Here is a 230,686-nt window from a genome sequence, read left to right on the forward strand (position 1 = left end):
TATGACATGGCTACGAACTAAAATGGTTAGGGATATGATGTTGCCGGATTATGCGAATAATGCTAACAATGAGATTGTGCAGCTTAGTAATGATTTAATGAAATTTTTAAGTCAACATGATATCAAATCAGAAATACATGTTCAGTAATTAAATTTGTCAATATCCCTTGGGCATGACATGCGGCGGATGGGGCATTTCTTTCCCCTACATAACAGCATATTACACTACGCCATCGTCACGAAACCTTACAAAAGTGTTAGGTGATTGTCATCTAGATCAATCGCATCAACCTAGCAGCTCCTCTATACTAATCCATTGATAGGATTATTTTTAAGGGGGAGTTGGTCGTGAGGTTTTTTGAAATGCTGTTATTCTTTTCAAATGTTAGTTTTTTGGCACTCCTGTTCATTTTAAATCAACGTATTCGAAGATCTGCTTTGCTCCTGACAAGCGGAGCAGGCTCCATTTTTTTAGTGATACATTTGCTTGTAGAAGGATACAGGGTCCAGCTTGTATTTTTATACGGATTTACGATCCTGATGCTTATGCTTTCGCTTATAGACGTTTTCATAAAGCGGAAAGTCGCTCGGACTGCCTCGCGAATTCGTAGGGTGCTGGGCCGCCTTTTTATCGTGATTGGGCTAATCGTAACGGGGTGCTTCCTATATGTGTTTCCTGTATTCGACTTTCCGGCGCCAACCGGCGAGTTGCAGGTAGGCACGAAAATCTTTCATTTCATAGACCAAAACCGGGAGGAAACATTTAGCAAAACCGCGACAGGCAAGAGAGAATTGATGGTTCAGGTATGGTATCCGGCTCAAGATGGCACTGGCAAGTACGCTCCCTTTATTCCAGATACCCAGATTTTACGTTATATGGCTACGAACTATGGCCTTCCCGGGTTTACTTTACAACACCTAAAGTACGTATCCAGTCATGCTTATTCGGGGGCTGAAGTCTCTTCTGCACAGACTTCATACCCACTGATCCTTGCGAATCCCGGCTTCGGCTCTTCCAGGTTCCTCCACACGGCGCAAGCAGAATATCTCGCGAGTCACGGATATATCGTGGCAGTGATTGACCACACCTACAATACATTTGCAACCGAGTTTCCGGACGGTCGAATCACGACCAGCACAACCAACGATTTATTCTCGCCTGACCATGATTACCAGACGGAAAGAGGTAATCGCGACAAGTTGGGTAAAGTTTTAACCGACGATGTGGCGTTTGTGCTGGACCAATTCGAGCTCATCCAATCGGGGAAGATTCCAAGTCATCTAAAAGGGAGAATTGATCTCGGTAATGTCGGTGTGTTCGGTCATTCCATCGGCGGAGCGACGGCCTATGACGCCTCTTACGATCCGCGAATCGCGGTTGGAATAGACTTTGATGGAGGGCTTTATCGTTTGCGTGACAGAGAGGGCCTGCGTAAGCCGTTTTTGTTCATCAACTCGGAAAGCGAATTTGAAAAATTAAAAATGGTGATGGATAACCGGGTCTACACGGATTCAGAGCTTAACCGTATGGGCTCAACAAGAGAGTGGGAGGATAAAGTAACGGAAGATAAAAAGTTGGAACTTGAACGGATGCGCCAAACAGTCGACGAAGGGGGAACGGTTCTCTATATCGAAAATACGGAGCATTTGAATTTTACCGACGTACAGTTCATTACTCCGATATTCAAAATACTGGGCGTTACCGGAAAGATTGCTCCCGAAAGAGCAAACTCCGTTATTAATGCCTATATGCTTGATTTCTTCGATATGTATCTGAAAAATCAAGGCGGAATCTTAATGAAAGGACCGAATAGCCGCTTTACGGAGGTGAAGTTCGTAACCTCACTATTATAAATTACGTAACAGGCTACCGATTTTGATAAGTTCCTCTTCAAGTAGACAAAGGTTTAATTAATAACCGTTACTTGAAGGGGAGTTTTTATTTTGTCTAAGAAGAATGATGTTCCCATTCGCTTTAAGCAGTGTTCTGTTAATCCTAATTTGCTTGAAGATCCGACTCACAGACTCGTCAAGCTTGTTGCTATTGAACGGAGGGTATATGAAACAAATTAGAGTCTTTGGACCGCAGAATTTCAGAGTCGCAACGACGGAAGTTCCGTTATTAGCACCCGACGAGGTATTGATCGACCTGCAAGCTTGCGGCATCTGGCTGTCGTGATGACCGGCTGCCTACTAGTCTTACTAAGTTATCGTTTCTTACAGTTAGCTATGCTCGCCCTTATTTGGGTTAGTTACTATTTAAGATTAGGTTTTATCTAAACGTGTTATGCCTTCAGACGCTTTACATCCTGTTTAGGCGGAAAACCAAACATGCGGGAATACTCACGGCTAAATTGCGAAGGACTTTCATAGCCTACTCGAAATGCCACATCGGTGGCATCTGCTGACTCGATTAGTAATAACCGGCGGGCTTCCTGAAGTCTCAGATGTTTTTGGAACTGAATAGGGCTCATTGCAGTAACTTCCTTAAAGTACCGATGAAACGAAGAAACACTCATATTCGCTATTTCGGCAAGCTCCTCAATCTTAAAAGAACTAGCATAGTTATTCATGATATGTTCAATAACATCTTTGATTAGATGAGTTGAGCTTCCTTCCATTACAATATGCTCCAATGCAATCCCATTCTGCCCATGTAGCACCCGGTAAAGAATCTCTTTTGTAAATAATGGAGCTAACACTCGAATGTCTTTAGGCTGATCTAACAAACGAGCCAACCTGAGGACGGCGTCCATTAAAGAAGACTCCATCTGACTAACAAACATAGCTCGCTTAGGATTTTCTTTAGCGTAAACTCGAACTTCAGATTCCTGTAAAACCTCTAAAATTTGACTTGGTGTAAATTCAAGCTTGAACCCTAAGTATGGAACATCGGAAGTGGCTTCAGTGACTTGGGCGGTAACTGGCAGGTGAACGGATGCAATGAGGTAATCGGAGGGGGTGTATCTAAAACGCTCCTGTGCCAGCCATACCTCCTTAGCCCCTTGTACCACCAAACATAAGGAAGGTTTGTAAACTCCATGCCTTGGTATGGAGGCATTCGAGTCACGCATGAAAAATAAAGAGGGAATAGCAGTTTGGTGAACACCATCTATTTCTGTGAAATGTTCAATGATTTTTACGAGTTCATTCTGCTGTTTAGTGATTATTTCAGACATTTGATCCTCTCATTTCCTTATCTCTATATAGTCTGATTATAGTCTATATTCATCCCTTACATAAGTGTTAGTGAGAGGATTAGGCAAACATTTGGCAAGAATGGGATAACGGTCGCTTTGTCATCAGGTACATAATAAGGATATGCAAACAGAAAGAGGATTTACACTTAATCATTGAAAACTTGGAGGGTAATATTATGCAAAAAGTAGTTTTGAACAATAATGTTGAAATGCCTATACTCGGTTTTGGTGTTTATCAGATTCAAGATGCAAATGAATGTGAGCAAAGCGTTTATGACGCTATTATGGCAGGTTATCGTCTGATTGATACTGCCGCCTCTTATCTAAATGAAGAAGCAGTTGGCAGGGCGATTAAACGGAGTGGCGTGGCAAGAGAGGAATTATTTATCACTACAAAGCTTTGGGTTCAAGATACGGGTTATGAGCGCACAAAGAAAGCATTTCAACAATCACTGAACCGATTACAGCTTGATTATTTGGACTTGTATTTAATTCATCAGCCATTTGGCGATGTGTTTGGCTCATGGCGAGCTATGGAGGAATTATATCGTGAGGGCAAGATCCGTGCTATCGGCGTTAGTAATTTTCATGAGGATCGTTTGATTGATTTAATTCTTCATAATGAAGTAGTCCCAGCTGTAAATCAGGTTGAAACGCATCCTTTCAACCAGCAAATCGAAAATGCGGAATTTATGAAAGAAAATAGTGTTCAAATCGAGTCATGGGCACCTTTTGCTGAAGGGAAAAATAATTTGTTCCAGAATGAGTTACTGGTATCCATAGCTGAAAAGTATAATAAATCCGTGGCTCAGGTGATTTTACGATGGCTCACACAAAGAGAAATCGTTGTGATTCCGAAGTCAGTTCGTAAAGAAAGAATTATCGAAAACTTCAATATCTTTGATTTTGAATTAAGCCAAGAGGATATGGCATCCATTGCTAAGTTAGATACGAATCAGAGTTTGTTCTTTTCACATCGGGATCCTGAAATGGTGAAATGGATTGGTACTCGTAAACTGGATATCTAACATATTTTCGAATGAACTACTTTGTAATTACTCCAATCTTATGAGATAATAGAGTTTTTCCGTTGATTCTATTTTTCATGGCATAACGTGATATGCCTGATCAAATATTGGAGGTAGGCTTGTTGGCGACACAGTATCCTTTTGAATATGATCGGACCAGACCTTTTATGGAGCAAGTAGGGGAATGGGTCGGAGATGTATTCTATGAAATTCTTCCTGAGGCAGGATTTGAAGTTCGTGATGAACAGATTTACATGGCGTTTCAGGTGGAGCGAGCTTTTGCTGAGAAGAAGACGATTTTTGCTGAGGCAGGGGTCGGTACGGGTAAGACTTTAGTGTATTTGTTATATAGCATTTGTTATGCGCGGTATATGGGTAAACCTGCGATTATCGCTTGTGCGGACGAGTCCTTGATTGAGCAGTTGGTGAAGCCAGAGGGTGATATTGCCAAGCTTGCGAAGCATCTGAATATGAATATTGATGCCAGATTAGCGAAATCTCCAGATAAATATATGTGTCTGAAAAAGCTGGATCATGCTCGCAACAATGATGATGGGAGCTTGCCACTGGAGAGTTTATATGGTACTTTACCTGATTTTGTACATTCTCATGCACCGATGCAGCAATTCCATGCCTATGGCGACCGTAGGGATTATCCAGATCTGAATGATGAACAATGGAATAAGATCAACTGGGATACGTTTCAGGATTGTTTTACTTGTGATATGCGTCATCGCTGTGGACAAACGTTGTCTCGTGATCATTACAGGAAATCAAGCGACCTGATCATTTGTTCCCACGATTATTACATGGAGCATGTCTGGACTTATGAAGCGCGTAAACGAGAGGGTCAAATTCCCCTGCTTCCAGAGCATTGTGCAGTTGTTTTTGACGAAGGGCATTTGTTAGAATCTGCCGCCATGAAGGCGTTAGGCTATAAAATGAAGCATGTTGTCTTTGAAGAACTAATCTCTCGTCTGTTACAGAATGAGATTCGTGAAACGCTTGCTGTTCTTATCGATGAAGCGATTATGCAAAGTGAGCAAATGTTTAAACACATTCGTCGTCAATGCCGCACCATTCCTGGATCGGATCGAAAAAGCATTGAGCTAAATGCATCGCTAATCCGTGAGGTGCATCGCATGCGTAGTGTAATTGCCGCTATTGAAGAAGAATTAGTATTCGAAAGTGGACTGTACACGATTGATGAATATCAATTGCGGATTGTGGAAGAACGTTTGGAGACCATAGAGATCGCATTGAGGTTGTTTGAGGATTCAGGTGCATTAATTTGCTGGGCGACAGAAGATAGCGATGGCTTAACGCTGTCGGTCATGCCGCGTAATGTTAAGGAAGTACTTCAAGACAGCTTATTCACGCAAAAAATGCCAATCGTATTCTCTTCGGCTACATTATCCGTGGACAAATCATTTCAATACTTGAAGGATAGTCTTGGAATACACGACTTCCTGTCTTTCTCTGTAGACTCACCTTATGATTATGAGCACCAGATGAATATCTATGTACCTGAGCTTCAGAGCGGTGATTTTGCTGAGAAAATGAAGATCTCCCTGAAGCTTATCCAGCAGACAGAAGGAAGAGCCCTGTTGTTATTCCGTACTCGAGAAGAACTTCTGCAGTTCAAGCAGCTCAGCTCGCAGAGAGCAGAATCCAGCAAGTATTCTTTCCTCTATGAAGGGGATCAGGAGATCAGCTATCTGATCTCAGCTTTTCAGCGGGATGAGCATAGTGTGCTTTGTGCGGTGACGCTGTGGGAAGGATTAGATATACCAGGACCTTCACTATCTAATGTGATCATTTGGTCGCTGCCTTATCCTCCGCTTGACCCTGTATTTATGGCAAAACGTGCGGAGACTTCCAATCCTTTTGAAGATGTGGATTTACCTTACATGCTGCTAAGACTTAAACAAGGAATGGGACGTCTGATCAGAACGGGTACGGACCAAGGAATTGTGACGGTACTTGCGGAAGCTGAAGGACAACATCCCGTTCACGAGTATATAACTTCTGTACTCCCGAAGGGAACTAAGCTCCAGAAGCTTGAAGTGTAAATTTAAAAAAATTAATATAGGAACACAATTGCTCTTTTGGAGAGGTGGATGCTTCGGCATTCTCCTTCTCGAAGGAGTTTTTTTGTGTGAATGTGAGGAAATAAAGTAGCTAATTGAGATGACGGGTAGAGGATAAACCTGCAAAAATACATCTTTTATTGATATAAGCAATCGCTAACCGACTTATTCATGCGGATCTGCAGTAATACTTGCGTCAGAATTCATTTTCAAGTGATAAGCGGGGGGATTGCTGTATTTTTGCAGTATTTACCGATGTGAAAGAGGATATCAGAACATTTGATGTACTTTAGCAGGAATTCACTAATTCGGTCATGGATTGGATAAGTGTATACCGGATCATTGTCAGTCGCAGATGGGGAGAGCGAATAACATTTAATAATGAAATGGCGCTCATGTACATAAATGAGTTTTTGCATGGATTCAAGCATAAGGATTCCTAATCTTACGGATAGTATATTGGTATTTAACTTTCGAGCCATGGCGTATTATTGTTGATTCATGGGGGAAGGGAAATACATACCTCCGTCATCTAGAGATTCATACAAGGGGTGTACACGACATGGGGGATTCACAGGGATTATACCAATCGAACAATAAGAAACAAGTTGGTTTTGCACTTGGCATTGGGTTAACCTTAATCATTGCATTAGTCGCAAAATATTTAGCAGGCTTTCCATTTCTCTCTATTATGGGCCAATTGGTCATTGCCATCTTAATCGGAATTATTTGGCGGGCAACCGTTGGAGTGCCGGGTACGATCACCCATGGCACTGATTTTTCCAGCAAAAAGCTGCTACGTCTAGGGATTATCCTGCTCGGTATGCGATTGAATTTAATGGATATTGTTGCTGCAGGTCCACGGGTATTTCTACTGGCTGTGATTGTGATCGTATTTACGATCTCTGTTGTATACGGACTTGCCCGACTGTTCAAAGTTGATAAGCGACTCAGTATTCTAACAGCCTGCGGAACAGCGATCTGCGGTGCGGCAGCGGTGGTGGCGATTGCTCCACAAATCAAAGCCAAAGACGACGAAACTGCGATTGGCGCAGCGATAGTTGCAATTTTAGGTACAATATTCACGTTGCTATACACTTTTTTGTATCCTTTACTAGGCTTATCGAATCTAGGCTATGGGGTTTTCTCTGGAGCTACCTTACATGAAATTGCTCACGTCATCGCAGCAGCAGATGCAGGTGGGAGCGCAGCAGTAGATATGGCGGTTATCGTTAAATTGACTCGGGTGGCCTTACTCGTTCCTGTCGCTATCTTAATTGGGGTTTGGACCAATCGTGCAGAAAGAAAAGTGCAAGGTGGACAGTCTAAAGCCTCATGGAAAAGCATTCCTATTCCTTGGTTTATTCTAGGCTTCTTACTCGTCAGTGGTGTGAATTCATTAGGGATCGTATCTGCATCAGTGGCAAATGGAATTGTAACGATAGCTTATATGCTAATCGCTATGGCGATGGCTGGACTTGGTTTAAATGTTGACTTGGCGGCATTTAGACGACTGGGGATGAAGTCTTTTGCAGCAGGGCTTATAGGTTCGGTCTTGTTGTCCTTAGTTGGATTTACATTAGTTCACTGGTTTGGTCTGGCGTGATCTTTTGCATACATTAGTATCGTAAGAAATGAACTACTTCATATCTAAAAATGGTCCTTCTGTGTATCATTTCATGTGGCTGGGTATGCATGATATGGATGGAGGGACATCAGTTGAAATATTGCATAGGGGAATTTGCTTCCATTCTCGGTGTGACTGCGGATACGCTGAGGTTATACGAGAAACATGATATTGTTAGACCCACTAAAGATAACAGCAATAATTACAGATATTTTAATGATTTAGATGCAAGAGATTTGCTAATGAGTAGGTGGTACAGAAGTATAGGGATTCCATTGCCTGAAGTGGCAATGCTGATGAAGGAGTCTTCTTTAGAGCAAGTTATGGGTAGGATGCAAGAAACAGCGTTGAATTTAGAAGAAGAGATCAAGCAGAAGACGATGCTGCTTAATAAGATGAATGAAATTCATAAAGAACTCAGGGGATTAGAGTCCTCTTTATATACGTGTAAACTTAAACAACTGCCAGGTATGTACAGACTAAAGCAAACGGATAAGAATGCATTAATAAAAAATGATATGGTTAAAAGCTTGGTCAACACTTGGATGGATTTACTTCCTTATGCATTTTATTCTTTTAGAATTGAAGATACAGATAACTTTGTCAGCGAAAACAATAATTTTGATTACAGCTGGGGCCTTACCTTACTAGAGGAAGAAGCGCAAAAATTCGAAATGGATAGCGAAGAATATGCAGAGTATATTAGCCCAAGTCATTGTATCTCAGCTACCATATTATGTCCGGATGAAAAATATATCACGAAGAACTCTTTGCAGTTCATGATCGACTATATTGAGGCTAATCATTATGCCATAACGGGAGATGTGGTCGGGAAATTATTGCTTACTGAGAAAATCGAAGGCCAGAATAGATCTTATTTGGAAGTGAATATCCCAATCCAATAGCTTCTATTATTAAACATCTGCTCTTTGAGCGGGTGTTTTTTTCTAGTTGGACAAAAAGTATACATTGACCTTGGTGCAGCACCAAGGTTTACACTTCGGTATATAGCCTGTCGGATTACGTTGTTGATTAACAATTAAGTTTGTGAAAATTATCACGTTATCAGTTTCAGGTTATAAGATTTTAGACACTGGGGGAGAACAGAATGCGTAACAGAAATTTCGTCAAGAAAATGCTCATGTTATCTTTTTGTATGGTGCTGATCGTTTCCATGCTGAGCGGATGTACGGGAAATGGGGAGTCGGCTAATTCGTCGTCATCGTCCTTTAAAGCGGGTACGTTCACTGGGGAAGCGGAAGGTAAAGAGGGAATTATTAAGGTAGAAGTAACTATGGATGAGCCCGATAAAATTAAAGATATTAAGATTGTAAGCCAATCGGAAACAGGGGGCCTAGGCGATAGCGCACTTGAAAAAATGAAAGAACAAATTCTAGAAGGACAAACCTTGGCGGTTGATGTTGTTAGTGGTGCCAGTCTTTCCAGTGAAGCCATGCTTGCCGCTGTAGAGGATGCCGTAACCAAAGGTGGAGGTAATCTAGAAGTCCTCAAAGCTGGAGGTGTCAAAAAAGCCGGTGAAGGGAAAACAGAAAAACTGGAAACCGACGTTGTTGTAGTGGGCGCTGGAGCATCCGGTGTATCTGCGGCGGTTACAGCAGCTGATAAAGGTGCGAAGGTTATTATTATAGAAAAAACTGGTGTCATCGGGGGAGCAAGTAATCTGTCTTGGGCAGGTAAGTTCTACAACTCCTCTGCTGCTACTAGTAATAATCTAAAAGTAAATGTGGAAAAAGAAATTGCAGATTGGATTGTCAACAATCACTGGAGAGTGGATGCAGCAGCGATTAGACAATATGTTACTAAATCCGGTGAAACTTACGATTGGTTAGCCGAAAAAGGATATAAAACTAGCTTCCTGAACTTCTTCGGTGAACAATTACATGTGCTGCCGGCTTATGAAACCCGTGAAGAGACCCTTCGGAAAATGTTGTCCGAATCGGTTGAACAACATGGCGGACAAGTGATCACAGAAACGACTGCCAAGAAGCTGATTACGAATGAAGCTGGAGAAGTTACGGGAGTAGTAGCTGAGAAAGCAGACGGTACAACGCTAGAAATCTCAGCGAAGAGTGTCATAATGGCAACGGGTGGTTATGCTGCAAATAAAGAGATGGTTAAAGAGGCTTTTGGTTTCGAAGGGGTTAACGGTGGATTAGGACAAAACGTAGGGGAAGGTCTCGAAATGGCATGGGAAGCTGGAGCCAAGGTACCGGACAACTTCGGTGGACAAATGCTTCACCAAACATTAGCTAGAGCAACACAAGGTCTAAAAGCACAATATGAGCCTTTTGAAGCAAGTTATCCACTAATGTTGACTTATCTTCCGAATTTCATGAATGTAGGTACTTCTGGCGCAAGATTCAGAGATGAAGCAGCGACTCTAACTTCGGTTGCAGCAGCGAACACAAGTGCATTTAATGGACCCTATCATATGGTTATTGTCTCGAAATCCCAATTGGATGCACTTCAGACCAAAGGAATGAACGGTGTTCATGCACCAAGTCTTCCAGGAATGCCACCGGAATTCTATGCTGAATTTGCGGATCAATTTACACTTGAGAACCCTTGGGCAAATGTCGGGAAAGTATTTGATTCGATGGTGGAGAACGGAGATGGCTTCAAAGGAAATACGATTAAAGATTTAGCTACGAATGCAGGAATGGATGTTGACGTGTTTGTAGAAAATTACAATAGTTATAAAGAAGCTACAAAAACTGGTGTTGACTCTGAATTTGGTAAAGCTGCTGAGTATTTAGAACCTATGGGTGAGGAAGGTCCATTTTATGCAATCATTGCTGAAATCAATAACTTGGGTTCTGTTGGGGGCTTGCTAGTAAATACAAAGTTCCAAGTTCTGAATGATAAACGGACGCCAGTGAAAGGATTGTTTGCTGTGGGTCTTGAATCTGAAGGCGTGTTGTTTAACGATACTTATGTTGGAAACGGCGTTGGTATTGGGTACTCCTTTACCTCAGGTCGTCTTGGCGGGGAGAGCGCGGCAAACAGTGCTTTGAAAGCTAATTAACGACAATTTCCCGGAAAATAATTGAAGGTTTTTAAAGACGCAGGGTGGAGCCCTGCGTCTTTTTTTGCTTGAGCTTAGAGCCATTCCTCTTTTAACAAAGATTTGAGATGCTCTACGTTAGCTGCCCCAAGCTTGTTAGCGATTCTTTGCTCTAATTCGATTTTGGTGATCATCATTCTTTGATTGCATTCGATACCCTTCTGGGTAAGGATGATGTTTTTGTCACGTTGATTTCCTTTGACCTCCACGGCTTCTACATAGTTGCGGGATAACAGTCCTTGAATACTTTTATGCGTACCCTGTCTTGAAATATGAATAATTCTACTGATTTCTGAGATCGTGAGCATTTCATGTGTTTCAAGAACTGCTAGGATATGGGATTCAGTCTTATTAATTTGGTCCGGGTCTTGGTCAGTCACTATTTTACGTAGGGCTAGATGTTTCTCACTAAGTAAATCAATAAGATTCATTTCTTGCAGATGGTTATCCATGTGAACACTCCTAAATCATCGCTCATTAATCCAAGTATAAGTCATTTGTATTCATTGTCAACTTGGTTGACTTAGTTCGAATGGCTGTGATATTGTAATCCAGGTTGACAATACTGAAAGATAAAAGGAGCTTGAAGATGGGAAGAAACAAAAAAGAAGCATTATTATTTACATTCATCATGTGTGCTTTGATGGTGCTGGGTATGAGCATTTACAATGTAGCGCTGATGGAGGGCTGGTCAGGTACGTTAGTTAAAGATGTGATCATCGGCTACGTACCTGCGTTTGTAGTTGCATTTATTCTGGATGTCTTTGTTGTAGGGAAAGTTGCGAAAGGGATCGCACATAAGCTGGTAAAAGAGAATGATCCGATGATCAAAAAAATCATGTTCATCTCCTTTTTTATGGTGACCGGAATGGTGCTGTTTATGTCCTTCTATGGCGCACTTCTTCATGTAGGGTTCACCTCAGCACTACCGATGGCTTATCTGTCTGCGATAGGTAAGAATTTCATTGTTGCACTTCCACTGCAAATTCTATTAGTCGGGCCTCTTACACGATTTATATTTGTGAAAATTACTCCTGCTACTGCATAGAGAATGTTTACATCACCATTACGCAAATCTGCAGGTTAGGTAATACTATTACTCTATATTGATAGAAACTATCAATAGGAGTGAAAATCTACTTGAAACCCACAGGTAAAGCTATTGTTTCTCTTATGCTTACAGCTGAGATGTTGTTAGGTTCCGCTTGGATGGCAGGTCCAGCAGTGGCTGCATCCGTTCAATCAGGTACGCCTTATACGGCAGACGGTCAATACAATGTGAAGATTCCTCATATTATTGTTAATCAAGTTTATGGTGGGGGTAACACTGCCGATGCATCAGGTGGATTTTTCTCGAAAGGTTACATTGAATTATATAACCCAACCGATTCCGATGTGAGTTTAGTAGGTTGGTCTGTACAATATTCGGATCCTAAGCTCGCTGGACAATGGAGCAAGTTGGATTTGAACGGAACCATTAAAGCTCATTCTTCTTATCTCATCACCGATGATGCCAACAACAAGGATCACAAAAACGATATCAGTGCCAAAGGCGATCAGTCCTGGCCGGGGATGTATTTTAATAACAAAGGCATGAAGGTTGTTCTGCTAAGCAGTACAGACTTGCTGCAGGTTGTGAATCCATTTCAAACAATGTCAAGTAGTTACGTGGACATGATTGGTGTAGCAGCAAATGATGATAATGCTAAGATAGATGGATACGAGACGGACTATCCTACGGGGAAAGCGGAAGGTACTTCTAAACAAAAGTCCGTTCGACGCGTTGCTTTCGTAGATTCAGACAACAATAAAGCAGATTTCAAACAGATTAGCTTTGATTCCTTAGATGCTTCAGCTTTGGCCTTGGCAAAGCCGCATAACAGCGCAGATGGACAATGGGGAATAAATGTAGTCGATCTTGGCATCGCAACTCAGAATCTTTCAGAAGCAAAACTCGGATCGCCTTATTCGGTAACATTGTCCGTTTATGGGGGAGTACAACCTTATTCTTTTGAAGCTACGGGTTTGCCGGACGGACTATCACTGGATGCAGCATCTGGGAATATTAGTGGAACTCCGACGAAAGTAGGGGCGGCCACCGTAAGTATCGCAGTGTATGACAGTTCGACACCCCGGAAGAAGACAGAAGCTATAGTACCACTGAATGTGGCGGAAGCCGCAGCACCTTTGACTCCAGATCTACTTAGTGTAACTAAGATCGGCGGATACGCTGTAGGCGTGACCAATAAAGAAGGCGGCGTGGCGGAGATCGTGAAGTTTAACCGTGATAACGGCAAGTTCTACCTCGTTAATGGTTCATCTCACCCTGCAACAGTCGATATTGTGAATCTCAAGGACCCTTCTAATCCGCAAAAAGAATATAGTATTAATGTAGAACAGCTATCCGAAGTGGATGGATTTACATACGGAGACCTGACGAGTATAGATATCAACACCGCTACTAAACGGATTGCTGTAGCCATTCAAGAAGAAGATGCTATGAAGAACGGTAAGGTTATTGTACTCGATTATGATGGTAAAATGTTGGCTTCTTATGAAGCTGGAGTACAACCGGACATGGTGAAGTATACCGATGATGGCCGTTACATTTTGACAGCGGACGAAGCTGAACCACGCACGACTATCGGTGATCCTGAAGGTAGTGTAACGATCATTGATACGCTCAAGGACACTTCGATTCAGGTGAAGTTCGATAACCCTGATGTAATTGACGATCTTGTCCATATTCGTGGAGTAGCTGATCCGGTAACTAAACAGATTACGGGCAAAGGTGAAAAAAAGGATGCGATACGTGATCTGGAGCCGGAGTTTGTGGTGCTTTCTGATGACCAGACCATTGCCTATGTAGCGCTTCAAGAGAATAATGCTATTGCTGCCATCGATATTACCTCCAAGCAGGTTCTATGGGTTAAAGGATTAGGTTTCAAGGATTTAAGCCTTCCTAACAATGCTCTGGACCTGGTAAAAGATAATAAAGTGAATTTAGAAAATGTTCCATTTTTCGGTACGTATATGCCTGATGGTATAGATCAGTACACGGTCGGAGGTAAAACTTATCTGTTCACGGCCAACGAAGGTGACGCAACGGAATGGGATAGTAAAGTGAACGTGAGCTCAGTCAAAAAAATGAAGGGCTCATTAGATCCGGAATCAGATGCGGCTAAGTTTCTGAATAAAAATAAAGATAAATATGATAGTGTAGAAGTTATGTCTGACATGGGCAATGATGGAATTTACTTGTACGGTGGCCGTTCGTTTTCCATTTGGGAAGCAGATTCTATGGAACAGGTCTACGATAGTGGCAGCGACTTTGAAAAGATTACCGGAGAACGCCTGCCAGAATATTTCAATGCAAGCAACAGTAACACGACCATGGATAACCGTAGTACCAAAAAAGGACCGGAGCCTGAGTATGTCAAGGTAGGCAAGGTTGGACAAAAAGCGCTGGCCTTTATTGGTCTTGAGCGAATCGGTGGTCTGATGACTTATGATGTGACGAATCCAGAGGAACCGAATTTTGTGAACTATATTAATACACGTCAATTCACACCTGCGAACACCATTGAAACGGACACTGGTCCAGAAGGTATCGAATTTATTTCGGCAACATCAAGCCCGACTGGATTGCCATTAGTACTCGTAGCGAATGAAGTTGGTGGTACTGTGGCCATTTATCAATTGAATGTATCGAAGGTAACACTGAATCGGACTTCTTTGTCATTGAAGGTTGGCGAAGCTTCAGCAACGCTTGAGGCTAGCGTAGTTCCTGCTGAGGGTGGATCGAATGTGGTAACTTGGAGTTCTTCGAATCCAAGTGTTGCTTCCGTTGATAACAACGGAAAGGTCACTCCCTTGGCAAAGGGGACAGCGGTTATCTCCGCCTATAGCGCAGATGGTTATGGCGTAGCTGAATCTACAGTGACCGTATCTCCAGCAGATCCGGTGATTTCAAATCCGGGACCTGGTACAACGGTAACGACTAAAGATCCAGTTAAACAGGCGACAACACCAGCTGTAACCACAGAAGGTAATAAGATTATCGTAGAGGTTAAGGCTTCAGCGGATGCAGAAGGTAAGTTAGTTGCCTCCGTTACTTTGGATATGGTTACAGAGGGACTTAAGTCTCTGGCGAATAATGCTAATGGTCAGTTGATATTCCGCTCTAAGGTTGATGCAGCTTCAGGTGAAGTTCTACTTAACTTCCCATCGAGTGCTTTTGCGGCACTGACAGGTAGTACTGCAAAGTCAGTTGTATTTGAAGCAGGAGCTGGTACGATAACGTTGGATCGAAATGCACTCTCGGCTGTGCACACAGCAGCAAAGGGTGAGGACATTAAGCTGTCCATCGGCAGTGTGGACACGGATGGGAAAGGCAAAGCTCAGGCTGTGGTTGGCAGTCGTCCAGTAATAAACCTGGCGATTTCCGCTGGCAGTCAGCGTCTATCTAATCTAGGTGCTGGTTATGCGACAATAACAGTGCCGTATACACTAGGAGCAAATGAAGATGCTAATGCAGTCGTAGCTTATGATTTGACGAATGCGGGGCAAGCGGTTGTACTAGCAGGCAGTAGCTATAACGCAGCAAAGGGACAACTGAATTTCCAAACTTCACAATTCTCCACGTATGCAGTAGGGTACAACAAAGTGAGCTTCTCTGATATTGGCAGCAGCTTTGCTAAAGATTCTATTACGTATTTGGCAGCTCGTGATGTAATTACCGGCATTGGTGAAGGTAAGTTCGGAGCTAAGAGTCAACTAACCAGAGCAGATGTTACCTTGCTCCTAGCTCGATTGGCTGGTGTTAATCTGGGCGCAGAAGGAGCAGGAAACTTCACAGATGTTAAGGCTGACGATTATTATGCGGCAGCGGTAGCGTGGGCTAATCGCAAGGGAATTGTTACCGGCGTGAGTGATGGACAGTTCGATCCTCGGGCAAATGTAACTCGTGAGCAGCTCTCTGTCATGATCGTGCGATTAGCGAAAGCTATGAACTGGACATTGCCTGTAAGTGGCGACAGTTCAGCTTTTGCAGATCAGAAGTCGATAAGCTCTTATGCTCTTGAAGCAGCCGCAGCTGCTCAGCAGGCAGGAATTATTTCAGGCAAGCCTGTTGCAGAAAGTACGGGGCTTAACTTTGCTCCAAAAGATACAGCGTCTCGTGAAGAAATAGCTCAAATGTTAGCGAAGCTGTTAAAGCTGAGTCAAAATTAAGCGATCATCATATTTTTGATGACAATAGAAACGCTCTCCAATGCCATGATAGGCAAAGGAGAGCGTTTTGTTTTATGCTCTCTTTTTTACAGGTTCGAGCAGATTTAATACATACTCATTTCCGCTGCCTTTGGGACTATCGTTACGGATATGCTCCTCAAGACATAATCTTGAATCGTGGTCAGCTTGATAATCAAGGTTATTATCCAAAAAACTCATCAGTGCTTGCCATGAGCCGTAGATATCATCACTGCTTTCCGTCATCGCATAGAGACCGCCGTCGAACCGCATCTCTTTAAGTTGGCTTGGTATTTTTGCATTTTCAGGAATGGAGGCACAGAATCCATAGCCATAAGGGTTATTCTCACCACTAGGATGCGGATTTGTATTCCCGCCAAATAAACGTGCCGTCCCTAAGAGATGGTTAGCTTCCAACCATTCCAAGACAGGTTGCATAGCTTCATCCTCTGGAGATGTACTGACTGCAATATTATAAGCAAATCTCATAGGTGGAAGTGTAATGAATCTTACATGGATAGGTGGAGAGTGTTTAATTGTTGTCATAGATAGAACCTCCTCATTCTCATTCAAATCATCCAATGTATTGCATGATTCTTCTTTTAGCTCTAATAACAAATGGTTAGTTATGGACTCCTCCGTACGTGCGGATATTAATTGTAATAAGAAGCGGATTTCGCGATCTTTTTGTGTTAGCTTGGATTTCTCATTATGAATTGAAGCGGATTGTTGAAGAAGTGTTTCATACAAGGACTGTACGGACATGTTCTTTAGAACGGTTCCGATATCTTTAATACTAATATCAAGTTTTCTTAATAATGCAGTGATTTGAATGGCAAGGATTGCGTGCTCATCATAAATTCGCCAACCCGAGCTAGCCTCACGGTGACTTTCAAATAATCCTTGTGCCTCCCAGTGACGCAACGTCCGACTCGTCAGTCCGATTTGCGTAGAAAGCTTATCAATGGTCACAAATCCACTCATAGACAACTCCCGTTCTATAGATTGATAAGGCGCCCTATGAGAAGTATTTTAGCACTTAACGTTACGTCAATTGCAATAGGATAGTTGTGAACGTGTACTCGACAAAATTTACATTTCTCATACAAAACTGTGTCCGGTATTTAATGTACAGCTTCTACAATTTAGATATTAGTAAAAAGTACCTATTGCCATATGAGGCTTTATACGGAGGATGATATTGTTGAAGGCTAGGTCTATGCATCTATCAATGAAGTGGAAGTTGATCTTGAGTTTTTCTGCCGTGGTACTATTCTTTCTAGGGGTAGCGCTATACCAAAACTATAAAATCAATCAAGTAGAAATCTCTATGGAAACACAAAAAATGGAGATGGAAAAAAGAATTACAGTATCCACCATTACTCAACTGCTTCAAGAAATGAACAGTGTGGAGACCTCTCTAGCGGGTTCTAGCGATTTAGAGTTTACCCAACCTTTTAAGGACAAGCAGACTAAGCTAATGGAAGAATTGGGTAAAGTGAAGTTTGAAGCAGATTCGCCAGCGTCTAAGGAGTTAGAACAGTTACATAATCAAGTTGGAGGATATACAGGCTATTTTGACGGATTAGTGAATACCCTAAAGGATGAGCAGCTTGATCCCATGGCCGTTCTGGAACGAATTGATGAATTACATACGAAGGCATTGGCTATGAATAAAGCTATGCTGGAGACCAATGAGAAACTATATACCGCTGCAGCAGAGAACGCAGAGAAGGCTCAAGACTATTCTTTTGATTTGTTAAATCTGACTAGTTCTATGGGGGCTTATGCAGCAATACTAGTATTTATTTTCACGCTTATTATTGCTGTTATGCTTATTCGTTCCTTCCTGAACCCTATAAATAAGCTGCAAGTAGCTCTACGTAAAATTGCTGAGGGAGATTTGCGGCAGCAGATTAATTCGCCATATAACGATGAGCTAGGAAGTCTGAGTCATCATTTCGACCATATGGTGTTGCGGGTACGAGAGATGCTTCAGCAGACCCAATCGGTAGCTTCTTCGCTCGCGACTTATTCGCACTCTTTTCAACAATCTTCATCGATCACCGCTCATACGAACCAAGAAATCGTAAGCACAATACAGGAAATCTCTGTAGGCGCTGAGCAGCAAGCCGGACAATCGGAGCAGAGCGCAAGCTTGATTCAGGAATTGGAACGGGAAGTTCATGAAATTACGGAATATACCGAGGTTATGCTCTCGACAAGTCAAACGGCTAATCACAATACTCGAAAAGGTTCCGAGTCCGTCATCGCTTTGCGCGAGGTATCAGAGCACTCACGTGAGTCTGTGAATAAAGTTTATCTTGCTTTAACCAAATTGAGTGACCAATCGAAGGATATCTCCAGAATTACCAAATCGATCACAAACATCTCAAACCAGACCAATATTCTCTCACTAAATGCAGCGATTGAAGCAGCGCGGGCTGGAGTTTATGGAAAGGGCTTTGCTGTCATAGCAGATGAAGTGAGACAATTATCTGATCAGACCAAAGGGTCCTCCGTACATATCAGTCAGATTATTAACGAGCTGCAAGCAGGGATGGATGAATTTCAGCAATATATGCTGGAGACTAAAGGAAACCTTGAAGAGCAGGATCAAAAAGTGGCAGAAACGTTGTCGTCTTTTGAAGCGATAGATCAGTCGATCGTTGAGATTAGTAAGCAGATTGGGCAAATCCATGACAAGGTAGATATGACACAGACTATGAATCGTAGACTCGCAGAGTCTGTTCACAACGTGGCTGCCATTGCTGAGGAAACTGCGGCAGGGGTTCAGGAAGTGAATGCCTCTAGTGTGCAGCAGGACAACGCGATCCACGACATTGCCCGCCAAGCCGTTGAGATAAATGAGATTTCGCAAAAATTATTCAAGGAAATCAACGTCTTCAAGATTAATTCGGACATAGAAGACGAGATTATCGCTGGGGATGACAGTGACTCACCTAGCGCTGAAACGCCTGAGGAGCGCTCTTATTTGACAATCTCCGCATAGGTAGGGAGAGGTTTGCTTCTTGATCGGATGCACACATATAGGGAGTGACTTGATTTGCTAGCTCTGTAATGTTAAAAGGTAGCTAAGAGGGAGACTTCTGGTTGCCTTTTTTGTGGTTAGTTGTATTTAATGCAGCTATTAAAGTTTGTGTTTTCTGCTATGAGTGTTTAATTGCACTTAGTGCAATTATTTCTACGAGAATTGGCTGTTAGTGGTGTTTAGCTAGATTTTAATTGCACAGAATACAACTAAAGTTGAACCTAAGCCTGATTGGCCTGATTTAGTTGTATAGAGTGCAATTATTTAAATATTCGCAGAGGTTTTGTACAATGAAAAAGCTGCTCTATCGTAGATGAACTCTACTTTGGAGCAGCTTTTTTGTCGTTTAGATAAATGAGGGAGGATGAGGGCGTATATTACTCGTAGGTTTTGTTCAGAGAGCTAACTAGCTCTGGGAGCCAGTTCTTTAGCTTGAGAAACTTGTACCCCGCCGACTGGGCTTTTGTCGTATCCATAAACCAGGATTGTTCAATTCCGAAGGGTGACATATGCTCGTCTGCGGTTTGCTTCTGGATGATGGCGTGTTTCTCTGTTTCTTCTTCAATCATTGTGAGAATATCCTTAATTCTAACCGTACCGTCTGAGCAAGCGTTGAACGGTCCTGTCATAGTAGAGCTGCAGCCGAGCCAATATAGGAAATCAGCAGCTTCATCCGAACGGATAAAGGAGATATGTGCTTCGGGATTCGGTATACCAATAGGCAACTCATTACGGACATGCTCAATATGAAAATGAAGTCTTCGCGTATAATCATCTATGCCCAGCACAATTGGAAAGCGAACCGCAGCGACTGGAAAGCTAGCCTGTTGCATGAAGACGGCTTCCGCCAGTCTTTTTCCTTCTTGATAGGTGAAATCATTTCGCCCTCCGTGGCGGATAGGGTAAGTTTCAGGATCGAAAATGTCCTCGGTCAGCGCTTCTTCGCTGAAATCATAGACGGATAAACTTGAGGTGAGGATATACCTTTTCGTTTTACCATCAAAAATCCGGCGTGCCTGATCCGCTTCGTCCGGTGAATAACAAATATTATCGAACACAACATCCCATAGTGTATCTCCTACCACCTGAGCGAGCTCGTTTGCTTGGAAACGGTCCGCATGGATCCGGTGAACGTGATCTCCAAAGGAATCGCTAGTTTCCCCGCGTGTAAGTATTGTTACGTCGTTTATGGAATCTTGTAGCAATCGTTCAACTAACCTTTTTCCAAAAAAGCGCGTGCCGCCTAAGATAAGAATTTTCCTCATAAAATATCACTCCTAACTAACATTAATGTTTATTTATAAGTCTAATTAAAGGTTTCCGTAGAAAGCAGGGGAATTGTACCTTAAAGAGTGATGAGTGGTGATGAATGAAGCATAAAGATATGTGAGGAGATTTCATTAGTGTGATTGTACTTTGTGCAATAGAATTTGAACTATATAGGACATAATTTGATTCTATTGCACTTTATACAATCAAAAGATGAGAAATCGACTTAAAAGTCACTTTTATTAAGAATCTATTGCAGATAGTGCAGTAGATTCGTTTTTTAGCGTTGATTTCATGGATTCTGTTGCACATTTTGCAACGTCACTAGCTCAAAGCTAAAACATCACCCAACTATACAACTCATCAAACTGACCTAACTCACCTAACTCACAAAATATACCTATCTCATCAAACTCACACTTTTCAAAACTAATATTTGTTCGGTTATAACGTAACGTAATGTGCTTCATTTAGCTAAACGCACTTCAGTATTACGAAATAGCGTCACGAAAGACTAAGCCACCATCCGCATTCCTGGCTCGGAATAGTTCCAGCCCATAGAGCTGAATCCGCCAGATTGGAAAGGTTGAACGCTTTGGAAGCTCTGGAAGCTTTGGCTGGACACAGCCATTACAGTTTCTTGACTTTCATCCGCAAGGACAAGCTCAATCAGCTCGGGGATTTGTCCTTGTTCATAGGCGGATGCAAGACGATTCAAGGCAATCTGTAGTTCCGTATCCTGCAGTATGGAGGGGCCGTTAGATTGAAGAAGCTCTTGTCTGACTGCAGGGAGGGCTTGGCGGGCTCGATGCAGAGCAGCTTTGATGGCTCCTTCTGTGGTGTCGAGGATTTCGGCAGCTTCGCTTCCGGAGTGCTCGAAAACATCGCGGAGCAGGAACACTGCTTGCTGCAGTGGAGACAGATGCTTCTGTAAGGCTTGAAAAGCAGCCTCAATCTCAAATAAACCATACCCTGCTGCTTCCTCTGTCCGTGGTTGATCCATTTCCAGCACTCGTGACAACGTGGCTTTTCGCCGTATAATATCTGTCCAGGTATTTCTGGCAATCCGCAGGAGTAGCGCCTCAGGATTCGGATGATTCGTTAGCGGGCTGAAATTCGTACGACTTGTATGTTCTGAATTGTTGTTGATTTGACTTGTATCGTTCCTATCGCTCTTCAGCTTCGAATGTTTGGAAGTCTTCATATAGCCCAGTGCTTTGACCCACGTATCCTGAGCCAAATCTTCGGCTTCCCACGGGGATTGTGTCAGTGCAAGGCAATACCGCTTCAGGGCCATTTGCAAAGACGTGGTATGATTCTCATCCGGTTCATGGCCGGCGCTAAGCTTCTCAAGGCTGATCACTCTGCATAACCCCTTTTCCGGTAAAGTGTTTTCGGTTACTTCTAATAATAAACGAATGAGCTCCAAATTAAGATACGCAATAATAAAAATAATATTTTGCCCGCTTAACGTATCCTATCCAAAGACTAATCCGTTTACAGGGTAGATTTCAAATAAAATAAACGGATGGAGGTCGCATACGCATGGCGTACATTCCTTATGTCATTGAACAAACGAATCAAGGGGAAAGATCCTACGATATTTATTCGCGGCTCTTAAAGGACCGAATTGTGTTTGTAGGGGCGGAGATTGAGGATCAATTAGCGAATAGTGTTGTTGCCCAATTGCTGTTCTTATCAGCTGAGGATCCAGATAAAGATATACACATGTATATCAATAGTCCAGGGGGCTCCGTAACAGCGGGATTAAGTATTTATGACACAATGCAGCTCATTAAACCGCAAGTAAATACGATCTGCACAGGTATGGCGGCTTCCTTTGGTTCACTTCTATTGTTAGCTGGGGCTAAAGGTAAACGTTATGCGCTGCCGAATAGTGAGATTATGATTCACCAGCCACATGGTGGTGCGCAGGGGCAGGCCAGTGATATTGCGATTAGAGCCAAACGTATTTTGAAGCTACGGGAAGTGCTTGTCCAGATTACAGCGGACCGAACCGGACAGACGGTGGAGAAGGTACAACAAGACATGGATCGGGATTATTTCATGTCAGCCGAGGAAGCAGTGGAGTACGGGATTATCGACAAAGTTATCACAAATCTGTAAGTCGAAGGAGTGAAGTGAATGATGCTGGAAGCTTTGCAGGGCAAAGAGGTAACCATTTATTTTGTAGATGGCTCTAACGCTAGAAAAGGCATTTTGGAAACAGTAACTGAGAAGTTTATTAAATATCGGACAGAATTCGAGGAGCTTTATATTCCCATGACTTCCGTCTGTTCCATCACACTAGATACTAAAGGACGGGAACGCGCCCGCGTAGGATTTACACAATAACCAATATCAGATTTAAAAATAGGGTTAGGGAAGCTTTCCCTAACCCGTACTTTCACGAATTGCCAAATAATGAGCTACATTTGCATGATGCTGAATACCAGTCTCCCCTTTAATCAGCTTGATTAAAGTTCGGGTAGCAGTCATTCCAATCTCCGTTCCGGAGTATTCCACCGAGGACAGCTTGGGACGAACGACAGAAGCGATAAAGCTATTATCGAATCCGAACACCGCAACATCCTCTGGCACCCGAATACCGTTATCGATCAGAAAATTCATCGCCCCTACAGCTATCCAATCTGTGGAGCAAAAAACCGCAGTAGGTAGCTCCCCGCTATCCTTAATCTGGCGCATAGCGTCACTTCCATCTTCTACGGCCATTCCACTTTCTACTACCCATTCTTCTCTTAAGGTAATGCCTGCATCCATAAGCGCTTGTTGATAGCCGCGATATCGATCGCCACCCACTGCATTATCTCCAGATACCCGGATCATGCCGATACTTCTATGTCCTTTTTGAATCAGATAAGTAACGGCTTCATAGGAGGCGGTAACATTATCCAGATGGACAGAAGGGATCGAATCAATCTGAGATTGTTCTCCAACTAACACGCAAGGTGACCCGGATTTCTGGATAATCTCCAAATGCTCCTTACTCGGAACCGAGCCTACATATATATAACCCTCAGTCCCCATATGGTGGAATAAGTTCAAATAATGAAGTTCACTATTAACACTTCCGTCTGTTAACCCAACCAAAACATCATAACCATATAGCTCGGCGAGATCACGTATGCCAATATTGAAATCATCAAGCACGGTATTACTGTTCTGCGGAATAATGACACCAATCAGAGGTGTATCCGGTCTACCTGCATCTGAACCGATGACATTAGGACGGTAATTCATTTGTTTCATGGCTTCCAATACACGCTTACGAACTTCCTCGTTTACCGGTTTGCTGTTATTGACAACCCTTGAAACGGTAGCTATTGAAACGTCAGCCATTTTGGCTATATCTTTAATTTTTACCTTCAAGAATATCACCATAACTTTCCAATCTTGTATTCGTTCTAGAATATATCGCAAGCATATCACGGATAGCTTCAAGAATCCAAAAGATTGTTATTGACCAGGAAAATAAAAGATCCTATAATGATCGCATAGGAAAATAATTTCCTTGAATAAACCCTAAATAGATAGTTTTTTAGTCGATAATCTTAAGTTTTATTATGAAAATCACTAATTTGTGAATTAAATAGGAAAATATTTTCCTGAGAGGGTATATGAATACGAAGGAGCTGCATACATTGAACAGAACATGGTGGAAAGAAGCCACAGCGTATCAAATTTACCCACGGAGCTTTATGGACAGCAATGGCGATGGTGTTGGAGATCTGCAGGGAGTCATCTCAAAACTTGATTACTTACAGGACCTTGGCATTAATGTCATTTGGATTTGTCCTATTTATAAATCCCCGAACGATGATAATGGATATGATATCTCAGATTACCAGGATATTATGGCGGAGTTCGGCAGTATGGCTGATTTCGATCAGCTATTAAGCGAGGTTCATGCGCGGGGCATGAAGCTGATTCTGGATCTTGTCATTAACCATACTTCAGACGAACACCCTTGGTTTGTTGAAGCGCGTTCAAGCAAGGATAATGCTAAACGTGATTATTATATTTGGAGAGATCCTAAGGACGGAAAGGAACCGAATAACTGGGAGAGTATTTTCAGCGGTTCGATCTGGGAGTTTGACCCTGCTACAGAGCAATATTTCATGCATGTATTCTCCAAAAGACAGCCTGACCTCAACTGGGAGAATCCTGAAGTACGTCAGGAATTATACGGTATGGTCAATTGGTGGCTAGATAAAGGGATCGACGGCTTCCGAGTGGATGCTATTTCACATATTAAGAAAATCCCAGGTCTTCCTGATCTGCCAAATCCAGATAATCTTCCGTTCGTTTCGTCCGGTGCAGGTCATATGAATCGGGAAGGAATTCACGATTTTCTTCAGGAGATGAAACAGGAAACATTTGATCGTTATGACATTATGACCGTTGGTGAAGCGAGTGGTGTTAGTGTCGATCAAGCGGAAATGTGGGTAGGCGAGGAGCAGGGCAAATTCAATATGATTTTTCAATTCGAGCATTTAGCACTTTGGAATAAGAGTGTTACGGGTGGCTTGGATGTTCTGCAGCTGAAATCAGCACTTTCCCGTTGGCAAAAAGGTCTTGAGGGTAGAGGCTGGAATGCATTGTTTATCGAGAATCACGACCAACCGCGTTCAGTTTCCACTTGGGGAAATGATGGTGAGTATTGGAAGGCATCGGCCAAATCGCTGGCTACGATGTATTTCCTAATGCAAGGAACACCGTTTATTTATCAAGGTCAAGAAATTGGGATGACTAATGTACGATTTGATTCCATGGATGATTATGATGATGTGGCGATGAAGAACCTGTATCGTTTAGAGACAGAAGCCGGAAAATCACATGAAGAAGTCATGGAGGTTATCTGGAAGAACGGCCGCGACAATTCTAGAACGCCAATGCAATGGGATGACTCTGAGAACGCTGGTTTCAGTAGCGGCAAGCCTTGGATGAAGGTCAATCCTAATTTCACGGAGATCAATGTGGAACGTGCGAAGCAGGACCCTGATTCCATCTATCATCATTATAAAAAGCTAATCGCACTTCGGGCCGCTAATCCTATTACCGTTTATGGAACCTATGATTTGATCCTACCTGAAGATGAACGAATCTACGCTTATACTCGTACACTTGGCAATGAGAAATTGCTGGTCATGTCAAACCTGACTTCAGAGGAAGCGCTGTTCGACCTTCCGTTTGATTTGGAATTTGACTCCAGTGAGTTGCTGTTGAATAACTATGTAGTTGACCCTGCCGAGAAGATCGAGACAGTGGCATTACGCCCTTACGAATCTCGTGTGTATATGCTGGTTAACGCGCTTGTAGAGCAAGAGGCAATTCTTAAGAGTGTGCCTGCAACAACGGTTTAATTATTTTAATAAACGCAAGAATGCCCCTCGGCCAATGGCTAAGGGGCATTCTTTTTATTGAATATCAATTATTTGCTCTGTTCGCCATCATCCGTAGAAGATAAATCCGGCCGTTGCAGAATATAACTATTAGACATATTCAGGAGCCGCTGAACGGCATCAAATTGCGCTTGTGTCGAACCGCCCTCAGTTTCAGAGCCGTCGATTAGGTTATAGTTATTTCCATCATCGTAATCGACACCAGTCAAGTACAAGCTTGTGTCATTAATAAAAGAACCAGTAGGAAGAAAATGTCTAACAGGTAGTAGATTGGTCTGTTGATTCATCAGATCTTCTCCGAAGTGGAGCTGGTCATTCATAGAAATCCCTAACAGATTAGCTACAGTTGGTAAGATGTCAATCTGACCGCCAGTTTGGGTATACACAGTATGTTGGTCTATGCCCGGGGCATGAACTATGAAAGGAACGTTGAACATATCGGTATATCCATACTCGTGTCCGACCATTTCCTCCATTAATGATTTCTCATTGCCGTCAAGGGAATACAGGGATACACCTTGATGATCTCCGTAGAAGACAATCACGCTATCGTCCCATAACCCGCTGGACTTCAGTTCGTCTAGAAATTGTCCCATGGCGTAATCCGCATAATTTTGGGCTAAAATATAGTCGCCGACTAAGGTCCCTTCATACCGTTTAGGCAACGTCATTTTAAATTTAGATTCTGGCATTTTATAAGGGTGATGAGCGCTCATAGAAATGACCATCGCGTAAAAAGGGTCGTCTTCCGCATCCATTTTGACTAATTCAGGAACAGTCTTGGCATACAGCACCTCATCGGAAGATCCAAATGCAATATGATCATCATCTCCATAGAAGGACTGATCGTAGTATTTATCAAAGCCTAGCACCTTGTATAAGGTTTTGCGATTCCAGAACTCCACGCTGTTGGTGTGAAAGGTAGCAGTATTGTATCCATTAGCTTTCATCAGCTTGGGCAGACTTGGAAGTTCCTTAGTCATATAGTTGGACGAAGTGGCTACTTCGTGATGAGGAACATAGAGAGAGGTGTTCACTACAAACTCAGCATCCGATGTTGTTCCTTGCCCCGCATTTGTATAGAAGTTATTGAAATAATGTTCGCTTGAAATAAGTTTATTTAGATTGGGAGTTACTTCCTTTCCGTCAATGCTTAAGCCAAGCAGGAAATTCTGAAAAGATTCCATCTGCACTACAATGAGATTTTTACCTTGAGCCGCTGCCCAATACTTTGGAGAGACTGGCTCCGTAATCCCCTTTATAGCGTCCACAGACTGCTGCGTAATTTCTTTGCTGTCGATCATTTCTTTCTTTTCTGTGGTGTCGGCAAAAATGGTATATACCTCGTAATTGAGAATCCCCATACGCTCTGCCTTTTTGTTCTCGTTCATACTGGCATGATTCGGCCAAATATTAAAGACACAGATCGCAAGTGAAACACTGATGATCCCAAGTAAGGCGGTTCGGTTCATACGCCGGTTCATGCCTCTTTCTTTCCAGATCGCAATATATTTGGGACGGAACATAAAGAACATGAAGACTACAATATCCACAAAAATGAACAAATAGTAAGGATCCAGCAAGGAGTATGTGCTTTCTCCGACCTTGGTTACCTTATCTGCCTGTTCCAAAGCATGGTAAGTAGCAATTACGCCGTAATACTTGTAATACATCAGGACGGCAAAATAAATCACTGAAATTAATAAGTTCGCAATCATGTAATACAGAAACTTCCGTTTGGAAGCCATCCACTCAATGAGTCCAAAGACGATAAAGAAGAACGGGATCTCTGTGAGCAGCATGCTCCAATTAGGGCCGTCACTAAATACTACGAACCAGGCCACTGCGCATTTTAAGAGCAGGATGAAGCTGAAAATTAGAAAGGGCTTGTTTTTTATTTGAAAATCTTTTTTCACTCGTAATCATCCTCTCTGGTGCAGAACAAACTAAAATCCTGCATAACTCTGTATGTTGTGGGAATCCGTTGCAATATGCCGATGCTTATTATGCTCTTGAAGTTTTAGTGTGTCAAAAGACGGACGAGAGACCTAGAGCGCAGCAACAAGCGATTTATGCCATATAAACAGTTAAAATCAGCTTCAATCCTAAACTACAGGTTAAAGCGTATAAATTGATTTGAAAAATTACAGTTTCTCGCAACTTTACATAATATTCCACAGTCTATATAAGAAGATTGAATACAGTGGGGGTCTCTATTGTTGCAGATCAACAGTTTGACCCTACCGATTCTAAAAGGAGTGATCTTAAGTGGGAAGACAAATTTCAAGCATTAAAATTCAGATAAGACGAATAGGTATTGTAGTTGTTGGGGCAGCTATTATCCTAGCTACAGCCTCACCATTAATAGTAAAAGCGGACAGTGTAGTGAATTTCCCGGATGAAAAGAAGTTATTGTCTGGCATCACAGGACTGGATGCGGGGGATAGAAGCGCTTATGCCATCACTGCGGATGGAACAGCCTGGGCTTGGGGTGGTGGATACGGCTCTATTGGTAATGGGGCAACCACGCCAGCGTACACTCCAGTCAAAATGCGCATCGATCATGTTAAGCAAGTTTCAGGTGGCTACCGTCATAATTTGATGTTGAAAGATGATGGAACAGTGTGGGCAGTAGGGGGGAACGAACATGGACAACTTGGCACTGGAGCGCAGTCCTCGAAAGTCCTTCTAGAGCCGGTTCAAGTGAAGGGGCTAACGGATGTGATTTCTGTTTCAGCAGGAGACACATTTAGCTTAGCGCTTCGCAAAGACGGAACGGTATGGGCGTGGGGAGGCAATGAGCAAGGAGAACTCGGTGATAATTCGGGGAAAAACGGGCTAACACCGGTGCAGGTGAAAGGACTACCCTCCATTTTAGCTATAGCTGCAGGATCGAATAATTCAGTGGCACTTGGAAACGGCGGAGAGGTGTGGGTATGGGGTTCATCTAAAACTAGAGGCATTAAAAAGGATGCGGTTCTAAAGCCTACCCTACTTAAAGGCGGCGGGGAGTATAGAGCTGTTGATACTGATGGGTGGAATGGAGTAGCTTTGAGATGGGATGGTACCGTTTGGTTATGGAATAATTACACAGATATGAATCCGGGTGGAACTTTACAACCGATTCAGATTCCAGGACTCACTGATGTCGTATCGATGACAACGGACTCAGCAGTAAAAGCCGATGGAACCGTATGGCAGTGGACAGTTGGCGATAAAAATAAGATGAATGTTAAACAGATTAGTGGTATTCAAAATGCAGTTTCGATTACCAGCGGGAACAGAAATCATTATGTACTTTTAAAAGACGGTCATGTTCTTGCATGGGGAACGAATGAATTTGGACAGACTGGGTTGGGGGTTAGAGATTTTATGATTGACACGCCTCAGCCCGTGAAGAAATCGATTCAGGTGCTGTTGAACAATACTGAAATGGATCTGACCATGCCTCCTTTACTGCTCAACAATTCTACTTACGTTCCTTTAAGAGGAATATTTCAGCAAATGCGAGTGGATGTACGTTGGGACGTTCCTTCGAGATCAGTTATTGCCGTGAAGGAATCTACATCTACTACGCTGAACTTAAATTCGATTAATGGACAAACGACAGTGAATGGAAAAGTAATAGCCACAGATCAAAAGCCAGTCTTTATTAATGATAGTGTATATGTACCTTTAAGATTGGTGAGTGAAATGTTAGGCGCTAAGGTAGAATGGGATGCCGAAGCTTATGCTGTTCAAATTCATTCAAATTAAATGGGGGTATTTTTGACTAATACAAACAATACTTTTTTTGTATGGATGGATAATATGATCCTTACGCTTGATTTTAAAAGTGATACTTCAGAAAAGAGCTCCCAAACGACGGGGGCTCTTTGTCATTATAATGATCTGTTTTTTAATCAGTGTTGACTTAACTGGTTTTAATGATTTATAGTGAAGTTGCAATTAATTAGACAACTATATATACCACGTATTACTGTTGTTTGTTTTTTTATTTGTAGGGTATGGAGGCAAAATAATTAAAAAGGGGGCGTCCAGTTCTACAAAATTTAATTACGGTTATCTGTAAGCGAATACATTTTAGCGTTCAACAAGACCAAAAAATATAAGTGCTGACAACACAAGAAAGGAAAAGAAAATGACAAATAGAAAATGGAGAAAAAACGGACCCATTTTAAGTATCGAAAATCAGAGAGGTTATTTTGATATCCCCTATGGCACAGCGTCCGACGCTCAAAAGCTAGATATTTGGCTACCTGAAGGAGATGGTCACTTTCCTGTAATTGTTTCCATACATGGTGGAGGATTTGTAGCTTGCGATAAACGCCAAAAAGATATGATTGAGCCGATGCTTGAAGGACGAAATAGAGGGTATGCCATTGTTTCCATAAATTACAGACTGACGGATGAAGTGATATTTCCTGAACCAGTAAGAGACGTAAAGATGGCCATCCGTTTTATCAAAAAGAATGCTGCCAAATTTCATTTGGATCCGCAAAGGATTGCCACTTGGGGTGGATCCGCAGGTGGTTATTTAGCCCTTATGACAGCGGTTTTTGCTAAAGAAACTCTATTTGATACAGAACATGATCCCAACAAAGATATTCCAACGGACGTATCGGCGGTTGTTTCTTGGTATCCGGTTTGCGACTTTTCTCGTTTGGATCACGATCTGCAAGTGAATTACATTCTCCAGGAAAACTCACTATACGAGCCGGTGGATATCAGTGATGAGTACGAAGACGTCTTCCCTAGCTCAAAGCGCAATGAATTCCCATTTCATACAAAGGAAAGTGTCTTAGAGAAGTTGGTTGGTGGTCCGATAGACGAGTTGGATCAGCAAGTTAAAAGATTAAATCCGATGAGTTATATCCATAAAGATATTCCAAAGATTTTGTTGCAGCATGGAGGTGGCGATGATATTACACCGATGCAACAATCGATCGATTTCGCATTGAAAGTAAATCAGCTTTTCGAGAGAGAACAAGCTAAGGTTGAAATTTTTCCAAACGCAATTCATTCCTCGGTGATATTTGAAACGAAAACAAATATTGGACGTGTTTTGGATTTTATCGATATTGAACTAAAGAATAATAAATGAGAGAGAAGTACATTGACAAATCTCGGGCACACGTTGCGAGAATAGAATGAATCTGCAGTGGTACTCACTTAAGCTAAGCAGTTCTAGAAGAGGGGAATGTACATGACAGAGCAAAACGCAAGCGCAATGAAATCTCAAGAATATAATATAAAGAAAGCTGTACCTGTTCTATTACTATTATTTTTATTATGTTTGGTCATTGACGGTTCATTTAAAATTGTTTCGGTAGATATAGCAAAAGATTTTAATATATCTGCGACGATGGTTTCCTGGCAAGCGACCTTAGCTGGACTTGTTTTTGGGATTGGGGCAGTTGTATACGCGGCTTTGTCCGATACTATCAGTATCCGAAGACTTATTAGCATAGGTATAGTAATAATATGTGTTGGTTCTGTGATGGGTTTTGTTTTTCAACATTCGTATATAATGGTTGTCATTTCACGAGTACTTCAAACGATGGGACTGACATCTGCAGAAACTTTATATGTAATCTTTGTAACTAAACAATTGCCTTTAAATGAACAAAAGAAATTTTTAGGATTAAGTACAAGCAGTTTTGCATTGTCTCAAGTCATAGGATCCTTGACTGGCGGATTTGTATCCACTTATTTCCATTGGACGACTCTATTTTTAGTTTCATTGGTAACTCTACTCATTCTTCCTTTTATTCTAAAATATCTGCCAAAAGAAGAGAAAAGAGGCTTAAATGTCGATGTAACTGGTTTATTCCTGGTGGGAGCAACTGCCGCAACGCTATTGTTCTATATTACTAACTTTAATATTATTTATCTTATTGCGTTTATTGTCGCCCTCGTCCTGTTCTTAACCTATATCAGCAAAAGTTCTAAAGCGTTCATTAGCCTTTCATTTTTCAAAAATAAGCAATTCATTTCTTTGTTATCGATAGTTTTTGTTATTTACTCTGTGCAATTAGCCTATATCTTTTTGTTTCCATTTCTTTTAGGAAATATTTTCAATATGAGACTCGATACGATTTCGTTACTGCTAATCCCGTCTTTTGTCTTAGCTGCAACGGTTGGGGCGCTTTCAGGAAAAGTAGCGAAAATGTTAGGAAGCAAGCAATGTATCATGATTGCAATGACGGGTATTACCGTTAGCTTGTTGGTAGGTGCATTCTTTATCGAAAGTTCTTTTATGCTGATCATTTCAATGATTCTATTCGCTTGTTCGTACGCGTTTATGTATGCTCCGTTAATTGATTCATACGTTGGTACAGTTGGGAAGGAAAAGTCCGGTACTGCGATTGGATTTTACAACTTAATTATGGGTGTAGGCGCTTCTATCGGTATTGCTTATACGGCGGTAATGATGGATAAGCCATCATTACAATTGCTTCCTAACATAAATAATCCGGTCGCTTCCGTATACAGTACTATTTTAGTGGTTCTTTCACTCGTTACACTATTCAGCTTATTCCTGTACTGGGTTTTGGTGGGACGTCTAATTAAGAAATAGAATTTTCCGGTTTCAACCGTGGGAACCATGCTGGGGAACTGGTGGCAGGACAATTTGAAGGCAAACATGTGTATTCGAATTTCGCGAAGGCATTTACATGGGAAATTTTGGACCAACTTACGAGACACCTGCACAGTCTTTGTCACATGAGGAAGTCATGGAAGCGACAGAGCAAGATAAGCCGAAATTTCTAAATCTTGTACTCGGAATCATTGAAGAGAGGTATTTGTTTTTCATCATAAGCAAAAAGGAGAGCGATCAACCCATGAAAGAACAGTTCGTATCGATTCCTAACGGAAGTCATAATATTCCTGGAATAATGGTAAGCCCATCAGGGGCAACGGAGGATAAACCAGCTCCTGTGGTATTGCTGTTGCATGGTACAGGTGGTAATAAAAATGAACTTGGAGATATCTACAAACGACTAGCTGCTCAATTGGCAGCAAGAGGATATGCATCTTTGCGGATCGACTTTGCAGGAGGTGGGGATAGTTCTCAACCTTATGTTGAGAATAATTTCGAAGATTCAGTCGCGGATGCTCTGAAATCGGTCGAATTCATCGCGAATGATTCAGGAATAGATAATAATCGGATCGGTGTATTGGGTTACAGCCAGGGAGGGCGAATAGCGCAAGTAGTAGCAGGCCGCCTACCAAAAGTTAAAGCTCTTGCTACCTGGTCATCCGCACCGTCAAACGGTGTAGAAGATTTAGAACTTATGTTCAAACTTGACGATGAAGCCTATGCGAAAGGTTCAGTTATGGTTACGATGCCATGGGGGACTCAATTAGAATTTGGTAAAAAGTTCTTTACAGCGATGAAAAATTCTCGTGCACTTGATGAGGTTGCCAAATATAATGGCCCATTACTAGCAATTGGAGGTTCTGAAGATCCTGTCGTTCCACCATTATTAGCAAGGAAATTAGTGCAACATGCAGGAAGTACCGATGCAACTTTGCGTATCATTGATGGAGCAGATCATGGCTTCAACATTTACGCTGGTGATAAATTAAATCCTGATCAATCCATTGCAGAGGGTTTGCTAAAAATAACAACGGACTGGTTTGCTGAAAAACTGTAACTATCATGAAAGAATAGTTGGACAGGACGTTATTCCGGCCCAACTATTCTTTTATGTGATTTCATCGAACAAGTAGCCTAATCTTAAACGGCTAAGGTTGCGCATTCCAACTGACGGGATATAATGTATATCGAGGAGGAGTATCTTAATGCCGATTAAAACTAAAGACAAGTCCCATCTATATTTGGATGTTTATGATAAAATACTAAAACTAATTAATGAGGGAGTTTATCCGGTGGGAAGTAAATTGCCAGCGGAATTAGAACTTTCCAAAATGATGAATGTTAGTAGGATGACTTTACGCCAAGCCTTAAGTTTACTCCAAGAAGATGGCTATATCGTGACGATCCATGGACAAGGAAACTTTATAAAAGATAATACAAAATTACGAAGTGTTGGATTAGAGAAAATAGGGGATACAGTTTCTAATTGTTGTACGGAAGCTATTGATGGCATTGATTCCGACTTTCGCCTTGAATTTGTCAACGATTATGATTATATAAAAAAACTGTTCGGTATTCATTCGGCAGTGTGTATTGGATTTAACAGGTGGTACAAAAGTAAAAATGAAATTGTTGCGCACACCTTTTCCATACTGCCGAGTGAAATCGCTTCAAAATTCCAAGTGAATCTGAATGATAAAGAATGTCTTTTCGAATTGCTTGAAGAACGAATTTACGAATATGCACATTCTTCGACAATAGAAGTTAAATTTACAAAATCCGTAATCTCCACTTCGAGCCATCGACTCCATTCAAACAATGATTTATATACACTATTAATCGAGAGTTTGTATGATTCGATTGGCCATGTTATTCTCCAGAATAAAATATATATACCGACCGAATTCAGCTCGATTAAAATTAATCGGATAAATAAATAGATTGAAAATTTAATTGGAGGGCGCAAGCCCTCTTTTTATTTTACAATCATCCATATCCCTTGCTTAAAGGAAAATATGAAATTCTGTAAACGAATGATCATGAATGTTGGATCATTGGGACAAAAACGGGTAAGAGTATATATTACGGCCTCTTTGTATTCGTTGCATTGCTGTTGATCGGGACGGGTTGGATGGGCATTCAGACTGATTTCTCAACACCTGCCTTAACTACAGATACAAATGGAAGGGTCTTGTGGACAGCTTACCAAGAGGCCGAAAAACAAATGGCGTTGCGACGGATACAGTAGCCATTGGAAACTTTAAGTTTGACGGATTTGGAAAAAGTATGGTCTATCTTGTGAAAAATTCTCCGCCGTATATTGTGATTAAATTGCCAGATGTATATGTGCTCTACAACAATAAGGATGCCACTGAAACTGAACGTCTCTACGCGGAGTTGAAAGGGTGGTGAGGTTTCACATTGAATTTAAAATAAATCGTATGAAGTAGCCCCCTATTGTGATAGAATAATCTAGTTGTCCTAGTTTCCGGAAATTTACTCCATTGCAGCGATTTTCATTAGATATATAGGTGGATGATCGAGGAAATATGAGCATTCAAGAGTATTAACAAGAATCCTTGAAGATTTTACACAATAAACATCATTTTTTGTCGGTTTTTATTGATTTATTCAAAAATATTATGTATAATCAGCCTTGTTGATTTTGCAAATGGAATTTTAGGAGGTTTTTATTTTGGGAAAAGCGTTAATTATTGGCGCTGGCGGTGTTTCCAGTGTTGTTGTTCACAAATGCTGCCAGAACCCGGATGTATTTGAAGAGATCTGCATAGCTAGCAGAACTGTCGCGAAATGTGACGCTCTGAAAGATAAATTAGCCGGAGGCCGCACGAAGATTTCTACTGCTCAGGTCGATGCAGATAATACGGACGAAGTCATTGAACTGATCAAGAGCTTTGAGCCGGATGTCGTTATTAATGTCGCTCTCCCATATCAGGACCTGACAATCATGGATGCGTGCCTGGCAACAGGAGTGCACTATGTGGATACTGCCAATTATGAACCACAAGATACAGCGAAATTTGAATACTCTTGGCAGTGGGCTTACAAAGAAAGATTCGAAAAAGCAGGCCTTACCGCGTTGCTTGGTAGTGGATTTGATCCAGGTGTAACGGGCGTGTTCACAGCTTACGCTCAAAAGCACTATTTTGATGAGATTCATACCATTGATATTGTAGACGCCAATGCTGGTGATCACGGATATCCATTTGCAACAAACTTTAATCCTGAAATCAATATTCGTGAAATTACAGCCAATGGCCGCTATTTCGAGAATGGCGAGTGGATTGAAACTGCACCGCTTTCCGAGAAAAAAGTATACGATCTTCCGGAAATTGGACCAAAAGATATTTATCTTTTGTATCATGAAGAATTAGAGTCTTTGGCCGTTAACATCAAGGGTGTAAAGAAGATCCGTTTCTGGATGACCTTCTCGCAGAATTACCTGACTCACTTGAAAGTGCTTGAGAATGTGGGCATGACTTCTATCGAGCCTATCATATATGAAGGAAAAGAGATCGTTCCTCTGCAATTCTTGAAGGCGATTTTACCGGACCCAGCTTCTTTGGGACCAAGAACAAAAGGCAAAACGAACATTGGATGTATCATCCAAGGAACTAAAGACGGAAAGCCAAAAACTTATTATGTATACAATGTTTGCGATCATGAAGAGTGCTATGCAGAGGTTGGCTCCCAAGCCATTTCCTACACTACAGGCGTTCCTGCAATGATCGGAGCGATGTTAATTATAAAAGGTATCTGGAAGAAGCCGGGCGTATTCAACGTCGAAGAGTTCGATCCAGATCCATTCATGGAAGCTTTAAATAAACATGGTCTGCCTTGGCAAGAAGATTTCTCGCCAACGCTGTTAGACTAAGGCGCGATAATGGATATAGATATCAGCGCGGTCCCGTCACCATGTTACCTTGTAGATGAAAGATTGCTTACACGTAATCTTGAGATTATGAATTCTGTACAGGAACGCACTGGAGCAAAGATTTTGCTCGCGCAAAAAGGCTTCTCCATGCATTCCTTGTATCCGTTAGTTGGGAAGTACTTGCATGGTGTAACCTCAAGCTCCTTGTTCGAAGCCAGACTTGGCTATGAAAAGATGGGCAAAGAGGTTCATGTGTACGCACCAGCTTATATAGATAGTGAGTTTGATGAGCTCCTTGGATACTCCGATCACATTGTGTTCAATTCTTTTGACCAGTGGAATCGATTCAAGGATCGCGTTAAGAATGCACCTAAGCACATCAGCTGCGGCATTCGAGTGAATCCGGAATATTCCGAGATCGAAGTTCCGCTGTATGATCCGTGCTACAATTATTCCAGAATGGGAGTCACACTCCCTAACTTCAGACCTGAAGAGCTTGAGGGCATTGATGGACTACACTTCCATACAATGTGCGAACAGAATTCGGATACACTTGAGCGTACGCTCAAGGTAGTCGAAGAGAAGTTCGGACCTTATCTCAAAGGAATGAAATGGCTTAATTTCGGTGGCGGTCATCATATTACACGCCCTGATTATGATCTGGAGACCCTGGTCAAGTGTATTCTACACATGAAAGAGACTTACGGTGTGGAAATCTATCTGGAGCCGGGAGAGGCAGTAGCTCTCAATACCGGATATCTGGTAGCTACCGTTCTCGATGTGATGCATAACGGAATGGACATTGCGATTCTCGATACCTCAGCAGAGTGCCACATGCCGGACGTACTGGCTATGCCATACCGTCCGAACATTATCGATGCTGGACAACCTGGTGAACATCCTTATACGTACAGATTAGGTGGAATGACTTGCCTAGCGGGAGACGTTATCGGAGATTATTCCTTCAAGGAGCCTTTGAAATACGGCGACAGACTCGTATTCCTTGATATGGCCCATTATTCCATGGTGAAGAACCATATGTTTAACGGTGTGAATCTGCCTTCTATTGTTAGTTACAATGAAGAAGAGGGAATCAAAGTGATCAAACAGTTCGCTTTCGAAGATTTCAGCGAACGTTTATCTTAATAGTAAAAAGGTGTCCCGTGATGGGACACCTTTTTTTGATTACTCCTTATTGCATCGTGATGGCGATGCGCTCCTCCTGTGGGAGCCACTCAACATTTGCTCCGAGTTGCTCACTTATAAAGCGAAGTGGCAGATACATCGAACCGTTTACGATGAAAGGGAGTGTAGGAAGATTCACGGATTTATTGTTCACCATTGTCGCTCCAGTTACACCGTTAATACTGATGGCAAGAGCCGGTTTATCTGTAGCGGTTCGTGTGATCATAATTTGTTTATCTATTGTTTTCGCTGCTGTAATGTTCTCTTTATAGGTAATTGTGGCTCCTAATTTTTCGAACAGCGATCGAAGCGGGACGAAATTTTGTCCGTTTCGAGTAATAACTCCATTTGAGAGTGGGATAGATTCTCCGTTTAAGGAGATCGAAATAGGCTTTTGCACTGGAACGGGCCCGGCATGGCTGAATTCATAGTCGCCATAGCCCAGCTGTGCGTCCTTATTGACGCCCCAGCCCCAGAGTGAGCCGTCTTTCTTTTGCATGATGATATGTCGTCCGCCTTTCTTTAGGCTACTTACTTCTTTTTCGAGAAGTGTAAATTTTGAATCTACGGGCATCATTTCGTTTTCAATAGAAGTTTGATAGACGTTTCCTTCCCCGGTTAATGCAACAATAGAGCGCTCTACGATGTAAGCATCAACTACATTCTTGATCCCTTTTAGAAGAATCGGTGGTTGTTCATGATAGGTTGTTCCGTCTGAAGAACCTGTAATGGTAGCGCCCCAGAACCATAATTGAGAGGCCCCATCAATGGCTAATAGGCTGTTCTGATTTCCTTTTAAACTTTTAATATTACTGATTCCCTTGAGAGGGGTCGCAGATAGATCTATTGGAGCTCCCTGGTTCTTGTAATAATCTTGGACTGGCCAACTCCATATGGAGCCGTCCTTCTTAAGTGCAAGATTGTTTTTGATTTGAATAATATCCGTTAAATTCTGGATGGTTTCGAAGCTTTCGAAGTCATCGCGTGTAGTAGAAACAGTTCCATCTTTCTTTAAGAACACGTAACGTGTCCAGCTCTTATGAAGATCAGACTCATAGTAACCACCCACAGCAGCCACGTTATCGACGCCGGAAATCGGTGTGAACGCGGAGGTAGTGAGTCCATCGGATGAAAGCGGGGCGCTTAGAATCGTCCCGTCTCCTTTAAGGGCTATCGTTCTATTTCCCGTCATGAACATATCGACCAGATTGTCTAGCTCTTGAACGGGGGTCACTTTAACAGCTTCAGAGTATGCCGATGTTCTCCATTGCCAGACCGAAAGGTCTTTCTTCATTACATATTGGGAACCAAAGTATGCTTGTACCTCATTCAGGTCATGGATTTGCGTAGGGACGGAACGATTACCGCCCCATACCCAGAAGGAACCATCTGTTTTGGTCAGATAATCCGCGCCATACGAAGTGAGGTTGGTAGTCGTGGTTGTGTTCTCTGCAGCTGCAGCTGCGCTTACGTTACAGGCGAGGCTTAATACTAGAAGAGCACTAACCATGCTGATCCATTTTTTTTTCATAGGAATACCTCTCTTTTTCTTATTAGATAAATTTGATATGTTCACGATACAATCCATTATCTTACATTTAGACGCTAGAACTACTGGAAAAGTTTCTTCATATTTACCCACTCACAAGAAAGGTCTCATGTGATACAATAATTTAGTCTGTTTTAAATAAAGAAAGTATAAGTTTCACACTATACTTTATCCTTATATTTCTCGCTTAAACACTTACCGTCCTTATAAAGACGCCGAAGGCGTTTATGCTTGATTAGCTATTGAAAGGTTCGTATCTGAGGAGGAAGTCAGCGTCAATGAGACATGCACCGTTTATTGCAGTGGAAGGCCCAATCGGGGCTGGAAAAACAACATTAGCGTCTATGCTAGCAGAGGAGTTAAATTTACCGATCATTAAAGAGATTGTCGATGAGAATCCGTTTCTAGCTAAATTTTATGAGAACATGGACGATTGGAGCTTTCAACTGGAGATGTTTTTTCTCTGTAATCGGTATAAACAGCTTGAAGATACCGTTACACAATACATAGATAAAGGGATCCCGGTCATTTCGGATTACCATATTTATAAGAACCTGATCTTTGGAGAACGAACGCTGAATGGAACGAAACGTGAAAAGTATCGGCAAATTTATCATGTGCTTACGGATGACCTGCCAAAGCCAAATATTATCCTCTATATTAAGGCTAATTTAGATACGTTATTAACCAGAATTGAAAAACGTGGGCGGCCCTTTGAAGAGGGGATGGATACTGCGTATTTGGAGCAATTAATTAAAGATTATGATGACGCGATGGCCGCTCTTGCCATTCAGGAGCCTTCGACCGTTATTATTACCATTGATGGAAATGCAGTCGATTTCGTGGAGAATCCAGAACACTTCACTGAAATTGTCTCTTATATAAAGGAGCTAATGAAATGAATTCATATCATATCCCGGAAAATGCCATAATTACCGTGGCTGGAACTGTCGGGGTGGGGAAATCCACTTTAACAGGCGCCTTGGCCAAAAGACTTAATTTTCAAACCTCGCTAGAGCAGGTCGATCACAATCCTTATCTCGAAAAGTTCTATCATGATTTTGAGAGATGGAGCTTTCACTTGCAAATCTATTTTCTTGCCGAACGTTTCAAAGAGCAGAAGAAGATGTTCGAACTCGGCGGTGGTTTTGTTCAGGACCGTTCCATCTATGAAGATACCGGTATTTTTGCGAAAATGCATGCAGATCAAGGTACGATGTCCAAAACAGACTATGAAACCTACACCAGCCTGTATGAAGCTATGGTTATGACGCCATACTTCCCGCATCCTGATGTGCTGATTTATATTGAAGGCAGCCTGCCTTCCATCCTGACCCGAATTAATGAACGCGGCCGTGAGATGGAAATTCAAACGGATGTTTCCTACTGGGAGCATATGCATGGCAGATATTCGAAATGGATCAACGAGTTTACAGCTTGCCCAGTGCTTCGTTTGAACATTGATGATTATGATGTGAATGATGAGACTTCGATGTCTGATATTCTTGTGAAGGTGGGCAATGCGATTCGTAAGCCTGCTGATAAAATATAATAATTAATGGTTAGAAGCCCCCAGGATTTGGGGGCTGTTTTTTATGAAATCAGAAAGTGAATAAACGATATAAACTGAGTTTGAGGGATGATTTGTAAAAATAAAAAAAGACCCAAATCATAGATATGGGTCTAATAGGGAAATGTCAGTTGTCCTAGTAATAAAATACGAAAAGCAATCCAAATTGGTGTGGACATTGTGGTATGCTCAAGGGCGGCACCCTATAATTATAGCCCTTTTTTCTGGATATAGATTCCAGTCTAGTGAAAACTAGTTATTGGTCCATGACTAAAATTAATAAGATGCGTACACTGAACTATCTTTATAGGGAGGTGTACGTATTGAGTTGTCCAGACGATAAAAAGTGTCATAAGAAAAAAATCGCCACTGTATTTCCTTCGAAAAGAAAAAGAAAAGAACATCGTCGAAAAGTTATTAAGAAGATTGTACAAGTCACATGTCCTCCGCCCGAAGTAAATGTTACCACTCCAACAGTCGTTGGTGCTACAGGACCTCAAGGAGCACAAGGAATCCAAGGAGTACAAGGGGCCCAAGGAGTGCCAGGCCCCCAAGGAGCACGAGGAATCCAAGGAGCAGAAGGACCTCAAGGTCCCGCCGGTGGACCCCCAGGACCCCAAGGACCGCAAGGTCAACCTGGGCCAGCGGGAGCAATGGGTCCACAGGGTGTAGCGGGACCCGTTGGTCCTCAAGGTGAGCAAGGAGTACCGGGTACACAAGGACTCGTAGGTCCTCAGGGGCCGCAAGGTTTACCTGGTCCTGCTGGAGCAATAGGACCACAAGGTTTTGTAGGTGCAACCGGAGCGCCGGGAGCAGCCGGAGCGCCGGGGGCAGCAGGAGCAACCGGAGCGGCAGGAGCAACTGGGGCACCAGGAGCAGCAGGAGCAACCGGAGCACCAGGGGTCGCGGGAGCAACCGGAGCACCAGGAGTGGCCGGAGCAACCGGGGCACCAGGAGTGGCCGGAGCAACCGGGGCACCAGGAGCGGCCGGAGCAGCAGGAGCAACCGGAGCAACCGGGGCACCAGGAGTGGCCGGAGCAGCCGGAGCAACCGGAGCGACCGGAGCAGCAGGAGGAGTATTAGGTTTTGCTGATTTTTTTGCCCTGATGCCCCCCGATAATGCAGCAACTGTAGCACCGGGCACAGACGTGAGTTTTCCTCAAGATGGCCCTACCAGCGGGACGACGATTGCACGAACGGGTCCTAGTTCTTTTAACTTAGCAGCAATAGGGACTTATCAGGTATTATTTCAGGTTAGTGTAACCGAAGCAGGCCAACTCATCTTGACTCTTAATGGCGCAGATCTCGCCTATACGGTAGTTGGACGTGCGACAGGTACATCAGAAATCGTAGAAATGGCAATAGTGCAAACAACGGTCATTAACACCATACTGACCGTTCGGAATCCTGCTGGTAATTCCACTGCACTTACTATTACTCCTCTCGCTGGAGGAACAAGATCTGTTTCAGCACATCTCGTTATTACACAATTAGCATAGCGAAATCTCTTACGTATAGATAATTTGGAAGTTTGCCACCTCTAATCAGGTGGCTTTTCTAATTATTGAATTAAAGGGAGGGTGCACACGAAGTTCCTGCCCTTCACCCATGGCATCTCTCGGCTGAAGCGGGGGGGCTATTTACTTAACTTAAATTGTGGGAAAATTCGGAATTTCCATTTGACTTCAATTCAGAGTTGACGCAAAATAAGAGGGAGATGATGTAAATTTGAATTTTTCGGGGAGAATTGTACATGAATAATAAATCAGGTCGTCATTCCTTCCGAGAGCGACTGGATCATATGGTGGGTAAGATTCGTACGGATATCCTAAGTGGAGTGCTACAGCCAGGTGCTTATCTGCCAGCAGAGAGTATGCTAGCTAAGCAATTTGAGTTAAGCAATAAATCGGTCAGAAGAGGGCTGGATGTGTTAGTCCAAGAAGGCCTTATCGTCAAAATCGACCGTGTCGGAAGCAAGGTTATGGAGTCCGTGCAGGAGAGAATCCGTATTCATTTTGGCTGCAGTGCCTCGCTGTCCAAGGACTTTTTGCTGGATGATCTAATTGGTGAATTTCATCGACTGCATCCCGGTATTCATATTCTTCCGCTGGCGCTGAATGATTTTGACCATGTGAATTCTGCCGTAGAGATGATCAATAATGGGATGCTTGATGCCGTATCTCTGAATAGCACGCAATTTCAGGAAATGGCTGAAAATGGCTCGGCTGAGCTACTGGAATCGCTTGATCCTGATCCTGAATTATATCCAATCGCGACAGAAGCTTTCTATCATGAAGAACAGTTGTATGCTTACCCGATTTCCTTCTCCCCCGTGGTGCTGTGCTACAACAAGGCCCATTTTCGGGAAGCGGATCTTCCTGAGCCGGATAGCTATTGGACCTGGGATGACTTGATTGAGGCGGCTCGTCAGTTGGCAGAGAAACGTGGACGCCATGCCATTTATTTTGTGCCTGCTTCCGAGAACCGTTATTCTGTATTCCTGCTGCAGAGCGGGATTCAAACCGTGGCAGATGGGACCGAGCACCGTACACTTAGTCCGGAGACGGCAAATAGTCTCAGTGTATATAGTAGGCTCGTGAACAACCATCAGATTTTCCCTAAATATCTTGCTGGCAATCATGAAGATGAGACGATTTCTTTGTTTGTCCAAGAACAAGTTTCTATGATTCTGACGACCTTTTTTAATTTAAATGAATTCAAGGCGTTAACGCTGGATTATGATCTTGCTCCGTTACCTAGGCTGAAAACAAAAGATCCACAGAAGACATTACTGGTCACAATCGGAGCGGCTGTGGTCGGAAATTCGAGACAAAAGGAAGCGGCTCGTCAATTCGTTAACTTCCTTGCTTCCGTAGAAGCACAGAAAATTATTCGGGAACGCACAGTAAGTATTCCAGCTCGAAAGCGGATCGCTGAGATGAGCACGGCGGATCATTTGAATCGTCCTTCGAGATATCTGATGTACAGAGAGTTATTCCCAACCTTCTCCTACCTTAAAGATTTAGGACTTCCCATAGCCGTTCTAAAAAGCTTTCGTAAATTGTTGAACGCTTATTGGTCAAAGATGATTGATGAGGAAACGCTTCATGAGGAATTGAGTCTCTTAATCTCGGAACAGGATGCTGCCGATCAAAAGGTTTAAAAGGTGTTTTTCTGCGAAGGCTGTTCTCTTTAGAATATCAGTAAAGCGTGATAATGGTGCTGGTAGGCCATTATTACGCATTTTTTTAAATAAAAGCAAGCAGAAGTTGTATATTGTGCCTAATCTGTATGAGATCAGAGATGGTTTATTTAAAGCAGTTAAATACGAGTGAATTTGTAAGCGTTTTCTATTAAATTTGAGGGATTTCAACATTTTGCGACAGGTACATGTTATATAAGATCACACTTATTAGAGATATTTCTTATTATTATATTGACATCATGTAGGCTGGAAAATATAATAAAATACATCAGATGTATATCAGATTAGCGAAATAAGAGATCTGATACTCTGGAATGTAAATCAAAAAGAAGTCAAAACAGATGTTTTCGTCTAATTAAAGTAGAAAAAAGGCAGTTGAAAGGAGGATATCCCCTATAAAAGGTAATTTTCAGAGTGATGACTCATTTAAAAATTTATTAATGTATCGTTGATTCCTTCTGATTGATGTTAGTGAATATATCATAATGATTATCTTATTTTTTAGTTATTAATAGGGGGTTGAATTATGAATGTTGCTAAAAGGAAGTTAGTTCTGCTGCTGCCCGTCCTGTTGTCATTAGTTACACTCGTATCTGCTTGCGGCGGTTCGGATACTAAGACAGGCAATACCGCAGATCCTACTGCGGAAGTTCAGAAGGCTACGCAAGCTCCCGCTAAGGAAGGTAAAACAGTAGGTGGTCTGCAGCTCCCGATTGTTTCAGATAAGCTTGAACTGTCACTTTGGTCACCCAGCGGCGGCAATTTCAGAGGAACTAATTTTAATGAGAAATTATCCTTTCAGCAAATGGAAGAGAACACTAACATTCATATTGACTTTCAGCATAGTACGGAAGCCAGTGCGGAAGCCTTTAGCCTATTGATGTCATCTGGTAAGCTGCCGGACATTATCTACAATGATCTATGGGGCACGGATTCCGGAAAATATGGTACACAAGGCGCGTTGCTTCCTCTGGAAGATTTAATTGAGAAAAACGCGCCAAACTTCAAGAAAATCCTCGACGACAACCCGGATATCCGGGGACAAATTACTTCGCCTGAAGGCCACATTTTTTACCTGCCTAATCTCGTTCTTGATTCACAGGATCTCACTCAAATGTTCCCGCAAGTACGGAAAGACTGGATCGATAAGCTGGGTCTGTCTATGCCGGAAACTACCGAAGATTGGTATAACATGCTCAAGGCTTTTAGGGAGCAGGATGCCAACGGAAACGGCAAGAAGGATGAAATTCCACTAGTCACAGTCAACTTGGAAAATATCATGATGTTATTCGCGCCTGCCTTTGGCGTCGATTACGGATTCTTCGTGGATAATGGCCAAGTAAAATATGGCCCGAATGATCCTAAATTCAAGGATGTCGTAACCTATCTGCACCGTCTTTACGATGAACAATTGCTTGACCCGAACTATCTGGTAGATACCACATTCCAGACGCTGACTGAGAAGGTGACTACCGATGTGGCAGGGGCATGGTTTGGTTGGTCTGGCTCCTACATGGGGAACTTTACTACCCTAATGGAGGGCAAACATCCAACCTTCAAAATTGCACCAGCCATTCCACCTAAAGGACCGAACGGTGATCAACGTCATGTCTCCTTCCGCTGGCAGGCAGCAGCACACGGATTAGCGGTTTCCTCGCGGACGGAACATCCTGAGGAAGTGATGAAATGGCTGGATTATCAATACTCAGAAGAAGGCATTCTGCTGAACAACTTTGGGGTTGAAGGCAAGTCATATGATCTGGTAAACGGAGAACCGATTTATAAGAAAGAAGTAACTCATCCGACCAATGGCCTCACGAATACGCAAGAACTGCTGAACCATACGATCGGGGGCGGAAGCTGGGCTACGGTAGCGGATACCAGATATGCTGAACAAATCCGAGAAGCTAACGGGCAAACGGAGAATCCGCTCGAGTTATATAGTGACTATATCGATTTTGATAGCAAGTTGCCTCCAGTCCAATTCACAACAGAGGAAAACGATGTAGTTGTTCCTTTGATGGCCGATATTCAGACCTATGTAGCCGAAACAATCAATGCCATGATCATGGGGCGCCAAAAGATTGAGGACTATGACAAAGTAATGAAGCAACTTGAGAAGATGGGAATTAACGATGTGTTAAAAGAGTATCAGGTTGCATACGAGCGATTTAAAGGGAAATGATTCAGCTTGTGAGGAGGTTGTCGTGGGTCGAGCGGTTCGGAGAGTGCTTTGTGACCGCTCGCCACATGACAGCTATGACTAACGCCAGTGTCCGGGAGAGGAGAACTATATGGCTGTACCTGTAAAAGTCTCTAAAGTTGAAAGCAGGAAGCTTCCGGTCAAGAGGAGTCCGATTCCCTGGAAGCGGATAGCCTCCAATCGCTATCTTTATCTCATGCTCCTTCCTACGGTTTTGTATTTTCTGATTTTTGAATACAAGCCGATGTATGGGGCGATCATTGCCTTTAAGAATTTCAACCCCTACTTGGGGATCACGGATAGTCCTTGGGTGGGCTTCAAGAATTTCGAGAAGTTTTTCGAAAGCTATTATTTTCTCAGACTGCTTAAAAATACCTTCTTAATGAGTTTCTACTCACTCATCTTCATTTTTCCTGCTTCACTTGCTTTTGCACTGCTGCTCAATGAGCTGCGGCTCAAGAAGCTGAAGTCCTTTCTGCAGACCGTGTCTTATTTGCCGCATTTTATTTCGCTGATCGTTATCTGCGGGATGATTATTGATTTCACCAAGCCCGGAGGCATTATTAACAGCCTGTTGCTTGGCATCGGTCTGATCTCGGAGCCTATTCAGTTCCTGATTCTGCCGGAATGGTTTCGAACGATCTATGTGGGTTCTGGTATGTGGCAGAGCCTGGGCTGGAACTCAATTATCTACTTAGCAGCGTTATCTGGCATCAATCCGAGCCTGTACGAGGCTGCAGTTGTAGATGGTGCAGGACGATGGAAGCAGCTAACGAATATAACGCTGCCTGGGATTTTGCCTACGGTGTTAATCCTCTTGATTCTGAATGTGGGTACCCTGCTGAATGTGGGCTGGGACAAAATTATATTGCTTTACAATCCTGGAACGTACGTCACTGCGGATGTTATTTCAACATTTGTTTATAGACGAGGTGTGATGGAGGCGAATTACAGTTTTTCTGCCGCGGTAGGATTATTCAATTCCATAATTAACTTCACATTACTCGTTCTAGCCAACCGTATCAGCCGGAAAACAACTGAAAGCAGCCTATGGTGAGCATAAGCTTCCGATACGAGTTTTGTACGAAGTAAATTCAATGAAGCATTGCATACAAAACTTTTAGGAGGGTAGACAATGGTTGTGAAACGCAGTATGGGTGAAATCATTTTCGACAGCTGCAATGTGCTGTTTCTGATCTTGTGTTCTTTCCTGTTCCTGTACCCGATGTGGTACGTGCTGGTCTCCTCATTCAGCGATGCTCATGCTATTGCTGCGGGGAAGGTAAGCTTCTTTCCAATCGGCTTTAATCTGGATGCTTACAAGCTGGTATTTGAGGATACGCGGGTATGGACGGCTTACGGAAATACTTTCTTTTATGTCATTGTCGGTACGTTAATTAATCTGGTACTAACTACACTTGGTGCTTATCCTCTGTCCAGAAAGAATCTGGAGGGGAGAAATGTCATTATGGCTTTCATTGTGTTCACGATGTTTTTCAGTGGTGGTCTAATTCCTGCGTATCTGAATGTCCGTGAGCTTGGCTTATATGATACACGGTGGGCGCTGCTGTTGCCTGGTGCGGTTAGTGCCTTCAATTTGATAGTGATGCGGACCTTTTTTCAGTCTATCCCTGATAGTTTGATAGAGTCTGCCAAGATAGACGGCGCCCACGATTTCAGAATTTTACTGCGGATCGTGCTTCCGCTCTCCATGCCGGTTCTGGCGGTGATGACCCTCTTCTATGCGGTAGGCCACTGGAACAGTTGGTTCTCGGCCATGATTTATTTACAGGATCGGAATTTGTTCCCGCTTCAATTGATATTGAGGGAAATCCTGATTCAATCCTCTGCGCAAAATATGCTGGCCGGCGTTACCCAAGATGAGGTGTTTCGTATTAGTGAATCTATTAAATTCGCTACGATTATCATTGCTACCGTTCCCATTCTAATGATCTATCCATTTTTGCAGAAATATTTTGTAAAAGGCGTAATGATCGGTGCGTTGAAGGAGTAACAGCCATAGAGAAGATGCTGCATGTGACGGAATCGTTTCTGAAGCAGTCGGGAGGAGAAGACATATGAAAGCGGTAATATCTCAGGAAGGACAGATTCGCATGTCGGATGTTCTAACACCAGTCATTGAAGATGGATTTGTACTAGTCCAGACTGAATATTCGGCGATTAGCCCCGGAACGGAAATAATGATGAATGGCCTGCACCGTACGCAACAAATTGTACTTGGATACAGTGCAGCGGGTGTAATCCGAACACGTGGGAAAGGAATGGAACACTGGCCAGAGGGTCTTCGTGTAGCTTGTTACGGCGGACCTTATGCAAAGCATGCAGAATGGCTGCTAATGCCTCAGCATCTGATGGTGCCCATTCCTGACCATGTTAGTTCGGAGGAAGCATCAACAGTAGGACTTGGAGCCATTGCAGTACATGCAGTAAGGCAGGTTGCACCGCAGTTTGGGGAGACACTTGTGCTGATCGGTGCCGGAATTCTTGGGCAGTTGATTGCTCAGATTGCTAAGGCGGCAGGATGCCGAGTGATCGTCTATGATTTGCTTACAGAGCGCTGTGAGATGGCTGAGCGCCTTGGAATTAGACATATTGCTACTAGCCCGGAGAAGGTTAAGGAACATCTTGCTAACCTGACGGAGGGCATGGGAGCAGATGCAGTCATTGTATGCGCCGGCGGTAAAACCGGAGACCTTATTGATCAAGCGCTAGAGTGGGTACGGGATCGCGGCAAGGTACTGTTGGTTGGAGATGTTAAGCCTGATTTCTCTCGTGATCTGATGTTCGGTAAGGAAGCCCAAGTGCTGATTTCTAGAGCCGGAGGTCCTGGACGATATGATCCTATCTATGAGCGGAAGGGGATCGACTATCCTTACGGCTACGTGCGATGGACGGAAGGTCGTAATATGGCTGAATATATTCGGTTAATCTCTGAAGGGGACATTCAGGTGAAGCCGTTGATTAGCGCGATATTCCCGGTCGAACGCTGTGAAGAAGCCTTTCGGCGTTATGCAGAGGACCCCGTGGATCTGTTGGGAGCGGTCTTAGCTTATCCTGCAGCAGTCTCTGAATGTGAAACGAAGGTGAAGGAACAGCTGACGAAAGAAGGCGGGAGCAGATGAAGGCGCTGCGGATCGGTGAACCACTGAACGGTCTGGCGGTTTGGGCCTCAGCTTATGGAACATGGCAAGGGGCAGACCGGATCTACGCTGTTTCTTCCGGAAGTCCTTGTATCTTATTTGTTCTAGACCCGAGCGGTGAACAAGCGGTGGAACGTTATGCGCTGGAAGGCTCGGATCATTGCTGGGGTGTAGTTTTAACAACCGGCGGAGTGTATATCGGGGGAAGTGGCATTTTGTACAGGTACACTTATGAGAATGGTGTAGAGAACCTTGGTGAGATGATTCCCGGTGAATTCTATACGTGGCGGTTGGCAGCAGATACGCAAGGCAGGATCTATGGGGGATGTTATCCTGGGGGGAAAGTGTTCCAGTATGACCCAGCGACAGGAGTGTTTAGGGATTACGGTGTTATGGTAGCTGGAGAACAGTATGCACGTTCTATGGAAGCGTGGAACGGTAAGCTCTATGTGGGAGTTGGTACACAAACCCCGCATATTGTTGTACTGGATACGGAGACGGGAGAACGCTCGGAAATCAGGCTACCGGATGAATGTAAAGGCGAGCAACTGGTTTATGACTTGAACATCGTTCAGGGTAAGCTTTTTGCTCGAATTACACCGTCTGCACGGTTGTATATTTATGATCTGGAACTGCAGGAGTGGGGAGACACTGTGGATCATGTGAGTGGACTTAGTGTTTCGCCGCCGGATGAGCTGGGAAATGTGTATTTCATTAAAGATGACTATTTGCAGCGTTATGATGTCCGGACTGGAAGCCTGTTCGTTACTTCGCTAGCTATGCCGGAGCCTGCAGGTGATTATGGCTGGCTGAATAACCATGCTCTAAATCGGAAAGAGCGCTGCTTAACGGGTGTATACAGGGACGGGAGTTGCTGGATTTACGATCCGGCGACGGATCGGTATACGGTCAAGGACTTCGGTCTGCAAGGTCAATCGGTCCATTTGCAGTCTATGACCTATGGACCTGATGATGCTCTCTACATCGGAGGGTATTTCGCAGGTGGGCTGTCCAGATTCGATAAGGCAGCCGACGAGATCATTTCATATCGGGGCATTGGTCAGACGGAAGGTATGCTTGCTGGGAGCGATTGTCTTTATCTAGGTGTATATCCGCGAGCGAATATTTTCAAATATGACCCGAATGAAGATTGGAAGCCGGGAGAGAATCCAGAGCTGCTATTTTCCTTACAGGAAGAGGAGCAGGACCGCCCTTTTGCTTGGGCTTGGGCAGGAGAAGAGCTGGCAATTGGAACGGTTCCTTCCTATGGTCGGCATGGAGGAGCGTTGACACTGTACAATCCTGCTAGCGGTGCACGTGAGGTGTTCAGAAATCTTTTGCCGCAGCAGAGTGTGGTGTCCTTGACCTGTAGAGATCAGCTGTTGTTTGCTGGAGGGTCCGTCTGGGGTGGACTTGGGATTGCTCCTCAGCGTGCGGATGCCTCTCTAATGATTTGGGATCTAGAGAAGCGCTGCAAAGTATGGGAAGGTGTAGCGGTGCAAGGGGAAAGGGCTATTTCTGCTTTGGTTCTAGATGATGCAGGGTATCTTTGGGGTTTGACGGCAGGTAAGTTATTTTGGTTCGATCCACAGCTTAAGCTTACTGTAAAGACTTACTCTTTGTTCTCCATGGACTGGAATGTTGTGACTCATTTTTGGCGTAGCGGCAATGAATTGCTCTACAAGGAAGGCATGTTGTACGGCGTGTCGATGAATCGCTTGTTCAAGTTTAATATGCGGAATGAGGAGCTTGAGGTGTTGGATGACGATGCGCGGCTGCTGGCAATGGACCGTGAGGGTGATCTATTTTTTGCAAGAACTACAGCATTGTATCGGATGCACAAGTAAGGTCTGCACTATCCTTGGCGAAGGGTGAGGGATGATGAGAATCTTATATTTTTATAAATTCTGTATTCTAGGTGGGGTAACCACTCAACTTGCAAATAGACTTAAATTTTTGCGGCACCACTCGGAAGTGCATTTTGCTTTTTTGGAAGATTACGGCGGGGCAAGCGCTTTTGATGGATACGAGCATGTCCGAATTCTGGGGACGGTTGAAGAGATTAAGAGCTACATGGAAGTCTATGATTTCGATGTCATTATTACTATTGATACTTACGAGCTGTATGAAGCGCTTGGGCCTGTACAAGAGGGGAAGGTTATTATTCATGAGGTACATACCACCTATTCCGAACCCCTGCAGAAGTTGGCCGCAACGAAAGATAGTTTGCCTTTTCACTATGTGATCACTCCCTCCGCTTACATGAAGGATTATTTGGACGGTATCGGCATAGCGGGTGCTTATCATATTAATAATTGCCTGGATACCGATTTGTTCCGATATGAAGCGGGTATTGAGCAGGAGCCTGCCACTATTTTGTGGGTGGGTAAACTGGATGATCACAAGAACTGGTCGTCCTATTTGAACATTGCTGGAAAGCTGAATGCCAAGATGCCAGAGCTGCAATTTATGCTTGTTGGGGGATATACTGCTCCCGACGAGATCAAGAAACAGCTGATGGTAAAGGTAGAACAGCAGGGGATTAAGCATTTCAAGTGGATTCCCAAAGTGGATTACGATGAGATGCATCGCTATTATTCATCGGTTGCGCAGAATGGTGGGTTATATATTAGTACCACGACCAATGAATCTTTTGGGATGACCGTACTGGAGGCGATGGCCTGCAGGTGTCCGGTAGTGGTTCCGAGTGTAGGGGCGTTGCTGGAATTATTGGATGGTCCGTTAAGTGTTTCCCTATACGAATCAGGCAATGAAGAGGAGTGTGTGGACAGATTGAGCGCACTGCTGGAGCAGAATAGTCTGAGGGAAGGTTTGAAGTCATTGGGAGAACAGAAAGCTAGAACTGCTTACAGCATCGAACAAGTGGGAAAAGAATACATGGAACTACTTGAACGTTTCAGGGAAGAACGTTTAATTCTTAAATAAGTGGATCACTCCATGGGGCTGTCAACCGAATAAGAGGTGTTGTTGAAATGGAAGAGCTGCAGATCGGTATGGTAGGAATGGACACTTCACATAGCAGGATTTTCGCGGCGCTGCTAAATGATGAATCTCATCCGCTATATATTCCGGGTGGCAGGTTACACTGCGGTTATCCGGGGGGTTCTCTTGATTTCGAGCTAAGCTATTCACGTGTGAGACCGATTAGCAGTGAATTGCAGGAGCGCTATGGGGTTGAATTGCTCGATTCTATAGAAGAAGTTGCGGAGAGATCCCATGCGATTCTATTGACTTCTGTAGATGGGAGAGTGCACAAGGAACAATTTGCGGTGCTGGCTCCTTACGGAAAGCCAGTATTCATTGACAAGCCGTTAGCGGTTTCTTCTGAAGATGCGAAGGTGATTGTGGAATTGGCGGAGAGGTATGGAACGCCATTTTTCTCCAGCTCTATGCTACGTTTCGGTGGACCGCTGGTAGCCCTCTTAGAGGATGAAAGTGCAGGTGCTATTCTAGGTGCGGATTGCACTGGACCACTCGATCTTCAGCCGACACAACCGGGGTTATTCTGGTATGGTATACACGCTGCTGAGATGTTATATGCTGCTCTTGGAGAAGGTTGCCATTGCGTACGTGCCGTCAGTAACGATGCGCAAGAATGGGTAGTCGGCCAGTGGAAGGACGGGCGAATCGGGACGATCCGCGGAAACCGTACAGGCGGCTCTGATTTCTATATCGTATTGCACCGTCAACGGGGGAGTAACGGAATTAACGCGCTCGGAGCAAATTACAACGCAGGACATCAGCAATTACTGAAGAAATTTATAGCTATGGCGCGAGGGGACTGTCCACCAGTACGATCTTCCCTAACACTAGAGTTGATTCGCTTCATCGAAGCGGCCAACGAAAGTCGGGTAAGCGGTGCTGATGTTCGTCTGTAAAGGAAAGCACAATCTGAAAGGAGTGTAGTGTATTGATTAGGACAGCAGTGATTGGATGCGGTGGCATGGGGACTGTTCATGCGGATCGCTACAAGTCCATGCCCGAAACTGAGCTTGTAGCCGTATGTGACATCGTTGAAAAAGCCGCTGAGGTGCTAGGAAATTTAGTGGGCGTTAGCTATTTTACATCTGTACAAGAAATGCTCGAGCAGGTAAAGCCAGAGGTGGTCAGTATTGCTGTGCCGACCTATTTGCATGTAGAACTGGTACGGATTGCGGCTGACCATGGTGCGCATGTGATCTGTGAGAAGCCGCTCGCACTCACTTCGCAGGAAGCGGAAGAAGCAATTCGTTACTGCAACGAGCGCGGTGTACGTTTGTTTGTAGGCCATGTCGTTCGTTTCTTTCCTTCTTACAGACAGCTTGCGGAGGGAATAACGCAGCTTGGCAGTGTTCAAGGCGGAATATACCATGCTAAACGGGCGGGTTCACATCCCGGAAACGTGCAAGCGTGGTTTCGGGATCCATTTCTTAGCGGTGGCGTCATTATGGATTTAATGATTCACGACATTGACTACATTCGTGGGGCTTTTGGTGAAGCCCGTGAAGTATATGCGTTCCAGCACCAGTCGGAAGACATAAATTATGCTTCAGCCACTTTCCGGTTCAAGAATGGAACCATTGCACAGCTTGAAGCATTTTGGGGGTATCCAGGGCCGTTCCACTCCTCTTTTGAATATGCGGATGCGGAAGGAATCATCTCAGGCGGGACCGGGGATGGCGAAAGTCTGCATATTCGCAAGTCGATAACGACGGGCTCTACATCGGGATTTGTGGAGACGCCTTCGAGTGTGCTGCTGAAGGATTCGTATTATTTGGAACTGGAGCATTTTCTAAGCTGTCTAACAAGTGGGGAAGAGCCGATAGTCACTGCGCAGGATGCGCTGGAAGCTGTACGCTGGGCTGAAGCCGCTCAGCAATCGGCAATGACCCATCAACCGGTGAAGCTTGAAGTGAAGGGGGATATTTAATGAGCCGTTTGAATATTGGCATGATCAGTTTCGCGCATGCGCATGCTTTTGACTATTTGGCAAGTTTACTGCACATGTCTGAAGTGACGGTCAGTGGAATTGCTGATGAGGTGCCAGAGCGCACACAGGCGCTCGCAGAACGTCATTCGATTCCCTATTATGCTAACTACAAGGAACTTCTGGAAGATGCGAATATAGATGCCGTAATTATTTGCTCGGAAAATGTCTATCATGCTGAGCTAACCATCGCTTCAGCCCGAGCGGGCAAGCATGTACTGTGCGAGAAGCCGCTAGGTCTGTCAGTGGAAGAAATGCAACGCATGATTTCGGTATGCTCTGAAGAAGGAGTACAGCTCATGACAGCCTTTCCTTGCCGCTTCCTCACTCCGGTTGTGCGGGCTAAGGAATCAATAGATCGCGGCGATATTGGTGGAATTATTGCTTTTAAAGGAACTAACAGAGGTTCTTTTCCAGGACCTAAATGGTTCTCTGATGAAGCCCTATCGGGAGGCGGTGCTGTTCTAGATCATACTGTGCATGTGATGGATCTGATGAACTGGTTCTCCGGTTCTTCTGTAGAACAGGTGTATGCCTATGCGGATACCTTATTTGATTCAGAGCGCAAGCGGACGATCGATGATGCTGGAATGGTGCATGTAACTTTTGAGAATGGTGTGTTCGGAGTGCTGGATCCTAGCTGGTCACGCAATCCCGGCTTCCCCACATGGGGGGATGTGACCCTAGAAATCATTGGAACTAAAGGTGTTATCTCCATAGATGCTTTTAACCAAAAAAACAATGTATACGGAAGAGCATCTGGCAAAGGGAACTGGTCCTTCTGGGGAGATGACATGAATGAACTGATGCTGAAGGCTTTTGTACAGGCGCTTATAGAAGGGGTGGAGGTACCGATTTCGGGAATAGATGGGCTCCGATCCACTGAGGTTGCACTTACCGCTTATCAATCTGCTCATGCAGGCCAACCGGTGCGTTTAAATAAATGAGGATGCTGTAAGCACAAAACTTTGAGGAGGATGGAACCGCCTATGAAGGAACAGGAATTGTTCGATAGTATGTGTGAAAAGCTCTACTCTGCGGTAATCTCTGATACGTTGGATCAATTGGGCTATCGTAATCAGGTGATGCGTGAAAATATTAACCCGATAGATCCTACCTGGATCGTCGCCGGAAGAGCAAAGACCATTCTGTCTGTGGATATTCATCATTTGCCGGAAGATCCTTACACGAAGGAGATTGAGGCGGTGGACAGCGTTAAACCCGGCGAGATTGTTATCGGATGTACAAATGAGTCGAGGCAGAACGGACTGTGGGGAGAGTTATTGTCTACTGCCTCCAAAATGAGAGGTGGCCGCGGAGCGATAGTAGATGGATTAATCCGCGATACTGCCAAAATTCTAGAGCTTGGTTTTCCTGTCTTTGCTACCGGGACCAAACCTGTTGATTCTCAAGGGCGTGGAATTGTTATCGACTATGACATTCCGGTGCTATGCGGTGGCGTAATGGTCCATCCCGGAGATGTAATCTTTGGTGATCGTGATGGTATCGTTGTGATTCCGGGCGCCATCATCGATGAAGTGTTCCAATTAGCTATGGATAAGGTGACTCGCGAGAATCATACACGGGATGAACTGCTCGAAGGATATACCTTGCGGCAGGTCTACGATAAATATGGTGTGCTCTGAACAAGATCCGAGGGAGTGATATACATGAGGCTGGCTGGCAAAAGAGCGCTAATCACAGGTGCAGCAAGAGGAATTGGACTGGGAATCGCCCATCGATTTCTGGAAGAAGGCGCTCAGGTGGTGTTGCTGGACCGAAGTGAGGGTGAGCTTCTTATTGCACTTGAAACCTTGAAGGATTATGGTGAAAAAGCTGCAGTAGAGATATGTGATCTTCGCGATGTCTCACAGTTAGAACAATCTGTTGCCCAAGCCTTTGAAAGGTTCGGTGGGATAGATATTGTAGTGAACAATGCCGGAATCGCCTTTCGTGAACACTTTCTCGACATCTCGGTTGAGCATTGGAATGCAGTATTTGATATCAACGTAAGGGCGGTTTATTTAATAGGTCAGCTTGCAGCGAGACAAATGATTTCTCAGGGTGGCGGAGGCGCCATTATAAATATGAGTTCCAAAAATGGTCTATCAGCAAGCTCGGAGCTCGCGCATTACAATGCTTCTAAGGCTGCTGTTATACTACTAACCGAATCGATGGCAGTGGAGCTGGCGGCTTATGGGATCCGGGTAAACGCAGTAGCACCGGGATTTGTGGATACACCCCTCGACCGCAAGCTGCGCGAAGCTTCGAAGCTCCCGGCTTATTCGGAGCATACACCGATGAAGCGGGCGGCAACGATAAGGGAAGCTGCCAATGTATTTCTTTTTCTGGCTTCTGATGAAGCCTCCTATGTAACGGGAGAAACCATTCGTGTGGATGGTGGACATTTGGCTAATGGTAGTGAGCTGTAAATAGAAGAAGGAGTGAACGTTTTGGAAATTACAGAAATTCAGGCAGAATTGATGATTGATGCTCAGGCTGAGCTTGGTGAAGGGCCGCATTGGGATGCCGAATCCAAACAGTTGTACTGGGTGGATGTTACGAGAAGGAAGCTTAGAATATACAACCGGATCACGGGTAATGAAGTAGTCCGCTCCTTCGACCGGATGATCAGCGCAGTGATTCCAACCACTGCGGGAGGACTTGCATTGGCCATGGAGGATGGAGTCTATCTCTCTCAAGCTGAGAATTCTCCTGTCTTATTGACTCCGATAGAAGCAGAACTACCACTCAACCGATTAAATGATGCCAAATGCGATCGACAAGGCCGACTGTGGGTGGGAACGATAAGCTTGAACGATGATGCGCCGGATTCCGGAGGTTTCTACGTCGTGGAGCCTGATGGTTTCACACACCAATTGTTATCCGGCATCGGCTGCTCGAACGGAATGGCTTGGGACTATTCCCGGAGCAAGATGTATTACATTGATACGCCGACTAGGCAGGTGGATGTATTTGATTACGAGGAAAAGTCTGGAAGGATAAGTAACCGAAGATTAGCGTTCCGAATTCCTACAACAACTGGCTATCCGGACGGAATGACAATAGATAGTGAAGGCATGCTTTGGGTCGCCCACTGGGGCGGTGGCTGTGTATCACGATGGAACCCGGAGACGGGTGAGCAGCTTGGACTCATTCGAGTTCCAGCACCTCTAGTGACCTCATGTACTTTTGGAGGCGACGATCTAACGGAACTCTACATTACAACAGCAAGGATAGGGATGCACGAGAAAGAGTTACGTGATTATCCGTTTGCAGGCGGTTTGTTTATGGCTAAGCCCGGGGTGACTGGCTTGTTGCCGGGAAACTTTCAGGCTAGGGAGTAGGAAGAGGAGGCAAAGCGATGCGACTCAAAGATAAGATCATCATAATAACCGGAGCTGGCTCGGGAATTGGAAAAAGCACGGCTGCTTTATTCGCTTCAGAAGGAGCGACAGTAATCATTGCCGATGTCCAAGAGGATTCAGGAAAAGCCGCTGTCACTGAAATTGAGGCGACGGGTGGAAATGCGATGTTCATACCCTGTGATGTAACCGATGCTAGCAGTACTACCGCGATGGCTGATCAAGTCGTTAATACTTTTGAACGTATCGATGTGCTCTTTAATAATGCAGGAATCAGTGGCGTGGGTGCGGTACATGAGGTTTCCGAGGAAGTATGGGAGAGGGTCATGCGGGTTAATGTGACGGGTGTGTTCTTAACCTGCAAGGCTGTCCTCCCTTATATGATGAAGACCAAGAAGGGTTCTATCATTAATATGTCCTCTGGCATCGCCGAAATCGGAGTCGCAGAGCGAGCTTCCTACAGTGCTTCTAAGGGAGCTGTTCTATCTTTAACTAAAGCAATGCAGGTTGATTATGCACCTTACGGCATTCGTGTAAATGCGTTGCTACCAGGTACGATTATGACTCCGTTTGTAGAAGGTTATTTGAAGACTTCTCTGGATCCAGAGGCTTCGGTTGCGGCCATTAAGCGTAGACAGCTTAGCGGTGAGCTTGGCAAACCTGAGGATGTGGCACGAGCTGCACTATTTCTTGCTTCCGATGAGTCCGGGTTTGTAATGGGTTCGCCGCTATATGTGGATGGTGGCCTTGTCTTCGGAAAAAATGCATAAAGTGAAGGAGAGTGTTATAGATGAGGCTAGTTACCTTTTTGCAAAAAGAAGATGATCATATGGGCGTTCTAACCGACCATGGTGTGGTGGATATTGAGGCGGCACAGACTGCATTATCCACTCGGACTGAGGTTCCGATAACGGTTAAGCAATTGCTTGATGGTGGGGAGGATGCACTTAACCAACTGAGGATTTTTGTGAATGAGCTGCCTGAAGGAGAAGTGAATCCATCATGGCTGAAGCAGGAAGATGAATTAGCATTCGGTCCCTGTGTTACTGATCCTGGAAAAATCATCTGTATTGGCCTTAATTATCGCCGGCATGCGGAAGAGACTGGGATGGCCATTCCCGAATTTCCCATCCTGTTCAATAAATTTAACAATACACTAACTGGACATGGCTCAGAAGTTCCGCTTCCGAGGAACAGCCAGAAGGTGGACTACGAGGCAGAGCTTGGCATCGTCATCGGACGAACCGCGAAATATGTGACGGAGGAAGATGCACTGGATTATGTCTTCGGGTATTGTACGGCTAATGATTTGTCGGCGCGAGATTTACAGATGCGGACGAGTCAATGGCTAGCGGGAAAGTCTTGCGATAAATTTTCACCCATTGGGCCTTACTTAGTCACTGCGGATGAAGTAGGCGATCCCAATCAGCTCGATATTCAGTGCACGGTGAATGGTGAACTGCGTCAGAACTCCAACACTTCGGACATGATTTTTAATTGCAAGCAGATTGTCAGCTATGTATCCCAGTGTATGACGCTTTCGCCGGGGGATATTATCCTGACTGGAACACCAGAAGGCGTAGTGATGGGTTACCCTCCAGAGGATCAGGTCTATTTGCAAGCTGGTGATGTGGTCACGGTGCAGATTGAGAAGCTTGGTGCCATTACAAATACGATGGTTAGCGAATAGGAGGGAGTAGGGATGATCTTCGATTGTCATACCCATTTGTTTGGACCGGGAATGGTTTCAGGACCTACGGATGAGGCGATCAAACGGGCTTGGGGACCGGATATGAATATCGAAGCAACCCCTGAGCAACATCGTAGTAATTTGGAAGGATTCTTTGGTGCTATCGTATTGGCCATGGCAGCGAATGCAACGGGACTGGTTGTACCGAATGCTTATGTCGCAGATTACTGTCGCACGGATCCGGATCGATTATTCGGTTTTGCAAGTGTAGATCCCAATCATCTGGATTGTGTTGCTGAATTTGAGACTGCGATCCGTGAGATGGGATTAAAAGGGCTGAAGCTTGCGCCTATCTATCAGAATTTTTATCCTGATGATCCCAAACATTATGCTCTCTATGCCAAAGCAGAACAGCTAGAAGTACCTATTCTATGGCATCAAGGAACCTCTTTTGTACCGGAGGGTTATCTGGATGCATCAAGGCCGGCGATGCTGGACCCGATAGCCCGTGCTTTTCCGAAGCTGAAGATGATTGTAGCGCATATGGGTCATCCCTGGATTGATGAATGTATTTCATTGGTGCGCAAGCATCCTAATCTGTATATGGATGTTTCTGCTTTAGGAAGTAGACCTTGGCAATTTTACAATGCACTGGTGTCTGCGATGGAATATGGGGTTCAAGATAAAATATTGTTTGGGTCGGATTATCCGTTCTTTGGGACACAGAAGATGCTGGATGCTCTGTACCATATCAATGATCTGGCGGAGGGAACGAAGCTGCCACAAATACCGCAAAAATATATTGAGGACATAATACATCGTCTAACACCGGAGATTCTTGGTTTTATCTAAAACATTTATGCTTGGTCTATAAGCGAGGTTGTTAAAAGGAGATGGGGTCATGGCGGAGTGCAGGGACAGCGAGGAGAGTGTGGCTGAATCAGGCGGTAAGTTGAAGAGCGAGGCTTATTTTCAGGAAAAAGATCTATGGGGATTTATCCATCGTTCCTTCACGAAGTCTATGGGGTACACGGAAGAAGATCTCCGCAAGCCAGTGATCGGCATTTGCAACACGTTTAGTGAGCTGAATAAATGCCATTCCCATTTTAATGAATTGGTGGATTATGTGAAGCGTGGTGTTTGGCAGGCAGGGGGAGTGCCGATGGAATTTCCGACGATTTCGATTGGTGAGCCTTATGTGAAGCCTACAACGATGCTGCTGCGTAATTTGATGGCGATGGATACGGAAGAAATGATGAAGGGGCATCCCATTGACGGGGTAGTGCTGCTTGGGGGTTGCGATAAAACGGTACCCGCTCAGCTGATGGCAGCCGCTAGCGCCAATATTCCAGCCATTGTATTGACCGGTGGCCCTATGCTAAATGGCCGATTGGGCGGGCGTAGCCTTGGAGCGTGCACGGATTGTTATGGCTTTACGCTGGAGCATAAAGCCGGAAATATAAGTGACGAAGAGCTGGCTGTTGCAGAGAATGCAATTTGCCGTAGTGACGGTCACTGCATGGTGATGGGTACAGCCAGCACGATGGCCTCGATCGCCGAAGCGATCGGCATGGCGTTACCGGGCTGTGCGGCTATTCCGGCGCCGGACAGCAGACGCAGGCATATGTCCGAGCGAACGGGCAAGCAGATCGTAGAGCTGGTTCGCCAGGGCATTCGTCCCCGCGACATCATGACTGCAGCGGCGATAGAGAATGCGATCACAGTTACGATGGCGAGCGGCGGATCGACGAACGCTATCATCCATCTTATAGCGATCTCCCAGCGGCTGGGGATGAAACTGCCTTTAGAGACATTTGACCGGATCAGTAGCCAGACCCCGTTTATTTTGAACCTGCGTCCTTCGGGCAAATATCAGATGGAGGAGTATTTCGAGGCAGGTGGTGTACCCGCGCTGATGAAGGAGCTGGAGCCGCTTCTGCATGGGAATTGTTTGACTGTAACAGGCAGAACGGTTACAGAAAATCTGGTTCAGGCGGTAACACTTGACAGAGATGTGATTCGTACCTTAGAGGAGCCGCTGGACAGCCAAGGTGGGATTGCCGTATTGCGCGGGAATCTGGCACCGGATGGGGCGCTGATCAAGCAAACCGCTGTATCCGTTCATCTCAAAAAGCATATCGGACGCGCAGTAGTGTTCGAGAGCCCCGCCGATCTAAATAAGCGGATCGATGATCCTGATCTGGTCGTGGATGAGAACAGTGTGCTAGTGCTTAAAAACGCAGGCCCGAAGGGTGCTCCAGCGATGCCGGAGATCGGGCAAATCCCGATTCCACAAAAGCTGCTGAAGCAGGGCATACGCGACATGGTCCGCATCTCTGACGCGCGGATTAGCGGTACTTCCTATGGCGCATTGATTGTACATGCGGCGCCGGAAGCTGCTGTTGGTGGTACGCTGGCGCTTGTGCAGGATGGCGACGAAATTGAGCTGGATATTTCCGCGAGGCGCTTGGAGCTGAAGGTGTCGGATGAAGAATTGGCACGACGTAGGGTCTCATGGCAAGCGCCCAAGCCGCACTACGACAGGGGGTATGGCTTACTGTTTCATGAGCGTGTGCTTCAAGCGAACCTTGGTTGTGACTTTGACTTTCTTCTCCCTGTTGAGCTTAGAGAAGAGTTGCTGAGCGAGAGGGAATCGGTGCACTCGAAATAATAGCCGAGACTGAAATAATCTAATGCTTGTGAAGATAAAATAGCTGCACTTTATACAACTACAGTATATCGTAATCGTCTCATTTGGAATTTAACTGCACTTCATACAGTTAAATCTTATCAAATCGCTGTTTGTAGGCTCATTTTGGATTTTTAATTGCAGATAGTACAACTAAATTGCCATCTACGGGAACGGGAGTTGATATAAGTGTACGAAATACACTTATATCGCACGAATTGTACGAATCGCAAGTGTCGCGCATGTCGCAAATATCGCACGAATCGTACGTATTTGCGGCTCCGGAAGTGGCTATCGGAGGAATTGCGACCCTTGTGCAGGATGGCGACGAAATTGAGTTGGATATTACCGCGAGGCTTAGTGCTGAAGGTGTCGGGAGAGGAAGAGACCCGGCGGCGGATTACAAGGCAAGCGCCTAAGCTACACAACGACAAAAGTTAGTATGAGTTTACTAGATTGTCTGACTGAACTGGATAGGCTGGACATAGGTTGGTTTATTGCTTTGATTGATTTGAATGTGATGATTGCTTTGCTTTGAGTGATTGCATTTTATGCAATAGATTCCGCTCTAGAGTGGCTGGATTTTGATTCTATTGCACTTTGTGCAATGAAATTTCAGATAATCACCACTTAACGAGCTTATAGCAGGAATCTGATGTATGAAGTGCAATAGATTCATTTTTTAGCGATGAATTTGGAAATTCTATTGCACATTCTGCAATCAGGGAGTTAGTTTTCGATTGTAGCAAGCTGGTTTGTGAATGTAGCTAGTTAGTTTTCGATTGTAGTTAGCTTGGTTTCCGATCACAACAAGCTAGTTTCTAATCTCAGATAGCCCGGCTTTCAATTACAGCAAGCAACGTTTCCGATTACACCAAGCTATGAGGTCATTTGTGGTAAAAGCAACAAACTTGAGTCAATGGAGAGGAGAGTTCAATGATGCGAACCGTTCAAGAGTTGGAGGAGCGCATGGCAAGTCCATCGGCAGCACTGATTGAGGAACTTAGCCAGCTCGATGGAGATATTATGCTACTAGGCGTGGGGGGCAAGATGGGACCCAGTCTCGCAAGGCTAGCGGTGAATGCAATTCGCCAAGCGGGGCTAAACAAGAAAGTTATCGGCGTATCCCGTTTCTCGAATAAAGAGCTGAGACGAGAGCTTGAAGAGGCCGGGGTCGAGATTATCTCCGCCGATTTGTCTGACGATAAGGCGCTGCAGTCACTCCCTGAAACCCAAAATATTCTCTATATGGCCGGGAATAAATTCGGTACGACCGGGAATGAGCATTTCACTTGGATGATGAATGCCTATCTGCCGGGCCGCGTTGCGGAACGGTTCCGTAATTCACGAATGGTTGTATTCTCGACAGGCAACGTTTACCCTTTTACTCCGGTCAGCCAAGGAGGCGCAACGGAAAGAACTTCTCCGAACGCGAACGGGGAGTATGGGCAATCCTGTCTGGGCCGGGAGCGTATATTTGAACATTTCTCTCATAAAAATGGAACGCCGATGTTCATTTATCGGCTGAATTACGCCATTGATCTGCGGTATGGTGTGTTACTGGAGCTTGCTCGATCGGTTAGGGAGGGACTTCCCATTGATATCACAATGGGTCATGCCAATGTGATCTGGCAAGGGGATGCGAATGAAATCGCATTGCGAGCACTGCTACGTTGCAGTTCGCCGCCTAATGTCATGAACATTACTGGGCCTGAGACATTGTCCCTGCGCTGGGCTGCGAATGAATTCGGCCGAAAGTTAGGCATTGAGCCGATTTTTACAGGTGCAGAAGCACCTACTGCACTGCTAAGTAATGCAGCGAAAGCCGCTGCCACCTTTGGCTATCCGCGGGTATCGCTGGCCGAAATGATCGACTGGATTGGCGATTGGATAGGGCAAGGCGGAGAAACCTGGAATAAACCCACGCATTTTCAGGAGCGGGAGGGCAAATATTAATGACACTGACAAGAGTACCTTTGACTTCGGAATTACATGCCGCGCTTCATGATGGGTTGGCTATTCCCGCACATCCTCTCGCCTTAACTAAAGAGCGCAAGCTGGATGAGCGACGTCAACGGGCACTTACCCGATATTATGTTGCTTCCGGGGCGGGTGGAGTCGCGGTTGCCGTGCATTCCACTCAATTCGAGATCAGGGATCCAGAAGTAGGGCTGCTGGAACCTGTGTTACGTCTAGCTGCGGAAGAGGTGGAGCTTGCCCAGCTAAATCGGCCATTCATGAAAGTAGCGGGTATTTGCGGTGGGACGGAGCAGGCAGTTCTTGAAGCGCGCCTTGCCGCAAGCTTTGGGTATGAAGCGGGACTGCTTAGCATGGGAGGCCTGCAAACCTTGAGTGAGGAAGAACTGCTAGAACGAACTCGCAGAGTGGCGGATGTGATTCCGGTATTTGGTTTCTACCTTCAGCCGTCGGTGGGAGGACGGATTTTAAGCTTTGATTTTTGGAAGGCATTCGCTGAAATAGAAGGCGTAATCGCCATCAAAATGGCGCCGTTCAATCGTTATCAGACGCTGGATGTAGTCAGAGCTGTGCTTGAATCCAGCCGTAGCGAAGAAATTGCTCTGTACACTGGAAATGATGATAATATTGTCAGCGATTTGCTCGCGACCTTCCGATTTATGGTGAACGGCAAGCCCGTTGAGAAAAAAATAGTCGGCGGCCTACTCGGTCACTGGGCAGTCTGGACGAGCAAAGCAGTCCAGCTGCTTAATGAGATTAAAAAGGTCAGAAATGAACCCTCGTTGGCATCCAATTGGTTGACGCTTGGGGGTGAAGTGACGGATAGCAATGCGGCGATATTTGATCCCGCGCATCATTTTCATGGCTGTATCCCGGGTATTCATGAAGTACTTCGCCAACAAGGATTGCTTGAAGGCTTATGGTGTCTAAATCCGGAGGAACGATTATCCCCGGGGCAAGTGGAGGAAATCAACAGAGTGCGCAGAGACTATCCCCATCTGGTGGATGATGGATTTGTGGTATCGCATTTGGAAGAGTGGCTGCAATAACACGTAGTTGTATAAGAGTTAAGGAGGGCGCACTTTCGACAAGTGCGTTCTTTCTTATCCAGAGTGCGATATCCTCCGCCTCATGATACAATAAGGGACAAGTTTATAAGGATGAGGTGACTTTAATTGAAGTATGATTTCGATCGCGTAATTGACCGCCGTAATACACGTTCTTACAAGTGGGACCAGTCCGAGAAGTTGTTTGGTGAGAAGGATATTATGCCACTTTGGGTGGCAGACATGGATTTTGAAAGTCCTCCTGCAGTGAAGGAAGCGATTCTGCGCCGCGCAGAACAAGGGGTTTACGGATACAGTGTACCTAGTGACTCTTATAAAGAAGCTATCACGTCGTGGTTCAGAAGACGGCATGATTGGGAAATTAAACCGGAATGGATTTCGGATTCTCCCGGAATCGTAACCTCCTTAAGTTTTGCTGTAGAGCTGTTTACCGAGCCAGGGGACGAGGTTATTTTACAGTCGCCAGTCTATTATCCCTTCTATGACGTCATCCAAATGAATGATCGCAAGGTCGCCAAGAATCCGCTTGTTATTCGTAATGGACGCTTCGAGATGGATTATGAGCAATTGGAAGGGCTGATGCAAGGTGGAGCCAAGCTGCTGCTTTTATGCAGTCCGCATAATCCGGGTGGTAGAGTATGGGAAAGAGAAGAGCTGCTGAAGCTTGGTGAGCTCTGTCTGCGTTATGGAGTGACCGTAATCTCTGATGAGATTCATTGTGATTTGGCGCTTCCAGGTTATGAGCATATCCCTTTTGCATCCTTATCTGAGGAAATTGCGAATATTACACTGACCACACTTGCCGCGACCAAAACCTTCAATCTACCGGGGTTACAATCTTCTTTTATCGTGTCTTCCAATCCGGAATTGAAGCTTAAATTTGATCGAAAAATGAAAGCCTTGAGTTTACATATGGCTAGCTACTTCGCCCAAGGTGCAGTAGAAGCTGCCTATAATGATGGTGAAGAATGGTTGGATGAGCTTTTAGAGTACGTGTCAGGCAATGTGGACTATGCGATTAGCTATCTGTCGGAGCATTTACCGCAGGTCCAAGTGATGCATCCGCAAGGCACATACCTGCTATGGGTTGACTGCCGCGGTCTGAATCTGGATATAGATGGACTTAAACAGCTGATGTACAAAGAGGCTAAAGTTGCTTTTAATGAAGGCTCTGTCTTTGGAACTGAGGGACAAGGTCATCTGCGGATCAATCTGGCTTGTCCTAGATCTATTCTAGTTGAAGCGTTAGAACGCTTTTGCCGAGCAGCTGTAGCTTATACTGCGAATTAAAAGGTATTCCTGAAGCTTGATGATTCCTTCTAAGGGGATCGTTGAGCTTCTTTATTTTGCAAAAAGGTAAAAAGAATAATAAAATGGAGTCCATTACGTCAAGCAGGAGGACTTCAAATGAAATGGGTAGCTCAGCTTCCGTATTATAAGATACAGCGAGAAATTAAGGATGGAGAACAACGAAGTATTACATGCAATCGCTTAATGTATTTGTACAAAGATAGAGTCGTGACTCGTCATCGTGAATTTCCAATAAAAGATATTTTAGATATGTCCTATCGCTCAATGGGAGGTTCAGAGGGGATGTTCTATCTGTACACGAGTAAGGGTGTATATACTTATTTGGTAGAGTGTGATCCTGAAAGCTTTATTCATACTTTTAAAGAACAGCAAATGAATAAAATTGAGCGTACTGGTAGGCCGTGATATGATAATCCATACGACATTGCAGGGTGGGAGAGAACATAAATGAGCAAAACACGAATTATTATTGATGCAGACACAGGTATTGATGACGCACTGGCGATTCTGTATGCCTTACGCGCTCCAAACGTAATTGTAGAAGGAATTACAACCGTTTTTGGGAATATTGATGTCGACAAGGCGGCGGACAATTCACTGCGACTGATTGAGCTTGCTAAGCCTGGTTATGAGATTCCTGTAGCTATTGGAGCATCCAAGGCACTAGTTCGTGAGCACTCAGGCTACGCCACTCATGTGCATGGTGAGAACGGTATTGGTAATGTGGAAATTGCTCCATCCAGCCAGCGTCCCATTAGCGAAACTGCATCTGAGTTTATTGTTCGGATGGCTAATGAGAATCCCGGAGAAATTGTATTAGTTACACTGGCACATCTAACCAACCTTTCGATGGCGCTTGATATGGATCCTGGTATTAAGAATACTTTGAAAAAAGTAGTAGTGATGGGCGGTACGATCTTCAATCCCGGCAATAGAACACCGGTTGCAGAAGCGAATATTGCTGGAGACCCTGAAGCTGCAGATCATGTATTTACATCTGGACTTCCCGTTATGATGGTGGGCTTAGACGTTACGCTTAAGACGCGGATTACCCAAGAGCATATCGATTTATTAAACCGTTTTGGACGTGAAGAGAATAAAGCGATCATTTCGTTTATGGAACAATCGCTCACTCATTATTTTAATTTCTATCGTGAAGCGAACTTTTTGATTAACAGTGCACCACTGCATGATCCGCTCGCGCTTATGGTTGCGCTGCAACCAGATTTAGTAACCTATAAAGAAATGAATGTTCGTGTGGAGCACAAAGGTGAGTTTACATCGGGAATGGTCGTAGCGGATTTGCGGGCTCAGCCAAAAGTGGGTAAACCCATACAAGTTGCTGTGGATGTAGATGTTGAACGAGCAGTGGGAACCTTTTTGAGCGTGTTTATGTAATTTTGTCGACCTCTACTAATATGAAAAATAATAATTTCAAAACTCATAAATGACAATCTATTAATTTTACAATTGGATAATCTTTGGTAAAATGGTAGAAGACATATAAAGAGTTTAAGAGATTACACTTCATATTATGGAAGATGGGAGACTTAACAGTCATGAACAAACGGATTGGCAAATTGGTTTTATGTCTGGCGATTTCGCTAGGCGGCACCACGGCATTATTCCAAAACACTACACAAGCAGCACCCGCAGGTGGAGTTAGTATTGTGCTGGATGGTTATGCACTGCCGTTTCCAGTAGAGCCTGTTGTGATGAACGGAACAACGATGGTTCCATTCCGGGCGATATCTGAAGCGCTGGGAATCAATGTAGAGTGGAATCAAGCGCTTAAGAAAATTACCGCGACCAAGACGGATACAGCGGGCACTAAAGTGGTAACGTTGACCCTTGGTAGCAAAAATGCAGGTGTAAACGGTGAAGTCGTGAAGCTAGGGGTTGCCCCGCAAACGATCCGTAATAACACGATGATTCCACTCAGCTTTTTCGGCCAACAGTTTGGTGCGGGTGTAGCTTGGGATCAAGCAACCAAAACGGTATCGATCACTTCACCAAAGACGGATATGTATAAGCTGGGCTTTTATGCGCTTAGCTCATACAGTGAAATTTCGTTACTTCCTAGCTTTGATGCTGTAGCTTTTGGGTGGAGCGGGATTGATAAAAGTGGACAATTCACCACGACAGGCACTGACTTTAGATGGCCTCAAGCAGCTGGGGATGTAACCCCAGAGTCTATTATCTCGAATGCAGCAGCAGGTGGCACAGCGCCTTATCTGATGGTCTTTTCTGGTGATACTGCAGCGGAGCTCACGAAGAATCTGGAAGATAAAGCGCTTCAAGAGCAGACGATTACAGGAATCGTTGATCTGGCTACACAAAAGGGATTCCAAGGCATCACGCTGGATCTCGAAGGACTGGGTCTAACGGGAGATAAAGCAAAGGTGCAAGCCGATTACAATGCTTTTGTGAAGAATTTGTCTCAAAAAGCACATGCAGCAGGTCTTAAGCTCACGGTTATTCTTCATCCATTAAACAGCTCTTATAAAGGTTATGATTACAAGACGCTGGGAAGCCTCGCAGACGATTTGGTCATTATGGCTTATGATTATTTGCAAGAGAAAAAAATTCCAGAGCCGATGAGTTTAGTTGATGAAGGCATCCGGCTTGCACTTCAGCAAGTGAGTAAGGATAAGCTGATTCTCGGTATTTCCGTATACAGTGAGAATGAAACATCAGTAAATTCCAAGGTTGGACTTGCCAAGCGTTACGGTCTAAAAGGGATTGCAATCTGGCGTGTGGGCTTGATTGGACAGCCTGTCTGGAATGAGATGGGTAAGTCGGTGGAGTTGTAGGTGGAATTATGATACGTTATCAAAAGAAAAGGGCTGCCATTTGGCAGCTTTTTTTTTAGGAAAAATTTATATGCTTGCGCAATAAATTATCCTTATCTTTCTCATATAAAGCTAGTATGGAGTAGATCTATTAAAGTATAGGGAAATCCTCCCTATAAATTCTGTATTTTAGGGATGAACAGGTGGCATATAGGGAATTTCTCCCTATATTTTCAGCGGATATCGTCGGTTTTTAGAAAATCCCCCGTATTAGAGGGAGAAATTCCGCATAACTGGGTAATTGTGAAGAAATCATCCTGAATATAGGGAGTTTATCCCTATATATCTCCTTTGCCATCTCCCATCATTATTTCATTGACTGGGTGCAGGAGGTGGGGGAGTTCGGGATATGAAATCTAAAATGGATCGGAATTTATAGGCTTCACGGCATAAATGATCTTTCTCTTCCTCACGTAAGCATTCACCGCGCTTATAGGGACGGCGAAGGGGGATATGCTTTGCCTATTTATACGTATCATTCTCTATGGACTCGATGGTAGTGAACATCCGTGAGTAAACATCTTTAATGTTGGGTTCATTTACTTTATCGTTGTAAAGTCCGTATCCCCAAGTTTTATATGTTTCACCAGTTTGAAGATAGCATGTAACATACATATCATTATTAAAATTTGTTAAAGAAGAGTGCTCATACGATACATCTTCAAGAACAAACGGCATAAATGATTTCGTAGCTCCAATAAAGAAGAAAGGAATACTTGCATTTGTATATACTTTAACATACTTATTGTCGTCCGCTTCTTTCAGATGCTCTTTCGCAATAACTACAGCATCATAATTAGAGGAGAGCTTTGAATAATCTTCTAACTCCTCAAAAGAAATACTTGTGAAGTGCACATGTTCTTCTCTTATTTTAGGCACCTCACCAACAACACCTATAAATAAGCTTTTCCCTGAGTACAGCGGTGTATCAACCGTATCGGCATTAGATGTACAGCCTGTAGCAAATATGACGATTAAAATAATGAGTGTGTTTAGGATGATTCTCCTCATCTTTTGCCTCCTTTCAAGAGTTCGGCATGAGTTGTGTTTGCTTACAATAAAGCATTATACTGGAAAATACTGGTGAATACTAGTGAATGGACTATGGACTTAGAAAGAAGCCTGATTCAGAGGAGGGTTATTTTGCATCCAATTACTGCAATAGAAATCATGTTTTCGGTTGCTTTTGTCCTCATTATATTTGGAGTAGCCTTGTTTTTACCCCGTAAGATTAGGAAGCCTGGTTTAATTATAGTATCTTCAATAACTGTATTTTTGCTATTATCCTTCGCTATTCGCCCTTACTGGATTGATTATCAAGTATCCCGAAAAACAGAACAACTCAATCACTATTTGGAGGAGAAATACCCTAATCAAGAATGGGAAATTAGTCGACAAGTAGGTAGACAATATAATCCATATCATTTACAAGTTAGATTTAAAAACGAAGAAGGTTGGATTTATATTTATTCAGTAGTAAATGAGAAGAAAATTCACCAGAGCGTTTGGGTACCATCAGGTGGTAACTCCTCTGATTTAGGGAAACATTATGAAAAATAACTGTTATATACCTCACATTAACCTAAGCCATAAACCTTTATAATCTCTAAGATTGAACCCTTGAATCAAATCATTATTTTTCAGGAGGACTTTAGAGAATGAGATATAAAGCATTGGAACTAGACAAACCGCTTACTTATGAGCTGGAAGGCTTAGAAATAGGAGTTGCCTCGAACTGTAATTTTCGCTGCGATTATTGTTGTGCGTATAATAGAAATGATGGACAAAGCATCAAGGCTAAAGAGGTTATCCGAATTCTTGAAGAGCTTCCTGGTCTGAAAAGAGTACGCTTGTCAGGTGGCGAGGTCACATTAAAGTTCGATGACTGTGTGGAGATTGTAACCTACTGCTCATCCAGAGGGATTCAGACACAGCTCAATTCGAACGGCAGTCTTTTAAATGATGAACGGATTGATCAATTAGTCGCGGCAGGATTAACGACGATACATATTTCCTTCAATTTTACTACAGCGGACGCCTTCTCTCGTTATTATAATATTCATCCAAGCATTTACGAGAAAATTAGAGAGAACATTACTATGTTCGCGGCAACTAGTGTAGATACGGTGCTGGAAACGCTGTTGTTCAGCGAAACTCAGGATAATATGAAGGAAATTAGTGATCACGTATATGCGATGGGTGTTAGAACACATGAGATTCAGAACAGTATTATCATGGATCATACGGGTTGGAAGTCTATAGCTGCCCGTGAACAATTAAAGAATGCTGTGAGTGAACTGATCGCTATGAAGAAAGAGGATACGACCCTGTATTTCACTTGCATGGACCGGTTTATGGATGCGCTTGGGTTCGAGGAGCAACCGGGCGTTTATTTTCCACACTGCATAGAGGGCAAGAAACAGCTTCATCTACATGGCAATGGAGACATCCTGATCTCTGAATTATGTCATCCCGTTATTATTGGCAACATTTATCAGGGAACCTCACTGAAGGACTTATACAGTAACATGCCAGCGCCTTTGGTTCAGTTCCTGGATAAACTGCCATGCCCAGCACTGGACGCATTGTTTCCGCAAGGGTTTTAAATCGTTAAGCATCGCTATAAAATTACGACTTGGAGCCAATTTAATGAATTGGTTCCTTTTTTGTGTAGTAGATTAATGGAAAGTCCTGTATGATTTCTGTAAGCTTATAGAGACTGCTACAACTTAAATTTGCGGATAAGGAATGTATGACATCCATACATAAGGTATGCGACACATGCTTACGAATATAAGAAATGGACTCATCAAATCCAATGTTGTTCTCGAAAAAATCATGCCACTATTAACACCTACTGCCATCGTGGTTGGTGTGCTTAATGAAAGCAGACTGCTACCATTCACAGGTCTCGTCCCATGGATATTCGCCTTTATGACATTGATCGGGAGCTTGAAATCTAATCTCAAAGATCTGCTGGGCGTACTGCTGAAACCACAGAAGTTGATCGTGTTGATGGTTATTCTTCATATCGTGATGCCGCTCATTGGCTGGCTCGTTGCAAGTGCTGTTTTTCCGGGAGATCCTTACACAGTGACAGGATTTGTACTGTTGTTTGCGATCCCAACGGGTGTCGTTAGCGTGGTGTGGGTATCCATATACGGCGGGAACATTGCACTAACTTTGGCACTTATTCTAATCGATACGCTCTTGTCACCGATTGTCGTTCCGGGTACATTGTATTTGCTCATGGGAGCGAGTGTGGAGATTCAGCTTGGGGAAATGATGAAAGGACTCCTATGGATGGTTGTCATTCCTTCGGTAGTCGGGATGCTTCTGAATCAATGGACAAAAGGCAAGGTGAATACGGTATGTGGACCTCCGCTTTCCCCATTTGTAAAGGTTGGGTTGTTCATGGTTGTTTCTATTAATGGTGCTAGCATTGCCCGTTATCTGAAACACCCGGATAGTAAATTAGCGATTATTATTGGCGTAACCTTCGTAACCGTAGTTCTCGGATATGTAATCGGAGCATTGGTATCGCGCCGTTTCCGCTTTAGCTACGAAGATTCTGTGGCCGTACAATTTAATTCCGGCATGCGTAATTTAAGCGCGGGAGCTGTGCTCGCAGTAAAATATTTTCCTCCGGCTGTTGCACTCCCTGTGATTTCAGGAATGTTATTCCAGCAAATTCTCGCTGCAATGTCTGGTCTGTTTTTACGTAGCAGAACTAAACACCCTTTAACAGATGGTGCAACTACGCAAATTTCCCCAGCATCCCAGTCAGAACCGCCTATTTCATCTTAGAAATAAAACAGGTCTTAATAACTAGTATAAAGAAGATCACCGAACTAGTAGAACTAGTTTTTTCTGCATTTATATGCAAAAATTCGACATTTTTTGATATTTTCCGTATTTTCGCTTCGTCAATATTCACTAATTTATCATCATATCCGATAGTAGTTGTATTATTTACAATTGCATTGTTCTCTAATGAACAGTAGTCGGAAGGATGAGGGAAAATGAAGATTCGTCTTAAACTATCACTTATGATGATAGGTGTGACCCTATTATGTATTGCAGTAATGGGGGTTTTTACATATTTAAGGTCAACTCAGGCAATTGTGAGCCTTACTGAGAATTCTATGAAGCAGGTCAATACGAATAAAGCTCAGACCATATCGGCTATGATTTCGAAGGAGCAGAGAAGTATCGAGCTTATTGCTGGAAGGTCGGAAATTGTCGAATTATTACTCCAAGCAGGGAATGGTGGCGTCGCCAAGGGGAGTAAGCTACAGAATGAGGTAAATATCAGCCTTCAGGGAATTGTGAAGGATGCTGGGAACCTCGAACATGCTTTTGTCAGTGATATGAATGGCATCGCTGTGGCTGACAGTGATATTAAGCTTATAGGTACGGATTTCAGTGATAGAAATTATACGAAGAAAGTAATGGAGACTGCGGCGCCGGTAATTAGCGAAACGCTGAAATCGAAATCTACTGGGGCTTATGTGGTAGGATTTGTACATCCGGTTAAGAGTAACGGGAAGATGATTGGATATGTAGCTTCAGCGGTTTCCGCAGATAGTATGATTAAGTATTTAGCAGATGCAAAAGTAGTAAATACAACGACTTCGTATGCTTATCTTCTCGATGAGAATGGGAATACACTGTATCATCCGGATAAGAAGCAAGTAGGACAACCTGTTGCCAATGATCAGATCATGGCTGTGGTGAAGCGTGTGAAATCTGGTGAAAAAGTAGAAGATAGCCTGCTTAGCTATACATATAATGATGTGGATAAAAAATCAGCCTATACCGTTATGCCTGAGACCCACTGGTTGCTTGGGATAACCGCAAATTTAGATGAAATTGTAAAACCTGTGAATGAGATGAGAAGCTTTAATCTGTTTCTGGGTGCAGGAAGTTTGATTATTGCATTGTTGATTGCTTTATATTTTGCCCAAAAAATCTCTTCACCGATTGCTAAACTGACAGAGTTGATAAATAGAACGGCAGAGCTGAATTTGACGTATGACTCCCAGTACGAGTATCTGACGAAAAACAAAGATGAAACAGGTACGATAGCCATAGCGATGCTCCGAACACGGGTTATTCTTCGTGATATGGCGGGTAGTCTAATCATGATCTCGACCAAGGTGCTTGATAATGCGGAGACTCTTGAAAAGCTGTCTATAGATGTACGGGAGAATGCTCATGATAATTCGGCAACTACACAGCAGCTTTCGGCAGGGATGGAGGAGACAGCAGCTTCAACACAAGAGATGACGGCAGCGATAACTGAAATTGATATTAATGTGTCCGAGATCTCCAGTAATGTGAAGGAAGGCGCTGGAGTTTCCAAGCAGATCAGTGAGCGGGCGATGGTGCTACAAGATGAGGCGATAGAGTCTACGGATAATGCGAAACGAGTGTATGAATCTGTTCGTATCGATATGGAAAAAGCAATTGAACAGTCGAATGCGATCTCAGAGATTAATGTACTGGCGGATACGATTCTATCGATTACTAGTCAGACCAATCTGCTTGCTTTGAATGCAGCGATCGAAGCGGCTAGAGCAGGTGAGGCAGGTAGAGGATTTGCTGTTGTAGCTGGTGAAATCCGCAAGTTGGCTGAGAAATCGTCAGAGACAGCGGCTGGGATTCAAGGGGTCGTTTCAGGTGTTTATGCTTCTGTTGAACTAATGAAGGAAAATTCAGAGGCGTTACTAGCTTTTATTGACCAGAATGTTCTTGGAGACTATGAGCGGTTAACGGAGGTAAGTCAGCAATATAACAGAGATGCTACTACAGTGAATTTGCTGATGAATCAATTTGAGACTGCGGCCGATCATCTAAGTATGGCTGTATCTAGTATTTCTATAGCGGTCAATGAAGTGGCTGCTACAGTAAATGAGGGGGCTATTGGGATTCAGGATATTGCGGTGAAGACGGCTGATATCGTTGAGAAGACATTCCATGAAGTTACGGTGGCTGACGAGAATACCCAAAGTGCCAAGGAGCTACAAGGGCTGGTAGATCGGTTTAAAATCTAAGAAGGATTAAGGGAATCTTTATCCGTCATTCATAAAATATTAAGCTTGCAAGGTTATAGTACATATATAACCTCCCTTAAATATAAACTTTGCCCCGCCGGCCGTCGGCGGGGTCTTCTTTTATGTGAATCTTTTTAAGCGAACACCAGCTTAGCCAGTGATGAGGTAAATAGCTTCATCCAGCGGAACGATAACCTCTGTTTGTTCCACCATATCTTTCAAGCGTACCTTATCAACACTTGATTCGCTTTCGCCGATCAGTATAACGTAACGGATGTTTTTGGATGAAGCTGTGGCGAGCTGCTTTTTTAATTTTCTTTTACCGGATACGAGAGAGGTTCTTATAGAACAGGCACGCAGCTCGGCTGCTGCAATTAAAGCTTGTGGTAGTGTCTCACCAATGGGAATGACCATAACATTTGCTGCTCTATTTTCTTGGATAGGTCGTTCTGCTAGGAGCGCCATGATTGACTCCATACCAAAAGACAACCCCACCGTAGGATATTGAATATCTTCTCTGCCCACTAGCTGTCCGATAATCGCGTCATATCTACCTCCGCCACCCAAGCTTGAGGCAAAGGAACCAGATGCATCAAAGATCTCGTAAACTGTTCCTGTGTAGAATGAAAGACCTCGGGATAAGAAAGGATCGAAGCGGCAAGTCTCCTGTAGTCCAATGTCTTGGATTAGATTTTGTAGGACGAGAACCTCTGACGCACCCGGTTGTGTTGTGAGATTGTATTTGTCGCATAACTGCTCAAAGCTTGGATTATCCATTTCGATAAGCGCTAGAATCGCTGCGATGGTTGCAGGTTCTAGCCCCTTGCCAATCAACTCGTTCTCCACTCCACTAATGCTGATTTTCTCAAGTTTATCAAGGGTAAGCATAACGGATAGTTGCTCTTCCGCAGGTACGCCGATGGACTCTAGAATCTCACCGAGAAAACGTCGATTGTTCCATTTTAGAATGGTAGGAATGTCCAGCTTGCGGAAAGCTTCGGTAGCCAGTTGCATTAGCTCAGCTTCAGCCTCAGGGCCGGAAATGCCGACCACATCGACATCACATTGCAGGAATTCACGCAGACGCCCACGTTTTACGGGTCCATCTCGGAACACTTTTCCGATCTCATACCGCTTGAAGGGGAACTCTATCCCTGGATTTAAAGCAATCACTTTGGCAAAAGGAATCGTCAGATCATAACGCAACCCCAATTTGCGGTTGCCCTGATCCGTGAGTTGGTACATTTCCTTGAGAATTTCGTCCCCGCCTGCATATTTTGAGGTTAATAACTCCAATTCATTTAATAATGTCGTATCCATCGATTCAAAATCATAGAGCTCGAACAAGTCTTCCAACGTATTTTGAATGTTCTTTCTGAGCGCTTGCTCTTGACCGAAGTAATCATAAGTTCCTTTAATGTTTTGCATCATTAGTAGCTCCTTTGAATTGGCATAGTTTAGAAAATAAAAAAACGCGCAGGACCTCTTGGTCCTGCGCGTGATCTATGCCGCAGGGAGGCCAACGCGAGTAGCGTTAGCCTCCCTGAAAAAATTCAGGAGTGCTAACGCTGTTTGTGATAATAATGAAGTTGATTCAGCATGATTGTATTTGTATTCATCAGAACCAATTCCCTTCGAAATTTTGATTACTGCCGATTATAGCGGATCATTTGGAGTCGTGCAAGCAAGAATTTATAATTGGTTCGATTTCTTGTGGGCGAATGGACAAGTTATCAGCTATAATAGGGCTTCGATATTCCTTAAGGAAAGGGAGTTTTTCTACGATGAATGAATCTTTAATTATAGCTCGAACCGAAGATTTTGTTAAAGAACAACTTGGACAAGATACTACGGGTCATGACTGGTGGCATTGCGATAGAGTGCGCAACACCGCCGCTGAAATTGCCAAGATCGAGAGCGCAGATGTATTTGTTTGCACGATGGCCGCCTTGCTGCATGATGTTGCTGACGAGAAGCTTAATCCGTCTAAAGAAGAAGGTTTGCTTAAAGTACGTACTTGGCTTTCTTCAAACCTTACAGATGAGCAACAAATTAATCATATTATGATGATTATTGAGACGATGTCCTTTAGTGGTGGCGGGGGAGAACCGATGCAGACGCTTGAAGGCCAAGTGGTTCAAGATGCCGATCGACTTGATGCGCTTGGTGCGATTGGCATTGCCAGAACCTTTATTTTCTCAGGGGCGAAAGGTCGTCCAGCTTATGATCCAGAAGTGTCTCCAAGAGATGAATCGCTTCAAAAGGAATACAGGGATTACAGTAAAGGAACGGCTATCAATCATTTTTATGAGAAGTTATTAAAATTAAAATTCCTGATGAATACAACCTATGGACGCAAGTTAGCAGAAGAACGGCATGATTTTATGCTTAATTATCTGGACCAGTTCTATAAGGAATGGAATCAAGGGAGCCAATAGCTGTTATAATGATAAGTATGCATAAGATGAAGGATCGCGGAGTTTCCGCTTTAACCAGAACAATCGGCATAGAAGAGGTTGAACGATGAGTGAATTGCAATTTAGAGATTATGAGTTAAACGAAGACATTATTAAAGCACTGGATGTCCTGAAATATGAGACACCAACAGAAGTTCAAAGCAAAGTGATCCCTGTAGCTCTTCAGCAAAAGGATCTGATCGTTAAATCGCAAACGGGTAGCGGAAAGACGGCAGCTTACGGAATCCCCGTCTGTGATTTGGTGGATTGGGTGGAGAATAAGCCGCAGGCTTTGATTCTAACGCCTACTCGGGAGCTTGCCATGCAAGTGAAAGAGGATATCACCAACATTGGACGATTTAAACGGGTTAAGGCCGTGGCTCTTTTCGGTAAGCAGCCTTTTGCTCCACAAAAAATTGAACTTACTCAAAAAACACATGTTGTCGTAGGTACGCCTGGACGTGTGTTCGACCATATTGAAAGAGGTACGCTTCCGCTAAATCGGATCAAGTATTTGATCATCGATGAAGCAGACGAAATGCTGAGCATGGGGTTCATTGAGCAGATCGAAAAGATCATTAAGCAGCTGCCAAAAGAACGGGTGACTTGTGTTTTCTCCGCTACATTACCGGAAGTGATTAAGAATTTGTGCCGGAAATATATGAGCGATCCAACGGAAATTGAGATACAAGCAAGTGGAATTACAACCGCTACAATTGAACATGCGTTGATTGAAGTGAGACAAGCTGCCAAGTTCTCGCTACTGAGCGATATTATTACGGTTGAGAATCCGGACAGCTGTATTATCTTTTGCCGTACACAAGAACAGGTGAATGCGGTGTTTAGAGGGCTGGCTGATCTGGAATATCCTTGTGATAAGATCCACGGGGGAATGGAGCAGGACGAGCGTTTTGAGGTCATGAATGCTTTTAAAAGAGGGCAGTTCCGTTATCTAATTGCTACCGATGTAGCGGCAAGAGGCATTGATATCGAGAACATCACTCACGTGATTAATTACGATATTCCGCTGGAAAAAGAAAGCTACGTGCACCGTACAGGCAGAACTGCTCGTGCAGGTAAGACAGGCAAAGCGATCACTTTTGTCACTCCAAATGAGCAAAAATGGGTGAAGGACATTGAAGGCTATATTGGCTTCAGTATCCCTCCTATGAAAGCTCCTTCGGACGATGCTGTTACTTACGCGAAGGAAGCGTTCGAGCAGAAAATTAACAAGCAGCCTGTCCGCAAGAAGGACAAAAGCGAAAGCTTGAACAAAGAGATCATGAAGCTGTACTTCAACGGCGGCAAGAAAAAGAAGCTAAGAGCCGTGGACTTTGTCGGCACAATCGCAAAGCTTGAGGGTATATCTGCAGAAGATATCGGTATTATCTCGATTCAGGACAATGTGACCTACGTGGATATTTTGAACGGTAAAGGTGCAATGGTACTGCAAGCGATGAGAGAGACGACGGTGAAGGGCAAGCAGCTTAAAGTGCATATTGCGAAGAAATAAGTACGTGAACAGCAGTTTATCGCTAATCACCATTCATAAGTGCCGCTATTGATGCGGTTTAATTAAGAGGGAGTCGTGTTCTTTACGCGGCTCCTTTTTTATTTGTTTTTTACAGATTGAAAATAGAGGATTAATCTATCGGTATTAAGAACTGTTACTAAATAAAGAGGTGGTATAGTAAAAGTGAATTTAAGAACATTAGGATTAAAGCGATTCTGCAAGTTCTAATTGTTGTATTTTTGCATTTTATAACTATCTATTTTTTGAAGCTGAAAACTGAAGATTGGGATGAAGAAATAGTAAAGCAGATGTTCTTAATGTATTCAGCACCAATATTTCTTACATATATTTCTTGCGTGATGGCTTTAAAGACGAGGAAGCTAAGGTACAATATTGCATGGTTAGTTATCAGTACTTTACCTAGCATGAGAATTCTATTTTACTTAAAAGAATATCAAGGGGAAAAATCTGCAAATCCTAGTTTCGTTGAATTTGATATTCCTCAGATAGAGCTTATTTATCTATTTCCTGTTAGTTACTTGGGTATCCAACTAATTTTAATATTTTTAATGTTGATAATGATATTTTCGAAGGAAAAACCAGTAATTGATTAACATCTGTACGTAAAGAATGGAAATACGAGATTCACTTTTCGTCCATCACAACCATGGAAAAGTTTCTAATTATGCTAAGGGATGGATGAGGTTGGTCGTTTGATACCCTGAAGGAAACGGTGAGGCTCTATCGTAAAGAAACTTAGTTTTGGGAGGAGTAATTATCGAATTGGGTGTAGATGAAAATAGTTTGTGCTTGAGCGAGTGTTTAGATTGTGTTTTTGTTTGATTTATAGGGAAAACCTCCCTATAAATTACTGATTTTCGCTGGATTTTAAGCTTTTTAGGGAATTTCTCCCTATAAATCGCCTGAAATCCACTGTTATGAGCTAATTAGGTGAATTTAAAGGGAGAAATTCCCTAATTGTTGAAATCAGGACCGTAATATCGATGAAATTGGGGAGGATTTCCCTAAATTTCATTCCCACGAATCCATAGGAAAAAACGCAGTATGCAATTATAATTTGTTTGGTATTAAAGCGAATAAAACATATAAAGGTGATTATTGCTTGGCAAGAACACATGAAGAAGTGGATGGCGTACGTGTGCCCACGACTTCAAAATTCCGGAGCTACTCTAGCGTAGCAGGATCTTTTGCTGACCATTCGGATTTCCTACTTAAAAACAGCCGTTATCGTTTCGCATTATCCAAAGAAAATCCTTATGAGTTTGCTAACGAACTCCAAAGAGCTGGTTATGCGACGGATAGTCAGTATGCCAACAAACTGAAAAATCGATTATCCGAAAACAAAACTGATATGAATCAAGGGATTGACCCCGCAACGGCCAACCCTTTACTGATATCGGGTTTGTTGGAGGAGGCAGTGGGGACGGTGGGGCTGGTAGTTTAATTACTGTGACCTTTGGGATTAGTCAATATTATGGTGGGCCGGCAGTTAAAACCCATCAAGAAAAACGTATGGACGGTAAGTATTATACCGTTTATGAAACCATAAACGATCCCACAACCGGAAACCCAATAATTAATTTTGAAAATTACCTTTGTTATTCCCAGAATCATTAGATTCGGACCAACAGACCGAGTTGTGCTGGATTATCCTACACAGATACGAGGATGTTTTCTTTCAAACCAATCGCAACTGGACGGATCCGGAACATCCAGCAACAATGAACAGCGTGCATCAGTTATTGCTTCGCATGATGAACAGCCGCACACTTAATGGTGAAGATAATACGAAGCTGGACCTTTACTTACTCTTGCAGGAAGACCGTCAAGCTGATACACCGTTATATCCTACGCTACATCATCTGTTTGATGTGAAGTGGGGCAGTTCCGCTTCCGCGTAGTGTAGCAATTTGAAATAGCGTTTAATCCTAATAGCAGAAAGAATTTAATTACACCGCCTTCGAAAGAAGGCTTTTTTTGTTAGTCGATACCTTTCAATAAAATAGTGGAATATTAAAATACGCTCTTTTAGTCGGTATGGTATCAACGGAACTAAATGATATATCAAGCATAATTGTAAATAAAAGGAGTGATTTAATGAGTTATTTTATCGAGTTTTTAAGAACCTTATTTCCTGATTCAACACCCGCTGCAATATCAATTATAGTTACAGTATTAGTTTTTTGGATGTATAAGGAGCTAAGAAGCAACTTTCTTGAAAACAGTAAATCTAATCAACAACGGGTAGATAAGGCTCTTGATATCTACTCTGACATTGAATTTGAAATATATAAATACCTCAATGAAAAAAGTGACCTTTTTACAGTAGCTGAAAAGATATCTAAAGCCTCTACGCTCCTTCCTTATGATTTACTAAAATTATTCATTAAGTTTAAAGAGACAACTAATGAGTCTTTAAAAAGGGAGATGTTGCTTGAATTACATAAAGATATAGAAAAGGAAATCTAAAGTTTGAAATTTAAACAAGTTGATCCAGTAACATTCAAGAGTGATAAAAATATAGCCGCAAGTGTTGAATACTACATAAAAACGAAGATTGCACCTTTTGGAATTCCTTTTATTTATACCTACTTTAATTTTGTATTTTTGTTATTACTTATACTGCTCATCGCTTTAATTGATAGCGCCGCGACAGTAACGGAACAAATTTTCTTGATTTCCTTGATTTTCGCTTCATTGTCCTACCTTATGGTTCTATATAATATTATTTCTGAAGGCTTTCTTAAAAGACGATTCAAACGCTCCTATATAAACTGGATTTTATTGTTAATATTTGCACTTGGGATGCCATCATTGATGGTTTTTACTGACGCATGGTTCAGAGGCATCCTCGTCTTTGTAATGATATTTATTTATGGTTATTATGCAGGACGAAAGTGTATGAGAGAACGTGCTGTATAAATGGTCCCCGCAATCTGCTTAATAACAACCATACAACTGATGTGAATTATGTTATGGTTCATTCACTTAGAGCTTGGAACAGATGTACCGCGGTGAAGATAAATCAGGGTGAACCGTACGCTACTGGTAGGTCCTTCACTGGGTCTTCCCTTGTTTTTGTTTCTTCGACAATTACACTTGGAGAAAAACATTCTAAAATAGCATCAAAGATGGGAACGGAAACATGGTTAAACGAATCAGTTTAAAATGTTCGGCATTTCTTGAACGTCATACTTCCGTCGACGCAGCAAAGAATGTAATCTCGGATGCAGAGGCATGGATCGTAGACTTCAAAACGTTCTCCAACACATGATCACCTTTCAATTCATTATTGAAACAGATAGCGTGAGGCGTTTGCTTGCTCAGATTGAGGCATCTCCCCTTACTCTTTTTTCAGAGTCATCAACAGAATTAAAGTTGCGTTTAGAAGATTGGGAAACGAAACGTCCGACAATAGAACTTAATGGTTCTTTAGTAGTGTACATCGTAAACGATGGGCCTGATGTTGAAGTTGACGTACCAGCGGTACCAGGCTAAAGGCTTCCTGCAAATGAATTGAAGGGTTGTCCACTATAATCTGTTTTAGTATGAAAGCTTGCCGGTACAGACTGAGTGGAGAACCTTATCATAAGTAGGGCGAATTATTATGCTTTTGAGTATGAATCTTCGCACAATCTCCGTTGTCGGCTTCGGTAAATGACTACTAAATTAATTTGTCATGTGACAATACTGATGACAGCGGTCACTATTAAATACAATTAGTTCCATTATAATAGATCTAGCTAGTGGTGCTAAGTGGTATACCCGGATTGTTCGCGACAGATGAAGGTAAGGCATATGCGGCAGTGAGCTTTGCTGGAGGAACGGGACTTGAAGGTGATCCCTATCAGATTGCAACCGCCGAACAATTGAATGCTGTTCGTAATTATTTAGGTGCTGGTATCTACTTCGAATTGACTAAATATGGGGGAAAGTAAAGTGATAAAAATAAAAAGACTGCAATTATCTATTGTACTTGTGCTTGTAATGACGTTGTTTGTGGTCCCTGTTGCTCAGGCGGCTCCGGTCGGCCAAGTGGCCGAGATTTCTATTATCGTTAATGATAGCGTAATCCCGAGTGACGTCGAACCCGTTGTCCATAAAGGAACCGCGCTTATGCCTTTGAGGGTCCTTGAAGACTCGCTCGGCGTGTCTCTTAACTGGAACAGTTCTACACAAACAATAGCGGTTTTTAAAGGAGATGCATCGGGTACGCTGATTATAGGCGACCCGACCGCCAGCATTAAAGTCGGTGATGTAGAGGAGAAGGTCACGCTCGATCAACCTGCTAAGATCATTCAGAACCGGGTTATGGTACCGGTACGATTTATTGCCGAATTATTCGGTGCAAAAGTAGTATGGAATTCCACCATGAAAACCATCACCATCAGTACTCAGCCATCGGTTGACCAAGAATCGCAGAATTCTAAAGGCAATGGAGTCAAGGGTGATAAAGGCGATACCGGAGCGACTGGGCCAGCGGGAGCACAAGGCCCAGCAGGACCGGCGGGATCACAAGGAGGTCCAGGGTCAGCGGGAGCACAAGGCCCATCAGGACCGGCGGGATCACAAGGAGGTCCAGGGTCAGCGGGAGCACAAGGCCCATCAGGACCGGCGGGACCACAAGGAGATCCAGGGCCAGCGGGAGCACAAGGCCCAGCAGGACCGGCGGGACCACAAGGAGATCCAGGGCCAGCGGGAGCACAAGGCCCATCAGGACCGGCGGGATCACAAGGAGATCCGGGGCCAGCGGGAGCACAAGGCCCATCAGGACCGGCGGGACCACAAGGAGATCCAGGGCCAGCGGGAGCACAAGGCCCAGCAGGACCGGCGGGACCACAAGGAGATCCAGGGCCAGCGGGAGCACAAGGCCCATCAGGACCGGCGGGATCACAAGGAGATCCGGGGCCAGCGGGAGCACAAGGCCCATCAGGACCGGCGGGACCACAAGGAGATCCAGGGCCAGCGGGAGCACAAGGCCCATCAGGACCGGCGGGACCACAAGGAGATCCAGGGCCAGCGGGGACTTCTTTTACCTCGGAAGGATTTTCTGTTACGGGTACGACATACTCAATCGCTAGTAGCACGCTATTTACGAATTGGAGTGAGGCGTCCCCTTATTACGCAAGCCCTGCATTTAATCCTGCTACAGGGATATTTACGGCACCGGCCACTGGCAAGTATGCTATACATGCAACTGTTAACTATAAGACTAACGTTCCAGTTAGTATAAGCTTAGGAAGTGGCATTGATCCATTTTTTACCGTAAAGAAGAATGGCAGCACTGAATTAATAAAAGGTTATATGCCTATCTTGGACGTCAATATAGCGTTAATTTTAACTATAAGGACCGTACTAAGTAGTGCGACGGTGACGCTATCCGGTGATGTAGAGCTGCAAGCAGGTGAGGAAGTTGGATTATATTACGAAGCTGACGGTCTAACCCTTGGTTTCAGTACGGATATAGTATGGTCGATTCATCGGCTATCCTAATACAAGGTTGCATGAGGTGAAGTTGAACCTTTGGTAATAGAAACACATCTTAACAGATATAGAGTCGGGCCATTCTCTTTGGGAGAATGTCTGGCTCTATTTTTGAATAGGACTCTTTAACGAGGATAGTTAAGCAACTGTCTACAACAAATTATTGATCTTTAGGGGTGACTGGTTCAGAGTAGAACTGTTGATATCGTTCCAACAATTTCTTACCATTCTTCTTGACATAGTCTCGTTGCTTTCTAACATTATATCCTTTATAGGAACCATAGAAAATTCCTGAAGATGTGTGTAGATTTACAGCGTTTGATGCCACGCGGTTTGTAGGTTCTGTATTAATTTCTACACTGTCATAAAAGCGACTTCTTTTTGCATCTACAACAGTTGCATTCCAACCTTGCTTGTTTTTAATATCAGCAATCCGTATCCTAGCAACTATTGCTACAACCACTTCTTGCTCATTGTTCTCATCAGTTACAAATACGTCGATAATATGTTTATTACTAGCTAGGTCAAGAACTTGTGTAACATCAAGTGTTTTTATTTCATTTGATCCGTTCGCCATATAAAACAACCCAACCTTTCATATTCAGATATAAATTGTATCGGAAATATATGGGTAGCTTATTACATCAAATGACGAAGGTAAGCCTGTGATTCAATTTCGGGGCTTTCTCTGACAAAGGAAAAGCCCCTTCCGCTTGTCAATCAGCTTCGTTATCCCTCGTTTGTTTCAAATGAAGAAACAGGCGTAATCGCGATTCGAGCTTCCTGTGCATTTTGACTTAAGAGAGTATACCCCTCCGGATGATCGCCACTTGCGAGTTCATCTTCGATTTAATCATGATCTCGCAGATAAGGTGAAGGAATCCAACTATCATTACATTGAAGAAATGAAAGAGCATCAAGCTGGATTAGATGTGGTTTTACGCGTACGCCAACTGGATGAATTACTGCAATGGGTGCTCGGCTGGGGAGCGGGTGTAATCGTATTGGAGCCTGAATCATTCCGGAATAAGATTCGTGAGGAAGCCCGAAAAATTTCAGAACGCTACTGACATAACGCTGTCAGTAGCGTTGTTTTATTATCGGGTATGTAAACATAAAGGAGTATAGAAAGGATGGTATTTTGTGAATTTTGCTTCTGTACGCATCATTACCGACGATGTGAATCGTCTCGTCGAGTTCTATGAAAAAGTTCTGGGTGTTTCGGCGGTGCACCCCGCGCCTGTTTTTGCCGAACTCGTTATGCCAGCATGTACCCTGGCAATCGGCCACTCCCAAACGGCGCAGCTATTCGGCGCTGGTTCCGTAGTGGCAGCGAGCAATCACACTGTCATCATCGAGTTCCGCGTCGACGATGTCGAAGCCGAATATGCACGCTTGAAGCCAATTGTCTATGATTGGGTAAAAGAACCGACCACGATGCCGTGGGGAAACCGTTCTATGCTGTTCCGTGATCCCGACGGCAACCTTGTAAACCTCTTCGAGCCGGTGACCGAGGAAGCGATTAAACGGTTTAGTGGCAGGCATTGATTAACTGATCTTCATGAGGGTCATGTCGAGGTCGTAGCTAATTAATAGGTTTGTCATGTGGTCCTGATAGTAGTCAAAATATAACTAATTTTGCGTACCTCTCACGGCATAGAACACATCGGAGACAGACTTGCTCTGCTGCCGCAGCACCTGCTCCAGCCATTGACGGTCAACCTGTTGTGTACGAGATTGTCTTCCATGATTTTGCCTCCATAATCAGTTCAACAGGGAACGACTGGACGGCCGCGGTGTGCAGCTTCAGATCTTTGCCGATTTTCAAGCGCGGTCTTGGACACGAGGAAAGAGATGCGAAGAAGGCCAGCAGCGATACGGCGATGAGCTAATGGTTGAGCTTATCGTAAACGCCTTTTAAGGTCATACCATAAGAATGGCCTTAAAATTTGCCGTTACAGACAGCGCGGTGAACCGTATCATAAGTAACGGCAAGTTATTGCTTAATTAGTCTGGATGCAGAAAGACCGACCTGCCTTGCATATGGATAGTCCAGCTGAAAGACCGTGTCCAATTGGCGACGGTGAAGCACGAATTTAGCTAACCCTTTGACCTCAGTATATTCATCAAGGAATGGTTCGAAATAAAATGTGCATTGTGCACATAATTTGTGTTATATTGGGTTATGTGCACAATGCACATAATTTCGAATGAGAGCTGGGTGTAATAACTATGAAGGCAGCAATAGTGAAGAAGAAGGGGACCATTCCCGTAATGGGTCATTTTGATTCCCCTATTGCGACAGGTGGGCAAGTTATAATTAACGTTTCGGCAACAGCCTTGAGTCGAGTTAGCAAGTTCCGTTCAATGGGTAAGCACTACTCATCAGAAGTAAATTTTCCAATTGTAGCTGGTATTGACGGTGTTGGAACTTTGGAAGATGGGTCTCGAGTTTACTTTGCACTGCCAACGGCACCGTATGGTAGTTTGGCTGAGCAAACCGTTGTCAACGAGAAGCTAGTTGTCCGTTTACCAGATGGTATTGATGATCTCACTGCTGCCGCTATTGCCAACCCAGCTATGTCGTCATGGGCTGCAATGGTATTTCGGGCTGGCTTCAAATCCGGTCAAACGGTTTTGATTAACGGCGCCACTGGGGCATCCGGTAGCTTAGCAGTTCAGATTGCTAAGGGCCTTGGGGCCAAGAAAATCATTGTAACGGGACGCAATGAATCGAAGCTACATTCACTTGGAGCCGATGAGGCCATTGCATTTGATATGACAGCTGACTACGGACAAAAAATGTTTGAAAACGGCCTAATGCCAGTTATTGCTGAAGGTGTTGATGTTATATTGGATTACCTTTGGGGTGATAGCGCATTCGCCATCATGGCAGCTCTTTCTAAGAATAATACGGATCGTGTAACCCGCTTTGTAAGCATTGGAACTTCATCTGGACAAGAAAACATAAATTTACCTTCATCTATTTTACGCTCATCAACAATTGAACTGGTAGGTAGTGGAGATAAGAGTGTTTCTAAAGCTGATATGTTATCCGCTGTTCAAGGTGTTTTTGAGATGGCCGCCGAGGGGAAGATAAAGATTGACACAACAGAGTTTGCTCTAGAAAATATCGAAAAGGCTTGGAATGCTCCGCTTACACCACGTCCAGTAGTAAAGGTGCGATAAAAAGAAATGGAGAATGAAATTTTTAAAGCGCTAATTGATTTAGTTTCCATTATCAATCGGCCAGACCGTCATAAGAAAATGATTGCTGATGCTGGTGTAAATTTGGAGGCAGCAGCCTTTCGCGTCTTTGTTGGTATCGAGCATCTCCAACCGACTAGTGTTGGTGATTTGGCTGCTATGATGGGGAAAAACTATTCGAGTGTTAGTCGGCAAATCGATAAGTTAGAGACCGCCGGGTTGGTTTATACTTATCCATCAAGTTCAGACTCTCGAATTCGTGTGTCTGAATTGACAAAATACGGGGAGGAAATCAATACAATGATTAACCTCGCCCGTGAGCGCAATATGCATGAAGCTTTAGCTGATTGGACTTGGGATGAAAAAAACGCATTATTAAATAATTTAAAGCGTTTATTCGAATCGTTGCAAAAGTTCGACTGAGTACTGTTGTTGCAACTTTTTCTCTCCATGTTCGAATGCGACTCTTGTGTTGTGTTGTTTAATCATCCAAACTCATAAGTTCAATAGACGTTTCTCTACGACCAAGAAAGGAGCTGCCACGGCAGCTCCTTTCGCATTTTTCGCCGTTAGCCCTGTTACGGTGAACCGTATCACAAGTAGAGGCAAGTTTTTTGAAGAAAAACTCACAGGAGCCTGTGTTTACAGCAAGCCTAGTGGCCGTATCTGTCTAGTACAAAGAGACGATTGCCTGTACGGTTACGTCTCGGAGTTGGGAAGGGAAGAGGCTAGCTGGGGGCAGCGTAATGAAGTCTTGTTGGGTTTTGAAGATTCGTATATTCAGCTCTCCTGAAACTAAAAAAAGCTCATTCTACAACCGGGTGAACTTTTTTATAGAGTGTATAATAATTATTGGGACACAGATACTTCACTCATTAGAGCATGTACATTTTGGTCGTGGTCATGAAAGAACGTCAATGTAGAAGCAGCGATGTTAAAAATGATAGTAGGTACCTAGGTCACAGGACCCGACTCATGTGGTGTGCAGCCTCTCATGCTGGAAATAGATGAGAAGCACGAAAAAACAAGCCTAGTCGCCAATAACGTGGAGACTAGGCTTGTTATTCTTGAAAATCTCAGCAGCTGAATCAATCATTCTACAGAAGCTCCAGATAACGTCCCTAAGCGTTATACTGTGCCTGATGCAGCCGGCTGTATATGCCACCGGCATGGACTAACTCTTCATGGCGGCCTTGCTCGGCGATGCCTTCTTCGTTCACGACCATGATCCGGTCGGCATTCTTTATCGTCGTCAATCGGTGGGCGATGACGAGTGTGGTTCTACCCACGGACAGATCCGCCAGCGATTGCTGAATCGCTGCTTCCGTTTCTGTATCCAGTGCTGAAGTAGCTTCATCCAGAATCAGGATCGGTGGATTCTTCAGGAACATGCGGGCGATCGCTAGGCGCTGCTTCTGTCCACCGGACAGCTTCACACCGCGCTCTCCGATCACCGTATCCATGCCATCTGGAAGATTCTGAATGAGATCTTCCAGATGGGCACGCCGAGCAGCTTCCCAGATTTCAGGCAGCTTCGCATCGAGCTTTCCGTAGGCAATATTCTCACGAATCGTACCGGAGAATAGGAACACATCCTGCTGTACGATCCCGATCTGCTTACGTAACGACTCCAGCTTCATGTCACGGATATCGATGCCATCTATGGTGATAGCCCCGCCTGTGACATCATAGAAACGAGGGAGCAGGCTGCAAATAGTTGTTTTGCCTCCGCCAGAAGGTCCAACAAAGGCAATCGTTTCGCCAGCCTTAACTTTTAGGCTGATATTTTGTAGAACCGGACGGTCTTCGTCGTATCCGAAAAAGACATTCTGGAAGGTAATATCACCGTGTAAAGTACTTACCTCTACGGCATCCGGCTTATCGCTGATATCTGGCTCCGTATCAATAATTTCTAGATAACGTTTAAAGCCGGCAATTCCTTTTGGATAACTCTCGATAACGGCATTGATCTTCTCGATCGGACGGAAAAAGATATTGGACAACAGAATAAATGCCACAAACTCACCGATTTGCAACTCGCCATTGATGAAGAACCAAGCGCCGCTGATCATCACAAGGATCGTAATGAGGCGTGTCATCATATAGCTGACGGATAAGCTTTTGGCCATGATTTTATAAGCGAGAAGCTTAGTTTTACGGAACATTTGGTTATCTACTGCGAATAGCTCTTGTTCATGCTGCTCATTGGCAAAAGATTGAACAACCCGGATACCACCGACATTATCTTCGATACGGGCATTGAAACTACCTACATTTCCAAAAAGCTGGCGATAGGTGGAAGTCATGTTGCGTCCGAAGTAGATGATCACCCAAGCCATAATTGGAACGATAATAAAAGTAATAATGGCCAGCTTCAGATTAATATCAGCCATAAGGAGGAAAGCACCGACAAGTGTCATGATGGCGATAAATATATCCTCAGGACCGTGATGCGCCACCTCGCCGATATCATTTAAATCGTTGGTGATTCGCCCGATGAGGTGACCTGTTTTATTATTATCGAAGAATCGGAAGGATAGTTTCTGGATATGATCGAACATTTTTTTACGCATATCGGTCTCGATATTAATGCCAAGCATATGCCCCCAGTATGTAACGATATACTGCATAACTGTATTCAAGGCGTAAATAGCTAGGAGCGCGACACACGCAATAAGAATTAGCGGCCAATCTTGACCCGGGAGCAAATCATCAATAAATTTATTGACAGCTACCGGAAAAGCTAGTTCTAGCAGACCTGCAAAAACAGCGCAGGAGAAGTCCAATATAAATAGTTTTTTATACGGACGATAGTAGGAAAAAAACCTTCGAAGCATTCTGTTCACTCTTTTCTATAGGAATATGTAGGAGATCGAATGAGATTGATTCTCAATTGTCTTGATTATATGGATACTAAAGATGTCATTCGATTTTGTCAATAATAGGGTTATAAAATTACTTAAGGCTTGTAACTTTTATAATAATAGTGGATGATAGGTCTTAATGCCATGTAATAAACATTTTTATATTTCTGGCGTAATCGCTCACCGTCCTTACAGGAATGTCAAAGGCGTTTATGCTTGTTGCAATTTAGGAGGATACATGATGAAAGCATCGCAACGAGAAGGAAACATTCAGAATAGAGGTTTAACGGATACCAAATATGATCGCTGGCTGCTAGTGTTGGGGATTGTGTTTATCGCAGCGGCACTTAGAGCGCCTTTCACATCCGTCGGTCCACTGGTACAAATGATTCAGGATGATCTAGGCTTATCGAACACTTTAGCAGGAGCTATTACTACTCTACCATTGTTGGCTTTTGCCATTTTGTCCCCGTTTGCTCCAAAGCTAGCTCGCCGTTTCGGCTTGGCTAATGTGTTATTAATTGCAATGGTTATGCTTGCTATGGGGATTCTAATCCGGTCGGGATCTGGAACGGGACTGTTGTTCACAGGTACGGCGATACTCGGGCTTTCTATTGCAGTATGTAATGTATTGCTTCCGGGTCTGATTAAAGGGAAGTTTCCTCACAAAATTGGGTTAATGACAGGTGTCTACACCGTCTCAATGAATTTATGTGCAGCCGTCGCTTCAGGTATTAGTGTACCGCTAGCTAGTCATGCTGGATTTGGCTGGAGAGGGACTTTGGCGATTTGGTTTATGATCGCTGCGCTAGCAACCCTGTTCTGGATTCCGCAAATGCGCAAGCTCGATCAAGGGACTGGGGCCAAGGGGTCGATCTCTAGTGGAAATATGTGGCGTTCTTCGCTTGCTTGGAAGGTAACGATTTTTATGGGCTTACAGTCGTTGCTCTATTATGTCTTCATAGCTTGGTTCTCTGTTCTCCTTGGTGAGCGAGGGATGTCATCAAGTCATGCAGGTTGGTTACTATCACTAATGCAAATGGCCCAGCTGCCGTTTACTTTCTTCGTGCCGTTGTGGGCAGGTCGGATGAAGAACCAACGTATTCTAGTAATCATCACGGCTATTTTGTATTTCATCGGAATCGGTGGCATTTGGTTGGGAAGCAGTGCTTTAATGGCTGTCTGGGCGATCTGTTTTGGGATTGCCGGAGGATTTGCCTTCGGACTTGTGATGATGTTCTTCAGTCTACGGACCAGAAGCACTCAAGAAGCAGCGGAACTGTCGGGAATGGCCCAATCCGTAGGTTACGTGCTTGCAGCAATGGGCCCGGCATTATTCGGATGGCTTCATGATGTAACGAATAGCTGGACGATGCCGCTTGTTTTATTGCTGGGTGCAAGCGTATTGCTGCTGGTTGTCGGACTTGGTGCTGGTAGCGATCGATATGTGGGAGATAGCAGATAGATGGTCATAAAAAGAATGTATTGGTGCGGACACGCGCCAGTACACTCTTTTTTTTGTTGCATAGGAAGAAGCCACGCCCTTCATTGTTAGACGCGTTTGTAAGCGACGACCCGGATTCTTCGATAATCCATCACCCAGCGGCCATCCTGAAATAATGTCGGTCTAAGTTTCTGTTCCATATAAGAGAGGACTTCTTCTCGTTCAGATGGTGTTAGGACACTTAAGATTCCATTAGCAAAAGTGTTCAGCCAGGACTGGAACCCTTGCTCTCCAGCCTCTAGTGGGGTTGGACGGTCGAAACAAAGGGCGAGGTCAACAGTCAGTCCATGTTGTTCTAGTAGTGTTGTATATTGTCCGATGCTAGGGAAGTACCAAGGTAATTGAAGCTTATCACTACACCCTATAGCGGCAAAAGCATTTGGAAGCTCAGTGACGATAGAAGCGATATTGCCCAGCCCACCGAACTCGGCAACAAAACGTCCGCCTGTTCGTAGGCTAGCTGTGATAGAAGCAGCTGCTCCGTTCGCGTCGGTCAACCAGTGTAGAGCAGCGTTGCTGAACACGGCATCGACTGGCTGTTCCGCCACATAGTTTTGCCCATCTGCTAAGATGAAGTTTAGCTGGGGATGCTTGTCACGGGCAGTCTGAATCATTTCGGCTGAAGCATCAATACCTGTTACAGTGGCACCACTAGCAGCGATGGCTTCTCCCAAATCACCAGTTCCGCAGCCCCAATCAATAATTTGTTCGCCAGGCTGGGGGCGAAGAAGTTCAATCAAAGACTCTCCAAACTGAGACACAAAGGCCATATCAGTATCATAGGTTCCGGTGTTCCACTGCTGGTTCATACGTATTCGTCCTTTCTGGTTTGGAATTACAGTGATACTTCTGATGCAGCACATTCTTTTAATTATGTTGTATCATACCAGCCTCTTATAAGTGAAATATATAAACTGAATAACTGTGATTGGTTATGCCTATGGGTATTTGAATATGTTATATCGCTTATATCGCTGTTGTTAGATTTATCTGTACATCGATTTAAAAATATGTTGCTATTTATCCGAAAAAAGAGTATATTCTTATGTACAGTGATTATTTCATTGGTGTACATAATGTGCGGTCGTGGCGGAATTGGCAGACGCGCACGGTTCAGGTCCGTGTGGTAGCAATATCGTGGAGGTTCGAGTCCTCTCGACCGCATCATCAAATAGGCTTATACAATTGCTCTTGGGCAGTTGTATAAGCCTATTTTATTTCTGAAGAAAGTGATGGTGGTCCAATTCTTACTGTAACTATGCTTCGGAGCATAATATGGAGAAGATATCGGACTGTATTGTCGGCTTGTTTTTCTGGAGTTACGGACCGTATCGCTCTTATTGACCTTCAATTGCGTATAAAAGGAGTACATTTGGGTGAATAGCGGCATCTGGGTCCGAAAGCATGCGGAAACCCTCTATTTTTAGCAAATAGTGGCTTCTAAGTCCGATGCACCCCATGCGTAGTGGAAGGAATAGATTTAATTAGATGGGGTAGATCCAAGTTGAGGGAATTACATTCCTAGTCTCCCTAACTAAACAAATAAATGGAACGATCATGAACCGTCTATATCCATGGGCTATAGGCTTTTTTTCGTGGTTATGATCGGTTAGGTTTACTAAAAATAGGTATTTTTGTATTGACAATTATATCGGCTTCCGTAATAATGTTATTACGGTAACCGATATATCGCTAACAGTAATAGAATGGAGATGGAATCATGCCTGAAAGCTCGGAAAGAGGAGCCTTAACGGAAGCTGTATTTTACATTTTATTGTCTTTATACACCGCAATGCACGGTTACGCGATTATGCAGAATGTGAAGGATTTAAGTCATGGTCGAGTGGATCTTGGAGCGGGCACTTTATATGGAGCTATCAACACCTTGCTTGACAAAAACTGGATAAGAGCTATAGAAGGGGAAGAAGGTTCCCGAAGAAAGGAATACGAAATTACTGAATTAGGGAAGACGGTGATTCAGGGGGAGCTTATTCGGTTGGAAGAACTGATTGCCAATGGGAAGAGAATAGCTGGAGGTGAGTCCAAATGAAACATGTGGTTCGCAAGCTGTTTTGGGATTTTGAGAAGGAAGAACAGTGGCTTAATGAAATGTCTGCCAAAGGGTTAGCCCTTTCAAGCTACTCCTGGTGTAAATATGTGTTTACTGACTCGCCTAAGAATGAGTATACGTATAGAATTGAGCTTTTAGATAATGTGCCTACTCATCCGGAAAGCATGGCATACCTCAAGTTTCTAGAAGAAAATGGAGTAGAGTGTGTTAGCAGCTATGTTCGCTGGATTTATCTTAGAAAGAAGTCATCCGAAGGTGCGTTTGATATTTACACAGATCTGGAATCCAAAATAAAACACTTTAAGCGAATCAATACACTTTGGAATTCTGTCATGTGGTTAGAGTTCATTGTTGGTTTAGCCAACATTCTCATTGGGGTAACGAATTATTTTAATTCATCTAGCAGAATTAGTTTGATAAACGTTGTTCTAGGCGGGCTTTTAATCCTTTTAGGACTTGTTTTTTTAAGAGCAGGCGCACCTATCCGTAAGAAAATTAAGAAGCTTCAGCAAGAGAATTTAATAAGAGAATAGTCATTTGAAGTTGTGATATGTACTAACAGCAAGCTTCCCGAGTGTTGGGGACTTGCTGTTTATTTTTTGTCTGTGAGGATAACACGCAATCTCTTTGATTTATACCCGCCTATCATTTAGGACTCAGCTATCAAGCTTAATTACCGAAAAAAAGGTATACTGGAATAGATTACGAGATTGTAATAAAGTTTGTCCCCATCTCAAAAGAGGAGGCTACTCAGGTGTCTGAATTTCTTTTTAAGCAACTATACTTACGGTCTTCTATAGGGGTTGCTGTAGTCTCTCCCAAGGAAGGAACCTTGATTCAATCTAATCCAGCACTTTGCCGTATGCTTGGTTATTCTGAAGAAGAGCTTTTAAATATGCACTATCTAGATCTTATTTATCCAGACGATGTAGCTGATGATGATCATTACGTTATCCTGAACAATCTCTTAGCAGATCCTGGGACCGCAATAGAGTTAGAAAGACGGTTCTTATGTAAGGGTGGCGAGATAATCTGGTTAGCTCAACATATATTTCTGATTCTTCAGGAGAACTCTAGTGAACCCCTTGTCTTGATCTCAGAACTTACGGATATCACAGACCGAAAGCTTGCGGAAGATAAGATTCAGGAAGATCAGCATTTATATAATTTGATCACACAAAATACGCCAGATATGATTTCTTTTGGCGGACCAGACGGTACACTGCACTACGTTTCTCCTTCAGTGGAGTTGTTGCTAGGATATCCTCCAGATGAAATGATCGGTACGAAAAGACCTGAGTATTATCACGCAGAAGATGCCCTTGAAATGACAAAACACGGAAAGCTCTATTCTGATACGGATGTGTATACACGCAGGGCCCGGCATAAGGACGGACATTATTTGTGGATTGAGAGCAGCTCACAGATTGTACGTGATGAGCAGGGGGAAATCAAGCAGATATTAACGATCGGCCGTGATATTACGCAGCGTAAGAAATATGAGGAAATGCTGGCGCAAGCCCAATATCTTGCGAAAATGGGATCGTGGGAATGGGATGCGACGAAAACGCGGTTGACGGTTTCTAGAGAGATGCGTAACATTTTTGGCTTTTCATTGGACGACACCAATCATTCCTATTTTGATTACAAACGAGTGCTTTCCTGTATTGATCCAGATGATTTTACTAGACTTCAAAAGCTGGTTCACCAGTCTTTAGCGAATGGGACGAATGGCGAAGTTATGGTTCGAATTAAAAGTGCGGATGGAAAATTGAAGTTTCTGGATGTACACTGGGAAGTGACTAAAGATGAGGAAGGAAGAGTGCTACAGATCAGTGGGATTGCCCAGGATGTGACTGAACGTCATCGTATGGAGGAACAGATGCGTGATAGTGAGCAAAATTACCGACTCCTGTCGGAAAATTCAATGGATTTTATTTCACGTAATACAGCGGACGGAGACCTCATCTATCTGTATGCATCACCCATTTGCCAGACGATGTTCGGCTATACACCGGAAGAAATGTACGAAACGAGAGGTATAGATTACATACATCCTGAAGACAAGGAGAAAGTGGTGTCCTATCTTAGCAACTGTATGGAAGGGAAGAAGCTCGACCCTGTGACCTTTCGGTTTCTATGCAAAGATGGAACGTACATTTGGACGGAAACAACACTTCGCTATATTTACTCGGAGACCTTTGGAGGACGGGAGCTTGTGTGTGTAACCCGGGACATTGCGGAACGGGCGCGGCATTTTGAAGAAATAGAGAAGTTAAGTAACGAGCATGCTCTAATATTGAATTCGGTATCTGAAGGCATATTTGGTATGAATCTTGAAGGGGATACGATGTTCATCAATCCAGCGGCGATTACTATGCTAGGATACGATCCAACGGAATGGTTGAACAGCAAATTCCATACGATTCATCAGACTTGGCTGGATAATGAGCCATTCTTGGGCATTCAGAAGACGCTGATTCCCTCGCACTTCAATAATCGCTCTTTTGATGAGAAAGAGGGTGTGTTTTGGAGGCAAGATGGTTCCAGCTTTTTGGTCAGATATCACATGACTCCTCTTTTTGATGGAGCAGAGCGGATCGGGGCTGTAGTGGTTTTCCGAGATATCACAGAAGAGAAGGAGATTGTGCGAGCGAAGGAGTCTGCAGAGGAAGCGGATCGGGCGAAATCGGAGTTTCTAGCGATCATGAGCCATGAGCTGCGTACGCCTATGAACGGTATTATAGGAATGGCAGACTTGCTCTCAGGGACAGAGCTAAATGAAGAGCAGAGCTACTACACACAAATCATTACAAGTAGCGGAGAAGCATTGCTTCATATTTTGAATGAAGTGCTGGATTTCAGCAAAATTGAAGCAGGCATGATGACACTTGAACTGCAAATGGTGGACTTGCGTGAAGTGATACAGAACGTTAGTGAGCTATTCTATCCGAAGGTCAAAGAAAAAGGGTTGTTATTAACTATCAATATTGCACCTGATCTTCCATTTGTCATTGTGACGGATGAGGCAAGATTGCGCCAAATTCTCGTGAACTTAGTGGGAAATGCGGTGAAATTTACGGAGACAGGTGAAATTAGTATTTCTGCCAGCCTGGAAGCTTCTCGAAAATCAGGAAATATTATCGTTAAATTCATGGTTAAAGATACGGGCTTGGGGATCCCGGTTGCCAGTCAAGGGTTATTGTTTCAATCGTTCTCGCAATTGCATCCTTCCATTAATCGAAAATATGGCGGAACAGGACTTGGACTGGCGATTAGCAAAAAGCTGGTGGAGCTGCTCGGAGGAGCGATTGGTGTGAGGAGCTGTGAGGAACATGGCTCAGAGTTCTTTTTCACCGTGGAGGTCTCTTTGCCAAAAGAGGAATGGAATCAGAAGGTTACGCTCCACCCTTCAGTGGATACAGACAAAAGCAATAAACCTAACGCCAAAGCATCTGATACGGGAGAATATGGACCGATGTCTATTCTCATCGCTGAAGATCATCCTGTGAATCAGCAACTGATGCTGGCTTATTTGAAGAAGAGGGGATACTTCCCTGACATTGCATCAAATGGCGAGGAAGCAGTTCGAGCTGTGCTGTCCAAGGATTATGATCTCGTCTTTATGGATATTCAGATGCCTATTATGGATGGGATAGAAGCAACAGGAATCATACGTGAGAAGCTCGGGCTGTCTCCCATTATTATTGCGGCCACAGCTTTTGCCAGAAATGAAGATAAAGACATGTGTCTGAGTGCAGGAATGCAGGATTTCATCTCCAAGCCTATCTCCATAAAGGAGCTTGACAGGGTATTAAAAGATTGGTCTACTCGGATTCGTTAAGGATGAGGAGTGTCATTGACAAAAGAGCGTAAGATTAATATATTTGTAATCGTAATTATTACGAATATATTGTCAATGAAAGGATCCATACCTTGTTAAAGATGAAGCGTGGCGATTTTGTAATCATTTTTTTAGCTCTATTCGCAGCGGGTTTGATTTACGGAATCAAGTGGTGGGACACCCATAATGAACAGTATCAACAAGGCGATTTGAAAGCTATAATTACGGTTGATGGTAAGGAATACAAGACCGTTTCTTTGACTAAAGAAGAGCAAATTATAGATATTCAATCGAAGTTTGGTCACAATACCTTAAAGGTATTTGATTACGGGATTCAAATGACATATTCTGACGCGCCTTTGCGAATCGCTTTGGAAATGGGGTTTATCTCTAGGCCAAAGCAGCAAATCATCTGTATACCCGCCCGTATTATGGTTGAAGTATTTAACCCTAACCGATCTGTGAATGATGAGGATGAGCTGGACGCAATTATTTAGTAGATTTGGCCGTATTCGTCAAAGCTTTCCATGCGGTTATGGAGTCAGCACTCGTGTAAATGTAGGGTGTTGTTGGTTGCGCGATAGGTGTAATTGCTTCTGCGCGTATTTGCATCATTTCTTGGCCTTTATATTGCACAATTTGAAGCTTGCCCCGAACCTCTATCCAGGTATCGGTGGGCAAGCTTTTTAATTTGCCGGAATCAACCAACATCCCAAACGGAGTAGCATCGGCGGTACAGCACTGAACCAGAAATCTGCCAATGGCAAAAGCATTCTCTGGCGTTTCACTGTCATCGCGATATAGAAAACCGGAAACGGAAATTTCTTTGCCTTCAAATTGTTGTTTATACATGTCAATAGCGCCTAGTGTTTCAGAAAAAATATCAGAATACACAGGGATAGTAGGCTGCGCATATAAGATCTTAGCTAGCTCGGTGAGCTCCTCATGATAAGGATCAATCGATTCGAATCTAACAGCGTTGGTAGTCTCTGATGGTAAAGAGGAGAACGAAATCCCCTTTTTACTAGCGGCCATACTTCCCAAGGCACGATCAGGAAGTGCAAATCCAAGCAGCAGTGGAAACAGGAATAATCCATAAAGCGCTGTACTTTTAAATATGGAATGTGGGAGGCGATGCTCGCAGTCACATAGCACACTTCCCTTACCAAATAAGGCTTGAATGGCCAAGCTGAGCGCCATTAGTGTCAGAGGAATCGGACATAACTGAACCCAGCGTGCTAGCTTAGGCGCTACATAATAATGCAAAGCGTCCTGCTGCACTAAATGCCCAATATAGAGAGCAAAGGCGAGCAGAATGACCGCCCTTAACAAATAGTGAAATCGGATGCTTCGAGAGTCATTCATGCGCTTCCTCCTAACAATGGGGTAAGCATCTGCTTGCCACCTCTATGATTACAGCCATAAGGACATGAGTACGGCTCCGATAAATACGCTAGAAAAGATAAGAAAGAACAAATAAAGAGCGAATTTGGTCTTAAACAGCGAGAGTAACATCAATGAATTTTTGAAATCTAACATCGGCCCAAATACCATAAAAGCGAGCAGTGCTCCTGCTGGAAAAGAATGTACAAAGGTGGAAGCTACAAAGGCATCTGAGGTGGAACAGAGCGAAAGCACAAATGCCAGTCCCATCATGAAAAAATAAGACCCGAGCGGCTTATCTCCGATCGCTGCCAAACTGTCCTGAACCATAAACGTCTGAATGCCAGCGGTCAATAGGCAGCCAATGATTAAGTATTTTCCCATCTCGAAAAACTCATCCGAGGTATGCACGAAGACGGCGGCTAACTTTCCTCCACGAGAATTATTATGATGTGTGTTATCGGTTTCGCGCTGAACGCTAAGGCGTATCGGGGACTTTTTCACCGTTGCATAGATAATCAAACCTATAATACAGGCGACTACAAAAGCTAGACCCATCCGGGCATAGGCCAGTTCTGAGTGGTTGCGAAATGCCGTCAGTGTTGCTCCGTAGACGACTGGATTTAGGATGGGTCCGGATAAAATAAACACGATCGCCACGTAGACAGGCATCCCCTTATGGATTAGTCGGCGGACGAGAGGGATCATTCCACATTCGCATACTGGAAAAATAATTCCGAGCAGGCAAGCGAATAAAATGGCCGGAAGCGCCTGCCGTGGAATCCAGCGGGAGATCATTTCATCTGGGATAAAGACGCGAAGCAGCGAGGATAATAAAGCTCCTGCTAACACAAACGGCAAGGCTTCTAGCAAAATCCCGATAAAGCCGGTTTTGAACGTGTCAATGTACGCGTTATCTAGTAGCTCCAGTTGATTTGGCACCCATATAAAACCAATGATAATCAGGAATGAGATCGGTAGAAGCAGCGGCAGTAGTTTTAAAGGGGAAAGGGTAGTCAAGGTTCGAATAAGGTGGACCACCGATCTGCCAGCAGTTCCTCATCTAAATTTATCCCGATGAATACCACATAAGGCATTCCAGGGTAACGTGATGCCTCCCAGCTTGTACGCATTCCCGCATATTGGACAAGTTGAACCGGTTCCTGTTCGGACAAAAGGATATGGCCTTTGGCACGGAGCAGGTTGTCACCCCATTCTTGAAAGAAAGCCTCTAGCCGTTCTTTGGAAGGCATTGTAGTCCCTGCTTGCGGAATGGTTAACGTGATGGCGGTCACTTGGGAAAAAGAAGCGTGGGGCTCTTCTTGCCGTTCTTTTACTGCTGTAGCTCCCTGTTCTGAATTCATTTGTTTAAGTGTTGCGCCTTTAAAGGTTTGAGGTGCTCGTTGTGGCGCGGGAGCGATGATTTTACGTGGGGTGATTCCTGATAATATCGGTGAAAGGTTGATTTCGCTGTAATGGGTATAAACGATTTCAGCCTCTGTATTTTGTTTTCGGACACCTTTTTCAATTCGCCATAAGGTTTCAGGCTCTACAAGATCGCTCTTATTAACGACAATGAGATCAGCAGTGGACAGCTGCTTGCGAAGGGTACGAACCAGCTGTTTGTCAGAGGAGAGTCTGCTGTTATATTCCAAGGCGTTTTCTGCATCCAATAAGGTGATCGTAAAATGCAATTCGACCCTTTCTTGTAGTGCGGCTTCTTGTAATGTTTTGGCGATTTCTTCCGGATTCGCGACGCCAGTAAGCTCGATATAAATAGCATCGGGACGTCCTCTTAGCAGTACCAGCAGGCTGTCTGCCAAATCCTCTTTACGGCTACAGCATACACATCCGTCCAGTAGCTTAGTCACGGTTGTACCCGTATGCTCCTGCAGAATATACCCATCTACATCTCTTTTTCCCAGCTCATTCATAACTACGCCAGGGTTCAGACCTCTTACCTTGCTCTCTTTCAGCAGGGACAACAGTAGAGTTGTCTTCCCGCTCCCCAGAAACCCGCTCAAAATAATTACTGGTATCTTCATGATCTCCACTCCTGCCTGATTCTCTTGGAAATACAAGAATCATATTTTTATATTTCCATCTATACGTGATTTGTCCGCAAGAAAGACCACAAAATTAAGAGAGTTGGAATTTTTACAAGATCATAGTTGACAGATTGTGAATAAAACGTGTACGATATGTTAATCGTAATTATTACGATTTAAAAAAGGAGATGGAACAATGAGAGTAATCATTACTTTGGCATGCACGGAGACAGGAGATCGTAACTATACCACTACCAAGAATAAGCGAAATCACCCAGAACGTATGGAAATGAAAAAATATTGTCCACGCCTGAAAAGAGTTACATTACACCGCGAAACCCGGTAAGAGCTATAAATGCCAAACATAAATGCTAATCAATGATAGGAGTGATCGGAATGAAAAAAATCCCCGTTACGGTGCTAAGTGGCTACTTAGGCTCTGGAAAAACAACACTGCTAAATCATGTCTTACACAACCGTGAAGGCTTGAAAGTTGCTGTTATCGTTAACGATATGAGTGAAGTGAATGTGGACGCCAACCTGGTGAAGTCAGGTAATGTGCTTTCTAGAACGGAAGAGAAATTAGTGGAAATGTCTAACGGTTGTATCTGCTGTACACTCCGCGACGATTTGATTGTCGAAGTACAAAAGCTGGCTGCTGAAGGCCGTTTTGATTATATCCTAATTGAATCATCTGGCATTAGTGAGCCTGTTCCGGTGGCACAGACTTTTACTTATGCGAACCCAGAACTGGATATTGATTTGACTTCACTCGCTCAATTGGACACGATGGTGACCGTTGTGGATGCTGGCCGATTCTGGCATGACTTCTCTTCTGGTGATAGTCTGATCGATCGTAATCAAACGGCTGGCGAAGACGATTATCGCGATATTGTGGATTTGCTCATTGATCAGATCGAAACTTGTGATGTGTTATTGCTTAATAAGTGTGATCTGCTGGAAGAAAAAGAGCTTAACAAGCTTGAAGCTGTGCTTCGCAAACTTCAGCCGACAGCCAAGATGATCCGTACGGTTAACGGAGTGGTAGATCCGAAGGAGATTCTTAATACTGGATTATTTGATTTTGAAAAAACAAGCTTGTCCTCCGGTTGGATTACGGAGCTTAACAAGGAGACACATACGCCTGAGACGGAGGAATACGGAATATCTTCTTTTGTCTATCGCCGGAGAACACCCTTTCATCCGGAAAGGTTAAGCTTTTTCTTTAGTCATTGGCCGGAGGAAGTTGTCAGAGCGAAAGGGATTGTATGGGTTGCCGCAGAGGGTGATCTTGCAGCGAGTATCAGCCAGGCTGGACCCTCGATTCAGTTCGGACCTGCCGGCTACTGGCTAGCTACAATGCCTGAGGATCAGCAGCAGGAGGTATTGGAAAGCGAACCTGAAATGAAAGCCAAGTGGGACGAGCTGTGGGGCGATCGAATGAATGAAATCGTGTTTATCGGTGTTAATATGGACTCAGCACAAATCGGAGCGAGATTGGATCGATGTTTGTTGACGAAAGATGAGTTGAAGCAGGATTGGACAACGTTTAATAATCCGCTTCCGTGGCCTGTTGAAGAACTCCTTGCGGCAGTGGCTGAGGAATAGAAATTCAGATGAAATAGCAGATGAAAATCCGGAATCCAGGAGGTTGAGGTTCCGGATTTTTGCTGTGCAATTATAGTGACTATGAATTATCATAGAAGGAATATATTTCAATTAAAAATAGAGGTGATGCCCATGAGTTATACAAACACTTTCATACGTGTAGCAGAGGATTGTCCTGAGGAAACGGGAATCCCGCCGATGTCTTGTCGTACACTCCCGCCTGCGCATGTGATTCAATATGACCTGCTTATTAATGAGCCTTACAAATACAATCATGAAGAGCTTCTGTTTGAGGTTCATGTACGCCATAAACAAATTCCGCTAGAAGATCGTGTGACCCGTAGGGAAGAAATATGGAAGGAGCTATTCTCTAGAAACCATCCATGCCTGCGAGCCTCTCTACTTCCGAAGCGATTCGGCTGGGGTGTCCATTACAACAATGAGGGGAAAATAGCCATTTATGGTAAGGAGTCTCCCGAATATGACTATTATACTTCGTATGCTGATGAAGCAGTGAAGCTGCTGCCAGCGATGCGTAATAAGCGGGAACATGGCTAATAAGGAGGAGATAACTTGTATAAAGCGATTGAAGAAATCACACTTAATACTTGGCCAGCAGAGCAGAGTGTTCTCCTGAATGGCTGGGTTCTGCGCACAGCAGCTGGATATACGAAAAGAGCCAATTCGGTCAATCCGTTATACGGAGAAGAAAGCTCTCTTGCGGATCTAACAAACCAAATTAAGCTTGCTGAGCAGTACTATAAGGATGCTGGACTAAAGCCAGTATTTAAAATAACGCCGTATATCCAGCCTGCGAACCTGGATGAGGTGCTAGCGGAGCGTGGTTACACAGTTGTCGAGCCATCATCTGTTAGGTTATTAGAACTGGAGGGATTAGCTACTCCTGATCTTCGATATGAGATACAAGTTCAGGAGAGCTTGACTGAAGAGTGGTTAAATGCATTTACAAAGCTCTCTGCGCTCTCAAAAGACAATCGGAGCACCTTAACTAGAATGTTATCCGCTTGTCTTTTGCAGCAGGGCTATATTCTGTTGTTTAACAATGGCGTTCCTACCGCTTGTGGTCTGGGTGTTATTCAGAACGGCTACATAGGTCTCTTTGATATTATCACTGCTTCCGATCAGCGTAGACAAGGTATGGCGGAACAACTGCTGCTTGCATTGCTACACTGGGGCAAGACGCAGGGTGCAACAACCGCTTTTTTGCAGGTTGTACAAGCTAATACTGGAGCTTCGGCTTTGTACGACAAGCTCGAATTTAAGGAGATATATCAATATTGGTATAGAGTGTAGTCTTGAATGATGCGGGGGCGCATTGGCTATTTCAGCAAAATGGGATCCCGCAAGGAAATCACACGAACTTCCCTTGACCCGGTAACGCCATTTCTTTGAAATTCTTGCATAAATGAGCAAGCTGTGCAGATAATTTTTCACCCTCCATAGGCACCCCATGTCCAGAGAGAACGATATGAGGATCTAGCAACGCAAGTGTGCGGACCGACTTTTCCGCGTCTTCCCAGTCCGTCGTGAAATAAGAGGGTGGACCGTGCACCACCTGATGCTGGGTAGCTACTGCGAATACGGACTCTTGTTTGACTGTAAGAAAGGTGTCACCAGCAATCAGTACCTTATCTTCTGGTCTGAATAGTGAAATATGTCCGGGACTATGTCCAGGTGTATGGATCCATTTCCAGCCCTTTGCTCCGGGGACGGTTCTGTCTTCGGGTAATGGATGTATGGCTGATCCAAGGTCGATACCATGGTGTGAAAATAATGAGGACACCATACTCATCAGCCCGCCGCCTACGGCCGGATCGGCTGGAGGATAATCCGCTTTACCTGTTAGATAAGGAAGCTCTAGTGGATGAGCATACACGGGTACATTCCATTCCTCAATAAGCTTTTTCACACCCCCGATATGGTCGAAATGCCCATGAGTCAGGATAATTGCCACCGGAGGCTTCTCATACTTCTCCTTAGCATAATCTATAATTCTGTTTGTGTAAGAGCTAAGTCCCGTATCTACAATGATCCAGTCCGAATTGGGCTGGCCGATGAATGCACAATTTACGAACATGGTTCGTAGTCCGATGACACCGGGGGCCACGTCCCAAGTATCGGTGTAGCCTTCAGATAGTATTCCGTCAAGTCTCATCTTACGCCTCCTGTTCCGTTCTTTAGTACTGAACAATGTACCTAAACAGTAGTATGACCCTTTTTTAAGAAAAAAATATGGCAAAAAACCCTTCTCCTAATTAAGGAAGAAGGGCTGGCCTTGAACTTATTAAGCGATAGGATCACATTAGAGCGTTCCGCAGTCTGCAAATAGAATATGGCGTGGAATTCGGAAGAAGGTTTCGGCTTTTTCCTGCAGAGCAGGGGTAGGCAGATGGCTGCTGTGCAACCATTTTCGAAACGTCCCGGGATGAACACCTATCCAAATACTTACATCGGTTACGGAAAAATCGTAAACCATACAGAGGCCGGTTAGAATCACATTGCTGCGGGGCGAACTGGTAATACTTCTTTTCATAAATCGTGAAGGAGTTGGTTGACATACAATTGGACTCTGACGAATCAGTGCTTCATTGAACAAAATGTGGGGCGGGTACCCGAGTAGGCGACAGGTCTTGTCAATGTTATTGTTGGAAGGGATACGACCTTCGTATACCCAGGCGCTTACGCTGCGAGAGGATATACCAAGATCTTCTGCGAGTCGTGAAAGTTTGATATCCTTAGCCATCAATACAGCAAGTAACACACGGTTTCTAATCTGGCTACGCTTTGGACGGCGGAATCTTTTTACACGAACGCCTTGTCCAAGATATTTGCGGTTGATCAGAGACCACGCCTGGATATTATGAGTTTCTTGTTGGTTACTAGGCATAATTCCTCCGATTTTTTAAAAATATACTACAACACTTTCATATACATCGGCAATGGTTAATGCTGCTATTTCTGACATCACTTTTTAAGTTTCTTCCAGAACGCGTACGCTTATGATATATTTTTAATATCTAATTACAATATTACAACAGGGAGCGAGATAGAATGATCAAGCATATTGTATTTTTTAAATTGAAGGACCGGTCCGAAGAAGGCGTTGCGGCAACGGTAGCCGTTCTGCGAAATATGGAAGGTAAAATCCCGCAGCTCCTTTCGATTGAAGTGGGTGCTGATATCATTCATTCTGATCGATCCTTTGATATTGCTCTAGTTACGGTGGTAGCTTCTCTGGATGATTTACAGGCTTATCAGGTTCATCCGGCGCATAAGGAAGTTATAGCTCATATTAATGAAGTTAAAGAACTTTCAATTGCTGTGGATTACGTAATTTAAGTGATCTACTGATTAACAAGCATCATCATTTTATACCGGAAGCGGTGACAGGAATGCGTGAGCTCGAGTATCCGATGGAAGCGTTAACTTATTTGGTCGTTTTTCTTGCGGCATGTTTCATTATGTTCTTCTGGCTGAAACGCCGCGGCAAACGCGGTAAGTAGGGATAATGCAGATTTCTCTAACTATTTTTGACATGGGGGTATTGCTGTGTATTATGTCAACCGCAAACAAATCGAAACCATTCTTGCTCAAATCCCAGATATAACCACGGGTCTTAGGACTGTAACAGCTTCATGGGATGGCAATACTTTAACCGGACTAATACAAGAACGCTGCCTTCATCTGGCGATAGAGGTGGTTACGGACGTTGGTAGTTGTTTGATTGACGGTTTTATTATGCGTGATGCCGGAAGTTATGAGGATATCATTTCAATCATACATGAAGAAAAAGTGCTAGGTAAAAGTGAGATCTACGAGCGATTGATAGAGCTTGTCGCACTTCGTAAGCCGCTCGTGCAGGATTATTTTGCCTGGGAAAGAAAGGCACTACACCCGCTCACACCAATCCTTTCAGAGGTGCTAGAGAAGTTTGCTGTTGAAGTAGGGAATTATTTGGATCAGGAACTTGGGTCCGGTGTAACGCTATAATAGCATAAGATAGAATCATATAAAATAGGCGGTAGCCGTGAAAGAGAGGGGGTTCCTTTATGATGAAGATGGGGCAGGAAAATGGATCGACAAGACACTTGATTATGACGCTCCTGAAGACGAAAGGACCACTGACCATCGGCGCGCTGGCAGAAGAATTGGGAATTACAGAGATGGGTGTCCGTCGTCATGTGCTTCAGCTGGAGCAGGAGGGACTTGCTAAGACAAAAGTGGTTCGGCAAGCGATGGGGCGGCCTTTACATATGTATTCTTTAACGGAGAAGTCCGAAGAGTATTTTCCAAAAAGCTATCACAATCTGGCTTTGGAGCTTCTGCGTGAATTGGATTATGGCAGTGGATTGGAAGCTGTTAATACATTGTTTGAGGGACGCCGTCGCCGGATGCTCACCCAGTATGCACCGATGATGGAACGCCGGAATTTGGAAGAGCGAGTAGCTGAGTTATCGTCGATCCAAAACGCTGGTGGGTATATGGCAGAGTGGAACCGAGAAGAGGATGGTTCGTATGTCATAAAAGAATACAACTGCCCGATTCGCCAGGTGGCTACTCAGTATCGTAAAGCTTGTCAATGCGAGCATAGCCTATTTGAGGAATTGCTGGATGCTAAGGTTACACGAAGTGAATGTATGGCAGAAGGCGGACAATGCTGCCGATACGCAATTGCACCCAAAAATGTAACAGACAAAACTTCTGAAAAGTCGTAATAATTAGTCACAAGACAAACTCCTGCTGCTTATGATATAGCAGATATAGGCATTAGCCCGGTAGAGCGGGGAGCAATGAATTTAAAGGAGAGATGAAACGATGAAAAAGGACACAAAAGGTTTGTTATGGGGAGCTTTAGTCGGAAGTGTGGTTGGATCAGTGACAGCACTTCTGTTCGCGCCTAAGCCAGGTAAAGAGCTGCGCAAGGATATTGCGGAAGGAACAGCTGCTGGCATTGAAAAGGTACAGGGAATTGCCGTGCAGGCTGGAGACAAGAGCGTTGAGCTGTATGACAAAGCTAAGGATTCTTTAGGTCATGTAGTCCATGAGGTTCGCGAATGGAGCAAATCATGTTCTAATGCTGCAGAAGAAGATACTGCTACTGTAGCAGTAAGTGGAATTGCTACGGAAGAAACGATTCAAGAGGCAGCGGCCACTTTGGAAGAGGTAACGGAGTTAGAGGTATCGCCTGTAAATGAAGAAGTAAGCAGTGAAGAAGCTAGTCTTGAAGAAGCTCAGCCAGATGACAAGGATAATAACGAAATCGCATAATGAAACAGTGGATGGAGTGTTTGGTTTACGGTCAAAAAGTACTTATTCTCTTTTAATAGAGCCGCTTTTTCGCATTGGGCGGAAGGTGGCTTTTTTATTTCATTCTTATAGACCTGTTAAATGATGGAAAAAGTCTTGGCTTGAACTAAGAGTCCAAAAGGAGTAATATCTGCAATTGGGGCTGAAAGTCAGGTACATTTTGTTTTCGGCTTACATAAGCTACACAAAACAAGTAGAAGGAAGCGGTGTGTTCGTGCAGCAAGCTATTGCAATATTAGACTCAGGTGTGGGAGGGCTAACAGTTGTCAAAGAAGTGATGAGGCAACTCCCGCGGGAGAAAATCATTTATTTCGGAGATACGGCCCGAGCTCCGTACGGACCCCGTTCGACCGAGGAAGTAACACTGTTTACAGAACAAATTGTAGATTATTTGATCCAGTTTAATCCTAAAATGATTGTTATCGCTTGTAATACCGCAACAGCAGCGGCACTCGATTATATCTCAGCCAAGGTCTCTATCCCTGTCATTGGGGTGATTCATCCCGGAGCCCGTGCTGCAATTAGCGCGACCAAAAGCGGACATGTCGGCGTGATCGGTACAATAGGAACCATCGGCAGTGGGGCTTATACTAACGCACTAAAGCAGCTGTCTCCTTTTGTTGAGGTTGTAAGTCAAGCCTGCCCAGCACTTGTCCCACTCGTTGAGCAAGGCATGTTCCGCTCTGAGATAAGTTATGAAATTGTAGAGCAGGCATTGGAAGGCATTAAAGATAATAACATCGATACTTTAATTTTAGGATGCACTCATTATCCATTTCTTGTTGAGCCTATTGGAGAGACCATGGGACCGGGAGTCAAACTGATCAGTTCCGCAGATGAGACAGCTCGTGAGATCAGCACGATTTTATACGATAAAGGCAAACTGTCCATCGGGGATGAAAGTCCAATTCATCAGTTCTTCTGCAGTGGTGATGCTGAAATGTTTCAGCGAATTGCCCGAGACTGGCTTGGAGAACAAATTAAACGTACCCCAGTAGTATGGCAAGTATCCACGTTATAAACAGAGCAATGTTGAATTGAATAGGGACAAACTCTACGGAGTGTAAGATAAAATAGGCTGGGAAGCATAATTCCCAGCCTATTTTCTTGTGATTCATTTCTCCTTCATGCAGGGTAGTGGCTCTTGCATACAATAGAGTTAAGTGCTGTTTGCTGCTATTTTTGTATCCACCGTATCAGCAATTTAAGGCCGAGAGGATGAGACCTAATGCGACAATATATTGCAAGCAGGGGAGATACCGTAAGCCGAATTGCCGCCCTGCATGGATTAACCCCTGAGCATGTCATTCAAGGCAATCCATGGGTTGGGAGACAGTCTTATTTATATCCGGGTCAGGTTTTATTTCTGCCGTCTTCGCCACGTAAAAGGTATGCGGTGCAGGAAGGGGACGATCTTGAACGCATAACCTCATTATTCAATGTGAGTTTAGATGATTTGGAGAAGCTTAATCCAGGTGTGTCCTCAGGGCGCTTTTGTACACCGGGAAAAGTGCTCGTCATTCCGCCTCCGATTCCAGAGCGAGTGGTATTCTTACGTGGAGAGTACGGTCCGGTTGATGTTGAGAACGATATCAGCAGTCTGATTGCACAATATCCTTTTATACAAGCATATCCAATTGGCAACAGTGTGCTCGGCAAGCCAATTCATGTGCTTAAAATAGGCAATGGAACCCGCCATTTGCATGTTAATGCGGCTCTACATGCTAATGAATGGCTGACCTCGCCTTGCCTGATGTCGTTCATAGAAGAGTATGCAGCAGCTTATGCTAAAGGTTTGGCATGGAATGGTCATCGTCCAGAGGAATGGTACAATAATTGGACCCTATGGGCTGTACCCATGGCTAACCCTGACGGCGTGGAGTTAGTGCAGGAGGGCGTTTTACCAGGCCACCCTTATTATGAGGACCTTATGAAATGGAACGGGGGACGGCGGAGTTTTCGCCATTGGAAGGCCAATATACGCGGTGTGGATCTCGGGGATCAGTTCCCTGCTCATTGGGAAGAGGAACGGGAACGCCGTGGAGTAATCCTGCCCTCTCCGCGTGATTACAGTGGTCCTGAGGCGCTAAGTGAACCTGAGGCAGCCGCTCTAGCGGTACTTGCTGAGAACGCGCCCGGAGAAGCTGCAGTGTCTTTGCATAGCCAAGGGGGAGAGATCTACTGGAATTACCGGGGATATGAACCTCCCGAAAGCCGCGAATTAGCAACACGGTTGGCCGCTGCGAGCAGCTATCGTGCAGTCGAATTAACTGGCAGCGATGCCGGGTATAAGGATTGGTTCATCCAGACCTTTCGTAAACCAGGATTTACAGTAGAGCTGGGGATCGGCAAAAATCCGTTGCCACTGGCAGATTTTGAGGATATGGCGCTAGAAACGGGTCTAATTTTGGGAACGATACTATCCAATGTGAAATAATTATGAAACAATTACAGTAAACTTGCGTAACATAAACCATAGGGTATGGCCGCTGTCGTCACTACACGTTATCCGCGGCTGTATCCTTTTTACTTGGGAGGAGGGTCACTATGAAACTGAAAAAACTGCTGTCACTGAAACAATGGTCTACTATCTTCAGTAGTTCCTGGCGATATGTGATCTCCCCTAAAGTCGCAATAGGGGACAAGCTTTTATTCACAATCCCAGTACTGCTCTATTGGGTGTTGCCGGATTTTATGCCTTTTTTACCGATCGATGATATTGGTGTGACGATGCTTCTTATGGGCTGGTTCGTGTCACGGATGGGACGGAAATACCCGGCACTTCAGGCCGGAAAATGAGGCAGTGAAGTGAGGATCTACCTCGGATTGTGTATCTAATTTGTTAATATAGTTGCTTTTAGATATCATTTACCTTTAAAATAGGTAATTGAGTATTTAATTTAAGTACTAGGAGATGGATGATAGATGAAGGTCAAAATTACCCGCAATGCGGCTAAAGTGATAAAGAAACAAATGGAACTTGAAGGAAACAGCGAGTTGAAGCTTCGCGTAGCGATTACGCATGCTCACGGTGATCATGCTCACTACGGACTGGATTTGGACACGCCTAATGAGAATGATGTTGTAGTCTCGACAGATAAAGAAATCGATGTTATTCTTGATCCGAATCAACCGCTCCTTGATGGTGTGGTCGTTGATTATTTATATCTTCCTGAAGAAGGTTTTGTTATTACTAATCCGTCTAAAGGTAATCACGGCGATCACTAAACGTTTCGCCTTAAATTTGGGACATAAAGAAGGGTTGCTCCATGGCTAACGATCTACAAGTGTGCGATGAATGTAATTTTATGAAATTGAAGAGTATCATACCCAAACTGCAAAAGATGGCGCCTGATGCAGAGATCAAGGTCGGCTGTAAGTCGTACTGTGGTCCATGTGGCAAACGGGCCTTTGTATATGTTAATGGTCGTTATGTGAGTGCTCCAACAGAGGAAGAAGTGTTGAAGAAGGTAGAAACTTTTATCAAGCAACCGGCCGTTCAGAAATAATGCAGAGGTCTTATCCATCAACTTAAAAAGCCCTAAACCCGTGTTGATGACGGAGTTTAGGGCTTTTTGTTTTATAAATGAAATTTTTATGGTGCAGATTCTGCTTTTCGGAGCATTTTGATGCCATCGTATTTCATGATATCGTCTGAGATTTGCAGTCGTTGCTTACTTGTCTCGAACCCGGTGCTGCACCCCGCAACGTCAATGGCTTCGCGGCTGTCGAGGCTATAACAGGTGCCGCTGTTGAATTGTCCATTTTCACTTGGAAGATAGGAGCGCTTCGCATCGGCAAAGGCACCGGTTCGCAGTGTCACAAGTCGCTCTTTGCCGCTGAACAGATTATTACCCATGAGATAATATGGATCTTGTGAGATCCCGAGCAGATGGAGTAAGGAAGGTGTGAGATCCAATTGACCAGCTGGATTAGAATCAATCACCGAAGTGTTATTACCCGGCAGATGAATGAGTAATGGAACTTGATGCATGATTTGATGCATGTCGAGCTTATTTAAGCTTTTACCAAGAAATTGTTCGTAATAAGAGGTTTCTTGGATCGAGTTATCATGATCACCATAAAAGGCAAGGATCGTGTTATCCCACAACCCACGCTGCTTCATATCACTCACTAATTCACCTAGAGCTTCATCTGTATAATGAACAGCCTGTAAATAATCTCCGAAGATGGTACCTTTAAACTCCACGGTATCAAGCCCTTGCTTAGCCGCAGGGAGAGAATATGGGTGATGACTAGATAGTGTAGTCAAAAAAGAGTAAAAGGGCTTCTGGATCGATTCTGCAGAATCCATAATATTTAGGGACTGCCGCAGGAATGATTTATCTCCCAATGACCAGCCTAGGGGCTCGTCGATCTTAAAGTCTTTTTTGCTATAAAAATGGTCGTACCCCATCGCCTTATACATAATCTGCCGATTCCAGAAGCTTCCTTCATACGCATGGAAGGCATTGGTGCTATAGCCCTTGGACTTCAAAATGGCAGGTAACGTGTCAAATTGATGATCCGGGTAACGGACAAATACTGAGCCGGAGACCAGCGGATACAGTGAACCATTCGAGGCGAAATCCGCATCGGAGGTTCGTCCTTGTGAGGTCTGATGATAGTAATTACTGAAGTAGGTATTCTCTTTGATTAGAGCGTTCAAATTAGGTGTGACCTCTTGTCCATTGATCGAACGTCCGACTACAAAATTCATAAAAGCTTCGGCCTGAATAACAACGATGTTGCTTCCGCTGTATTTTCCAAAGCTGTCTTTAAGAGCACTTTGCTCAGCATTGTGTTCATTGAACCAGAGCTTCATGGAGTTGGCTTCCTTTTGTGAAAGCTCAGGCTGCGGGCCTAAATGATCTTTGGCATACAAGTAAATATCATAACCATGAAATCCAATGAGTCCAGTAACGTTATACATTGCCAAGCTCCACCAGTTACCAGTGAATAAACCCTTGGCCCACGTAGTGGCGTAAGAGTGGATAGGGCCAAAGGTCAGAATGCAGCCTAATACCAATGCAACGACCCCGTTAACGCTCCGTCTTAGTCCTCTCATTAAGCGTGAAGAGGGACGAAAATGACTTGTGCGGGCATAATAGGAAGGCTGTCCATTATTATAGGTAGGCGTGTTCCGACGGAATAACACTACGCAAATGGTGTAACCCAGAAATATCAGCCAATCCGCGAACAAGTAGAGATCAGAGGGACGGAGTAGTGCAAAGATACTTCCGCCAAGTGCATCCATCTGTCCAGCTTGAAAAAGAACGGGAACGGTGATGAAATCCTGAAAGTAGCGATAGTAGACAATATCAGAATAAATAAGTAATGTCAGGAGCACGTTTATGATTATCAGGGCTAAGGTTTGTCCACGTCGGGGGAGCCATAACACCCAAAATGATAACAGCATAACTGAACCGAGAGCAATGAGCTTGTCGAGACGGTTCATATCAATATTAGGAGCATGCAGGCCGCTGTGAAGAAACATTAGCTTAGCGAGCATAAGGACAAGAAAAAGGATGTAACCAATATAACGGGAGCGGACAATAGTGATCATTCTATCCGTTATGGATGAGCTGCTCCTACTAAATGGATCTCGTGACACGTTAAAGCCTCCTAGCGCAGAAGTTGAGTATGTAAGAAGAAACGGACACCGTCCTCAATCGAGGTAGATGTCCGTTCTTATATTTCTCGCATAAACGCTTACCGTCCTTATAAGGACGCCGAAGGCGTTCATGCTTGGCGTAATAGTCTTCCGAATTATTTCGGATTTCTAGGTGGAAGTGGACCCAAGTATTGATAATATTGACACTCAATACGTCCGTTATACAACTTGCGACGCTTGTCCGCTTTACGGCCGTAATATTGTTCGAATTCCTTATAAGGACTAATCGCGAAGAATGACCAAGTCGGTAGATACAGCATCATTTCACCAAACTGGCGAGTCAGCTTCTCCACCTCTTTATCATTACTGATCCGTTCACCATATGGCGGATTGGTAATGATACAGCCGTATTCGCCTTGGGGTCTTGCTTTGGCGGCAGCCATCACGGTGAAGGTTATTTCTCCGGACAGGCCGGCGCTTTTAGCAGCGGCTTCAGCAATTTCTATAGCAGCAGGATCGATATCCGTGCCGGTTAGCTGCAACGGATAATCATCTCGTACGGCATCGAAAGCTTCTTCGCGAGCTTCCTCCCACAGATACTTAGGGATGACTGGCCAATGTTCTGAAGGGAAGGAACGCCGTAGTCCCGGTGCGATATTCCAAGCGATCATCGCGGCTTCGATCAACAATGTTCCCGAACCACAACATGGATCATATAGCGGACGGTGGCCATTCCAGCGGCTAAGCTGGATTAAAGCGGCTGCCATCGTTTCCTTCAGTGGCGCTTCTGTAGCCTGTCTGCGGTATCCGCGTTTGTGAAGAGCAGGTCCGGTGGTGTCTAGCGTAATAAGTGCGATATCGTTTAACAGAATCACTTCGATCACATATCGAGGTCCGTTCTCTGGGAACCAGTCCGTATGATAGGAGAGCTTCAGCTTCTCGACGATAGCTTTTTTGACAATCCCTTGGGAAGCGGGTACACTCGTTAGTTGTGATTTATGGGATCGTCCTTCAACCGGAAATTCTCCATTCTCGGGAATCCAGTCTTCCCAAGGCAGCGCTTTAACACCTTCAAATAACTCATCGAAGGTTTTGGCGGGGAATTGACCCATTTTTACTAATACGCGGTCGGATGTACGCAGCCATAAATTACAGCGACAGATGTCGATATAATCACCACTGAACAATACACGACCGTTCTCGACCGTGGTCTCATAACCCAGTTCGTTTAATTCGCGCGCTACTACAGCTTCTAATCCCATAGGGGCAGTAGCGATTAATTGTAATTTGCTCAAATACTCTCAACTCCGTTTAACTTGTAGATAAATACAAAAAGCCAGTACAATAAGAAAAGCCAATACCATAAGAAAAGCATCCATACAAGTATAGGGGAATGCGGGACACTTCACAATGCCCGGCATTCCATAAACCATAAAATCTTCCCCGTCATCCCTTCATTCGAGAAAACGGGGGATCATCAAAGGAGAATCTTTATGCTTACCCAAGAAGAATACAGTGAACAACTTTATACCGAGGACGAAATCCTGCTTCAGGTAAAAGAAGCTATCGTCCAAGCGGGTATGCCGGAGGTGTCTGTCGAGCCGGGGTACGGAAGACTGCTCACTATGCTTGTTAGACTGTCTCGCTCCATGCGTATTTTGGAGATTGGAGCACTTGGCGGCTACAGCGGGATTTGCTTATCTCGCGGCTTCACTGAAGGTGGCACGCTGACTTCGCTAGAGCTGAGGGCCGATTATGCCGAGCTTGCTCGCCGTAATTTAGAACTGGCCGGATTCGGTGATTCTACGGAATATAGAATTGGTCCTGCAATGGACAGCCTGAAGGCACTTGAAGCAGAGGGCGCTAAGTTCGATTTCTTCTTTATCGACGCAGACAAGATTAACTATACCAATTACTTGGAATATGCCATCAAGATGGCTAATCCAGGAGCGATTATTGCTGGTGATAATATCTTTCTCCGCGGACGGACGCTAAATACAGATCGAAATGGACCTGCCATTCTGGCTGTACGGCATTTCAATGAAATGATCGCCACCGATGACCGTCTGATCAGCACTTGTCTGCCAGCCTATGATGGACTGGCGTTGGCAATGGTGAAATAGCAGAAAATTAGCGAAATAGCCGTGGCGGAGTAGCTTTGTATAGCTTAACCCGGACCCATACGGTGTTTAACAGCAACAAGCTTCCGGAGATGATAAACAGTCCCTCAATACCAATATAACCAGATAGAAAGCCGCCTATGATAGCTCCCAGCATATTGCCCAGTGACAATGTGCTGCCGTTGAAGCCGAATGCGCGGCTTTCTTTCCCGTCAGGGGTATATGACCGGATAAGCGCATTAACGCTGGGTAATAGGCCGCCCATAAAAATTCCCATGAGAAAACGGACAATAATTAGCTGCCACACGCTAGTAACGAATGCTTGCGGAATCAGGAATAGCGAAGCCCCGATTAACGCGTAGGTCAGAATGCGGTGTGCGCCGACTTTATCACTCAGCTTGCCGAGCAAGGGGGAAGCCAGCATGTTGGAGATCCCTGTAACTGCGCTGACCATTCCGGCTAAAAAGGCTATATTCTCAGCAGGCCCATTTAACTTTTCAACATAAAGTGGCAGCAAGGCCATGGGGCTGATCATTGCAAATTGCAGCAAAAAGGTTACACCAAACAGCGCCGGGAGCTGAGGGATCTTGATCAATTCCTTCAAGCCCTCCATTACTGACACCTGTGGCTCTTGTGCGGCTTCTGCACGATCGAATTTCTCTTTAACGAGAAACAGTGCCAGCAGAGAGGCGATGAAGAGCAAGGCGCCAACGACATAAAAGATCGGACGAAATCCGATTAAATCAGCAAGAAAACCACCAATAAGTGGTCCAAGGATGGTACCTGCAACAGAACCCGACTGCATTAGCCCCATCGAAAATCCCATACGTGCTTTCGGAGTAGTACCCGAAACGAGTGCGATGGAAGCGGGATTGAAGCCGGAGATTGTACCGTTTAGCAGTCGCAGTAAGAGCAGCTGCATAGGGGATTGTGCGAAGCCCATCAACACCATAACGATAGCCATGCCAAAGCTGGAGCGCAGGAGCATGATTTTACGTCCATATTTGTCAGCAAGTTTTCCCCATAGTGGCTGGAAAATGAAAGAAGTTAAAAAGTTTGCGGCAAAAATAAGGCCCGCCCAAATTCCAATTTCATGCTCACCCTGAACTCCAAGATCCTTAGCAAGATACAAGGTCAGGAACGGTGTAATCATTGTCATTCCGGCATTTACCAAGAATTGTCCGAACCAAAGCACTAAGAGGTTGACCTTCCATGTCTCCCATTTCTTCAAAGTGCTTTCACTTCCTTTCAAAGAATTTCAGAAAATACATGATTCACAGAAAAATAGACATTTTATCAGTATATCATTTTTTTAGCTTCAAAAGTGCAATACATGTCATAGTAATGTCATAGGATTGTCATTCCACGATCTTCGTTTTGCTTGTTACAACCTTTTAAAAAGGGCATAATAGTAAGTATGCCGATCAAGCATAAACGCCATCGGCGTCCTTATTAGGACGGTAAGCGTTTATTTTAAAAAATCTTATAAAATATAATGGAGATCTTATCATGACCTACAACGACACTTTTATCCGCGCCTGCAGAAAGCAGGATACGGAGCACGTTCCCGTATGGTACATGCGGCAGGCCGGCCGTTATGATCCCGAGTACCGTAAAATCAAGGAAAAGTACTCATTGCTTGAAATCTGCAAACAGCCTGAGTTGGCGGCTGAAGTAACCTTGATGCCTGTGCGCAAGCTAGGTGTGGACGCGGCCATTTTGTATTCAGACATTATGAATCCGGTCGCTTCTATCGGTGTGAAATTTGATATCGTCAAAGATATTGGCCCTGTGATCGAGAATCCGATTCGCTCTGCAGCAGATGTCGAGAGACTGAAGCCCATTGATGTTGAAGGCGATCTCGGACATATTTTGGAGACGATTGCAATTCTGGATAAGGAGCTGGACGTGCCCTTGATTACTTTCGCAGGCGCACCGTTTACAATTGCCAGCTATCTGATCGAAGGCAGACCTTCCAAAGGATATATTCGGACTAAAGAGCTAATGTACAGTGAACCCCGTGTCTGGGAAATGCTAATGGACAAGCTCGGCGATATGATTATCGCTTACCTCCGCAGTCACGTTCGTAGTGGTGGAAAAGCGTTTCAATTGTTCGACAGCTGGGTCGGTGCCCTTGCGCCTCGCGATTTTGAAAAGTATGTGTTACCGACGGTTTCTCGTATTTTTTCCGAATTATCCGATCTTGATGTACCGAAAATATACTTTCCTGGCGTAAGTTCTGGCGAATTGCTACCGAGTCTTACGAAGCTTCAAGCGGATGTAATCGGGGTGGACTGGCGTGTGAGCTTGTCCGAAGGTCGACGCAGAACAGGTGGGAAATTTGCGATTCAAGGCAACCTGGATCCGTATTTACTTACAGCGCCGATGGACGTCTTGAAGGAGCACGCAAAAGCGTTAATTGATGAAGGGGTACAAGAGCCGGGATATATCTTCAATCTGGGTCATGGTTTATTCCCGGAGGCTTCTTTAGAGAAGCTTAGAGAATTAACGGAATATATTCACGAATATTCACAGGAAGTATTGAAAGAATCAGCCAAACTACGTTCTTAAAAATAGCCTATTAAATCTATAAGGGGATGGAATCCGTGACAGCAAAAATAGGTGTTCTCGTCATGTCGTATGGCACTCCTAAAAGCTTAGAAGACGTTGAAGCATATTACACTCATATTCGGCGAGGTAATCCGCCGACAGCGGAGCAGCTTAAAGAATTAACAGATCGCTATGAAGCGATCGTCGGGGGTGTATTCCCGCTGCGGGAGAACACAGACCGTCAAGTAGCTGCATTACAGGCAGCACTAAACGCGGATAAAGCTGGGGCGGATGTTGAATTTGTCTGCTATCAGGGTTTGAAGCATGCCTATCCGTTTATTGAGGACGGCGTCGAGGCTATGGCGAAGGACGGCATTACACAAGCGGTTGGTGTTGTGCTTGCCCCTCACTATTCAAGCATGAGCGTGGGTGGCTACATCAAACGTGCTCAGGAAAAGGCTGATGCATGTAAAATCAACATGGGTTTTGTGGAGAGCTACCATATGCACCCAGTATTGATCGATGTTCTAAGCAGGAGAGTAACTGCGAAAATAGATCAATATATCGAAGCAGGCGCTACTCGCGATGAGATAAGGGTATTATTTAGCGCGCATAGTCTTCCAGAGCGTATTCTAGCTATGGGGGATCCTTATAAAGATCAACTATTGGAGACCTCAAAAGCTATTGCAGATCAAGCGGGGATAACCAATTGGCAGTTTACGTGGCAAAGCGCAGGACGGACAGCTGAACCATGGCTTGGACCAGATATTCTGGATACACTTCAGCAGCTTAGCAAGGAACAGGTAGAGTATGTTCTAGTGGCACCGATCGGGTTCGTATCCGATCATTTAGAAGTGCTGTATGATCTTGATATCGAGGCAACAGCCGTAGCTTCAGAGCTGGATATGCGTCTTATGCGGATTGAATCATTAAACAGCGATCCTGCGTACATGTCCGTATTGAGCGATGTTGTTCGTACAAGACTGAATCAAATGTCGGCCGGTCAGTCATGACTGGTCCCTCTAGGCGAATTGTTATCATAGGCGGTGGGCTGAGTGGACTCAGCGCCGCCTTTTACATTCGTAAGTTTTACAAAGAAGCTGGCGTGAAACCTGATATTGTACTGCTGGAGAAAGACAAGACTCTTGGTGGGAAGATCGAAACATTGCACCGGGATGGATTTGTGATTGAGAAAGGCCCGGATTCTTTTTTAGCTAGCAAAACAGAGATGATTGAACTGGCTAAGGAATTAGAGCTAGATCACGAGCTGGTGAACACAAATCCAAAGGCAGAGAAGACCTATATACTACAGCGTGACAAGCTTCATCCTATGCCTTCCGGTCTTGTGCTTGGAATTCCTACTGAACTAAAGCCATTTCTATCAAGTGCTCTGGTTTCATTCGGTGGCAAAATACGCGCGCTGATGGACTTGATCCTTCCTCCTAAGCGGAGTAATGACGATGAATCCCTCGGACAGCTGATTGAGCGACGTTTAGGTACTGAAGTGATGGAGAATTTGACCGAACCGCTATTAGCCGGTATGTATGCTGGGGATTTAAGCAAAGTCAGCCTACAGGCTACCTTTCCGCAATTTGGAGAAGTAGAGCGGCAGTATGGTGGTCTTATTCGTGGAATCATTAAAGAACAGAATTCCTCCATGACAAATATGAGCACAAAGAACAGCACTTTGCTGACATTTCGAAAAGGACTACAAAGTCTCGTGCATGGCTTGATTCATGAACTACATGATGTAGAACAGCGAACTGAAGCTGCGGTGGTCTCTATACATGCTACAGGAACTAATGCTTCTCGTTATGAGCTAGAACTGGAAAGTGGCGAACGGCTACTTGCGGATGAAATATATATCACCACACCAAATTCTTTTGCTGCCGAACTTTTGCGTCCACATGTGGATGTTTCAGCACTCGATGCGGTAAATTATGTATCGGTTGCGAACTTAGTCATGGCCTTCGACAAGAAGGATATCGAAATTGATGATGCTGGAGCAGGTTTTCTTGTGCCTCGTAAGGAAGGGCGCAATATTACTGCCTGTACATGGACGTCTACAAAGTGGCCGCATACGAGTCCAGATGATAAAGTGCTTATGCGCTGTCATGTAGGCCGTTCCGGAGATGAGCAGAATGTTCAACTTCCAGATGAGGCTCTTACGGAGCTAGTGAGTAAGGATTTACGAGAGATCATGGGCATTACAGCGAAACCTATATTCACGGAAATTACTCGTTCGGAACATTCGATGCCACAGTATCCTGTTGGACATCTTGACAATCTTTCTAAATTCCATAGAGAGCTTGAGACCACACTTCCTGGGATATATGTCTTTGGAGCTGGATATGATGGAGTGGCAATGCCCGATTGTGTTAAGCAGGCTAAGCTTACAGCACAAAGCGCTGCAAAGCGTATATCGAATTAATTGTTCATTTACGGGAGAGTTAGAATTATATAATGAACGGTGAAGCGAAGATTTTTTTGCTTCACCGTTTTTGTTTGAAAATTAGATTATACTATTTTAATGGACTCTCGTATTTGGAGGGACAGGTGCTAGGTATGCTATAATAGAACCAATTTGAGAGTAGAGGAGATCATAGAAACAATGTATCCGCCGCGATCGCGTTCTAGACAGAAGAACAAACATAAGAGCAAACGTAAGCGCAGAACGGCCTGGATGTGGGTCAATGCAGGTCTACTTCTGTTGATTATTGTGGCGCTCAGCTATAGTTTTATGGACGACAGATTCAAGGGAAGTTCTGAGCCACCTCCAGTGGCGCAAATGACGGCTTCGCCTACGCCGGATAGTACTGCTCAGGAGACAGCACCTATAGTGACTGCAACCCCTGAAGCCACGGAGTCTCCCATCCCTTCTCCAACGGTAACCCCGGAAGCTACACCTACACCAGAGCCAAAGAGAGAAGAAAATGTTGAAACACAGGCGCCTGTACCAACTGAGACCCCTTCGCCAGATGAAGGTAGCTCCCAAGTCGCAGATGGTGGTTCTGTGTCTGGACTTCCGTCAGATGACCAGGCTTCTGGCAATACAGTGACCTTGAATTTTGGTGGAGATGTTATTTTTTCGGGGAAAGCCGGGGAATTGCTCGAAAAGAAAGGTTACGACTATTCGTATGCCGCGCTCGATGGAATGTTCAAGAAGGATGATCTTACGATTGTGAATCTGGAGACTCCTGTGACCACGGGTGGGGTTGGCGCCGCTAATAAGCAATACGTATTCAAAGGCTCGCCCAAAGCACTAGATGCTCTTAAAGCAGCCGGAGTGGATGCAGTAAATATGGCGAACAATCACACGCTTGATCAAGGGGAGGAAGGCCTGCGAGACACGCTGAGTCATCTCTCGGAGAGAGGCATTCCTTATGTTGGTGCTGGACTCAATAGTAAAGAAGCATTCTCGGCGCAATATTTTGAGCGTAAAGGGATTAAGATCGCCTTGCTGGGGTTCACACGGGTGATTCCTGCATCTGATTGGATGGCGGGAAAAAATAAACCCGGGCTTGCTTCAGTATATGATAGTAGAGAAGGACTTAAAGCGATTGCTGCAGCTAAACAAAAAGCTGATTTGGTTGTCGTAGTTGTCCATTGGGGCAAAGAACGGGTAGAGCAGTTCGATAATACTCAGCAGACCCTTGGACGTAGCTTTGTCGATGCGGGAGCTGATCTTGTCATTGGTGGTCACCCACATGTATTGCAAGGTGTGGAGCCGTACAAAGGCAAGTGGATCGCCTACAGCACTGGTAATTTTATTTTTACGAGATCAACGGTACCTGCCACTTGGGAAACTGCTGTATTTCAGGCGGAATGTAGTAAAAAAGGTCAATGTTCATTACAGCTGAAGCCTATGACTGCTGAGCTAGCTCAGCCCGTGCCCATGAATCAGGTGAACGGACAGCTTTTGCTGAAAAAAATAGAGTCTTTATCTGCTGGTCGAGTTAAGATCAACAGTGACGGCAAAGTGACTCAAGTTACAAAATAGGGTTCCTGGGAGGTCCTTATGATGAACAATTTATGTGTTGCCCATCGGGGATTTTCCGGTAAAGCTCCGGAGAATACATTAGCAGCGATCCGGATGGCCATTGCCATGCCTTTTGTACATTGGATGGAATTGGATGTCCAGCTCTCCAAGGACGGTGTTCCTGTTGTTATTCATGATTTTACGCTGGACCGTACAACCAATGGTCATGGTAAGGTGAAAAACATGGATTGGGAGCATATCCGTCGTCTCGACGCGGGTAGCTGGAAAGGGCGTTCTTTTCGGGGAGAGCGGGTGCCTTCATTGGAAGAGGTGCTCACATTAGCCTCCGGTAGACTGCATCTGAATATTGAACTAAAAACAGTGGGCGATATGTATCCTGACATCGAGAAGAAGGTAACGGATCTTATTTCCTCTAAAGGCATGCGGGACGATGTGATTTTGACCTCTTTTGACACAAATGTGTTGAAAAAAATCAAGGCAATCGACCCCCACTTTCGCACAGGCTTAATTTTTGATTCAAGGTTTGGTAATCCTGCTCGAAGGCTGCATGAACTGGAGTGTTCTCTTTTATCGATCAGCTTTTCACGTTTGAATCCCAGATTGGCTAAGCTTTTGACGGCGCAAGGTGTGAAGATTATGGCTTGGACTGTGAACAAAGGGAAAGAGATGCGTCGCTTAGCAGATATGCATTCTGATATAATGATTTGTACAAACCGTCCGGATATTTGGGGCGATACATTTCTAAAAGTATAAACAATCCAATTCGATGGGAAAGAGAGCTGATTGTCTGTGTGCGCTGCTGTTAATAATTTGTATTGTGTTGGACGGAACTACAAGCTACATGCGGAGGAATTAGGAAATAATATTCCCGTGGAGCCACTCATTTTTTTGAAGCCCTCACATGCGGCGGTTTCCCTCGATAAAGCAGTCATTCAGCTTCCAAAGGATTCAGGTCAGGTTCATTATGAAGGAGAACTTGTGCTACGTATCGCGCGTGATTATGTACCGGGTATGAGTGTGGAGGATCTGGTGGATGTTATGGCTCTGGGACTGGATTTCACACTGCGTGATGTGCATAATGATCTGCAGAAGAAAGGGCTACCTTGGACGCCAGCTAAAGGCTTTAAGAACGCTGCTCCACTCACACCTTACATTGCGTTTCCTGACAAGGAAGAGCTGGAAGGAACGGATTTCACGGTTTTAAAAAATGGTGTTGAAGTTCAGCGAGGTAATGTTAAAAATATGATTTTTTCGCTCCAAAAAATTGTCGATTTTATCGCTGCGCGTTACGGGCTGGGTAAAGATGATGTGATATTCACAGGAACACCAGAAGGTGTAGGCTCTACCGTATCAGGAGATTCGTTTGAATTGTACTGGGGTGACAAGCTGATGGGGACTTGCCTGATCGGCTAAAAACATCTGTTGGAGATGAATCTATGTTATGGATTATCGGCGCCCTTGGCGCTTTGTTAGTTGCGGGGGCGGCTTATAGGAAACAATCCTTAAGCCTTTCCGGCATGCTTGCCGCGGTAGCTATGGGGACCATTTATTTTGGTGCTGGAAATGCCTTTTGGTTTGGAATATTGTTGATTTTTTTCATCTCTTCAAGCCTGTTGTCTAAGCTTCATCATGATAATAAGGCAGAGCTTGAGCTGACATATGCCAAGACAGGTCGCCGAGATGCTGGGCAGGTCTTTGCTAATGGTGGGCTTGGGATGGTTTTCGTTCTATTGAATGCGATTGTTCCGATGGAACATTGGGAATTTTTATTTATCGGCGTTATGGCAACGGTAACCTCTGATACATGGGCTACGGAGATTGGTACACTCAGCAAGAAGCCGCCTCGGTCTGTCCTGACAGGTAAAATACTTCCTGCCGGTGCCTCAGGTGGCGTATCAAGCCTGGGTACGCTGGCCGCCGCCGCAGGAGGTGCACTTATCGGTGCATCTTCATGGCTGCTACGGATGATATCTGGCATGCCAGATCAATCCTTCTTGTTGCTTACATTGGCAGGACTCACAGGCGGACTTGCGGGTGCGTTCACGGATTCTATTCTAGGGGCAACCGTTCAGCTGATGAATCGTTGCACCGTTTGCGGACGCGAAGTGGAAAGTACACATCACTGCGGTAAAAAGGTTGAATACGCACGTGGCTGGAAGTGGATGACTAATGATGCAGTCAATGCTATTAGCTCTATCGTCGGAGGGGCTATTGCCTTATTGTGTGGGATGATGTTTTAAAGGAGGAACCGATGAGCAGCACGTCCAATCATAAACATACTGCCATTCTGGATGCCGCATACGAGCTCTTCGGTTCAGGTGGATTTTACGAAACGAAGATGTCGGACATTGCGGTTCAGGCCGGAATTGCTAAGGGCACCGTTTATTTATACTTCAAGAGTAAAGAAGAATTGTTCATGGCGGTAACGCGCCGGGATTGTGAGGGATTCCTTCAGCAATTACAGGAAAAGCTGAAGGCTAGTGATACTTTGGCAGGTAAACTGTCAATTATCGCCAAACATCATCTTTACTATTATTATGAGCGTAAGCGACACACGAAGCTCTTTTTCCGCGCACCGAACAATAACCCAGAGCTTGTGGCGTATATGACGCTTTTTATGGAAGAATATATGCAGGCAGTGGTGAAGGTATTGCTGGAGGGCGGAGTGTCTGAGCCTGAGCTTATGGCGCAGTCCTACATAGGGATGTTGGATCGACTGAAGATGGATATTTTGTTCGATCCATCTTTTAAGGAAGAAGATGCGTATAAACGCGCTGGTTTCGCTGCGGGTCTTTTTATTAAAGGGGCTATGGATTACTTGAATTTAGGTCAGGATGATAGACCGGTGGAATAGCAGCTTCATGCTGCGACCGGTTTTATGAAAATATAAGGCAAGCGAGGAAATAGCATGAATATTATGACCGTGGAACATCTTTCCAAAAGTTATGGAGAGAAAGTACTTTTTAGTGATGCTTCATTTGGTATGGACGATCGGGATAAAATTGGTTTGATCGGTGTGAATGGAACGGGTAAATCAACGTTTTTACGTATTATTGCCGGTCTGGATACCCCGGATGGTGGGCAAATTGCGATCGGAAATAATGTTCGAGTGCAGTACTTAGCACAGAACCCTCCTTATGAGCCGACAAATACAGTACTGCAACAGGTCTTCGCCGGAGATGATCCAGATCTTGCCACCATGCGTGAGTATATGGAGATCATGTCTCGCCTTGAAAAAGAGCCAGGTAATGCAGAACTGGAAGGCAAACTGGTGCGGATTGGGCAGGCTATCGATGCAGCAGGTACTTGGCATTTGGAGAGTGAAGCTAAGAGCGTACTTACTAAGCTGGGTATAGTGAAATTCGATGCGCTGATGGATACGCTGTCTGGTGGTCAACGGAAACGTGTAGCACTTGCGGCTGCCCTGATTACGCCATCTGAGCTTCTTATTCTGGATGAGCCTACGAACCATATTGATACGGACTCCGTGGCTTGGCTAGAGCAATATTTACAGAAACGGCGCGGCGCTCTCTTAATGGTAACGCATGATCGTTACTTCCTGGAGCGTGTCGCAAGTGTCATGCTAGAGCTGGACGGAGGACAGTTATACCGTTATGAGGCCAACTATTCCCGTTTTCTAGAGCTAAAATCCGACCGTGAAGAGCGTGAAGCCTCTGCGGAGCAAAAGCGTAAGAACCTGCTTCGTACGGAGCTTGCTTGGATTCGTCGTGGAGCTAAAGCTCGATCAACGAAACAAAAGGCAAGAATCGACCGTTTTGAGAAGCTGAAAGAAAGTACAGGAAGCAGTTCGAACGGTTCGCTGGATATTTCGGTGGCATCCACACGTTTGGGTCGCAAAATCATTGAAATCAATGAACTGTCGAAATCGCTGGATGGTCGTCAGTTGATTAAAGATCTGACCTATATTGCTGTACCACAAGATCGCGTAGGTATTGTAGGTCCAAATGGTAGCGGTAAATCAACACTTCTGAATCTGATTGCAGGTAAGCTGCAGCCGGATAAGGGAGAGGTTCAGCTTGGTGCGACGGTTAAGTTGGGTTACTTTACGCAAGAACATCAGGATATGGATGACAGCATGCGAGCTATTGAATATGTGAAGGAAGAAGCGGAAGTCATACGTACAGCTGATGGTAGCGTCATTACCGCAGGCCAAATGCTCGAACGCTTCTTGTTCCCTCCTGCGATGCAATGGACGCCGATTTCCAAACTGTCTGGTGGCGAAAAACGACGCCTGTATCTGCTTCGTGTATTGATGGGAGCACCAAACGTATTGCTGTTGGATGAGCCTACGAACGACTTGGATATTGGCACGTTGGCTGTTTTAGAAGACTATCTGGATGAATTCCCGGGCGTCGTCTTTACCGTATCCCATGACCGTTATTTCCTGGATCGGACTATAGACAAGTTGATTGCCTTTGAAAATGGAGAAATTCGGCTTCATGTTGGCGATTATACGGAATATGAAGAATGGCTGGCCAAAAATGTTCCTTCACGCAATGCAGAATCGAACAAAGATGACGGGAATGCAAAGCGTAAAGAGACTACAGAAACAGTCAGTAACACAGCGGCATCATCAGCTTCCAAGACCAAACTCAAATTCAGTTTTAAGGAACAGCGTGAATATGAAGGAATTGACGAGCAGATCGAGCTTGCAGAACAGCGCTTGACTGATATTAGTGCGGAGATGGAAGCAGCGTTTGCTGACTCTGGGAGACTGCAGGAGTTAGTGGAAGAGCAGAGGCTTGCCGAAGCCGAGCTGGAGCGTCTAATGGAGCGCTGGACCTATCTGAATGAGCTTGCAGAGAAAATCGCTGGTAAAGCATAAAACGGATTGTCCATGTGTGACAATAAGGGAGGGCTCAGTTTGGAGAATCAACTTGTGGAAGCTGTAGCCCTGCGAAACGAAGGTAAAGCTGAAGAAGCCAGAGTGATGCTGTTAGAGCTATATGAGCAGAATAGTAATGATGCAGAACTTCTGTATCAATTAGCGTGGACGCATGATGTGCTCGGTCTGGAACGCGAGGCAGTACCCTATTATGAGAAAAGCTTAACACTAGGCTTATCTTCGGAGCAGAGAGTCGGCGCTCTATTGGGACTGGGCAGCACCTACCGAACACTCGGAGAATATGAGAATTCCAAAGCAGTATTGGAGCAGGCCATTCAAGAGTACCCAGAGAATAAGGAATTTCCGGTGTTCCTTGCAATGACCTTGCACAATCTCGGAGATCATAGTCTGGCTATGGGGATGTTACTTAAATTGCTGGCTGAAACCTCAGCGGATGAAGGAATAAGAAGTTATAGTAAGGCCATTTCATATTACTCAGATAAGCTGGAGCAAGTCTGGGATTGAATAAAATCACAAAAAGAAGCGATCTCTAATAGCAGAGTATCGCTTCTTTTTGCTTTATTTCGTTCCGTCCACCGCGATCATTTGCACCATGGCACGAGAGTCGCCAGGTAAAATGATTTCATCAGCATTCATCTGTGAGGAGCCATCACCATCTAGAAAAATACCTTCGAGACCTTCAGCAGGCACGCTCTGTAGGATGGCTGAACGGAACTCTGCCGCCGTCGAGAGTGTTGGCGTAACAATCAGCCACAGCTTGCCATTATCGTCATACAGCATGCCTGAGCGCATTCGTTTCTCATCCGAATAAGGAAGATGTTCTTTCGCTATCACATCTTCCCAGAGATCCTCATCCTGCAGATTCATACTAATGCCGCCTTGCGCAAAATAATGCTGGCGATCCGTAACGTTCAATTCTTCTCCCGATGAGACGACCTGTACGGAAAAGCTACGACTGGCACCATCCCAGACCAGGGTTCCGCGCGCATATTTAGCGTTAAACCAGCCGGAGCCGTACGCCTTTTTAACGCCGTTAGTGGGGATATCATTCATGATAGCAATGGATAGAAGTGCATCTCCATAGAAGAAGCCTCCATTAATCCCATAAGCAATCACCTGCTGAAGGGGTGCACCAGCGGCTCTGAGTTTAATATCTTCGGGTGAAAGTGACATCATATAGAGTTGAACATTTTCTGGACTCACGGTCTCTAAATAAGTGTAAGCGTGTGGAAGACCATCAAAGGGATTTTCCTTGTGGCTTCTGGAAAACAGGAACATCGAGATTGCTGATACTGCTATCATGAGCAGCAGAAGTGAGACTATCAGCCATTGTCTACGTCTCCAGAGCTGCTTTAACTTGCCAGTACTTGCCTCAGTTAGTGCCCACATAAGCAGCGAGAAGCTTAGCAGTGTTTACTACAGCTTGCTTATGTGTACGTTCCATGGAGTGGGAGGCGTGTACGCCTGGGCCGATCAGTGCGGCACGAATATTATTGCCGCCTCGAAGGGCAGCGGAAGCATCGGAGCCGTACATTGGATAGATATCAACGGCATAAGGAATAGCAAGTGCTTCTGCCAGCTCAATCAAACGGCCAGTCATAACATAATCATAAGGGCCGGAAGAATCTTTTGCACAGATGGACACATCGGTTTCTTTACAGCTAAGATCGTCGCCCATGGCGCCCATATCGACTGCGATCATTTCATTAATCTCGCCAGGAATCCAAGCTGTGCCATGTCCCACTTCCTCATAGTTGGAGATGAGGAAAGAAAGGTTGTGGAGCGGTTTCCAGCCTTCGCGCTTCATGCTTTCCAGCAGGCCAAGAAGGGCAGCAACGCTCGCTTTGTCATCCAGATGTCGGGATTTAATATACCCGCTAGGTGTAATCACCGCACGTGCATCGAAGGAAATGAAATCACCAACGGAGATGCCTAGCTTAAGTACATCTTCTTTGTTAGATACTAGCTCATCAATCCGTACTTCCATGTTCTCCTCTGAACGTTTGAAATCACGAGCATCTGGATATACGTGAACGGATGGATGGCTGGTTAAGATGGTTCCAGTATAGGTTCTGCCGCTGCGGGTATGGATCACGCAGTATTCATTCTCGATGCTGTGCATAGTGAAGCCACCAACAGAGGTCAGTCGCAGTGTACCATCAGATTTAATAGAGCGAACCATGCCTCCAAGTGTATCCACGTGAGCGCTGATGCCGATAGTACGGGAAGGATCTAGGCCTGGGACGGTTAGAATTACGCCGCCTTTTTCATTCCAGCTTAGCGGTACATTTAATGCTGCCGCTTCTTCGGCAACAAGGTTCATTACTTGTGCTGTGAAGCCGCTGGGGCTCGGTGTATCCAGCAATTTTTTTAGGATTGAGAGTATGTAATCTTCGTTTGGTTGAATAGTAATCATTAGTTAAGTCCTCCTGTTAGGCCATCATTGTCTGTGTTAAAAGAATCTAAAGAAGTGTCGGCATCACGAAGTTTGGTTAGCTCAGCATTTAAGCTTTTAATTTGTTTTTGTAGTTTGTACTGGCGAAAAATACCGTAAGAACCCACGATGATTCCACCAATTAACGCGCAGCCCAGAATAACTAGGATCAGCGGTATATTAACTACATCAAAACCGAAATTGACTTGAACGGGATCCACGTTGATGACTGCAAATATGGCTGTTAGCAGCGCAAAGATTAGACCTGCAATTAAAGACCATTGAATTCTCATTGAATTCTTCCTCCTCAGGGGATATAACAGAATAAAATCCCTTGCCCAAATAGGGCAAGGGATTAATGCAATACTAAGCTCTCTGCCTTATTTGGTCAACTGTTCCATTTGAGCGATAACATCTTCGAAGACACTCATCGCTTCGCGAATCGGCTCAGGAGAAGACATATCAACACCAGCTTTAGACAGAATATTAATGGAGTAGTCACTGCCGCCACTCTTCAGGAAGCCGAGGTAACGATCTACCGCAGGTTTACCTTCTTCAAGAATTTGTTTGGCAAAGCTAGTCGCTGCTGAGAAGCCGGTTGCGTATTTATAAACATAGAAGCTGTTATAGAAATGCGGAATCCGCGCCCATTCCATCTCGATATCCTGATCTACAACCATTTCTTTACCATAGTATTTAACATTCAGGTCATAGTAGATGCTCGAAAGATCTTGTGGAGTAAGCGATTCACCTTCTTCAACACGCTGATGAATGATTTTCTCGAACTCAGCGAACATCGTCTGCCGGAAAATCGTTGTCCGGAACTGATCAGCATAGTAGGTGAGCAAATACATTTTTTCTTTAGGATCTGTAGACTTTTTGAGTAAATAATCCATTAGCAGCGCCTCGTTAGTAGTAGAAGCAACCTCTGCTAGGAAAATCGTATATTGCGCATCCCGATAATTCAGAGCGTTATCCGAAAAATACGAGTGTAATGCATGGCCCATCTCATGTGCCAGTGTAAACATACTGTTTAAATTATCATTATGGTTCAGCAGTACGAAAGGATGCGTACCGTATGGCCCCCAGCTGTAAGCCCCGGACCGTTTATTCTCGTTCTCATACACATCGATCCATCCGTTGTCGTAGCCTTTTTGCAGCACATTCAGATAATCTTCACCGAGCGGTTTGAGACCTTCTTTAGTGATTTTCTTGGCTTCTTCATAGGTGATATCTAATTTATATTCATCAACAAGCGGTGCAAACAGATCATACATATGTAACTCATCGACACCCAGCAGCTTCTGACGCAGTTTCATATAGCGGTGCATCAATGGAAGGCTTTCGTGAATCGTATCAATCAAGTTGGTGTAAACCTCTTTAGGAATGTTATCACCATAGAGTGACATTTCCATTACAGAAGGATATTTGCGAATTCGTGAGTAGAACACATTTTTATTCACATTGGCGCTAAGCGTTGCTGCGATAGTGTTCTTCTGCTTCCGGTAGGTATCGTAGACTGCCTTAAAAGCATTTCGGCGAACCTCACGGTCGTTACTTTCGAGAAACTTGATATAGTTGCCATGAGTCAGCTCAACTTCTTTGCCATCCTCATCTTTGATCTTAGGGAATTTCAGATCCGCATTGTTCAGCATACTGAAAATATTCTGAGGTGCTTGAGCTAAATTTCCGACCTGAGCTAGCAGTGCTTCCTCAGCCTTAGATAGCACATGGGCTTTTTCACGTTTCATTTCAGTTAAGGTGAATTTATAAGCGGATAGGTTCGGATCAGCGATGAACTGGTCCAACTTCTCAACTGGCAACGCCAGAATTTCTGGGGTTACAAAAGATAAAGCTTCACCTGCTTCAATACCAAGCTTTTTCGCTTTGGAGGACAAAGCTTGAGAGTCAGGATTAGCTGTGTCTTCATCTTGACGCATATGTGCATACACGAAGAGTCGTTCAGTTAGGATGGACAGCTTGTCATCCATTTCAAAACATTTTTTTAGGGCATCCGCGGAATCTAGTGTACCCTGAAAATCCGCAGCTTTTTTGATTAATGATTTAGCTTCAGCAAATTCTGCATCCCAATCCTTCTGAGAAGCAAACACATCTTCAAGCTTCCAACGATTCTCAGCAGGTACTTCGCTTCTTTTCAATAATTTTTCCATAGAAACCCTCCTAGAATGATGAGATGTAGTAGGCATAATCTCCCTCGGCAATACTGTAGATGATAAATCACCCGGTAGCAAGCTGAGCACAAGTAGAAGAGGGATGGACTTGGGTGAAATAGGCATAACATCCTCCTCTTGAAAGTAGAGTCGGCTTATTATGCCCTATTAAGTCCTGATTATTAATATTTAGTCTTCTTTAAATATATGAAAGTATAAGTTATGCCAATAAGCTATAAATAACAAAGATGAAGGCGAACAGAATCATAATGACTGCAGTTAAGGCCATGCCCCGCTTAAACTGCGGCGGGACACGATCCTTGGTCATAATTAGAACTGCGCCTAGACATAAGACTAGGACAACATAAATCGCGATATTTTCTGTGTTCATATTCTGTTATACCTGTTTGAAAGCTGCGATGATATTTTTATACTCTTCTTCATTATCTTTATAAGATTCTTTGTTGAATCGGTTGTTCACCCACTGCATCATAGCTGGACGACTAAGGAAAGTATGTGTTTCTTCTCCCCATTGATCGGAGATTTCGCGAAGTACGATATAACGTCCTTGAACTTCTACCGTCATCATATTCCATTTGTCTGTTTTGTATATTTCATGTTTTTTGATCATTATCATTACCACCCTGGCGATTTTTGGCTTTTGGCTCAATGATAACGCACTGGTCAAGGGAAAAGCAAATTAAATCACATATTTAAAGATCCAGATAGATTGATTTGAGTAGAAGATTGCAGTATAATATAGTTATACGCCATATATGGCGGTTATTTTTAGGAGGTTGTTCAATTGAAAGGTACAGTAAAATGGTTTAACGCAGAAAAAGGTTATGGTTTTCTTCAAGTAGAAGGCGGCGAAGATGTATTCGTACACTTCTCAGCAATTCAAGGTGAAGGATTCAAAACTTTGGACGAAGGTCAAGAAGTAGAATTCGATATCACTGATGGTAATCGTGGACCGCAAGCTGAAAACGTAGTAAAATTATAAGAAACGGCAAAGACAGTTAAGCTGTCTGCTATAAATATATAATTTACTTGGCAAGCCCTTGCAAGAGTGGTTACCAACTATAGAACACAGTTCTTTCGGGAACTGTGTTTTTTTACGTCTAATAGACATCAATTTAGATGAAAGGTCTTTGCATTCCCAAGTGAAGGGATAGCAAAGACCTTTTAATATTTTTGAGTATCAGAAGTGTTCTATTATAGGGAAGCTTTTTTGTTCTTATTCTTGAAATAGCGCATTGAATCTCGATGGGTATCCAATAAATGCTGTCCTAAAAAGCCTACAAAAGCAAGAAGGCTGAAGCCAACTGCTACCATATAGAAGGTGAAGCGTCCAGCTTCCTGATAGATCATTCCACCAAATGTCCCACTTAGAAGTCCAGCTGCACTTGACCAAACAACTGTGTAGATTGCAAGACCGGTTGCTCGGAGACGATCAGGAATAATCCGAGTGATATAGCGGACACATGTTACAAAAAAGACGCCAAATGTCAGGCTATGCAAGGCTTGAATCGCGATTATAGAGCCTGGGTGATCGGCGAGCGCCATTAGTAGAAAGCGAAGGGCATACATGAGACTGGCTAAAATTAATAAGGGCAGTTCTTTAAATTTGTCGCCGTATTTGCCGAGTATAAATAATACAGGGATTTCACTTAGTGCCGAGGCAAGTAATGCCCAGCCGATCACTTCCTCACCAGCGCCCAGGTTCTTTAAACTGATGGTGAGAAAAGCTTCGTTCATTCTATGTCCCAGTGCGAGTACAAAGACACATCCGAAGAACCACAGCACTTCTTTTCGCAAAAGAATATCTTTAAGCCCATGCTCTTTCTTGCCTGGTTTAGTAGTAACATCCTTCTGATTGGGGAGCTCTGGAACAGTTTTTTTGACATCCTTTAGGCCAATTGTAATTAGAAGTGCGATTATAATGATAATAATACATAAGGTAAGACTCCAAGTAGCACCTAAAGCTCTAAGCGCATAACCGACAGTTAAAGCAAAGAAAGAATAGCCTAATGAGCCAAATACACGAATTGTAATGAAGTTTCGTCCGTGTCGCTCCGCAATTTTGATGGCCATTGTATCAGCAAGCGGAAAAACTGGGTAATAGAAGAAGTAGAAAAAGGACAAAATAAGCATAACGGAAGAAAATTCGGTCGCTCTGGCTAATAGAAGTCCGGTAACTAATTGCCCAGCGAGTAAAATAAACATGATTTTTCGAATGGTACCTAGCTTATCGCTCATCATACTCCAGAAGAGATTGGATAGGATGGAGATGAGGGGACCGAGAGAATACAAGTAGCCCACCTGAGAACTGCTAAACCCTAAATGTGTGTAGAATAAAGGAAAGTAGGATACTACAAGAACGCTAGTGCCATAAATCGTAAAAAGAAAGGAACGAAGCCAATTCTGATCACTGTAAGGGCTTCCGGTCCGTTTTGAAAACATGAAAGTGCACTCCTCTGAGATTGAAATATGGCTAGTATAGCATAAAGCAATGGAGGGTTATGTGTTTTATTCTTGAATTGCGTTATTTCTGAATCTTTCATAATTTTACGAAAGTGATTTTGTTGTTTGTACAAATACGTCTGATCATATTATAATAAGTGGTGATTTGGATAAGGAGACAACAATGTGGAGGCACTATCATTGAGTGAATTAGAGCAAGGCCGTTACCTTAGCCCGCGTGGCCCTATTGGGCTTATGAACAGGGTCTATAAGTACGTGCTGCCTGAAGTGAGAGAAAGTCTGCACTTCTGGCGCCAAGATGCGAATGGGATTCCCGATCCCGAGCTCCGGAAGCAAGCACTTGCCAGCATTGAAACAAAGGAGTTTCACTGCATAGGTGGAGGTATTTATGCCGCCGGCAATTTATCGATGAGACATATACTTATTCCGCTTATTGTTGCTTATCAAACTATCAGTGATTATCTAGATAACTTATGTGATCGCAGTACTTCGCTTGATCCTGCAGATTTCAGGCTGCTGCATCAATCTATGCTGGATGCCATTGATCCAAACGCTGAACCTGTCAATTATTATGCGCTTCGCGATGAACAGAATGACGGCGGGTACTTGTATAGGCTAGTTCGAAAATGCCAGGAGATGATCTCTTTGCTGCCAGGTTATTCCGCTGCTGCAGCGGAGATTCGTGATTTGGCTGTGCTGTATACAGATTTGCAGGTATATAAGCATATCCGCTCGGAACTCAGGGAAACAGCCCTGAAGGAATGGTGGGAGCAGCAGGGTAGCCGTGCTCCGCATCTGCATTGGAACGAGTTTGCAGCTGCAACGGGCTCTACTTTAGGCGTATTCATGCTTTTTCTATCTGCATGTGATCCGAAGCTAAGTAAGTCTTCTTCGGAATCGATTCGAGCTGCATATTTTCCACATGTTTGTGGATTGCACATTATGCTGGATTATTTGATTGATCAGGAAGAGGACCGAGCAGGCGGCGATCTTAATTTCTGCAATTATTATGACGACACGGATACCATGTTAAGTCGGATCGCTTCCATGGTTGAGTGGGCCCGTAAGGATGTACGTGAACTTCCGGAATCATCTATGCATCGTATGGTGATTGAGGGATTGCTGGCACTTTATTTATCTGATCCGAAAGTTAGCGAACAGCGGGAAGTTCGCACTGTGTCTAAAAGCCTGATGAGAGGAAGTCCGCTTACAAGGCTGTTCTTCTTCGCTAATAGCCGCTGGATACGCAATCGTTTTTTGTAACAAGGCTGCGAAGCTTCATCTATACAACAGATGGGGCATTGCACAACTTTAAGGAGGAACAACAGAATGTCAAAAATCAAAAAAATTGCAGTACTGACTAGTGGTGGAGATTCACAAGGTATGAACGCCGCTGTTCGTGCGGTTGTAAGAAGCGCACTTTATTATGGCATTGAAGTTTTTGGAGTTCAACGTGGATATCAAGGTCTTCTGAATCGCGATATCTTCCCTATGGATCTTCGCAGTGTTGGTGACATTATTCAACGTGGGGGAACCATTCTGCAATCTGCAAGATGTCTGGAGTTCACAAAACCAGAAGGTCAGCAAAAGGGTGCAGATATTCTTAATGAAATGGGCATCGATGGCCTAGTAGTTATAGGTGGAGATGGTTCTTATAAAGGTGCTAATAAACTAAGTAAACTCGGTATCAAGACGATGGCATTACCGGGAACTATTGATAATGATATTTCCTACACGGATTACACCATTGGGTTTGATACAGCAGTTGGTGTCGTTGTAGATGCTATTAACAAGCTGCGTGACACGATGTCCTCCCATGAGCGTTCTTCCATTGTTGAAGTTATGGGACGTCATTGTGGAGATATCGCGCTTCATGCAGGTCTGGCTTCTGGAGCAGAAACAATTCTCGTGCCAGAAATGCCATATGACTTGAATGAAGTTGCGGATCGTATGCGCGACAACTTTGTCAGAGGTAAACGTCACAGTATCGTCATCGTTGCAGAAGGTGTGGGTAAAGGCGAAGATGTGGCCCAAGCGTTGAAAGATCGTCATGCTTCTCTGGATGCACGGGTTACTGTACTTGGACATATTCAGCGGGGAGGAACACCAACACCTGGAGACCGGAACCTTGCTAGCCGTCTTGGTGACTTTGCCGTTCGTAAACTAATTGAAGGTGAGTCTGATAAAGGTTGCGGTATCATCAAGGGAGAACTAACCCTTACAGATATCGATCTTGTAGTGAATACGAAGAAAGACTTTGACGTGGAGTTGTACGAGCTTGCATCCCGTCTTTCACAATAATTAACACATAAAAAAGGAACAGCTGCGAATTTCGCACTGTTCCTTTTTTGTATTCTTTTGATTATTAGTGATGTGCTTGAGCGTCTGCATATTGTGTGGCATAACGGCGTTGAACTTTAACAAGCCGAGTCAAGAGCAATGTAGCCCCAATCGCAAGGCCGGTGATCAAGCCGATCCAATAACCATAAGCTCCTAGATCCGTATAAGTAGCAAGTACATAGCCTGTAGGAAGCCCTATAACCCAATAAGCTATAAAGCAAATAATGAAGGCTGGATTAACATCCTTATAGCCACGAAGTGCTCCTTGTGTAGGTGTTGCAATCGCATCGGAAATCTGGAAAAAGATCGCATAGATTAAGAAATGCTGAATTAAAGAAATGACATCAGGTTCATCAGTGTATAAACCAGCTACATGATGGCCGGCAAATAAGAGCAGGAGTGCAGTTGCCAGGGAGAGGATAGCCGCAAGTCCAATTCCCATAATGGCATATTGACGGGCATCCTTTTGCCTGCCGGATCCAGTCTCGAAGCCGACGAGAATGGTAAGGCTCATACAGATACTGAGCGGAATCATATATAACGTAGTTGCAAAATTAATGGCTGCTTGATGAGCTGCAATCGTTACAGTATCGAACCGACTCATCAACAAGGTTACAGCGGAGAACACTGCAGTTTCAAAAAAAATCGAGAAGCCAATAGGTACACCGATCTTCAGTAGATCTTTGAAGCTTTTTAGCGATATAAAGTAGAACTTTCGGAAGATTCTAAGGCTTGCAAAGGGTTCTACTCGATAAATGAACAGCAGGGCAACCGAAAAAATTACCCAGTAGGTGATAGCTGATGCCACTCCAGCTCCAACACCACCAAGTCGAGGAAACCCGAATTTTCCGAAGATTAGTAAGTAGTTCAAACCAACATTCACGGGTAGGGCTATGAGTGTGATCAACATGGACACTCGTGTTTGTCCCAAAGCGTCTATACAACTACGGAGAACAGTATATCCAAACAGCGGGATAATTCCAAAGGAGATCGCACTTAGGAAACGAAATGCAACATCTCTTACAGTCGGCTCCAGATTCATAAAATTAAGGATAGGTGACAAGGCGAAGCTCCCGATTAGTAAGACAATTACAGAGACGATCAGTGATAACCAGATTCCCTGTGTGACTTGATAGGCTACATCCTTTTCTTTTTTGCTTCCGATGAGCTGAGAGACGATGGGGGTAATCCCCATAAGGATTCCACTTAAGCCCGTTTGAATTGGAATCCAGAGACTGGTTCCTATCGCCACACCTGCCAGATCGGCTGTACCAAACTTACCTGACATGTTTGTATCAAAGAAGGTTATCGCTGACAAAGCAATCTGTGTAACCAGAATTGGAAATAAAATATGAAAGAATTGTATTGCTTTTTGTTTTAAAGAGGTGGTTTGTATCATCGTTCTTGCCTCATTCTTTGTTGGTTTTTAATGATTACAGTAAAAGTTCCCTTTTTCTCCATTAAAAGACCCGGCAAATGCCGGGTCTTTATCTTTATATATCATACCTGATTTCAATTATACATAATAAGGGCTATATACATTATTTCTCATAATCGACATCGGAGGTATATCGGTTATTGGCGTTCCAGAGTAGAAACTCCTCTACATTTTCATCTTTTAAAGCGCGGATTTGATCTTCCACCTGTTTTTTACCGTATTTAATATAATGACCTTTTCCGAGCCAGCTTGCTGTAAAATCTTGAATCCAAGGACGAATAACAGGTTTGTAGCTGCCTAGAGGATCAAGCTTCTTATGGGTATCAACCATGGAGCCTTTAATGGTAGCATACGGATCTAAGTCAGGCTCTTTCACTCCAAACCATCCCGTTGAATAATGACTCGGATAAATCATCGGGCTAATGACATCCACATTCTTGGATATTTTAACGAAGTCTTGTCCTATGCCCTCAGCAGGAGCAGATGCGGCATATCCAAAAATATCTACGGATACACGAACACCGAGTGGAGCAAGCTCTGCTTTTGCGTATTTTACAAAATTAGAAATGATATCTACGCGAGAATCACTGGTTTTGGTGTATTTAAGTGTGTCAGCACGTTTTTCGAAACCTTCAGGAAAGCGCACATAGTCGAATTGAATTTCTTTAAAGCCGAGTTTGACAGCTTCTTTGGCGATATCGACATTGTACTTCCAGACATCTTCATTATAAGGATTAACAAAGCTATCGCCGCCTTTATTCTTCCATACTGTGCCGTCTGCATTAACAAAGGATAATTGCGGGTTCTTTTTGGCAAGTATAGAGTCCTTAAAGACAACAATTCGAGCGATAGGATATACATCATGTTTATTCAATCTTTCCATCAGTTTGTTGATGTCGCCAATAAATGGCTGCGGATTACCGAGTTTCTGAAGTTCAGGATTATCGGTTTTATACGTGATGTAACCTGCATCATCCTTAATGTCTATGACCATAGAATTTAGTTCCGTCTGATCAAGTAAAGAAAGAAGCTTTTCCATTCGTTCTCCACCGGCACTGTATGCGGTAACATAGATGCCTTTTACTTTTGGCGCATCCGGCTGAGGATCTGCGTGTAGCATACTTTGTGAGTCGTTTGTCTCTGTTGTAGCATTTGGAGCTGGAGTTGAACCATTTGAATTATTATTTTGCGTAGCGATGATGGGGGGATTCATGGCGGACTTCAATGCAATTGCCACTTCAGCGTCATGTTGATTCTGTTGCACGCCTACACTTCCCAAGGCCATCATCAGTAGAGCCCAGGTGATGTTCATTCGTATTCTCTCCCTTTATGTACATTTCCTAAATTATATAGGAACGGTTGCTTCTAAAAAGAACAGTGTTGTAATAATGTTGGCTCAGATCGGGTCTGAAAATCCATCCTTGATGTATATAACCGGGACGCACAGATTCTAAACGTATTGTTAAAAAGTAAATGCCGCCTCAACACGGCAACATGGCCGAACTTAAGGCGGCAACTATCAAGACTTCTCTTGCGGCTTACTCATTGAAGATACGCAGAATTCTGATGTTCACAGATACTGTAATGGATGATATCCATGGCATCTGCAGGTTCCAGAATACTAAGCCCGTCACGCAGAACGATTACGGAATTTAATTCGTCCTGTTTGAGAAACGGCATCATATCAGGATACCACCTCATGACGATTGCTGACAGCTTTACCGTTTCCATTTCCACAAAAATCACCCTTTCCTTTTTCGATAGGTCTGAATGGAATTCAGTAATCATCGGAAAACGAAGTGCTTGGAAAAAAGAGGGGTAAATCTCAATCTTTATGAAATTGTTAGGGTTCTGCGTGATTATAATATATCACAATTCTGTGATTGGTGCATTTTCCAAATTAATACTTTTCATTGCCGGTTTTTATCTTTTTCGGAAGGAGCCCATAACACCAACTGTCTCGACAATATTTACAAATGCTTGAGGATCTGTCGTGCGGATAATACGTTGCAGTTCAGCGAGTTCGTAGCGGGTTGTTACTGTCATTAGCATGTCCTTTTCAACATGAGAATAAGCGCCTTCTGTTTTAATCTTTGTGACACCACGTTGAAGCCCCATTAGATGCTGAAGGAGCTCATCTGTACGATTTGTTACTATATATACGGTTACCTTTAAATGGCTGATGTGAATCATGTCCAGTACCTTACCAGTTACATATATAGATACCATCGATGCAAGAGCCAAGTTCCAGTTGTTATCAAAATATGCCGCGGCAAGAATAACGAGTCCATTTAAGCTAACCACCACGTTTCCAACTGGGAAATCGCGGAATTTAGTGATGATGGATCCCAGGATATCAAAACCTCCGGATGAACCACCTGCACGGAAGCTGAAGCCACAGCCAATACCGACCAGCACTCCACCAAATACAGAAGAAAGCAGCATATCAGTAGCTACCAAATATTCGGGAATGATCGTCAAGAACCAGGTTGTTGCCACAACGGATAACATGCTTAGCATAATAAATCTCCGGCCTAGCTGGAACCAACCAGCTACAAGCAATGGAATATTAAAGAGAAAGTACAAGAGGCTTATGTTTAGTGGTGTAAAGTAACCCACTAACATCGAAAGCCCGGATACTCCTCCGCTGAGTAAGCGATGAGGGATTAGAAAAAGATTAAATCCACTGGCGATCAACGCTGCCCCAAAAATAACTGCAATACAATTCCAAATCTGTCTTAACAAGCAAATCCACCTCTATAAATGAATTTAAAAATAAACCATGTATGCAATGAAAAGAAAGGAACCCACTGGTATTCCTACTTAGAGTTGTGATATAATGTACAGGATATTCTTGAGTAGGACGTTACAATGGTATTTTTGCATTGCATCGGATGTAAAGCTACAGTTGCTCAGGTACAATGAAGTACCTGATGAAAGGGAGGCTTTTCGTCCCAAAAGCGCTATATCATGCAGAAAAAAGAGCATGATTGGACAGCATATAAATGTGTTTACCGCTACTTAAGAATACAGACAAGCATGTGGAATGTCCACTGTATAGAAGGAGCATGAATAATTTGAAAACATTCGCAGAATTTGGCTTGGAGCCAAAAGTGCTACAAGCAATCACAGAGTTAGGATTTGAGGAGGCAACACCGATACAGGAGCAGTCAATTCCATTGGCATTGACTGGATCGGATCTGATCGGTCAAGCACAGACTGGTACAGGTAAGACTGCTGCTTTTGGTATCCCCCTCATTTCGAAGATTAATCGCGAAGACGAAAAAATTCTGGCACTTATCATGGCACCAACACGTGAGTTGGCCATTCAAGTATCAGAAGAAATCGGTAAGCTAAGCCGTTTTAAAGGTCTTCGTTCGTTGGCAATTTATGGCGGACAAGATATTGGTCGCCAAATCCGTGGTCTTAAGAAGAAACCACAAATTATTATTGGTACACCTGGACGTTTGCTTGACCATATCAACCGTAAAACCATTCGTTTGGATGATGTTCAAACTGTTGTATTGGATGAAGCAGATGAAATGCTGGATATGGGCTTTATGGAAGATATTCAGACAATCCTCAAGCTCGTTCCTGAAGAACGTCAAACTATGTTGTTCTCGGCTACAATGCCTCCAAACATTCAACGTCTTGCACAGCAATTCCTGAACAACCCGCAACACGTCTCCGTTATTCCGAAACAAATCAGTGCTCCGCTGATTGATCAAGCATATGTTGAAGTACCTGAACGTCAAAAGTTCGAAGCGCTTAGTCGTTTGATTGATATGGAATCACCAGAGCTTGCAATCGTGTTCGGACGCACGAAGCGCCGGGTTGATGAGCTTGCAGAAGCTTTGCAAAAACGTGGATACTCTGCTGATGGATTGCATGGTGACCTGTCTCAGAACCAACGTGATGCTGTAATGCGTAAATTCCGTGATGGCAGTATTGATGTGCTGGTAGCTACTGACGTAGCGGCTCGTGGTTTGGACGTATCCGGCGTTACTCATGTAATTAACTTTGACTTGCCGCAAGATCCAGAAAGCTATGTACACCGTATCGGTCGTACTGGTCGCGCTGGTAAAGAAGGTACAGCTTGGTCTTTCGTTACTCCACGCGAAATGGATCACCTGCATTTGATCGAACGCGTTACTCGTCACCGTATTACTCGTAAACCATTGCCAACTATGGCTGAGGCTATTGAAGGTAAACAACGCGTAACAGCAGAACGTTTGCTTGAAATGGTTGAGAACGGTGAATTGAATGAGTACAAAGGTATTTCTATTCAATTGCTTGAGCAATATGATTCCGTTCAATTGCTGTCAGCTGCAATGAAGCTTCTGACTGGTGATAAGAAGGATTCTGCAATTGAATTGACTCCTGAAGATCCAATCCGTGCTAAACGTCGTGGTGGTAAGAACGACATTCGCAGTGGCCGCAAACCTAATGGTGGTTATGGTGGTAACCGTGGTACTTCCGGTGGCAGCACTGGCGGATACCGTGGAAACCGTGACAACAACGGTGGCGGAAGTCGTGGCGGCTACAGCAGCGGTGGCAGTAACTATGGTAGTGGCAGTGGCGGTTATGGCGGTGGCTATAAAGGCAACCGTGATGGCGCAGCTAGCCGTGATGGTGGAGCGAACCGCAGTGCGGACCGCAAACCATCTACTCGCCCAAGCAGCACAAGCACACGTCCAGCAAAACGCGAAGATTTCGATAATTAATACTTGATCAGAACCCGCGGGGGATGATTTATCAAAATATAAGAAGACGAGATGCCGAATAGCGGTTCTCGTCTTCTTTTTGCTGAAATATAAGGGTGTTTATTGAATTAGCAGCTTATTTAAATGAAAGTACGAGTGATGATAACGAGGAGGATAAACAATACGAGGATCGTACCAGTGGAAGTCCAGCCGCCGTAGCCAACAGGTGAGGACATACAATAACCTCCTTTAGAATGTGGTGATTTTGGAAATTCTTATGGTCACAATCCCAATATATGGACTTTATAGACTTAATGTATAGACGATGACCTAGAATTCAGAAAGTTGGGCTATGGAAAAGAGTAGGTCAAATGAGGTATAGTTAAGATAAGCAGTATGCAAGAGACAGAGGAGGAAGGGAATTGGAGTTTAAAGGAGCAATGGGTGGTTTATACCGCATCACAGAATGGATTACACGTATCGCAGCTAGTAATATCTTATGGGCACTATGTTCCGCCCCGTTTTTATTTTTTGGATTGATGAAATTGATGATGCTTGGGACAAGCTCAGGTGGAGTAAATGAGCAGCTCACATTGAACTGGGCTATGGGGATTCTGGCGCCATTTACAGTATTTCCTGCTTCGGCGGCTTTATTTACCGTTGTGCGCAAATGGGTTATGGGGAACACGGATGTAGGAACTTTTCGTACGTTTTTTCAGGGGTATAAAGAGAATTATTTAAAAAGTATGCTCGGTGGAATTATCTACACATTGATGTTCGTTATTATGTACGTCGATGTAACGGTTTACATGACACAAATGCCTAACTTCAGGATTGTTGGTATTTTGATGTTAGTGCTGATGATTATTTTGTCGGTGTCTATGTTTAACTTCTTTTCTATTGTTGTTCATTATCAAATGAGCTTTAAACAAGTGATGACTAACTCAATTTTGCTGACTATAGCACGTCCAATTCGTGTGTTCTCAACTTTGATTGCGGCTGGAGTGCTAGCTTATATTGGTCTTAGATATCCAGCACTGTATTTCATCTGTATTCCATCGTTAATTGCGATGGCTGCTTTCTTTAACTTCTATGCTACCTATAATAAACTGCAATTGCAGGTGGAGCAGAAGAAACTGAAAGAGGAAGAAGAGCGAGAAGCTGCTTTGAACAATCAAGATGATGACGACGACGATGACGATGATTATGAAGATGATGTTACGGATAAAGATGTAAAACGTATTTAATAAAAACAAGCTTTATGCATAGGAAATCGTCAGTAATTTAATTCCAGTGTAAAATAAAGCGCATACAGGTTTACTTTTTCGTTAAAACGCAATATAATAATAACAAATCCTGCGATGTTCGTTACGGTTGCTCGTTGTTTTGAACCAATGATAATGTCTTGGGAGATCTACACGAAGCGCAGCTGAACAGCCCTGTCTATATGACTTGGGGAATTCAAAAACGTTTTCTGCGATCACCCACCTGCTCTAGCAGGTTCAGAAGACACTGTAGCCGGACGGCATAAGCGGGTTTTCTATTGTTTAGGCCAAAGCGCCCTGTATCCCGTGAAAGTTGGGAACGGGCGCTTTTTTGTGTGTCTGGAACAAGGAGAAAGTGAGTAATACCCTTTTGTTCCTGAGACAAGAGTGTTACACTTAGAATAATGAACTTGGGATTTGTAGAGGGGGAAGAATTTTGTCGTTAAAAAGAACCTTGGTCGGTTTATTCCGTAGTCATGATGGAACAAGCGACCGCGCAAAAGATCCGACATTAAAAACGCGTTATTACAATCTAACGAAAGACAAAGCTTGGGAGGAAGTTTCATCAACGCTTAAGAAGATTCCTGGATTCAAGGTGCTTCATGAAGTGGAGTCAGTAGGTGAGATCACTCTGGAGAAGAGAACGGCATTCGGCCGTACACTGGACATTACTGTCTCTGTGCTCAATACCACACCTGTACGTTGTGGCGTAGATATGTACTCTGCATCTAGAGGTTCGCTAGGTGATTTGGGTGCTAATTACCGTGTCATTCAGCGGTTATATGCGTCCTTGGACAAAAAATTAGGAAAATACAAAGCAGACTAATTTTCAGAGATTCTTACTAAACCTTCTTACTTAGGGATTGTATGAATGCGTTTACGCAAATGTTGACTGCTCTGGATATTATCGATAAATCTTTCTATTACAAAAAAAAGCGGGAGAAGGATGGACCTTCTTCCGCTTTTTTCAAAATATAAGAAAGTATAAGTTCTACACCTATACTTTATGTCTTATATTTCTCGCATAAACACTTTGTCGTCCTTGTAAGGACGACAAAGGCATTTATGCTTGCAGTGATAAGTAAGTATTGTCGAAAATGGCCGCTAACTTACTGTTCTAGAGAATTAGAGCAAACTCTTCACAGCAGCTATAGCATCTTCGTAATTAGGGTGCTCAGTCATTTCACTCAAATATTCAACATAGGTGAGTGTGTTGTTCTTGTCTAGTACAAAAATAGAACGCATATCTAACCGGAATTCTTTGATTAGTACGCCATAAGCTTGTCCGAATGAGGCTGCTTTGTGATCGGATAGAGTGATCACGCGATCGATCCCTGCAGCGCCACACCAGCGGGCTTGAGCAAATGGTAGGTCCATACTTACCGTGAGGATAACTACATCGTCACCTAGCTCTGCAGCTTCGCTATTGAACCGGCGGGTCTGTGCATCACATACACCAGTATCTAGAGAAGGTACAACACTGATCAGCTTGATTTTACCGGCATAATCACTAAGAGACACTTCTTCCAGTAGATTCTTACTAAGAACAAAATCAGGAGCGGGATCACCAGCTGTAAGCTTGGGTCCTACGAGAGTGATGGGGCTGCTTTTAAAAGTAGCTACGCCTGTTCTTTCTTGCGTCATATCCTTGTTTTCCTCCTCGAATTGTAATATTGGCTCTTACTGCCACAATAAATTATAATCTTATTTACAGGGAGATGTCCAACAGAGCAAGATATAAATGTAAAGGGATGGGTGTAATGATATTTATTCGGTATGAAAATTGGAAAAGTTATCTCCGGTATTACCCGGTAACATGTCTTCTCATTGTAGCTAATGTGATTATGTTTATGCTCATGGCGTTCAATGGTGGATCCACCAATATACAAACACTTGTTGATTTTGGTGCTATAGTTGATGTTAGCCCGTATAAAGAGGAACTGTGGCGTTATGTGGCGGCTATTTTTTTACATAATGGGTTTTCCCATCTATTCTTTAATAGCTTCGCTCTACTGGTATTTGCACCGCCTCTGGAGCGCCTGCTTGGCTGGTGGCGATATGCACTTCTTTATGTGGTAGGTGGAGTTCTTGCGAATTTTCTAACGATTGCAATCAGCAGTCGCTCAGTATTAGAGGTAGGTACGGTCTCGGTAGGTGCTTCTGGAGCAATCTACGCCGTCTATGGCGCATTTTTATACATTGCTGTTATTCAACGGGCGATGATGGACGAAGGCTCGCGAAAGACGTTATACGGTTTGCTCGTAATCGGGATCATTATGTCGTTTGCAACACCAAATGTGAATTGGGTTGCGCATATCGGAGGCTTGGTTTCTGGCTTTTTCCTATATGGACTTATTATTCGTATATTTAAAAAAAGCCTAAGACAGGGGCGATGATGGAGTGGAGCTAAGACAGCTGCAATATTTTCTAAAGGTAGCCCAAAAAGAACATGTAACAAGAGCGGCGGAGGAACTTCATGTAGCGCAGTCTGCGGTAAGCCGTCAGATTCATCAATTGGAGCAAGAGCTTGGGGTTGACTTGTTCATGCAAAAAGGGCGTAATTTGCAGCTTACGCCGGTTGGACAGCTCTTTTGCAAGCGGGTGGATAGTATTCTTAAGGAATTGGAACATTCGGTAAATGAAGTGCATGAATTTCTAGATCCGGAACGTGGAGAGATTCGTATAGGGTTTCCTCACAGTCTTGGAACTCATCTTATCCCGACTATCGTTGCAGAATTCCGCCAGCACTATCCCTATGTTAAGTTTCGCTTTAAGCAGGGCTCTTACCCTTCGCTGATAAAGGACGTATTATCCGGAGAGGTGGATTTAACATTTATTTCGCCTTTTCCGGAAAATGATGAGCATGTCTCTGGAGATATTGTTATGACTGAAGAGTTATTTGCAATACTTCCTCAGAATCATCAGCTGGCAGGAGAATCTGAGATCCGACTGGAACAGCTTCAAAATGAAAAGTTTGTTCTATTCAGTCAAGGTTATTCTTTGAGACCGATCGTTTGGCAAGCGTGCTTGCAGGCGGGATTTCAACCACAGATTGCATTCGAAGGTGGGGAGACTGATACCATACGTGGTTTAGTGGCGGCAGGGATGGGTGTAAGCCTTCTGCCGGAGATGGCGTTCTATCAGACGAACCCTCTCCAGCCAGCTCAGGTAAGGGTTGTGGAGCCTGCTGTGACGAGGACGGTTGGTTTGATTTACCGAACAGATAGTAAGTTGCCGCTGGTTGCACGTTCGTTTCGGACTTTTTTGATATCCTATTTTAAAGCGAGGCAAAATAATACCCCGGTTGGCTCTTAGCCTTCCGGGGTTTCTTTTTGTGCTGTATTTTTGTATTAGTCGCGGTTACCTAAAAAGACGGTAATCAAACGAAGCAGTTCGAGTAAGGAGACTAGCGCGGCGGCAACGTACGTTAATGCAGCTGCGTTTAGGACTTTGGCTACTCCGCGTTCCTCTTCGTTACGAATGTAGCCTTGCTCTACCATGACTTGACGTGCCCGATTGCTGGCATTGAATTCAACTGGGAGTGTCACAAGCTGGAAGGCAACAGCGGCCGAGAAGAAAATGATACCAAGGCCTACAAGATTAAAGTAACCGAATATAAATCCTGCCATAAGCATGAATGGTGCTATACCTGATGCAAAATTAACTACTGGGAACATCCGGTGACGTAGTGTTAACATAGGATAACTTACTTTATGCTGAATGGCGTGCCCCACTTCGTGACAAGCGACTGAGACTGCTGCGATAGAACTCTCATAATAAACAGGCTCTGATAAGCGTACAACTCTGTGAATCGGATCATAGTGGTCAGAAAGCGTACCTCTTACAGGCTCAATCGGAACATCGTGAAGTCCATTTGCGTCGAGCATGCGTCTAGCTGCTTCATATCCTGTCAGACCGTTTAAGTTGGCCACCTTGGACCATTTGCTGAATGTCCCTTTAACTCTGAACTGGGCCCATAATGAAAAAATAAAAGCGATAATTACTAATAGATACATTCCCATAGCTGCATTCCTCCACTGTATTGTAAATATGGTATTTACATTGGCGGTCCTTGCGTAAGCAATAGAAGCCGAATCGCCTCCATGCAGGCCACTCCTTGTGGGAGTAAGTTAGAGAGCGCGCGTCTGGCCTGTCCCGGCTTCAGACCGCTTATAATGGGTTCAAGTGCCTTTACTTCACGTTCTAGTCGTTGCATATGCTGCTCAAGCTCGACTAATTTATCAGATACGTCAGTTTCAGGAGTAGCCTCGCTCCATTTGCTCATCATGGATTTGATTTCTTCCAATGAATACTTGTCATGCTTTAATTGATTAATACGTTCTAAGTCGACCAAGGTTTCATGACTGTAAAGTCGGTAATTTTTGGTGCTTCTTGACTCTGGGGAGATTAACCCCAATTTCGTGTAATAATCAATGGTGCGCTCACTGATGTGAGCAGCCTTAGCTAATTCTCCAATTCGATATAGAATCATATCCCCATGCTACCTCGCCTCACTAATCGAATTCGACTGTCCATAAAGGATAGTCGTCTCCTATATTGGTGGTTTCTATTATGCTATCTGTAATGATAACAAACTGGAAACCATACAGTCAAACGTCATACTTTCATAAAGTATATGCATTAAAGAGAGGTTAATTCATGAAATGAAATGCGTTGTTTATATACAATACACTCAAACTCCATGTGATATCAAATTTGAACCGATTATGCTCATTAATAAATCCTAACTATAAACATGACATTTAATGTTATGTTTATTGGAGAATCAATAAGGATAATTCGATTAAAAAGTAATATTAGAGCGGATCTTCACGTAGTTATTTCAATGAATTCATAGTTGTATGGGCCTAAAATACTGAGATAGTCCAAGTGTACTATGGAGAATTTGTGAGTTTAGTGAAAATAAAATAAAAACATTCCCAAAAATAGTCTTGTCAATTTACCTGACTTCTGATTATAATGACATTAAGAGTTTCACGCTTTGTTAGAAAATATAACATTGGGGAGTGGGGTAAAAATGAAAAAGAAATGGTTGATGATGTTACTGGCCATGATTACGCTGATGGTTTATCCGGTAAGTGCTTTTGCGGCGGACGGTCCAACAAATGCAGATTTGCAGGTCGGATTGGATACCGCGTTTACCTTCCTGGCATTCATCTTAGTTTTCTTTATGCAAGCAGGGTTCGCGATGCTTGAAGCAGGATCAGTTCGAATGAAGAATGCAGGTCACGTAGCCGGTAAGACGGTACTGACACTAGCCATTGCGAGTGTATGTTTCTGGGCCGTTGGCTTTGGACTTGGCTTCGGTAACGGTAACGGCTTCTTCGGTACTACAGGCTTCTTGTATGGCGGAGATTCAACAGCATCTTCATTTGAATCACTTGCATTTTCTGATGTTACTTTAAATGTTAAATTCTTGTTCCAAATGGCGTTTGCAGCAGTTTCCTTAGCTATCGTATCTGGAGGCATGGCAGAACGTGCAAAGATCAGTGTGTACATTATATTCGGAATTTTATTCTCAATCGTAATTTATCCTGTCGTAGCACACTGGGTATGGGGCGGCGGCTGGTTGGCTGAGCTGGGAATGCAAGATTATGCAGGTTCCACGGTTGTCCATCTTACAGGTGCCACTGCAGCGGTAGTAGCAACCATATTGCTTAAGCCACGACTTGGTAAGTTTAATAAAGAAGGTAAACCTGTTATTATTCCAGGTCATAACCAAGTATTTACTGTACTCGGTGTGATTATCCTCTGGTTTGGTTGGTTCGGATTTAATCCAGGTAGTGCTTTGTCCCCAATGGGAGGTTTCTTTGGTCACGTAGCATTAACAACGAATATCGCAGCAGCAGCAGGCGGTTTGGCGGCATTAATTGCTTCTTGGTTGTATTTTGGTAAATCTGATATTCCAGCAATGCTGAATGGTGTTCTAGCTGCATTGGTTGCGATCACTGGTGCATGTGCTTACGTTGAACCATGGGCAGCAATCATTATTGGTTTAGTAGCGGGTGCGTTCACATTCATGACTTCCCAATGGCTGGAACGTGCAGGACTTGATGATCCAATCTATGCTTTCTCGGTACATGGTATTGCGGGAATGTGGGGCGCGGTTTCCACGGGTCTATTCGCTGCACCGGATCTTATTACTAAAGGTGCTTTGGTAGGGGAAGCCGGATTGTTCTACGGTGGAGGTTTCCACCAGCTGGGTGTTCAAGTGCTTGGGGTAGTAGGAACATTTGCTTTCGTAGCCGTGCTTTCATTCATTATCTTATATGTAATGAAGGTAACAACAGGACTTCGTGTTACGGAAGAAGAAGAATTGATGGGTCTGGATATCAGTGAACATGGTACTTACGGATACCCTGAACAAATGAAATTAATTGCAGAATCGGAATCCAAAACCCTTAAACAATAATATGAATCCTCAGATAGGGAGGCGGACCGTGTGGCTTCGATGGAGTTAACAGACGGGTATGATGAAGAAAGCTTTAGGACCATCGTTTTAGCCGGTTCGCCACAGGAACTTAGGGAGAGGCGAATTGCCTGCCAAAGTATTCTACTGGAACAGTTGAATGTAATTCCGATTGAGGAATGGATGTTTCGTGTGAATACAATGCATGATCTTATTGCAGAGACTGCAGTACTAATATGTGAGGCGCAGATGAAAGAGGCGGGCTATGGCCCGCCTCCCTGTGCTTATTCATTTATTGTGTTTGGCAGTAGTGGAAGGCAAGAAGCTACACTGTGGAGCGATCAGGATAATGGTTTGATCGTTGATGGTGAACCGGATGGGGAGAAGAATAGATACTTTGAGTTTTTTGGAATGATGTTATCCGATCTGCTTGAAGAAGTAGGATATGAGAAATGTGCAGGCAAGGTAATGTGCTCCCAAGGGATGTGGAGGAAGACGTTATCGGAATGGAAGGAGCAGCTGAAGGAATGGAGAACCCAGTTGGAATGGGAGCCAATTCGGTATCTTATCATTTCTTCAGATATGCGCCATGTTGCGGGAAGTACGGAGTTATCAGCATTGTGGCAAGAGGCTTTTTATGAGGGTTTTATTGACAATGGGGAGTTGTCTGTGGCTGTTCTTCGCAATACAGTCCGCCATAAAGCGACTTTAAATCTGCTGGGACAGGTGTTAACAGAGCGCTTTGGGGATTATGCAGGTGGATTTGACATTAAGTATGGAGTCTATATCCCGGTAGTGAACATTGTTAGACGCTTATCATTATTGCATCATATTAGAGCTAGCTCGACCTTAGAGCGAATTGAAGAGCTTGAAAGACTTCACAAATATCAACATCTGGATGATATTCGGCGAGCTTTCTTATTGGCGATGCGGATGCGAGTGAACACGCCATTTAGTGTCCAGAATGGCTTGTTAATCAGCAGTGATTATATTGCTGAGAGTGAACTGAAGAATAAGCAGCTATTGTCTGAGCTGCGTGAAAGTCTGCTGCTTGTTAGACGCCTTCATCGGGCGTTGCAGCGTCAGCTCCGCTCAGCGGAAAGGTGGCGAACATGAGGGAGCCAAGCAAGAATGGAGGATTCTGGAACAACCTGAGACAAGGTGGAATGCCGTCGGCAATCGCTTCGATGAGAGGGGGAGAAACTGCTCATCAGACTGCGCAGCAAATGGCCTATATCCGATCTCTCATGCGTGAGAAGCGTCGTCCTGAGGTGCTGCGTACTCCGCTGTCTGAACTGGAGACGGTTATATTTGATTTAGAGACGACGGGATTTTCTCATCAGCATGGAGATGAAATTATGTCGTTTGGTGCAATTAAGGTTGTTGGAGAGGAAATTAAGGAAGATGAATGCTTTTACACCTTGGTGAATTGTCAGACGGCAATTCCAGAAGATATTACGAGGTTAACAGGGATAACGGAAGAAATGACACAATCCGCCCCTTCCTTAATTGATGGCCTTCATAATTTCATGTCCTTTGTGGGGCAAAATGTGCTAGTGGCACATGCAAGCTCGCATGATAAAGCTTTTCTCAATGCCGCGCTATGGAGAACTTCTAAAGTTCAGCTTACACACCGGGTGCTGGACACGATGATGCTTGCACGTTGGCTTGAGCCGGAGCGAAATAACTATACACTCGATGAACTGTTATTTGTCCATGAAATTCCGATTCATGGACGTCACAATGCATTAGAGGATGCCAAAATGACAGCCCGGCTGTGGGTGGCTTATCTTCGCGAAATTACGGAGCGGGGCCAAGTAGATACCTTAGGCGATTTATATGCTTATTTAAGTAGAACGTGAAGCGGGGCTTGAGATAGTTCAGGGAAAGGGAAAGATGTTCCTTGTTCATTTGAATACCGCTCAATATAAAATCCATTCAGAAATGGAGAGCAGCTATCTTCAGGTCTGGGAGAACCAATAAGGTAGACCTTAAATTCAGGTCCAAGTGCTGCTAATCCTTTATAATCGGCAACCGAAGGTATAGGTTCTGAATTTGGGTGGGAATGAAATAAACCGATGAGTGTCGGCTCATTGTAAAGAACATGAATCCATTCTTCAGGGTGGGGAGTGAATGTGTGCAGCGGGTCTGGCGCTACGTTGCGCATAGGTACGTAAGTATCGATGAGCATGCCACCCGCTGCGGCAGCACCCAGCAGGACTCCGCATGCTTCATGCGGGTAACTGGACAGCAAGTGCTTCCCCAGTGCTTGCTGTACGGAATATTTCAGTCTTATAGGCTGGACATTTCCCTGTAATGCTGCCATTTGTTCACCCCTCTCTCTTCATTAGGGTTTCGTCGCTGACGATACCCTCTTTTTATTTTTCTTTTTGTCTAAAAAATGGATGGTTTGAAATTGAAGTTAATGAGGGTACAATAGTAGAAAACTATTCCATTCGAAAAGGAACAGATCCCTATGAAAGCAGTAAATAAATTGAATATCACGATAGTGATTCTTATTGTATGTGTAGCTGTGTTTGCGGTGTGGCATAATCGTGAGCCGAAGGCTACCGCTGTTTTTGGACAACAAGATGAGCCGCCAATGAAAATAGGACCTAAGGCTGGACTGCTCGCTCCCTCATTTTCACTCCAAGGAACGGATGGGACTACTTATGTAGTTGACGGGCCGCGAGAGAAGGCAGTCCTCGTTAATTTCTGGGCTTCATGGTGTGATCCCTGCAAGGAGGAAGCTCCGGAGCTTAACACCATGGCCACTAAGTATAAGGATGTTCTAGATATTTACGGTATTAATGTGAGTAGTCAGGATTATAAACCCAATGCAGAACGTTTTATTAAGAAATACGGTCTTGTGTTCCCGGTTATGTTTGATGTGAAAGATGAGGTGTACAGCAAATATAACGGGGCAGTATTTCCTACCAACGTGCTTATTGACAAGAATGGAGTGATCTCAGAGATTATTCTGGGCATTCTTAGTCCGGAAGAGCTGGAGAAAAAAATTATCAAGCTTACCGAATCATAAAGGACCTACACCAAAGAATTATAAAAGGCCCCCTTCATTACAGTTAAACTGTTGAAGGGGGTTCTTCGTCATATGAATGCTTATGAAAGGTATGAATTAATGATTTACCAGGCCTCTAGGTTCAGTACTTCCAGACTGTTTATTTTCCAGCGAGAGTTGATTCAGAAGTGCGTAGCGCATACTGTCAACAAGCGCTTCCCAGCTGGCTTCAATAACGTTACTGGAGACGCCTACCGTACTCCAAGTGTCTGTGAAGTTCTTGGATTCAATCAATACCCGTACTTTCGCAGCAGTCTGATCCTGTTCATCTATAACACGGACTTTATAGTCGGATAGATGCATTTCCTTCAATTGCGGGAAGTAGGTCTGCAGCGCTTTACGAAGAGCGTTGTCGAGTGCATTGACCGGACCGTTACCTTCAGCAGCGGTATAAAGGTTCTCATTGCCAACCTTCAGTTTAACGAAGGCTTCAGATACAACTGGATGCTCTGCGGTTTTTTCGACTAACATCTTGAAGGATTCAAAGGTAAAGGTTTCGTTCATCTCGCCAGTAGCTTCCCGAAGCAATAGCTCCAGCGAGGCATCGGCACCTTCAAATTGATACCCCTGATGCTCCATCGTTTTGATCTTCTCGATCACCCGGCGAGCTTGCTCGCTGCTTGGATCCAAATTCAAACCCATATCTTGCGCCTTGGAGAGCACATTGCTCTGTCCAGCCAGTTCAGAGACCAGCACACGTTGTTTATTCCCGACAAGCTCAGGAGCGATGTGCTCATAGGTCCGTGAATCACGCATGATGGCGGAGACATGGATTCCACCTTTGTGTGCGAAAGCTGCATTTCCGACATAAGGTTGATTTACCGGCAGATTAACATTGGCAACTTCACTAATGTAGCGTGCTGTGTTGGTAAGCTGCGGTAAAGAATCACCAGGAATACAGTGGTATCCCATTTTGAGCTGAAGGGTAGGGATGATGGAACATAAGTTGGCATTGCCGCATCGTTCGCCGTAACCATTAATGGTACCTTGAACTTGCCGTGCTCCAGCACCGATGGCGCTAAGTGTATTAGCTACCGCCAGCTCACAGTCATTGTGAGTGTGAATTCCGAGATTTGCTCCTGGTAGCTGCCCAGCCAGAGCAGTAACAATCTCATGAATTTCAAAAGGCAATGTTCCACCGTTGGTATCGCACATTACAAGCCAATCTGCTCCGGCTTCCCGGGCTTTGGACAGAACGGCTGCTGCATATTCAGGATTGTTCTTGTATCCATCAAAGAAATGCTCGGCATCAAAAATTACTTCAAGGCCTTTGCGTTTCAAGTAGGATATGGAGTCGCCAATCATGGCGAGATTCTCCTCAAGCGTAGTCTGTAATGCAGTGTGTACATGAAAATCCCAAGACTTTCCGACGAGTGTAGCAGCAGGAACTCCTGCATCAATCATACGTTTTAAATTGTCATCGTTTTCGGCCAAGGAATTCTTCCGCCGTGTGCTGCCGAACGCTGTGATTTTGGCGTTCAGATGAAGCTCCTTGACTCTTTTAAAAAATTCAATGTCTTTATTGTTGCTTCCCGGGATGCCACCTTCAATATAGTGCACACCCAGATCATCGAGCTTCTTGGCAATCTTCAGCTTGTCGTCAGCCGACAGACTGATGCCTTCACCTTGGGTGCCGTCGCGTAATGTAGTATCGAAGATGGAGATGGACTTAGACATGAGTGTCCTCCTAAAAGTTTTGTAAGCTTCGTCTTCCGGATTCACTTCGTGCAAAACTCACATCGGAAGCATTGGCAAGGGAAATGAATTTATACATTATAGCATTTTTACGCGGGAATGTAACAAAGAACTTTACAGCCTCTTAAGTTGACCTAACCGCAGCGGAGAGGTATTCTAAATTGGACAATAGAGACCCTGAGGATAAGAAGGTAGATATTGTGCAGAATGTTGATCAGTATTATCCAACGAGTGGCAGGGTTATCCTGCATGTGGATATGAATGCTTTTTATTGCTCGGTACATGAGGCAGAGGATCCTGACCAATTCAGGGGTAAGGCTACTGCGGTTGCGGGTAGCGTTGAATTACGGAAAGGGATTATTGTTACTTGTTCGTATGTCGCCCGCAGATTGGGGATCTCGACGGGTATGCAGGTTCAGAAGGCGCTTCGTATTTGTCCATCGCTTATCGTTATTAAGCCGGACTTCCATTTATACCGCAAATATTCTAATGCGTTTATGCAGATTGCTTATAGCTATACACCATTACTGGAAGCAGTGTCGATAGATGAATGTTACTTAGATATAACTGGCTCTCGACAATTCGGTACGCCTATGGAAATTGCGGAAACTATTCAGCGCCGTATAATGGAAGAATTGGGCTTGCCATGCTCCATTGGTATTGCTCCAAATAAGCTTCTGGCGAAGATGGCTTCGGATTTAAAAAAGCCAAATGGTATTTCGGTGCTGCGGCTGCGGGATGTACCTAAGATTTTATGGGATAAGCCATGTAATGAAATGTTCGGTATCGGTGGAAAAACGGCAGAGAAGCTCCGTAAGCTGGGAATTTACAGCATTGGTCAATTAGCGGCGTCTGATGAGAAAATGCTGGTTGAGAATTTTGGAGTTATGGGCTCCTGGCTAAAGCGTGCAGGGAACGGCATCGATCATGGGATAGTAAATCCTGAGCGAGAGCAAAGTAAGTCGATCGGACACACCACTACACTGCCGCGGGATGTTATTGGCCTTGCTGAGGTACGCCCCATTTTGCTGAATCTAAGTGATCAGGTAGCGCGGCGCTTGCGAAAGCAAGGGCTTGTGGCTTCAGGTGTGCAGCTTACCATTCGGACACCGGATATGAAGACCATTACACGTTCGCGGCAGCTTGAGGCGCCTTCAGAGAGTGGAGAAGATATCTACAAGTCTGTCTGTGATCTTTATGTTCGACATTGGAATGGTGAGAAGCCCGTTCGACTGCTTGGTGTGACCTTGCAAGGATTGATCGCTAAAGAGGATTCTGCAATTCAGCTGGATTTGTTCGATTACGAACAGCAGCCTAAGAAAGAGTCACTGACCAAGGCTATGGATATGCTTCGCAATAAGTTTGGTGAAAATGCAGTTTTGACCGCTGGGATGTTAAGTGACACCCATTCTGCAAGGCTCCGTAATCATAAGGAACGAGGCACCTCACTGCAAAAGGATAATCTGTTGTCTGTTGAGTCAGATAAAGATTGAAAAAACGTGTCGAAATTGATACTATAGAATGCGTCAGAAATGCAAACGTATTGAAAATCAATTGAAATTGTATTCTTTTTATATTAATATGAGAAAAATAAGACGCTGGTTCAACAGCGCAGCATTGCTTAACGGGAGGCAGAGAAAAAAATGGCTAAGTACACTTGGGTCGAAAAAGACACTTGTATCGCTTGTGGTGCATGTGGCGCAACGGCTCCTGATATTTTTGATTACGATGATGAAGGTTTGGCAGAAGTTATTTACGAAAATGACAGAAACTGCGGTGTGACAGCGATTCCGGACGATTTGTTTGATGATCTCCAAGATTCCTGTGATGGTTGCCCAACCGACTCCATTAAAATTGCGGACGAACCTTTTAACAAAGAAGGTTAATTACTCGATAAAGAGTAACGTGCGACACCAGATAAAGACATCTTCTGCGAACATTTTGTTCGGCTAGGGATGTCTTTTTTGCTGTGTCTGACCGATATTAATAAAGTAGGAATTATAAACTCTCGGAGGTTCCGATGAAGAACTCACAGCACCTCAAAGCATATGTACAGATGCACCCTGATAACAAAATGGCATGGTACTTGCTGGGGAAGGAATACTATAAGAACGGTCAACATGGAAAAGCTAATTATTGCTTCAATCAGGCTGGTGAAGTGTATGAGGCTTTCGAGCATAGTAAAGTACCTGCTGAAATGCTGCGCGAATACGAAGATGGATTGCTGCAAGCGAGTCGCCAGCGTGAGCGCGGCCAACAAAGATTGAGATACATATCACTGGCGCTAATGCTTCTTATACTGTTAATGGTACCTTCAGCAGTGGCTCCGGGTATTGGTGTTACTGAAGAACAAGAAGTCCTTCAAGACACGGCAGCTCCAGAAGTCAAAGATCTGCCAGATCCAAAAGACTCCGTCCAAGAGCCAGTTATTGAGGCGAAAAAAGTGATGTATACAGCGCAAGAAAATGCAACTGAGGCTTCGCGAGGGAAGTTAATGGCGAAAATGCTAATGCGTAAAGAACCTTTTGAAGCTGCTGCGTTAGGAATGGAGCGAGAGGGAAAATGGCTGCTCTGGAAAGAAAAGCTTCCGCTAAATTTCACACTGCAAAAGAATGGAAAGGGACGGCTGGTATATCAGTCTTACGATCCTAAGGAATGTGCATGTGAGCCGCCAGAGCAAGGGCAACTCGCCAAGGATGGAGCAGAATGGCAGGGTGACCAAGAGGAGCTTGCCACACTATGGAGTGCAATTCGGGCATATCAAGATGCTAAAGGGAAGCTTCCAGATACATTAGCGGATTTGACGGGATCTTTTCCTGAGAACTGGATAGGTGGGACGACAACCGTCATGAAGCGGGAATTCAGCCCTCTTAAAGCGGTGGCTAAGAACAAGATGGCACCGGGAACAGAAGACATAGCGGAGCCTTCAAGCTCATCTAACGATGGTGTGAGGACTATACCGACAGCATTAAGTGTGAGTGGAAGTGTTGCGAGTGACGTTCCTTTTTTTGATCAGCCGTTGAGGGTCGTTGTGGATAAACAAAATCACCGGTTGGCGGTAGTCAGCGGTTCTATTATTCTACGAAATTATGCGGTAGGACTTGGCGGAGATAAAACACCAGAGGGGAATTTTGTGATTACAGATAAAGTCGTCAATCCAAATGGTCGAGATGATGGGGATTTCGGCAGCAGAGGGCTTCAGCTTTCGGACAGTAATTATGCTATTCATGGTACGAATGAGCCTGACAGTGTTGGTAAGGATGAATCCCTTGGATGTATTCGAATGGGCCGAGAAGATGTAGAGGAGCTCTTCGCGCTGATTCCTAAAGGTACAACAGTAGTGATTAGTAAAGGGGTTCTGCCTGAAAAGCAGCTTGTGCCGGCTAAACGCTTCAGCTCTACTGCTAAGCATGATCAGACCAACCCCCACAAAGTATACCACTGGCTGAATTAGTTTCCTGCAACGATAAACAGAACGATGATTAGAAGAATTAGTAAAGTTAAACTGACGCCAATCCACATTAGCGCTTTACGGTTAACTTCTTCTTTCTTTTGCTGCAAAGTTGGTGGTTTACGTTTAGTAGACATACTGGGCATACCTTCTTTCTCTCTTAATCGCTGATTACACCTATATTGTAATGCGTTTACAACAAAATTACTATACTCTGCGTTATGTACTCAACATACTCGCACTGTAAAATACTTTTCTTTTGTTCAAGAAAAGGCTAAAATTAAGAAGAAACCTACAGAAACGGGTAGACACGTGGATTAGTGAAGTACCCCTTAAGGAGCGAGAACGGTGTTGTATCGTAATTTTGGTAAACCAATTTTTTTCAAGATTGATCCCGAGAAGGCTCACCATCTCGTCATAGGTGGATTGGATAAATCGTCATCAGTGCCAGGTGGAAGCGCGGCACTGCGTTTAATGTACGGAGTTCCTGAAACGGCCGATTTAGCGGTTGATCTGTTCGGCACGCATTTCCCGACGCCAGTTGGACTTGCTGCAGGTTTAGATAAAAATGCCGATGCGGTAGTCGGATTCTCTTCGATCGGGTTTGGATTTATGGAAGTGGGCACGGTTACCCCTAAGGGTCAACCAGGTAATGATAGCCCTCGTTTGTTCCGTCTTCCTTCGGATGAAGCGCTGATTAATCGAATGGGCTTCAATAATGAAGGGGCTGATGCTATGGCACAGCGTCTGAAGAAATTAAAGAATCGGAGAATTCCTATAGCAGTTAATATTGGCCGGAATAAGATAACTAGTAATGAAGCGGCTCATGAAGACTATCGTCAGTGCATCCGTACGCTTTATCCGTACGGTGATTTTTTTGTGGTCAATATCAGCTCGCCGAATACACCTGGTCTTCGCAATCTCCAGCATGGCAGTGAATTATCGTTCCTGCTGGCTCAAGTGAAGGAAGAAATGGAGATTCAGCGTAAAGCGACCGGGATTACCAAAAGCTTGTTGGTTAAGATAGCACCAGATGTAAGTGATGAAGAGCTGGAGTATATGGTTCAGACACTGACAGAAACTGGTATGGATGGTATTATTGCTACGAATACTACATTGAACCGTGATGGACTTAGTCATGAAAAGGCTAATGAGACGGGGGGCTTAAGCGGCAAACCGCTGCGGGACCGCTCAACGGAGATCATTCGCAGTATTTATCGCCAGACGGAAGGGAAGATGCCGATCATAGGATCAGGCGGTATTTTCACCAGTCAGGATGCGTATGACAAGATAAGAGCAGGTGCGAGTCTGGTCGAAATTTATACAGCTCTCATCTACGAAGGACCGGAGGTTAACCGCAAATTGCATGCCGGATTACGGCAGCTATTACGGCGGGATGGATTCAGTCATATCTCTGAAGCAGTGGGCGCTGATCATCACTGAAGGAGACGAAAGGACAGGAGGACGAAGGCGATGGACGGCAGGGACTGGGGAACTTTTTTGCTTCCATATGAACAGACTGTGGAAGAATTGAAAGTTAAATTCAAAACAATGCGTTCGGAGTTGAAGAAAAGAGAGGAATACACGCCGATAGAATTCGTAACGGGGCGTGTAAAGCGGCTGTCAAGCATTCTGGAAAAGGCTAAACGGCTGAATGTGAAGATGGAAGATCTGGAGACGGGGATTGAAGACATTGCAGGAATTCGGATCATGTGCCAATTCGTGGAGGATATCCGCAGAGTGGCCGAATATATCCGGGCCCGTAAGGATCTTGAAGTACTCTATGAGAAGGATTACATCACTAATTATAAAGAGAGCGGCTACCGCAGCTTCCATATGATTATTAAATATCCTGTGCAAACAGCGCTTGGCCAGAAAATTGTGCTCGCGGAGATCCAAATTCGTACGCTAGCTATGAATTTCTGGGCTACCATAGAGCATTCCCTGAACTATAAATATCGGGAGAGTCTACCCGATGAAATGCGTGTTCGACTAAAGACGGCAGCTGAAGCAGCATCGATCCTCGACAGTGAAATGTCCAGTATTCGGGAAGAGATTCTGGAAGCACAGAAGACATTCGAGGAAAACTCGAATATGACCACTCAGATTCTCAAGGCCATTCATCAATTGTATTTCTATCACTTGGTGAATGAGGCTATAGATACGCAGGCTCGCTTTAACGAAATATGGCAGGTTCAGGATATGGAAGCGATGAAGGAACTTCTAGATCATGTGCGGGGACTTCTTTCCGCAGCTAAAAAGGATAGTTTGCCGGATGGCTTATGAACCATTGTACTTGGAATACCTAGTGTACTTTAATCGTGACAGGGATTATTTCGAATGTCACGAGGTACTCGAAGAACTGTGGCTTGCCCAGGAACGAGATCCTTTGTACAAAGCACTTCTCCAAGTAGCGGTAGGGTTATACCATTTTCGCAATCAGAATGTGCGCGGTGCAGCTATTATGCTGAGTGGTGCTTCTGCCAAACTGGAAGAATATCCAGCAGCGACACTCGGCATTAATCTGGCGAAACTCGTGGAGGAAGTGAAAGATTATGTTCGGCGCTTAGCATCATATGATGAGCGGCCATTTTCTTATTACGATCTGACCATAGAGATTGTTGATCCGAGTCTAGCGGACCAAGTGGAGAATGCAGCTGTAGCTATCACACCGAATAACCCTCAACGACGTGGTCCTCAGAGACCGACATCCTTTCATCGTAAGTAAAAGATCCTCTATATATGAGTATTGTATAAGGGACACCCGTAGGGGTGTTCCTTGAATCTTTAAACACCTAAATTTTTGCAATACTATCAGGAGGACGGCATCATGGCGGCACAATTGCCCAGTTCTTTCAGCGAGCGTATGATGGACATGCTGGGAACAGATTATAATCAATTTGCGGATTCTTATAAGGAAACCCCATACGGAGGCGTCCGTGTTAACACCTTGAAGATTTCCGTGGATAGCTTAAAGGCTCTTTCTACTTTAGGACTGGAACCCATTCCTTGGTGTCCGACAGGATTTTATACAGAGAATGGGGCTAGACCTGGTAAACATCCTCACTACCACGCAGGTTTGTATTACATTCAAGAGCCGAGTGCGATGGCACCTGTGGAATTGCTTAATATTGAACCAGGTGATCGTGTACTTGATTTATGTGCCGCCCCTGGGGGGAAATCTACGCAGATTTCAGCCAAGCTGTTAGGTGAAGGATTGCTGGTTAGTAATGATCTTCATCCAGAACGGACTAAAGCTCTAGCTAAAAATCTGGAGCTGTATGGGGTTCGTAATGGTATTGTACTGAACGAAAGTCCAGATCATATCGCGGCTGCATTCCCGCTTTTTTTTGACAAGATCTTGATTGATGCTCCCTGCTCTGGTGAAGGGATGTTCCGTAAAGATGAAGACATGGTGAAGCAATGGGATTCAGGTACACCTGCCAAATATGCTTCCATGCAGCGGGATATTTTACGTTCTGCTGCAACAGCATTGGCACCGGGAGGTACACTTGTCTATTCCACCTGTACCTTTGCTACAGAAGAAAATGAGGAAATTATAGCGGAGTTTATTTCTGAACATCCACAGTTCTCAGTGGTAGCGGTAGGAGGTACAGGCTCATTCGCTCCTGGCTTCGGAGAACTCTCAGGTACAGCAAGACTGTGGCCGCATAAGGTGAAAGGCGAAGGACATTTCATGGCTGTATTGCAACATGGGGGGACTAAGCGCTCAATGGAGGAACGTGATCACTTAGAGGTCAAGTTAAACGAATCTGCAAGAGCAAGAACTACTACTCCAAAAAGTGCAGCACACGTTAAATCATCCAATAAATCAGAAGGAAGACGGGGGAAAGAAGGGAAACCCTCTCACAAACCTACTGGTGGTGCTGACCGTGGTCGGCAAGTTTCAGGTGACGAGCAAGCTTTGACTGCGTATGGAAATTTTGTGCGAGATCAGCTTGGTTGGGAACCGCAAGGATATCCGGTTCTGTTCGGTGACCATCTGTACATTTCTCCACTTCCTAAGGAAAGACTAAATGGATTAAAGACGATCCGCCCGGGATGGTATGTAGGACAAATCCGTAACGGAAGATTTATTCCAGGGCATCCAATGGCTACAGCTTTGCATCCGGAAGAAAGCTGCCGAAGTGTCTCACTCTCCAGTACGAATCATGAAGCTATTTCCTATCTTAAAGGAGAGACGTTGTCGATTTCTCAAGAACGTCTCTCTATTAGAATAGGAAGTGCCCAAAAGGGATACGTTTTGGTCTGCATTGATGGCTACAGCGCAGGCTGGGGTAAGTGGCAGGATGGCATACTCAAGAACGAATATCCCGCAGGCTGGAGGTGGATGTAACAATGAGCCAATCAGGTAAGCCCGCCAAAAAACAACGATTAGATAAAGTGTTGTCCCATATTGGAGTGGGGTCGCGCAGTGATATCCGTAAACAAGCTAAACAAGGCTTAATATTGGTGAACGGGACAGTGGTAAAAGATAGTGGGTACCATGTGGATCCTTATGCCGATAAAATAGAGGTAGGGGGAGAGGTTGTTACCTACCGTGAATTCATATATCTTATGATGAACAAACCCCCGGGTGTCCTGTCAGCTACGGAGGACAAGCGGGATCGGACAGTTTTGGATCTTTTAAAGCACGAGTATGCACAGTTTGAACCGTTTCCTGTAGGAAGGCTAGATAAGGATACTGTGGGACTGCTGCTGATCACTAATGATGGGAAGCTTGCCCATGAATTGCTGTCGCCACGTAAGCATGTCCCGAAAACGTACGAGGCAACCATCGAGGGCGATGTAGACGCGGATGATGTCGCGGCTTTTGCAGCAGGGGTGGAGCTGGAAGATGGCTACGTTACTTTACCTGCACACTTAACCATTCTTGGAAGAGAGCGCGGCAGCAAAGTGATTTCCCATATTTCACTTATCATCACTGAGGGGAAATTTCATCAGGTGAAGCGTATGTTTCAGGCGGTAGGCAAAAAAGTCACTTTTCTGAAACGTGTATCTATGGGAGAATTGAAGCTGGATGAAAGTCTGCCGCTGGGAGCTTGTCGGGAACTGACGTTAGAGGAACTGGCACTCTTAGGCGCAGAATCTGAAAGATAATATAGAAAAAATCATATATAAATTGAACTTGGAAACTTGGGATAAGGGAACGGAGTGACGGAGGGGAATTTTGGAACTGTAAGAGCGATAGCGACCGCCTTTGTTTCCAGATTTCAACCGCTATTAAACGATACAAATCAAGAAATCTGGAAACAACAGCGGCTGGAAGTCCAAACATTCACCGCAGTTGCGACTGATACTTAACACAAAAATCCTCAAGTTCAATATATATAGAAAAAGAAAGACAAGGATGGTGGAGTATGAGATACAAACTGATTGCACTAGATGTGGACGGTACGCTATTAAATGATGATCACCACTTAAGCTCTGAGAATAAGGAAGCTATTGCTGAGGTTACACGTCTTGGCGGTCAAATCGTATTGTGTACGGGACGCAGTCCACAGAACTCGATTCCTTTCATGGAGGAAATGGGGCTGACTGGTTACGTGCTTGGTCACAATGGAGCAGCGACGGTGCGTGTGGAAGATCGAGAAGTGCTGCACCAATATGGTATGGATGCACGTGGTCTTGACCCCTATATTGACTATTGCCGTAAGCACAATATTCATTATGATGTGAATACTGCTTTTGATATGTATGTTGATAATGTAGAGAATCTGACTAAAGAAGCTAATTATATGTATGAGCACTTCCGTATTGTGCCAGCGACGCTACCAGCCTGGGAAGATTTCCGTGAACCGGTTGTTAAGTTTACTGTATTTACACAGCCAGAAATCCTTGACGAAGCTGAACGTGAATGGCGTACTTGGGCTCCTGAGTACAATATTTTGCGGAGTGGTGAATTTTTCGTTGATTTGATGCATCCCGAATCTTCTAAGGGCAACGCATTAAGAAATCTCGCTGTGAAGCTGGGAATTCCGCAAGAAGAAGTCCTCTCGATCGGTAATTATTTTAATGATATTTCAATGCTTACCTATGCGGGGATGGGCGTGGCGATGGATAATTCTCCTGTAGAGGTAAAAGCGGCAGCGAATGCTGTTACGGGTTCGAACAACGAGCATGGTGTGCGTGATGCGCTCGTTAAATATTGTTTATCTTAATAATGGAAAGCATAAAGCGGACTTGAGTCCGTTCTATGCTTTTTTTTGTTTGTTATGAAGGAAATAAAAGAGATACATAACAGAATTGATTCTATCCAAAAATAACCCGCCCTTAGGATTAACTAGAAAGGGCGGGACAATAGATTAACTTCCTGTATTAAAGTTTAATTTCCTCGTTCCGGCTAGGATCGCTATATTTATAGATACCAGGGTTCAGTTCGATTTTTTCGTCGAAAGGAATATCTTTGTAGCTATCAATATTAGTTCCTGTAGATATCATGCCCTTAGGTGTAATTTCAGGCACCACTTCTTTGCCATTAATCCGTAACGTAGTTTGGTTAACGCTTTTGAACCCACGAGATTTGGATGATGATTCAACAATCAAATTTTCGCCCTCAGTATAGTACGTGAATTCAATTTCTAATCCATCGACATCAAGTGAAGTGAACTGTTTTTCTTCTTTAGGTTTGTTTATTGTGATCCAATTCTTGCTGGTATCACGTTTCTCAATGACAGCATCCTTTAATATAAGTTTCATTGGAACATCGGACCAGTTGTTATACCATTCCGGAGATTCGAATTGAAATAAATGCTGGTAGCTTTCGGAATGATCTCCTTTCAAATTCCAACCCCCAGTGATTGTTTTATCACCTATAACCAACTGAGCGGTATTATAGTGGACAATTCCTTTTTTAAGCGAATCATTTTCATCTATTAGAATTTGGATATCCAAAGGGGTAACCACTAGCTGATCTAAGGTTATACCGGTCTTTTCTTGAAATTCAGGACTGTTATACAGTTTCTTAGTGTAAATCGCCTCACTTGCTTTTTGTCCATCTGCTTTAAAATCGAACTTCCACGTACCTGAAATTCGTTTCGCTTCTTCAATGTAACTAAAATGAAGACTAGCTTCCTTCCAATCTGATTCAGTTATATTGAAAACCTGTTCAATAAATAAATCCGATCCTTCGTTAGGCATGATGGTTGGAATTGCCTCATTCTCTTGACCTGCAGTACTAACTACCAAATGTGGGTTACCCCGTCCTAAGTCAGATGGTGATGCAGCGACTTTGTAACGGATAATGGTTTGATTGGAAACATGTCGAACGGATTCGATTTGAATGCTTGGATATTGCTTAACTCCAGTATCGATTGTATCCCCTGCTTGATGATTAGATTGTAAGGGAATATTCTGATTACGGTAAAAAATGAGATTCCGTGCTTCAAACTTGTAGTCCTTTTTATCATCCTTTAATGTATCAGGTGTCTCATATACTCCAATGAGTTTCTGGCTTTCAGGATCGTATTCTAAATAACCGTATACCTTTGCCTTGGCACCGGATTCACTAGTCATGGTGTTTTCCTCTGTAGCAAATCCAGTATATTGGGATAGATCAGATTTAGTATCAAGTGATAACAGCATTTTCATTTTTTCTCCGTCAGTTACAACACCGTTCAAATTCATTGTTACTCCTGAACTGGAAGCTTGAAGATTATACTGTTGACCGATGCCGTTATTTAATGCATTGCTCACACTTCGCCCACCAATTTTATCCCAATTAATCGTCATACTAGCGAATACAGGAATAGCGACAAGTAAGAGGCAAGAGAAGACGATGCTGATAGGAATAACCTTTTTATTAGGCCTAGGAGTATTCTGGGAGGCATTCAGATTTCTTTGACGTTTATATGCTTCTTGTTCTATGGCAGTCCACATCAAATCATAATCCGGTCGGGGAATATGTCTATCTTTTTCAATATACAGACTCATTACTACTCAGCTCCTTTAGTTGGGTTCCACCCATTCTATTTAGTATTTTAAGTCCCTTGTTCAGTCTGGATTTTACAGTTCCTTCGGGTATGCTCATAACTTTAGAGATCTCGGGTACAGTCAATTCGTTTATAAAACGAAGAACTACTACCATTCTGATTTTGTCGGGAAGCTGACTGTATAACCCTTGTAATTCTTTCTTAGTCTCCTGTCGATCCAACCGTTTTTCTACAGGGTTTGATTCCTCAGACCTGGATAGTAAATAATTACGTACTTCTTTCATCCACCCCGTCTTACGCCTTTTAATCACACTGTTGCACTCATTCGAAGCAATTCGTAAAATCCAAGATTTCAAGTTTCTTACCTTAGACTTATCCGCTAAGATAACTTTTACAAATACCTCTTGGCAAATATCCTCTGCATCTGCCTGATTTTTCATTAAGTAGTAACAAAAATAATATACTTGTTCTTTATAGAGCTCGAAAATTTCTAGGTCACTCATTTTGCTGCACCCCCTGTCTTTGCTGTTCTCATTAATAAGACTTATAAGTGTATGTAATCGTTCATTTTTCATTTTGAGTGAAGTATTTCTTCTGAGTATCATAGCGAATTTGAATGGAAGATAAGTCGTTTACAGGTAATTATAACCATGATAAAATTAGCGGTGGGACATGCGTCCGTAAGCTAATTAAAACTAATTGAATGTCCGCGTTAAAGGTAAAATCATCGAAAGATGATGACACAAAGCCATGGGTCTAAAGCCTTTCTACAGAAGGAAATGATCGCCAGGCCGCCATAGGGATGTCTTATGAAGCATAAAGGATAGCTCTAAGAATATGTAGTCTATTTTGAGCTCTTTTATTATTTCGATCTATACGGCGTTACATTATCGCAAGGGGCCGAAAGGGGAAGTACATGAACAGTTTTTTCAAAACAATAGGCACTAGTTTGGCAGTAGGTGCTTTATTGCTGTCCGGAACGATCGGATGGATGTCTAATCCTGAAGTCGTGTCTGCAGCTACCACAACAGCAGTAACCGCGGATCAAATGATTAGCAAAGTAACGGCAGCCTCTAAAGCAATAAAGAATTTTCACTTAGATGTGATCAAAAAACAGGATATTCAGAGCGGTGGGGTACGTATCAGCAACACTAACACACTGAAGCTGGATATTAATCGACTGCCGAATTTTGCTGCAGCTGGCACCGTTGATAGTAGTCTTTTAGAAACATCGTACAGTCTATATGCCAATGACAAGGAGTTTTACTATCTTGTAGACGGAAGTGAACTGATCGATGAATCTGAAGATGAAGGTTACGACGATGATGGTGAGCCAATCGATCCTGATGCACAGTATTGGATTGGACTGGAGAAGATGGAGTGGGATTCTTTTTACTCCAAAGGTCAATACGATCCTGTTTCCATGCTTGATTCGGTAAAAAATTATAAAAAATCTATGAAAGTCAGCACTGCCGGTGCTCAGACCGTCCTGCAGTTCACGGTAACCGATCCGACAGCAGCTAAGGGAATAATCAAACTCTATGACCAGGAGAACCTCTGGGATGGTGAGACAGTTCAACCCAAAAGCGTAACGTGGAAATTATTCGTCAATACTAAGACCTGGCAGACGGAAAAGCTGACAGTCGATCTGAGTTATGTGCTGATAAGTGATGGAGAAAAGGATACATACAACACGAAAATCGAAGCTAAGTATTCCAAGAATAACAAAGGTACAACCATTGTAAAGCCCGCCGAACTAGAATAATAAGGTCGATTTCATATTGAGCAAAAAGCGCTGTTCTGTAGAACAGCGCTTTTTGCTGTATTCTCTATTTTAATAACGTTTCTATTCCTTCTTTAAGATTGTTGTCGTATGTTTCAACATTCGATTCATGAGATTTCGCCGCTCTGTTTTTATGTCGGTGGCGCTTCTCTTTAATGCGTCGCGGATGGGGATGATCTCTGTAATTTTCCTGCCGCTTTTTATTCTTCGATCTACACAAGTCGGGATGTAACCTACGTTAGTTATACTCGTGTTTCCTTTTTCATCCTTCTTTATTTTAAGCGTAAGTATGATACCGCTTTGTGTATAAGGAATATTCATTAATTTAGTAGAAACAAAATTCCCCAATGAGTAAATAACGAATTGTTTTTTTCCACGAAGCGCTAACGGTTGAAGAACATGTGGGTGAGACCCCAGTATGATGTCGGCGCCATTTTTAAAGAAGAGATTGACCAGCTCTTTTTGCCTCTTGTTTGGAGTGTAACGATATTCGCTTCCGAAATGCAGATAAAGCAAGACTAGATCGACTTTCTTTTTTAAATCTCGAATCTCCCGAATGATCTTGGGCGTAGATATCCGATTAACCAGCCATGGCTTACTCACTGGTACAGGAATTCGGTTAGTTCCTGCTGTGTAGGAGAGGATGCCAATCGTAATTCCTTTGACGTTTTTAATAAGCGTTCTCTTGGATTCTTCTAATGATTTAGCTGTTCCCGTGTGGTCGATTCCATTACGGTCCAGAACTCGTAACGTCCGAACCAGACCCGGGGCACCATAATCCATGCAATGATTGTTGGCCGTTACTAATACGTCGAATCCGGCTTCCTTAAGTGCAGGGGCCAGTTCGTCTGGACATTTGAATATCGGACCGCCTGATTGTGGGCTTTTCCGGCATTCGGGGCCACTTCCAGCAAAGGTGGTTTCGAGATTGCCAATCGTCAAATCAGGCTGTTTCAGATAAGGAGCTACTTTTGCAAACAGGGGGCTGAACGAATAGGTTCCATCAGGCTGTTTAGCATCCGAAATAATATAACGTTTGACCATTAGATCTCCCACAGCAGCTATTTGTATTTCAGTCATGGATATCCACCTTTTTATTATTTTCATTAGGATATGGCATAAAGTTGTTATGGGTTATTCTTTCTTTAAGGCGAAGTGCAAACATTTGTGTGGCTTTTTATTTAAAATGTGACCCAACGCATAATCACTTTATTTAGATCGTCTAAATTTAAGGTATTCATTTTTTTCAAACTTTTATAATTTGATTCAAATCCTCTTTTTTGTTTGGCAGCCATAATAAAATAAGGTTGTTGATAAACATTATCAATCAAACATTGGAGGTTAAAGAAATGAGTACACAATTCAAAAAAATCACCGAGGATACTTACTGGATAGGCAAAATCGATAACCGCCAGGTTCCATTTCACCGCCTGATTCTGGCAAAAGGAACTACCTATAATTCTTATTTATTAAAAACAGGTAAGCCGACTGTCATTGATACCGTAGATATGGAATTCGGACGTGAATATGCCGAGTGTCTGGGTGAAATGATTGATCTTCTAGATATTCATTACATTGTAATTAATCATACAGAGCCTGATCACTCTGGTGGACTGGCAGCTCTCGCCGCCAAGGCTGCAAATGCCACGATCGTATGCACCGAGATTGCTGTTCCCGAATTGCAGGAAATGTACAAGCTTCATAGCCGGAACTTCCTGGTGGTTAAAGATGGAGACAAGCTGGATATTGGCGGGAAAACGCTGCTATTTAAAGAAACACCGTATCTCCATACCGCAGAAACGATGATCACCTATTGTATCGAAGATCAAATCTTATTTCCTTGTGATATTTTCAGCACGCATGTTGCGGTGGAGAATCTATTCAGCGATGAAGCCGGGTTTGATATTACGGAAGATTTCCAGGGCTATTACGCAGCAATTATTCATCCTCACAGAAGATATGTAAGAACACTGTTAGAGGCTGTTAAGGATCTTGAGATCCGGATGATTGCTCCTTCCCATGGGTTCGTGATCCGGAAGGACATACGTAAATATATCGGGATGTACGCCACATTGAGCCGTGAAACGACGCAAGGAAAAAAGGCAACCATCGTATATACCACCATCAAAAACAGTACCAAGAAGATGGCCAAAATCATACAGGATTGCTTGCAGGAAAATAATATAGAGACAGAGGTCTGGGATGCAGATAAAAGTAGTGCCACCGATATTCTGAACAGCATAACGTCAGCAGACGCTGTCTTTATCGGCAGCTCCACTAAATACGCGGACATGATTGGGAATCTGGAGAACATTCTGAAAGAATTGCACCAAATGAACCTGGAAGGCAAACTTGCTGCAGCCTTTGGCTCCTACGGTTGGAGTGGTGAAGCCATTGAAGTCATTCAGGATTATCTAAATGGAACAAACATGACGGTGCAAAGCACATCTGAGGTTATTAAATCCACAGGGATGACACATGTAGAGTTCCCTGTAAGAATCAGATTTTCCCCAAAAGAGCCTGAGAAAGTTCAAAAAATTAAAAATGCGGCCGAATTTGTATCAGATTTGCTACTCAGTTCATTTTAGGGGGAGGAACATAGGATGACGAAACATTACGTTATTGTTGGCGGCGGAGTAGCCGCCGTCCATGCCGCCAAAGCCATCCGTGATCAAGACGCAGAATCGGAAATTTCGATCCTCGGGGAGGAGAGTCAACTGCCCTATAACCGGATTAAGCTGACCAAAGGGCTGTTTACCGACCTGCACAGTGAGAAGGTGCTGATTAAAAAGGAAAAATGGTACAGCGATAACCGTATATCCGTAAAAACCTCGACCCGAATCAGTTCTGTCCACCTGGACCGGCAAATTGTTGTGACAGAAGATGGGCAGAGTGTTTCTTATCATAAGCTTTTGTTGTGTATGGGGGCGAAGAATCGTACACTCTCCCTTGAGGGCTTCGGCCTGAACAATGTTCATACCCTCCGGGATGTGAACGACGCGGACAGATTGAAAGAAAACCTGCAGGATGGCAGCCATGTAGCCGTAATCGGTGGGGGAGTGCAGGGAATCGAAACCGCTTGGGCACTGCATGAAGCTGGATATCAGGTAACGGTGATCGAAGCTTTTCACCGGTTGATGGGCAGACAGCTTGATGAGAAATCCTCACAGCTACTTAAGGAGAACCTTGAACAAGCAGGTGTGAAGGTTATTCTTCAAGCAGATGTGGCGTCTATAACAGGAACTGAGTATGTTACCGGAATTACGCTGCACGACCAATCTCATTTTTCCTGTGACCATGTAGTCTACTCTATTGGTATTGTACCGAATACGGAACTGGTAAGTGGCTCGAGTATTCAAGTCCAGCAGGGCATTATCGTAAATGAACAAATGCAAACAAATGATCCGCATGTGTACGCAGCCGGAGATGTGGCTGAAGTTAACGGGCATGTGGAAGGACTGTGGGGCGGAGCGATTGAGCAGGGCCGGATTGCCGGCAGTAATATGGTTGCCAATCTGACTGCGTATCGTAGAGCTGTTCCGGTTACCTTATTTAACGCCTTTGGCATCTCTTTATTTTCGATAGGCAACGTGGATGAACAGTATTGCGATACGGTAGTAAGCGGAGAAGAAAATGGGGCGTATACGCGTGTCTATGTGAAAGATAACACAATGATTGGTGCGATATCCTGGCAAGGGGCAGCTGCTTCTCTGGGGTATAAAACCGCTGTGGAGCAAGGCATCCCCCTTATGGGGGTCGATGTTAACGGGAGTAGCATAGTGGAAATTATGGCTGAAGTTCAAACCAGATTGAACTAAACTATTAACTTTTTAGGAGATGACAAAGATGAAAAAATATATCTGTCTACCATGTGGTTATATCTATGATCCGGCAGTAGGCGATCCCGATGAGGATGTTGTTGCAGGCACTGCATTTGAAGACTTGCCTGAAGATTGGGTCTGTCCGGTATGCGGTGAAGATACCAGTCATTTTGCGCCGGTTGAAGACAAAAAACTTCTGTATCCTAAAGGAAAATAGGAGTTGTACAAAAAAATGAACAACAGGGGGACAGTTATGAAGGAGTATTCTTGCCAATACGCTGCTGAACCTTGTACCCGCAAGGTGCCTATTTTTGCTGCGTTAAGCGATGACGATCTCTCCCGGATCAGCGCCATGATTAAGCATCGTAAGTTCACTAAAGGTCAACCTTTAATTCTGGAAGGGGCGCCGTCAGATACGCTCTACATTATTCAGCGAGGGCATGTTAAATTATCCAAAACAACTCCTGAGGGCAAAGAACAAATTTTGCACATCTTGACGAACGGAGACTTTTTCGGGGAACTGAGTATTTTTAACAGCGATGAGTTGAGTAACTTCAGTGCTTATGCTCTGAAAGACACTAACATTTGCATGCTGACCCGAACGGATATGGAGCGGCTGATGAGGGATAATCCGGATATTTCGCTCAGGCTACTGAAGAGTGTGACCAAAAGACTAGCCCATACGGAAAATCTGGCGCAAAGCCTGGCAACCAAAGATCCCGAAATACGAATTGCTTATATGATCATGGAACTCAGCGACAAATATGGTAAGCAGCGTGGCGCTCATATTCATATTGACCTTCCGTTGTCTCGTGAAGAGCTGGCCAGTTATGTTGGGGTCACCCGCGAAACCATTAGCAGAAAATTCTCAAGGTTTGAAGATTCAGGTCTTATTGAGCTAATCGGAAACAAGCAAATGCTCATTATAGATCCAGCCGGTTTGGAGAGTTATATGGGGTATTAAAATAGTAATTAAAAATCTAAAATGATAAAGCGGCATTTCTACCATAGATTATGGTAGAGATGTCGCTTTTATTTCAGGGGCTCGCTTGAATTGCAGCTCGATTATTACTGGTTATACCCTAAAGAAAACACAAGCTCACTCATAGAAACTCCATATTGCAAGCGCTTTATTGTAGGTAGAATGAGGTTAGATTCATTCACTATTCGAGGAAATGGAGGAAAGCTGATGCCACATATTGAGATTAGGATGTACGAAGGCCGAACGAGTAAGCAGAAGGAGGAGATCGTTACTGTATTCACGCGGGAGTTATCCCGAATTATTGAACGGGAGGAACAGTTTATTACCGTCGAATTTCAAGAAATTCCCTTAGATGAGAATGCTCCAGCGAACCTTCTGAAAAAAGGACCTATAGGAAACGGTTATGAAGGTTAAGTTAACCGGGATTGACCTTATTAACTACAAAGCCGACACTAGAAGGTCCCTGCTATCAAACATGTGGAAATTCAGAGCGCTTTATGTGATCGCGATTCCCGGGATTTTGTACTTTATCATTTTCAAGTACTTGCCGTTGGCCGGGTCAGTGATTGCGTTTCAGAACTACAACATTTTTAAAGGCTTTACAGGCAGTGAATGGGTGGGGCTTGAGCACTTTAAGACCATGTTTCAATACCAAGATTTTGGAAGAATCTTAAGCAATACGATCCTGCTAGGCTTGTATGATCTCTTATTTGCCTTTCCGGCTCCGATATTGCTTGCGCTCCTGTTAAATGAACTACGGCTTGTGTTTTATAAACGTTTTTTGCAAACAGTGGTTTATATGCCCCATTTCCTATCCTGGGTAATTGTGAGCGGCATCGCCTTGGGCATCCTCTCCCCTGGAACGGGGATTGTGAATCAAGTTTTAAAAACCTTCGGCTTTGAACCGATTTATTTTCTTGGTGAAAATTCATACATCCGCACGATTTTGATCAGTTCCGGTATTTGGCGAGATTCCGGGTACGGTACGATTATTTATCTGGCCGCGTTGGCAGGAATAAACCCAGATCTTTATGAGGCTGCTGAAGTAGACGGAGCCGGACGCTGGAAACAAACCTTAGCCATTACGCTGCCGTCTCTGATACCGACAATTATGATTTTGTTCCTTCTCCATATCGGGAGATTTCTTGATCTTGGCTTCGAGCGGGTATGGGTATTCCTGAACGCGCTTAATACCGGGAACGGGGAGATTCTGGACACTTATATCTATAAGGCGGGGCTGCTGTCTCAGCAATACAGTTATACAACAGCAGTGGGGCTATTCAAGTCGGTAGTTGGACTCATTCTGGTGCTCATCGGCAACATTTTGAGCAAGAAAACAACCGGTGAATCGCTGTATTAATCGCTCTTTATGGAGGTAGGGATGATGAAAGTACGCTATACTCGCGGCCAGAATCTATTTAATGTATTCAATCTTTTGTTTCTGACCACCCTAGCTTTGGCTATGTTTCTGCCGTTTCTGAATGTGATTGCCCAGTCTTTTAGCAGCTCTGAAGCAATTATTAATGGCAGTGTAGGTTTGCTGCCAAAGGAATTCACAGCGATTAATTATCAGTACGTTTTCAGCGATCATGCCATTTGGCGGGCGTTTGGTGTCTCTGTCTATATTACGGTACTGGGCACTGCCATCAATCTGATTGCAACAGCGTCTCTTGCTTATCCGGTGTCGCGACCGGAATTTGTAGGACGCAAATACATCGTCATGATAGTATTGTTCACTATGGTATTCAGCGCCCCTCTTATTCCGAACTTTATCCTGATCAAAAATTTAGGGCTTATGAACTCCCTGTGGGCACTCATGATACCTGGCGCCATCAGTGCTTTTAACTTTTTCGTGATGAGAAGTTTCTTTATGCAGCTCCCTCAGGAGCTGATAGATTCCTCCAGAATCGACGGGTGTGGCGAGCTGCGGATCATCATCAATATGGTACTGCCGTTATCCAAACCAGTAATGGCCTCATTGGGGATTTTCTACGCCGTCGGACACTGGAATACGTACATGAGCGCTCTGTATTATATCAACAAGCCGGCCTTATGGCCTCTGCAGGTGATGCTGAAGAAGCTCTTCGAGACGGATGATATCAGCGTTGACCCGGCTTCCTCAGTCTATAGTTCTTTGGCTCATACTTCACCTGAGGGCATCAAAATGGCTGTTATCATTGTCGCTACTATTCCGATTATCATGATTTATCCGTTTCTTCAACGCCATTTTGTTAAAGGAATGATGGTCGGATCCGTCAAATCCTGATCTAATATAGTGTGGTAGAATAGGAACGCGTTAAGCGAGACGAATCGGAAGGTGGTATCCATGGATGAGATGTGTATTAATCGTAGACGACGAGCCCATGATTCGAAAGGGACTGTCTATCATGATCCAGCAATGCAGCGAGCATCCGTATAATATCAAGCTGGCTCAGAATGGCGAAGAGGCAATTCAGCTCATTATGGAGGAACAGCCGGATTTTCTTTTTACAGACATCCGTATGCCCAAAGTAAACGGACTGGAGTTATGCCGGCGGTTGTCGGAGATGGAGACGGATATTCAAACCGTTGTTATCTCAGGTTACGGTGATTTTGAATACGCCCGCCAATGCGTGTCCTATGGAGTGAAAGAATATCTCCTGAAGCCCGTGAGCAAAGTGAACCTTCAAAATGTGATCGCCAAACTGGAAGCGTATAGAAAGAAGCTGGAGAGTTTTGTTTCTGTCGCTAAGCTTGATGAATGGGTCATGCGTATGGATGATGCCATCTGGACCTTGGATAAAGAGAGGTTGTACCTTGTACTACAGGAATGGGAAACTGACTTCCTCCAGCGCAAGATGAGCCGAAGTCAGCAAAAAGAGCTTCTGGAAGAGGGCTACGCCTTGCTCGTGAAGAAGCTCCTTGTCAATTCGGTCATACCCGGTAAAAGCGTGTTAGACTTGTCCGCAGCAGCTGGACCTGAACAGTTATTCCACTGCTTCGCAGAAGCGTCAGCAACTATATTGGAAGAGCTCCGTAGAAAGCGCAAGGGCAAAGCGAAGGACCCGATAGAGGAAGCTAAAGCATTCATCGAAAAGCATCTCGCCCAGGAAGTATCGCTGGAGGAGGTGGCGGAAGTGCTTGGTCTAAATGCCTCTTACTTCAGCCAGATGTTTAAACACTCGACGGGAGAGACTTTTGTACATTACCGCATCAAACGTAGGATGGAGAAGGCCAAAAGGTTGCTTGCCGATGCAAGCTTTCGGATAACCGATATTTCCTATGAGGTCGGGTATGCAGACCATCCCCATTTTACGAAGACATTTAAGAAGTTTACCGGGCTGGCTCCTTCTGAGTATCGCAACCAGCTGGGGATCGATTGATGAGAAAAAGTCTGTCGAACAAGTTGTTTGCCTCCTTTTTGACCGTCATCCTTCTTTCCTTGTCCATGGTTGGATTTATCTCCTATTTTCAGGCTTCGGCTGAGCTGGATAAATCTTCAGAGAAGTCCATTGCCCAAGTCATCCGAAGCGCGTCCTATCAAACGGATTTGTATTTGCAAAATTATGAAAAGGCTAGCGACTCCATCCTGTCCTACAATCAAGTCAAAGAGTTCCTGGATATGGACCCGGAGAATAGCTTCTCCTACTATCAATATACGAATGACATACAGAAGTATTTGTTTCGATCTTTGTTTATTCTGTATCCCCAGATTAATCTGATATACGTTATCGGTGAACACGGCAAGGCCATTAGCGATGATAACTCAAATCAAGCGTATAGCCTGAAGTTTCATCCGCAGAAACGCTACCGCTTCTTAAGCGAACATACGCCGGAGAGCGGCCGCATCACCATTCTCAACACGAATGTGATGAATGAAGGGGATAAGAACATTATTACGATGGTCCGCCGGATCAGAGGAATCGCTTCCTATCGCCCGAAGGGTACAGTAGCCATTGAATTTAAGGCAGAGGATCTGGCCCGCATATGGGAGCCTCTTGACCTGGGACAGGGCGGGTCCTATTTTATTATGGACGAATTCGGCAAGCTCCTATATCGGGCAGAAGGAAACAAGAACTATCCTGAGTTATCTGCTGAGCAAATTCAGAACGTATTTCAACACCCAAATGATTCTGTCGTGGAAAAGGTAGACGGGAAAGAGTATTTGTTCGTGTCGAGAAAATCCGATTATTCCAATTGGCAGCTTGTAGTATCCATACCGGTTGGCGAGCTGCGCAAGCCTATTTCTACCATTCGTACGACCACACTGGTGGTGGGAGCTCTTACGCTTGTTGGCACACTATTGCTTGCCATCTGGTTCGGACGATCCATCACGAAGCCGATCCTGATTCTTAAGGAAGGGATGAGGGAGGCGGAAAAAGGCAAGTGGCGTAGGCTTGAGATGAACGGCCGTCAGGATGAACTGGGGGGATTGATGCGTAGCTACAATCTCATGGTGACCCGGTTGTCTGAAATGATTGAGCGGGTATACGAAGCGGAGCTTACCACCCAAAAGGAGGCTCTGGAGCGTCATCAGGCTGAATTCCAAGCACTCCAGCTGCAGATTAATCCACACTATCTGTATAACACTTTAGAGACTATTAAATGCTACGCGGTCGTTCAGGATTCGGATGAAATTACAGAAATAGTGGAAGCTATGGCATTTATGCTGCGCTACTCTATCCAAACCAACCTTGAGGAGATCAGGATTGCCAATGAGCTTAATCATGTACTGAGCTATATGACGATTCTCAAACACCGGATCGGCAGGGAGTTCGAAATCGACGTTGTGATTCCACCGACGCTGCTACTGGCTAAGATGGTCAGGCTGACACTTCAGCCCTTGATCGAAAATATTTTTCAGCATGCGTTTCCTGAGGGAATTGAAGACAGGCATTATATTCGAATTGACGCCAGAATTGAGGGAGATCGGTTTCTAGTTTTCGTAGAGGATAACGGAGCAGGGATGTCCCATGAACAGCTTATTAAACTTCGTGAGAAGCTGAATCTGAATCAGCTGGCGGATACGGAAGGAGACTCCCTCTATCATACCGGTGGGATCGGGCTCATGAATGTGCATCGGAGAATTCAAATGGTGTTCGGTGAACAATACGGATTAAGCGTCGAAAGCGTGGAGAATGAAGGTACTCGGTTGATCTTATCCATGCCTGCGGAGTGAGAAAATAGATGTGTTCAGACAAGACTATTACTAGGAGGAAATTAGCAATGAAAATTGACTTAACGGGTAAAATTGCGCTTGTTACAGGATCCAATGCAGGGATCGGCCGGCAAATCTTGCAGACCTTGGCTGCTTCCGGCGCCAAAGTGGCTGTAAACTATTTGCTTGGTTCTGCGGAGGAGACGGTCGACGCAATCCGTCAGGCCGGAGGAGAAGCTTATGCTTTTCAGGCAGACGCAACAAGTCCTGCCGAATTGGACAATATGGTGAAGGAGATAGAGGAGCATTTTGGCGGAACCATCGATATCCTCGTCAACAATGCGGGTGGTATGATCAATCGGATCCCCAATACTGAAATGAACGAAGAACATTACAATAAGGTAATGGACGTCAATTTTAAATCATGCGTGTTTGCCTGCAAAGCTGTAGCAGCGGGAATGATTGCCAAAAAAAGCGGGAAAATCATCAATGTATCTTCCCTCGCGGCTCATGACGGCGGCGGACCGGGGGCTTCCATTTATGCAGCAGGTAAAGCTGCAGTATGGTCTTATACCAAGGGACTTGCCAAAGAGCTGAGTCCTCACGGAATTAATGTAAACGCTGTCTCTCCCGGATTTATCGGTCAGACCGCTTTCCATGCTACCTTTACTGCAGATGCGGCAAGACAGGCAACGATTGCAAAGATTCCACTGGGCCGGGAAGGTGCTCCACAGGATGTGAGCAATGTGGCACTCTTCCTCGCTTCAGAGCTGTCGGATTATCTGACAGGCGAAATTATTGAAATTAACGGAGGCTTGTTCATGCGATGATGAACCTTAAGGAGAAAGCAGATACTTTTTCCTGGGTTGGTCTTGAGGTGGAGAAATTGAAAATGGAGCTGGATCCCTTCCGGAGAGAAGAGATTCTGCTCCCGACAGAACCGGGCGGTTGGTGGCACCAATATGTATGTCCCCAGCATCATACTGAGCTAATCTTCGATGCTATGGAGCAAGATGCGGTTGTCTTTTCTTGCCCGAAGGGCTGCAAGCTGGAAGGTGAACCCTACCGGGGAGCATGGCTGGTATACCGGCATCAGGCGATGGCGCGATACGCCCTGCAAGCTGCCGCGGTATTCGCCGCAGACGGAGAAGAATTCTATAGCAGCATAGCCCAGAAGATTCTTGTCGGTTATGCAGAGCAGTTCCCCTTGTATCCGGTTCATCCCGATGCCCAACCCTGGATGCTTAGTGGCCGTGCTTTTCATCAGGCGCTGACGGAGGCTATCTGGTCCACCACGCTTATTCGGGCCTATCTGCTTCTTGTGGACCATGGAGTAACGTTCACTGAGGAAGAAGAGTTGAATTTGCAAGCATTCTTCACGATGCTGGAGGAGAGTATGGAGCAATACCGCCACATCCTCATTTACGAGAAGAAGAATGCAGAGAACAATTACACTGCATGGCTAAACGCCAGCCTGGCTTGCGTATATGCTGCCAAAGGCACCAGAGAAAAGCTTGCTTCTTTGCTGGAGGGAGAAGGCGGATTCTATCAACATCTATCCATTGGCGTTAAGTCAGATGGTTTTGAATTTGAGGGCAGCACATACTACCATATTTTTGTATTGCGGGCTTATCTCATAGCAGCCGAGATGGCTGGGCGCTTCGGAGTTGATCTCTATGAGGCCAAAGGTGATCAAGGACAATCCATCCGTGGCATGTTTCAGTTGCTGGTAGAGCTTAGCGGCGATAACGGGGAGCTTCCAGCCGTGCATGATGGTCCTTATGCGCGCGTTCCTTTCGCCCGAGAAACTGCTGAAGTATTTGAAATAGGTGATGCGGTGTACAAAGATCCGAGTCTCCAGCCAATATTGGCGAATGCTTATAGGTATCTATATGGGCAGGGATTACGGACTGGTCTGGAGGCGGTACTGTATGGAGTAGGTGAGAGTAAGGAGCTTCAATCCAGTTATAGGGTGAGGGACTCTGTCCTACTGCCGGATTCTGGATTCGCCATGCTCCGCCACCCGGACAATCCACTTTCCGTTCTGGCAGATTTCGGAGAGCATGGCGGATCACATGGACATTTTGACAAGCTTCATATCACGATTATGCACCGATGGGGGGAGGTTACTCCCGAGCTGGGCATGGTTCCTTACGGATCTGTTTTACGCAAGGAATGGTATTCCGAAACCGCGAGCCATAACACGGTCACCATCGGAGCTCGCTCCCAAGCCCCACATACCGGAAGCTGCAGGCAATTCCGCCAGGAAGGCAACGCTACGTACTTATGGATTCGCTCGGACGGCGCCTATGAAGGAGCTGTTCTAGACCGGCATCTTGTATTGGCCGATGGTTGGCTGCTGGATTGGTTTCATGTTGAGCAGGTGACGGAGCGGGATGAGGAAGTAGACTTATGGTTTCATCCGACGGGACATTTGGTGTTACCGTTCGACCCTCACCGTGTCCAGACGGACTCTCCGACAGTCCTTGGACTGGAAGCGGGTTATGACTCAGTAGAAGTACTGTCCGTAATGAAAAATGAGACGGATTGTACGTTAAATACGGAGTGGAATATCCGTTATGATGGAGTGAGCACCGGCCGGAAATATGAAGTATCCACAAGTACTCTACTGGCGCCCGGCTCTATTATGCATGAAATCCGCACACCGGGTATTGCCGAAGACCCGAGTCGATTGCTACGAGGCATCATGCTTCGGCACATTGGACCGTCGGTTGATTTTATTACGGTTTATCGGGATGGTCACGAACCTGCTGTACTGAAGCTTGTGAGTCAAGCGGGCGAACTGCCCCGAATCCAAATAGCAACAACTGGGCAACGAATTGACTATTGCCTTGACCCTAAAGCGGGACTGATTCAGGAAGAGTCCCGGAATACGGAGGAGTAGAGATGTTAGAACCTTTATTTCAACCTACCAGCGGCGTACTTGACCTGTCTTATGGACCAGATGAACATACAGATGTTGGAGAGAATCCTCCGCGGTTTACTTGGATGCCTGCTTGCCTGGAAGAGAGTATGTATGAATTGCAGATCTCCTCAAACACAGAATTTGAACCTGAAGGCACCTTGACCTACAGTCGAATTCCCTATAATTTGTTTACCCCGGATAAGCCGTTGTCGCCCGGCTTGTATTATTGGCGATACAATCTTATCGGGGAGAATGATATCCGTTCCGAGTGGAGTAAAGTAAGAGCTTTTGTGGTGAAGGATGACTTGCCGCTGACTCCACTGCCTTCCCGAACAGAAAGATATTCAGCAGCTTCTGCCAACCATCCGCGGCTTTGGCTTCAAGCGGAGCAACTTCCGTCTTACCGGGAAGTTGTCCGCCAAGACCCAATTTCAACTGGCTGGGATGACTTCCTGAAGCATTCCGTTCTACCCTGGACAGAGCGCGATCTTATTCCCGAACCTGCACCGTATCCAGATAATAAGCGTGTCGCCAAACTATGGCGGCAGATGTATATGGACTGCCAGGAAGTTTTCTATGCTGTCCGGCATCTTGCTATAGCTGGAGTTGTGTTGGAAGACGAGTCGCTTATCGCCAAAGCTAAAGAGTGGCTGCTTCATGCTGCAAGCTGGAACACGGATGGTACCACCAGCCGGGATTACAATGATGAATGCTCCTTTCGCATAGCCGGAGCGTTGGCATGGGGCTATGATTGGCTTCACAGCTCTCTGACGGAAGAAGAACGCCTTAAGGTAAGGCAAGCGCTACTGCGAAGAACCGGGCAGATCGCCTTCCACGTCATCGAACGTTCCCGAATCCATCAAGTTCCTTATGACAGCCATGCGATCCGCTCTTTATCCTCCGTGCTCGTTCCCTGTTGTATTTCCATGTTGGGCGAGGAGGAGAAGGCGCAGGAATGGCTTGATTATACGCTGGAGTATTTCTCCGCCATGTATACCCCATGGGGTGGCAAAGATGGCGGGTGGGCGGAAGGCCCGATGTATTGGACCACTCAGATGGCGTTCGTTACGGAGGCGCTCAATTTAATTCGCAAATACATGGCAATCAATTTCTATGACCGTCCTTTCTTTCGCAAAACCGGTGACTTTCCGCTCTATTGCTTCAGTCCGGATACCGTGAGAGCCAGCTTCGGCGATCAATCGTCACTGGGAGATCCGGTCAATCTCAAGACGGGCTTCAATATCCGCCAATTCGCAGGTTTAACCGGGAATGGCCAGTTCCAATGGTATTTTGAGCAAACTAAGGAACTGAACCCTGACACCCAGATGATCTTCTATAACTACGGCTGGTGGGATTTCCGGTTCGATGAGATAGTTTATCGCGCGGATTATCCGCAGATTTCTTCAGAGCCACCGGTGGCTGCAGAACCTCTGAAGTGGTTTCAGGATGTCGGATGGGTCGCCATGCATCATCGGATGGAGGATCCGCAGGAACATATCATGCTGTTGGCCAAGAGTAGCCGTTACGGCTCCGTGAGCCATAGCCATGGGGATCAAAACGCTTTCCTGCTGCATGCCTTCGGCGAGCCTTTAGCTATTGAAAGCGGCCATTACGTTGCATTCAACAGTACGATGCATATGCAGTGGCGCAGGCAGACCCGTTCCAAGAACGTAATACTTATTGACGGAAAAGGTCAATATGCTGGCACGGATAAATCGAAGAACATGGCAGCCTACGGCAAGGTGTTAAGGGCGTACAGTACGCCTGGGATCAGCTACACGCAAATGGATGCAACTGAAGCTTACCGCGAGAATGTACCCTATATCAAGCGTTATATGAGGGAAATATATTTCTTTGATAGCGCTTACGTTGTTATCACAGACAGTGTCGATCTGGAACGTCCGGGAAAATTGGATTGGTTGTTTCATACGCTTTATCCTATGAAGTTGAAGGATCAATCCTTTAAAGTAAATGGAAAAAAAGCTCAAATGGCGGGCAGATTTGTCTACAGTTCCTCGGGGGAAATGACTCTTAGCCAAAACAATCAATTTACCGATGTAGATCCCAAGGAATGGGAAGGGCTGCCCGAGCATTGGCATTTGACTGCATCTACTCAAGAGGCTATAAGTCATCGGATCGTGACTCTTCTGATTCCACAAAAATCAGGAAGCCGGGATTACGTATCGTATTTTATGGACGATCAAGACCATGGGGTTCATGTCTATTTTACGAATCAGGGGATTACCCACCGGGTTGAGATTCCAAAAGCTTATTAGTCTTAAAATATCTTCATTTTATGTATGACACCCCATTGTACAAGGAGAGGGTTATATTATGAAAAAATGGATGGGTATCTGTTTGGCTATCGTAATGGGTGCTACCTTAGTTGCAGGCTGCTCAAACAAGGACAAAGAAGAGCCTGCCGGAGGCGCGTCAAATACGCCGCAGAAAACTGAATTCTCGATCTCGATGCGGACGCTGGCTTTTAACTATGTGGAGAAATCACCCGACTTGAATAAGGACAAATGGGTGAAAAAGCTGGAGGAGATGACAAACACAGACTTGGATATTGTGTTGGTTCCTCATAAAGAGTTTGAGCAGAAAATGGTGCAGATGTTCGCCACTAATGATATTCCAGATGTTGTTCAAGGCTCGGGTGGCGTAAACGGCAAGGAAATGGCTGGTTCCGTTGAAGCTGGTGTGTTCATGCCCTTGGATGATCTGCTGCAGCAAAACGGCCAGAATCTGTTGAAAGTAATCCCGAAGGAAGCTTGGGAGAACGTCACCTATCAAGGGAAAATCTACGCAATACCGGAGTTTCTGTCCAATCCCTCCCGCCGGGCGACTTGGATTCGTAAGGATCTGCTGGATCAAACCGGCTTGCAGGTTCCAAAAACGGTTGATGAGTACTTGAATGTGTTGCGTGCCTTCAAAAAGTTGGGGATAGAGAACCCTTATATGGGCCGTCAAGATTTCAAATATGCTGATGCTTTCTTTGGCGCTTATGATGTTTTTCCGTACCTGACTATGTTCGAGGAAGTAAATGGCCAGATTCAGCCGAAGTTTATGGATAGCGAAAATATGATGAAGGCGTTACAAACCTACAACACCATGTATACAGAGGGTTTGATCAACAAAGAATTCGCTACTATCAACCCGACCAACTACAAGAATGCGATTCTCTCAGGCAAAGCCGACATGTGGACGATGAACGCAAACGAACTTCTACAATGGGAGCAGCAATTGAAGGCTTCAACGCCATCCGCTAAGCTGGAGATTATTGCTTCGCCAGTTGGACCTGACGGAAAAGGGGGTTCCTATTTGTACGGCTCCGCTACACGCACCTACTTTATCAAAGAGGGGACGAAGAATGCTGCGGATATTGTGAAATTTTTTGACTGGATGCTGAGTGAAGAGGCAGAAACCTTCTTTACCTTTGGGATCAAGGACGAAACCTATAAGGAAGAAAACGGCAAAATCGTATACACTTCTCCTACGGATTCCGTTGCTGTAGATGAGGAGCGTTACCGTCAGTCTTTCCTCTGGATGGTGCAGGATACTACGTATAACAAGGGTGTCCTTAATACGACAGAAGAAGGCAGAAGCTTGATCAATGTATATGATACTATTCTGGCTAATGAAGGTCGTGACGGAATTCAGTTCGACCCGCGGCTAGATGCCCTGGTGAAAAATCCAGACATTGCACCTAACTCGGACACTGCTCCTCCGGTACTGCTGACGCATATGGTAAAGATGGTATATGGGAAGGAGCCTATCAGCGACTGGCCGAAAGTTGTGGAAGAGTGGCTTTCCAAAGGCGGCAACGATGTCATCAAAGAAGCTACGGAAAAGTATAATAACAAAGTAGGCGTTACCATGCCACGTAGATAAACTTACCTTCTTGAGGAGCTGACGGTTAACCGGGCTCCTCTTAAGGTTATAGAAGACGCAAACCATACATATTGAAGTGAGATCAGTATAGAATAGTTAAATATAAAGTTAACCTTCCAGTTTGTTGGATTTTGTTGTAACAATAGTACTGAAAAGGTATTATTAATAAGCAATATATTACATTTTTGAGAATTGACATGGCTTTTCATAGAATACTAGAGGAGTGTGAATGATGTTATCAACTACAGAGCTTAGCGAGCTGCACGAAGCGAATTACAGGGAGGACCGTTTAGAGGCACTTAATCATTTTTATGAGGATCTCTGTAATAAGAAAGTAGCCGATGGCTATATTTATTCTCTTAGTCGTTATGGAAAAATATTTGCTAATGGAGCGGGGGGACGCTTCAGTTACGAAGAAGATAGCGACCAAGAATTAAAAACGGATACAATTTTTCGAATCGCTTCTATTACCAAGCTGTTTACGGCAACAGCGATCTGGCAGCTGGCAGATGATGGAAAAATTTTTATGGGACAACCAGTTAGTTCTATTCTTCCGGAGTTTGATGCCGATCCTTTTAAGCCGATTACAATTGCTCATTTACTGACGCATACCTCCGGCATCGCACCTGATCATGGCACTATAAGTGATACCTACTATAAAAGTGCATGGTGGTATATTTATGAATCAGAGCTTGGAAAAGAAAACTGGATTAAAGCTGGACTTTCCTATGGCATTCGTTTTCCGGTAGGGACTCAATGGATGTATTCCTCGTTCGGATACGTGGTTCTTGGTGCAATTATTGAGAAAATAACAGGTGTTTTTGCAGAAGATTACATAATGGACAACATTGTAAAACCGTTAGGTATGACAGATACTTTCTTTGATATTCCGCCTGAAAAAGCTGGTAGGATCGCTATTCGTTCGGAAGAAGCCAAGGAATATCTTCAGAAGCTGCAAAACGGGGAAATTACGGATGAAGAACAAAGGTCTGAGGAAGAAATCAAGACTCCCGGAACTGGTGGGGGACTGTATTCAACCGTTAATGATCTACAAAAGTTCGGAATCATGCTGCTTAACCATGGGGAATACGAAGGTGGTCATATCTTAAGTCGGATGGCTGTTCAGAGAATGACCAAGCGGTTCAATTCTGAAAAACTTCCAAACTACGCATGGGGAGATGGAGGAGCGGATAGACCATATGGTCTTGGGCCAGACCTTCGATATAATGAAAGTACATCTTATTCTGAAGGCACTTTTTTTCACGAAGGATGGGGGTCTTGTTCTTTGGTCGTTGATCCGGTAGAAAAGCTGATTGCCGTTTGGTATATCCCTTTTCATAAAAATATATGGGACGGTAGAGGGATTTTCGGTACAAACAATGTGATCTGGTCCGGACTCGAATAAGAATAAGATTATATGTTGTGAGATATCAAAGATAGGCAGGATGTGACTTATGTTTGAGAAGATAAAGCACCGCTTTCGCGTTATGAGAGCGGTTGCTTTTGTTACTTATAAGGAATGGAGTGCGTACAGAACGCATTCGATGGTTTCTATTTTTGTAGGCCCGGTATATTTTTTAGTGCAGTATTATATATGGAGCGCTGTTTATAGCGGGGAATCCTCTATTAACGGGATGTCGCTCTCTCAGATGCTCTCTTATTTTTGCGCCACGATGTTGATCAACTACTTGACCATGGATTTTGCCGATTGGAACTTGCAAATGCTCATTCGCACCGGGAAATTCATTACGTTCTCTTTAAGACCAATGAATCATATGTTCTATGCATTGTCTCAGAAGGCAGGGCATAGGGTACTTGGGCTTCTATTTGAATTTATACCCTGCTTTATGATCTTCTTCTTTATTTTTCATATTGATGTTTTACCCGCAAATTTACTATACGCAATGCTATCGATAGCTATGGCGTTCATGATGAATTTTTTCATCCACTATAGTATTGGAATGGTGGCCTTTTGGATGGTGCAATCCTCCAGTATTCGTAACTTTTTTAGTCTTTGCGAGGGGATATTCTCAGGATCACTGATTCCATTAGTCTTTTTTCCAAAATCCTTACAGATGGCTTCCTTTTTCTTACCGTTTCAATATACGACCTTTCTGCCTGCAATGGTCTATACAGGTAGCTATACTTTAGCTGATATAACCTTACCTATTCCCCAAGTTTTGTTGTTGCAGCTTGTAGCCGTTATTATTGCCGGAATAGTCTGCCGGGTGCTGTATGCGGTATCGCTTAAGCATTTTACGGGGGTGGGCGCATGAAACGTATGTATCTAATATACAAAACTTGTATGAAGGCGAATATTGCTTCTGCGATCACCTATCGCGTTAATTTTATTCTTAATAGCCTTATCATGCTCATAGGGAATGTGTTGTTTCCCCTAGTAACGGTGTTCATCTATAATTCGAATGCTTCATTTGAAGGATGGACCTTTAAAGAGGCACTATTAATTCAATCCGTTTTCATTTTGTCTACGGCTTGTGCCGGGATTTTTTTTAACGGAATTATGTGGAATACGATGTCTCATGTAGTAGAAGGGACTTTGGAAGTGGTATTAATTAAACCAACTTCGAGCCTTTTTCTGCTGTTGGCCAGATCTTTTGAGTTCGAAAGTATCGGGCTTTTAGGTGGAGGAGTAGTCATGTTCGTATACGCACTTAGCGGAATCGAAGGGATGACCATTGGCTCTTGGTTATTGTTCCTGTTGTTGTTTGGCGCAGGGTTGCTTGTTATGTTCGGCGTGGCGCTTATTGTGGCAGCAATTTCCTTCAAATGGGTAGCGAATTCCCGCTTGCCGGAGATGTTTGAGAGCATTAAGTCTTTTGGGCGTTATCCAGGGACGATTTTCCCTAAAGCAGTCGTAGCCGTAAGTTCTTTTCTTTTTCCGGTTTCCATGATTGCTTACTTTCCAGCATCTACTCTGATTGGACGATGGGAAGCCTATTTTTTTATAGCGATTATCCCTTGTGTGTTATTTGCTGCCTTCGGAATTTGGCTCTATACGTACATGCTTCGTAGTTACAAAAGTGCCGGAGGATGAATTTGTATGAAGGAGAATTACATTGGACATTATTACCGTCAAGAATTTAACTAAGCAATATGAAACGTATCACCGTGGACAAGATGCAAAAAGCGTATTTAAAAGTCTGTTTCACCGTGAAAAATCGATTATCACCTCTGTAGAAGATCTTTCGTTCAGTGTTGGAAAAGGAGAGATCATTGGCATTTTGGGTCCAAACGGCGCGGGGAAATCTACGACTATTAAAATGCTGACAGGTGTTCTCTATCCCACATCGGGAGAAATAAATGTTCTAGGATACAACCCTCATAAGCAAAAAAATCAATATGTAAAACAAATCGGAGTACTGTTCGGACAGAAATCGCAGTTAATATGGGACATTCCTCCTTTGGATAGCTTTTATATGAACAAGGAAATTTATGATATTCCTACGAATGACTTTCGTACAAGACTAGATCGATTTGTAAGTATGTTTGAGATTGGTGATATTATCACTAAGCCTACGCGCACCCTTTCACTGGGAGAACGAATGAAATGCGAGTTTATTATGGCAATGCTTCATTCTCCGCCAGTGGTTTTTTTGGATGAGCCGACGATCGGGCTGGATGTTATAGCTAAACAAAGAATCAGAGAATTCATTAAGCAAATGAATCAGGAAGGCACCACATTTATTCTAACGACACATGACTTGGAAGATGTGGAACGTTTGGTGCAAAGAGTACTAATTATTCATCAAGGTAAAAAAGTATATGACGATAAGTTCTCCGAACTTCGACTTCATCTAGGCGCTAAAAAAGTGGTCAGGCTTTCTGCAGCTACAACGATTGGAGATATTGACCTGCCTGGGACTCTGATATCGGAAAGAATATCGGATTACGAAGTGGAATTAGAGATCGATACCGAGCAGTGTAAAATGGGTGAGTTTCTTCATATTCTTAGTGAAAAGGTAGAGATTCTTGATATATCCATTAAGGAGATCCAAATTGAAAAGATTATCAGCTCCATTTATGAGATGGATATGGGATAATATTTTCAAGCTTGAGAACGGATCATTTGCAGATTCAGATCTAGCATTGACCATAACTTTTCAGTAATTTCTTTTGCAGAACAAGGATTACTATGGGTAAACCACCATTCAATCACTCCGACAGTCGCCGAACTCAAAAATTGTACGGATATATCCTTACTTAACTTATCTAGGTTTAAATTGTTTTCTAAGAATTGTGTTTTGATTTGATTATTTATCATATCTTGTAATTGGTTTCTAAAGGAGAGCAAAGCTTTGTTTCTTAATAAAGTTTTATAAAAGAGAGCATTCTCCTCCAATTGTTCCAGCGTGCGGAGTAATGATGCCTTAGAGGGATTGGGTTCGGTTTCATCCTCCACTGCGGAGCAGCTTTCGATTAGTTGCTGGAGCTGAGCCGCCAGGCATTTATCCATCAGATCATATTTATCCGCATAATGGGAATAAATCGTTCCGCGGTTTACATCAGCGCGCTCTGCGATTTCGTTAATCGTTATTTTTTCAAAATCTTTTTCAGCCATTAGTTGAATTAATGCATTCATGATGGCTGTTTGGTTTTTTTTAATTCTTCTATCCATGGTAATACTCCCTTTTTATTAAACAATGTATTGTATTTTGTTGAAAAATCAACAAAACCGATCAAACTTACGATTGAACCCTACCGGAGATGTGATAATCTGATTTTATCGAACAGATGATCGAAATTCAACAAATGTCTAAAAAGGGATAGAGGAGTTAAATATGAGAATATTAGTTTTCGGAGCGGGAGTTTTAGGCAGCTATCTTGCACATGTCCTGGTGCGTGGGGGAAACGATGTCACAGTGCTTGCCAGAGGGAAGCGTGCAGAGCAATTGACGAAAGACGGTCTTGTACTTCGCCATTATTTTCAATGTAAAAACACTATGGATTCTGTAAAAGTCATCTCAGAGCTTCAACCGGATGATCACTATGATCTTATTTTTGTTGTTATGAAATACAATGATTTTCCAGCCGTATTACCTATTTTAGCTAAAAATCAGAGTCGGAATATAATTCTTGTGGGTAATAATGGCGATGCTCACGAAATGCAAAAGGATCTTCAGGAAATGAGCGATGTAAGAAAAAATATACTCTTTGGATTTCAGCTTAGCGCAGGAATTCGTGAAGCGAGCGGTCGAGTTATCAAAATACACGCAGGTGGGCAAATGGTACTTGGCAGTCTTGACGGTGAGATCCCAATAAAACACTTACTGGAAAAAGCGTTTGAGAACGCTAAGTATAAGCTAACTTATCATGAGGATATGGATGCTTGGCTCAAAAGTCATATCGTGCCTATAGTGGCTTTGAACTCCCTTAATTATCTTCATGACGGGGATTTGAAGAAGGTATCTAAAGATAAGAAGCTATTAAAACAAGCCATTTCAGTAATGGACGAAGGGTTTCAAATGATGGAGAAGCTAGACTATACGATCACTCCAGCAGGTCAAGTTGACTTTATTCGAAAACATAAACAGGGTGTATACTATGGTCTGAAAATAATTCATAAATTACCCTTTATGAAATTTGTAGATGGTTCTTTCAGCGAAATTGCAGCTTTGTTTAATTCGTTTGATAAGTTGAAACAACAAGCAAACATTGCGACGCCCCATTGGGATCAACTTCAAAAACAAGCGATCTCGAAGTTTAATACAAATGTATAACAATCTTTTTTGGAGGTGTACAATCGATGGCTATATATTTTATACGGCATGGAATAGATGATGAAGGCTATCGTGGGGGGTGGAGTCAACGTGGACTTGTAGTAGAGGGCTATAGACAAGCCGAACGACTTGGTTGTTATCTTAAGGAATATCAGTCTAGCTTTAACATCACTCGTATCCTTAGCAGTGATTTGCAGCGTGCGTTAGATACAGCAAATGAGATCGCCAGAGCGCTTAGCTTGCCTGTTGAAAGCAGTCAGTCTTGGAGAGAAACGAACAATGGTGTAATCGCTGGAATGCCCCATGAAATTGCAAATGAACGATACCCGGGTCTCTATTTCTCGGCATTAAGAATGGATGAGAGATTTCCAGGAGGAGAGAGCCCACAGGATTTTTTTACGCGAATTAATACAAGTTTCTCGAAACTATGTAATGAACTGGAGAGTACTGATCCAAAAGAAAATGTAATTGTGGTTACGCATGGTGGCGTAATTAATATTATTTATCATATTTTAAAAGGGCTAACGTGGACCAATAAGAATGCCCATTTCCCGGCTTCATATACAAGTATTCATAAAATAGAGTATCAAGTAGATAAGTGGGTAGTTACAGCTGGAAATCTTACGGAACATATATCAAGTGATCAGGCTGCTGGTATGTCCAATTGATTGGGAGGTACAAATATGGGATTATTGAATGCACTGATCGATCAAGCCAAGAACCCGAGAGGATTCGTGGGGAATATCATGATCAAGATCATGAACCAGGCACATTCCAGCATAACAACGTGGGGGCTTAAAAAAATAGAAATGATGAACAACGCACCTATTTTGGACATAGGCTGTGGTGGCGGTCAAACTATACATATGTTTGCAAAACATAATAAATATCAGGAAATCTACGGCATAGATTATTCTCAGCAAGCTGTGGAGACATCCAATCAAAAAAACAATAAGGCTGTTGCCGCAGGTAAGGTGAAGATTAGTCAGGGAGACGTATCGGCTTTACCGTTCAATGATGAATTTTTCGGGACGATCACCGCTATACAGACGCATTATTTCTGGCCAGATCTTGAACAAAATATAAGTGAAGTGTTTAGGGTGCTGAAGGCAGGCGGAACGTTTGTTATTATTTCTGAGGTCTATAAAATCAATTATCACATGAAACAATACACAAAAAACGAAGAGATAGATCAGTTATTTCGGAAAGTTGGCTTTCAAACGGTAAATATTCACGAGAACAACAAATGGAGATGTTATGCTGGAAAGAAATAAAGCGGCCGCACCGCCCTACAAAGGACGACACAGCCGCTTTAATTTCACCGTCTAATTAGCCGGATTGGTATTAAACGAACAACGAACGGGAAATGATTACGAGCAAGATAAAAAGTACCAAGATCGCTCCAGTCGAAGTGAAGGCTCCTCCATGAAATTCACCCATGTTAATTCCTCCTTACCATATATCTTTGTTCTCAAGTGCTGCGGCGGGTGTCGCAGCTTTCTGAGATAATGACATCATATGCCAAAGTGGACTGGATGTACTGGTCTATGGCCTATTGCTCGTCAATATGGGCTTTTAAGATGCGAAGTCCTTTAGGAAGATGATTCTTAAGTTGGCCTGCACTTGCTTTGCCCCAACTTATCGGCAATCCATCTAAAGTTACTAGTGTCCATCCATGTAATTCCACCGGCACAGGTAAGCTTTCTCCCCGGAGCCAAGCATGTATTTCCAGCCCCCCACTACTGAGATCAAAACTACGTGTTACTTGTGTGTGCTGAATCGCCATCGCTAGGGCGTGAGCGGGTTCAATCCGATTTTTCTTCAAATGGGCAATATGTAGCCCGGCACGAGGAATACGCAAACCATCCAGCAGCCCAGTATGGAGGTTGCCATTAAAGGATTCAGGCAGTAAATAAAGGGATTCTCCGAACAGCAGAGGGACGCCTTGATATGAGAAACCAGGAAGCTCTAACGAAGCCCAGTCTTGGAATAACTGGTATGCATCGCGAACGGAAGAATTAATTTTTGGATTGCTTTTGCTTCGACGCTTTTTGGTGCTGCGTTTGGCGTCATCGTTAACGTCGTTTTCGGTGACACTTTGCTTACGTAGGAGTGCAACAAAGTGGCCTTCGCCTTTTTCTAAATGTGGCCAAAGGCGCTTGTGGGTGATTAATTCCATATCGGGGTAACGATCCGTCAATCGGGCAATGATCTCCTCATTCTCTTGACGGTTAAAGGTGCAAGTAGAGTAGGCTAGAGTCCCCCCAGGCTTAAGCATAAGGTAGGCGTCTTGCAGGATGTCCCATTGTCTCGCCGCACACATAACCACATGGTCAGGAGACCACTCTTGAACGGCATTTGGATCTTTTCGAAACATGCCTTCTCCTGAGCAAGGAGCATCCAGCATAATTCGGTCAAAAGCAAGTGGAAAGCGCGAAGACAGCTGCTCTGGCGTTGCACAGGTTACGAGGGTATTCTTAATGCCTAAACGTTCTACGTTCTCTGCAAGAATTTTTGCGCGCTCTGGATGGATTTCATTAGAAATTAAGAGGCCTTGTCCTTGCATTAAACCAGCGATATGCGTAGTTTTACCCCCTGGAGCTGCTGCAAGGTCGAGGACGGTTTCACCGGGTTTAGGTGCCAGCAGTTCAGCTGCGGACATTGCGGAAGGCTCCTGAATATAATATAGTCCAGCAGCATGGTAAGGGTGCCTGCCTGGTCGAGCGGGCTCTTCATAATAATAACCATCAGGGCACCATGGGATAGGTTTCAGATCAAACTGTGAGACTGTGCGTTCTACTGCGACTTGACCTGAATCTGAGATACTTTTCAATGGATTAAAGCGAAGTCCCTGCGTTCGTGGAGCTGAATAACTTTCTAGAAAAGCATTTGCCTCTTGCCCCAGCATTTCTTGTATATATGCGGTGTAAGAGGCAGGCAGCTGTTCTTCCTTCATAGATCATTCTCCTTTTTCTTAGTTGCTGTTTCATGTTTATACCGATAAAATCAAGGTATGGGGAACGTAATCGTACCTGAAATTCTACATATACACAACTATATCATAATTGCCAAGTCTTACTGTACGTAAGGCAATTGTAAAGGGGATGTACCATATGAATTTGCTGCAAGCGCTCTTCTTCCCACCGGAGCAACCCGGTGGTGTATCGTCCATGATCCCTTATCTTCAGGAAAGGTTCCGTTCAAGTCGCTGGGAGATGGATTTGTTTTGGTTACCTAAGCGGATTCGCAACAAGGGACATGAAGAAGTCATATTCGAGACCTTTGATTGGACCCAGTTTGGGGAAAGTCAGATCGTTCAGAAATATATTCAGACCTACCGTGATTATCTATGGTGGACTAAACTACGAATGAGCAAGACATATGATCTTATCCATTCCCATCATCCAATTGCTGGTTTAGCAATGAAAAAAGTATTTCCAAATACTCCGTTAATTCAAACCTTACATTCCAGTTATGAGCGAGAGCTGATTCTGAATGGAGCTATTTCTGAAGGTGGGCTGGAACATCAGTTTCTAGTTTCGCTATACCGCGAACTTGAGCATGTTAGTGATCGGTTAATGACTGTGTCGCAAGCTTTTGCAGAGTATGTGGCGCCTTATATTCTAGATCCTTCTAATATAGGAGTAATACCGAATGGTTTTGATGAGAAAAGGTTTAAGCCAGTCCCGCATGACAACGCTGTACCACAGCTAGTGACTGTGACACGTCTAGTTCCAGCCAAAGGAATTGATACTTTACTCAAGGCCTGTGCTGAGCTTAAAAATCGCGGCCATGAATATGTACTGCATATTATTGGAGATGGACCTTCCCGTGCGGATTTGGAAAACATGGCTAAGCAATTAGGGATTTATAATGAAACAATTTTTTATGGATATACGCTCCATCCGGAAGAATTCATGCCTTTCTTTGATATTTTCGTGCTGCCTTCTCGGGCGGAGGCCTTCGGATCGGTGTTTGCAGAAGCAGCGCTTAGCTGCTTGGCTTTAGTTGGGACGAATGTAGGCGGGATACCGGAGCAGATTGAAGATGGTGTGAATGGCCTGCTCGTCAGTCCTGATGATGAGATTGCTCTTGCTGACGCTTTAGAGAAGGTGATATCTGATCCGGCTTATCGTTATGAGCTTTCTCGTTCAGCTTGGGATAAAGCGAAAAGCTTATACTCGCTGACTCGTGTCGCTAATGAACTTAAAAAGACATACTTACAGTATCCCTCAGGAACGAAGGGGTGAGCAGCTATGATTCCATTTCGATTTCTACATGCTGCTGACTTACATCTGGATAGCCGTTTTGCTGGGCTGGCGCATATTTCGCCAGCCATTCGTTCTTATTTACGTGAGTCAACCTTCGCCGCCCTTGGGCGGCTTGTCCGCGTTGCCATCCAAGAGAATGTTGATTTTATCGTCATCAGTGGAGATGTATACGATGTTTCTGACGCTTCCTTACAGGGTCAACTGCGATTTCAGGAAGCACTCAAGGAACTGGGTCAGCAAGGAATACACGTGTTTCTGATCCATGGCAATCATGATCCACTTGACGGATTGCGTCTGACTACAGAAATGCCCAGGCATGTAACCGTGTTTGGAGGAGAGAAGCCAGATCTCTCTACGGCTTACCGTCGCAAAGATGGTCAAGAAGTGGCTATTGTTAGTGGAATCTCCTATCCGACTGCGAAAGTTACGGACAACACTGCAGTGACCTTTTCTCGAAAGCCTGGCAGCCGTCTGTTTCATATTGCTATGCTGCATGGGAATGTAGACGGTGATTTACTGCACGAGACGTATTCTCCTTGCAGTCGTAGGGACCTTATCGAACGGGGTTTTGATTATTGGGCACTTGGACATATCCATAAACGTAGTGTATTGCATGAAAAACCGGCAATTATATACCCGGGCAATATACAAGGACGTAGCATTAAGGAAACCGGACCCAAAGGTTGTTATGTTGTGGATGTTGATGAGGCTGGAAGTGCTACGCCCCATTTTCATGAGCTTGATTATGTTCGCTGGCAGGTACGGGATCTGTCCATTGAGGGATTGAGTAATGAAGCAGAATGGATACAAAGGGTAGAGCAGGTGATTGACGATATCAGGGAGGAACTCCCGGAGCTGATGTCAGTGGTCAGATTTCGTCTGATCGGACGCGGGGACGTACATAAAGTATTAGCTCAAAAAGGAGCGGTAGAGGATCTGCTGTCTGAACTCCAGCGCCGTGAGGCGGTACGTGCTGAGCGTAAAGATTATAAGGGACTTGTCTGGGTGGAAGGATTCGCTGTAGAATCCGGGTTAGCTATTGACCGTGAACGGTTATTAGAGGAGGATAGCTTTCTTGGAGAAATGCTGCGAATTACAGAGCGTACGGAACATTCAGCAGAAGCGCTTGAAGAATTAATAAACAGTGCGCTTAAGCCGCTCATGGAGAATCAGGAGCTGCGACAGCTGCTCTCGGTGACAAGTCAAGAGGAGAAGTTAAGTTGGCTTCGTAGTGCAGCAGAACAGGGAATCACAATGCTCGGTGGAATGGAGGGTGCTCCAGAAGATGAGAATTGAACATTTGCAGATCCATGGCTTCGGACGTTTGCATAACCGAGAGATTGAACTATCGGAAGGAGTTACTATACTCTATGGACGTAATGAAGCAGGAAAAAGCACGACGTTACAGTTTATTCGCTCCATGCTGTTTGGAATTCCAAGTCGTGGTAACCCTACGGAGAGGTATGAACCTATGCAAGGCGGATTACATGGGGGAATACTGAAGGCACGTGATAGTAATGGTGCCCTGTGGACCATTCGTCGCCATACAGCTGGTGGTGAGGGCTCAGGAAGAAATGAGAAACTGAACATCACGGTTAACCATCCGAATGGAACAACGCAAGAGCTAGGGCAAGCTGAAATGGAGCGTCTTTTGCTTGGTGGTATCTCTCGGAGCATGTTCCATCAATTGTTCGCGGTCTCTCTCGATGAACTGCAGGAGCTTGCTGCGCTTCAATCAGAAGAGATGGGCAGCTTTCTCTTTCACGCGGGTATGGGCGGTGGTGGAACGATCATGCGGGCGGAACGCCGATTGGTACAGGAAGCTGAGAAGCTGTATAAACCTCGGGGCAAGCTGCAGGAAGCTGCTAAAATCGTTCAGGCTATTGAGAAACTAGAGCGTCAGATGGCGGAGAGCCGCTCTTATCTTCCACGTTATAACGGTAATATAGCAGCATTAAAGGTTACGGAATCTGAGCTAGATCAACTGGAACAACAACGTAAGCTTACTGGAGACAAGCTCGTGATGCTTCGCAAAGCTCAGGATGTTCGTGAATTGTGGTTAAAATGGAGCGATGCGCAGCTCGAGCTGCAGGACCTGCCAGCGATTACAACCTTTCCTGAAGATGGAGCGATTCGCTATCAGGCACTTGAAGGTGAAATTCGGAATGCTCAGGGAGCAGTAACTCGTTATGAACGTCTGCAAAGTGAGCTTACGGCTGAGCTGGCGCAGAATCCGCCGGATGCGTTGTTAACAGCGCAAGGGCCTGCCCTGGAGCGGCTGGATCGCCATCGGAGCAGCTATGAAAACCTGCGAGCGGAAAGACAGCGGCTAGACGGTGAATGGACCGCGCTGAATGAGCATTTGCAGCGAATTCTGCGAGGCATTGATATCAGCTGGAGCGCGGCAGAGCTGACTGCATTTTCGGGTGCAGCGGCGGATCGTGAAGCTGCACGGAGGTTTGCAGCGGCGTTCGCAAGTTATGATCGCCGCATGGAAGCGGAGGGCGCAGCACGGCAGACGCTGCGTTCCCGCTTGGCCGCTGCCTCAGCTTCGCTGCAGGCAGCAGAACGGGCGCTGGCGCGTGAACACGCAACCGGTGCCGAATCTTTTGCGCAGCTGGCTCCGCGCAGCGCCCGAGAAGTGCTGCAGCTGTGGGACGAGCTGCAGCAGGCGGCCGAGCGCTGGCGCGAAGCGCAGCTCAGCGAAGGGCCGCAGCGCGGCCCCGGCGCCGGAAGTGACGGCCCTAGCGCGCAGCGCATGGCCGCGCTCTACCGGCGCCTGCTGTGGGCTGGGGCAGCACTAACCGTGTTGCTGCCCACAGCGCTGTGGCTGACCGGTGCTCCGCCGGTCAGCGCAGTGCTCGCGATCGGCCTGCTTGGCGCGGCCGATCTGGCCCTTTGGGCCGGCCTCAGCGGAGCGCGCCGGCCGGAAGCGTCCCCGCCAGGGCATGGCGGGGACGTGGGCACAGCCGCAGCCGAGATGCTGCGGCTGCGGGGGCAGCTGCTCTCCGGGGCGGAGCCGGAGAGCGCCATGCCGGGGCGGCGATCGGCCGCCCCGGGGTCCAGCCCTGACGCAGGCGGGCTGGAAGCCTCCATGAGGGAGCTTCGCAGGCTCATGGAGGCTTGGTCCGCTTGGCGGCAGCGCATTGAACGCTATGCCGCCGAGCGGGATGCCTGCCGCACGGAGTTGGAGACGCTGGCAGGCCAAGAGAAGCTGCTCGGGGAAGAAATGAGCCTGGCAGAGACGGCTTTTACGCAAACTGCTGAGCACTATGAAGAATGGCTGCGTGAGCGCAGATTGCCCGAAGGGTTGTCTCCGGAAGGGCTGCCGGATATCTTCGCTATGGTGGAGCAGGGGAACGAACTGCTGCGCCAAGAGAATAAGCTCTCTGTACGTCTGAAAGAGCTGGAAGATGAGTGTCACGTGTTCGAGGAGGAGCTGCTTGCTCTCATTTATGAATCAGGTACTGACCCTTTAGACGAGTCTGGCGTAGCGGCAACTAGCTTTGATATGGATCCGCACGATGGACAGCGACGATCTGCACTAACTTTACTAAGCTGGCTGGAACTTCGAAAAAGAGCTTGGGATGAACTGAAAAAGGACCTGGTTCGCCGGGAAGGCATTCAGTCACGGTTACAAGAGCTTCTGGAAGAGCTTAAGGAGAGCCATAGGGTATTAAGTGAGTTAAGAGAACAGCGTGAACACCTGTTGCACGAAGGCGGAGCAACAGGCGGGGAGGATTTCTTAAGGAGATCGGCTGCTGTACAGCGGCGTAGTGAGCTGAATAAATCCATTCGCCAGTGGGAGCTAGCCATGTTTGGAGGCTGGGAGGATGAGCGAGTTAACGCCTTGCAGTTATTATTAGATCATCATGATGCTTCAGCACTCCAGAAGGAACGTACGGCAGCTGAAGAGCTAGCTGAACGGGAAGAAGAACTGTGGAACACCCTGCTGGAGCAACGAGGGAAGCTGCTTCAGGAAAGGGAGTATTTGAAAGAGCGTTGTATGGAGGACTCTGTTATTCAGCAATTGGAAGAGCAGAGAGCTGCTCTGCGAATCGTGGCTGATAAGTATGCGGTAGCAGCATTAACTGCTGAATTAATCGGAAGAACCCGCCGTATTTATGAACAGGAGAAGCAACCGCAGGTACTTTTGCTTGCATCTGACTATTTCTCCAAGCTGACCGAAGGGGAATACAAAAGAGTAGTTATGACTCTAGGTCATAAAGAACTAAAAGCGGAACACAAATATGCTGGACTGCTGGACAGCGGTCTGCTCAGCCGTGGGACGGCAGAACAGTTGTACCTTTCCATCCGCTTGGCACTTGCAGAGACGATGTCTCGGCAAGTATCGTTACCACTACTATTCGATGATCTATTCGTCAATTTTGACGAGGCTCGTCTTCATGCTGCGCTTTCACTGCTTGGTGAACTGTCGGTCTCCCGCCAGATTGTGATGATGACCTGTCACAAGCATGTGGCGGAAGCGGCAGCACGAATCATTCCAACAGCAGCAGTTATTTCCGTGTAACTGGTTTTATGGATACAAGGCTGTTCCCTTTTCCACTCGAACCCGATGAAGAATCGCTACGTGGTGGAGTAGACCATGGCGTACGTAGTAGCATGACAGCCCAGACCATCGACAAAGCTCCGAAGATCGGGTAGAACACGGAGAGTAGAGAGCTAAAGCCAAATTGGCTCAGTAAATAACAGACCAACATCAGAATCGGCGTAATCAATGCGGGTTTAACTGGAATTCGTTGTTTAAGCTGCATGGTGACACCATAAATGTCGGCGACAAAAGTGCTAAAGATCTCCAAAAAGATCAGCAACAAATATATAGTTTGTACTACAGTACCCAACCGGATGGCGATGTTGCCCATAGGGATTTCAAATTGGAGAATATCAGGCATCTGGGAGCTCATCGCGAAATGTGCGGCGATCAACATAAAGCCGATTCCGGCACCACCAATAATACCGCCCCAGACAAGAGATTTTTCTTCATCCGTATGTCGAGCCATGGGAACTAATACGGCTTGAGCCATACCTAGATTGAAGGCGGTGTAGAGCAACGGCGACATCCAAGCGCCAAAGATTGTCCGATCCGTTTCTAGGAATAAGAACCGCTGAGCTCCTGGAATTTGAAAGGTATTAAAAATAATGATGAGTGACAGCGTAAGCATTAATGGGACGATCAGACTGTTCATTTGCAGAATACCGGAAATTCCCCGTTTAAGCAGAAAATAAGAACCCACCAGCGTGAGTATTAGCCCTGTTTGATAATGAAATCCAAGATGTTCTTGAAAAATAGCGCCCGCGCCTGCAAGCATAATACTGTTGACACCGATTAAGATGACCATCGTGAACAAACTGATGGTGCTTCCGACTTGGTCGCCGAAGAGGTGTCGGTTAAAGTCTTCATAAGACTCTGCTTCTATGCGCCGAGCGATGACCATCATTTTCGTACCCAGCCATATAAACAGTATAGTAGAGAGCAGGATGGTCAGGACTGCCCAGTGTCCGTAACGAGTGAAGAATTTTAATATTTCTTGTCCGGTGGCGAATCCGGCTCCTACAATGGTGCCAATGTAAGTGAATGCGATCTGTAATGTTCGGACATGTGATTTCATGGCTCCCCTCCTAATAGTTTTAAGAACAAAAGAAAAATCATAATGCGTGCTATGCAGGATTGCCTTGTGTACTCTATATAGTACAGGTTATGATGAGGATCAGTAGGACATGACTTCCGTGATTCATTTGTACGGAACGTCTGCGATTATAAAGGGTATTGGAGGTTCAAAGTCATGGAAGTGTTGAAACAGCGGATTTTGGAGGAAGGTGTCGTCGTTTCGGATGAAGTGCTGAAGCTTGATGCACTGTTGAATCATCAGGTAGATCCGCAGCTTACGATGGAAATGGGACGGGAGTTTGCCGGGAGGTTTGCGGACTGCGGAATTACACGTATTGTGACCGTGGAATCCTCGGGCATTGCCGTGGCATTTGCCACCGCATATGAGTTAAAGGTGCCGTTAGTTTTTGCACGTCGCAAAAAAACACTGTTAGCAGATCCGGACGCACTTTGTGAAAGAGTTCCTTCTTTTACGAAAGGTATTGTTACCGACATTATGTTGTCTCGCCAATTCATCTCTCCAGAGGATAAAATCCTCTTTATCGATGATATTATTGCTAATGGTGATGCAGCACGTGGATTGATTAAGATCATCGAGCGCTCTGGCGCTGAGCTGGTAGGTCTTGGCGTTGTAGTGGAAAAAAGCTTTCAGGCTGGAGCTCGGACGATCAAAGAACAAGGCATCCGACTGGAGTCACTCGTAAGAATTACTTCTCTTAGTGGAGGCACCATTGAATTTGGGGAATAACCCGTTTTTGAGATAAGAACAGGCCTATTTTTCAAACAACTGCTTTTCACCCTATAGATTTTCCTTTATAATAAAATCAGACATAGGGAGGAGGCGTCACAATGGGGAAAGAACCGGTGACTGAGCAATTTTTTATTGATAAATTAACCGAGGCCAAGGATCACTTCGAGCGTGCGCTGGATTGCAAACACACGGAATTCGACGATCTGTATCCCTATATGATTGAACATCCTCAGTTTTTTTGGTACAAACGCTATGTAGCTTGGTCAGAACTTCTGACAATCAAAGGTTTATGTGAGGAACTTTCCTTCCCTTGGAGGGAGAAATTCACAACAAACCAAGTGGAGTATCTGGAGCAACGTGTGATGTCCGCTAAAGTTCTTGATTTCTGGTTCGAGAAGAATGAAGCGCTGATATAAGAATGCTTTAGTAGACATGCAATTGGTCAATTACTTATACGAGACCCAGATGATTTTTCATTTGGGTCTTTTTTCTGGATGAAAATAGGATAAGCTATACAGAGGGAGGGATTCATGATGATTAGCGATGAACAATTAGATGCATACCGAATTTCCGGCGAGAAAATTCGTGTGGTGCGGGACGGCATAGAAAGTAATGATGTAAAAGGGATTGTTCTGGCTTGGGATGATTCGCAGGTGATGATACGTCGTCAGAATAGACGAGTAGTAAAGCTGGATCGGAATTATTTATTCCAACCCTTCAGCGAACCAAGGAAAGAACCTGATAATATATAGTTTCCGCAGCAAAAACAGCTCCTTACCCAAATTGGGTGGGGAGCTGTTCTGCTTACATATATGCCTCTGACGGATTAAATACTTAAAGCTAGCTGGGAGTCACTTTCTTCTCTGGAGAGTATGGAGAGCTCTGTGGACAGTCCGAGATACGCACGCATTCGCAGCATCATCTCTCTACGGAATCCTGGCCATAATATATTCATCTCACCTTGATATCCTCTACAGGAGTACAAGGCCTCGACTCCTCGTTGATCTTGGCGAACGGTTGTGATCTTCAGATCATGTGAGCTCAATTCACGCGTAACCTCTTGAAGCATTAGTGAGGTCTTCTTAGTGGCACCAGACAAGAGCTCCATATAAAGCTGAGGGGTCTTAAATAGACCACTTTTGCTGATTACACGGCAGTCACGCTCGAAAACTTTATGAATAAACGTTAGCAGCAAATAGCTTCTGACAAGGGACAGTTCTTCTTTAGTAACATCTTCATCAACAATGGATGTCTTCAACTTCGTAGTCGCCATTATAAATCACCTCATTTATATTATGCGAACCTTTGTTCTCATTATACCTTATATTAGGAATTAAAAGCAATAATTATCCATAAAATAATGATCGATAAGAAAAGCTGGAAAATATATTGACGCTTTAATCTCAGCATGGTATGATCTATCTTGTGACCGCAAGTTTGGTATGTAGTCATTATGATGTGCGGTCGTGGCGGAATTGGCAGACGCGCACGGTTCAGGTCCGTGTGGTAGCAATATCGTGGAGGTTCGAGTCCTCTCGACCGCATCACAAGAAACTCCCTTGAGAAATCAAGGGAGTTTTTTTGTGTGAATATAATTAATCGAAGGTAACTTTAGCATACTCGTATCTAGATCGATAAATATCGAATTAACCCTAATAGAGCGAAGGCGAGCAAAACTGTTCCAGCACCAATGCCTGTAATTGCACTGTTTGCGACCTTAAGTTTTTTAGATATGAACAGTGATACGATAGAGATTGCAACCAGAAGTGCTGCTAAAAGGTATAAACTGAAATCGTTAAACACACTTTTTAAGCCAATAAAATGAATCCCTACTATAAAGGCAATCCAAGGAGCAACATAATCATTATACTTACATTTCATCAATATAGAAGCTCCAGCACCAGCCAACAATAATTCAATATAGACAGAAATTAGATAATTATCAAAAGAGGTCTTGTCATTTAATACGGAGGGAGCATCCCAGTTCGTCACACTTAAATAGACACCAATCAAGCAGACGAGAAGGGATACACCAGAAGCTATGCCAATATATTTTCGCCAGCTGGATCTGGGGTTTTCTTGTGCCCAACCAAACCAACTAAAACTAAACATACCGAATATAGAAGCATACATGGCGTAATCCCTCACATAATCCATACAATACCCCCTATAAATATTAACAATATTCCAGGCAGAGTCTTATACTGTAGACTTCCGAAGCATCCAGAACGATAAGAGTGCATACAAGACCGTCAAGGGCATACTCCACAAGGCAAGTTCAAATGCGGTATGGCTAGCCAACCAATTAAATACATCTACCCACCACTGATAATATGTCATTAACAATCCAGCGACACTGTACAGAATAAACATGACTGCCGCGAAAATGAATAGGCCGCTTCTACCAAATCTACGGAAGATGCTGGATATAACAAATCCCCAATAAAACATATGCAACAAGATCATGAAATAGATCCACAGCTGCTCTAGGACAGTACCATCATTCAAGTATGGTAGGTGAAAATAATGTAGCTGCACACCCCATCCAGATGTTAATTTGGTTTCCACAATAGATAGCAGGAACAGAAGAAGTGAGAAGCCGGCACTTGTTATAACGGCCATCAAGGATGTGCCGAAGAAATAATCTGTCCTCCGTAGGCTTAAGCCCAAGGCAAAGGGGAAAGTCTGTACTAAAATGATGATACCTATGACAAACATATAAATAAAGATTGAGACTAGGCCGCCGGTATACATTGGTTCTTGCAGGAAAAAAGCTATGACAAGATTAACCAAAAAGCTGGACAATAATATAATCCAAGGCATAAACAACCAAAACCATTTATCCTTGTAGTGCATTTTTAATATCCCTGTCATTTGGTTCATTGCACTGCAACTCCCTTCCCTTGGGATTTTCTGTTTGTAAGATGAACAACTAACTGTTGTAAAGATATCGGGGAGATCTCCAGACCAAGCATCTCAGCACGTGATAGATCTGTTGAGTTTAAGCCAATAACAGTGGCAGAAAGTAATCCGCCAAAGGATTCACGAGAGATGATCTCTTTACCGGTGATTAAATCTTCGACCTTCGCAGCCGCACCGATAACTTTAGCAGCTCGCCCGCGAAGAGCTTCAGCATCCTCATTGATAATCAGCTTACCGTTGTCAATAACAATGACATGCTCTAATAGCTGGCTTACCTCGTCAATTAAGTGTGTAGACAAGACAACTGTTCGCGGATATTCTGAATAATCCTCAATTAGTCGATCGTAAAACAGGCTTCTTGCTACAGCATCGAGACCTAAATAAGGTTCGTCAAAAATAGTCAGCGGAGCGCGGCTCGCCAGGCCTACTACAATGCCCACCGCCGAGAGCATTCCTCTGGACAGCTTCTTTATTCTTCTTTTTAAGGGAAGATTAAAGTCCTTGATTAAGGAGTGGGCGTAGTCCCGATCAAAGTTAGGGAAGAATAACTCGGATACCTCTAGAACATCGATAATACGGTACGTATCCGGATACTTTTGGCTTTCCTTAATAAAGCAAATCTGATTGAGTACGCGGTTATTCTCATAGGGATGTTCCCCGAACACCTTTAAATCACCGCTTGTAGCAAATAACTGTGCTGTAATCATGTGCATGATCGTTGTTTTGCCCGCACCATTTCTGCCAAGCAGACCATAGATTTTGTTCTTTTCTAAAGAAAAACTAATGTCTTGGATGACGGTTACCTTTCCATACGACTTGGTCAGTCCCTTGATCTCAACGATTTCATTCATGACCGATTATCTCCCCTCTGAATCATCTTCGTTAATTGATCCAACGTAATTCCTAATTTCTCTGCTTCACGGATCATAGTTACAACATATTGCTCATAAAATTGCTCTTTTCTCTTCTCCATCAATACTGTGCGCGCTCCAGAAGCTACAAACATGCCGATACCTCGCTTTTTGTATAAAATTCCTTGGTCGACAAGCAAATTCACACCTTTCGCAGCCGTCGCCGGATTGATCTGGTAAAAAACAGCAAATTGATTTGTTGAAGGAACCTGTGATTCCTCCAAGAGTGTTTCTTCGATGATGTCATTTTCTATGCGTTCGGCGATCTGCATAAATATCGGTCGAGTATCATCCATTAAGCTTCCCATGTATTCACCGCCATGTTCATTGGTTAGTTAGTTATGTAATTAACCATATATGCAACAGACCCATTTGTCAATCATTACAATGTGGATTTTTTGATCCCATTGAGCCCAAATCCAGTGAATTGGCGTATCAGCATAAATAAAAAGGCAGTTCGGATTCACACCGAACTGCCTTTTATTTTAGTTGGATGTCTGCTATGATTTTGTCCTATCAGAAAACAAGAGAAGGGTGAAACTATGAATGAATATGGTCCGGATTTATTTAAAGGTACGGCAGTGTACTATTCAAAATATCGACCGCAGTATCCTTCATCCCTTATTCGGTTCTTAATTCAGAAGTTTTCGCTTAACGGAGAAGGCCGTCTGCTTGATTTAGGGTGTGGTACGGGTCAGCTGGGACTAAGATTTAGTGATTGGTTTGAAGAAATGATAGGTGTAGATACGGAAAGTGGAATGTTGGAAGAGGCTAATCGTCTATCAAAAATCCATAGGATTGATAACGTTAGTTGGATGCTTGGTAGAGCAGAAGAGTTGCAGAACGTCTGGGGTTCCTTCCGTCTTACCATCTTAGCCAAAGCGTTTCACTGGATGGATAGATCGTCTATTCTTGAAATCCTATACCACAGTTCGGACAATAATGGCGGTCTAGCAATTATTGATACTTTTAATGTAGGGCAAGAGCCATTATCTTGGCAGCTTAAGGTAAATGAAGTAGTGAAACGCTGGTTAGGTAACGAAAGAATCGCAGGAGACAGCATCTATACTCATCCTAAAGAAAGACATGAGGATATTGTTGCGCGATCTAGCTTTAAGAATGTGGAAAGAATGATTTTACCGAGTTATTCAGTGACATGGACGGTGGATTCTATTCTTGGAAATTTGTATTCCACATCCTATGCTTCAAAGCGCTTATTTGGAGATCAGTTGGAACGATTTGAAGCGGATTTGAAATCTTCTTTATTAGAAATTGAACCTATGGGTAAATTTACTGAAGTGTTATCAGTTTCTGTTATCACAGCTTTAAAGAAGGAAGCAAAATCACAATAAGAATCTTGCATTGATCTCACCAGAGCCCGCTGTGTTAGGGGGGAGTTTCAGAGAGAATGTGTTCTTTTTTAGTATGGATTTCACTTGCTTAGGAGTTAGTGAGGGATTTCTCTGCAGCAATTGAGCAATAACACCAGAGACAATAGGTGTTGAGACACTGGTACCGGACAGCACAAAATAATTTTTGGCGATCCGCAAGTAAGGAAGCTCGCGATCTAGCTTGGAGTGAGGCGCACGAAGAGAGATAATGGTCTCACCAGGAGCTACGAGATCTGGTTTCTTCCGCCCTCCCGGTGCAGGTCCGCGGCTTGAATACGAGGTAATCCGGTCGTCCTTTTGTGTGAGCGTGCGACGGTCATCCACTGCACCTACGGTAATTGCAGAAGGACTAATACCAGGAGATTCTATCGTCCTGCGTCCAGGGCCGCTATTTCCAGCTGCAATCACAACAGTGAGTCCAGCCTTTATTGCTTTTTCTACGGCTTGGCACAGCGGGTCATCAGCACAAGGTGAATTTACCGTACCCCCTAATGACATCGAAAGGATACGTAGTTTTAGTCGCTTTCGATTCGCAATACACCACTCAATTCCTTTAATGATCGTGGAGTCATATCCGTCACCATTTTTATCAAGTACTTTAACACCAACGATCCCTGCCTTTGGAGCAGGGCTTTTGTATTTTCCTTTACTCATCCATCCGTTGCCTGCCGCGTCCCCTGCGATATGAGTCCCATGGCCGTTATCGTCGTAGGGAAGTTTTCTGTGATTGATAAAATCTTTAAAAGCTACGATACGGTTACAGGGCTGAATAAGATCAGGGTGCCTATACACTCCTGTGTCAAGAATGGCAATGTTGATTCCTTTTCCGGTAAGTCCCTGTTTCTTTTGGACGGATGTAGAACCGATGGATGGTGTTGCTATATAAAGTGATGTTTTTTTAATTCCGTCTACATAGATTTGATCGATTCCATGCCAACTGCACATCTGTTTCAGACAGTTCATCGAAACTCGTGATGATACAGAATTTAGTATGGGGAGATGATGTTTGATAGGAAAGTCGTGTGATTCTAGATGTTTTTGTAATGACTTCAGCTGTGCTGGGGTCATTTTTTGTTTGAATTTGATAATGATAGGAATTTTAGCGGATGTACCGCGACTGACTTGGGAGTGTTGAATTCTTTTTCTTAGCGCCCTATGGATTCTTGAACTATATTGCTCTGGCCAAAATTGTCGGCTCATTTATTAATGGATCACCTCACAAGTGCATTATATGCACCACTGATCCAGTGGGTACGAATCTATGAATCTAGGAATAAAGTACATTTCTAGAATAGTAGGTAAAAGTGAGGTCAAGCATTCCAAATCTTGCATCTACTATCGTATCCTAAAAAGAAAGTGGTGAAGTAAATGGCAATGATTAAGAAGCCAGTCAATAAGCAAGCCGTTATGGCGGCCAAAGCCCTCGCAGCTAAAAGAGTGAAGGCAGCAGCAACCCGGAAGAAACGGAGAATCAGACAGACATTGGACAGATTTGTGGTTCTCGCTACAAGTTTAGGTACGAATAGCACACCTAAAGATTCTTCGGGCTGGACCGCTACATTAAAAAATGGTACCACAACTGTGAACGCTGATTTCGATGATTTCGGTGTGGCCAGATTCCCTACGATTAGCACATTAACTTCAGTACCTTACCTGCTGACAATAAGAGACGAGAATGGAGTAGTTTTGAAGAGTTTTAACGTCCCAGCAGACCGTGAATTTTTTGTCGCTAGATTTTAGTTTGGACAAGTCAGCTTTAATTCTGTAGTAAACAGCACGTGTCGATACGATATCGCCGCGTGCTGTTTTATTTGTCTTATTTTAGATCATGCAGATTTTAACCATACTTGAATCTCATACACCTCAATAATGCTTTTTACACGCTGCTCATGATTACCGTAGTTATTTTCATAATGGTAGTTTTTTTTCCTCATGTACTGGCTAGAATAGTTGGAGAAAATTCAGTGCTTTTTCCTATGGTTGGTAATTTACTGAGTGTATTCTTGAATATCATCTTGGATTTGATTTTTATCTGCGTTTTCGATATGGGGATTACCGGTGCTGCTTTGGCATCCGATTTTGGCGATTTTACGGTATGTCTTGTTGATGGGGAATTTTTTTATCCTTCCTTTAATGTTAGGTAACATCGGCCTTTGGCTTTCCTTTGTAGTGGCAGAGATAATCTGTGTCGTGGTAAGCTATGTTTGTTTGAGGAAGACAATGCAAAAGTGGAGTATCAACTAGTCAACAGCAGAATAATAGAGGAGTTTTAAAGTGAAAAAGTGGTACAAACTTGATAACGCAGCAAAACTATTTCCATCCGTTACAAACACAAAAAACACTTCCGTTTATCGGATCTCAGCTGTTCTGACAAATCCTGTAGATGTGGATGCGTTGCAGCAAGCTGCCGATACGGTATTCGACAGATTTCCGATGTTCACTGTGAAGCTTCGCAGGGGTGTGTTTTGGAATTATTTAGAGTCTAGCACGGATAAAATTGTGATCGCTGAGGATCAGCAGTATCCTTGTCGCAACATTGATCCAACTACAAACAATGGATATTTATTTAAGGTTTTATACTACAAAAATAGAGTCTCTGTTGAAGTGTTCCATGCGCTTACGGATGGTAATGGGGCTGTCGAGTTTTTAAAATCACTGCTGTACTATTATCTAATGTATATGGGACATGAAATTGACACTGAGGACCGGATTTTACTCGCTGATTCAGGAGTGGATATCCATGATATGGAGGATGCTTTTCGCAGATACTACAAGGATTGTTATGTTGAATCGGTTAGAAACAGCCGAGCGTACCACATTAAAGGTACCGCTTTCGAACAGTTCGGAAATAACGTGGTACATGGGGTCGTAAGTGCCTCCCAATTGAATGCCCTCGCTAAGCAAAAAGGTAGTACGATCACTGCTTATTTATCTGCATTACTGAGTTATTCTATTTATCAAACAAGAATCAAATATAGCAAAAGTAACGCTCCCGTGGTTATCGCAGTGCCTGTCAATTTGCGCAAAGCATTCCCTTCACGTACTCTTCGTAACTTCTTTGGCGTAGTTAATCTTGGCGCGCGAATTACGGAAGATACCACACTGGATGAATTAATTTTTAGAATGAATGAGATGCTGAAGTATAAAACGGGGAAAGAAAATTTGCAAAATATCATTTACAATAATGTGGCGCTTGAACGGAACAAAGCTACGTTGTTTGTCCCGTTATTTTTGAAGAACTGGTTCGTGAATTTAGGGTTTCATATGCTTGGGGAAAGTAAAAGAACACTGACCTTGTCCAATATCGGCAATATTATGTTGCCACAGCAAATGTACAAGCACGTAGAGCTAATCGAGGCATTAGTCTATCCATCCAATAAAAGCCCTATGAACTGTGGGATCAGCTCAGTCAATGATAAGCTGGTGATCACGTTTACCAGAAATATAGTGGAGTCCGATATATTGCAATATTTCTTTTCGACCTTAGCGGGTGAGGCTGGACTTGAAGTTAAAATCTACTCAAACGATTGGGGGATTAGCGAATGACCAAATGTATTCGTTGCAACGTGACGGTTGATAATCAACATTATCGTTGTCCGCTATGCTCCAAGCCACTTAAGATCAGGGGAGAGAGCACGACAGAATACCCTTCCTATAATGAGATCTATCAGGTAACCAAACCATTTACGGTAGCTAAATTGTTCCTCTTTTTGACTATATCTGCGATCGTGCTTTCGATTACAATTAATGCGTTGACCTATCATATCAATCCAAGAATATGGTCAATTATCGTAAGTACAGGTCTTATCTATGCGTGGATCGTTGTTAAAGATACCATTTTATCTAATAAACATATTGGCAGGAAAATTTTATATCACTATGTCATGTTGTCCATTTTCCTTTTGGTGATCGATATATTCGTTGGTTTTAGGGGATGGTCTACCAACTATGCAATCCCACTGTTTGGAGTGGCAGCTACATTTATTATGACTGTGCTCGCAATTGTTCAAAAATCATTATGGCGTCATGATATAGGCTATATTTTAGCGATGTTCTTTATTAATTTATGTCCTATGCTTCTGTTTGTATTTAATTTGTCTCATGTCATTTGGACCAGTGTTTTCTCTATCGTATACTCACTCCTAACCATTATTGGGATGATAATTTTTTCTGACCGGAAATTTATAAGCGAAATCAGAAGAAGATTCCATTATTAATAATCGAGATAGTTTTATTCCAATCTATAATTAAATATTTAGGTTTATTATGCATATTAACCACGTCCTTTGGATGTGGTTTTTTTTTGGATTTAAGAAAGTGAAGGGTTCATACGACACCGAATTCCTATTTTTCTACAAGAAAGGTTGTCCTTTTTAATGGGATGTTTAAGGCGTTTTTGCTAGTTTAAAATTAAAATAAAATTCTTGACACTTCCTAATGATAACCATTATCATAGAAATCGTAGATGAAAATGAAAATCATTATCACTACTTGGAACGTATAATTATACATACTCGGAGGGATAGATTTTGAAGAAATTATTAGTACTTCTGGTTGTTGCAGCGCTTACTGCGATGACTGCATGTTCGTCTACCAATACAGCGGACAATCAAACCAAGAATGAATCCGTAACGAATACAGCTGCTAATGAAACGAAAGAAGCAAATGCAGCGAATACAACAGAAGCAGCGAAAACAGCGGATGCTGGAAAGGAATACAGTCTGGAGAATGATGGTGTAGATGAAGCATTGTTCAATGAAGCATTAAGCCAGTTTCCAGCTACAGTTCCACAGCGAGTTGTAACTACATCTGTACCATTAACAGAAATGCTCTATTTGCTTGGAATCACACCAGTTGGGGTGCCAACCTCCACCAATCCAATCCCTGCTGATTTTGAATCGATAGATAAAATTGGTTCGCCAATGGCACCGGATCTTGAAGTAGTAACAAAGCTTGAGCCAGACTTGCTGCTGGGAGCAGAATCACTTCGAAGCACACTGGATAAGACACTGGAAGGCATGGATTTGCAAAAAGCATATCTACGCACAGAATCCTTCGAGGATTTAAAGCTTAGCCTTAAAGTATTAGGTACTTATTTTAATAAAAAAGATGAGATGAATGCGGCTTTGAGTAAGATATTGGATAAAGAAAATGAGCTAAGTAAATTAGCCGAAGGAAAAGAACTGCCGAGCGTGATGCTCGTTATTGGAACCTCTGATTCCTTCATGGTTATGAGTGAGAAATCTTATCTAGGTAGTTTGGTGAAAAAGCTTGGCGCTGATAACATTGCTACTTCTGTACTTAAAGTTACAGATACTTACTCTCCTATTAATATGGAGAACGTCGTAGCCGCTGATCCTGACGTCATTCTCGTATTGGCTTCAGGTGACCACGGAGCGACAAAGGACAAATTTAAAAAAGAAATAGAGAAAAATGAAACTTGGACGAAGCTCTCTGCTTATAAAAACGACAAAATCCAGATTTTAGATTACAGTGTGTTCGGCGTAACCTCGATCATTAACGCAGAAACAGCCCTAACTGAAATCGCAAAATACTTCTATGAATAATTAAAGGAGACAGCAAGTGATAAATACATCTCGTAGCAGAATAGTTGTTATTGTAACGGTTCTTTTAGCGCTCGTTGCCGCGATTATTGCCATCGGATTAGGCTCTGTTTTCATTCCGGTATCAGACATACTAAGCACGATCTTTGGTTCATCGTCAAAGGCGGTGAATGCCACCATCATATGGGATATTCGATTGCCACGTGTGTTACTGGCGATGATCATCGGAGCGAATATAGCGATCTCGGGCGCACTGCTGCAAGCTGTGATGGGTAACCCACTTGCTGATCCTGGATTGACGGGTGTAACTAGTGGCGCGGCTGCATGTGTTCTTGTCATAATGCTTGCTGCACCACAGTATACTGAGTTCATTCCGATTGCCGCTTTTGTTGGAGGGCTAATTGCTGCTGGTATTGTATATGCATTAGCGTGGAGACGAACCGGTATTTCACCGATTACTATTATTTTATCTGGTGTTGCTGTGAATGCGCTTTGCGGAGGACTCATTGGACTATTAACAATCATGTACAGCGATAGACTCCCTGCAGCGGTTCAATGGCTTAACGGCAGTCTTGCGGCAAAAGGGAATAATGCGTTAATGATGGTCTTCCCATATGCGATTGCAGGTTGGATCTTATCGTTCTTTGCTATTCGTAAGGCAAATATCATTCGTCTGGGTGATCAGGTGGCTTCGAATCTGGGTGAAAATGTGAACCGAATTCGTATCCTGCTCTCCTTGCTGGCAGTATTTCTAGCGGCTATTTCTGTAGCAGCCATTGGAATGATCGGATTTGTCGGTCTAGTTGTGCCTCATATGGCGAGATTGCTCGTGGGTTCAGATTATAAATATCTTTTACCGATGAGTATGGCTCTAGGTGCATTGGTTCTGTTAATTGCGGATACAGGTGGACGTACCCTGTTTGCACCCCTAGATATCCCTGCAGGTATCCTTATGGCTGTGATTGGCGGACCATATTTTCTATACCTGATGAGAAAGAAGGCGTTCTAACATGTTTACTGTCGATTCCATTTCGATTCGGTATGAGCAGAAAAGCGTGATTAACAACTTCTCTTTTTCCGTAAAAAAGGGTGAGATCGTCTCCATCATAGGACCGAACGGCTCCGGTAAATCCACTTTGCTCAAAGCGGTATCACGGCTAATTCCTTATCACACGGGTACGGTCATACTCGATGGTACGGATCTGAAGACCATGAGCGCCAAACAAGTCGCACGAAAAATGTGCATGCTGAGCCAGAAGAATCAAGCACCGAGCGATATGACTGTGATCGATCTGGTCTCGTATGGCAGATATCCACATAAAAAGTGGTTTGAAAGATTGAACCAAGAGGATATGGACATTGTTCATTGGGCCCTTGAAAAGACACATTTGATGGAGTATAAGGACCGAGCCGTAGCTTCATTGTCCGGTGGTGAATCACAGCGTGCCTGGATTGCAATGGCATTAGCGCAGCGTCCACTCATTATGCTGCTTGACGAACCAACCACGTACTTGGATATTTCGCATCAGCATGAAGTGCTTGAGCTTGTTCGTGAGTTAAATCAAGACATGGGCATGACCGTAGTGATGGTGCTGCATGATCTCAATCAAGCTTCTACTTATAGCGATAGTATCGTTGTAGTGCAGGCGGGTGAGAAGGCGATGTATGGCACACCGAATGAAGTCATGACAACCGATATGATAAGGGATATATACCGGATGGACTCGGAAGTCCAGTATGTGCCCACAGAGAAGAAACCTCGTATTCATTTGTTGAGTACTGTTCGATAGATTCATAGTGTGACACAACCTATTCATGGAGGGATTTTAAATGAAGAAGCCTGTAGATGTGGAGAAAAATAAAGAAAACTACTTGCAATTTATTAATAAACGTAAGAACTTGATTTTGAGTTTGATCGATGATGAAGGTAAGCCCTTTATCAGTTATGCGCCTTTCGTAAAGAAAGACGGCAAGCTGTATATCTATATTAGTAAGATCGCAGAGCACTATGGCTATATGGAAAATAATGATTTTGTGGACGCCTTTCTAATTGCGGATGAGTCTGAAACAAACAATAAATTTGCAACTGAGCGTGTGCGCTGGAGTTGTACCTCAAGCAATATCGGAAATGATGGATATGAGGATATCTTTGAATTGTTCAATGCTGACCATGGTGAGGCCATGCTGAAATTGCTGCGCGGACTGGATTTTTCACTGTTCGAACTAACTCCGCTGAAGGGGCGTTATGTTGTAGGTTTTGGGTTGGCGTTCGATATTGATGTAGATGCGAATGTATTTAATCATGTTGTTATTGATAAGAAGAAAGACGAAGAAGCAGCTGTACAAGGGAGCAAATAGCCGATGACTATTACTTCAGTACTGCCCATCTGGCAAGCGGTTCAAGAGCGATTTCATAAAATGGTGAAGGCATTGCCGGAAGAAGATTTAAATCTTAAATTAGGGAATTTATCCATCGGAGGATTGATTTCTCATAATGCCGAGGTAGAATTTATGTTTGCAGAGTGGTTCTTTGGTAGACCTAAACCTCAAGCCGATGACGCAGCTTATACTACATTAAGTGAACTGGTGGATCTGCTGTCTGCTTCCAACGAGAATCTGATTGCAGCGATGCGGGAGCTTCCGGAAGATGCTTGGCATGTAAGCGTAGAGTCGTCTTTTGGCACATCTACTCCGCTTGAAGCGGTAGGAAGACTTATGTATCACACAGGTATTCATGCCGGACAGATTTCTCTAATACAGAAAAATGCATAGCTAGATGATATAACCACCTTCTTGAGAAATCAGGGAGGTGGTTTTTTGTCATCACATGATGATTCTATTATTGTACGTTGCGGACCGTATCTTTTTAGCCCCCTAATCCACTTGGACACTTATAACCACTTCAGATACACTAAAAGAAGTGGAGGAAGTGTTCATGAAAAGACGATTTCGGTGCCCCATAGAAACCAAAAAGGAGTTTGTGGTGGAGGTGCTGTTATGTATTTCATTAAGGTGTTGGTTGTTATTATTTGTGTGAACAGCAGGTTAACAATTGGATCTTTAACAATGTATGTAACCGCAGTAGATAATCTAAAAAATGCTGTATCTAATATTCTCTCGTTATTATCGATGGCTTATGAGAATTGTCTGTATATGCAGAGTATATTTCATTTGCTGGAGATCCCAGAAGAGTATCAGGATGGCAAAAGGGAATTCCCTTCCCCATTTGAGCGTATAGAATTTAGGCAAGTTTCCTTTAGGTATCCTGGTACGCATCATTATGTACTTAAGAATATCAATGTGGTGCTTGAAGCAGAACATTCCTATGCACTTGTGGGATTGAATGGATCCGGAAAAACAACGTTTATTAAGTTGCTGCTGAATTTATACAAGCCAACTGAAGGAGAAATATTTGTAGATGGAATAAATATTAGTGAATATAATCGTTCGAGCTTGTTTCAGAATGTCTCTGCGGTTTTTCAGGATTTTATACAGTATCCTTTTGATATAAAAACTAATATCGGGTTGGGATATTTAGAAGAGTTAAATAATCTGGATAAGATAATTGAAGCAGCTAAAAACTCAGGAGCGGACGAATTTATTGCCCAACTTCCTGAAAAATATGAGACCAGACTAAAAAAGGAATGGTCCGGAAGTGTCGATTTATCGCTGGGACAATGGCAGAAGCTGGCCATAACAAGGGCCTTAATGAAGCCTTCCGCTATACTGATTCTTGATGAGCCAACTGCATCATTGGATGCGATCTCTGAACATGAGATTTTCATGCAGTTTCAGCAAATGAAATTCAGTAGATTATGTATAATGGTAACTCATCGATTTGTTAATACCAGGGAAGTGAATAACATCATTGTTCTTCAGTCGGGAGAGATAAGAGAATTAGGCACGCACGCCGAACTGATCCAGCAAAAAGGAGTGTATGCGAGTCTGTACAGAATGCAAGCAGATTCGTACGAAAAGGAAGCGGCTGAAGAATTTCACGAAAAAGTCACAATGTAACTTCATTTTTTTTCTGTATAAATCAGTTATACATAATAGAGAGGAGGGACGTAGTGGACGAAGTCGAGTGGATCCGGCGAATACATGAGGGGGAGACGCAGTACTTAACACCGCTGATCGAAAGGTATTACCCCGGAATCCAGAAGTATTGCTACTATAGGGTTCGAAGTGAGGAAGAATCGAAGGATCTGACGCAAGAAACATTCTATCGCTTTTGTAGATATATTGACAGATATAAGAATGCAGGAAAATGCCTCGCATACTTATACACAATCGCTCGTCACCTGTGCAATGATTATCTACAAAAACGGTATTCGTTGTCTTGCGAGCAAGTGGGAGAAATAGAAAAATCATTTTCACAGCCAAACGGCTCCATTGAAGAACAAGTAGAAGGAGAGCATCTGGTTCATGAGCTGCTTCTTCTTCTGCCTGAAGAGCAGCGGGAAATGGTTTTTATGCGATTTTGTCTGGATATGACCTTCCGCGACATAGCTCGCGTTACGGGAGTAAATGTATGCATGGTTCAATATCGAGTGAAGCGCGGGTTAATTGTTTTAAAAAGCTATTTGGAGAGGAGTGATTTCGTTGAACAAGAAACAACGACATTCCATAGTAACTACACTAAGAAACTACCCTTCGTTTCCCGTTGATAGGGAGTGGATAGAAGAAACCAGCCATGGGGCAGCTGTAGAACTTCACCAAGCACAGGCGACGCGAAGAACCTCGTTTACAGAGTTCTATAAGGCTCAGCTTTACTTCATCAGTTGGAAGGTATGGGCACTACAACTGTTAATTGTTGCTGGAATGGGGGTGCTTCTGCATAACTTCATTAATCACCCTCAAGGAAATGTTCAAATTGTCATGCTGGCATCTATTTCAGCTCCATTGTTAGTGATTACTGGGATACAGACACTGACAAGATCTTTAACATTTCATATGCTGGAAATTGAATTAAGCACCCGGTATATGCTGGAGAAGCTTACGCTAGTGCGTATGAGTCTTCTTGGAATAGCGGATCTAATCGGTTTAATCTTATTGGCCTTACTTTTGAATATGTGGATACAAACGGGGATTTGGAGCCTCCTGCTGTATCTACTGGTGCCCTTCAATATTGCTTGTCTTGGTTCCCTTTGGTTGTTGAACCGGATTCGTACATCAAATTGTGGATATTATTGTCTCCTTTACTGTGCTCTGTTGGTAATTGTGCAGATTATATTTACATTTAATTATTCCTTCTCTCTGTTTCTATCATCAGTAACCGGATTATGGCAGGTATTACTGGTGCTTTCTACGGTTGGAATTGTTTACGAGACTCGAGGGGTATGCAGGACATGCAGAAGCCTGGAAACGGCCTCAAGAATACAATTTTAAGATTTGCGTGAGACAAGTCAAAACAATAGAGAATAAAAGGAGGAAGTGTGGAATGCTTGAACTGACTTTAAATCAGGTGAGTAAGCATTTTTCTGCCAAAAAGGCGGTAAACGGAATCTCAATCCGACTTTCCAACGGTGTCTACGGTTTATTGGGGGCAAACGGCGCCGGAAAAACAACATTGCTTCGGATGATCTGCGGTATCCTGAACCCTACTTCGGGAACGATACAGATGAACAATGAGGAAATCGGTCGTATGGGGGAACGCTATCGCGATTTGCTTGGTTATCTACCTCAGGACTTCGGATATTATCCTGATTTCAGTGCAGAAGAGTTTCTGTGGTACATAGGTTCGCTAAAAGGATTGACGCTGGCGGCATCAAAAGGGAAAGCTCGAGAACTACTCGGCACTGTGGCTCTGGATGATGTGGCTCGGAAAAAAATCCGCACTTTTTCCGGAGGGATGAAGCAGCTACTGGGTATCGCACAGGCACTACTTAATGATCCCCGCTTGTTGGTACTGGACGAGCCGACTGCAGGACTTGATCCTAAAGAACGGGTCCGCTTCCGCAACCTTATCGCCGATTTGGCTAGGGACAAGATTGTTATTCTCTCGACACATATTGTATCCGATGTGGAATATATTGCTGATCAGATCCTCGTAATGAAGAAAGGGAGTTTGCTGACAGGCGGCACGGTGGATCAGCTGACAGCAACGATGAAGAGCTTCGTATGGTCATGTCGTATCCCAGTCCGGGAGGCTGAGGAATGGAATACCCGTTATTGTGTAAGCAATTTGCGGCATGAAGGGGATCAGGTGGAACTGCGAATTGTGTCCGCTGAGAAACCTATTGAGCAGGCGACATCTGTCGTGCCAACGCTGGAAGACTTCTATTTATATCATTTTCAGGAGGAAGAAGATATTACGGCTATTGAAAAATAGGGGGCATGACTTATGGATATATTGACCCGTTTCGAGCTGCGAAAGATCATGCGCCGAAAATCATTTTATGCAGGGATTGTAATCTTGATAGTGGCGGCATTATTCTTATCCATTATATTAGTTGCAAATATACAAACTACAGGAAAAGATGGTAAGTTCTTGAATGGAATGGCAGCTATCCAATTAGAAAGAGAGTACAATCGGCAACTTGCCGGTCCGTTGACCATAGAAAAGATGGAAGCAGCGGTTAAGAGACATCAAAATTTACTTCGGGATCCTGAGAACCTTGATGATAAAGGTGAGATGACCGTCGAAGCTAATGCCAAATATGACGTTAAGGATAATCAAATTCAATTTTTGATTACAGATGCATTTTCACCTGCAAGCGGATATGATTTTTACCTTATAAACAAAATAAATCCTGAAGACGTTAAGGAATTTTACCAGAAACGGATGGAAAAAGTCCAAGGATTTTTAAATAGTAATGAATCTGGTAACAATTACACAGTCAAAGAGAAAGCTTTTTTTACCAAAATGAACGAGGAAATTCCGGTGCCTTTTCAAATGAACTATGTTACTGGTTGGAAAAATGTATTTGAGAATTTGCCGAGTCTATTTCTAATTATTGCATTTGTCATTGCGGTCTGTCTCGCTCCCGTGTTTGCCGGGGAATATCAGAAAGGAACAGACTCCATCGTTTTATCTACTCGTTATGGTCGCAGCAAAGCCATCGCCGCCAAATTGAAAGCGAGCTTTATTATATCTGTAGGACTTATTGTGTTGGCAATTGGGGTTTATACATTCCTAATTCTAGGGGTATTTGGATTCGATGGAGCGAATGCCAGCGTGCAGATGATTAGATTTTTGGCTCCTGTTCCCTACACGGTGATGCAAACCTATATGTGGGCGGTACTTATCGGTAGCCTAGCTTGTCTATTGGTGGGAGCGCTGACACTGTGGCTCTCCAGTCGGATGGGCAACTCATTTTCCGTTATTATAGCAGTTGGGATTCTTCTTGTAGGTACCCAGTTTATTCCTGAAAATAAAAATAGCCGTCTATTTAATTATCTGATAGATTTGCTGCCAGGTAATATGTTTTACAGTTTTAGTAAAATAACAGGTTATGAAGTATTTCATATTGGGTGGAAGTTGATTCCAGAGTATAAGATAATGGTTGGATTCTCGGTAATAACTATAACTCTATTGCTGCCTTTTAGTTATCGGGCATTCAAAAAGCATCAGGTTGTATAGGAGGCATGAGTCATGGACACGCTGACCCGGTTTGAACTGCGGAAAATAATAAGGAGCAAGTTGTTTTACGTCGTAATTGCGATTGTAATAGCAGTAGTCCTACTTTTAGCTAACATGAGGGTCACAGGGGCATACATAACGGGTAAGGATGGTGAGGAATTAAAAGGATTGGCTGCAATTTCCCTCCAAAGAGAATACGGACGTCAGCTTGCCGGTCCCTTAACGACGGAAAAATTGGAAAATTCGATTGAACGACACAAAAAGGCTCATCTCGATCCGAACAATATTGATGATAAAGGGAATTTAAAGAATGAAGCTTATGCTAAATATGAAGTCCCGGATGAACAGATCAATACTTTAATTCGTTACGCATTTTCTCCTTTGAGCAATTATGATTATTCTGTAATGGATAGATTGCAACCAGATGATGCTAAAATGTTTTATGAGAAACGGATTGAAAAAGTTAACGGTTATTTAAATTACGATTATTCTTATGGTAATTATTCAGTCAAGGAGAAAGCATTCTTTAATACAATGAACGAGCAGCTTCGTGTTCCATTTCAGATGGACTATGTTACTGGATGGGAAAAAGTATTCCAAAATCTTCAAAACCTCTTTTTAATTATATCTTTGGCCATTGGAATATGCCTCGCTCCCATGTTCGCCGACGAATATCAGCGGGGTACGGATGCGATCATTTTGTCTTCTCGTTATGGTCGCAATAAGGTCATCACCGCCAAATTAAAGGCTGGCTTTATTCTATCTATAGCACTACTATTGTTAGCGCTCGTGGCATACACGCTTTTGCTGCTCGGAATATTTGGATTTGAGGGTGCGAAAGCAAATGTGCAGATGATTGACCTTTTGGCTCCCGTTTCCTTCACAGTCTTCCAAGCGTATCTGTGGGCGATCCTCATCGGTAGTCTAGCCTGCCTGATGGTGGGAGCATTGACTCTGTGGCTGTCCAGCCTTATGAGTAGTCCCTTTTCTGTTATCATTGTCATAGGAATATTGGTTATTGGTCCACTGTTCATTCCTGCCAGCAAGAGCAGCCGACTGTTTAATCATCTGATAGATTTGCTGCCAGGTAATATGTTTGACGGTTTTAAAAAAATAACCTCATATGAATTGTTTAATCTGTTTGGTGTATTAATTCCAGAATATAAGGTCATGGCAGGCTTCGCTCTTGTTGTTATAGTGCTACTACTGCCTCTTACTTATAGGGCATTTAAGAAACATCAAGTGGCCTGAATTTGAGAATATTTTGAAATGGTTTACTATTTATACTCATAGATGATTTTTCGCGATAGATCTTTTTTTATAGCCAGTCTGAAGCAACACTCCTTAGAATAAAAGAATATACAAAAAGAGGAGTGAAACCATGACGCAGATCATATGTTCACCGACTAAATATATTCAGGGGTATGGCGAGATTCGTAAGCTGGGAGATTATTGTTTGCAGCTGAGCGCAAAAAGAGCATTTGCGATTGTAGATCCTTATATTTTTTCCATGTACAAGGAGGATATCTTACACAGCTTTGAAGTGAACGATATTCCCCTTATGATGCGCGAATTCAAGGGTGAGTGCAGCCGTAATCAGGTGGATGAGATAGTGCTAGAACTTGGCCTGAAGGACGCTGAAGTTATCTTAGGAATCGGTGGCGGCAAGACCCTAGATACGGCAAAAGCAGTAAGCCACATGGCGGATCTCCCGGTAGTTATTGTACCCACAGTGGCCTCGACGGATGCACCTTGCAGCGCTTTATCAGTGTTGTATTCGGACGAAGGTGACTTCGACTGTTACCTTCCATTAAAAAGAAATCCTGATATGGTGATCGCAGATATCGATATCATTGCTAAAGCCCCTGCAAGATTGCTGGTGGCTGGAATGGGTGATGCTTTGTCCACCTATTACGAAGCAAGAGCTTGCCGTCAATCAGGAGCGGTTACTCATGCAGGCGGGACTTGCACAATCGCAGCGTTCTCTTTAGCACGTGCTTGTCTGGACACACTTCTTGCTGAAGGTGAATCCGCACTCCTGGATGTTAAACAGGGGATCACCTCTTCTGCAGTGGAACATATTGTTGAAGCTAATATTTACTTGAGCGGCGTTGGATTTGAGAGCGGTGGGCTTGCTGCAGCCCATGCTATTCATAACGGACTGACCCTGCATGAGGAATGCAGGAATGTGCTGCATGGTGAGAAGGTTGCCTTTGCTACGATCGTGCAGTTGGTCTTGGAGAAGGCTTCAGAAGATGAGATCGCTCAGGTCAGTGCTTTCTGCAAAAAAGTCGGCCTTCCCGTTACACTTAAGGAGCTTGGGATTACCAGTATCGATATGGATAAATTAATGGTGGTGGCAGAAGCTAGCTGCTCCCAGGATAGCCCAATGAAGAATATGCCATTTGAAGTTCAATCTGTGGATGTGCTGGAAGCAATCCTTGCCACAGACAAGCGCGGGCATTAGCAACAGCTCGATTGTAAATTATTGCGAACCCTCCTCGTACATATTTAACCTTCTTGAACCAAACAATGAGAACAATTGTTTAAGACGAAGGAGGCGTTCCTCTTGATGAAGGACAGTCGAAAGGTTAAACGTTACTTACTGAATTGGCTTGCTGTTGCTGCAGTATTGATTACCACAATTGTTCCGGCTACGCCGGCTGTCTCTGCTGCCACGTCTAAAGACAACGCTACAAATACGCAGCTTGAAGAGAGTGCACCTAAACGTGATAAGGTTGCTATCATTATTGACGATTTCGGCAATGGCATGAAGGGGACAGATGAAATGTTCTCGTTACCGATAAAGCTTACTGTAGCCGTCATGCCTTTTTTACCTACATCCGTAAAGGATGCCACCCGCGCACATGAACGCGGAGATGATGTTCTGGTTCATTTGCCGATGGAGCCGCGCCAAGGTAATCCTAAATGGCTTGGACCAGGAGCCATATTGGCCAAAATGTCCGATGAGGAAGTGCGACAAAAGGTTGAGGCAGCACTCGATAATGTTCCTTATGCGATCGGGATAAATAACCATATGGGTTCGAAAATTACCGGAGATGAGCGGATTATGGCAGTGATCTTATCTGTATGCAAAGAACGAGGATTATTTTTTGTAGACAGCAAGACCAACTACCGTTCCGTTGCTGGCAATATGGCTTATCGGATGGGATTGCCACGCGTAGAGAACCATATCTTTTTAGATGACACACATACAGCAAGTCATGTTCTGAAACAAATGGGTCTCGTCAAAGACATGGCGAAGGATCAAAGATTTTGTGTAACGATTGGTCATGTTGGTGTATTTGGAAAAGAGACCGCCGCAGGAATCCGCAGCGGTATTGAACAGATGAAAGACAATGTTGAGTTTATAGGGATTTCTGATCTGGTTAAAAACGAGATGAAATGGAGCTCCCAACTTAAACTTCCATAAGATAAGCTACAATACCATCAGCGATGGCTTCAGCGATTTGTTGCTGCCCTTTAGGGGTGCATAACTTTGCGCGGTCAATCGGACTGCTTACAAAACCCGCCTCAACGATAACAGTTGTGGCGGTTATTTTGTTGAGTAAATAAAAGGGCTTGCCTGGTCTTGGATGAGCCTCGACATCGTAAAGATTGTTTAGCTGATGCTGAATGGACTTAGCAAGGATGAAGCTACGGCCCTCTTGACGGTACAATACAAGTGGACCATGTTTGGATGGGGAAGGCGCCCAGTTAATATGGATGCTTACCACTACAGTAGCAGGTAATGTCTCAGCAAGTTCTTTACGCTGTGCAAGATCCCGAAGATGTCGAGATTTACTACGCAGCCAGCGGTTCTCATCACTTGGAGCATAATCTCCATTGCGATTTAAAGCAACGTCAAAACCATCGCTACCCAGAAGTAGAAATAATCGACGTGAGATATCTAAGGTGATATCTTTTTCAAGAATATTACCGTAGGAAGTTCCACCGTCGATGCCTCCGTGTCCCGCATCAATTAGGATCATACGGTGTCCGTGACCTAATAAATGCTGACGGTCATCCTTCATCACGGGTTTCTCTGGTGTCGCAGAGGCTAAGGAGCTGCCCATAAACAACATTAGTAGTCCTAGGGTAGTTAGAGTGATTCGTAAGCCACTTAGAGCAGCTGCTGTTCTGGGAAAGGGTTGTTTTCTCCAGTTGTTCAAGTGAAACGCCTCCTTGCAAGTGAATAACGTCTTCTGGATTCTTTGTTAGATTGTGCTTTAATAGGTAAACCTATTCGACAAATCAGAAGTCTGTAGTTTAGATCCAAGTGGAGTGGTGCACACTAAGACCATGGAACGGATGCTGATAATCTGAATTCACTTACATTTTAGGAGGTGTTAAAATGGCTTCCGGTGGCGATGAGCTTGTAAAGTATATAACGGAGAAGGTAGTCGTATATATCGAGGATCCGCGTGCCATTCATGCTCGTAGAGCGGCTACGAAGCAGCCGTGGTCACAGAAATGGTTTGGCATGCTCCCGCTTGGGTGGTCTATCTGGCGAAGCAAGTGGAGTCATGGCAAAAAAGAATAAACGTATAAATAGCAAATAACCTTCCAGTGCCATTATTCATGGGTGGCAGTGGAAGGTTATTTGCATTTGTTTAAATATAAGAATTTATATGCTTACGTTATAAATTATCCTTCTATTTCTCGCATAAACACTTACCGTCCTCATAAGGACGCCGAAGGCGTTTATGCTTGTGTTAACGATTATATCCGAGTGCTTTGGTCGTTTTGTCTGGCAGCTTATGCAGTGTTCCATTATTTTGTAGTGCAGTGAGTGGTAAGTATCGTTTTCCTTCAGGGCCTGAGGCCGCGTATACGGTAGTTTTATTGTTCTCAGCTTGACCTTGAGAAGACTGCCAGCTCTGATAGCCTGTAATCATAAACGGTGCCCCGACAAGGTCGTTTCGCCCAGCAGCTTGATAAGCGATGCTTTCCTTAGGTCTGATCAGAAGTGCGATATTGTCGCCGCTCACTGTAGTTAGTTTAGGAGCAGTCAGCCATAGGATATCTTCGTAAGGATCATCTGACCCTCCACTATTGAAGGCCGATAACGGTGATACGTCAGGATTAAGATTAGTAATTACATCTGTTGCTGGAGGCTGCTCTTTAAGGACTTCTTCTGCCTTGCTCAGTGTCCAAGGTAAAATTTGCGGTACGGAAGCATTGATGTAAACCGTCTTTTCGTCAATGGTTATTTTCCAGACCGGTAGAAGTGGTGCATATAAAGCAGTAAGGTTTATTGTTCCTGAAAAAGATGATGTAATGAGACCTTTCTGCACCAAAAACTGGCGCAGATCATTTAAACTGTATGGGAGTCCGTAAGTGCCGGCTCCATATTCACTTAACATATATCCGCCTGTATCGGTGGCGGAAATGATCATGTATCCAATCCGCTCTTCACCCTTCATTACATTTACAAGCCAGCCATGAGTACCTGGACCAAGGGGATAATATTCTATCCTTGCATCCTTCCAGGCTGTAAATGGAGCTTCTGCAGCGAGCTTGTTCAGTGTAGCCTTAGCGAATTCTTGGACCGTACTGGGTGAAGGTAAGGTACTCATCTTCAATACAGGAATTGCATCCTGCGTGACTGACTGGATCACACTTACTCTGGCCAGCGCCAGCGCTGAAGGGGAACCAGAACTGGATACAAACAGTCCAAAGCTTAGAAGCAGGAGGAGGCATCCTTGACCCGCAAGTTTCAGCCTCCGCCGCAAACTTATTTTCATGGCGTCGATCACCTTTCTTTGTTAAGAAATGTCAGTAAAGTTAAGCTTTACTCTATTGTAGTGGACAGGCTATAAAAAGGCTGTTGCTTGCTGTCGCGCTTGAAGGCGGAAGTTCTCTTGTTTTTTTGCCTGCTTTTAGCGAGTAGGGTCGCATTCTATAGGCTTCGCAGATGAAACAGTCCGTAGGTTATCGCAGAAACTGCAATTTGCGGCTCATATTGCCAAATGGTCTCCTGTCGACGACGGTTATACTGCTCTTGAGTGCCTAAACGTTTTTCTTCATCAGGCTCTTTCAGCAGCTCTCCGTAATAAATATCAATGATAGCCAGCTCGATTCTAAGACGCTCACGTGCCTGTTCTGCCCAAGTGTAATCGAGTTCGGCTAGATGAGAGGTAAGATGAGCCTCTAATAAATCTGTAGCGGCTGTCACTGTTAATTCATAAGGCTGAATATGGACGTTTTCTGGTAAACGGGGGATCATCTCCCGCGAGGCTATCTTAGCGTTAAAGTCATCAATGATGGTCCCTTTTGTCAGTGATATTCCAAGATAATGCAGTTCTTCCCTTTTCAAATCGCAGCTCATCTCCACTTTATAGCAGACGCCGAGCCACGGTTCATAGGCGGCAGAGAAGAGTGTATTCCGCTGCCTGCTACCGGGATCTTCAAATAAGTAAAGGCATTTCCCTTCATCTTGGGCCGCACTCCAAATTTGCTGCAGGCGCTTGCTACCATAGATGATATCTTCACGTCTTATCATACCGGGCCCAATTCGGGGCAATGCAGGTACAATACCGAAGTAGCGGGCTAGGATGCTATCTTCTGGATTTGAGGAGGGGACATGAACCACATTAGATTCAGGTGATGTTGGATACAATAGATCTGCGCTAGCCTCAGCATCTGTTGTGGCGCCCATCGCTGGGTTTCCGGTAATTGGCGGATTCAATGCTCCGATGCTGCGATTTACCGTTGGCGGAACTTCTATAGCTGCCTGGCTATCGTATTTTTCCGGATCAAATACAAAAGTGAAAGAGAGTGTCTCCGGATCAACACCAGTACGCTCCACGAATCCCCAATAATAAGGTCGATCTGTAAGCATTCTGTCAGCTCTTGGCGATAGCTTCACAGTTACGTGAATGGGCGATACTTCAATAATGGAGCATTCTGTCGCCTCCAGATAATCCATTACATGTTTACGTACTTCCTGTGAGTTGAGGGTCATGTCGCAGTCTCACTTTCCTTTTTAATACCCTGAGTCAACTCACTTAGGGATTCACCGATATGATCAAGCTCATTTCGCAGCTCTTCATCGGAGCGGGATTCGAGCATGATTTTGTATAAACTTTTCTCCAGTGATTCTTTCTTCTCAAAACGCTCCAGAATCACATCCAGCCCGCCAATGACCATTTCGAACATATTGATCTTCTCGTGTAGCAGATGCAGAATATGTTCTTCAATCGTGCCCTGCGTGGACAAATTATAGATAACCACGTCATTTTCCTGACCTAACCGGTGCACCCGCCCAATCCGTTGTTCTACTCTCATGGGATTCCAAGGCAGATCAAAGTTGATCATATGGTGACAGAACTGCAGGTTAATGCCCTCACCACCCGCCTCAGTAGCGATCATGACTTGAGCACGACCGCGGAAGAGGTCCATCATCCAGTCCTTTTTACCACGATTCATCCCGCCGGAATAAGAAACACACATTAGCCCATGTTCGCGGAAATACTGAAGCAAATATTCTTGAGTCGCGCGATACTCCGTAAAAACGATGACCTTTTCATTCATTTCTTGAATGAGAGATAGTGTTGTTTCAGCTTTGGTATTGGTCTTAACCGTACGAAGTGTCTGCAATAGCTCCATCATCCGATCGCGTTTCGGCGAATCAGCAGGCAGCTTCTTGATCAGATTAACTAAAGTGATGAAGACGGCATCCCTACTGCTGCACACCTCACGCTGAAGCGTTACCAAGGAAAGCATGCTGCTAAGATTGCCGCCTGATTCCTGATACTGATCTTTAACAAAAGAAGTAACAGCGTCATATAATACTCTCTCTTCCTGTGAAAGAACTAGCGGAATATTACGGACTTTTCGTTTCGTAAAATTAACGGGACCTTCGCCACGCCGATTGCGGATCATCACCTTCGATAGCTCGTCTCTTAGCTGACCTTCATTCTTAGGTTGGCGTTTATCAACGACGAAATTCGAAGCAAAATCACCCTGATTTCCTAGTTGCCCCGGTTTCAGTAAAGTGATCAAATTAAATAGCTCGCCCAGATCATTCTGAACGGGAGTAGCGGTTAGGAGCAGGCAATATTTTTTGCGTAATTGCTGTACAAATAGATAATTGGTCGATTTCTTGTTCTTCAGCTTATGGGCTTCATCAATAATCAACATGTCATATTCATTTTCCAGCAGCATTTCTTTATGAGGATCGCGCTTCGCGGTATCCATAGATGCGACGACAATCGCATTTCCCCAGGAATATGCTTTTTTCTGTGCAACAGCAGAGATGCCAAACTTGGCATTCAGCTCGCGGACCCACTGCAATACGAGGGAAGCAGGTACCAGAATAAGCACTTTAGAGACTAGACCGCGGACAAGATATTCCTTGAGTACAAGTCCTGCTTCAATCGTCTTTCCTAGTCCAACCTCGTCTGCAAGAATCGCGCGGCCCGACATCTCAAACAAAACCTTATGCGCGGTATCGAGCTGATGAGGAAGCGGGGATAATCCGGATAAATGCTTCATGCATTGCAGCTCATCGAAGCTGGTTACTAGACCCGTTTGTTCACCTTGCACAGCAAGCTTGGACAGACGGTAGTCTCCCCACGGACCACCTTTATCTAGTTTAAGTTCTAGATCCTGCAGCCAATTCCGGTCAAAAGAAAGAGGAACAGGCAGTATAGGCGCTGACTTTCCACCTTTGTGAGGTAGAGAATTACGGAATAATTGCGTCATGGTACAGCCTCCTCAGGTGCTAATTTATATCATCATTCGTAGGAGTAGTATGCTCTTAAACAAGAGAATTCATAACCTTCTATTTTTCTTGATAGCCTTTAAAAAAGAGAGTAAAAGCGAGAAAACGCGGCAAGGTTTGCGATATTTCGGCTGCTTGACTCTATTTTCGAAAAAGACCTTCGATACAATATGTGGTATAGTTTAAAAGCTGACGCACACAATATATTGTGACAAAAGCATGAAAATGTGATTTTTTAAAGTGCGTAGCTGCTATTTGTTATTGACAAGATGAACTTCCTACATACACCCGTAAGACGGAAGATAAGTGTAAGGAAGTTTTTGTTGTGGGTCACAAAATGTACGCCCACACCTGAACTGGAACTAATATTTACTACATTGCGGGAGGTTTTTCTATTGGGTAAAGTGGAACGTAAGCAACGCCTTGAAGGGCTAAGTGAAAAAATATTTTTGGATCGTTATGCTTGGAAGGATGCCGACAGCAATAATGCTAAAGTGGGCGATGTTGTACTCGTTCTAACAAAAGATGATCCGAAGTTTCCCACGAAGGAAGTCGGAGAGATCGTAGAACGTAACGGCAGAATCGTAACCGTGAAGACGCGCAGCGGCGAACTTGTGAAATCAGATGTTGAAAAGCTGACGCTTAATATAGAAAAAACACCAGAGGAAATGTGGGATCGTCTGTCTACAGCTATGGCTTCTGTGGAGAAGACGCCTGAGCTTCAAGAAGAATGGGCGGGTAAATTCCGTTCGATTCTGGATGATTGGAAGCTCGTCCCGGGTGGACGAATTGCTGCTGGTGCAGGCGCTAGTGAAGAACTAACCCTGTTCAACTGTTATGTAATTCCTTCTCCAAAAGATAGCCGTGGCGGCATTATGCAAACGTTGGCTGAAATGACAGAAATTATGGCTCGTGGCGGCGGTGTAGGGATTAACCTATCCTCTCTACGACCACGCCGGGCAATTGTGAGAGGTGTTAATGGTTCTTCCAGTGGTTCTGTATCTTGGGGCGGTCTGTTTAGCTATACCACTGGATTAATTGAACAAGGCGGTAGCCGTCGTGGTGCACTTATGCTCATGATTAATGACTGGCATCCAGATGTGGAGGACTTCATTACCGTAAAGCAAACGATGGGTCAAGTTACGAATGCGAACCTTTCGGTATGTGTGAGCAATAGCTTTATGAAGGCTGTAAAAGAAAATCTGGATTGGGATCTCGTATTTCCGGATACTACAGATCCAGAGTACAACGATGTGTGGGATGGCGATCTAGACAAGTGGAAGGCTGCGGGCAAAAACGTTATTCATTATCGCACGGTTAAAGCGCGTGATGTGTGGCGCACCAT

219 protein-coding genes, 2 tRNA genes, 1 other RNA gene and 1 riboswitch (1 of these 223 cut by a window edge) are annotated in these 230,686 nt (G+C 44.0%); of the genes, 166 read left to right on the forward strand and 56 right to left on the reverse strand.

The genetic code is table 11. The annotated features are described in order from the left end of the window. The first annotated feature begins 348 nt into the window (after positions 1-348). Both PAENI_RS00320 and PAENI_RS00325 read left to right on the forward strand, forming a co-directional pair. Positions 349-1,854, forward strand: a complete 1,506-nt coding sequence (locus tag PAENI_RS00320) for an alpha/beta hydrolase family protein (RefSeq protein WP_149643869.1) — start codon at positions 349-351, stop codon at positions 1,852-1,854. Positions 1,855-1,957: 103 nt separating this feature from the next. Then, positions 1,958-2,179, forward strand: coding sequence for a hypothetical protein (locus PAENI_RS00325; RefSeq protein WP_149643870.1), 222 nt, complete (start codon positions 1,958-1,960; stop codon positions 2,177-2,179). 106 nt (positions 2,180-2,285) lie between these two features. Here PAENI_RS00325 and PAENI_RS00330 read toward each other — a convergent pair whose 3' ends face one another. Then, positions 2,286-3,179 (reverse strand): AraC family transcriptional regulator, encoded by an 894-nt coding sequence (locus tag PAENI_RS00330; protein WP_149643871.1) that lies wholly within the window; start codon positions 3,177-3,179, stop codon positions 2,286-2,288. Between the two features lie 197 nt (positions 3,180-3,376). Between PAENI_RS00330 and PAENI_RS00335 the strand changes: the two genes are divergently transcribed. From PAENI_RS00335 to PAENI_RS00355, 5 genes are all read left to right on the forward strand, one after another. After that, positions 3,377-4,228 (forward strand): aldo/keto reductase, encoded by an 852-nt coding sequence (locus PAENI_RS00335; RefSeq protein ID WP_149643872.1) that lies wholly within the window; start codon positions 3,377-3,379, stop codon positions 4,226-4,228. A 92-nt stretch (positions 4,229-4,320) separates the two neighbouring features. Next, positions 4,321-6,300 (forward strand): ATP-dependent DNA helicase, encoded by a 1,980-nt coding sequence (locus PAENI_RS00340; RefSeq protein ID WP_076283257.1) that lies wholly within the window; start codon positions 4,321-4,323, stop codon positions 6,298-6,300. 580 nt (positions 6,301-6,880) lie between these two features. Next, complete coding sequence (locus PAENI_RS00345) at positions 6,881-7,924, forward strand: YeiH family protein (protein WP_042186676.1); 1,044 nt, start codon at positions 6,881-6,883, stop codon at positions 7,922-7,924. A 113-nt stretch (positions 7,925-8,037) separates the two neighbouring features. After that, on the forward strand, positions 8,038-8,850 hold the full coding sequence (locus PAENI_RS00350; RefSeq protein ID WP_149643873.1) for a MerR family transcriptional regulator: 813 nt from the start codon (positions 8,038-8,040) through the stop codon (positions 8,848-8,850). Positions 8,851-9,053: 203 nt separating this feature from the next. Beyond that, the gene (locus PAENI_RS00355) at positions 9,054-10,991 is read left to right on the forward strand and encodes an FAD-binding protein (protein WP_149643874.1); all 1,938 of its coding nucleotides are present in this window, start codon (positions 9,054-9,056) and stop codon (positions 10,989-10,991) included. Between the two features lie 74 nt (positions 10,992-11,065). Here the strand turns inward: PAENI_RS00355 and PAENI_RS00360 are convergent, their stop codons facing one another. Next, the gene (locus PAENI_RS00360; protein WP_149643875.1) at positions 11,066-11,482 is read right to left on the reverse strand and encodes a MarR family winged helix-turn-helix transcriptional regulator; all 417 of its coding nucleotides are present in this window, start codon (positions 11,480-11,482) and stop codon (positions 11,066-11,068) included. Between the two features lie 137 nt (positions 11,483-11,619). On the opposite strand from PAENI_RS00360, the gene PAENI_RS00365 reads away from it, so the two are divergent. Next, the gene (locus PAENI_RS00365) at positions 11,620-12,078 is read left to right on the forward strand and encodes a DUF2798 domain-containing protein (RefSeq protein ID WP_149643876.1); all 459 of its coding nucleotides are present in this window, start codon (positions 11,620-11,622) and stop codon (positions 12,076-12,078) included. A 92-nt stretch (positions 12,079-12,170) separates the two neighbouring features. Then, positions 12,171-16,262, forward strand: a complete 4,092-nt coding sequence (locus tag PAENI_RS00370) for a choice-of-anchor I family protein (RefSeq protein WP_149643877.1) — start codon at positions 12,171-12,173, stop codon at positions 16,260-16,262. A gap of 72 nt (positions 16,263-16,334) precedes the next feature. Here PAENI_RS00370 and PAENI_RS00375 read toward each other — a convergent pair whose 3' ends face one another. Further along, entirely contained in the window at positions 16,335-17,264 is a 930-nt protein-coding gene (locus PAENI_RS00375) for a MerR family transcriptional regulator (protein WP_149643878.1), read from the reverse strand. 247 nt (positions 17,265-17,511) lie between these two features. On the opposite strand from PAENI_RS00375, the gene PAENI_RS00380 reads away from it, so the two are divergent. After that, a complete protein-coding gene (locus tag PAENI_RS00380; protein ID WP_223178884.1) occupies positions 17,512-19,293 on the forward strand; it encodes a methyl-accepting chemotaxis protein in 1,782 nt (593 codons plus the stop codon). A 416-nt stretch (positions 19,294-19,709) separates the two neighbouring features. Here the strand turns inward: PAENI_RS00380 and PAENI_RS00385 are convergent, their stop codons facing one another. Both PAENI_RS00385 and PAENI_RS00390 read right to left on the reverse strand, forming a co-directional pair. Next, positions 19,710-20,597: an NAD-dependent epimerase/dehydratase family protein gene (locus tag PAENI_RS00385; RefSeq protein ID WP_149643880.1), complete on the reverse strand. Its 888-nt coding sequence runs from the start codon at positions 20,595-20,597 to the stop codon at positions 19,710-19,712. A 518-nt stretch (positions 20,598-21,115) separates the two neighbouring features. Continuing rightward, complete coding sequence (locus PAENI_RS00390) at positions 21,116-22,030, reverse strand: RNA polymerase sigma factor (protein WP_223178885.1); 915 nt, start codon at positions 22,028-22,030, stop codon at positions 21,116-21,118. Positions 22,031-22,146: 116 nt separating this feature from the next. Here PAENI_RS00390 and clpP point away from each other — a divergent pair, with 116 nt between their 5' ends. Next, the gene (gene clpP, locus PAENI_RS00395) at positions 22,147-22,728 is read left to right on the forward strand and encodes an ATP-dependent Clp endopeptidase proteolytic subunit ClpP (RefSeq protein WP_042186692.1); all 582 of its coding nucleotides are present in this window, start codon (positions 22,147-22,149) and stop codon (positions 22,726-22,728) included. Positions 22,729-22,746: 18 nt separating this feature from the next. Continuing rightward, the gene (locus PAENI_RS00400; RefSeq protein WP_231573413.1) at positions 22,747-22,956 is read left to right on the forward strand and encodes a hypothetical protein; all 210 of its coding nucleotides are present in this window, start codon (positions 22,747-22,749) and stop codon (positions 22,954-22,956) included. A gap of 39 nt (positions 22,957-22,995) precedes the next feature. Here PAENI_RS00400 and PAENI_RS00405 read toward each other — a convergent pair whose 3' ends face one another. Continuing rightward, positions 22,996-23,991: a LacI family DNA-binding transcriptional regulator gene (locus tag PAENI_RS00405; protein WP_262495462.1), complete on the reverse strand. Its 996-nt coding sequence runs from the start codon at positions 23,989-23,991 to the stop codon at positions 22,996-22,998. A 272-nt stretch (positions 23,992-24,263) separates the two neighbouring features. Between PAENI_RS00405 and PAENI_RS00410 the strand changes: the two genes are divergently transcribed. After that, complete coding sequence (locus PAENI_RS00410) at positions 24,264-25,985, forward strand: glycoside hydrolase family 13 protein (RefSeq protein ID WP_149643883.1); 1,722 nt, start codon at positions 24,264-24,266, stop codon at positions 25,983-25,985. Positions 25,986-26,053: 68 nt separating this feature from the next. Here PAENI_RS00410 and PAENI_RS00415 read toward each other — a convergent pair whose 3' ends face one another. Next, on the reverse strand, positions 26,054-27,940 hold the full coding sequence (locus tag PAENI_RS00415; protein WP_149643884.1) for an LTA synthase family protein: 1,887 nt from the start codon (positions 27,938-27,940) through the stop codon (positions 26,054-26,056). A 352-nt stretch (positions 27,941-28,292) separates the two neighbouring features. Here PAENI_RS00415 and PAENI_RS00420 point away from each other — a divergent pair, with 352 nt between their 5' ends. The 8 genes from PAENI_RS00420 to nspC all read left to right on the forward strand — a co-directional run bounded on the left by PAENI_RS00420 (position 28,293) and on the right by nspC (position 37,669). After that, positions 28,293-29,780 carry a stalk domain-containing protein gene (locus PAENI_RS00420; RefSeq protein WP_149643885.1) on the forward strand — a complete coding sequence of 496 codons (1,488 nt, stop codon included), beginning with the start codon at positions 28,293-28,295 and terminating at the stop codon, positions 29,778-29,780. A gap of 385 nt (positions 29,781-30,165) precedes the next feature. Then, positions 30,166-31,128, forward strand: coding sequence for an alpha/beta hydrolase (locus PAENI_RS00425; RefSeq protein ID WP_149643886.1), 963 nt, complete (start codon positions 30,166-30,168; stop codon positions 31,126-31,128). A 126-nt stretch (positions 31,129-31,254) separates the two neighbouring features. Next, complete coding sequence (locus PAENI_RS00430) at positions 31,255-32,604, forward strand: MFS transporter (RefSeq protein ID WP_149644536.1); 1,350 nt, start codon at positions 31,255-31,257, stop codon at positions 32,602-32,604. A 97-nt stretch (positions 32,605-32,701) separates the two neighbouring features. After that, positions 32,702-33,685 (forward strand): alpha/beta hydrolase family protein, encoded by a 984-nt coding sequence (locus PAENI_RS00435; RefSeq protein ID WP_149643887.1) that lies wholly within the window; start codon positions 32,702-32,704, stop codon positions 33,683-33,685. Positions 33,686-33,833: 148 nt separating this feature from the next. Next, positions 33,834-34,568: a GntR family transcriptional regulator gene (locus PAENI_RS00440; protein ID WP_149643888.1), complete on the forward strand. Its 735-nt coding sequence runs from the start codon at positions 33,834-33,836 to the stop codon at positions 34,566-34,568. Between the two features lie 253 nt (positions 34,569-34,821). Continuing rightward, complete coding sequence (locus PAENI_RS00445) at positions 34,822-35,040, forward strand: hypothetical protein (RefSeq protein ID WP_149643889.1); 219 nt, start codon at positions 34,822-34,824, stop codon at positions 35,038-35,040. A gap of 283 nt (positions 35,041-35,323) precedes the next feature. Beyond that, complete coding sequence (locus PAENI_RS00450; RefSeq protein WP_149643890.1) at positions 35,324-36,523, forward strand: saccharopine dehydrogenase family protein; 1,200 nt, start codon at positions 35,324-35,326, stop codon at positions 36,521-36,523. 9 nt (positions 36,524-36,532) lie between these two features. Further along, a complete protein-coding gene (gene nspC / locus PAENI_RS00455; protein WP_149643891.1) occupies positions 36,533-37,669 on the forward strand; it encodes a carboxynorspermidine decarboxylase in 1,137 nt (378 codons plus the stop codon). A gap of 46 nt (positions 37,670-37,715) precedes the next feature. On the opposite strand, the gene PAENI_RS00460 is transcribed toward nspC, so the two are convergent. Next, on the reverse strand, positions 37,716-39,239 hold the full coding sequence (locus tag PAENI_RS00460; RefSeq protein ID WP_188114444.1) for a stalk domain-containing protein: 1,524 nt from the start codon (positions 39,237-39,239) through the stop codon (positions 37,716-37,718). 296 nt (positions 39,240-39,535) lie between these two features. Between PAENI_RS00460 and PAENI_RS00465 the strand changes: the two genes are divergently transcribed. The 27 genes from PAENI_RS00465 (at position 39,536) to PAENI_RS00595 (ending at position 69,295) form a co-directional block, all read left to right on the forward strand. Beyond that, entirely contained in the window at positions 39,536-40,159 is a 624-nt protein-coding gene (locus PAENI_RS00465; protein WP_042186703.1) for a deoxynucleoside kinase, read from the forward strand. Continuing rightward, positions 40,156-40,809 carry a deoxynucleoside kinase gene (locus PAENI_RS00470; protein ID WP_042186705.1) on the forward strand — a complete coding sequence of 218 codons (654 nt, stop codon included), beginning with the start codon at positions 40,156-40,158 and terminating at the stop codon, positions 40,807-40,809. The genes PAENI_RS00465 and PAENI_RS00470 overlap by 4 nt, the downstream gene beginning before the upstream one ends. A gap of 332 nt (positions 40,810-41,141) precedes the next feature. Further along, positions 41,142-42,326 (forward strand): collagen-like protein, encoded by a 1,185-nt coding sequence (locus PAENI_RS32910; RefSeq protein ID WP_316502756.1) that lies wholly within the window; start codon positions 41,142-41,144, stop codon positions 42,324-42,326. Between the two features lie 254 nt (positions 42,327-42,580). Further along, positions 42,581-43,990, forward strand: coding sequence for an extracellular solute-binding protein (locus PAENI_RS00480; RefSeq protein WP_076298587.1), 1,410 nt, complete (start codon positions 42,581-42,583; stop codon positions 43,988-43,990). A gap of 568 nt (positions 43,991-44,558) precedes the next feature. Further along, complete coding sequence (locus PAENI_RS00485; protein WP_149643894.1) at positions 44,559-46,217, forward strand: extracellular solute-binding protein; 1,659 nt, start codon at positions 44,559-44,561, stop codon at positions 46,215-46,217. Between the two features lie 109 nt (positions 46,218-46,326). Beyond that, positions 46,327-47,292, forward strand: coding sequence for an ABC transporter permease (locus PAENI_RS00490; protein ID WP_149643895.1), 966 nt, complete (start codon positions 46,327-46,329; stop codon positions 47,290-47,292). Positions 47,293-47,370: 78 nt separating this feature from the next. Beyond that, a complete protein-coding gene (locus tag PAENI_RS00495) occupies positions 47,371-48,249 on the forward strand; it encodes a carbohydrate ABC transporter permease (protein ID WP_042126182.1) in 879 nt (292 codons plus the stop codon). A gap of 64 nt (positions 48,250-48,313) precedes the next feature. Continuing rightward, a complete protein-coding gene (locus tag PAENI_RS00500) occupies positions 48,314-49,378 on the forward strand; it encodes a zinc-dependent alcohol dehydrogenase (protein ID WP_149643896.1) in 1,065 nt (354 codons plus the stop codon). Then, positions 49,375-51,243 carry a WD40 repeat domain-containing protein gene (locus PAENI_RS00505; protein ID WP_149643897.1) on the forward strand — a complete coding sequence of 623 codons (1,869 nt, stop codon included), beginning with the start codon at positions 49,375-49,377 and terminating at the stop codon, positions 51,241-51,243. Before PAENI_RS00500 ends, PAENI_RS00505 begins: the two co-directional genes overlap by 4 nt. Before the next feature lie 31 nt (positions 51,244-51,274). Further along, a complete protein-coding gene (locus tag PAENI_RS00510; RefSeq protein WP_149643898.1) occupies positions 51,275-52,342 on the forward strand; it encodes a glycosyltransferase family 4 protein in 1,068 nt (355 codons plus the stop codon). Positions 52,343-52,389: 47 nt separating this feature from the next. Then, positions 52,390-53,295 carry a Gfo/Idh/MocA family protein gene (locus PAENI_RS00515; RefSeq protein ID WP_149643899.1) on the forward strand — a complete coding sequence of 302 codons (906 nt, stop codon included), beginning with the start codon at positions 52,390-52,392 and terminating at the stop codon, positions 53,293-53,295. A 32-nt stretch (positions 53,296-53,327) separates the two neighbouring features. Further along, positions 53,328-54,326, forward strand: a complete 999-nt coding sequence (locus tag PAENI_RS00520; protein WP_262495463.1) for a Gfo/Idh/MocA family protein — start codon at positions 53,328-53,330, stop codon at positions 54,324-54,326. Then, on the forward strand, positions 54,326-55,330 hold the full coding sequence (locus tag PAENI_RS00525) for a Gfo/Idh/MocA family protein (RefSeq protein ID WP_149643900.1): 1,005 nt from the start codon (positions 54,326-54,328) through the stop codon (positions 55,328-55,330). Before PAENI_RS00520 ends, PAENI_RS00525 begins: the two co-directional genes overlap by 1 nt. Positions 55,331-55,372: 42 nt before the next feature. Further along, the gene (locus PAENI_RS00530; RefSeq protein WP_223178886.1) at positions 55,373-56,029 is read left to right on the forward strand and encodes an RraA family protein; all 657 of its coding nucleotides are present in this window, start codon (positions 55,373-55,375) and stop codon (positions 56,027-56,029) included. A 24-nt stretch (positions 56,030-56,053) separates the two neighbouring features. After that, positions 56,054-56,815: an SDR family NAD(P)-dependent oxidoreductase gene (locus PAENI_RS00535; RefSeq protein WP_149643901.1), complete on the forward strand. Its 762-nt coding sequence runs from the start codon at positions 56,054-56,056 to the stop codon at positions 56,813-56,815. 21 nt (positions 56,816-56,836) lie between these two features. After that, a complete protein-coding gene (locus PAENI_RS00540; protein WP_149643902.1) occupies positions 56,837-57,730 on the forward strand; it encodes an SMP-30/gluconolactonase/LRE family protein in 894 nt (297 codons plus the stop codon). A 17-nt stretch (positions 57,731-57,747) separates the two neighbouring features. Further along, positions 57,748-58,518 (forward strand): SDR family NAD(P)-dependent oxidoreductase, encoded by a 771-nt coding sequence (locus tag PAENI_RS00545; protein WP_149643903.1) that lies wholly within the window; start codon positions 57,748-57,750, stop codon positions 58,516-58,518. A gap of 20 nt (positions 58,519-58,538) precedes the next feature. Beyond that, positions 58,539-59,438, forward strand: coding sequence for a fumarylacetoacetate hydrolase family protein (locus PAENI_RS00550; RefSeq protein WP_149643904.1), 900 nt, complete (start codon positions 58,539-58,541; stop codon positions 59,436-59,438). Between the two features lie 12 nt (positions 59,439-59,450). Further along, complete coding sequence (locus PAENI_RS00555) at positions 59,451-60,290, forward strand: amidohydrolase family protein (RefSeq protein WP_149643905.1); 840 nt, start codon at positions 59,451-59,453, stop codon at positions 60,288-60,290. A 49-nt stretch (positions 60,291-60,339) separates the two neighbouring features. Beyond that, positions 60,340-62,109, forward strand: coding sequence for an IlvD/Edd family dehydratase (locus PAENI_RS00560; protein WP_149643906.1), 1,770 nt, complete (start codon positions 60,340-60,342; stop codon positions 62,107-62,109). Positions 62,110-62,369: 260 nt separating this feature from the next. Beyond that, positions 62,370-62,546 (forward strand): dihydroxy-acid dehydratase, encoded by a 177-nt coding sequence (locus tag PAENI_RS00565; protein WP_149643907.1) that lies wholly within the window; start codon positions 62,370-62,372, stop codon positions 62,544-62,546. A gap of 520 nt (positions 62,547-63,066) precedes the next feature. Further along, positions 63,067-64,083: an NAD-dependent epimerase/dehydratase family protein gene (locus tag PAENI_RS00570; protein WP_149644538.1), complete on the forward strand. Its 1,017-nt coding sequence runs from the start codon at positions 63,067-63,069 to the stop codon at positions 64,081-64,083. After that, entirely contained in the window at positions 64,083-65,153 is a 1,071-nt protein-coding gene (locus PAENI_RS00575) for a dihydrodipicolinate synthase family protein (protein ID WP_149643908.1), read from the forward strand. The genes PAENI_RS00570 and PAENI_RS00575 overlap by 1 nt, the downstream gene beginning before the upstream one ends. Before the next feature lie 126 nt (positions 65,154-65,279). Next, positions 65,280-66,461 carry a MalY/PatB family protein gene (locus PAENI_RS00580; RefSeq protein WP_149643909.1) on the forward strand — a complete coding sequence of 394 codons (1,182 nt, stop codon included), beginning with the start codon at positions 65,280-65,282 and terminating at the stop codon, positions 66,459-66,461. A gap of 117 nt (positions 66,462-66,578) precedes the next feature. Further along, positions 66,579-66,887 (forward strand): hypothetical protein, encoded by a 309-nt coding sequence (locus PAENI_RS00585; RefSeq protein WP_076283228.1) that lies wholly within the window; start codon positions 66,579-66,581, stop codon positions 66,885-66,887. A 42-nt stretch (positions 66,888-66,929) separates the two neighbouring features. Next, positions 66,930-67,880, forward strand: a complete 951-nt coding sequence (locus tag PAENI_RS00590; protein ID WP_042186741.1) for a nucleoside hydrolase — start codon at positions 66,930-66,932, stop codon at positions 67,878-67,880. Between the two features lie 161 nt (positions 67,881-68,041). Next, a complete protein-coding gene (locus PAENI_RS00595) occupies positions 68,042-69,295 on the forward strand; it encodes a stalk domain-containing protein (protein ID WP_149643910.1) in 1,254 nt (417 codons plus the stop codon). Positions 69,296-69,796: 501 nt separating this feature from the next. On the opposite strand, the gene PAENI_RS00600 is transcribed toward PAENI_RS00595, so the two are convergent. Next, positions 69,797-70,345, reverse strand: coding sequence for a hypothetical protein (locus PAENI_RS00600; RefSeq protein WP_149643911.1), 549 nt, complete (start codon positions 70,343-70,345; stop codon positions 69,797-69,799). A 132-nt stretch (positions 70,346-70,477) separates the two neighbouring features. Between PAENI_RS00600 and PAENI_RS00605 the strand changes: the two genes are divergently transcribed. The 4 genes from PAENI_RS00605 (at position 70,478) to PAENI_RS00620 (ending at position 75,390) form a co-directional block, all read left to right on the forward strand. Further along, the gene (locus PAENI_RS00605) at positions 70,478-70,894 is read left to right on the forward strand and encodes a hypothetical protein (RefSeq protein ID WP_149643912.1); all 417 of its coding nucleotides are present in this window, start codon (positions 70,478-70,480) and stop codon (positions 70,892-70,894) included. Between the two features lie 98 nt (positions 70,895-70,992). Further along, positions 70,993-71,940 (forward strand): radical SAM protein, encoded by a 948-nt coding sequence (locus tag PAENI_RS00610; protein WP_149643913.1) that lies wholly within the window; start codon positions 70,993-70,995, stop codon positions 71,938-71,940. Between the two features lie 232 nt (positions 71,941-72,172). Continuing rightward, a complete protein-coding gene (locus PAENI_RS00615; RefSeq protein WP_262495464.1) occupies positions 72,173-73,141 on the forward strand; it encodes a bile acid:sodium symporter family protein in 969 nt (322 codons plus the stop codon). Between the two features lie 215 nt (positions 73,142-73,356). After that, positions 73,357-75,390: a methyl-accepting chemotaxis protein gene (locus tag PAENI_RS00620; RefSeq protein ID WP_149643915.1), complete on the forward strand. Its 2,034-nt coding sequence runs from the start codon at positions 73,357-73,359 to the stop codon at positions 75,388-75,390. Positions 75,391-75,540: 150 nt separating this feature from the next. On the opposite strand, the gene PAENI_RS00625 is transcribed toward PAENI_RS00620, so the two are convergent. Then, positions 75,541-76,818, reverse strand: coding sequence for a histidine--tRNA ligase (locus tag PAENI_RS00625; RefSeq protein WP_149644539.1), 1,278 nt, complete (start codon positions 76,816-76,818; stop codon positions 75,541-75,543). A 356-nt stretch (positions 76,819-77,174) separates the two neighbouring features. Between PAENI_RS00625 and PAENI_RS00630 the strand changes: the two genes are divergently transcribed. From PAENI_RS00630 to PAENI_RS00670, 9 genes are all read left to right on the forward strand, one after another. Beyond that, positions 77,175-77,828, forward strand: coding sequence for an HD domain-containing protein (locus PAENI_RS00630; RefSeq protein ID WP_149643916.1), 654 nt, complete (start codon positions 77,175-77,177; stop codon positions 77,826-77,828). Positions 77,829-77,913: 85 nt separating this feature from the next. Further along, positions 77,914-79,359: a DEAD/DEAH box helicase gene (locus tag PAENI_RS00635; RefSeq protein WP_149643917.1), complete on the forward strand. Its 1,446-nt coding sequence runs from the start codon at positions 77,914-77,916 to the stop codon at positions 79,357-79,359. Positions 79,360-80,407: 1,048 nt separating this feature from the next. Beyond that, positions 80,408-80,824 carry a glycoside hydrolase family 73 protein gene (locus PAENI_RS00640; protein WP_410477452.1) on the forward strand — a complete coding sequence of 139 codons (417 nt, stop codon included), beginning with the start codon at positions 80,408-80,410 and terminating at the stop codon, positions 80,822-80,824. 151 nt (positions 80,825-80,975) lie between these two features. Further along, complete coding sequence (locus PAENI_RS32140) at positions 80,976-81,281, forward strand: hypothetical protein (protein WP_223178887.1); 306 nt, start codon at positions 80,976-80,978, stop codon at positions 81,279-81,281. 196 nt (positions 81,282-81,477) lie between these two features. After that, positions 81,478-81,849 carry a hypothetical protein gene (locus PAENI_RS00650; RefSeq protein WP_149643920.1) on the forward strand — a complete coding sequence of 124 codons (372 nt, stop codon included), beginning with the start codon at positions 81,478-81,480 and terminating at the stop codon, positions 81,847-81,849. 3 nt (positions 81,850-81,852) lie between these two features. Next, the gene (locus PAENI_RS00655; RefSeq protein ID WP_149643921.1) at positions 81,853-82,302 is read left to right on the forward strand and encodes a hypothetical protein; all 450 of its coding nucleotides are present in this window, start codon (positions 81,853-81,855) and stop codon (positions 82,300-82,302) included. Positions 82,303-82,617: 315 nt separating this feature from the next. Next, the gene (locus PAENI_RS00660; RefSeq protein ID WP_149643922.1) at positions 82,618-82,878 is read left to right on the forward strand and encodes a hypothetical protein; all 261 of its coding nucleotides are present in this window, start codon (positions 82,618-82,620) and stop codon (positions 82,876-82,878) included. 272 nt (positions 82,879-83,150) lie between these two features. After that, entirely contained in the window at positions 83,151-83,318 is a 168-nt protein-coding gene (locus tag PAENI_RS00665) for a hypothetical protein (protein ID WP_179086649.1), read from the forward strand. Between the two features lies 1 nt (position 83,319). After that, positions 83,320-84,873, forward strand: a complete 1,554-nt coding sequence (locus tag PAENI_RS00670) for a stalk domain-containing protein (RefSeq protein WP_188114446.1) — start codon at positions 83,320-83,322, stop codon at positions 84,871-84,873. Positions 84,874-85,024: 151 nt separating this feature from the next. On the opposite strand, the gene PAENI_RS00675 is transcribed toward PAENI_RS00670, so the two are convergent. Further along, positions 85,025-85,441 (reverse strand): hypothetical protein, encoded by a 417-nt coding sequence (locus PAENI_RS00675; RefSeq protein ID WP_149643924.1) that lies wholly within the window; start codon positions 85,439-85,441, stop codon positions 85,025-85,027. A gap of 208 nt (positions 85,442-85,649) precedes the next feature. Here PAENI_RS00675 and PAENI_RS00680 point away from each other — a divergent pair, with 208 nt between their 5' ends. From PAENI_RS00680 to PAENI_RS00700, 5 genes are all read left to right on the forward strand, one after another. Next, the gene (locus PAENI_RS00680; protein WP_262495465.1) at positions 85,650-85,934 is read left to right on the forward strand and encodes a WYL domain-containing protein; all 285 of its coding nucleotides are present in this window, start codon (positions 85,650-85,652) and stop codon (positions 85,932-85,934) included. A gap of 73 nt (positions 85,935-86,007) precedes the next feature. Then, positions 86,008-86,412, forward strand: a complete 405-nt coding sequence (locus PAENI_RS00685; RefSeq protein WP_076283207.1) for a VOC family protein — start codon at positions 86,008-86,010, stop codon at positions 86,410-86,412. Positions 86,413-86,462: 50 nt separating this feature from the next. Beyond that, a complete protein-coding gene (locus PAENI_RS32145) occupies positions 86,463-86,756 on the forward strand; it encodes a hypothetical protein (protein ID WP_223178888.1) in 294 nt (97 codons plus the stop codon). Positions 86,757-87,096: 340 nt separating this feature from the next. Continuing rightward, entirely contained in the window at positions 87,097-88,053 is a 957-nt protein-coding gene (locus PAENI_RS00695; protein WP_149643925.1) for a quinone oxidoreductase family protein, read from the forward strand. Positions 88,054-88,059: 6 nt separating this feature from the next. Continuing rightward, positions 88,060-88,494, forward strand: a complete 435-nt coding sequence (locus tag PAENI_RS00700) for a MarR family winged helix-turn-helix transcriptional regulator (protein WP_149643926.1) — start codon at positions 88,060-88,062, stop codon at positions 88,492-88,494. Positions 88,495-89,192: 698 nt separating this feature from the next. Here the strand turns inward: PAENI_RS00700 and PAENI_RS00705 are convergent. Continuing rightward, a complete protein-coding gene (locus PAENI_RS00705) occupies positions 89,193-90,908 on the reverse strand; it encodes an ABC transporter ATP-binding protein (RefSeq protein WP_149643927.1) in 1,716 nt (571 codons plus the stop codon). Positions 90,909-91,176: 268 nt separating this feature from the next. Between PAENI_RS00705 and PAENI_RS00710 the strand changes: the two genes are divergently transcribed. Next, complete coding sequence (locus PAENI_RS00710) at positions 91,177-92,400, forward strand: CynX/NimT family MFS transporter (RefSeq protein WP_149644540.1); 1,224 nt, start codon at positions 91,177-91,179, stop codon at positions 92,398-92,400. Positions 92,401-92,486: 86 nt separating this feature from the next. On the opposite strand, the gene PAENI_RS00715 is transcribed toward PAENI_RS00710, so the two are convergent. Beyond that, positions 92,487-93,248: a class I SAM-dependent methyltransferase gene (locus PAENI_RS00715; RefSeq protein WP_149643928.1), complete on the reverse strand. Its 762-nt coding sequence runs from the start codon at positions 93,246-93,248 to the stop codon at positions 92,487-92,489. A gap of 271 nt (positions 93,249-93,519) precedes the next feature. Here PAENI_RS00715 and PAENI_RS00720 point away from each other — a divergent pair. From PAENI_RS00720 to PAENI_RS00740, 5 genes are all read left to right on the forward strand, one after another. After that, positions 93,520-93,603 (forward strand) — tRNA-Leu (locus tag PAENI_RS00720). Positions 93,604-94,159: 556 nt separating this feature from the next. Continuing rightward, entirely contained in the window at positions 94,160-94,489 is a 330-nt protein-coding gene (locus PAENI_RS00725; RefSeq protein WP_149643929.1) for a PadR family transcriptional regulator, read from the forward strand. Continuing rightward, positions 94,486-95,043: a DUF2812 domain-containing protein gene (locus tag PAENI_RS00730; RefSeq protein WP_149643930.1), complete on the forward strand. Its 558-nt coding sequence runs from the start codon at positions 94,486-94,488 to the stop codon at positions 95,041-95,043. The genes PAENI_RS00725 and PAENI_RS00730 overlap by 4 nt, the downstream gene beginning before the upstream one ends. A gap of 221 nt (positions 95,044-95,264) precedes the next feature. Continuing rightward, entirely contained in the window at positions 95,265-98,354 is a 3,090-nt protein-coding gene (locus PAENI_RS00735) for a PAS domain S-box protein (protein WP_262495466.1), read from the forward strand. Between the two features lie 101 nt (positions 98,355-98,455). Continuing rightward, entirely contained in the window at positions 98,456-98,851 is a 396-nt protein-coding gene (locus tag PAENI_RS00740) for a NusG domain II-containing protein (protein WP_076283407.1), read from the forward strand. Here the strand turns inward: PAENI_RS00740 and PAENI_RS00745 are convergent. From PAENI_RS00745 to PAENI_RS00755, 3 genes are read right to left on the reverse strand one after another with little or no spacing between them, the layout of a single operon-like run. Continuing rightward, positions 98,844-99,719: a TIGR03943 family putative permease subunit gene (locus PAENI_RS00745; RefSeq protein ID WP_149643932.1), complete on the reverse strand. Its 876-nt coding sequence runs from the start codon at positions 99,717-99,719 to the stop codon at positions 98,844-98,846. The two genes, PAENI_RS00740 and PAENI_RS00745, sit on opposite strands and share 8 nt — an antisense overlap. A gap of 48 nt (positions 99,720-99,767) precedes the next feature. Next, the gene (locus PAENI_RS00750) at positions 99,768-100,757 is read right to left on the reverse strand and encodes a permease (RefSeq protein ID WP_076283197.1); all 990 of its coding nucleotides are present in this window, start codon (positions 100,755-100,757) and stop codon (positions 99,768-99,770) included. Further along, positions 100,754-101,782, reverse strand: coding sequence for a CobW family GTP-binding protein (locus PAENI_RS00755; protein WP_149643933.1), 1,029 nt, complete (start codon positions 101,780-101,782; stop codon positions 100,754-100,756). Before PAENI_RS00755 ends, PAENI_RS00750 begins: the two co-directional genes overlap by 4 nt. A gap of 199 nt (positions 101,783-101,981) precedes the next feature. On the opposite strand from PAENI_RS00755, the gene rpmG reads away from it, so the two are divergent. The 4 genes from rpmG to PAENI_RS00775 all read left to right on the forward strand — a co-directional run bounded on the left by rpmG (position 101,982) and on the right by PAENI_RS00775 (position 104,707). Further along, positions 101,982-102,131, forward strand: coding sequence for a 50S ribosomal protein L33 (rpmG, locus tag PAENI_RS00760; protein WP_076283195.1), 150 nt, complete (start codon positions 101,982-101,984; stop codon positions 102,129-102,131). A gap of 50 nt (positions 102,132-102,181) precedes the next feature. Further along, positions 102,182-103,393 carry a GTP-binding protein gene (locus PAENI_RS00765; RefSeq protein ID WP_149643934.1) on the forward strand — a complete coding sequence of 404 codons (1,212 nt, stop codon included), beginning with the start codon at positions 102,182-102,184 and terminating at the stop codon, positions 103,391-103,393. 132 nt (positions 103,394-103,525) lie between these two features. After that, positions 103,526-103,951 carry a DUF6157 family protein gene (locus PAENI_RS00770; RefSeq protein WP_149643935.1) on the forward strand — a complete coding sequence of 142 codons (426 nt, stop codon included), beginning with the start codon at positions 103,526-103,528 and terminating at the stop codon, positions 103,949-103,951. A gap of 15 nt (positions 103,952-103,966) precedes the next feature. Next, positions 103,967-104,707 (forward strand): GNAT family N-acetyltransferase, encoded by a 741-nt coding sequence (locus PAENI_RS00775; RefSeq protein WP_149643936.1) that lies wholly within the window; start codon positions 103,967-103,969, stop codon positions 104,705-104,707. Positions 104,708-104,765: 58 nt separating this feature from the next. Here the strand turns inward: PAENI_RS00775 and PAENI_RS00780 are convergent, their stop codons facing one another. Further along, positions 104,766-105,569 carry an MBL fold metallo-hydrolase gene (locus PAENI_RS00780; protein WP_149643937.1) on the reverse strand — a complete coding sequence of 268 codons (804 nt, stop codon included), beginning with the start codon at positions 105,567-105,569 and terminating at the stop codon, positions 104,766-104,768. Positions 105,570-105,716: 147 nt separating this feature from the next. Further along, positions 105,717-106,301, reverse strand: coding sequence for a helix-turn-helix domain-containing protein (locus PAENI_RS00785; RefSeq protein WP_076283191.1), 585 nt, complete (start codon positions 106,299-106,301; stop codon positions 105,717-105,719). Positions 106,302-106,465: 164 nt separating this feature from the next. Here PAENI_RS00785 and PAENI_RS00790 point away from each other — a divergent pair, with 164 nt between their 5' ends. The 9 genes from PAENI_RS00790 (at position 106,466) to PAENI_RS00830 (ending at position 112,230) form a co-directional block, all read left to right on the forward strand. Further along, a complete protein-coding gene (locus PAENI_RS00790; RefSeq protein ID WP_149643938.1) occupies positions 106,466-106,753 on the forward strand; it encodes a Dabb family protein in 288 nt (95 codons plus the stop codon). Between the two features lie 210 nt (positions 106,754-106,963). Next, positions 106,964-107,404 (forward strand): DUF86 domain-containing protein, encoded by a 441-nt coding sequence (locus PAENI_RS00795; RefSeq protein ID WP_149643939.1) that lies wholly within the window; start codon positions 106,964-106,966, stop codon positions 107,402-107,404. A 59-nt stretch (positions 107,405-107,463) separates the two neighbouring features. Then, the gene (locus tag PAENI_RS00800) at positions 107,464-108,129 is read left to right on the forward strand and encodes a helix-turn-helix transcriptional regulator (protein WP_042186789.1); all 666 of its coding nucleotides are present in this window, start codon (positions 107,464-107,466) and stop codon (positions 108,127-108,129) included. Between the two features lie 100 nt (positions 108,130-108,229). After that, positions 108,230-108,682 carry a YtxH domain-containing protein gene (locus PAENI_RS00805; RefSeq protein WP_149643940.1) on the forward strand — a complete coding sequence of 151 codons (453 nt, stop codon included), beginning with the start codon at positions 108,230-108,232 and terminating at the stop codon, positions 108,680-108,682. A 253-nt stretch (positions 108,683-108,935) separates the two neighbouring features. Further along, positions 108,936-109,742: a glutamate racemase gene (racE, locus tag PAENI_RS00810; protein WP_076283405.1), complete on the forward strand. Its 807-nt coding sequence runs from the start codon at positions 108,936-108,938 to the stop codon at positions 109,740-109,742. A 207-nt stretch (positions 109,743-109,949) separates the two neighbouring features. Beyond that, positions 109,950-111,158 (forward strand): M14 family metallopeptidase, encoded by a 1,209-nt coding sequence (locus tag PAENI_RS00815; protein ID WP_076298551.1) that lies wholly within the window; start codon positions 109,950-109,952, stop codon positions 111,156-111,158. A gap of 110 nt (positions 111,159-111,268) precedes the next feature. Beyond that, positions 111,269-111,520: a hypothetical protein gene (locus PAENI_RS00820; RefSeq protein WP_076283188.1), complete on the forward strand. Its 252-nt coding sequence runs from the start codon at positions 111,269-111,271 to the stop codon at positions 111,518-111,520. Between the two features lie 126 nt (positions 111,521-111,646). After that, positions 111,647-111,949 carry a HesB/IscA family protein gene (locus PAENI_RS00825; protein ID WP_042126263.1) on the forward strand — a complete coding sequence of 101 codons (303 nt, stop codon included), beginning with the start codon at positions 111,647-111,649 and terminating at the stop codon, positions 111,947-111,949. Positions 111,950-111,990: 41 nt separating this feature from the next. Continuing rightward, positions 111,991-112,230: a YuzB family protein gene (locus PAENI_RS00830; RefSeq protein ID WP_149643941.1), complete on the forward strand. Its 240-nt coding sequence runs from the start codon at positions 111,991-111,993 to the stop codon at positions 112,228-112,230. A gap of 86 nt (positions 112,231-112,316) precedes the next feature. On the opposite strand, the gene PAENI_RS00835 is transcribed toward PAENI_RS00830, so the two are convergent. Next, positions 112,317-114,287, reverse strand: a complete 1,971-nt coding sequence (locus PAENI_RS00835; RefSeq protein ID WP_149644541.1) for an LTA synthase family protein — start codon at positions 114,285-114,287, stop codon at positions 112,317-112,319. Between the two features lie 203 nt (positions 114,288-114,490). Beyond that, positions 114,491-115,630, reverse strand: coding sequence for a THUMP domain-containing class I SAM-dependent RNA methyltransferase (locus PAENI_RS00840; protein ID WP_076283187.1), 1,140 nt, complete (start codon positions 115,628-115,630; stop codon positions 114,491-114,493). A 198-nt stretch (positions 115,631-115,828) separates the two neighbouring features. Between PAENI_RS00840 and PAENI_RS00845 the strand changes: the two genes are divergently transcribed. After that, on the forward strand, positions 115,829-116,458 hold the full coding sequence (locus tag PAENI_RS00845) for an O-methyltransferase (RefSeq protein WP_149643942.1): 630 nt from the start codon (positions 115,829-115,831) through the stop codon (positions 116,456-116,458). 7 nt (positions 116,459-116,465) lie between these two features. Here PAENI_RS00845 and PAENI_RS00850 read toward each other — a convergent pair whose 3' ends face one another. Next, a complete protein-coding gene (locus tag PAENI_RS00850; protein ID WP_042126273.1) occupies positions 116,466-117,686 on the reverse strand; it encodes an MFS transporter in 1,221 nt (406 codons plus the stop codon). Positions 117,687-117,964: 278 nt separating this feature from the next. On the opposite strand from PAENI_RS00850, the gene hemE reads away from it, so the two are divergent. The 10 genes from hemE to PAENI_RS00900 all read left to right on the forward strand — a co-directional run bounded on the left by hemE (position 117,965) and on the right by PAENI_RS00900 (position 128,376). Continuing rightward, entirely contained in the window at positions 117,965-119,026 is a 1,062-nt protein-coding gene (gene hemE / locus PAENI_RS00855) for a uroporphyrinogen decarboxylase (protein ID WP_042186799.1), read from the forward strand. Between the two features lie 35 nt (positions 119,027-119,061). Beyond that, positions 119,062-120,018 carry a ferrochelatase gene (gene hemH / locus PAENI_RS00860; protein WP_139328657.1) on the forward strand — a complete coding sequence of 319 codons (957 nt, stop codon included), beginning with the start codon at positions 119,062-119,064 and terminating at the stop codon, positions 120,016-120,018. Then, positions 120,015-121,436 carry a protoporphyrinogen oxidase gene (gene hemG, locus PAENI_RS00865; protein WP_149643943.1) on the forward strand — a complete coding sequence of 474 codons (1,422 nt, stop codon included), beginning with the start codon at positions 120,015-120,017 and terminating at the stop codon, positions 121,434-121,436. The genes hemH and hemG overlap by 4 nt, the downstream gene beginning before the upstream one ends. A 180-nt stretch (positions 121,437-121,616) precedes the next feature. Beyond that, positions 121,617-123,005, forward strand: a complete 1,389-nt coding sequence (locus PAENI_RS00870; protein WP_076283182.1) for a CapA family protein — start codon at positions 121,617-121,619, stop codon at positions 123,003-123,005. Between the two features lie 21 nt (positions 123,006-123,026). Beyond that, positions 123,027-123,758 (forward strand): glycerophosphodiester phosphodiesterase, encoded by a 732-nt coding sequence (locus tag PAENI_RS00875; protein WP_149644542.1) that lies wholly within the window; start codon positions 123,027-123,029, stop codon positions 123,756-123,758. Positions 123,759-123,794: 36 nt separating this feature from the next. Next, positions 123,795-124,418, forward strand: a complete 624-nt coding sequence (locus tag PAENI_RS00880; RefSeq protein WP_149644543.1) for a fumarylacetoacetate hydrolase family protein — start codon at positions 123,795-123,797, stop codon at positions 124,416-124,418. Positions 124,419-124,441: 23 nt separating this feature from the next. Further along, the gene (locus tag PAENI_RS00885) at positions 124,442-125,245 is read left to right on the forward strand and encodes a DUF92 domain-containing protein (RefSeq protein WP_149643944.1); all 804 of its coding nucleotides are present in this window, start codon (positions 124,442-124,444) and stop codon (positions 125,243-125,245) included. An 11-nt stretch (positions 125,246-125,256) separates the two neighbouring features. After that, positions 125,257-125,859 carry a TetR/AcrR family transcriptional regulator gene (locus PAENI_RS00890; protein ID WP_149643945.1) on the forward strand — a complete coding sequence of 201 codons (603 nt, stop codon included), beginning with the start codon at positions 125,257-125,259 and terminating at the stop codon, positions 125,857-125,859. Positions 125,860-125,913: 54 nt separating this feature from the next. Then, entirely contained in the window at positions 125,914-127,851 is a 1,938-nt protein-coding gene (locus tag PAENI_RS00895; RefSeq protein ID WP_149643946.1) for an ABC-F family ATP-binding cassette domain-containing protein, read from the forward strand. 12 nt (positions 127,852-127,863) lie between these two features. Further along, entirely contained in the window at positions 127,864-128,376 is a 513-nt protein-coding gene (locus tag PAENI_RS00900) for a tetratricopeptide repeat protein (protein WP_149643947.1), read from the forward strand. 54 nt (positions 128,377-128,430) lie between these two features. Here the strand turns inward: PAENI_RS00900 and PAENI_RS00905 are convergent, their stop codons facing one another. The 6 genes from PAENI_RS00905 to PAENI_RS00925 form a co-directional block, all read right to left on the reverse strand. Continuing rightward, complete coding sequence (locus tag PAENI_RS00905; RefSeq protein WP_149643948.1) at positions 128,431-129,261, reverse strand: hypothetical protein; 831 nt, start codon at positions 129,259-129,261, stop codon at positions 128,431-128,433. Continuing rightward, positions 129,245-130,285 carry a M42 family metallopeptidase gene (locus PAENI_RS00910; protein ID WP_042193612.1) on the reverse strand — a complete coding sequence of 347 codons (1,041 nt, stop codon included), beginning with the start codon at positions 130,283-130,285 and terminating at the stop codon, positions 129,245-129,247. Before PAENI_RS00910 ends, PAENI_RS00905 begins: the two co-directional genes overlap by 17 nt. A 2-nt stretch (positions 130,286-130,287) precedes the next feature. After that, the gene (locus PAENI_RS00915) at positions 130,288-130,599 is read right to left on the reverse strand and encodes a LapA family protein (RefSeq protein ID WP_042186819.1); all 312 of its coding nucleotides are present in this window, start codon (positions 130,597-130,599) and stop codon (positions 130,288-130,290) included. Positions 130,600-130,686: 87 nt separating this feature from the next. After that, positions 130,687-132,477, reverse strand: coding sequence for an oligoendopeptidase F (pepF, locus tag PAENI_RS00920; RefSeq protein WP_042186822.1), 1,791 nt, complete (start codon positions 132,475-132,477; stop codon positions 130,687-130,689). 220 nt (positions 132,478-132,697) lie between these two features. Further along, complete coding sequence (locus tag PAENI_RS31710; protein WP_167348490.1) at positions 132,698-132,868, reverse strand: hypothetical protein; 171 nt, start codon at positions 132,866-132,868, stop codon at positions 132,698-132,700. Between the two features lie 6 nt (positions 132,869-132,874). After that, a complete protein-coding gene (locus PAENI_RS00925; protein ID WP_036689271.1) occupies positions 132,875-133,108 on the reverse strand; it encodes a hypothetical protein in 234 nt (77 codons plus the stop codon). A gap of 174 nt (positions 133,109-133,282) precedes the next feature. Between PAENI_RS00925 and PAENI_RS00930 the strand changes: the two genes are divergently transcribed. Then, complete coding sequence (locus tag PAENI_RS00930) at positions 133,283-133,480, forward strand: cold shock domain-containing protein (RefSeq protein WP_042126303.1); 198 nt, start codon at positions 133,283-133,285, stop codon at positions 133,478-133,480. 212 nt (positions 133,481-133,692) lie between these two features. On the opposite strand, the gene PAENI_RS00935 is transcribed toward PAENI_RS00930, so the two are convergent. Then, positions 133,693-134,940 carry an MFS transporter gene (locus PAENI_RS00935; RefSeq protein WP_149643949.1) on the reverse strand — a complete coding sequence of 416 codons (1,248 nt, stop codon included), beginning with the start codon at positions 134,938-134,940 and terminating at the stop codon, positions 133,693-133,695. Positions 134,941-135,141: 201 nt separating this feature from the next. On the opposite strand from PAENI_RS00935, the gene PAENI_RS00940 reads away from it, so the two are divergent. After that, positions 135,142-136,224, forward strand: a complete 1,083-nt coding sequence (locus PAENI_RS00940) for a tetraprenyl-beta-curcumene synthase family protein (RefSeq protein WP_188114447.1) — start codon at positions 135,142-135,144, stop codon at positions 136,222-136,224. A gap of 66 nt (positions 136,225-136,290) precedes the next feature. Further along, a complete protein-coding gene (gene pfkA / locus PAENI_RS00945; protein WP_042126307.1) occupies positions 136,291-137,262 on the forward strand; it encodes a 6-phosphofructokinase in 972 nt (323 codons plus the stop codon). A gap of 64 nt (positions 137,263-137,326) precedes the next feature. On the opposite strand, the gene PAENI_RS00950 is transcribed toward pfkA, so the two are convergent. The 4 genes from PAENI_RS00950 to PAENI_RS00965 form a co-directional block, all read right to left on the reverse strand. Continuing rightward, complete coding sequence (locus tag PAENI_RS00950) at positions 137,327-138,700, reverse strand: MATE family efflux transporter (protein WP_149643950.1); 1,374 nt, start codon at positions 138,698-138,700, stop codon at positions 137,327-137,329. 142 nt (positions 138,701-138,842) lie between these two features. After that, complete coding sequence (locus PAENI_RS00955) at positions 138,843-140,051, reverse strand: putative glycoside hydrolase (protein WP_149643951.1); 1,209 nt, start codon at positions 140,049-140,051, stop codon at positions 138,843-138,845. A 230-nt stretch (positions 140,052-140,281) separates the two neighbouring features. Beyond that, on the reverse strand, positions 140,282-140,470 hold the full coding sequence (locus PAENI_RS00960) for a hypothetical protein (RefSeq protein ID WP_036689649.1): 189 nt from the start codon (positions 140,468-140,470) through the stop codon (positions 140,282-140,284). A gap of 192 nt (positions 140,471-140,662) precedes the next feature. Next, positions 140,663-141,484, reverse strand: coding sequence for a YitT family protein (locus PAENI_RS00965; protein ID WP_076283172.1), 822 nt, complete (start codon positions 141,482-141,484; stop codon positions 140,663-140,665). Between the two features lie 332 nt (positions 141,485-141,816). Here PAENI_RS00965 and cshA point away from each other — a divergent pair, with 332 nt between their 5' ends. After that, positions 141,817-143,463: a degradosome RNA helicase CshA gene (gene cshA, locus PAENI_RS00970; RefSeq protein ID WP_076283171.1), complete on the forward strand. Its 1,647-nt coding sequence runs from the start codon at positions 141,817-141,819 to the stop codon at positions 143,461-143,463. 119 nt (positions 143,464-143,582) lie between these two features. On the opposite strand, the gene PAENI_RS00975 is transcribed toward cshA, so the two are convergent. Next, positions 143,583-143,678 carry a hypothetical protein gene (locus tag PAENI_RS00975; RefSeq protein ID WP_042186834.1) on the reverse strand — a complete coding sequence of 32 codons (96 nt, stop codon included), beginning with the start codon at positions 143,676-143,678 and terminating at the stop codon, positions 143,583-143,585. Between the two features lie 186 nt (positions 143,679-143,864). Between PAENI_RS00975 and PAENI_RS00980 the strand changes: the two genes are divergently transcribed. The 3 genes from PAENI_RS00980 (at position 143,865) to PAENI_RS00990 (ending at position 145,533) form a co-directional block, all read left to right on the forward strand. Continuing rightward, positions 143,865-144,689: a YesL family protein gene (locus PAENI_RS00980; RefSeq protein ID WP_149643952.1), complete on the forward strand. Its 825-nt coding sequence runs from the start codon at positions 143,865-143,867 to the stop codon at positions 144,687-144,689. Between the two features lie 103 nt (positions 144,690-144,792). Continuing rightward, positions 144,793-144,984: non-coding RNA, 6S RNA (gene ssrS / locus PAENI_RS00985), on the forward strand. A gap of 159 nt (positions 144,985-145,143) precedes the next feature. Then, positions 145,144-145,533 (forward strand): DUF1499 domain-containing protein, encoded by a 390-nt coding sequence (locus PAENI_RS00990; protein ID WP_042186839.1) that lies wholly within the window; start codon positions 145,144-145,146, stop codon positions 145,531-145,533. Positions 145,534-145,832: 299 nt separating this feature from the next. On the opposite strand, the gene tpx is transcribed toward PAENI_RS00990, so the two are convergent. Continuing rightward, entirely contained in the window at positions 145,833-146,351 is a 519-nt protein-coding gene (gene tpx, locus PAENI_RS00995) for a thiol peroxidase (protein WP_042186841.1), read from the reverse strand. Between the two features lie 116 nt (positions 146,352-146,467). Here tpx and PAENI_RS01000 point away from each other — a divergent pair, with 116 nt between their 5' ends. Together PAENI_RS01000 and gltC are read left to right on the forward strand one after the other, a co-directional pair. Further along, on the forward strand, positions 146,468-147,103 hold the full coding sequence (locus PAENI_RS01000; protein ID WP_076283402.1) for a rhomboid family intramembrane serine protease: 636 nt from the start codon (positions 146,468-146,470) through the stop codon (positions 147,101-147,103). Between the two features lie 4 nt (positions 147,104-147,107). Next, the gene (gene gltC / locus PAENI_RS01005; protein ID WP_149643953.1) at positions 147,108-148,022 is read left to right on the forward strand and encodes a glutamate biosynthesis transcriptional regulator GltC; all 915 of its coding nucleotides are present in this window, start codon (positions 147,108-147,110) and stop codon (positions 148,020-148,022) included. A gap of 35 nt (positions 148,023-148,057) precedes the next feature. On the opposite strand, the gene PAENI_RS01010 is transcribed toward gltC, so the two are convergent. Together PAENI_RS01010 and PAENI_RS01015 are read right to left on the reverse strand one after the other, a co-directional pair. Then, positions 148,058-148,729: a zinc metallopeptidase gene (locus PAENI_RS01010; protein WP_042186846.1), complete on the reverse strand. Its 672-nt coding sequence runs from the start codon at positions 148,727-148,729 to the stop codon at positions 148,058-148,060. A 35-nt stretch (positions 148,730-148,764) separates the two neighbouring features. Next, a complete protein-coding gene (locus PAENI_RS01015) occupies positions 148,765-149,199 on the reverse strand; it encodes a MerR family transcriptional regulator (protein ID WP_042186848.1) in 435 nt (144 codons plus the stop codon). Positions 149,200-149,745: 546 nt separating this feature from the next. Between PAENI_RS01015 and PAENI_RS01020 the strand changes: the two genes are divergently transcribed. The 3 genes from PAENI_RS01020 to PAENI_RS01030 are packed head-to-tail and all read left to right on the forward strand — an operon-like array spanning position 149,746 to position 152,999. Continuing rightward, positions 149,746-151,140 carry an ammonium transporter gene (locus tag PAENI_RS01020; protein ID WP_042186849.1) on the forward strand — a complete coding sequence of 465 codons (1,395 nt, stop codon included), beginning with the start codon at positions 149,746-149,748 and terminating at the stop codon, positions 151,138-151,140. 39 nt (positions 151,141-151,179) lie between these two features. After that, positions 151,180-152,253, forward strand: coding sequence for a DUF294 nucleotidyltransferase-like domain-containing protein (locus PAENI_RS01025; RefSeq protein ID WP_149644545.1), 1,074 nt, complete (start codon positions 151,180-151,182; stop codon positions 152,251-152,253). Beyond that, on the forward strand, positions 152,250-152,999 hold the full coding sequence (locus tag PAENI_RS01030) for an exonuclease domain-containing protein (RefSeq protein ID WP_149643954.1): 750 nt from the start codon (positions 152,250-152,252) through the stop codon (positions 152,997-152,999). The genes PAENI_RS01025 and PAENI_RS01030 overlap by 4 nt, the downstream gene beginning before the upstream one ends. Here the strand turns inward: PAENI_RS01030 and PAENI_RS01035 are convergent. After that, the gene (locus PAENI_RS01035) at positions 152,981-153,463 is read right to left on the reverse strand and encodes a M67 family metallopeptidase (protein ID WP_149643955.1); all 483 of its coding nucleotides are present in this window, start codon (positions 153,461-153,463) and stop codon (positions 152,981-152,983) included. The two genes, PAENI_RS01030 and PAENI_RS01035, sit on opposite strands and share 19 nt — an antisense overlap. Before the next feature lie 150 nt (positions 153,464-153,613). Between PAENI_RS01035 and PAENI_RS01040 the strand changes: the two genes are divergently transcribed. Next, positions 153,614-154,177, forward strand: a complete 564-nt coding sequence (locus tag PAENI_RS01040; protein ID WP_076283167.1) for a TlpA family protein disulfide reductase — start codon at positions 153,614-153,616, stop codon at positions 154,175-154,177. A gap of 96 nt (positions 154,178-154,273) precedes the next feature. On the opposite strand, the gene cimA is transcribed toward PAENI_RS01040, so the two are convergent. Then, on the reverse strand, positions 154,274-155,893 hold the full coding sequence (cimA, locus tag PAENI_RS01045) for a citramalate synthase (protein ID WP_149643956.1): 1,620 nt from the start codon (positions 155,891-155,893) through the stop codon (positions 154,274-154,276). A gap of 179 nt (positions 155,894-156,072) precedes the next feature. Between cimA and PAENI_RS01050 the strand changes: the two genes are divergently transcribed. The 3 genes from PAENI_RS01050 to PAENI_RS01060 all read left to right on the forward strand — a co-directional run bounded on the left by PAENI_RS01050 (position 156,073) and on the right by PAENI_RS01060 (position 159,365). Then, entirely contained in the window at positions 156,073-157,404 is a 1,332-nt protein-coding gene (locus tag PAENI_RS01050) for a DNA polymerase IV (RefSeq protein WP_371915713.1), read from the forward strand. 150 nt (positions 157,405-157,554) lie between these two features. Beyond that, positions 157,555-157,797, forward strand: a complete 243-nt coding sequence (locus PAENI_RS01055) for a ferredoxin (protein ID WP_042186857.1) — start codon at positions 157,555-157,557, stop codon at positions 157,795-157,797. A gap of 134 nt (positions 157,798-157,931) precedes the next feature. Beyond that, complete coding sequence (locus PAENI_RS01060) at positions 157,932-159,365, forward strand: L,D-transpeptidase family protein (protein ID WP_149643957.1); 1,434 nt, start codon at positions 157,932-157,934, stop codon at positions 159,363-159,365. Here the strand turns inward: PAENI_RS01060 and PAENI_RS31715 are convergent. After that, positions 159,362-159,499 (reverse strand): hypothetical protein, encoded by a 138-nt coding sequence (locus tag PAENI_RS31715; protein WP_167348489.1) that lies wholly within the window; start codon positions 159,497-159,499, stop codon positions 159,362-159,364. The genes PAENI_RS01060 and PAENI_RS31715 overlap by 4 nt on opposite strands. A gap of 211 nt (positions 159,500-159,710) precedes the next feature. Here PAENI_RS31715 and PAENI_RS01065 point away from each other — a divergent pair, with 211 nt between their 5' ends. The 6 genes from PAENI_RS01065 to PAENI_RS01090 all read left to right on the forward strand — a co-directional run bounded on the left by PAENI_RS01065 (position 159,711) and on the right by PAENI_RS01090 (position 165,544). Then, positions 159,711-160,805 carry a quinone-dependent dihydroorotate dehydrogenase gene (locus PAENI_RS01065; RefSeq protein WP_149643958.1) on the forward strand — a complete coding sequence of 365 codons (1,095 nt, stop codon included), beginning with the start codon at positions 159,711-159,713 and terminating at the stop codon, positions 160,803-160,805. Positions 160,806-160,835: 30 nt separating this feature from the next. Further along, positions 160,836-161,648 carry a GTP diphosphokinase gene (gene yjbM, locus PAENI_RS01070; RefSeq protein ID WP_042126350.1) on the forward strand — a complete coding sequence of 271 codons (813 nt, stop codon included), beginning with the start codon at positions 160,836-160,838 and terminating at the stop codon, positions 161,646-161,648. Between the two features lie 10 nt (positions 161,649-161,658). Next, positions 161,659-162,090: a DUF309 domain-containing protein gene (locus tag PAENI_RS01075; protein ID WP_316502718.1), complete on the forward strand. Its 432-nt coding sequence runs from the start codon at positions 161,659-161,661 to the stop codon at positions 162,088-162,090. Positions 162,091-162,192: 102 nt separating this feature from the next. Then, positions 162,193-163,719 carry an RsmB/NOP family class I SAM-dependent RNA methyltransferase gene (locus PAENI_RS01080; protein ID WP_149643959.1) on the forward strand — a complete coding sequence of 509 codons (1,527 nt, stop codon included), beginning with the start codon at positions 162,193-162,195 and terminating at the stop codon, positions 163,717-163,719. A gap of 2 nt (positions 163,720-163,721) precedes the next feature. Beyond that, entirely contained in the window at positions 163,722-164,483 is a 762-nt protein-coding gene (locus PAENI_RS01085; RefSeq protein WP_149643960.1) for a pseudouridine synthase, read from the forward strand. A 260-nt stretch (positions 164,484-164,743) separates the two neighbouring features. After that, positions 164,744-165,544: a Cof-type HAD-IIB family hydrolase gene (locus PAENI_RS01090; protein ID WP_042186870.1), complete on the forward strand. Its 801-nt coding sequence runs from the start codon at positions 164,744-164,746 to the stop codon at positions 165,542-165,544. A 157-nt stretch (positions 165,545-165,701) separates the two neighbouring features. Here PAENI_RS01090 and PAENI_RS01095 read toward each other — a convergent pair whose 3' ends face one another. Continuing rightward, the gene (locus tag PAENI_RS01095) at positions 165,702-167,315 is read right to left on the reverse strand and encodes a DUF4179 domain-containing protein (RefSeq protein ID WP_149643961.1); all 1,614 of its coding nucleotides are present in this window, start codon (positions 167,313-167,315) and stop codon (positions 165,702-165,704) included. Further along, on the reverse strand, positions 167,299-167,817 hold the full coding sequence (locus PAENI_RS01100) for an RNA polymerase sigma factor (RefSeq protein WP_149643962.1): 519 nt from the start codon (positions 167,815-167,817) through the stop codon (positions 167,299-167,301). Before PAENI_RS01100 ends, PAENI_RS01095 begins: the two co-directional genes overlap by 17 nt. Before the next feature lie 204 nt (positions 167,818-168,021). Next, positions 168,022-168,113, forward strand: a riboswitch (cyclic di-GMP riboswitch). A gap of 117 nt (positions 168,114-168,230) precedes the next feature. Here PAENI_RS01100 and PAENI_RS01105 point away from each other — a divergent pair. After that, positions 168,231-169,079: a DUF6612 family protein gene (locus PAENI_RS01105; RefSeq protein ID WP_042186872.1), complete on the forward strand. Its 849-nt coding sequence runs from the start codon at positions 168,231-168,233 to the stop codon at positions 169,077-169,079. 81 nt (positions 169,080-169,160) lie between these two features. Here PAENI_RS01105 and PAENI_RS01110 read toward each other — a convergent pair whose 3' ends face one another. Continuing rightward, positions 169,161-170,177 (reverse strand): CapA family protein, encoded by a 1,017-nt coding sequence (locus PAENI_RS01110; protein WP_149643963.1) that lies wholly within the window; start codon positions 170,175-170,177, stop codon positions 169,161-169,163. A 269-nt stretch (positions 170,178-170,446) separates the two neighbouring features. Here PAENI_RS01110 and PAENI_RS01115 point away from each other — a divergent pair, with 269 nt between their 5' ends. From PAENI_RS01115 to PAENI_RS01195, 17 genes are all read left to right on the forward strand, one after another. Continuing rightward, positions 170,447-171,685 (forward strand): FprA family A-type flavoprotein, encoded by a 1,239-nt coding sequence (locus PAENI_RS01115; RefSeq protein ID WP_149643964.1) that lies wholly within the window; start codon positions 170,447-170,449, stop codon positions 171,683-171,685. 15 nt (positions 171,686-171,700) lie between these two features. Next, positions 171,701-172,915: an NAD(P)/FAD-dependent oxidoreductase gene (locus PAENI_RS01120; protein WP_149643965.1), complete on the forward strand. Its 1,215-nt coding sequence runs from the start codon at positions 171,701-171,703 to the stop codon at positions 172,913-172,915. Positions 172,916-172,943: 28 nt separating this feature from the next. Beyond that, positions 172,944-173,135: a rubredoxin gene (rd, locus tag PAENI_RS01125; protein ID WP_149643966.1), complete on the forward strand. Its 192-nt coding sequence runs from the start codon at positions 172,944-172,946 to the stop codon at positions 173,133-173,135. A gap of 36 nt (positions 173,136-173,171) precedes the next feature. Beyond that, positions 173,172-173,882: a Crp/Fnr family transcriptional regulator gene (locus PAENI_RS01130; RefSeq protein WP_188114448.1), complete on the forward strand. Its 711-nt coding sequence runs from the start codon at positions 173,172-173,174 to the stop codon at positions 173,880-173,882. A gap of 225 nt (positions 173,883-174,107) precedes the next feature. After that, complete coding sequence (locus tag PAENI_RS01135; protein ID WP_149643967.1) at positions 174,108-174,314, forward strand: tautomerase family protein; 207 nt, start codon at positions 174,108-174,110, stop codon at positions 174,312-174,314. Further along, a complete protein-coding gene (locus PAENI_RS01140; protein ID WP_149643968.1) occupies positions 174,304-175,260 on the forward strand; it encodes an ABC transporter permease in 957 nt (318 codons plus the stop codon). Before PAENI_RS01135 ends, PAENI_RS01140 begins: the two co-directional genes overlap by 11 nt. Positions 175,261-175,284: 24 nt before the next feature. Next, entirely contained in the window at positions 175,285-176,166 is an 882-nt protein-coding gene (locus PAENI_RS01145; RefSeq protein ID WP_149644547.1) for a carbohydrate ABC transporter permease, read from the forward strand. 64 nt (positions 176,167-176,230) lie between these two features. Further along, positions 176,231-177,262, forward strand: a complete 1,032-nt coding sequence (locus PAENI_RS01150; protein WP_149643969.1) for a response regulator transcription factor — start codon at positions 176,231-176,233, stop codon at positions 177,260-177,262. Further along, positions 177,262-179,058: a sensor histidine kinase gene (locus tag PAENI_RS01155; RefSeq protein ID WP_188114449.1), complete on the forward strand. Its 1,797-nt coding sequence runs from the start codon at positions 177,262-177,264 to the stop codon at positions 179,056-179,058. The genes PAENI_RS01150 and PAENI_RS01155 overlap by 1 nt, the downstream gene beginning before the upstream one ends. A gap of 47 nt (positions 179,059-179,105) precedes the next feature. Then, a complete protein-coding gene (locus tag PAENI_RS01160; protein ID WP_149643971.1) occupies positions 179,106-179,867 on the forward strand; it encodes an SDR family NAD(P)-dependent oxidoreductase in 762 nt (253 codons plus the stop codon). After that, a complete protein-coding gene (locus PAENI_RS01165; protein WP_149643972.1) occupies positions 179,864-181,942 on the forward strand; it encodes a heparinase II/III domain-containing protein in 2,079 nt (692 codons plus the stop codon). Before PAENI_RS01160 ends, PAENI_RS01165 begins: the two co-directional genes overlap by 4 nt. Before the next feature lie 2 nt (positions 181,943-181,944). Continuing rightward, positions 181,945-184,239 (forward strand): DUF4962 domain-containing protein, encoded by a 2,295-nt coding sequence (locus tag PAENI_RS01170; protein ID WP_149643973.1) that lies wholly within the window; start codon positions 181,945-181,947, stop codon positions 184,237-184,239. Between the two features lie 58 nt (positions 184,240-184,297). Then, on the forward strand, positions 184,298-185,854 hold the full coding sequence (locus PAENI_RS01175; RefSeq protein WP_149643974.1) for an extracellular solute-binding protein: 1,557 nt from the start codon (positions 184,298-184,300) through the stop codon (positions 185,852-185,854). Positions 185,855-186,083: 229 nt separating this feature from the next. Beyond that, positions 186,084-187,259 carry a serine hydrolase domain-containing protein gene (locus PAENI_RS01180; protein WP_149643975.1) on the forward strand — a complete coding sequence of 392 codons (1,176 nt, stop codon included), beginning with the start codon at positions 186,084-186,086 and terminating at the stop codon, positions 187,257-187,259. A 49-nt stretch (positions 187,260-187,308) separates the two neighbouring features. After that, positions 187,309-188,130 (forward strand): ABC transporter permease, encoded by an 822-nt coding sequence (locus PAENI_RS01185; protein ID WP_149643976.1) that lies wholly within the window; start codon positions 187,309-187,311, stop codon positions 188,128-188,130. Next, positions 188,127-188,909, forward strand: a complete 783-nt coding sequence (locus PAENI_RS01190; RefSeq protein WP_149643977.1) for an ABC transporter permease — start codon at positions 188,127-188,129, stop codon at positions 188,907-188,909. Before PAENI_RS01185 ends, PAENI_RS01190 begins: the two co-directional genes overlap by 4 nt. 22 nt (positions 188,910-188,931) lie before the next feature. Continuing rightward, complete coding sequence (locus PAENI_RS01195; protein ID WP_231573419.1) at positions 188,932-189,915, forward strand: ABC transporter ATP-binding protein; 984 nt, start codon at positions 188,932-188,934, stop codon at positions 189,913-189,915. A gap of 5 nt (positions 189,916-189,920) precedes the next feature. Here the strand turns inward: PAENI_RS01195 and PAENI_RS01200 are convergent, their stop codons facing one another. Continuing rightward, positions 189,921-190,490, reverse strand: coding sequence for a TetR/AcrR family transcriptional regulator (locus tag PAENI_RS01200; RefSeq protein ID WP_042186879.1), 570 nt, complete (start codon positions 190,488-190,490; stop codon positions 189,921-189,923). Positions 190,491-190,653: 163 nt separating this feature from the next. Here PAENI_RS01200 and PAENI_RS01205 point away from each other — a divergent pair, with 163 nt between their 5' ends. From PAENI_RS01205 to PAENI_RS01215, 3 genes are read left to right on the forward strand one after another with little or no spacing between them, the layout of a single operon-like run. Then, positions 190,654-191,592 carry a ketopantoate reductase family protein gene (locus PAENI_RS01205; RefSeq protein WP_149643978.1) on the forward strand — a complete coding sequence of 313 codons (939 nt, stop codon included), beginning with the start codon at positions 190,654-190,656 and terminating at the stop codon, positions 191,590-191,592. Positions 191,593-191,618: 26 nt separating this feature from the next. Next, positions 191,619-192,260, forward strand: coding sequence for a histidine phosphatase family protein (locus PAENI_RS01210; protein ID WP_149643979.1), 642 nt, complete (start codon positions 191,619-191,621; stop codon positions 192,258-192,260). A gap of 15 nt (positions 192,261-192,275) precedes the next feature. After that, on the forward strand, positions 192,276-192,866 hold the full coding sequence (locus tag PAENI_RS01215) for a class I SAM-dependent methyltransferase (protein WP_149643980.1): 591 nt from the start codon (positions 192,276-192,278) through the stop codon (positions 192,864-192,866). A 70-nt stretch (positions 192,867-192,936) separates the two neighbouring features. Here PAENI_RS01215 and PAENI_RS32150 read toward each other — a convergent pair whose 3' ends face one another. Further along, positions 192,937-193,032 (reverse strand): sporulation protein YjcZ, encoded by a 96-nt coding sequence (locus PAENI_RS32150; protein ID WP_197069771.1) that lies wholly within the window; start codon positions 193,030-193,032, stop codon positions 192,937-192,939. A 112-nt stretch (positions 193,033-193,144) separates the two neighbouring features. Beyond that, complete coding sequence (locus tag PAENI_RS01220) at positions 193,145-194,548, reverse strand: RsmB/NOP family class I SAM-dependent RNA methyltransferase (protein ID WP_149643981.1); 1,404 nt, start codon at positions 194,546-194,548, stop codon at positions 193,145-193,147. 157 nt (positions 194,549-194,705) lie between these two features. On the opposite strand from PAENI_RS01220, the gene PAENI_RS01225 reads away from it, so the two are divergent. From PAENI_RS01225 to PAENI_RS01235, 3 genes are read left to right on the forward strand one after another with little or no spacing between them, the layout of a single operon-like run. After that, entirely contained in the window at positions 194,706-195,842 is a 1,137-nt protein-coding gene (locus tag PAENI_RS01225) for a glycosyltransferase family 4 protein (protein WP_042186889.1), read from the forward strand. A 6-nt stretch (positions 195,843-195,848) separates the two neighbouring features. Next, positions 195,849-197,159 carry a metallophosphoesterase family protein gene (locus PAENI_RS01230; RefSeq protein ID WP_149643982.1) on the forward strand — a complete coding sequence of 437 codons (1,311 nt, stop codon included), beginning with the start codon at positions 195,849-195,851 and terminating at the stop codon, positions 197,157-197,159. Next, positions 197,149-200,394 (forward strand): AAA family ATPase, encoded by a 3,246-nt coding sequence (locus tag PAENI_RS01235; RefSeq protein WP_149643983.1) that lies wholly within the window; start codon positions 197,149-197,151, stop codon positions 200,392-200,394. The genes PAENI_RS01230 and PAENI_RS01235 overlap by 11 nt, the downstream gene beginning before the upstream one ends. On the opposite strand, the gene PAENI_RS01240 is transcribed toward PAENI_RS01235, so the two are convergent. Next, on the reverse strand, positions 200,381-201,493 hold the full coding sequence (locus tag PAENI_RS01240; RefSeq protein ID WP_042186895.1) for a YkvI family membrane protein: 1,113 nt from the start codon (positions 201,491-201,493) through the stop codon (positions 200,381-200,383). The two genes, PAENI_RS01235 and PAENI_RS01240, sit on opposite strands and share 14 nt — an antisense overlap. 174 nt (positions 201,494-201,667) lie before the next feature. Between PAENI_RS01240 and PAENI_RS01245 the strand changes: the two genes are divergently transcribed. The 3 genes from PAENI_RS01245 to PAENI_RS01255 all read left to right on the forward strand — a co-directional run bounded on the left by PAENI_RS01245 (position 201,668) and on the right by PAENI_RS01255 (position 202,995). After that, positions 201,668-202,240: a xanthine phosphoribosyltransferase gene (locus PAENI_RS01245; RefSeq protein WP_076283133.1), complete on the forward strand. Its 573-nt coding sequence runs from the start codon at positions 201,668-201,670 to the stop codon at positions 202,238-202,240. Positions 202,241-202,341: 101 nt separating this feature from the next. Continuing rightward, positions 202,342-202,659, forward strand: coding sequence for a hypothetical protein (locus PAENI_RS01250; protein WP_036689410.1), 318 nt, complete (start codon positions 202,342-202,344; stop codon positions 202,657-202,659). 117 nt (positions 202,660-202,776) lie between these two features. Then, a complete protein-coding gene (locus tag PAENI_RS01255; RefSeq protein ID WP_042186900.1) occupies positions 202,777-202,995 on the forward strand; it encodes a hypothetical protein in 219 nt (72 codons plus the stop codon). A 74-nt stretch (positions 202,996-203,069) separates the two neighbouring features. Here PAENI_RS01255 and PAENI_RS01260 read toward each other — a convergent pair whose 3' ends face one another. Further along, on the reverse strand, positions 203,070-203,516 hold the full coding sequence (locus tag PAENI_RS01260) for a YhjD family protein (protein WP_042186902.1): 447 nt from the start codon (positions 203,514-203,516) through the stop codon (positions 203,070-203,072). Between the two features lie 187 nt (positions 203,517-203,703). Between PAENI_RS01260 and PAENI_RS01265 the strand changes: the two genes are divergently transcribed. Continuing rightward, a tRNA-Leu gene (locus PAENI_RS01265) sits at positions 203,704-203,787 on the forward strand. Positions 203,788-203,869: 82 nt separating this feature from the next. On the opposite strand, the gene PAENI_RS01270 is transcribed toward PAENI_RS01265, so the two are convergent. The 4 genes from PAENI_RS01270 to PAENI_RS01285 are packed head-to-tail and all read right to left on the reverse strand — an operon-like array spanning position 203,870 to position 206,384. After that, complete coding sequence (locus tag PAENI_RS01270) at positions 203,870-204,400, reverse strand: hypothetical protein (protein ID WP_149643984.1); 531 nt, start codon at positions 204,398-204,400, stop codon at positions 203,870-203,872. 42 nt (positions 204,401-204,442) lie between these two features. Beyond that, entirely contained in the window at positions 204,443-205,126 is a 684-nt protein-coding gene (locus tag PAENI_RS01275; protein WP_149643985.1) for a hypothetical protein, read from the reverse strand. Beyond that, on the reverse strand, positions 205,123-206,016 hold the full coding sequence (locus tag PAENI_RS01280; RefSeq protein ID WP_042186909.1) for an ABC transporter ATP-binding protein: 894 nt from the start codon (positions 206,014-206,016) through the stop codon (positions 205,123-205,125). Before PAENI_RS01280 ends, PAENI_RS01275 begins: the two co-directional genes overlap by 4 nt. Further along, positions 206,013-206,384: a GntR family transcriptional regulator gene (locus PAENI_RS01285; RefSeq protein ID WP_042186911.1), complete on the reverse strand. Its 372-nt coding sequence runs from the start codon at positions 206,382-206,384 to the stop codon at positions 206,013-206,015. The genes PAENI_RS01280 and PAENI_RS01285 overlap by 4 nt, the downstream gene beginning before the upstream one ends. A 234-nt stretch (positions 206,385-206,618) precedes the next feature. Here PAENI_RS01285 and PAENI_RS01290 point away from each other — a divergent pair, with 234 nt between their 5' ends. Next, positions 206,619-207,428, forward strand: coding sequence for a methyltransferase domain-containing protein (locus tag PAENI_RS01290; protein ID WP_149643986.1), 810 nt, complete (start codon positions 206,619-206,621; stop codon positions 207,426-207,428). On the opposite strand, the gene PAENI_RS01295 is transcribed toward PAENI_RS01290, so the two are convergent. Further along, on the reverse strand, positions 207,420-208,430 hold the full coding sequence (locus PAENI_RS01295; RefSeq protein ID WP_188114450.1) for a S8 family peptidase: 1,011 nt from the start codon (positions 208,428-208,430) through the stop codon (positions 207,420-207,422). The two genes, PAENI_RS01290 and PAENI_RS01295, sit on opposite strands and share 9 nt — an antisense overlap. A 405-nt stretch (positions 208,431-208,835) precedes the next feature. Here PAENI_RS01295 and PAENI_RS01300 point away from each other — a divergent pair, with 405 nt between their 5' ends. The 17 genes from PAENI_RS01300 to PAENI_RS01375 all read left to right on the forward strand — a co-directional run bounded on the left by PAENI_RS01300 (position 208,836) and on the right by PAENI_RS01375 (position 224,046). Further along, complete coding sequence (locus tag PAENI_RS01300; RefSeq protein WP_076283128.1) at positions 208,836-209,207, forward strand: hypothetical protein; 372 nt, start codon at positions 208,836-208,838, stop codon at positions 209,205-209,207. Positions 209,208-209,356: 149 nt separating this feature from the next. Continuing rightward, complete coding sequence (locus PAENI_RS32155; protein ID WP_223178889.1) at positions 209,357-209,611, forward strand: hypothetical protein; 255 nt, start codon at positions 209,357-209,359, stop codon at positions 209,609-209,611. A 130-nt stretch (positions 209,612-209,741) separates the two neighbouring features. After that, positions 209,742-211,013, forward strand: coding sequence for a hypothetical protein (locus tag PAENI_RS01305; protein ID WP_042186921.1), 1,272 nt, complete (start codon positions 209,742-209,744; stop codon positions 211,011-211,013). Then, entirely contained in the window at positions 211,010-211,684 is a 675-nt protein-coding gene (locus PAENI_RS01310) for a DUF6320 domain-containing protein (RefSeq protein ID WP_149643988.1), read from the forward strand. The genes PAENI_RS01305 and PAENI_RS01310 overlap by 4 nt, the downstream gene beginning before the upstream one ends. Positions 211,685-211,996: 312 nt before the next feature. Next, positions 211,997-213,034, forward strand: coding sequence for an ABC transporter substrate-binding protein (locus tag PAENI_RS01315; RefSeq protein WP_149643989.1), 1,038 nt, complete (start codon positions 211,997-211,999; stop codon positions 213,032-213,034). A 16-nt stretch (positions 213,035-213,050) separates the two neighbouring features. Further along, positions 213,051-214,040, forward strand: coding sequence for a FecCD family ABC transporter permease (locus PAENI_RS01320; protein WP_052404239.1), 990 nt, complete (start codon positions 213,051-213,053; stop codon positions 214,038-214,040). A 1-nt stretch (position 214,041) separates the two neighbouring features. Then, entirely contained in the window at positions 214,042-214,821 is a 780-nt protein-coding gene (locus PAENI_RS01325) for an ABC transporter ATP-binding protein (protein WP_076298518.1), read from the forward strand. A 40-nt stretch (positions 214,822-214,861) separates the two neighbouring features. Beyond that, the gene (locus PAENI_RS01330) at positions 214,862-215,389 is read left to right on the forward strand and encodes a HugZ family pyridoxamine 5'-phosphate oxidase (RefSeq protein ID WP_149643990.1); all 528 of its coding nucleotides are present in this window, start codon (positions 214,862-214,864) and stop codon (positions 215,387-215,389) included. Positions 215,390-215,392: 3 nt separating this feature from the next. Further along, positions 215,393-215,803, forward strand: coding sequence for a DinB family protein (locus tag PAENI_RS01335; RefSeq protein ID WP_149643991.1), 411 nt, complete (start codon positions 215,393-215,395; stop codon positions 215,801-215,803). 225 nt (positions 215,804-216,028) lie between these two features. Then, positions 216,029-217,048 carry an ABC transporter ATP-binding protein gene (locus PAENI_RS01340; protein WP_149643992.1) on the forward strand — a complete coding sequence of 340 codons (1,020 nt, stop codon included), beginning with the start codon at positions 216,029-216,031 and terminating at the stop codon, positions 217,046-217,048. A 53-nt stretch (positions 217,049-217,101) separates the two neighbouring features. Further along, positions 217,102-217,698 (forward strand): RNA polymerase sigma factor, encoded by a 597-nt coding sequence (locus PAENI_RS01345; RefSeq protein WP_188114451.1) that lies wholly within the window; start codon positions 217,102-217,104, stop codon positions 217,696-217,698. Further along, the gene (locus PAENI_RS01350) at positions 217,634-218,419 is read left to right on the forward strand and encodes a hypothetical protein (RefSeq protein WP_149643994.1); all 786 of its coding nucleotides are present in this window, start codon (positions 217,634-217,636) and stop codon (positions 218,417-218,419) included. Before PAENI_RS01345 ends, PAENI_RS01350 begins: the two co-directional genes overlap by 65 nt. 52 nt (positions 218,420-218,471) lie before the next feature. Next, positions 218,472-219,362: an ABC transporter ATP-binding protein gene (locus PAENI_RS01355; protein ID WP_149643995.1), complete on the forward strand. Its 891-nt coding sequence runs from the start codon at positions 218,472-218,474 to the stop codon at positions 219,360-219,362. A gap of 12 nt (positions 219,363-219,374) precedes the next feature. After that, a complete protein-coding gene (locus PAENI_RS01360; RefSeq protein ID WP_149643996.1) occupies positions 219,375-220,613 on the forward strand; it encodes an ABC transporter permease subunit in 1,239 nt (412 codons plus the stop codon). Between the two features lie 12 nt (positions 220,614-220,625). Beyond that, the gene (locus PAENI_RS01365; RefSeq protein ID WP_149643997.1) at positions 220,626-221,864 is read left to right on the forward strand and encodes an ABC transporter permease subunit; all 1,239 of its coding nucleotides are present in this window, start codon (positions 220,626-220,628) and stop codon (positions 221,862-221,864) included. 130 nt (positions 221,865-221,994) lie between these two features. Then, the gene (locus PAENI_RS01370; protein WP_149643998.1) at positions 221,995-223,080 is read left to right on the forward strand and encodes a glycerol dehydrogenase; all 1,086 of its coding nucleotides are present in this window, start codon (positions 221,995-221,997) and stop codon (positions 223,078-223,080) included. Between the two features lie 105 nt (positions 223,081-223,185). Next, positions 223,186-224,046 carry a divergent polysaccharide deacetylase family protein gene (locus PAENI_RS01375; RefSeq protein WP_081382741.1) on the forward strand — a complete coding sequence of 287 codons (861 nt, stop codon included), beginning with the start codon at positions 223,186-223,188 and terminating at the stop codon, positions 224,044-224,046. Here the strand turns inward: PAENI_RS01375 and PAENI_RS01380 are convergent. After that, complete coding sequence (locus PAENI_RS01380; protein ID WP_262495468.1) at positions 224,033-224,785, reverse strand: N-acetylmuramoyl-L-alanine amidase; 753 nt, start codon at positions 224,783-224,785, stop codon at positions 224,033-224,035. The two genes, PAENI_RS01375 and PAENI_RS01380, sit on opposite strands and share 14 nt — an antisense overlap. Before the next feature lie 182 nt (positions 224,786-224,967). Here PAENI_RS01380 and PAENI_RS01385 point away from each other — a divergent pair, with 182 nt between their 5' ends. After that, the gene (locus PAENI_RS01385; protein ID WP_076283115.1) at positions 224,968-225,156 is read left to right on the forward strand and encodes a YqzE family protein; all 189 of its coding nucleotides are present in this window, start codon (positions 224,968-224,970) and stop codon (positions 225,154-225,156) included. 172 nt (positions 225,157-225,328) lie between these two features. Here the strand turns inward: PAENI_RS01385 and PAENI_RS01390 are convergent, their stop codons facing one another. From PAENI_RS01390 to PAENI_RS01400, 3 genes are all read right to left on the reverse strand, one after another. After that, a complete protein-coding gene (locus PAENI_RS01390) occupies positions 225,329-226,360 on the reverse strand; it encodes a hypothetical protein (protein WP_149643999.1) in 1,032 nt (343 codons plus the stop codon). 155 nt (positions 226,361-226,515) lie between these two features. Continuing rightward, entirely contained in the window at positions 226,516-227,580 is a 1,065-nt protein-coding gene (locus tag PAENI_RS01395) for a YqhG family protein (protein ID WP_149644000.1), read from the reverse strand. Beyond that, complete coding sequence (locus tag PAENI_RS01400) at positions 227,577-229,322, reverse strand: DEAD/DEAH box helicase (protein WP_076298508.1); 1,746 nt, start codon at positions 229,320-229,322, stop codon at positions 227,577-227,579. Before PAENI_RS01400 ends, PAENI_RS01395 begins: the two co-directional genes overlap by 4 nt. Before the next feature lie 414 nt (positions 229,323-229,736). Here PAENI_RS01400 and PAENI_RS01405 point away from each other — a divergent pair, with 414 nt between their 5' ends. After that, positions 229,737-230,686, forward strand: the 5' end (the start) of a protein-coding gene (locus tag PAENI_RS01405) for an adenosylcobalamin-dependent ribonucleoside-diphosphate reductase (RefSeq protein WP_149644001.1). 1,681 nt of this gene lie beyond the right edge of the window; the window shows 950 of its 2,631 coding nt (coding positions 1-950); its start codon is at positions 229,737-229,739; its stop codon lies off the right edge, out of view.

The organism is Paenibacillus sp. B2(2019) (assembly GCF_008370385.1).
Taxonomy (GTDB): Bacteria; Bacillota; Bacilli; order Paenibacillales; family Paenibacillaceae; genus Paenibacillus_AQ.

Bases quoted from the DNA above. Each gene is read 5' to 3' on its own strand.
- PAENI_RS00325 (WP_149643870.1), top strand. From the start codon at position 1,958: ATGATGTTCCCATTCGCTTTAAGCAGTGTTCTGTTAATCCTAATTTGC.
- PAENI_RS00330 (WP_149643871.1), bottom strand. From the start codon at position 3,179: ATGTCTGAAATAATCACTAAACAGCAGAATGAACTCGTAAAAATCATT.
- PAENI_RS00335 (WP_149643872.1), top strand. From the start codon at position 3,377: ATGCAAAAAGTAGTTTTGAACAATAATGTTGAAATGCCTATACTCGGT.
- PAENI_RS00340 (WP_076283257.1), top strand. From the start codon at position 4,321: ATGCCTGATCAAATATTGGAGGTAGGCTTGTTGGCGACACAGTATCCT.
- PAENI_RS00345 (WP_042186676.1), top strand. From the start codon at position 6,881: ATGGGGGATTCACAGGGATTATACCAATCGAACAATAAGAAACAAGTT.
- PAENI_RS00355 (WP_149643874.1), top strand. From the start codon at position 9,054: ATGCGTAACAGAAATTTCGTCAAGAAAATGCTCATGTTATCTTTTTGT.
- PAENI_RS00360 (WP_149643875.1), bottom strand. From the start codon at position 11,482: ATGGATAACCATCTGCAAGAAATGAATCTTATTGATTTACTTAGTGAG.
- PAENI_RS00365 (WP_149643876.1), top strand. From the start codon at position 11,620: ATGGGAAGAAACAAAAAAGAAGCATTATTATTTACATTCATCATGTGT.
- PAENI_RS00375 (WP_149643878.1), bottom strand. From the start codon at position 17,264: ATGAGTGGATTTGTGACCATTGATAAGCTTTCTACGCAAATCGGACTG.
- PAENI_RS00380 (WP_223178884.1), top strand. From the start codon at position 17,512: ATGAAGTGGAAGTTGATCTTGAGTTTTTCTGCCGTGGTACTATTCTTT.
- PAENI_RS00385 (WP_149643880.1), bottom strand. From the start codon at position 20,597: ATGAGGAAAATTCTTATCTTAGGCGGCACGCGCTTTTTTGGAAAAAGG.
- clpP (WP_042186692.1), top strand. From the start codon at position 22,147: ATGGCGTACATTCCTTATGTCATTGAACAAACGAATCAAGGGGAAAGA.
- PAENI_RS00400 (WP_231573413.1), top strand. From the start codon at position 22,747: ATGATGCTGGAAGCTTTGCAGGGCAAAGAGGTAACCATTTATTTTGTA.
- PAENI_RS00425 (WP_149643886.1), top strand. From the start codon at position 30,166: ATGACAAATAGAAAATGGAGAAAAAACGGACCCATTTTAAGTATCGAA.
- PAENI_RS00430 (WP_149644536.1), top strand. From the start codon at position 31,255: ATGAAATCTCAAGAATATAATATAAAGAAAGCTGTACCTGTTCTATTA.
- PAENI_RS00435 (WP_149643887.1), top strand. From the start codon at position 32,702: ATGGGAAATTTTGGACCAACTTACGAGACACCTGCACAGTCTTTGTCA.
- PAENI_RS00440 (WP_149643888.1), top strand. From the start codon at position 33,834: ATGCCGATTAAAACTAAAGACAAGTCCCATCTATATTTGGATGTTTAT.
- nspC (WP_149643891.1), top strand. From the start codon at position 36,533: ATGGATATAGATATCAGCGCGGTCCCGTCACCATGTTACCTTGTAGAT.
- PAENI_RS00460 (WP_188114444.1), bottom strand. From the start codon at position 39,239: ATGAAAAAAAAATGGATCAGCATGGTTAGTGCTCTTCTAGTATTAAGC.
- PAENI_RS00465 (WP_042186703.1), top strand. From the start codon at position 39,536: ATGAGACATGCACCGTTTATTGCAGTGGAAGGCCCAATCGGGGCTGGA.
- PAENI_RS00470 (WP_042186705.1), top strand. From the start codon at position 40,156: ATGAATTCATATCATATCCCGGAAAATGCCATAATTACCGTGGCTGGA.
- PAENI_RS00480 (WP_076298587.1), top strand. From the start codon at position 42,581: ATGAATAATAAATCAGGTCGTCATTCCTTCCGAGAGCGACTGGATCAT.
- PAENI_RS00485 (WP_149643894.1), top strand. From the start codon at position 44,559: ATGAATGTTGCTAAAAGGAAGTTAGTTCTGCTGCTGCCCGTCCTGTTG.
- PAENI_RS00490 (WP_149643895.1), top strand. From the start codon at position 46,327: ATGGCTGTACCTGTAAAAGTCTCTAAAGTTGAAAGCAGGAAGCTTCCG.
- PAENI_RS00495 (WP_042126182.1), top strand. From the start codon at position 47,371: ATGGTTGTGAAACGCAGTATGGGTGAAATCATTTTCGACAGCTGCAAT.
- PAENI_RS00500 (WP_149643896.1), top strand. From the start codon at position 48,314: ATGAAAGCGGTAATATCTCAGGAAGGACAGATTCGCATGTCGGATGTT.
- PAENI_RS00505 (WP_149643897.1), top strand. From the start codon at position 49,375: ATGAAGGCGCTGCGGATCGGTGAACCACTGAACGGTCTGGCGGTTTGG.
- PAENI_RS00510 (WP_149643898.1), top strand. From the start codon at position 51,275: ATGATGAGAATCTTATATTTTTATAAATTCTGTATTCTAGGTGGGGTA.
- PAENI_RS00515 (WP_149643899.1), top strand. From the start codon at position 52,390: ATGGAAGAGCTGCAGATCGGTATGGTAGGAATGGACACTTCACATAGC.
- PAENI_RS00525 (WP_149643900.1), top strand. From the start codon at position 54,326: ATGAGCCGTTTGAATATTGGCATGATCAGTTTCGCGCATGCGCATGCT.
- PAENI_RS00530 (WP_223178886.1), top strand. From the start codon at position 55,373: ATGAAGGAACAGGAATTGTTCGATAGTATGTGTGAAAAGCTCTACTCT.
- PAENI_RS00535 (WP_149643901.1), top strand. From the start codon at position 56,054: ATGAGGCTGGCTGGCAAAAGAGCGCTAATCACAGGTGCAGCAAGAGGA.
- PAENI_RS00545 (WP_149643903.1), top strand. From the start codon at position 57,748: ATGCGACTCAAAGATAAGATCATCATAATAACCGGAGCTGGCTCGGGA.
- PAENI_RS00550 (WP_149643904.1), top strand. From the start codon at position 58,539: ATGAGGCTAGTTACCTTTTTGCAAAAAGAAGATGATCATATGGGCGTT.
- PAENI_RS00555 (WP_149643905.1), top strand. From the start codon at position 59,451: ATGATCTTCGATTGTCATACCCATTTGTTTGGACCGGGAATGGTTTCA.
- PAENI_RS00560 (WP_149643906.1), top strand. From the start codon at position 60,340: ATGGCGGAGTGCAGGGACAGCGAGGAGAGTGTGGCTGAATCAGGCGGT.
- PAENI_RS00565 (WP_149643907.1), top strand. From the start codon at position 62,370: ATGTCGCAAATATCGCACGAATCGTACGTATTTGCGGCTCCGGAAGTG.
- PAENI_RS00570 (WP_149644538.1), top strand. From the start codon at position 63,067: ATGCGAACCGTTCAAGAGTTGGAGGAGCGCATGGCAAGTCCATCGGCA.
- PAENI_RS00575 (WP_149643908.1), top strand. From the start codon at position 64,083: ATGACACTGACAAGAGTACCTTTGACTTCGGAATTACATGCCGCGCTT.
- PAENI_RS00585 (WP_076283228.1), top strand. From the start codon at position 66,579: ATGAAATGGGTAGCTCAGCTTCCGTATTATAAGATACAGCGAGAAATT.
- PAENI_RS00590 (WP_042186741.1), top strand. From the start codon at position 66,930: ATGAGCAAAACACGAATTATTATTGATGCAGACACAGGTATTGATGAC.
- PAENI_RS00595 (WP_149643910.1), top strand. From the start codon at position 68,042: ATGAACAAACGGATTGGCAAATTGGTTTTATGTCTGGCGATTTCGCTA.
- PAENI_RS00600 (WP_149643911.1), bottom strand. From the start codon at position 70,345: ATGAGGAGAATCATCCTAAACACACTCATTATTTTAATCGTCATATTT.
- PAENI_RS00610 (WP_149643913.1), top strand. From the start codon at position 70,993: ATGAGATATAAAGCATTGGAACTAGACAAACCGCTTACTTATGAGCTG.
- PAENI_RS00615 (WP_262495464.1), top strand. From the start codon at position 72,173: ATGCCACTATTAACACCTACTGCCATCGTGGTTGGTGTGCTTAATGAA.
- PAENI_RS00620 (WP_149643915.1), top strand. From the start codon at position 73,357: ATGAAGATTCGTCTTAAACTATCACTTATGATGATAGGTGTGACCCTA.
- PAENI_RS00625 (WP_149644539.1), bottom strand. From the start codon at position 76,818: ATGCAAAACATTAAAGGAACTTATGATTACTTCGGTCAAGAGCAAGCG.
- PAENI_RS00630 (WP_149643916.1), top strand. From the start codon at position 77,175: ATGAATGAATCTTTAATTATAGCTCGAACCGAAGATTTTGTTAAAGAA.
- PAENI_RS00635 (WP_149643917.1), top strand. From the start codon at position 77,914: ATGAGTGAATTGCAATTTAGAGATTATGAGTTAAACGAAGACATTATT.
- PAENI_RS00650 (WP_149643920.1), top strand. From the start codon at position 81,478: ATGAGTTATTTTATCGAGTTTTTAAGAACCTTATTTCCTGATTCAACA.
- PAENI_RS00660 (WP_149643922.1), top strand. From the start codon at position 82,618: ATGGATCGTAGACTTCAAAACGTTCTCCAACACATGATCACCTTTCAA.
- PAENI_RS00675 (WP_149643924.1), bottom strand. From the start codon at position 85,441: ATGGCGAACGGATCAAATGAAATAAAAACACTTGATGTTACACAAGTT.
- PAENI_RS00695 (WP_149643925.1), top strand. From the start codon at position 87,097: ATGAAGGCAGCAATAGTGAAGAAGAAGGGGACCATTCCCGTAATGGGT.
- PAENI_RS00700 (WP_149643926.1), top strand. From the start codon at position 88,060: ATGGAGAATGAAATTTTTAAAGCGCTAATTGATTTAGTTTCCATTATC.
- PAENI_RS00705 (WP_149643927.1), bottom strand. From the start codon at position 90,908: ATGCTTCGAAGGTTTTTTTCCTACTATCGTCCGTATAAAAAACTATTT.
- PAENI_RS00710 (WP_149644540.1), top strand. From the start codon at position 91,177: ATGAAAGCATCGCAACGAGAAGGAAACATTCAGAATAGAGGTTTAACG.
- PAENI_RS00715 (WP_149643928.1), bottom strand. From the start codon at position 93,248: ATGAACCAGCAGTGGAACACCGGAACCTATGATACTGATATGGCCTTT.
- PAENI_RS00725 (WP_149643929.1), top strand. From the start codon at position 94,160: ATGCCTGAAAGCTCGGAAAGAGGAGCCTTAACGGAAGCTGTATTTTAC.
- PAENI_RS00730 (WP_149643930.1), top strand. From the start codon at position 94,486: ATGAAACATGTGGTTCGCAAGCTGTTTTGGGATTTTGAGAAGGAAGAA.
- PAENI_RS00740 (WP_076283407.1), top strand. From the start codon at position 98,456: ATGAAGCGTGGCGATTTTGTAATCATTTTTTTAGCTCTATTCGCAGCG.
- PAENI_RS00745 (WP_149643932.1), bottom strand. From the start codon at position 99,719: ATGAATGACTCTCGAAGCATCCGATTTCACTATTTGTTAAGGGCGGTC.
- PAENI_RS00755 (WP_149643933.1), bottom strand. From the start codon at position 101,782: ATGAAGATACCAGTAATTATTTTGAGCGGGTTTCTGGGGAGCGGGAAG.
- rpmG (WP_076283195.1), top strand. From the start codon at position 101,982: ATGAGAGTAATCATTACTTTGGCATGCACGGAGACAGGAGATCGTAAC.
- PAENI_RS00765 (WP_149643934.1), top strand. From the start codon at position 102,182: ATGAAAAAAATCCCCGTTACGGTGCTAAGTGGCTACTTAGGCTCTGGA.
- PAENI_RS00770 (WP_149643935.1), top strand. From the start codon at position 103,526: ATGAGTTATACAAACACTTTCATACGTGTAGCAGAGGATTGTCCTGAG.
- PAENI_RS00780 (WP_149643937.1), bottom strand. From the start codon at position 105,569: ATGAGACTTGACGGAATACTATCTGAAGGCTACACCGATACTTGGGAC.
- PAENI_RS00785 (WP_076283191.1), bottom strand. From the start codon at position 106,301: ATGCCTAGTAACCAACAAGAAACTCATAATATCCAGGCGTGGTCTCTG.
- PAENI_RS00790 (WP_149643938.1), top strand. From the start codon at position 106,466: ATGATCAAGCATATTGTATTTTTTAAATTGAAGGACCGGTCCGAAGAA.
- PAENI_RS00800 (WP_042186789.1), top strand. From the start codon at position 107,464: ATGATGAAGATGGGGCAGGAAAATGGATCGACAAGACACTTGATTATG.
- PAENI_RS00805 (WP_149643940.1), top strand. From the start codon at position 108,230: ATGAAAAAGGACACAAAAGGTTTGTTATGGGGAGCTTTAGTCGGAAGT.
- PAENI_RS00815 (WP_076298551.1), top strand. From the start codon at position 109,950: ATGCGACAATATATTGCAAGCAGGGGAGATACCGTAAGCCGAATTGCC.
- PAENI_RS00820 (WP_076283188.1), top strand. From the start codon at position 111,269: ATGAAACTGAAAAAACTGCTGTCACTGAAACAATGGTCTACTATCTTC.
- PAENI_RS00825 (WP_042126263.1), top strand. From the start codon at position 111,647: ATGAAGGTCAAAATTACCCGCAATGCGGCTAAAGTGATAAAGAAACAA.
- PAENI_RS00830 (WP_149643941.1), top strand. From the start codon at position 111,991: ATGGCTAACGATCTACAAGTGTGCGATGAATGTAATTTTATGAAATTG.
- PAENI_RS00835 (WP_149644541.1), bottom strand. From the start codon at position 114,287: ATGATCACTATTGTCCGCTCCCGTTATATTGGTTACATCCTTTTTCTT.
- PAENI_RS00845 (WP_149643942.1), top strand. From the start codon at position 115,829: ATGCTTACCCAAGAAGAATACAGTGAACAACTTTATACCGAGGACGAA.
- hemE (WP_042186799.1), top strand. From the start codon at position 117,965: ATGACCTACAACGACACTTTTATCCGCGCCTGCAGAAAGCAGGATACG.
- hemG (WP_149643943.1), top strand. From the start codon at position 120,015: ATGACTGGTCCCTCTAGGCGAATTGTTATCATAGGCGGTGGGCTGAGT.
- PAENI_RS00870 (WP_076283182.1), top strand. From the start codon at position 121,617: ATGTATCCGCCGCGATCGCGTTCTAGACAGAAGAACAAACATAAGAGC.
- PAENI_RS00875 (WP_149644542.1), top strand. From the start codon at position 123,027: ATGAACAATTTATGTGTTGCCCATCGGGGATTTTCCGGTAAAGCTCCG.
- PAENI_RS00885 (WP_149643944.1), top strand. From the start codon at position 124,442: ATGTTATGGATTATCGGCGCCCTTGGCGCTTTGTTAGTTGCGGGGGCG.
- PAENI_RS00890 (WP_149643945.1), top strand. From the start codon at position 125,257: ATGAGCAGCACGTCCAATCATAAACATACTGCCATTCTGGATGCCGCA.
- PAENI_RS00895 (WP_149643946.1), top strand. From the start codon at position 125,914: ATGAATATTATGACCGTGGAACATCTTTCCAAAAGTTATGGAGAGAAA.
- PAENI_RS00900 (WP_149643947.1), top strand. From the start codon at position 127,864: ATGTGTGACAATAAGGGAGGGCTCAGTTTGGAGAATCAACTTGTGGAA.
- PAENI_RS00905 (WP_149643948.1), bottom strand. From the start codon at position 129,261: ATGTGGGCACTAACTGAGGCAAGTACTGGCAAGTTAAAGCAGCTCTGG.
- PAENI_RS00915 (WP_042186819.1), bottom strand. From the start codon at position 130,599: ATGAGAATTCAATGGTCTTTAATTGCAGGTCTAATCTTTGCGCTGCTA.
- pepF (WP_042186822.1), bottom strand. From the start codon at position 132,477: ATGGAAAAATTATTGAAAAGAAGCGAAGTACCTGCTGAGAATCGTTGG.
- PAENI_RS31710 (WP_167348490.1), bottom strand. From the start codon at position 132,868: ATGAACACAGAAAATATCGCGATTTATGTTGTCCTAGTCTTATGTCTA.
- PAENI_RS00925 (WP_036689271.1), bottom strand. From the start codon at position 133,108: ATGATCAAAAAACATGAAATATACAAAACAGACAAATGGAATATGATG.
- PAENI_RS00935 (WP_149643949.1), bottom strand. From the start codon at position 134,940: ATGTTTTCAAAACGGACCGGAAGCCCTTACAGTGATCAGAATTGGCTT.
- pfkA (WP_042126307.1), top strand. From the start codon at position 136,291: ATGTCAAAAATCAAAAAAATTGCAGTACTGACTAGTGGTGGAGATTCA.
- PAENI_RS00950 (WP_149643950.1), bottom strand. From the start codon at position 138,700: ATGATACAAACCACCTCTTTAAAACAAAAAGCAATACAATTCTTTCAT.
- PAENI_RS00955 (WP_149643951.1), bottom strand. From the start codon at position 140,051: ATGAACATCACCTGGGCTCTACTGATGATGGCCTTGGGAAGTGTAGGC.
- PAENI_RS00960 (WP_036689649.1), bottom strand. From the start codon at position 140,470: ATGGAAACGGTAAAGCTGTCAGCAATCGTCATGAGGTGGTATCCTGAT.
- PAENI_RS00975 (WP_042186834.1), bottom strand. From the start codon at position 143,678: ATGTCCTCACCTGTTGGCTACGGCGGCTGGACTTCCACTGGTACGATC.
- tpx (WP_042186841.1), bottom strand. From the start codon at position 146,351: ATGACGCAAGAAAGAACAGGCGTAGCTACTTTTAAAAGCAGCCCCATC.
- PAENI_RS01000 (WP_076283402.1), top strand. From the start codon at position 146,468: ATGATATTTATTCGGTATGAAAATTGGAAAAGTTATCTCCGGTATTAC.
- PAENI_RS01010 (WP_042186846.1), bottom strand. From the start codon at position 148,729: ATGGGAATGTATCTATTAGTAATTATCGCTTTTATTTTTTCATTATGG.
- PAENI_RS01015 (WP_042186848.1), bottom strand. From the start codon at position 149,199: ATGATTCTATATCGAATTGGAGAATTAGCTAAGGCTGCTCACATCAGT.
- PAENI_RS01020 (WP_042186849.1), top strand. From the start codon at position 149,746: ATGAAAAAGAAATGGTTGATGATGTTACTGGCCATGATTACGCTGATG.
- PAENI_RS01025 (WP_149644545.1), top strand. From the start codon at position 151,180: ATGGAGTTAACAGACGGGTATGATGAAGAAAGCTTTAGGACCATCGTT.
- PAENI_RS01030 (WP_149643954.1), top strand. From the start codon at position 152,250: ATGAGGGAGCCAAGCAAGAATGGAGGATTCTGGAACAACCTGAGACAA.
- PAENI_RS01035 (WP_149643955.1), bottom strand. From the start codon at position 153,463: ATGGCAGCATTACAGGGAAATGTCCAGCCTATAAGACTGAAATATTCC.
- PAENI_RS01040 (WP_076283167.1), top strand. From the start codon at position 153,614: ATGAAAGCAGTAAATAAATTGAATATCACGATAGTGATTCTTATTGTA.
- cimA (WP_149643956.1), bottom strand. From the start codon at position 155,893: ATGTCTAAGTCCATCTCCATCTTCGATACTACATTACGCGACGGCACC.
- PAENI_RS01055 (WP_042186857.1), top strand. From the start codon at position 157,555: ATGGCTAAGTACACTTGGGTCGAAAAAGACACTTGTATCGCTTGTGGT.
- PAENI_RS01060 (WP_149643957.1), top strand. From the start codon at position 157,932: ATGAAGAACTCACAGCACCTCAAAGCATATGTACAGATGCACCCTGAT.
- PAENI_RS31715 (WP_167348489.1), bottom strand. From the start codon at position 159,499: ATGTCTACTAAACGTAAACCACCAACTTTGCAGCAAAAGAAAGAAGAA.
- yjbM (WP_042126350.1), top strand. From the start codon at position 160,836: ATGGACGGCAGGGACTGGGGAACTTTTTTGCTTCCATATGAACAGACT.
- PAENI_RS01080 (WP_149643959.1), top strand. From the start codon at position 162,193: ATGGCGGCACAATTGCCCAGTTCTTTCAGCGAGCGTATGATGGACATG.
- PAENI_RS01085 (WP_149643960.1), top strand. From the start codon at position 163,722: ATGAGCCAATCAGGTAAGCCCGCCAAAAAACAACGATTAGATAAAGTG.
- PAENI_RS01090 (WP_042186870.1), top strand. From the start codon at position 164,744: ATGAGATACAAACTGATTGCACTAGATGTGGACGGTACGCTATTAAAT.
- PAENI_RS01095 (WP_149643961.1), bottom strand. From the start codon at position 167,315: ATGAGTCTGTATATTGAAAAAGATAGACATATTCCCCGACCGGATTAT.
- PAENI_RS01100 (WP_149643962.1), bottom strand. From the start codon at position 167,817: ATGAGTGACCTAGAAATTTTCGAGCTCTATAAAGAACAAGTATATTAT.
- PAENI_RS01105 (WP_042186872.1), top strand. From the start codon at position 168,231: ATGAACAGTTTTTTCAAAACAATAGGCACTAGTTTGGCAGTAGGTGCT.
- PAENI_RS01110 (WP_149643963.1), bottom strand. From the start codon at position 170,177: ATGACTGAAATACAAATAGCTGCTGTGGGAGATCTAATGGTCAAACGT.
- PAENI_RS01115 (WP_149643964.1), top strand. From the start codon at position 170,447: ATGAGTACACAATTCAAAAAAATCACCGAGGATACTTACTGGATAGGC.
- PAENI_RS01120 (WP_149643965.1), top strand. From the start codon at position 171,701: ATGACGAAACATTACGTTATTGTTGGCGGCGGAGTAGCCGCCGTCCAT.
- rd (WP_149643966.1), top strand. From the start codon at position 172,944: ATGAAAAAATATATCTGTCTACCATGTGGTTATATCTATGATCCGGCA.
- PAENI_RS01130 (WP_188114448.1), top strand. From the start codon at position 173,172: ATGAAGGAGTATTCTTGCCAATACGCTGCTGAACCTTGTACCCGCAAG.
- PAENI_RS01135 (WP_149643967.1), top strand. From the start codon at position 174,108: ATGCCACATATTGAGATTAGGATGTACGAAGGCCGAACGAGTAAGCAG.
- PAENI_RS01140 (WP_149643968.1), top strand. From the start codon at position 174,304: ATGAAGGTTAAGTTAACCGGGATTGACCTTATTAACTACAAAGCCGAC.
- PAENI_RS01145 (WP_149644547.1), top strand. From the start codon at position 175,285: ATGAAAGTACGCTATACTCGCGGCCAGAATCTATTTAATGTATTCAAT.
- PAENI_RS01150 (WP_149643969.1), top strand. From the start codon at position 176,231: ATGAGATGTGTATTAATCGTAGACGACGAGCCCATGATTCGAAAGGGA.
- PAENI_RS01155 (WP_188114449.1), top strand. From the start codon at position 177,262: ATGAGAAAAAGTCTGTCGAACAAGTTGTTTGCCTCCTTTTTGACCGTC.
- PAENI_RS01160 (WP_149643971.1), top strand. From the start codon at position 179,106: ATGAAAATTGACTTAACGGGTAAAATTGCGCTTGTTACAGGATCCAAT.
- PAENI_RS01165 (WP_149643972.1), top strand. From the start codon at position 179,864: ATGATGAACCTTAAGGAGAAAGCAGATACTTTTTCCTGGGTTGGTCTT.
- PAENI_RS01170 (WP_149643973.1), top strand. From the start codon at position 181,945: ATGTTAGAACCTTTATTTCAACCTACCAGCGGCGTACTTGACCTGTCT.
- PAENI_RS01175 (WP_149643974.1), top strand. From the start codon at position 184,298: ATGAAAAAATGGATGGGTATCTGTTTGGCTATCGTAATGGGTGCTACC.
- PAENI_RS01180 (WP_149643975.1), top strand. From the start codon at position 186,084: ATGATGTTATCAACTACAGAGCTTAGCGAGCTGCACGAAGCGAATTAC.
- PAENI_RS01185 (WP_149643976.1), top strand. From the start codon at position 187,309: ATGTTTGAGAAGATAAAGCACCGCTTTCGCGTTATGAGAGCGGTTGCT.
- PAENI_RS01190 (WP_149643977.1), top strand. From the start codon at position 188,127: ATGAAACGTATGTATCTAATATACAAAACTTGTATGAAGGCGAATATT.
- PAENI_RS01200 (WP_042186879.1), bottom strand. From the start codon at position 190,490: ATGGATAGAAGAATTAAAAAAAACCAAACAGCCATCATGAATGCATTA.
- PAENI_RS01205 (WP_149643978.1), top strand. From the start codon at position 190,654: ATGAGAATATTAGTTTTCGGAGCGGGAGTTTTAGGCAGCTATCTTGCA.
- PAENI_RS01210 (WP_149643979.1), top strand. From the start codon at position 191,619: ATGGCTATATATTTTATACGGCATGGAATAGATGATGAAGGCTATCGT.
- PAENI_RS01215 (WP_149643980.1), top strand. From the start codon at position 192,276: ATGGGATTATTGAATGCACTGATCGATCAAGCCAAGAACCCGAGAGGA.
- PAENI_RS32150 (WP_197069771.1), bottom strand. From the start codon at position 193,032: ATGGGTGAATTTCATGGAGGAGCCTTCACTTCGACTGGAGCGATCTTG.
- PAENI_RS01220 (WP_149643981.1), bottom strand. From the start codon at position 194,548: ATGAAGGAAGAACAGCTGCCTGCCTCTTACACCGCATATATACAAGAA.
- PAENI_RS01225 (WP_042186889.1), top strand. From the start codon at position 194,706: ATGAATTTGCTGCAAGCGCTCTTCTTCCCACCGGAGCAACCCGGTGGT.
- PAENI_RS01230 (WP_149643982.1), top strand. From the start codon at position 195,849: ATGATTCCATTTCGATTTCTACATGCTGCTGACTTACATCTGGATAGC.
- PAENI_RS01235 (WP_149643983.1), top strand. From the start codon at position 197,149: ATGAGAATTGAACATTTGCAGATCCATGGCTTCGGACGTTTGCATAAC.
- PAENI_RS01240 (WP_042186895.1), bottom strand. From the start codon at position 201,493: ATGAAATCACATGTCCGAACATTACAGATCGCATTCACTTACATTGGC.
- PAENI_RS01245 (WP_076283133.1), top strand. From the start codon at position 201,668: ATGGAAGTGTTGAAACAGCGGATTTTGGAGGAAGGTGTCGTCGTTTCG.
- PAENI_RS01250 (WP_036689410.1), top strand. From the start codon at position 202,342: ATGGGGAAAGAACCGGTGACTGAGCAATTTTTTATTGATAAATTAACC.
- PAENI_RS01255 (WP_042186900.1), top strand. From the start codon at position 202,777: ATGATTAGCGATGAACAATTAGATGCATACCGAATTTCCGGCGAGAAA.
- PAENI_RS01260 (WP_042186902.1), bottom strand. From the start codon at position 203,516: ATGGCGACTACGAAGTTGAAGACATCCATTGTTGATGAAGATGTTACT.
- PAENI_RS01270 (WP_149643984.1), bottom strand. From the start codon at position 204,400: ATGGATTATGTGAGGGATTACGCCATGTATGCTTCTATATTCGGTATG.
- PAENI_RS01275 (WP_149643985.1), bottom strand. From the start codon at position 205,126: ATGAACCAAATGACAGGGATATTAAAAATGCACTACAAGGATAAATGG.
- PAENI_RS01280 (WP_042186909.1), bottom strand. From the start codon at position 206,016: ATGAATGAAATCGTTGAGATCAAGGGACTGACCAAGTCGTATGGAAAG.
- PAENI_RS01285 (WP_042186911.1), bottom strand. From the start codon at position 206,384: ATGGGAAGCTTAATGGATGATACTCGACCGATATTTATGCAGATCGCC.
- PAENI_RS01290 (WP_149643986.1), top strand. From the start codon at position 206,619: ATGAATGAATATGGTCCGGATTTATTTAAAGGTACGGCAGTGTACTAT.
- PAENI_RS01295 (WP_188114450.1), bottom strand. From the start codon at position 208,430: ATGAACTGTCTGAAACAGATGTGCAGTTGGCATGGAATCGATCAAATC.
- PAENI_RS01300 (WP_076283128.1), top strand. From the start codon at position 208,836: ATGGCAATGATTAAGAAGCCAGTCAATAAGCAAGCCGTTATGGCGGCC.
- PAENI_RS32155 (WP_223178889.1), top strand. From the start codon at position 209,357: ATGATTACCGTAGTTATTTTCATAATGGTAGTTTTTTTTCCTCATGTA.
- PAENI_RS01310 (WP_149643988.1), top strand. From the start codon at position 211,010: ATGACCAAATGTATTCGTTGCAACGTGACGGTTGATAATCAACATTAT.
- PAENI_RS01325 (WP_076298518.1), top strand. From the start codon at position 214,042: ATGTTTACTGTCGATTCCATTTCGATTCGGTATGAGCAGAAAAGCGTG.
- PAENI_RS01330 (WP_149643990.1), top strand. From the start codon at position 214,862: ATGAAGAAGCCTGTAGATGTGGAGAAAAATAAAGAAAACTACTTGCAA.
- PAENI_RS01335 (WP_149643991.1), top strand. From the start codon at position 215,393: ATGACTATTACTTCAGTACTGCCCATCTGGCAAGCGGTTCAAGAGCGA.
- PAENI_RS01340 (WP_149643992.1), top strand. From the start codon at position 216,029: ATGTATTTCATTAAGGTGTTGGTTGTTATTATTTGTGTGAACAGCAGG.
- PAENI_RS01355 (WP_149643995.1), top strand. From the start codon at position 218,472: ATGCTTGAACTGACTTTAAATCAGGTGAGTAAGCATTTTTCTGCCAAA.
- PAENI_RS01360 (WP_149643996.1), top strand. From the start codon at position 219,375: ATGGATATATTGACCCGTTTCGAGCTGCGAAAGATCATGCGCCGAAAA.
- PAENI_RS01365 (WP_149643997.1), top strand. From the start codon at position 220,626: ATGGACACGCTGACCCGGTTTGAACTGCGGAAAATAATAAGGAGCAAG.
- PAENI_RS01370 (WP_149643998.1), top strand. From the start codon at position 221,995: ATGACGCAGATCATATGTTCACCGACTAAATATATTCAGGGGTATGGC.
- PAENI_RS01375 (WP_081382741.1), top strand. From the start codon at position 223,186: ATGAAGGACAGTCGAAAGGTTAAACGTTACTTACTGAATTGGCTTGCT.
- PAENI_RS01385 (WP_076283115.1), top strand. From the start codon at position 224,968: ATGGCTTCCGGTGGCGATGAGCTTGTAAAGTATATAACGGAGAAGGTA.
- PAENI_RS01390 (WP_149643999.1), bottom strand. From the start codon at position 226,360: ATGAAAATAAGTTTGCGGCGGAGGCTGAAACTTGCGGGTCAAGGATGC.
- PAENI_RS01395 (WP_149644000.1), bottom strand. From the start codon at position 227,580: ATGACCCTCAACTCACAGGAAGTACGTAAACATGTAATGGATTATCTG.
- PAENI_RS01400 (WP_076298508.1), bottom strand. From the start codon at position 229,322: ATGACGCAATTATTCCGTAATTCTCTACCTCACAAAGGTGGAAAGTCA.